The sequence below is a fragment of the Streptomyces sp. NPDC053079 genome (genome assembly GCF_044546695.1).
Taxonomy (GTDB): domain Bacteria; phylum Actinomycetota; class Actinomycetes; order Streptomycetales; family Streptomycetaceae; genus Streptomyces.
In genome coordinates this window covers 57672-284595 of sequence record NZ_JBITZJ010000006.1, presented here as the reverse complement: position 1 = coordinate 284595, position 226924 = coordinate 57672, and the positions used below count along the sequence as shown (strand labels likewise).

Annotated in this window: 209 protein-coding genes, 5 tRNA genes and 1 pseudogene (2 of these 215 only partly in view); 140 read left to right on the top strand and 75 right to left on the bottom strand. The window is 71.3% G+C overall.

The window, feature by feature from the left end; genetic code table 11:
• Positions 1–1333, bottom strand: the 5' portion of a protein-coding gene (gene dnaB / locus ACIGXW_RS23545) for a replicative DNA helicase (protein WP_071965850.1). The gene continues 143 nt to the left of window position 1, outside the view; 1333 of the gene's 1476 nt are visible here — the first part of the coding sequence; its start codon is at positions 1331–1333; the stop codon falls past the left edge of the window.
• 495 nt (positions 1334–1828) lie between these two features.
• Between dnaB and ACIGXW_RS23540 the strand changes: the two genes are divergently transcribed.
• A complete protein-coding gene (locus tag ACIGXW_RS23540) occupies positions 1829–3169 on the top strand; it encodes an MATE family efflux transporter (RefSeq protein ID WP_399574887.1) in 1341 nt (446 codons plus the stop codon).
• Between the two features lie 129 nt (positions 3170–3298).
• Here the strand turns inward: ACIGXW_RS23540 and rplI are convergent, their stop codons facing one another.
• From rplI to rpsF, 4 genes are all read right to left on the bottom strand, one after another.
• Entirely contained in the window at positions 3299–3745 is a 447-nt protein-coding gene (rplI, locus tag ACIGXW_RS23535) for a 50S ribosomal protein L9 (protein ID WP_071966125.1), read from the bottom strand.
• A gap of 18 nt (positions 3746–3763) precedes the next feature.
• Positions 3764–4000, bottom strand: a complete 237-nt coding sequence (gene rpsR / locus ACIGXW_RS23530; RefSeq protein ID WP_004950692.1) for a 30S ribosomal protein S18 — start codon at positions 3998–4000, stop codon at positions 3764–3766.
• A gap of 74 nt (positions 4001–4074) precedes the next feature.
• The gene (locus ACIGXW_RS23525) at positions 4075–4662 is read right to left on the bottom strand and encodes a single-stranded DNA-binding protein (RefSeq protein ID WP_361887127.1); all 588 of its coding nucleotides are present in this window, start codon (positions 4660–4662) and stop codon (positions 4075–4077) included.
• An 81-nt stretch (positions 4663–4743) separates the two neighbouring features.
• Positions 4744–5034 (bottom strand): 30S ribosomal protein S6, encoded by a 291-nt coding sequence (rpsF, locus tag ACIGXW_RS23520; RefSeq protein ID WP_006604399.1) that lies wholly within the window; start codon positions 5032–5034, stop codon positions 4744–4746.
• Positions 5035–5307: 273 nt separating this feature from the next.
• On the opposite strand from rpsF, the gene ACIGXW_RS23515 reads away from it, so the two are divergent.
• From ACIGXW_RS23515 to ACIGXW_RS23505, 3 genes are all read left to right on the top strand, one after another.
• Positions 5308–5637, top strand: a complete 330-nt coding sequence (locus tag ACIGXW_RS23515) for a hypothetical protein (protein WP_360911108.1) — start codon at positions 5308–5310, stop codon at positions 5635–5637.
• A gap of 102 nt (positions 5638–5739) precedes the next feature.
• On the top strand, positions 5740–6858 hold the full coding sequence (locus tag ACIGXW_RS23510; protein ID WP_399574886.1) for a lipid II:glycine glycyltransferase FemX: 1119 nt from the start codon (positions 5740–5742) through the stop codon (positions 6856–6858).
• Positions 6859–6939: 81 nt separating this feature from the next.
• The gene (locus ACIGXW_RS23505; protein ID WP_399574885.1) at positions 6940–7971 is read left to right on the top strand and encodes an alanine racemase; all 1032 of its coding nucleotides are present in this window, start codon (positions 6940–6942) and stop codon (positions 7969–7971) included.
• Between the two features lie 43 nt (positions 7972–8014).
• Here ACIGXW_RS23505 and ACIGXW_RS23500 read toward each other — a convergent pair whose 3' ends face one another.
• Both ACIGXW_RS23500 and ACIGXW_RS23495 read right to left on the bottom strand, forming a co-directional pair.
• On the bottom strand, positions 8015–9511 hold the full coding sequence (locus ACIGXW_RS23500; protein ID WP_399574884.1) for a glycosyltransferase family 87 protein: 1497 nt from the start codon (positions 9509–9511) through the stop codon (positions 8015–8017).
• A 187-nt stretch (positions 9512–9698) separates the two neighbouring features.
• Positions 9699–12326 carry a transglycosylase domain-containing protein gene (locus tag ACIGXW_RS23495; protein ID WP_399574883.1) on the bottom strand — a complete coding sequence of 876 codons (2628 nt, stop codon included), beginning with the start codon at positions 12324–12326 and terminating at the stop codon, positions 9699–9701.
• A gap of 417 nt (positions 12327–12743) precedes the next feature.
• On the opposite strand from ACIGXW_RS23495, the gene ACIGXW_RS23490 reads away from it, so the two are divergent.
• The 4 genes from ACIGXW_RS23490 (at position 12744) to ACIGXW_RS23475 (ending at position 16458) form a co-directional block, all read left to right on the top strand.
• Positions 12744–13331: a helix-turn-helix transcriptional regulator gene (locus ACIGXW_RS23490; protein WP_071966127.1), complete on the top strand. Its 588-nt coding sequence runs from the start codon at positions 12744–12746 to the stop codon at positions 13329–13331.
• A gap of 49 nt (positions 13332–13380) precedes the next feature.
• Complete coding sequence (locus tag ACIGXW_RS23485) at positions 13381–14463, top strand: inositol-3-phosphate synthase (RefSeq protein WP_071966128.1); 1083 nt, start codon at positions 13381–13383, stop codon at positions 14461–14463.
• A gap of 80 nt (positions 14464–14543) precedes the next feature.
• A complete protein-coding gene (locus tag ACIGXW_RS23480; RefSeq protein WP_399574882.1) occupies positions 14544–15812 on the top strand; it encodes an MFS transporter in 1269 nt (422 codons plus the stop codon).
• Positions 15813–15924: 112 nt separating this feature from the next.
• A complete protein-coding gene (locus tag ACIGXW_RS23475; RefSeq protein ID WP_071966132.1) occupies positions 15925–16458 on the top strand; it encodes a hypothetical protein in 534 nt (177 codons plus the stop codon).
• A 102-nt stretch (positions 16459–16560) separates the two neighbouring features.
• Here ACIGXW_RS23475 and ACIGXW_RS23470 read toward each other — a convergent pair whose 3' ends face one another.
• Positions 16561–18021 carry a CCA tRNA nucleotidyltransferase gene (locus ACIGXW_RS23470; RefSeq protein WP_399574881.1) on the bottom strand — a complete coding sequence of 487 codons (1461 nt, stop codon included), beginning with the start codon at positions 18019–18021 and terminating at the stop codon, positions 16561–16563.
• Positions 18022–18231: 210 nt separating this feature from the next.
• On the opposite strand from ACIGXW_RS23470, the gene ACIGXW_RS23465 reads away from it, so the two are divergent.
• The 7 genes from ACIGXW_RS23465 (at position 18232) to trxA (ending at position 27820) form a co-directional block, all read left to right on the top strand.
• Positions 18232–20550: a DUF6049 family protein gene (locus tag ACIGXW_RS23465; protein ID WP_399574880.1), complete on the top strand. Its 2319-nt coding sequence runs from the start codon at positions 18232–18234 to the stop codon at positions 20548–20550.
• 45 nt (positions 20551–20595) lie between these two features.
• Positions 20596–22899 (top strand): murein biosynthesis integral membrane protein MurJ, encoded by a 2304-nt coding sequence (gene murJ, locus ACIGXW_RS23460; RefSeq protein ID WP_399574879.1) that lies wholly within the window; start codon positions 20596–20598, stop codon positions 22897–22899.
• A 109-nt stretch (positions 22900–23008) separates the two neighbouring features.
• Complete coding sequence (locus tag ACIGXW_RS23455; protein WP_399574878.1) at positions 23009–24694, top strand: protein kinase family protein; 1686 nt, start codon at positions 23009–23011, stop codon at positions 24692–24694.
• 36 nt (positions 24695–24730) lie between these two features.
• The gene (gene sigM, locus ACIGXW_RS23450; RefSeq protein ID WP_071966138.1) at positions 24731–25420 is read left to right on the top strand and encodes an RNA polymerase sigma factor SigM; all 690 of its coding nucleotides are present in this window, start codon (positions 24731–24733) and stop codon (positions 25418–25420) included.
• 5 nt (positions 25421–25425) lie between these two features.
• Positions 25426–26355, top strand: a complete 930-nt coding sequence (locus ACIGXW_RS23445) for a zf-HC2 domain-containing protein (RefSeq protein ID WP_399574877.1) — start codon at positions 25426–25428, stop codon at positions 26353–26355.
• A gap of 118 nt (positions 26356–26473) precedes the next feature.
• Positions 26474–27442 (top strand): thioredoxin-disulfide reductase, encoded by a 969-nt coding sequence (gene trxB / locus ACIGXW_RS23440; protein ID WP_399574876.1) that lies wholly within the window; start codon positions 26474–26476, stop codon positions 27440–27442.
• Between the two features lie 48 nt (positions 27443–27490).
• The gene (trxA, locus tag ACIGXW_RS23435) at positions 27491–27820 is read left to right on the top strand and encodes a thioredoxin (protein ID WP_071966143.1); all 330 of its coding nucleotides are present in this window, start codon (positions 27491–27493) and stop codon (positions 27818–27820) included.
• Between the two features lie 114 nt (positions 27821–27934).
• On the opposite strand, the gene ACIGXW_RS23430 is transcribed toward trxA, so the two are convergent.
• The 9 genes from ACIGXW_RS23430 to rpmH all read right to left on the bottom strand — a co-directional run bounded on the left by ACIGXW_RS23430 (position 27935) and on the right by rpmH (position 34716).
• Complete coding sequence (locus ACIGXW_RS23430; RefSeq protein ID WP_071966144.1) at positions 27935–28552, bottom strand: GNAT family N-acetyltransferase; 618 nt, start codon at positions 28550–28552, stop codon at positions 27935–27937.
• A gap of 311 nt (positions 28553–28863) precedes the next feature.
• A complete protein-coding gene (locus ACIGXW_RS23425) occupies positions 28864–29997 on the bottom strand; it encodes a ParB/RepB/Spo0J family partition protein (RefSeq protein WP_399574875.1) in 1134 nt (377 codons plus the stop codon).
• The gene (locus tag ACIGXW_RS23420; RefSeq protein WP_399574874.1) at positions 29994–31046 is read right to left on the bottom strand and encodes a ParA family protein; all 1053 of its coding nucleotides are present in this window, start codon (positions 31044–31046) and stop codon (positions 29994–29996) included. Before ACIGXW_RS23420 ends, ACIGXW_RS23425 begins: the two co-directional genes overlap by 4 nt.
• 286 nt (positions 31047–31332) lie before the next feature.
• Positions 31333–32049 carry a 16S rRNA (guanine(527)-N(7))-methyltransferase RsmG gene (gene rsmG / locus ACIGXW_RS23415; RefSeq protein ID WP_071966148.1) on the bottom strand — a complete coding sequence of 239 codons (717 nt, stop codon included), beginning with the start codon at positions 32047–32049 and terminating at the stop codon, positions 31333–31335.
• 136 nt (positions 32050–32185) lie between these two features.
• Complete coding sequence (locus tag ACIGXW_RS23410) at positions 32186–32713, bottom strand: R3H domain-containing nucleic acid-binding protein (protein ID WP_071966149.1); 528 nt, start codon at positions 32711–32713, stop codon at positions 32186–32188.
• Positions 32713–33807: a membrane protein insertase YidC gene (gene yidC, locus ACIGXW_RS23405; protein ID WP_399574873.1), complete on the bottom strand. Its 1095-nt coding sequence runs from the start codon at positions 33805–33807 to the stop codon at positions 32713–32715. Before yidC ends, ACIGXW_RS23410 begins: the two co-directional genes overlap by 1 nt.
• A gap of 3 nt (positions 33808–33810) precedes the next feature.
• Entirely contained in the window at positions 33811–34128 is a 318-nt protein-coding gene (gene yidD / locus ACIGXW_RS23400) for a membrane protein insertion efficiency factor YidD (RefSeq protein WP_071966153.1), read from the bottom strand.
• Positions 34125–34553, bottom strand: coding sequence for a ribonuclease P protein component (gene rnpA, locus ACIGXW_RS23395; protein WP_071966155.1), 429 nt, complete (start codon positions 34551–34553; stop codon positions 34125–34127). Before rnpA ends, yidD begins: the two co-directional genes overlap by 4 nt.
• A 25-nt stretch (positions 34554–34578) precedes the next feature.
• On the bottom strand, positions 34579–34716 hold the full coding sequence (gene rpmH, locus ACIGXW_RS23390) for a 50S ribosomal protein L34 (protein ID WP_003949374.1): 138 nt from the start codon (positions 34714–34716) through the stop codon (positions 34579–34581).
• Between the two features lie 425 nt (positions 34717–35141).
• Here rpmH and dnaA point away from each other — a divergent pair, with 425 nt between their 5' ends.
• From dnaA to ACIGXW_RS23340, 10 genes are all read left to right on the top strand, one after another.
• Entirely contained in the window at positions 35142–36965 is a 1824-nt protein-coding gene (gene dnaA / locus ACIGXW_RS23385) for a chromosomal replication initiator protein DnaA (protein WP_399574872.1), read from the top strand.
• Between the two features lie 847 nt (positions 36966–37812).
• Positions 37813–38943 (top strand): DNA polymerase III subunit beta, encoded by a 1131-nt coding sequence (gene dnaN / locus ACIGXW_RS23380; protein ID WP_071966158.1) that lies wholly within the window; start codon positions 37813–37815, stop codon positions 38941–38943.
• 136 nt (positions 38944–39079) lie between these two features.
• Complete coding sequence (gnd, locus tag ACIGXW_RS23375) at positions 39080–39958, top strand: phosphogluconate dehydrogenase (NAD(+)-dependent, decarboxylating) (protein WP_071966159.1); 879 nt, start codon at positions 39080–39082, stop codon at positions 39956–39958.
• 35 nt (positions 39959–39993) lie between these two features.
• Positions 39994–41118: a DNA replication/repair protein RecF gene (gene recF / locus ACIGXW_RS23370; RefSeq protein ID WP_071966160.1), complete on the top strand. Its 1125-nt coding sequence runs from the start codon at positions 39994–39996 to the stop codon at positions 41116–41118.
• On the top strand, positions 41115–41660 hold the full coding sequence (locus tag ACIGXW_RS23365) for a DciA family protein (protein ID WP_071966161.1): 546 nt from the start codon (positions 41115–41117) through the stop codon (positions 41658–41660). Before recF ends, ACIGXW_RS23365 begins: the two co-directional genes overlap by 4 nt.
• A gap of 332 nt (positions 41661–41992) precedes the next feature.
• Positions 41993–44038, top strand: a complete 2046-nt coding sequence (gene gyrB / locus ACIGXW_RS23360; protein WP_071966162.1) for a DNA topoisomerase (ATP-hydrolyzing) subunit B — start codon at positions 41993–41995, stop codon at positions 44036–44038.
• Positions 44039–44089: 51 nt separating this feature from the next.
• Entirely contained in the window at positions 44090–46720 is a 2631-nt protein-coding gene (gyrA, locus tag ACIGXW_RS23355) for a DNA gyrase subunit A (protein ID WP_399574871.1), read from the top strand.
• Positions 46721–46723: 3 nt separating this feature from the next.
• The gene (locus ACIGXW_RS23350) at positions 46724–47584 is read left to right on the top strand and encodes a DUF3566 domain-containing protein (RefSeq protein WP_399574870.1); all 861 of its coding nucleotides are present in this window, start codon (positions 46724–46726) and stop codon (positions 47582–47584) included.
• A gap of 72 nt (positions 47585–47656) precedes the next feature.
• Positions 47657–47730, top strand: a tRNA-Ile gene (locus ACIGXW_RS23345).
• Positions 47731–47890: 160 nt separating this feature from the next.
• On the top strand, positions 47891–48025 hold the full coding sequence (locus tag ACIGXW_RS23340; RefSeq protein ID WP_003958712.1) for a DLW-39 family protein: 135 nt from the start codon (positions 47891–47893) through the stop codon (positions 48023–48025).
• Positions 48026–48162: 137 nt separating this feature from the next.
• Here ACIGXW_RS23340 and ACIGXW_RS23335 read toward each other — a convergent pair whose 3' ends face one another.
• Both ACIGXW_RS23335 and ACIGXW_RS23330 read right to left on the bottom strand, forming a co-directional pair.
• Positions 48163–49323: a serine/threonine-protein kinase gene (locus ACIGXW_RS23335; protein ID WP_399574869.1), complete on the bottom strand. Its 1161-nt coding sequence runs from the start codon at positions 49321–49323 to the stop codon at positions 48163–48165.
• A gap of 49 nt (positions 49324–49372) precedes the next feature.
• Positions 49373–49918: a DNA-binding protein gene (locus ACIGXW_RS23330; RefSeq protein ID WP_360911050.1), complete on the bottom strand. Its 546-nt coding sequence runs from the start codon at positions 49916–49918 to the stop codon at positions 49373–49375.
• Positions 49919–50036: 118 nt separating this feature from the next.
• On the opposite strand from ACIGXW_RS23330, the gene ACIGXW_RS23325 reads away from it, so the two are divergent.
• Positions 50037–50109, top strand: a tRNA-Ala gene (locus ACIGXW_RS23325).
• An 80-nt stretch (positions 50110–50189) separates the two neighbouring features.
• On the opposite strand, the gene ACIGXW_RS23320 is transcribed toward ACIGXW_RS23325, so the two are convergent.
• Positions 50190–50852, bottom strand: coding sequence for a DUF5324 family protein (locus tag ACIGXW_RS23320; protein WP_360911048.1), 663 nt, complete (start codon positions 50850–50852; stop codon positions 50190–50192).
• Positions 50853–51077: 225 nt separating this feature from the next.
• Between ACIGXW_RS23320 and ACIGXW_RS23315 the strand changes: the two genes are divergently transcribed.
• Positions 51078–51605 (top strand): peptidylprolyl isomerase, encoded by a 528-nt coding sequence (locus ACIGXW_RS23315; protein ID WP_399574868.1) that lies wholly within the window; start codon positions 51078–51080, stop codon positions 51603–51605.
• 103 nt (positions 51606–51708) lie between these two features.
• The gene (locus ACIGXW_RS23310) at positions 51709–52569 is read left to right on the top strand and encodes a rhomboid family intramembrane serine protease (RefSeq protein ID WP_071965687.1); all 861 of its coding nucleotides are present in this window, start codon (positions 51709–51711) and stop codon (positions 52567–52569) included.
• 348 nt (positions 52570–52917) lie between these two features.
• Here ACIGXW_RS23310 and crgA read toward each other — a convergent pair whose 3' ends face one another.
• Positions 52918–53172, bottom strand: coding sequence for a cell division protein CrgA (gene crgA / locus ACIGXW_RS23305; protein WP_071965688.1), 255 nt, complete (start codon positions 53170–53172; stop codon positions 52918–52920).
• Between the two features lie 144 nt (positions 53173–53316).
• Between crgA and ACIGXW_RS23300 the strand changes: the two genes are divergently transcribed.
• The 6 genes from ACIGXW_RS23300 (at position 53317) to ACIGXW_RS23275 (ending at position 57457) form a co-directional block, all read left to right on the top strand.
• Positions 53317–54078 carry a DUF881 domain-containing protein gene (locus ACIGXW_RS23300; RefSeq protein ID WP_360911040.1) on the top strand — a complete coding sequence of 254 codons (762 nt, stop codon included), beginning with the start codon at positions 53317–53319 and terminating at the stop codon, positions 54076–54078.
• A gap of 21 nt (positions 54079–54099) precedes the next feature.
• Positions 54100–54915, top strand: coding sequence for a class E sortase (locus tag ACIGXW_RS23295; protein WP_071965690.1), 816 nt, complete (start codon positions 54100–54102; stop codon positions 54913–54915).
• A gap of 91 nt (positions 54916–55006) precedes the next feature.
• On the top strand, positions 55007–55201 hold the full coding sequence (locus ACIGXW_RS23290) for a hypothetical protein (RefSeq protein WP_071963675.1): 195 nt from the start codon (positions 55007–55009) through the stop codon (positions 55199–55201).
• A gap of 4 nt (positions 55202–55205) precedes the next feature.
• The gene (locus ACIGXW_RS23285) at positions 55206–55844 is read left to right on the top strand and encodes an aminodeoxychorismate/anthranilate synthase component II (protein ID WP_071965691.1); all 639 of its coding nucleotides are present in this window, start codon (positions 55206–55208) and stop codon (positions 55842–55844) included.
• Positions 55841–56731: a class E sortase gene (locus ACIGXW_RS23280; RefSeq protein WP_399574867.1), complete on the top strand. Its 891-nt coding sequence runs from the start codon at positions 55841–55843 to the stop codon at positions 56729–56731. Before ACIGXW_RS23285 ends, ACIGXW_RS23280 begins: the two co-directional genes overlap by 4 nt.
• A gap of 36 nt (positions 56732–56767) precedes the next feature.
• Complete coding sequence (locus ACIGXW_RS23275) at positions 56768–57457, top strand: class E sortase (protein WP_399574866.1); 690 nt, start codon at positions 56768–56770, stop codon at positions 57455–57457.
• A 109-nt stretch (positions 57458–57566) separates the two neighbouring features.
• On the opposite strand, the gene pknB is transcribed toward ACIGXW_RS23275, so the two are convergent.
• The 6 genes from pknB to ACIGXW_RS23245 all read right to left on the bottom strand — a co-directional run bounded on the left by pknB (position 57567) and on the right by ACIGXW_RS23245 (position 65638).
• On the bottom strand, positions 57567–59597 hold the full coding sequence (gene pknB, locus ACIGXW_RS23270; protein WP_399574865.1) for a Stk1 family PASTA domain-containing Ser/Thr kinase: 2031 nt from the start codon (positions 59595–59597) through the stop codon (positions 57567–57569).
• 162 nt (positions 59598–59759) lie between these two features.
• Positions 59760–61211: a penicillin-binding transpeptidase domain-containing protein gene (locus tag ACIGXW_RS23265; RefSeq protein ID WP_071963678.1), complete on the bottom strand. Its 1452-nt coding sequence runs from the start codon at positions 61209–61211 to the stop codon at positions 59760–59762.
• On the bottom strand, positions 61208–62611 hold the full coding sequence (locus ACIGXW_RS23260; RefSeq protein ID WP_399575117.1) for an FtsW/RodA/SpoVE family cell cycle protein: 1404 nt from the start codon (positions 62609–62611) through the stop codon (positions 61208–61210). The genes ACIGXW_RS23265 and ACIGXW_RS23260 overlap by 4 nt, the downstream gene beginning before the upstream one ends.
• Before the next feature lie 31 nt (positions 62612–62642).
• A complete protein-coding gene (locus ACIGXW_RS23255) occupies positions 62643–64172 on the bottom strand; it encodes a Stp1/IreP family PP2C-type Ser/Thr phosphatase (RefSeq protein WP_071963726.1) in 1530 nt (509 codons plus the stop codon).
• A gap of 76 nt (positions 64173–64248) precedes the next feature.
• Positions 64249–64788, bottom strand: a complete 540-nt coding sequence (locus ACIGXW_RS23250; RefSeq protein WP_399574864.1) for an FHA domain-containing protein — start codon at positions 64786–64788, stop codon at positions 64249–64251.
• A 10-nt stretch (positions 64789–64798) separates the two neighbouring features.
• Positions 64799–65638 (bottom strand): DUF3662 and FHA domain-containing protein, encoded by an 840-nt coding sequence (locus ACIGXW_RS23245; protein ID WP_071963682.1) that lies wholly within the window; start codon positions 65636–65638, stop codon positions 64799–64801.
• A 341-nt stretch (positions 65639–65979) separates the two neighbouring features.
• Between ACIGXW_RS23245 and ACIGXW_RS23240 the strand changes: the two genes are divergently transcribed.
• The 4 genes from ACIGXW_RS23240 (at position 65980) to ACIGXW_RS23225 (ending at position 69051) form a co-directional block, all read left to right on the top strand.
• Positions 65980–66066, top strand: a tRNA-Leu gene (locus tag ACIGXW_RS23240).
• Between the two features lie 276 nt (positions 66067–66342).
• The gene (locus ACIGXW_RS23235; protein ID WP_399574863.1) at positions 66343–67740 is read left to right on the top strand and encodes a DUF2252 domain-containing protein; all 1398 of its coding nucleotides are present in this window, start codon (positions 66343–66345) and stop codon (positions 67738–67740) included.
• A gap of 146 nt (positions 67741–67886) precedes the next feature.
• The gene (locus ACIGXW_RS23230; protein WP_071963727.1) at positions 67887–68696 is read left to right on the top strand and encodes a hypothetical protein; all 810 of its coding nucleotides are present in this window, start codon (positions 67887–67889) and stop codon (positions 68694–68696) included.
• A 10-nt stretch (positions 68697–68706) separates the two neighbouring features.
• Positions 68707–69051, top strand: a complete 345-nt coding sequence (locus ACIGXW_RS23225) for a rhodanese-like domain-containing protein (RefSeq protein WP_071963684.1) — start codon at positions 68707–68709, stop codon at positions 69049–69051.
• A 64-nt stretch (positions 69052–69115) separates the two neighbouring features.
• On the opposite strand, the gene ACIGXW_RS23220 is transcribed toward ACIGXW_RS23225, so the two are convergent.
• The 6 genes from ACIGXW_RS23220 to paaA form a co-directional block, all read right to left on the bottom strand.
• Entirely contained in the window at positions 69116–70249 is a 1134-nt protein-coding gene (locus tag ACIGXW_RS23220) for an acyl-CoA dehydrogenase family protein (protein WP_399574862.1), read from the bottom strand.
• A 103-nt stretch (positions 70250–70352) separates the two neighbouring features.
• A complete protein-coding gene (paaE, locus tag ACIGXW_RS23215; protein ID WP_399574860.1) occupies positions 70353–71438 on the bottom strand; it encodes a 1,2-phenylacetyl-CoA epoxidase subunit PaaE in 1086 nt (361 codons plus the stop codon).
• Entirely contained in the window at positions 71438–71935 is a 498-nt protein-coding gene (paaD, locus tag ACIGXW_RS23210) for a 1,2-phenylacetyl-CoA epoxidase subunit PaaD (RefSeq protein ID WP_399574858.1), read from the bottom strand. Before paaD ends, paaE begins: the two co-directional genes overlap by 1 nt.
• A complete protein-coding gene (paaC, locus tag ACIGXW_RS23205) occupies positions 71929–72630 on the bottom strand; it encodes a 1,2-phenylacetyl-CoA epoxidase subunit PaaC (RefSeq protein ID WP_399574856.1) in 702 nt (233 codons plus the stop codon). Before paaC ends, paaD begins: the two co-directional genes overlap by 7 nt.
• Entirely contained in the window at positions 72627–72914 is a 288-nt protein-coding gene (paaB, locus tag ACIGXW_RS23200) for a 1,2-phenylacetyl-CoA epoxidase subunit PaaB (RefSeq protein WP_071963689.1), read from the bottom strand. The genes paaC and paaB overlap by 4 nt, the downstream gene beginning before the upstream one ends.
• On the bottom strand, positions 72911–73861 hold the full coding sequence (paaA, locus tag ACIGXW_RS23195; protein ID WP_071963690.1) for a 1,2-phenylacetyl-CoA epoxidase subunit PaaA: 951 nt from the start codon (positions 73859–73861) through the stop codon (positions 72911–72913). Before paaA ends, paaB begins: the two co-directional genes overlap by 4 nt.
• Positions 73862–74060: 199 nt before the next feature.
• Here paaA and ACIGXW_RS23190 point away from each other — a divergent pair, with 199 nt between their 5' ends.
• The 3 genes from ACIGXW_RS23190 to ACIGXW_RS23180 are packed head-to-tail and all read left to right on the top strand — an operon-like array spanning position 74061 to position 76742.
• Positions 74061–74738: a DUF5819 family protein gene (locus tag ACIGXW_RS23190; RefSeq protein WP_399574854.1), complete on the top strand. Its 678-nt coding sequence runs from the start codon at positions 74061–74063 to the stop codon at positions 74736–74738.
• Positions 74735–75976 carry an HTTM domain-containing protein gene (locus ACIGXW_RS23185; protein WP_399574853.1) on the top strand — a complete coding sequence of 414 codons (1242 nt, stop codon included), beginning with the start codon at positions 74735–74737 and terminating at the stop codon, positions 75974–75976. The genes ACIGXW_RS23190 and ACIGXW_RS23185 overlap by 4 nt, the downstream gene beginning before the upstream one ends.
• 4 nt (positions 75977–75980) lie before the next feature.
• The gene (locus ACIGXW_RS23180; RefSeq protein ID WP_399574852.1) at positions 75981–76742 is read left to right on the top strand and encodes a TrmH family RNA methyltransferase; all 762 of its coding nucleotides are present in this window, start codon (positions 75981–75983) and stop codon (positions 76740–76742) included.
• A gap of 5 nt (positions 76743–76747) precedes the next feature.
• On the opposite strand, the gene paaN is transcribed toward ACIGXW_RS23180, so the two are convergent.
• The gene (gene paaN, locus ACIGXW_RS23175; protein ID WP_399574850.1) at positions 76748–78451 is read right to left on the bottom strand and encodes a phenylacetic acid degradation protein PaaN; all 1704 of its coding nucleotides are present in this window, start codon (positions 78449–78451) and stop codon (positions 76748–76750) included.
• Between the two features lie 174 nt (positions 78452–78625).
• Between paaN and ACIGXW_RS23170 the strand changes: the two genes are divergently transcribed.
• Together ACIGXW_RS23170 and ACIGXW_RS23165 are read left to right on the top strand one after the other, a co-directional pair.
• Positions 78626–80164: a 3-hydroxyacyl-CoA dehydrogenase gene (locus tag ACIGXW_RS23170; RefSeq protein WP_399574848.1), complete on the top strand. Its 1539-nt coding sequence runs from the start codon at positions 78626–78628 to the stop codon at positions 80162–80164.
• A 2-nt stretch (positions 80165–80166) separates the two neighbouring features.
• Positions 80167–80760 carry a TetR family transcriptional regulator gene (locus ACIGXW_RS23165; protein ID WP_071963695.1) on the top strand — a complete coding sequence of 198 codons (594 nt, stop codon included), beginning with the start codon at positions 80167–80169 and terminating at the stop codon, positions 80758–80760.
• A 95-nt stretch (positions 80761–80855) separates the two neighbouring features.
• Here the strand turns inward: ACIGXW_RS23165 and ACIGXW_RS23160 are convergent, their stop codons facing one another.
• Positions 80856–81362 (bottom strand): Lrp/AsnC family transcriptional regulator, encoded by a 507-nt coding sequence (locus tag ACIGXW_RS23160; RefSeq protein WP_071963696.1) that lies wholly within the window; start codon positions 81360–81362, stop codon positions 80856–80858.
• Positions 81363–81532: 170 nt separating this feature from the next.
• Between ACIGXW_RS23160 and pdhA (ACIGXW_RS23155) the strand changes: the two genes are divergently transcribed.
• The 9 genes from pdhA (ACIGXW_RS23155) (at position 81533) to ACIGXW_RS23115 (ending at position 91431) form a co-directional block, all read left to right on the top strand.
• Positions 81533–82702, top strand: a complete 1170-nt coding sequence (gene pdhA, locus ACIGXW_RS23155; protein WP_071963697.1) for a pyruvate dehydrogenase (acetyl-transferring) E1 component subunit alpha — start codon at positions 81533–81535, stop codon at positions 82700–82702.
• A complete protein-coding gene (locus ACIGXW_RS23150; protein ID WP_399574847.1) occupies positions 82699–83751 on the top strand; it encodes an alpha-ketoacid dehydrogenase subunit beta in 1053 nt (350 codons plus the stop codon). The genes pdhA (ACIGXW_RS23155) and ACIGXW_RS23150 overlap by 4 nt, the downstream gene beginning before the upstream one ends.
• Positions 83751–85193, top strand: a complete 1443-nt coding sequence (locus ACIGXW_RS23145) for a dihydrolipoamide acetyltransferase family protein (RefSeq protein WP_399574845.1) — start codon at positions 83751–83753, stop codon at positions 85191–85193. Before ACIGXW_RS23150 ends, ACIGXW_RS23145 begins: the two co-directional genes overlap by 1 nt.
• Before the next feature lie 73 nt (positions 85194–85266).
• The gene (locus tag ACIGXW_RS23140) at positions 85267–86121 is read left to right on the top strand and encodes an NTP transferase domain-containing protein (RefSeq protein WP_399574843.1); all 855 of its coding nucleotides are present in this window, start codon (positions 85267–85269) and stop codon (positions 86119–86121) included.
• A gap of 365 nt (positions 86122–86486) precedes the next feature.
• Positions 86487–87866, top strand: a complete 1380-nt coding sequence (locus ACIGXW_RS23135; RefSeq protein ID WP_399574841.1) for a molybdopterin molybdotransferase MoeA — start codon at positions 86487–86489, stop codon at positions 87864–87866.
• Between the two features lie 127 nt (positions 87867–87993).
• Positions 87994–89067 (top strand): potassium channel family protein, encoded by a 1074-nt coding sequence (locus tag ACIGXW_RS23130; RefSeq protein ID WP_399574839.1) that lies wholly within the window; start codon positions 87994–87996, stop codon positions 89065–89067.
• Positions 89068–89103: 36 nt separating this feature from the next.
• Positions 89104–90084: an NAD(P)H-quinone oxidoreductase gene (locus ACIGXW_RS23125; RefSeq protein WP_399574838.1), complete on the top strand. Its 981-nt coding sequence runs from the start codon at positions 89104–89106 to the stop codon at positions 90082–90084.
• 139 nt (positions 90085–90223) lie between these two features.
• Positions 90224–90712 (top strand): hypothetical protein, encoded by a 489-nt coding sequence (locus tag ACIGXW_RS23120; RefSeq protein WP_399574837.1) that lies wholly within the window; start codon positions 90224–90226, stop codon positions 90710–90712.
• A gap of 158 nt (positions 90713–90870) precedes the next feature.
• Positions 90871–91431: a bacterial proteasome activator family protein gene (locus ACIGXW_RS23115; protein WP_071963705.1), complete on the top strand. Its 561-nt coding sequence runs from the start codon at positions 90871–90873 to the stop codon at positions 91429–91431.
• A gap of 93 nt (positions 91432–91524) precedes the next feature.
• Here ACIGXW_RS23115 and ACIGXW_RS23110 read toward each other — a convergent pair whose 3' ends face one another.
• Positions 91525–93222, bottom strand: coding sequence for a protein kinase (locus ACIGXW_RS23110; RefSeq protein ID WP_399574836.1), 1698 nt, complete (start codon positions 93220–93222; stop codon positions 91525–91527).
• A 319-nt stretch (positions 93223–93541) separates the two neighbouring features.
• On the opposite strand from ACIGXW_RS23110, the gene ACIGXW_RS23105 reads away from it, so the two are divergent.
• Positions 93542–95143 (top strand): protein kinase, encoded by a 1602-nt coding sequence (locus ACIGXW_RS23105; RefSeq protein ID WP_399574835.1) that lies wholly within the window; start codon positions 93542–93544, stop codon positions 95141–95143.
• Positions 95144–95208: 65 nt separating this feature from the next.
• Here the strand turns inward: ACIGXW_RS23105 and ACIGXW_RS23100 are convergent, their stop codons facing one another.
• The 3 genes from ACIGXW_RS23100 to ACIGXW_RS23090 all read right to left on the bottom strand — a co-directional run bounded on the left by ACIGXW_RS23100 (position 95209) and on the right by ACIGXW_RS23090 (position 97503).
• Complete coding sequence (locus ACIGXW_RS23100) at positions 95209–96282, bottom strand: phosphotransferase (protein ID WP_399574833.1); 1074 nt, start codon at positions 96280–96282, stop codon at positions 95209–95211.
• Between the two features lie 15 nt (positions 96283–96297).
• A complete protein-coding gene (locus ACIGXW_RS23095; protein WP_071963709.1) occupies positions 96298–96750 on the bottom strand; it encodes a pyridoxamine 5'-phosphate oxidase family protein in 453 nt (150 codons plus the stop codon).
• A gap of 93 nt (positions 96751–96843) precedes the next feature.
• Positions 96844–97503, bottom strand: a complete 660-nt coding sequence (locus ACIGXW_RS23090) for a response regulator (RefSeq protein WP_399574832.1) — start codon at positions 97501–97503, stop codon at positions 96844–96846.
• A gap of 361 nt (positions 97504–97864) precedes the next feature.
• Here ACIGXW_RS23090 and pdhA (ACIGXW_RS23085) point away from each other — a divergent pair, with 361 nt between their 5' ends.
• The 6 genes from pdhA (ACIGXW_RS23085) to ACIGXW_RS23060 all read left to right on the top strand — a co-directional run bounded on the left by pdhA (ACIGXW_RS23085) (position 97865) and on the right by ACIGXW_RS23060 (position 104647).
• Positions 97865–99007, top strand: coding sequence for a pyruvate dehydrogenase (acetyl-transferring) E1 component subunit alpha (gene pdhA, locus ACIGXW_RS23085; RefSeq protein ID WP_360910970.1), 1143 nt, complete (start codon positions 97865–97867; stop codon positions 99005–99007).
• A gap of 2 nt (positions 99008–99009) precedes the next feature.
• Positions 99010–99990: an alpha-ketoacid dehydrogenase subunit beta gene (locus ACIGXW_RS23080; RefSeq protein WP_071963712.1), complete on the top strand. Its 981-nt coding sequence runs from the start codon at positions 99010–99012 to the stop codon at positions 99988–99990.
• Positions 99991–100011: 21 nt separating this feature from the next.
• A complete protein-coding gene (locus ACIGXW_RS23075; RefSeq protein WP_399574831.1) occupies positions 100012–101523 on the top strand; it encodes a dihydrolipoamide acetyltransferase family protein in 1512 nt (503 codons plus the stop codon).
• A gap of 233 nt (positions 101524–101756) precedes the next feature.
• Positions 101757–102566: a helix-turn-helix domain-containing protein gene (locus tag ACIGXW_RS23070; RefSeq protein WP_177337998.1), complete on the top strand. Its 810-nt coding sequence runs from the start codon at positions 101757–101759 to the stop codon at positions 102564–102566.
• Between the two features lie 84 nt (positions 102567–102650).
• Positions 102651–103322 carry a GntR family transcriptional regulator gene (locus tag ACIGXW_RS23065; RefSeq protein ID WP_071963730.1) on the top strand — a complete coding sequence of 224 codons (672 nt, stop codon included), beginning with the start codon at positions 102651–102653 and terminating at the stop codon, positions 103320–103322.
• Positions 103319–104647 carry a nitrate/nitrite transporter gene (locus ACIGXW_RS23060; protein WP_399574830.1) on the top strand — a complete coding sequence of 443 codons (1329 nt, stop codon included), beginning with the start codon at positions 103319–103321 and terminating at the stop codon, positions 104645–104647. The genes ACIGXW_RS23065 and ACIGXW_RS23060 overlap by 4 nt, the downstream gene beginning before the upstream one ends.
• Here the strand turns inward: ACIGXW_RS23060 and ACIGXW_RS23055 are convergent.
• Entirely contained in the window at positions 104637–105467 is an 831-nt protein-coding gene (locus tag ACIGXW_RS23055) for a maleylpyruvate isomerase family mycothiol-dependent enzyme (RefSeq protein WP_071963715.1), read from the bottom strand. The two genes, ACIGXW_RS23060 and ACIGXW_RS23055, sit on opposite strands and share 11 nt — an antisense overlap.
• A 149-nt stretch (positions 105468–105616) precedes the next feature.
• On the opposite strand from ACIGXW_RS23055, the gene ACIGXW_RS23050 reads away from it, so the two are divergent.
• Positions 105617–106396 carry a carbon-nitrogen family hydrolase gene (locus ACIGXW_RS23050; protein WP_071963716.1) on the top strand — a complete coding sequence of 260 codons (780 nt, stop codon included), beginning with the start codon at positions 105617–105619 and terminating at the stop codon, positions 106394–106396.
• Between the two features lie 62 nt (positions 106397–106458).
• Complete coding sequence (locus ACIGXW_RS23045) at positions 106459–108264, top strand: thioredoxin-like domain-containing protein (RefSeq protein WP_399574828.1); 1806 nt, start codon at positions 106459–106461, stop codon at positions 108262–108264.
• A 40-nt stretch (positions 108265–108304) separates the two neighbouring features.
• Here ACIGXW_RS23045 and ACIGXW_RS23040 read toward each other — a convergent pair whose 3' ends face one another.
• The 4 genes from ACIGXW_RS23040 to ACIGXW_RS23025 all read right to left on the bottom strand — a co-directional run bounded on the left by ACIGXW_RS23040 (position 108305) and on the right by ACIGXW_RS23025 (position 112535).
• Positions 108305–108529: a DUF6458 family protein gene (locus ACIGXW_RS23040; RefSeq protein ID WP_071963718.1), complete on the bottom strand. Its 225-nt coding sequence runs from the start codon at positions 108527–108529 to the stop codon at positions 108305–108307.
• A gap of 94 nt (positions 108530–108623) precedes the next feature.
• Positions 108624–109271, bottom strand: coding sequence for a DUF4232 domain-containing protein (locus ACIGXW_RS23035; protein ID WP_399574827.1), 648 nt, complete (start codon positions 109269–109271; stop codon positions 108624–108626).
• Positions 109272–109324: 53 nt separating this feature from the next.
• Entirely contained in the window at positions 109325–110620 is a 1296-nt protein-coding gene (locus ACIGXW_RS23030) for a M18 family aminopeptidase (protein ID WP_399574826.1), read from the bottom strand.
• 88 nt (positions 110621–110708) lie between these two features.
• Positions 110709–112535 carry an acyl-CoA dehydrogenase gene (locus tag ACIGXW_RS23025; protein ID WP_071963720.1) on the bottom strand — a complete coding sequence of 609 codons (1827 nt, stop codon included), beginning with the start codon at positions 112533–112535 and terminating at the stop codon, positions 110709–110711.
• 130 nt (positions 112536–112665) lie between these two features.
• Between ACIGXW_RS23025 and ACIGXW_RS23020 the strand changes: the two genes are divergently transcribed.
• Positions 112666–113118, top strand: a complete 453-nt coding sequence (locus ACIGXW_RS23020) for an SseB family protein (protein ID WP_071963721.1) — start codon at positions 112666–112668, stop codon at positions 113116–113118.
• 44 nt (positions 113119–113162) lie between these two features.
• Here the strand turns inward: ACIGXW_RS23020 and ACIGXW_RS23015 are convergent, their stop codons facing one another.
• Entirely contained in the window at positions 113163–114065 is a 903-nt protein-coding gene (locus ACIGXW_RS23015; RefSeq protein ID WP_399574825.1) for a trypsin-like serine peptidase, read from the bottom strand.
• Positions 114066–114183: 118 nt separating this feature from the next.
• Between ACIGXW_RS23015 and ACIGXW_RS23010 the strand changes: the two genes are divergently transcribed.
• Positions 114184–115137, top strand: a complete 954-nt coding sequence (locus ACIGXW_RS23010; RefSeq protein ID WP_399574823.1) for a pirin family protein — start codon at positions 114184–114186, stop codon at positions 115135–115137.
• A 58-nt stretch (positions 115138–115195) separates the two neighbouring features.
• Here the strand turns inward: ACIGXW_RS23010 and ACIGXW_RS23005 are convergent, their stop codons facing one another.
• The gene (locus ACIGXW_RS23005; RefSeq protein ID WP_399574822.1) at positions 115196–117322 is read right to left on the bottom strand and encodes a SpoIIE family protein phosphatase; all 2127 of its coding nucleotides are present in this window, start codon (positions 117320–117322) and stop codon (positions 115196–115198) included.
• A gap of 170 nt (positions 117323–117492) precedes the next feature.
• Between ACIGXW_RS23005 and aspS the strand changes: the two genes are divergently transcribed.
• Positions 117493–119259, top strand: coding sequence for an aspartate--tRNA ligase (gene aspS / locus ACIGXW_RS23000; RefSeq protein WP_399575116.1), 1767 nt, complete (start codon positions 117493–117495; stop codon positions 119257–119259).
• 70 nt (positions 119260–119329) lie between these two features.
• Here the strand turns inward: aspS and ACIGXW_RS22995 are convergent, their stop codons facing one another.
• The gene (locus tag ACIGXW_RS22995; RefSeq protein ID WP_399574821.1) at positions 119330–119707 is read right to left on the bottom strand and encodes a DNA-binding response regulator; all 378 of its coding nucleotides are present in this window, start codon (positions 119705–119707) and stop codon (positions 119330–119332) included.
• A 160-nt stretch (positions 119708–119867) separates the two neighbouring features.
• Positions 119868–121589 carry a methionine--tRNA ligase gene (gene metG / locus ACIGXW_RS22990; RefSeq protein ID WP_399574820.1) on the bottom strand — a complete coding sequence of 574 codons (1722 nt, stop codon included), beginning with the start codon at positions 121587–121589 and terminating at the stop codon, positions 119868–119870.
• 221 nt (positions 121590–121810) lie between these two features.
• On the opposite strand from metG, the gene ACIGXW_RS22985 reads away from it, so the two are divergent.
• The 4 genes from ACIGXW_RS22985 to ACIGXW_RS22970 are packed head-to-tail and all read left to right on the top strand — an operon-like array spanning position 121811 to position 123915.
• The gene (locus tag ACIGXW_RS22985; RefSeq protein ID WP_399574819.1) at positions 121811–122626 is read left to right on the top strand and encodes a helix-turn-helix domain-containing protein; all 816 of its coding nucleotides are present in this window, start codon (positions 121811–121813) and stop codon (positions 122624–122626) included.
• On the top strand, positions 122623–122820 hold the full coding sequence (locus ACIGXW_RS22980; RefSeq protein ID WP_399574818.1) for a DUF397 domain-containing protein: 198 nt from the start codon (positions 122623–122625) through the stop codon (positions 122818–122820). Before ACIGXW_RS22985 ends, ACIGXW_RS22980 begins: the two co-directional genes overlap by 4 nt.
• A gap of 22 nt (positions 122821–122842) precedes the next feature.
• Positions 122843–123358: a GPP34 family phosphoprotein gene (locus tag ACIGXW_RS22975; protein ID WP_399574817.1), complete on the top strand. Its 516-nt coding sequence runs from the start codon at positions 122843–122845 to the stop codon at positions 123356–123358.
• 53 nt (positions 123359–123411) lie between these two features.
• Entirely contained in the window at positions 123412–123915 is a 504-nt protein-coding gene (locus ACIGXW_RS22970; protein ID WP_399574816.1) for a DUF1203 domain-containing protein, read from the top strand.
• Positions 123916–123921: 6 nt separating this feature from the next.
• On the opposite strand, the gene ACIGXW_RS22965 is transcribed toward ACIGXW_RS22970, so the two are convergent.
• Entirely contained in the window at positions 123922–124260 is a 339-nt protein-coding gene (locus ACIGXW_RS22965) for a DoxX family protein (RefSeq protein WP_071961657.1), read from the bottom strand.
• 149 nt (positions 124261–124409) lie between these two features.
• Here ACIGXW_RS22965 and ACIGXW_RS22960 point away from each other — a divergent pair, with 149 nt between their 5' ends.
• The gene (locus ACIGXW_RS22960; RefSeq protein ID WP_399574815.1) at positions 124410–124877 is read left to right on the top strand and encodes an RICIN domain-containing protein; all 468 of its coding nucleotides are present in this window, start codon (positions 124410–124412) and stop codon (positions 124875–124877) included.
• A 96-nt stretch (positions 124878–124973) separates the two neighbouring features.
• Here the strand turns inward: ACIGXW_RS22960 and ACIGXW_RS22955 are convergent, their stop codons facing one another.
• Together ACIGXW_RS22955 and ACIGXW_RS22950 are read right to left on the bottom strand one after the other, a co-directional pair.
• Positions 124974–125264: a hypothetical protein gene (locus ACIGXW_RS22955; RefSeq protein ID WP_399574814.1), complete on the bottom strand. Its 291-nt coding sequence runs from the start codon at positions 125262–125264 to the stop codon at positions 124974–124976.
• A complete protein-coding gene (locus tag ACIGXW_RS22950; RefSeq protein WP_399574812.1) occupies positions 125261–125644 on the bottom strand; it encodes a DUF6247 family protein in 384 nt (127 codons plus the stop codon). Before ACIGXW_RS22950 ends, ACIGXW_RS22955 begins: the two co-directional genes overlap by 4 nt.
• 185 nt (positions 125645–125829) lie before the next feature.
• Here ACIGXW_RS22950 and ACIGXW_RS22945 point away from each other — a divergent pair, with 185 nt between their 5' ends.
• The 5 genes and pseudogenes from ACIGXW_RS22945 to ACIGXW_RS22925 all read left to right on the top strand — a co-directional run bounded on the left by ACIGXW_RS22945 (position 125830) and on the right by ACIGXW_RS22925 (position 129196).
• The gene (locus ACIGXW_RS22945; RefSeq protein WP_399574810.1) at positions 125830–126282 is read left to right on the top strand and encodes an RICIN domain-containing protein; all 453 of its coding nucleotides are present in this window, start codon (positions 125830–125832) and stop codon (positions 126280–126282) included.
• Between the two features lie 229 nt (positions 126283–126511).
• Positions 126512–127411 (top strand): hypothetical protein, encoded by a 900-nt coding sequence (locus ACIGXW_RS22940; RefSeq protein WP_399574808.1) that lies wholly within the window; start codon positions 126512–126514, stop codon positions 127409–127411.
• A 7-nt stretch (positions 127412–127418) separates the two neighbouring features.
• Positions 127419–127712 (top strand): annotated as a pseudogene (locus ACIGXW_RS22935) (Uma2 family endonuclease); the annotation flags it as partial.
• A 45-nt stretch (positions 127713–127757) separates the two neighbouring features.
• The gene (locus ACIGXW_RS22930; RefSeq protein WP_399574806.1) at positions 127758–128336 is read left to right on the top strand and encodes a TetR/AcrR family transcriptional regulator; all 579 of its coding nucleotides are present in this window, start codon (positions 127758–127760) and stop codon (positions 128334–128336) included.
• Between the two features lie 77 nt (positions 128337–128413).
• A complete protein-coding gene (locus ACIGXW_RS22925; RefSeq protein WP_399574804.1) occupies positions 128414–129196 on the top strand; it encodes an oxidoreductase in 783 nt (260 codons plus the stop codon).
• 78 nt (positions 129197–129274) lie between these two features.
• Here ACIGXW_RS22925 and ACIGXW_RS22920 read toward each other — a convergent pair whose 3' ends face one another.
• Complete coding sequence (locus tag ACIGXW_RS22920; RefSeq protein WP_399574802.1) at positions 129275–130603, bottom strand: VWA domain-containing protein; 1329 nt, start codon at positions 130601–130603, stop codon at positions 129275–129277.
• 152 nt (positions 130604–130755) lie between these two features.
• Positions 130756–132126, bottom strand: a complete 1371-nt coding sequence (locus tag ACIGXW_RS22915; protein ID WP_399574800.1) for a carotenoid oxygenase family protein — start codon at positions 132124–132126, stop codon at positions 130756–130758.
• 326 nt (positions 132127–132452) lie between these two features.
• Between ACIGXW_RS22915 and ACIGXW_RS22910 the strand changes: the two genes are divergently transcribed.
• Entirely contained in the window at positions 132453–133790 is a 1338-nt protein-coding gene (locus ACIGXW_RS22910) for an alpha/beta hydrolase (protein ID WP_399574798.1), read from the top strand.
• 35 nt (positions 133791–133825) lie between these two features.
• Here ACIGXW_RS22910 and ACIGXW_RS22905 read toward each other — a convergent pair whose 3' ends face one another.
• Positions 133826–134818, bottom strand: a complete 993-nt coding sequence (locus ACIGXW_RS22905; protein WP_399574796.1) for a ScbA/BarX family gamma-butyrolactone biosynthesis protein — start codon at positions 134816–134818, stop codon at positions 133826–133828.
• A gap of 147 nt (positions 134819–134965) precedes the next feature.
• Between ACIGXW_RS22905 and ACIGXW_RS22900 the strand changes: the two genes are divergently transcribed.
• The 4 genes from ACIGXW_RS22900 (at position 134966) to ACIGXW_RS22885 (ending at position 138797) form a co-directional block, all read left to right on the top strand.
• Positions 134966–136207: a cytochrome P450 gene (locus tag ACIGXW_RS22900; RefSeq protein ID WP_071965099.1), complete on the top strand. Its 1242-nt coding sequence runs from the start codon at positions 134966–134968 to the stop codon at positions 136205–136207.
• Positions 136208–136374: 167 nt separating this feature from the next.
• The gene (locus ACIGXW_RS22895; RefSeq protein WP_399574794.1) at positions 136375–137040 is read left to right on the top strand and encodes a ScbR family autoregulator-binding transcription factor; all 666 of its coding nucleotides are present in this window, start codon (positions 136375–136377) and stop codon (positions 137038–137040) included.
• A 111-nt stretch (positions 137041–137151) separates the two neighbouring features.
• Entirely contained in the window at positions 137152–137943 is a 792-nt protein-coding gene (locus ACIGXW_RS22890; RefSeq protein ID WP_399575115.1) for an SDR family NAD(P)-dependent oxidoreductase, read from the top strand.
• The gene (locus ACIGXW_RS22885) at positions 137940–138797 is read left to right on the top strand and encodes an NAD(P)H-binding protein (protein WP_399574792.1); all 858 of its coding nucleotides are present in this window, start codon (positions 137940–137942) and stop codon (positions 138795–138797) included. The genes ACIGXW_RS22890 and ACIGXW_RS22885 overlap by 4 nt, the downstream gene beginning before the upstream one ends.
• A gap of 220 nt (positions 138798–139017) precedes the next feature.
• On the opposite strand, the gene ACIGXW_RS22880 is transcribed toward ACIGXW_RS22885, so the two are convergent.
• On the bottom strand, positions 139018–139593 hold the full coding sequence (locus tag ACIGXW_RS22880; protein ID WP_399574790.1) for a TetR/AcrR family transcriptional regulator: 576 nt from the start codon (positions 139591–139593) through the stop codon (positions 139018–139020).
• A gap of 366 nt (positions 139594–139959) precedes the next feature.
• Here ACIGXW_RS22880 and ACIGXW_RS22875 point away from each other — a divergent pair, with 366 nt between their 5' ends.
• The 3 genes from ACIGXW_RS22875 (at position 139960) to ACIGXW_RS22865 (ending at position 141511) form a co-directional block, all read left to right on the top strand.
• Positions 139960–140271: a hypothetical protein gene (locus tag ACIGXW_RS22875; protein ID WP_399574788.1), complete on the top strand. Its 312-nt coding sequence runs from the start codon at positions 139960–139962 to the stop codon at positions 140269–140271.
• A gap of 134 nt (positions 140272–140405) precedes the next feature.
• Positions 140406–140831: a rodlin gene (locus tag ACIGXW_RS22870; protein WP_399574787.1), complete on the top strand. Its 426-nt coding sequence runs from the start codon at positions 140406–140408 to the stop codon at positions 140829–140831.
• Positions 140832–141040: 209 nt separating this feature from the next.
• Entirely contained in the window at positions 141041–141511 is a 471-nt protein-coding gene (locus tag ACIGXW_RS22865) for a rodlin (RefSeq protein WP_104531659.1), read from the top strand.
• Positions 141512–141566: 55 nt separating this feature from the next.
• Here ACIGXW_RS22865 and ACIGXW_RS22860 read toward each other — a convergent pair whose 3' ends face one another.
• Positions 141567–141833, bottom strand: coding sequence for a hypothetical protein (locus tag ACIGXW_RS22860; protein WP_071964219.1), 267 nt, complete (start codon positions 141831–141833; stop codon positions 141567–141569).
• Positions 141834–141987: 154 nt separating this feature from the next.
• Complete coding sequence (locus ACIGXW_RS22855) at positions 141988–142383, bottom strand: helix-turn-helix transcriptional regulator (protein ID WP_071964218.1); 396 nt, start codon at positions 142381–142383, stop codon at positions 141988–141990.
• Between the two features lie 215 nt (positions 142384–142598).
• On the opposite strand from ACIGXW_RS22855, the gene ACIGXW_RS22850 reads away from it, so the two are divergent.
• From ACIGXW_RS22850 to ACIGXW_RS22750, 21 genes are all read left to right on the top strand, one after another.
• The gene (locus tag ACIGXW_RS22850) at positions 142599–142814 is read left to right on the top strand and encodes a hypothetical protein (RefSeq protein ID WP_399574785.1); all 216 of its coding nucleotides are present in this window, start codon (positions 142599–142601) and stop codon (positions 142812–142814) included.
• A gap of 66 nt (positions 142815–142880) precedes the next feature.
• The gene (locus ACIGXW_RS22845; RefSeq protein WP_071964216.1) at positions 142881–143099 is read left to right on the top strand and encodes a hypothetical protein; all 219 of its coding nucleotides are present in this window, start codon (positions 142881–142883) and stop codon (positions 143097–143099) included.
• Between the two features lie 96 nt (positions 143100–143195).
• Positions 143196–145307 (top strand): hypothetical protein, encoded by a 2112-nt coding sequence (locus ACIGXW_RS22840; protein WP_399574783.1) that lies wholly within the window; start codon positions 143196–143198, stop codon positions 145305–145307.
• A 20-nt stretch (positions 145308–145327) separates the two neighbouring features.
• Complete coding sequence (locus tag ACIGXW_RS22835; protein ID WP_399574781.1) at positions 145328–145963, top strand: hypothetical protein; 636 nt, start codon at positions 145328–145330, stop codon at positions 145961–145963.
• 26 nt (positions 145964–145989) lie between these two features.
• Positions 145990–146715, top strand: coding sequence for a hypothetical protein (locus ACIGXW_RS22830; protein WP_399574779.1), 726 nt, complete (start codon positions 145990–145992; stop codon positions 146713–146715).
• 188 nt (positions 146716–146903) lie between these two features.
• Positions 146904–147971 (top strand): glucose-1-phosphate thymidylyltransferase, encoded by a 1068-nt coding sequence (locus ACIGXW_RS22825; protein WP_399574777.1) that lies wholly within the window; start codon positions 146904–146906, stop codon positions 147969–147971.
• A complete protein-coding gene (gene rfbB / locus ACIGXW_RS22820; RefSeq protein WP_399574776.1) occupies positions 147968–148951 on the top strand; it encodes a dTDP-glucose 4,6-dehydratase in 984 nt (327 codons plus the stop codon). Before ACIGXW_RS22825 ends, rfbB begins: the two co-directional genes overlap by 4 nt.
• Positions 148948–150234: a nucleotide disphospho-sugar-binding domain-containing protein gene (locus ACIGXW_RS22815; protein WP_399574774.1), complete on the top strand. Its 1287-nt coding sequence runs from the start codon at positions 148948–148950 to the stop codon at positions 150232–150234. The genes rfbB and ACIGXW_RS22815 overlap by 4 nt, the downstream gene beginning before the upstream one ends.
• A 32-nt stretch (positions 150235–150266) precedes the next feature.
• Entirely contained in the window at positions 150267–151040 is a 774-nt protein-coding gene (locus ACIGXW_RS22810; RefSeq protein WP_399574773.1) for an NAD-dependent epimerase/dehydratase family protein, read from the top strand.
• A gap of 116 nt (positions 151041–151156) precedes the next feature.
• Positions 151157–152524, top strand: coding sequence for an NDP-hexose 2,3-dehydratase family protein (locus ACIGXW_RS22805; RefSeq protein ID WP_399575114.1), 1368 nt, complete (start codon positions 151157–151159; stop codon positions 152522–152524).
• Complete coding sequence (locus ACIGXW_RS22800; protein ID WP_399574772.1) at positions 152521–153531, top strand: Gfo/Idh/MocA family protein; 1011 nt, start codon at positions 152521–152523, stop codon at positions 153529–153531. Before ACIGXW_RS22805 ends, ACIGXW_RS22800 begins: the two co-directional genes overlap by 4 nt.
• Before the next feature lie 12 nt (positions 153532–153543).
• On the top strand, positions 153544–154053 hold the full coding sequence (locus ACIGXW_RS22795) for a hypothetical protein (protein WP_399574771.1): 510 nt from the start codon (positions 153544–153546) through the stop codon (positions 154051–154053).
• A 760-nt stretch (positions 154054–154813) separates the two neighbouring features.
• A complete protein-coding gene (locus ACIGXW_RS22790) occupies positions 154814–154978 on the top strand; it encodes a plantaricin C family lantibiotic (protein WP_399574770.1) in 165 nt (54 codons plus the stop codon).
• A 46-nt stretch (positions 154979–155024) separates the two neighbouring features.
• Positions 155025–155198 (top strand): class II lanthipeptide, LchA2/BrtA2 family, encoded by a 174-nt coding sequence (locus ACIGXW_RS22785; protein WP_399574769.1) that lies wholly within the window; start codon positions 155025–155027, stop codon positions 155196–155198.
• Positions 155199–155325: 127 nt separating this feature from the next.
• The gene (locus ACIGXW_RS22780; protein ID WP_399574768.1) at positions 155326–158355 is read left to right on the top strand and encodes a type 2 lanthipeptide synthetase LanM family protein; all 3030 of its coding nucleotides are present in this window, start codon (positions 155326–155328) and stop codon (positions 158353–158355) included.
• Positions 158356–158357: 2 nt separating this feature from the next.
• Complete coding sequence (locus ACIGXW_RS22775) at positions 158358–160544, top strand: peptidase domain-containing ABC transporter (RefSeq protein WP_399574767.1); 2187 nt, start codon at positions 158358–158360, stop codon at positions 160542–160544.
• Complete coding sequence (lanM, locus tag ACIGXW_RS22770) at positions 160541–163360, top strand: type 2 lanthipeptide synthetase LanM (RefSeq protein WP_399574765.1); 2820 nt, start codon at positions 160541–160543, stop codon at positions 163358–163360. Before ACIGXW_RS22775 ends, lanM begins: the two co-directional genes overlap by 4 nt.
• A gap of 104 nt (positions 163361–163464) precedes the next feature.
• Positions 163465–164421 carry an LLM class flavin-dependent oxidoreductase gene (locus tag ACIGXW_RS22765; RefSeq protein WP_399574764.1) on the top strand — a complete coding sequence of 319 codons (957 nt, stop codon included), beginning with the start codon at positions 163465–163467 and terminating at the stop codon, positions 164419–164421.
• Positions 164418–165812, top strand: coding sequence for a cysteine--tRNA ligase (gene cysS / locus ACIGXW_RS22760; protein ID WP_399574762.1), 1395 nt, complete (start codon positions 164418–164420; stop codon positions 165810–165812). The genes ACIGXW_RS22765 and cysS overlap by 4 nt, the downstream gene beginning before the upstream one ends.
• Before the next feature lie 240 nt (positions 165813–166052).
• Positions 166053–166967: an ATP-binding cassette domain-containing protein gene (locus ACIGXW_RS22755; RefSeq protein ID WP_399574760.1), complete on the top strand. Its 915-nt coding sequence runs from the start codon at positions 166053–166055 to the stop codon at positions 166965–166967.
• 2 nt (positions 166968–166969) lie between these two features.
• On the top strand, positions 166970–167740 hold the full coding sequence (locus ACIGXW_RS22750; RefSeq protein ID WP_399574759.1) for an ABC transporter permease subunit: 771 nt from the start codon (positions 166970–166972) through the stop codon (positions 167738–167740).
• Between the two features lie 60 nt (positions 167741–167800).
• Here the strand turns inward: ACIGXW_RS22750 and ACIGXW_RS22745 are convergent, their stop codons facing one another.
• A complete protein-coding gene (locus ACIGXW_RS22745; protein ID WP_399574758.1) occupies positions 167801–169180 on the bottom strand; it encodes a helix-turn-helix domain-containing protein in 1380 nt (459 codons plus the stop codon).
• Positions 169181–169388: 208 nt separating this feature from the next.
• Here ACIGXW_RS22745 and ACIGXW_RS22740 point away from each other — a divergent pair, with 208 nt between their 5' ends.
• The gene (locus ACIGXW_RS22740; RefSeq protein ID WP_399574757.1) at positions 169389–170114 is read left to right on the top strand and encodes a DUF4232 domain-containing protein; all 726 of its coding nucleotides are present in this window, start codon (positions 169389–169391) and stop codon (positions 170112–170114) included.
• Between the two features lie 6 nt (positions 170115–170120).
• Here ACIGXW_RS22740 and ACIGXW_RS22735 read toward each other — a convergent pair whose 3' ends face one another.
• Positions 170121–171782, bottom strand: a complete 1662-nt coding sequence (locus ACIGXW_RS22735) for a serine/threonine-protein kinase (RefSeq protein ID WP_399575113.1) — start codon at positions 171780–171782, stop codon at positions 170121–170123.
• 209 nt (positions 171783–171991) lie between these two features.
• Positions 171992–172062 (bottom strand) — tRNA-Gly (locus ACIGXW_RS22730).
• 320 nt (positions 172063–172382) lie between these two features.
• Here ACIGXW_RS22730 and ACIGXW_RS22725 point away from each other — a divergent pair.
• From ACIGXW_RS22725 to ACIGXW_RS22715, 3 genes are all read left to right on the top strand, one after another.
• Positions 172383–172511: a hypothetical protein gene (locus ACIGXW_RS22725; RefSeq protein ID WP_399575129.1), complete on the top strand. Its 129-nt coding sequence runs from the start codon at positions 172383–172385 to the stop codon at positions 172509–172511.
• Positions 172512–172596: 85 nt separating this feature from the next.
• Positions 172597–173172, top strand: coding sequence for a dCTP deaminase (dcd, locus tag ACIGXW_RS22720; RefSeq protein ID WP_071962992.1), 576 nt, complete (start codon positions 172597–172599; stop codon positions 173170–173172).
• A 29-nt stretch (positions 173173–173201) separates the two neighbouring features.
• Complete coding sequence (locus ACIGXW_RS22715) at positions 173202–173699, top strand: phosphoribosyltransferase (protein ID WP_071962993.1); 498 nt, start codon at positions 173202–173204, stop codon at positions 173697–173699.
• A 78-nt stretch (positions 173700–173777) separates the two neighbouring features.
• Here the strand turns inward: ACIGXW_RS22715 and ACIGXW_RS22710 are convergent, their stop codons facing one another.
• The 3 genes from ACIGXW_RS22710 to ACIGXW_RS22700 all read right to left on the bottom strand — a co-directional run bounded on the left by ACIGXW_RS22710 (position 173778) and on the right by ACIGXW_RS22700 (position 177729).
• On the bottom strand, positions 173778–174695 hold the full coding sequence (locus ACIGXW_RS22710; protein WP_360913336.1) for a Yip1 family protein: 918 nt from the start codon (positions 174693–174695) through the stop codon (positions 173778–173780).
• Positions 174696–174842: 147 nt separating this feature from the next.
• Entirely contained in the window at positions 174843–175343 is a 501-nt protein-coding gene (locus tag ACIGXW_RS22705; protein WP_399574756.1) for a MarR family winged helix-turn-helix transcriptional regulator, read from the bottom strand.
• Between the two features lie 115 nt (positions 175344–175458).
• On the bottom strand, positions 175459–177729 hold the full coding sequence (locus ACIGXW_RS22700; protein ID WP_399574755.1) for a (Fe-S)-binding protein: 2271 nt from the start codon (positions 177727–177729) through the stop codon (positions 175459–175461).
• A gap of 298 nt (positions 177730–178027) precedes the next feature.
• Here ACIGXW_RS22700 and dnaK point away from each other — a divergent pair, with 298 nt between their 5' ends.
• From dnaK to ACIGXW_RS22675, 5 genes are all read left to right on the top strand, one after another.
• On the top strand, positions 178028–179884 hold the full coding sequence (gene dnaK, locus ACIGXW_RS22695) for a molecular chaperone DnaK (protein WP_071962990.1): 1857 nt from the start codon (positions 178028–178030) through the stop codon (positions 179882–179884).
• Positions 179881–180537: a nucleotide exchange factor GrpE gene (gene grpE, locus ACIGXW_RS22690; RefSeq protein WP_071962991.1), complete on the top strand. Its 657-nt coding sequence runs from the start codon at positions 179881–179883 to the stop codon at positions 180535–180537. Before dnaK ends, grpE begins: the two co-directional genes overlap by 4 nt.
• A gap of 33 nt (positions 180538–180570) precedes the next feature.
• Positions 180571–181752, top strand: a complete 1182-nt coding sequence (gene dnaJ, locus ACIGXW_RS22685; RefSeq protein WP_399574754.1) for a molecular chaperone DnaJ — start codon at positions 180571–180573, stop codon at positions 181750–181752.
• 3 nt (positions 181753–181755) lie between these two features.
• Positions 181756–182220: a heat shock protein transcriptional repressor HspR gene (locus tag ACIGXW_RS22680; protein ID WP_071963000.1), complete on the top strand. Its 465-nt coding sequence runs from the start codon at positions 181756–181758 to the stop codon at positions 182218–182220.
• Positions 182221–182348: 128 nt separating this feature from the next.
• Entirely contained in the window at positions 182349–183284 is a 936-nt protein-coding gene (locus ACIGXW_RS22675) for a hypothetical protein (protein WP_399574753.1), read from the top strand.
• Positions 183285–183288: 4 nt separating this feature from the next.
• Here the strand turns inward: ACIGXW_RS22675 and ACIGXW_RS22670 are convergent, their stop codons facing one another.
• Complete coding sequence (locus ACIGXW_RS22670; protein ID WP_399574752.1) at positions 183289–183693, bottom strand: pyridoxamine 5'-phosphate oxidase family protein; 405 nt, start codon at positions 183691–183693, stop codon at positions 183289–183291.
• A 201-nt stretch (positions 183694–183894) separates the two neighbouring features.
• Here ACIGXW_RS22670 and clpB point away from each other — a divergent pair, with 201 nt between their 5' ends.
• Both clpB and ACIGXW_RS22660 read left to right on the top strand, forming a co-directional pair.
• Positions 183895–186564, top strand: a complete 2670-nt coding sequence (clpB, locus tag ACIGXW_RS22665; RefSeq protein WP_399574750.1) for an ATP-dependent chaperone ClpB — start codon at positions 183895–183897, stop codon at positions 186562–186564.
• Positions 186565–186642: 78 nt separating this feature from the next.
• Entirely contained in the window at positions 186643–187179 is a 537-nt protein-coding gene (locus ACIGXW_RS22660; RefSeq protein ID WP_360913216.1) for a YbjN domain-containing protein, read from the top strand.
• A 17-nt stretch (positions 187180–187196) separates the two neighbouring features.
• Here the strand turns inward: ACIGXW_RS22660 and ACIGXW_RS22655 are convergent, their stop codons facing one another.
• A complete protein-coding gene (locus ACIGXW_RS22655) occupies positions 187197–188423 on the bottom strand; it encodes a hypothetical protein (RefSeq protein WP_399574748.1) in 1227 nt (408 codons plus the stop codon).
• 262 nt (positions 188424–188685) lie between these two features.
• On the opposite strand from ACIGXW_RS22655, the gene ACIGXW_RS22650 reads away from it, so the two are divergent.
• Positions 188686–189882 carry an aminotransferase class I/II-fold pyridoxal phosphate-dependent enzyme gene (locus tag ACIGXW_RS22650; RefSeq protein ID WP_399574746.1) on the top strand — a complete coding sequence of 399 codons (1197 nt, stop codon included), beginning with the start codon at positions 188686–188688 and terminating at the stop codon, positions 189880–189882.
• Here ACIGXW_RS22650 and ACIGXW_RS22645 read toward each other — a convergent pair whose 3' ends face one another.
• Positions 189883–190038 carry a hypothetical protein gene (locus ACIGXW_RS22645; RefSeq protein WP_177337817.1) on the bottom strand — a complete coding sequence of 52 codons (156 nt, stop codon included), beginning with the start codon at positions 190036–190038 and terminating at the stop codon, positions 189883–189885.
• A gap of 187 nt (positions 190039–190225) precedes the next feature.
• Between ACIGXW_RS22645 and ACIGXW_RS22640 the strand changes: the two genes are divergently transcribed.
• Together ACIGXW_RS22640 and ACIGXW_RS22635 are read left to right on the top strand one after the other, a co-directional pair.
• The gene (locus ACIGXW_RS22640) at positions 190226–190744 is read left to right on the top strand and encodes a DUF2617 family protein (RefSeq protein ID WP_399574745.1); all 519 of its coding nucleotides are present in this window, start codon (positions 190226–190228) and stop codon (positions 190742–190744) included.
• Between the two features lie 74 nt (positions 190745–190818).
• Positions 190819–192339: a polyamine aminopropyltransferase gene (locus ACIGXW_RS22635; RefSeq protein WP_399574744.1), complete on the top strand. Its 1521-nt coding sequence runs from the start codon at positions 190819–190821 to the stop codon at positions 192337–192339.
• Here ACIGXW_RS22635 and ACIGXW_RS22630 read toward each other — a convergent pair.
• Entirely contained in the window at positions 192324–193244 is a 921-nt protein-coding gene (locus ACIGXW_RS22630; protein ID WP_399574742.1) for a helix-turn-helix domain-containing protein, read from the bottom strand. The genes ACIGXW_RS22635 and ACIGXW_RS22630 overlap by 16 nt on opposite strands.
• 93 nt (positions 193245–193337) lie before the next feature.
• Between ACIGXW_RS22630 and ACIGXW_RS22625 the strand changes: the two genes are divergently transcribed.
• The 12 genes from ACIGXW_RS22625 to ACIGXW_RS22570 all read left to right on the top strand — a co-directional run bounded on the left by ACIGXW_RS22625 (position 193338) and on the right by ACIGXW_RS22570 (position 204500).
• The gene (locus ACIGXW_RS22625; RefSeq protein WP_399574740.1) at positions 193338–193988 is read left to right on the top strand and encodes an NAD(P)-dependent oxidoreductase; all 651 of its coding nucleotides are present in this window, start codon (positions 193338–193340) and stop codon (positions 193986–193988) included.
• Between the two features lie 78 nt (positions 193989–194066).
• The gene (locus tag ACIGXW_RS22620; protein ID WP_399574739.1) at positions 194067–194822 is read left to right on the top strand and encodes an SRPBCC domain-containing protein; all 756 of its coding nucleotides are present in this window, start codon (positions 194067–194069) and stop codon (positions 194820–194822) included.
• Positions 194823–194872: 50 nt separating this feature from the next.
• A complete protein-coding gene (locus ACIGXW_RS22615) occupies positions 194873–195664 on the top strand; it encodes an aldose 1-epimerase (RefSeq protein ID WP_399574738.1) in 792 nt (263 codons plus the stop codon).
• Positions 195665–195668: 4 nt separating this feature from the next.
• The gene (gene pyrE / locus ACIGXW_RS22610) at positions 195669–196214 is read left to right on the top strand and encodes an orotate phosphoribosyltransferase (RefSeq protein WP_361897694.1); all 546 of its coding nucleotides are present in this window, start codon (positions 195669–195671) and stop codon (positions 196212–196214) included.
• 194 nt (positions 196215–196408) lie between these two features.
• Positions 196409–197431 carry a class II fructose-bisphosphate aldolase gene (fbaA, locus tag ACIGXW_RS22605; protein WP_360913234.1) on the top strand — a complete coding sequence of 341 codons (1023 nt, stop codon included), beginning with the start codon at positions 196409–196411 and terminating at the stop codon, positions 197429–197431.
• Between the two features lie 219 nt (positions 197432–197650).
• Positions 197651–199093, top strand: a complete 1443-nt coding sequence (locus ACIGXW_RS22600; protein WP_399575112.1) for an MFS transporter — start codon at positions 197651–197653, stop codon at positions 199091–199093.
• A gap of 33 nt (positions 199094–199126) precedes the next feature.
• Entirely contained in the window at positions 199127–199540 is a 414-nt protein-coding gene (locus ACIGXW_RS22595) for a DUF3151 domain-containing protein (RefSeq protein WP_361897685.1), read from the top strand.
• 125 nt (positions 199541–199665) lie between these two features.
• Positions 199666–200502, top strand: a complete 837-nt coding sequence (locus ACIGXW_RS22590; protein WP_399574736.1) for a tryptophan 2,3-dioxygenase family protein — start codon at positions 199666–199668, stop codon at positions 200500–200502.
• Positions 200495–201718, top strand: coding sequence for a kynureninase (gene kynU / locus ACIGXW_RS22585; protein ID WP_399574734.1), 1224 nt, complete (start codon positions 200495–200497; stop codon positions 201716–201718). The genes ACIGXW_RS22590 and kynU overlap by 8 nt, the downstream gene beginning before the upstream one ends.
• A complete protein-coding gene (locus ACIGXW_RS22580; RefSeq protein ID WP_399574733.1) occupies positions 201715–202449 on the top strand; it encodes an alpha/beta hydrolase in 735 nt (244 codons plus the stop codon). The genes kynU and ACIGXW_RS22580 overlap by 4 nt, the downstream gene beginning before the upstream one ends.
• A 135-nt stretch (positions 202450–202584) precedes the next feature.
• Positions 202585–203841 (top strand): sensor histidine kinase, encoded by a 1257-nt coding sequence (locus tag ACIGXW_RS22575; RefSeq protein ID WP_399575111.1) that lies wholly within the window; start codon positions 202585–202587, stop codon positions 203839–203841.
• Complete coding sequence (locus ACIGXW_RS22570; protein WP_399574732.1) at positions 203838–204500, top strand: response regulator; 663 nt, start codon at positions 203838–203840, stop codon at positions 204498–204500. Before ACIGXW_RS22575 ends, ACIGXW_RS22570 begins: the two co-directional genes overlap by 4 nt.
• Here the strand turns inward: ACIGXW_RS22570 and ACIGXW_RS22565 are convergent.
• Positions 204497–205432, bottom strand: coding sequence for a diacylglycerol kinase (locus ACIGXW_RS22565; RefSeq protein WP_399574731.1), 936 nt, complete (start codon positions 205430–205432; stop codon positions 204497–204499). The two genes, ACIGXW_RS22570 and ACIGXW_RS22565, sit on opposite strands and share 4 nt — an antisense overlap.
• 175 nt (positions 205433–205607) lie before the next feature.
• Here ACIGXW_RS22565 and ACIGXW_RS22560 point away from each other — a divergent pair, with 175 nt between their 5' ends.
• On the top strand, positions 205608–206894 hold the full coding sequence (locus ACIGXW_RS22560) for an adenylosuccinate synthase (protein ID WP_360913248.1): 1287 nt from the start codon (positions 205608–205610) through the stop codon (positions 206892–206894).
• A 65-nt stretch (positions 206895–206959) separates the two neighbouring features.
• On the opposite strand, the gene ACIGXW_RS22555 is transcribed toward ACIGXW_RS22560, so the two are convergent.
• Together ACIGXW_RS22555 and ACIGXW_RS22550 are read right to left on the bottom strand one after the other, a co-directional pair.
• Positions 206960–208699, bottom strand: coding sequence for a serine/threonine-protein kinase (locus tag ACIGXW_RS22555; protein ID WP_399574730.1), 1740 nt, complete (start codon positions 208697–208699; stop codon positions 206960–206962).
• A 162-nt stretch (positions 208700–208861) separates the two neighbouring features.
• Positions 208862–209065, bottom strand: a complete 204-nt coding sequence (locus tag ACIGXW_RS22550) for a cold-shock protein (RefSeq protein ID WP_071965778.1) — start codon at positions 209063–209065, stop codon at positions 208862–208864.
• 366 nt (positions 209066–209431) lie between these two features.
• On the opposite strand from ACIGXW_RS22550, the gene ACIGXW_RS22545 reads away from it, so the two are divergent.
• The 4 genes from ACIGXW_RS22545 to ACIGXW_RS22530 all read left to right on the top strand — a co-directional run bounded on the left by ACIGXW_RS22545 (position 209432) and on the right by ACIGXW_RS22530 (position 215078).
• The gene (locus ACIGXW_RS22545) at positions 209432–210796 is read left to right on the top strand and encodes an aspartate aminotransferase family protein (protein WP_399574729.1); all 1365 of its coding nucleotides are present in this window, start codon (positions 209432–209434) and stop codon (positions 210794–210796) included.
• A gap of 196 nt (positions 210797–210992) precedes the next feature.
• The gene (locus ACIGXW_RS22540) at positions 210993–211694 is read left to right on the top strand and encodes a GntR family transcriptional regulator (protein ID WP_071965780.1); all 702 of its coding nucleotides are present in this window, start codon (positions 210993–210995) and stop codon (positions 211692–211694) included.
• 119 nt (positions 211695–211813) lie between these two features.
• Positions 211814–214291 carry a glycosyltransferase gene (locus ACIGXW_RS22535; RefSeq protein WP_399574727.1) on the top strand — a complete coding sequence of 826 codons (2478 nt, stop codon included), beginning with the start codon at positions 211814–211816 and terminating at the stop codon, positions 214289–214291.
• A gap of 136 nt (positions 214292–214427) precedes the next feature.
• Positions 214428–215078: a hypothetical protein gene (locus ACIGXW_RS22530; protein ID WP_071965782.1), complete on the top strand. Its 651-nt coding sequence runs from the start codon at positions 214428–214430 to the stop codon at positions 215076–215078.
• A 54-nt stretch (positions 215079–215132) separates the two neighbouring features.
• Here the strand turns inward: ACIGXW_RS22530 and ACIGXW_RS22525 are convergent, their stop codons facing one another.
• Positions 215133–215873, bottom strand: a complete 741-nt coding sequence (locus ACIGXW_RS22525) for an SLATT domain-containing protein (protein ID WP_071965783.1) — start codon at positions 215871–215873, stop codon at positions 215133–215135.
• Between the two features lie 348 nt (positions 215874–216221).
• On the opposite strand from ACIGXW_RS22525, the gene purD reads away from it, so the two are divergent.
• The 6 genes from purD to ACIGXW_RS22495 all read left to right on the top strand — a co-directional run bounded on the left by purD (position 216222) and on the right by ACIGXW_RS22495 (position 224248).
• The gene (gene purD, locus ACIGXW_RS22520) at positions 216222–217472 is read left to right on the top strand and encodes a phosphoribosylamine--glycine ligase (protein ID WP_071965784.1); all 1251 of its coding nucleotides are present in this window, start codon (positions 216222–216224) and stop codon (positions 217470–217472) included.
• Between the two features lie 290 nt (positions 217473–217762).
• Positions 217763–219439: a hypothetical protein gene (locus tag ACIGXW_RS22515; RefSeq protein WP_399575110.1), complete on the top strand. Its 1677-nt coding sequence runs from the start codon at positions 217763–217765 to the stop codon at positions 219437–219439.
• A gap of 167 nt (positions 219440–219606) precedes the next feature.
• The gene (locus ACIGXW_RS22510) at positions 219607–221088 is read left to right on the top strand and encodes a N,N-dimethylformamidase beta subunit family domain-containing protein (RefSeq protein WP_399574726.1); all 1482 of its coding nucleotides are present in this window, start codon (positions 219607–219609) and stop codon (positions 221086–221088) included.
• A gap of 70 nt (positions 221089–221158) precedes the next feature.
• Complete coding sequence (locus ACIGXW_RS22505) at positions 221159–222061, top strand: phosphoribosylaminoimidazolesuccinocarboxamide synthase (protein WP_399574725.1); 903 nt, start codon at positions 221159–221161, stop codon at positions 222059–222061.
• A gap of 97 nt (positions 222062–222158) precedes the next feature.
• Positions 222159–222851, top strand: coding sequence for a response regulator transcription factor (locus ACIGXW_RS22500; RefSeq protein ID WP_399574724.1), 693 nt, complete (start codon positions 222159–222161; stop codon positions 222849–222851).
• Positions 222848–224248 (top strand): ATP-binding protein, encoded by a 1401-nt coding sequence (locus tag ACIGXW_RS22495; protein ID WP_399574722.1) that lies wholly within the window; start codon positions 222848–222850, stop codon positions 224246–224248. Before ACIGXW_RS22500 ends, ACIGXW_RS22495 begins: the two co-directional genes overlap by 4 nt.
• A gap of 47 nt (positions 224249–224295) precedes the next feature.
• Here ACIGXW_RS22495 and ACIGXW_RS22490 read toward each other — a convergent pair.
• The 4 genes from ACIGXW_RS22490 to ACIGXW_RS22475 form a co-directional block, all read right to left on the bottom strand.
• A tRNA-Gly gene (locus tag ACIGXW_RS22490) sits at positions 224296–224368 on the bottom strand.
• Positions 224369–224402: 34 nt separating this feature from the next.
• Positions 224403–225032 (bottom strand): response regulator transcription factor, encoded by a 630-nt coding sequence (locus ACIGXW_RS22485; protein WP_071965760.1) that lies wholly within the window; start codon positions 225030–225032, stop codon positions 224403–224405.
• A complete protein-coding gene (locus ACIGXW_RS22480; RefSeq protein WP_399574720.1) occupies positions 225029–226306 on the bottom strand; it encodes a sensor histidine kinase in 1278 nt (425 codons plus the stop codon). Before ACIGXW_RS22480 ends, ACIGXW_RS22485 begins: the two co-directional genes overlap by 4 nt.
• 100 nt (positions 226307–226406) lie before the next feature.
• Positions 226407–226924: the 3' portion of an ABC transporter permease gene (locus ACIGXW_RS22475; protein ID WP_071965209.1), read on the bottom strand. 241 nt of this gene lie beyond the right edge of the window; only the last 518 of its 759 coding nucleotides appear in the window; its start codon lies off the right edge, out of view; its stop codon occupies positions 226407–226409.

The window sequence follows — 226924 nt, the reverse complement described above, 5'->3', positions numbered from 1 at the left end:
GGTGCAGCAGGATGACCATGTCGGCGTCCTGCTCGATCGAACCGGACTCACGGAGGTCGGAGACCATCGGCTTCTTGTCCGTGCGCTGCTCGGGGCCACGGTTCAGCTGGGACAGCGCGATGACCGGCAGCTCGAGCTCCTTGGCCAGCAGCTTGAGGTTTCGGGACATGTCCGAGACCTCCTGCTGGCGGCTCTCGGCGCGCTTGTTGCCGCCGGACTGCATCAGCTGCAGATAGTCGATGATCACGAGCTTGATGCCGCTGCGCTGCTTCAGGCGTCGGCACTTGGCACGGATCTCCATCATCGACAGGTTCGGGGAGTCGTCGATGAAGAGGGGGGCGGCGGAGACGTCGGGCATCCGGCGGGCGAGGCGCGTCCAGTCCTCGTCCGTCATCGAGCCGGAGCGCATGTGGTGCAGGGCCACGCGCGCCTCGGCGGAGAGCAGGCGCATCGCGATCTCGTTGCGGCCCATTTCGAGCGAGAAGATCACGCTCGGCATGTTGTGCTTGATCGAGCAGGCGCGGGCGAAGTCCAGCGCGAGGGTGGACTTACCCATGGCCGGGCGGGCCGCGATGACGATCATCTGGCCGGGGTGCAGGCCGTTCGTCAGGGAGTCCAGGTCGGTGAAGCCCGTCGGGACGCCGGTCATCTCGCCGCTGCGCGATCCGATGGCCTCGATCTCGTCGAGCGCACCCTCCATGATGTCGCCGAGCGGGAGGTAGTCCTCGCTGGTGCGCTGCTCGGTGACCGCGTAGACCTCGGCCTGCGCCTTGTTGACGATGTCGTCGACGTCGCCGTCGGCCGCGTATCCCATCTGCGTGATGCGCGTGCCGGCCTCGACCAGGCGGCGCAGCACCGCGCGCTCGTGGACGATCTCGGCGTAGTACTCGGCGTTGGCGGCGGTCGGGACGGACTGGACCAGGGTGTGCAGATACGCGGCCCCGCCGACCCGGGTGATCTCACCGCGCTTGGTGAGCTCGGCCGCGATGGTGATGGGGTCGGCGGGCTCGCCCTTGGCGTAGAGGTCGAGGATGGCCTGGTAGATCGTCTCGTGCGCCGGGCGGTAGAAGTCGTTGCCCTTGAGGATCTCGACCACGTCGGCGATGGCGTCCTTGGACAGCAGCATGCCGCCGAGGACGGACTGCTCGGCGTCCAGGTCCTGCGGGGGGACGCGCTCGAAGCCGCCGCCACGGTCCCAGGAGCCGCCCTCGTCGCCGCCCTGATCGTGCTGCTCGCCACGGCCCTTGCCGTCGCCACGGCGGGAACGGGGGAAGGGGAGGCGGTCGCTGGGGCTGTCGCCCCAGGGGTCGTCCATGGGCTCGGGACTGCTCACCCGGGCCACCTCCTCCCGTCCGCGAAGCGGACCTCGCCGTGCGCTTCCTTCTTACGGCACGGCTCTGACAATTAGGACGCCCGACTCCGGTTATGACGCGTCGAGTTCGCGGCGAGTTCGTGTCGATCCCGTAAGGTCCGCGGCTCCCCCGGAGGGGGCGAAAACAGACGGCAGGCGCCGGTCCACGGTAGGGCCGCGGGCACCGTCAGCCAATCTGGTTATCCACAGGGCATGTGGATGAGCGGCCCCAGGCTGTGGAGAACCGCCCTGAACCTGTGCACGGTGCGGGGGAAAGCACTGTGGACAAACACACAGTCGCCCTCGTCACACCGCTCTGACCTGCAGGTTTGTCGTCCACTGGCTGTTGAGGAGAAAAACTTTCCCGCCGGGACCGAGATCGCGACAAACGGCGCAGAGAAGATCACACACAACCCACTCAAGTAAGGGTCGTAAGCTAGGAGCACAGATTACCTGTGGAAGATTGGAACAGGCACCGTGACCCAGGCACCCGCGCGTGCGCCGCGCACCGCCCGCCGGCATGACCGCGAGATCCTCGCGCTGGCCGTGCCCGCCTTCGGCGCGCTCGTCGCGGAGCCCCTCTTCCTGCTGGCCGACAGCGCCATCGTCGGCCATCTCGGCACCCCCCAGCTCGCTGGCCTCGGCATCGCCGCCGCCCTGCTCACCACGGCCGTCAGTGTCTTCGTCTTCCTCGCCTACGCCACCACCGCGGCCGTCGCCCGGCGGGTCGGCGCCGGGGACCTCCAGGCCGCCATACGCCAGGGCATGGACGGCATATGGCTCGCCCTCATACTCGGGGCGGTGGTCGGCGTCGCCGTGCTGCCCACCGCCCCCGCCCTCGTCGACCTCTTCGGCGCCTCCCCGACCGCCGCCCCGCACGCCACCACCTACCTGAGGATCAGCGCCCTGGGCATCCCCGCGATGCTCGTGGTGCTCGCCGCCACGGGCGTGCTGCGCGGCCTGCAGGACACCAGGACCCCGCTGTACGTCGCCATCGGCGGCTTCGCCGCCAACGCCGGGCTCAACCTCGGCCTCGTCTACGGCGCCGGCCTCGGCATCGCCGGCTCCGCGTGGGGGACGGTGCTCGCCCAGTGGGCCATGGCCGCCGTCTACCTCGCCGTCGTCGTCCGGGGAGCCCGCCGCCACGGCGCCTCCCTGCGGCCCGACGCCGCCGGGATACGGGCCTGCGCCCAGGCCGGTGTCCCCCTGCTGGTCCGCACCCTCTCGCTGCGCGCCGTGCTGATGATCGCCACCGCGGTCGCGGCCCGCCTCGGCGACACGGAGATCGCCGCACACCAGATCGTGCTGACCCTGTGGAGCTTCCTGGCCTTCGCCCTGGACGCCATAGCCATAGCCGGGCAGACGATCATCGGGCGCTACCTGGGCGCCGAGGACGCCGCCGGGGCCCGGGCCGCCTGCCGGCGCATGGTGCAGTGGGGCATCGCCTCGGGCGTCGTCCTGGGGGCCCTGGTGGCGGCGGCGCTGCCCGTGCTCACCCCGCTGTTCACCAGTGATCCCGCCGTGCGCGACGCCCTGATCCCGGCGCTGCTCGTGGTGGCCGTGGGACAGCCGATCGCGGGGATCGTCTTCGTCCTGGACGGCGTGCTCATGGGCGCCGGCGACGGCCCCTACCTCGCCTGGGCGATGCTGCTGGTCCTGGCCGTCTTCGCGCCCGCCGCACTGCTGGTGCCCACGGTCGGCGGCGGTCTGACGGCGCTGTGGTGGGCGATGAACCTGATGATGGCGGTCCGCATGGCAACCCTGTGGATACGCGCCCGGTCCGGCCGCTGGCTGGTCACGGGGGCGGTACGGGCCTGAGAACGCCGGTACGGGGCTGAGCACGCCGGGTACGGGCCTGAGCGCCCACCGGAAGGGCCCTGAGGACAGCGGAAAGGGCCGCACCCCAGTGGGGTGCGGCCCTTCCTCAGGCTATGCCTGTCGCTGCCGTCAGGCGGCGACGACCTCGATGCCGAGCTTGGCAACGACGTCGGCGTGCAGACGCACGGACACCTGGTGGGCGCCCAGGGTCTTGATGGGCGAGCCCAGCTCGACGCGGCGCTTGTCGACCTCGGGACCACCGGAAGCCTTGATCGCGGAAGCGACGTCGGCCTGGGTCACGGAGCCGAACAGGCGGCCGGCCTCGCCGGCGCGGACGCCGAGGCGGACCTTGACGCCCTCGAGCTGGCCCTTGACCTCGTTGGCCTGCTCGATCGTGGCGATCTCGCGGATCTTGCGAGCGCGACGGATCTGCGCGACGTCCTTCTCGCCACCCTTGGTCCAGCGGATCGCGAAACCGCGCGGGACCAGGTAGTTGCGAGCGTAGCCGTCCTTGACGTCGACGACGTCACCGGCAATGCCGAGGCCGGAGACCTCGTGGGTGAGGATGATCTTCATTATTTGGTCACCCTTCCCTTATCGCGCGGACGAGGTGTAGGGCAGCAGCGCCATCTCACGGCTGTTCTTCACGGCCGTGGCGACGTCACGCTGGTGCTGAGTGCAGTTGCCGGTCACGCGGCGGGCACGGATCTTGCCGCGGTCGGAAATGAACTTCCGCAGCATGTTCGTGTCCTTGTAGTCCACGTAAGCGGTCTTGTCCTTGCAGAACGCGCAGACCTTCTTCTTGGGCTTGCGCGGGGGCGGCTTCGCCATTGTCTCTCTCCTGTGAATCAAGAAGTTTTGTGCTGTCGCCCTCGGGCCGTCACCGGCCCGGGCCCGTGAAGGGCCTAGAAGGGCGGCTCGTCCGAGTAGCCGCCGCCGGAGTTGCCGGAGCCGCCGCCCCAGCCGCCTCCGCCGCCGCCCTGCTGGCCGCCGGACGGAGCGCCAGTGGCCCAGGGGTCGTCGGCGGGAGCCCCGCCGCCCTGCTGGCCGCCGCCGGGACCGGAGCCCCAGCCGCCGCCACCCTGGCCACCACCACTGCCGCCGCCATAGCCACCCTGGCCACCGCGACCCGCGGTCTTGGTGACCTTCGCCGTGGCGTTCTTCAGGCTGGCGCCGACCTCTTCGACGTCGAGCTCGTAGACCGTGCGCTTGACGCCCTCACGGTCCTCGTAGGACCGCTGCTTCAGCCGGCCCTGCACGATCACGCGCATGCCTCGCTGAAGCGACTCGGCGACGTTCTCCGCCGCCTGCCGCCACACCGAGCACGTGAGGAAGAGGCTCTCGCCGTCCTTCCACTCGTTGGTCTGGCGGTCGAAGGTGCGGGGAGTGGACGCGACACGGAACTTCGCGACCGCCGCACCGGAGGGGGTGAAGCGCAGCTCGGGGTCGTCGACGAGATTGCCGACGACCGTGATGACGGTCTCGCCTGCCATGGATGAACCTCTCGGCGGGTGTGCTGCTGGCTGCTTGCTACTCGTTGCGATGCAGCCCGATTACCTCTGAACCGCTGGGGTTCAGTGGGTCTCGGGACGGAGGACCTTGGTCCGGAGGACCGACTCGTTCAGGTTCATCTGGCGGTCGAGCTCCTTGACGACCGCAGGCTCGGCCTGCAGGTCGATGACCGAGTAGATGCCCTCGGGCTTCTTCTTGATCTCGTACGACAGACGACGACGGCCCCAGGTGTCGACCTTCTCGACCTTTCCGTTGCCCTCACGGACGACGGAGAGGAAGTTCTCGATCAGCGGGGAGACAGCGCGCTCCTCGAGATCGGGGTCGAGGATGACCATCACCTCGTAGTGACGCATGTGGAACCCACCTCCTTTGGACTCAGCGGCCACGGTCGATCCGTGGCAGGAGGGTCGTAATGCGTGAACAACGGTATCGGCGGACACTGACAATCAGCGGAAGTCCCTGGGTTTGCCCCTGGGACCGAAGCTGGGTCCGGGCAGACACCGGTGCAGACCGTACAGAGTACCTGCACTCCGGCGTCCGGTTGAAATCCGACCGCCGGGCCCCGCAATCTGAACGCATCGGGTGTGACCGGCGCTACATTCGCGCTTGCCTTCAGGAGGTGCCCCATGACACAGGCGGTTCGGCAGCCCCGTGGACCCCGCGCGCTGCTCGGCGCAGTCCTCAACAGCGACGGAAAGGCCCATCCCGTCGAGAACACCTTCGTCGCCCTGACGGTCGTGCTGGGTGCGCTCGCCGCCATCTCCTCCCTGTGGACCGGCCTGCACCTGCTCACCTCGTGGAGCGGGCTCATCGGCATCCTCACGGGGGCCTGGGGCCAGTTCATCTCCGCCACGACCGGTGAGCGTTTCCTGCTGATCATCGGGCTCGGAGCGTCCGCTTTCGGCTTCTTTCTGGGCATGGCGCACGGTGGGCTTTTCGGGGGCTTGATCGGATAAGGGCCGTACGCCCAATCGGGGCGCTCCCCGGTCGCAGTAGGCTTCGGCGCGAGAGCCGGAGCCCCGACCCTGGGGACACACCTGCCGAGGAGCGCCCCGATCATGAGCCTGACCCTGAGGACAATCAGCCGCGAGCAGCATCTGGCGTATATCCAGAGCCTGCCCTCGGCCAGTCACATGCAGGTGCCGGGGTGGGCCGATGTGAAGGGCGAGTGGCGCTCGGAGAACCTGGGCTGGTTCGACAAGACCGGGCAGATGGTCGGCGCCGGTCTGGTGCTCTACCGCCAGCTGCCCAAGATCAAGCGCTACCTGGCCTACCTGCCCGAGGGCCCGGTCATCAACTGGTTCTCGCCGAACCTCAGCGACTGGCTGCAGCCCATGCTGGCCCACCTCAAGCAGCAGGGCGCGTTCTCGGTGAAGATGGGCCCGCCCGTCGTCATCCGCCGCTGGGACGCCAACGCGATCAAGACCGGCATCGCCGACCCCGACGTCAAGCGCCTGCGTGACGTCGAGGCCACCCACATCGAGCCGCGCGCCTTCGAGGTCGCCGACCAGCTGCGCCGCATGGGCTGGCAGCAGGGCGAGGAGGAGGGCGCCGGCTTCGGCGACGTCCAGCCCCGCTACGTCTTCCAGGTGCCGCTGGAGAACCGCTCCCTGGAGGACGTCCACAAGGGCTTCAACCAGCTGTGGCGGCGCAACATCAAGAAGGCCGAGAAGGCCGGCGTCGAGGTCGTCCAGGGCGGCTACGAGGACCTGGCCACCTGGCAGCACCTGTACGAGATCACCGCCGAGCGCGACAAGTTCCGTCCGCGCCCGCTGAGCTACTTCCAGCGCATGTGGACCGCCCTCAACTCCGAGGACCCCAACCGCATGCGGCTGTACTTCGCCGTGCACGAGGGCGAGGCCGTCGCCGCCGCGACGATGCTCATCGTCGGCGGGCACGTCTGGTACTCCTACGGCGCCTCCGCCAACCACAAGCGCGAGGTCCGCCCGTCGAACGCCATGCAGTGGCGCATGCTGCGCGACGCCTACGCCCTGGGCGCCAGCGTCTACGACCTGCGCGGCATCGGCGACTCCCTCGACGAGAACGACCACCTCTTCGGCCTCATCCAGTTCAAGGTCGGCACCGGCGGCCAGGCCGCGGAGTACCTCGGCGAGTGGGACTTCCCGCTCAACAAGCTGCTGCACAAGGCCCTCGACATCTACATGTCGCGTCGCTGACCGTTCAGTCCGTCCACGAAGCAGTGCCGTCAGGCACACCACGTCACTCCGCAGACACAGGGAAAGGATCCGGGACCGGCCATGGCGCTCACGCTCTACGTCGACACCGCGCGCTGGCGGACACACCAGCAGTCCGTCATCCAGCAGTTCCCGGGCATCGTCCCGGTCTGCAAGGGCAACGGCTACGGCTTCGGCCATGAGCGGCTCGCCGACGAGGCGACGCGCATGGGCGCCGACATCCTCGCCGTGGGCACCACCTACGAAGCGGCCCGGATCAAGGACTTCTTCAGCGGTGATCTGCTGGTGCTGACCCCCTTCCGGCTGGGCGAGGAGCCCGTGCCGCTGCCGGACCGGGCCATCCGGTCCGTCTCCTCGGTCGAGGGCGTGCGCGGCCTGGTCGGCGCCCGCGTCGTCATCGAGGTCATGAGCACCATGAAGCGGCACGGCATCAGCGAGGACGACCTGCCCAAGCTGCACGCGGCCATCGAGGACGTGCGCCTGGAGGGCTTCGCGATACACCTGCCGCTCGACCGCGGTGACGGCAGCAGCGCGGTCGACGAGGTCGTGGGCTGGATGGAGCGGCTGCGCAACGCCCATCTGCCGCTGCACACGATGTTCGTCAGCCACCTCAAGGCCGACGAGCTGGTCCACCTGCAGCAGCGCTTCCCGCAGACGCGCTTCCGGGCCCGCATCGGCACGCGGCTGTGGCTCGGCGACCACGACGCCACCCACTACCGGGGCGCGGTGCTGGACGTCACCCCCGTCGCCAAGGGCGACCGCTTCGGCTACCGCCAGCAGAAGGCCACCGGTGACGGCTACCTGGTCGTGGTGGCCGGCGGTACCTCGCACGGCGTCGGGCTGGAGGCGCCGAAGGCGCTGCACGGCATGATGCCGCGTGCCAAGGGCGTGGCCCGCGCGGGCCTGGCGACCATGAACCGCAACCTCTCGCCCTTCGTGTGGGCGGGCAAGCAGCGCTGGTTCGCCGAGCCCCCGCACATGCAGGTCTCGATCCTCTTCGTGCCGGGCGACGCCCCCGCCCCGCAGGTCGGCGACGAGCTGGTGGCGCACCTGCGGCACACCACCACGCAGTTCGACCGTCTCGTCGACCACTGATCCCACTGATCCCACCCCCGTGGTGCGGGGCGGGGAGCCGTGACTACGGGTTGCGGCTCCCGGTGCCCCATTGGACGCGTGCGACGTCGGAGTGCTCCGCGTGCCGTTGACGCCGGCGCTCGGAGCCGAGGACGAATATGTCCGGCGCCCCGTCCAGGACCCCGCCGGAGGGGTCGTCCGAGCCGTCCCGGCGTACGACGTCCCGCTCGGGCAGCAGGATGTCCCGCACGACGAGCACGCACAGGTACAGCGTGCCCAGCAGGTGGGCCAGGATCGCCAGTTGGTAGCCCTCCGGCGGCAGCCCCTGGTGCTTGTCCCCGCTGCCCGTGTAGGCCAGGTAGAACCAGATGCCCAGGTAGTACAGGACCTCGCAGGCCTGCCAGATGAGGAAGTCGCGCCACTTCGGCCGGGCCAGCGCGGCCAGCGGCACCAGCCACAGCACGTACTGCGGCGAGTAGACCTTGTTGACGAGGATGAACAGCGCCACCACGAGGAAGGCCAGCTGCGCGAAGCGCGGGCGCCTGGGGGCACGCAGGCCGAGGACTCCTATGGCCAGACAGCCCAGGATCATCAGCAGCGTCGCATAGGTGTTGGCGTCGTCCAGCGGATCGCCGGTGCGCTGTGAGATGAAGAGCCAGACGGAGCCGAAGTCGACCGGCCGGTCCTGGCTGAAGGTGTAGAACTTCGCCCAGCCCTCGCGGATGTGGAACCCGTCCGCGTCATGGGTGATCATGACCGGCAGGTTGACCACGAGCCAGGCGCCGACGGCGGCGCCGGTGGTGGTGACGAGCGCCCGCAGGCGCCCGGCCCGCCAGCACAGGATGAGCACCGGTCCCAGCAGCAGCATCGGGTACAGCTTCGCCGCGGCCGCCAGGCCGATCAGCACGCCCGCCAGGAGCGTGCGCCCGCGGGACCACATCAGCATCGCGGCGGCCGTGAGGGCGACCGCGAAGAGGTCCCAGTTGATGGTGGCCGTGAGCGCGAAGGCCGGTGCGAGGGCCACCAGCAGGGCGTCCCAGGGCCGGCGCCGGTGCGTACGGGCCACGCATACGGCGATGACGGCCGTGCAGGCCAGCAGCATCCCCGAGTTGATGAGCCAGTACAGCTGTTCGCGGTGCTGAATGGTCCCGCCGCCCGGCGTGAGCAGGGCCGCGACCTCCATGAACAGTCCCGTCAGGACCGGGTACTCCAGATACTCCATGCCCCCCGAGAGGGACTGCGGGATCCGGTCGAAGTACGGCAGGAGGCCCTGGTCGAAACCGCGCCCGCTGTAGAGGTGCGGGATGTCGGAGTAGCAGGCGTGGGTGTACTGCGTGGTGGCGCCGAAGAACCAGCCGTGGTCGTAGCAGGGGAACTTCTGCACCATCCCGAGCGCGAACATCCCGATCGCCACGAGCGCGATCACCCGCACCGGCGTCCACCAGCTCACCCCGAGCAGCGCGCGCCGGCCCACCGGCCCGCCGATGAGCTCGCTGCCGGCGGCAGCCACCTCGTCCTCGACGGTGGGCCGTACAAGCTGGTCGTCCCGCACGCTCCTCATGCCCACATCCTGCCGTACCCGCGGCGGACCCGGCGGAGCCTGTGGAAAACCCCGAGGGCCGCCCCGCGCTGACGCGGAGCGGCCCTCGAAAAGTCCTGCTCAACCGGCCTGTGCCGGATTTTTACGATGATCAGATCCCGATCCGGTGCCCGCCCCCGACCCGGCGGCCGGGTCCCGGGCCCCGTGATCAGCCCTCCGGTCCTCCGAACAACCCGCCACCCGACGGGCGGGTCGGGGTCGGCGACGGCAGGCCGCCGGTGTCCCCGCCGGTACCGCCCGAATCTCCCGGGCCACCGGTGCCGCCGGTGGTGGTACCGCCGTTGTGGCCGGGCTTGCACTTGCGGTCGAACACGCCGCAGGTCCGGGACGGGGAGGGGGAGCCGGACGGCGACTTCGACGGCGAGGGGGAGGCGGACGCCGACGGCGTGGCCGAGGGCGACGCGGACGGCACGGCGCTGGGAGAGGGGCTGGCCCCGTCTCCGTAGACCTTCTCGCCGATCGGCTGCGGAGCGTCGAACTGCAGGACCGGCTGGCCCTTGAGCGCCTTGCCCATGTAGTCGGCCCAGATCTCCGCCGGGAACGACGCACCGTGGATCGTGGGCTTGCCGCCCACACCGCGCATCGAGAGGAACTCCTGCTTCTTGGCGTTGGGGTCCACGCGGTACATGCCGATAGCCGTGGACAGCTGCGGGGTGTACCCCGCGAACCAGGCCGAGCGGTTGCCGTCGGTAGTACCCGTCTTGCCCGCCGCCGGGCGGTTGCCGAGCTGCGCCGACGTACCGGTGCCCGACTCGACGACCGTCTTCAGCACGTCGGTGACGTTGTTGGCGACGTTGGCGTCGAAGGCCTGGGCGCTCTTCTCCTCGTGCTGGAAGGCGACCTTGCCGTCCTTCTCCACCTTCTCCACCGAGTAGGGGTCGACCTGCTTGCCGTTGGCCGCGAACGTCGCGTACGCGCCCGCCAGGCGGATCGCACTGGGCGCCGAGGTGCCCAGGGAGAAGGTGGGGGTCAGGGAGGCCAGCTGGTCCTTGTCCAGGCCCGCCTTGAGGGCGGCCTCCTGTACCAGGTCGGTCCCGACGTCCATGCCGAGCTGGATGAAGGGGGTGTTCACCGAGAACTGCATGGCCGTGCGGAGGGTGATGAGGCCCTTGTCCTCGTCACCGTCGTTCACCTGGTGCCACTCGCCGCCGTTCTGGTCGTGCCAGACCTTGCCCCGGTAGTCGCGCAGCGTCAGCTTGTTGTTGCCGTTGTAGATGCTGTCCGGCGACACGAGCGTGCGCTGGCTGAGGCTCTGCTGCGGGCCGAGCGCCGGATTGCGCTTGCCGTGCGTCATCGCGGCGGCCAGGACGAACGGCTTGAAGGTCGAGCCGACCTGCACACCGGTGTAGTCCGAGTTGTTGGTGAAGTGCTCCAGGGCGTTCTCACCGCCGTAGATGGCGACGATCTTGCCCGTCTTGGGCTCCACCGAGGCCCCGCCGAACTGCACGAACTGGTCGACGTCGCGCACCTTCGGCTTGATGTTCGCCTTGCGCACCTCTTCGACCGACTTCGCCAGTCCGTCGACCTTGTCCCGGTCGAACGTGGTGTGGATCTGGTAGCCACCCTTGTCCAGCTCGGCCTTGCTGATCCTGGAGTGGGCGACGATGTAGTTGTCGGCAAGGTCAGTGAGGTAGCCGATCTGCCCGGCACGGTTGGTCGCCGGCTTCGGCTTCTGCACCTTGGGGAAGCCCTGGGCGACCCACTTGTCGCGCTCGGCCGCGTCCATGCGGCCGACCTGGACCTCGCGGTCCAGCGTCCACTTCCACCGGTCGGTGGCCCGCTTGGTGTTCTTCTCCGCGGTCGCCGCCGGGCCCTGGCCGCCGTTCGGGTCGTACAGGTTCGGACCGTTCAGGGTGGCCGACAGGAACGCGCCCTCGCTCGGCGTCAGGTCCGCGCAGTCCTTGTCGAAGTACGCCCGCGCGGCGGCCTGGATGCCGTAGGCCCCGCGCCCGTAGTAGGCGGTGTTGAGATAGCCCGCAAGGATGAAGTCCTTGTCCTTGGTGGCACCCACCTTCACGGAGATGAGCAGCTCGGTCGCCTTGCGCTTGAGCGTCTGCTCCTGGCTCAGGTAGGTGTTCTTCACGAACTGCTGCGTGATGGTCGAGCCGCTCTGCGTCTCACCGCCCTGTGCCATCTTCACGACCGCTCGGGCGATGCCCATCGGGTCGACGCCCCAGTCCTTCTCGAAGCTGGCGTTCTCGGCGGAGATCACCGCGTTCTGCATCGACTTGGGGATCTGCGAGATCGGCACGATCTGCCGGTTGAGGCTGCCGCCGCCGGCGACGACCATCTGTTTGCCGTCCGCCCAGTAGTAAACGTTCTTCTGGACGACCGAGGCCTTCTGCGCGCTCGGGACCTGGACCACCGCCAGGGCCACGCCCACGATGCCCACGACCAGAGCCGCGAGCGTGAACGTCAGCCCCGTGACCAGCTTCCAGGAGGGGATCCAGCGCCGCGCCCCCTGCTTGCCCGCACGCGGGTAGTCGATGACGCGCTTCGCCGTCGGACGGCCGTTGTCCCGGCGCCCGCGGCCCGGACCGCCGGGGCCGGCGTCCGGAGAACGTCTGCGTCCGCCGGCGCCGACGGCGCGCTGGCTCGCGCGACGGGCGTCGGTCCGGCCCGTGGACCGGGCTTCGTCACCACGGCCGCGTCCGGGCGCGGCCGAACTGCTGGGTGGTGCGGTGCGGCGGCCGGGCGTCGGCTGCTGGGCCGCACGACGGGCCGAGGCTCGTCCACCGCCCTGAGGCGGCGGCGGCTTGCGGCGGTGCTCGCTCATCGAACGACTACTCCTCGGGCAGGCGCTATCGCCTGACAGCGGCAGGTGGCTTGCGGTCCCCCCGATGTGCGATCCGGCTGTCCCCCCGAGCCACGGGCCGCACTGCATACGGGACGAGGACGTCTGACGACGTCACACGGTTCCCGGTGAATTGCATGCCGCACAGACTACGCACGGCCAAATCCCGCCCACTGGGGATGTTCACTCCAAATCAGGCCGGTTGTGTCCCACGAATCGGTGATGTGACCTCGTTCACCGTGCCCCCTCTTGTCGCGGCGGCACGCCCGTTCTATCTTCTGGATGTATCGAGTCGATACATCAGCTCAGCACATCAGCCGGACACATCAGCTCGGCATAAGGGACCAATAAGGATTAGGGATCACAAGGACTAGGCTGTGGGGGACAAGGAGGCGAAACATGAGCAGACGCTCCGGCATCCTCGAGTTCGCCGTCCTCGGCCTGCTCCGCGAGTCCCCGATGCACGGCTACGAGCTGCGGAAGCGCCTGAACACCTCACTCGGGGTGTTCCGAGCGTTCAGCTACGGCACCCTCTATCCCTGCCTGAAGTCCCTGGTGGCCAACGGATGGCTGATCGAGGAACCCGGGAGCGCTCCGGAGGATGCCCTTGCGGCGTCCCTGGCCGGACGACGAGCGAAGATCGTCTACCGCCTGACGGCAGAGGGCAAGGAGCACTTCGAGGAGCTCCTCGCCCACACCGGTCCGGACGCGTGGGAGGACGAGCACTTCGCCGCCCGCTTCGCGTTCTTCGGACAGACCTCGCGGGACGTACGGATGCGGGTGCTGGAAGGCCGCCGCAGCCGTCTGGAGGAGCGTCTGGAGAAGATGCGCGCCTCTTTGGCCCGTACCCGGGAGCGGCTGGACGACTACACCCTCGAACTTCAGCGACACGGCATGGAATCCGTGGAGCGCGAGGTCCGCTGGCTGAACGAGCTGATCGAGAGCGAGCGGGCCGGGCGTGACAAGCGCACCGGTCCGGACCAGTGAGCTCTGCACTCCGCAGGGCTTCGTCGAGTACAAACAGGGAGCAACCGGAATGGGTTCGGTTCGCGTAGCGATCGTCGGTGTGGGCAACTGCTCCGCCTCGCTGGTGCAGGGCGTCGAGTACTACAAGGACGCCGACCCGAATGGCCGCGTGCCGGGTCTGATGCACGTGCAGTTCGGCGACTACCACGTCCGCGACGTGGAGTTCGTGGCCGCTTTCGACGTTGACGCGAAGAAGGTCGGCCTGGACCTCGCGGACGCCATCGGCGCCAGCGAGAACAACACCATCAAGATCTGCGACGTGCCGTCGACCGGCGTCACCGTCCAGCGCGGCCACACCCTCGACGGCCTGGGCAAGTACTACCGCCAGACCATCGAGGAGTCCACCGAGGCCCCCGTCGACGTCGTCCAGGTCCTCAAGGACAAGCAGGTCGACGTTCTGGTCTGCTACCTGCCCGTGGGCTCCGAGGACGCCGCGAAGTTCTACGCGCAGTGCGCCATCGACGCCAAGGTCGCCTTCGTCAACGCCCTCCCGGTCTTCATCGCCGGCACCAAGGAGTGGGCGGACAAGTTCACCGAGGCGGGCGTCCCGATCGTCGGCGACGACATCAAGTCGCAGGTCGGCGCCACCATCACGCACCGCGTGATGGCCAAGCTGTTCGAGGACCGGGGCGTCATCCTGGACCGCACGATGCAGCTGAACGTCGGCGGCAACATGGACTTCAAGAACATGCTCGAGCGCGAGCGCCTGGAGTCCAAGAAGATCTCCAAGACGCAGGCCGTCACCTCCCAGATCCCCGACCGCGACATGGGCGAGAAGAACGTCCACATCGGCCCGTCGGACTACGTCGCCTGGCTGGACGACCGCAAGTGGGCGTACGTGCGCCTCGAGGGCCGCGCGTTCGGCGACGTCCCCCTGAACCTGGAGTACAAGCTCGAGGTCTGGGACTCCCCGAACTCCGCCGGTGTCATCATCGACGCCGTCCGCGCCGCGAAGATCGCCAAGGACCGTGGCGTCGGTGGCCCGATCCTCTCCGCTTCCTCGTACTTCATGAAGTCGCCGCCGGTGCAGTACTTCGACGACGAGGCCCGCGAGAACGTCGAGAAGTTCATCAAGGGTGAGGTCGACGGCTAATCGCCGAACACCCCCTCGCTCGACCACAGGTCCCCGGGTAATCCACCCGGGGACCTGTGCGTTGTGTGAGGCTGTGGGGCATGCCCGTTGTGCGTGATCTTCGCGTTCTGCTGGCGCTGCGCGATTTCCGCCGTCTGCTGGCAGTCAGGCTGCTCTCCCAGGCCGCCGACGGCGTCTACCAGGTGGCGCTCGCCGCCTACGTCGTCTTCTCCCCCGAGAAGCAGGCGTCCCCGGCGGCCATCGCCTCCGCCATGGCGGTGCTGCTCCTGCCCTACTCGCTCCTGGGCCCCTTCGCCGGCGTCCTGCTCGACCGCTGGTGCCGCCGCCAGGTCCTGCTCCACGGCAACGTGCTCCGCGCCGCGCTGGCCACCGTGACCGCGCTGCTCGTCGTTGGCGGGGCGCCCGACTGGCTCTTCTACGCCTCCGCGCTCTCGGTCACCGCCGTCAACCGCTTCGTCCTCGCCGGGCTCTCGGCGTCCTTGCCCCGTGTGGTCGACTCCCCCGAGCGCCTGGTGATGGCCAACTCCCTCTCCCCGACGGCCGGCACCCTGGCCGCGACGGCGGGCGGCGGCCTCGCCTTCGTCGTACGTCTCGCCTCGTCCGACGGCGCCGCCTCCGACGCCTGGGCCGTGCTCCTCGCCGCGGCGCTGTACCTGTGCGCCGGACTCTGGTCCCTGCGCATGCCCGTGGACCTGCTGGGCCCCGACGCCTCGGCTCCCCGCGCACGGGTGCGCACCGCCCTGGCGATCGCCACGCGCGGCCTGGCCGAGGGACTGCGCCATCTGGCGCAACGCCGGACCGCCGCCCGGGCGCTGGCCGCGATGACGCTGATGCGCTTCTGCTACGGCGCGCTGACGGTCACTTTGCTGATGCTGTGCCGGTACGCCTGGTCCGACGACGACGCGGAGGGGCTGGCCCTGCTCGGCTATGCCGTCGCCGCCTCGGGAGCGGGGTTCTTCGCGGCGGCCGTGGTCACCCCGTGGGGGACCGACCGACTGGGACGGCTCGGATGGATCGTGGCCTGCGCCGCGACCGCGGCGATCCTCGAGCCCGCCCTCGGTCTGCCCTTCGAGCCCGTTCCCATGCTGATCGGGGCCTTCGTCCTGGGACTCACCACCCAGGGGGCCAAGATCGCTACGGACACGGTGGTCCAGGCGTCGGTCGACGACGCCTTCCGGGGGCGGGTCTTCGCGCTCTACGACGTCCTGTTCAACGTCGCCTTCGTGGGCGCTGCGGCGGTGGCCGCCCTGATGCTGCCGCCGGACGGGCGGTCGACCGCGCTGGTCGTAACGGTCGCCGTGATCTACGCGGCGATTGCTTGCGCTATGGCCGGATTTCGACGCCGTTAAGTGTCACATCAAGGCCACAGGGCCGCTGTGAGCTGCAGAAATGTCATGGACACCGGATACCTTACGGGCTGCAATTCGCGACCGGATCTCGCTCAGTCCGAAGGGTTTTCCCGTGACCACTCCGCCGCCCCACCAGAACCCGCACGCCCCGCAGGGCGGCAACCCGTACGGCCAGCAGCCCGGTCCCTACGGCCAGCAGCCACCGGCCGGCCCCTATGGTCAGCAGCCGCCGGCCCCGCCGTACGGCCAGCAGCCCACCGCGCCGTACGGCCAGCCCGGTGGCTGGCAGGGCGCCCCGGTGCCCCCGCCGGCGCGTCCGCGCCGCTCGCCCATGAAGATCATCCGGAACATCGTGCTGCCCATCCTGGGACTCATCATCGCGGGTGCGGCATGGCTCTTCGGCCAGGACGACGCCGAGACGCTGCAGGCCGGCCAGTGCCTGGAGAACACGGGCTCCTCCTACAAGCCGAACATCCAGAAGCGCGACTGCACCGCCTCCAACGCCACCCACAAGGTGCTGAAGAAGGTCAAGGGCACCTCCTCCGCCTACACGGCGTGCGAGAACGTGGAGGGCACCGTCGCGGCCGTGACGTGGCGGGAGCGCAGCGACTCCTTCGTCCTGTGCCTGGCGAGCAACAAGAAGTAGCGGCACCGGCAGTACGCCGAGGGGCGGTGTTTCACGTGAAACACCGCCCCTCGCCACATCTGCCGCCTAGTGACGTTTCACGTGAAACATCACCACGGAAGGTCAGCCCTGCTGGGTCGCCCACCACTCCTTGAGCGCGGCGACCGCGGTCTCCCGCTCCATGGGCCCGTGCTCCAGCCGCAGCTCCAGCATGTGCTTGTACGCCTTGCCGATCTGCGGCCCGGGGCCGACGCCCAGGATCTCCATGATCTCGTTGCCGTCCAGGTCGGGCCGGATCGAGTCCAGCTCCTCCTGCTCCTGCAGCCGTGCGATGCGCTCCTCGAGCCCGTCGTAGGCGCGGGAAAGCGCGTTGGCCTTGCGCTTGTTCCGTGTCGTGCAGTCGGATCGCGTCAGCTTGTGCAGCCGGTCCAGCAGCGGCCCCGCGTCCCGCACGTAGCGGCGCACGGCCGAGTCGGTCCACTCCCCGGTGCCGTAGCCATGGAAGCGCAGGTGCAGCTCGACCAGCTTGGCGACGTCCTTGACCAGGTCGTTGGAGTACTTGAGCTTGGTCATCCGGGCCTTGGTCAGCTTCGCGCCCACCACCTCGTGGTGGTGGAAGGAGACCCGGCCGTCCTTCTCGAAGCGGCGCGTCTTCGGCTTGCCGATGTCGTGCAGCAGCGCCGCCAGGCGCAGCACGAGGTCGGGGCCGTTCTCCTCCAGGTCGATGGCCTGCTCGAGGACGATCAGCGTGTGCTCGTAGACGTCCTTGTGCCGGTGGTGCTCGTCGCGCTCCAGTCGCAGCGCCGGGAGCTCGGGGAGGACCAGGGCGGCGAGGCCGGTGTCGACGAGGAGCTTGAGGCCTTCCCGGGGGTGGCTGGAGAGGATCAGCTTGTTCAGCTCGTCCCGGACCCGCTCGGCGGAGACGATCTCCAGACGGTCGGACATCTCCGTCATGGCGGCGACGACCTCGGGGGCGACCTCGAAGTCCAGCTGCGCGGCGAAGCGCGCGGCCCGCATCATGCGCAACGGGTCGTCGGAGAAGGACTCCTGCGGCGTCCCGGGGGTGCGCAGGACCCGGGCGGCCAGGTCCTCCAGACCGTGGTGCGGGTCGACGAACTCCTTCTCCGGCAGCACGACGGCCATCGCGTTGACGGTGAAGTCGCGGCGGACCAGGTCTTCCTCGATGGAGTCGCCGTAGGAGACCTCGGGCTTCCGCGAGGTCCGGTCGTACGCTTCCGACCGATATGTCGTGACCTCAATATCGAAGTTCGATTTGCGGCATCCGACGGTCCCAAAGGCGATCCCGACCTCCCAGACCGCGTCGGCCCACGGGCGCACGATCTTCAGCACGTCCTCGGGACGGGCATCGGTGGTGAAGTCCAGATCGTTGCCGAGACGGCCGAGCAGCGCGTCCCGCACCGACCCGCCGACCAGGGCAAGCGTGAAGCCGGCCTCCTTGAAGCGGCGGGCGAGGTCGTCGGCTACGGGAGACACCCGCAGGAGCTCGCTCACGGCACGGCGCTGCACCTGGCTGAGCTCATTCGTCGACGGCGGGGTGTGGCTGTCATTGTTGGCGTTCGGCACAACAGAAGAGGGTACGTGTCCGCGCGCGCGAGGGCCTCCTCGTTATGGGGCGCTTCACAACAGCTCTCACAAAGCAGGCGCAGCCCGGACAACGGACCCTGGTGGCGATCTTGTAGTGCCCTCCGCAGCACTTCGTCACAGCGGGCATCGTTACCATTCGTGGACGCACCATCCGACGACCACTGACGACGACGAGGGACGGGCGAGCGCGTGGCCGAGGCGGCAGAGTTCCAGGGGACGAGATCCGCTCCTGCCTGCCGGTGGTTCCGGCACACCGCGGTGCTGCTCACCGGGGTGCTGCTGTTCCTGGGCCTGGTGCAGCTGCCGGCGGCCCCCGCCGCGCACGCGGACTCCCCCGGCAACCACGCCATCAGCGTCTCTGTCGACACGGTGACGCCCGTCGCCCCGAAGCAGGACGACACGCTCACCGTCTCGGGCACGGTCACCAACGGCGGAAAGTCGGCGATCACCGGCGCCCATGTGGGTCTGCGGGTGGGCCCGCAGATCAGCACGCGCAGCGACATAGACGATCTGGGCGACCGGACGCCGTTCTCGCCGGGCACCGACGGCTCGGAGGTGGGCGGCAACCACGCGCAGAAGCTCGACGCGCTGGCTCCCGGCGTCAGCCGGGACTTCACGCTCACCGTGCCGGTCAAGGACCTCGCCCTCGGCAAGGACGGCGTCTACCAGCTCGGCGTCACCCTCTCCGGCCAGACCGCCGGCCATCCGTACGAGCAGGTCCTGAGCATCCGGCGGACGCTGCTGCCCTGGCAGCCGTCCGGGACCGACGGCAAGAAGACCCAGCTGACCTTCCTGTGGCCGCTGGTCTCCGCCACGCACCTGACCGCCCGCACCGAGTCCGACCAGCAGCAGACGCCGGTCTTCCCCAACGACGACCTGGCGGCGGAGCTGGCTCCGGGCGGCCGGCTGCAGCAGCTGGTGGCCCTGGGCAAGGGGCTGCCGATCACCTGGGTGATCGACCCGGACCTCCTCGCCACGGTCGAGGCGATGACCAAGCGCTACCAGGTCGCCGGGCCGAACGACCAGAACACCCCCGGCCGGGGCCAGGCGGTCGCCAAGCAGTGGCTCAACCAGCTCCAGGAAGCCGTCACGAACCGCCAGGTGGTGGCGCTGCCCTTCGGTGACCCGGACCTCGCGTCGCTGGCCCACCGGGGCAAGGACGTCTCCGGCGCCCTCAGCCACCTCCAGTCCGCCACGGAGCTCGCCGCGACCACCGTGGACACGATCCTCGGTGTGAAGCCGCGCACGGACTTCGCCTGGCCCGTGGACGGTGCCGTCGACTCCTCGATCGTGGACGTGGCCACCTCGGCGGGCGCCCACAACGTCATCGCCCGCAGCGACAGCCTCCGCGAGCCCGGCGCCTCCCCCTACGCCCCCACGGCGGCCCGGCAGATCGGCGGCGGCAACACGGCCGTCGTGGCGGACGCCCGGCTCTCCACCGTCTTCCAGGGCGAGATGATCAGGGCCGACGACTCCTCGCTCGCCGTGCAGCGCTTCCTCACCCAGAGCCTCATGGTGAACAAGCAGGCTCCGGAGAAGGAGCGCAGCATCGTCGTCGCTCCGCAGCGCATGCCCACGGCGAGCCAGGCGCAGGCGATGGCGACCGCCCTCAAGGGCCTGGACGGCCGCTGGACGCAGCCCCTCGACCTGGGGGACGCGGCCAAGGCCCAGCCCGACCCGTCCGCCAACCAGCAGGTGCCCGGCAGCGGCTCGTACCCGGACTCGCTGCGCTCGCAGGAGCTGTCCACCGAGGCCTTCGAGGCGATCCAGCGCACCCAGAGCACCCTCGACAGCTTCAAGGTCATCCTGACCGCCCAGGACCGCGTCGTCACCCCCTTCGGCAGCGCGATCATGCGGGAGATGTCGACCTCGTGGCGCGGCAACCCCAGGGGCGCGGCGGAGTTCCGGGACGCCGTGCAGTCCTACCTGGACCAGCTCACCCGCCAGGTACACCTGATCAACAAGTCCGACGCGACCCTCTCCGGCCGCAGCGCGACGATCCCGGTGACCGTGCAGAACGGCCTCCTGCAGGGCGTACAGGGCCTGCGGCTCGTCCTCACCTCCAGCCAGCCGAACCGACTGAAGATCGACGCCTCACAGCCCGTCGAGGTGGCGGGCGGCCGCCAGCAGTCGGTGAAGTTCGAGACGCGTGCCAACGCCAACGGTCCGGTGCAGGTGACGGCCCGGTTGTACGCCGATGACGGCCAGCCCTACGGCGAGCCGATGACCTTCACTGTGCATGTCACCTCCATCACCCCTATGGTGCTCCTGGTCATCGCCGGTGGTGTCCTCCTCCTGGTCCTCGCGGGTCTGCGTATCTACATCCAGCGCAAGCGGGCAGCTGCCCGTAAAGCCGCAGGTGGCGGACCCGACGACGCAGACGGGGGAGACTCGGGCGACGACGGTGGGCCGGGCGACGACCGACCCGAGCAGCCGGGTGATCCGGCCGCGGAATCCGGGGCGCGAGACGGTGACCCGTCCGGCTCAGGTGAGAAAGTGGAACGTTGACGTTTTGTGGGGCCGGCAGGCCGCGGACGATGAGGTGGGGTAGCGATGAGCGCGCCGTACGACGGTGACCGCGGTCAGGGCGCGGGCGGTGAGCAGCGGAACCAGTACCCGCAGAACCCGCCTGCCCCCGGCCCGGAGCACCAGGGCCCGTACGCCCGGGACCCCTACCTCCGGGACGCCTATGCGTCGGATCCCTACCCGGCGCACGACGCGTCCGCGCAGGACCCGGTGAACGACGCGTTCTACGACCGGACCGTGCCGCAGCCGCCGCCCGGCTCCTACCAGCAGCCTCCCGTGCCTCCGGTCGCCTCCGACCCGCGGATGTGGGCACAGCCCCAGCAGCCGCAGCAGCCCCAGGCACCGCAGGGTCACACCCCGCAGTACCCCCAGGCACCGCAGCCCGAGGCCTTCCCGCGCCCGTACGGCGACGAGGACGCCACCCAGCTCATCGGCGTGAACGACGTCATGGGCGGTTCTCCCGCGCCGTCGGGCGGGCAGCCCCGGCGGGACGCCTTCGCGCACCTGTACCGCGACCAGCAGCAGCCGTACGAGCCCCAGCGCCCGGCCGGTCAGCAGTTCCCGGCCGGTCAGCAGTTCCCGCCGAAGTCCCCTGGACAGTTCGTCCCGCCGCCCGCACAGCCCCCGGCGGCCGAGCCCACCCCGGAGCAGGAGCCGCCGGCGGCCCCGGCCGCCACGGCGAAGAGCGGCGGCAAGGCCGCGAGCCTGCTGAAGTCGAGCGCGGTGATGGCCGCGGGAACCATGGTCTCCCGCCTCCTGGGCTTCGGCCGGAACCTGATCATGGCAGCGGCGATCGGCGTCACCACCCTCGCCGACGGCTACCAGGTCGCCAACACCCTGCCGACCATGATCTACATCCTGGTCGGCGGCGGCGCCCTCAACGCCGTCTTCATCCCGCAGCTCGTGCGCGCGATGAAGAACGACGAGGACGGCGGCGAGGCCTACGCCAACCGGCTCCTGACCCTCGTGGTGGTACTGCTCGCCGGCGTCACCACCGTCTGTGTGCTGGCCGCACCGGTCTTCATCCAGATCATGTCGCCGACCATCGCCGATGATCCGGCCCGGATGGACGTCGCGGTGGCCTTCGCCCGCTACTGCATTCCCACGATGTTCTTCATGGGCGTGCACGTGGTCCTGGGCCAGATCCTCAACGCCCGGGGCAAGTTCGGCGCGATGATGTGGACCCCGGTCCTCAACAACATCATCATCATCGCCACCTTCGGCGCCTTCATCTGGGCCTTCGGCCCGTTCTCGGACAGCGACGTCAGCTCCGCGACCATCACGCCGGAAGGCGTCCGGCTGCTCGGCCTCGGCACCCTGCTGGGCCTCGCGGTCCAGGCGCTGGCCATGATCCCCTACCTCCGCGACGCGGGCTTCCGGATCAGGCCCCGCTTCGACTGGCGCGGCCAGGGCCTCGGCAAGGCCGCGGGGCTCGCCAAGTGGACGTTCTTCTTCGTCCTCGCCAATCAGCTCGGCATGGTCGTGGTCACCCAGCTCGCCACCAAGGCCGGCGCGCTGGCCGACAAGGCGGGCCATTCCGGCACGGGCATCACCGCGTACAACTTCGCGCTGCAGCTCTGGCAGATGCCGCAGGCCATCATCACCGTCTCGGTGATGACCGCCGTCCTGCCGAGGATCTCCCGCGCCGCCCACGACGGAGACGTCTCGGCCGTCCGCGACGACCTCTCCCACGGCCTGCGCACCTCGGCCGTGGCGATCGTGCCCTGTGCGTTCGCCTTCCTGGCGCTCGGCGTCCCCATGTCCACGCTGATGTTCTCGGCCGGCGGCGACACCGCGGGCGCCACCAACATCGGTTTCATCCTGATGGCGTTCGGCCTCGGCCTGATCCCGTACTCCGCGCAGTACGTCATCCTCCGTGGCTTCTACGCCTACGAGGACACCCGCACCCCCTTCTACAACACGGTCATCGTCGCCGCCGTCAACGCGGCAGCCTCCTTCGTGAGCTACCTCGTCCTGCCCTCGCGCTGGGCCGTGGCCGGCATGGCCGCCTCCTACGGTCTGGGCTACGCCGTCGGCGTCGGCGTCGCCTGGCGCCGGCTCAGCGCCCGCCTGGGCGGCGACCTGGACGGCTCGCACGTCATCCGCACCTACGCCCGTCTGGTCGGCGCGTGCATCCCCGCCGCGCTCGTCAGCGGAGCCGCCGCTTACGGAATCGTTCAGGTTCTGGGCAGCGACATCATCGGATCGCTCGCGGCCCTGGCCGGTGGTGGACTGATCCTGATCGCCGTCTTCTACATCGCCGCGAAGCGGATGCGGATCGACGAGTTGACCGCCATGGTCGGTATGGTGCGCGGCCGGCTCGGTCGCTGACCGGAGCACAACCATCGCCCGCCGCCGCGTGTCGTGCATAGCGCCGGACTGTGGGCACAATTGTCTTGGCTGTGGACGGCGTGCAACGGATGGGGAGGCAGGAACGACGGTGGCGGAACGGAGCACGGCTGCCGTCGACGTGGCCGACAACAGCGGCGAGCAGCCACTGACCGCCGCGGCGGGCAAGGCCACGACCGACGGGGCGGCGGCCGATAAACAGGTCAGCACGCACAAGAAGTCCGAGCGCGCGGAGAGCGAGAGCCCCGCGCGCGACGCACAATCGCCGGAGTTGCACAGCGGCCACAAGCTCGCCAGAAGGTACCGCTTGGAGGAGTGCGTCACCCGTCTGGAGGGATTCAGCAGCTGGCGTGCCGTCGACGAGAAGCTGCGCCGCGCCGTCGGCGTCCACCTGCTGCCCGCCGACCACCCCCGCGCCCGCCCGGTGCTCGCCGCCGCCCGGTCCGCCGCGCTCCTCGGCGACCCGCGCTTCGTCCAGGTCCTCGACGCCGTCGAGGAGAACGACCTCGTCTACGTCGTCCACGAGTGGCTGCCGGACGCCACCGAGCTGACGCCCGTCCTCGCCTCCGGACCTCTCGAGCCCCACGAGGCCTATCAGCTGGTCAACCAGGTGTCCCAGGCGATGGCCGCCGCCCACCGCGAGGGCCTCGCGCACCTGCGCCTCAACCCGGGCTCCGTCCTGCGCACCGGCACCGGCCAGTACCGCATCCGCGGGCTCGCCGTCATGGCCGCTCTGCGGGGCATCAGCTCCGAGCACCCCCAGCGGACCGACACCGAGGCCATCGGCGCGCTCCTGTACGCGGCGCTGACCCAGCGCTGGCCGTACGAGAGCAACGCCCACGGCCTGTCGGGGCTGCCCAAGGGCGTCGGTCTCATCGCACCCGACCAGGTCCGCGCCGGAGTGCACCGGGGCCTCTCCGAGCTCGCCATGCGCGCCCTCGTCAACGACGGGGCCACCGCGTCGCGCCAGGAGAAGCCCTGCACCACGCCGGAGGAGCTGGCCAAGGCCGTCGCCGCGATGCCGCGCATCCGGCCCCCGGAGTCGGCCTACAGCGCCCCGCCGGCCTACTCGCGCCCGTCGGTTCCCCGCAACGGGGGACCGGTCCACCCGCTGCCGGTGGCACCGCCGCCCCCGCTCCAGAGCCGCACCGGCCGCGCCCTCAAGTGGAGCGTCTCGGCCCTGCTCATCGCGGCGCTGGGACTGGGCAGCTGGCAGCTCGCGGACACGCTCCTCAAGGACGGCGAGAAGGACACTCCGCGGTCCCAGTCCTCCGGGGACGACACGCCCGGAAGGCCCACGAACAAGCCCATTACGATCACGAACGCCGCGGAGTACGCCCCGGACCACGTTCCCCAGGACAAGGACCCGGTCCAGCGGACGTACGACAACAACTCCAAGACGTACTGGCGCACGGCTTCCTTCAAGGACGGACCGTCGATCGTCCGGTACAAGGGGGGCATCGGCATCGTCTACGACCTGGGGTCGAAGCAGCAGGTCAGTGCCGCCACCGTGGACCTTCGTTACCCGGGTGACCACACCGAGGCCTCGCTCTACGCGGTCGACTCGCTGTCCCCGTCGGGGCCGGTGTCAGGCATGCAGAAGCTCTCCAGCGGCACGACCACCATGAAGACCTTGAAGCTCACGCTCCAGAAGCCTGTGGAAACGCAGTACGTCCTGCTGTGGATCACGGCGTTGCCCTTCTCGCCCTATGACAGCCAGACCTTCAGCAGCGCCGGGTACAAGCAGGCCATCAACGAAGTGAAGTTCATCGGCTGACCGTCAGGTCACGTCGCTCAGGGGGAGGGCTCGACGGTGGACGACGTCACACGTGGCGGCACGAGCGACGCCGAGCTCATCGCCCTGCACGTCAAGGGCGACCCCGATGCCTTCGGCGAGATAGTGCGGCGCCACCGCGACCGGCTCTGGGCGGTGGCGCTGCGCACCCTCGGGGACCGGGAGGAGGCCGCGGACGCCGTCCAGGACGCCCTCGTCTCCGCTTACCGGGCCGCCCACACCTTCCGCGGCCAGTCCGCCGTCACCACCTGGCTGCACCGCATCACGGTCAACGCCTGCCTGGACCGCGCCCGCAAGGCCGCCTCGCGGCGCACCGCGCCGCTCGCCGAGACCGAGCGGCTCGAGCAGCTCCTCGAACCCCACGAGCCCGCCGACGCCCCCGCCGAGCGCGGCGATCTGCACCGTGAGCTGATCCTGGCCCTGGCGAAGCTGCCCCCGGACCAGCGGGCCGCCCTCGTGCTCGTCGACATGCAGGGCTATCCGGTCGCCGAAGCGGCCGCGGTGCTGGACGTGCCGACCGGCACGGTCAAGAGCAGATGCGCCCGGGGACGGGCACGGCTGCTGCCGTTGCTCACCCATCTGCGCCCGGATCGCAGGGGTAGCCCCCCTCTTGACAGGGAAAGGAACCGGTCGCAGGGGACGTCCGTCCCACCACCGGCAGGACCGAGCGACGCAGATCCAGTGAAGGGCGGAGGTGGGCGAGCGTGACTTCGATGACCGGCACGGATGGGCACCCGGAGGTCGCGGAGATCTCCGCACTCACCGAGGGTGTCCTCTCCCCGGCGCGGACCGCGGACGTGCGTGAGCACCTCGCGGACTGCGAGCTGTGCGAGGACGTACGGAGCTCGCTGGACGAGATCCGTGGGCTGCTCGGCACCCTGCCCGGCCCCCTCCGGATGCCGGCGGACGTCGCCGGCCGCATCGACGCCGCACTCGCGGCCGAGGCGCTGCTGGACGCGACCGCGCCCGAAGCGATCGCCGAGGGTTCATCCGGCGTCGCCGTTTCACGTGAAACAGCGACGCCGGAAACAGCACCCCAGACGGCGACGGCGCGTGTTTCACGTGAAACCGTCGACCGCCCAGCTGGACGCCCACGCGCCACCACCGGGCCCGGACGGCAGTCCCCCAGGCCCTCCGGACCGCGCCCTCGCCGCGGCCGTCGCTGGCCCCAGGCGCTGCTCGGCACCGCCTGTGCCGCCGCCGTCATCGGCGTGGGCGGGTTCTTCCTGCAGTCCGGTGGGGACGACGCGTCCCAGGCGGGACCCCCGGAGCCGAGCCAGAATCAGTCGGCCCCCTCGGTCCTCGCCTACGACGGAATCAAGACGCGGGTGCAGGAGCTCCTGCGGGGAACGTCCAAGTCTTCCGAGTCCCGGGGCATGAGTTCCCAGAGCTCGCCGGAGACGACGCTGCGCGCCCCCGGAACCACCGTCCCGGCCTGTGTGCAGGACGGCATCGGCCGGACCGAGACGGCGCTGGCCACGCACCAGGAGACGTACAAGGGAGAGGACGCCTTCCTCGTCGTCCTGCCGCACCCCTCCGACGTCACCCTCGTCGACGCCTATATGGTCTCGGCCACCTGTGCCACCGCCTCGCCCCCGGCGCCCGGAAAAGTGCTGCTGAACGAGACGTTTCCACGCGACTGATCTCTCTTGCGCACGTGCTGTCGTCCCGCTCGGGAATGCTCGCCCCGTAGGATCCGTTGGGTGGGGTGAGACCCAGCAAGGACCCAGACAGCTGTCGTCAGAGACAAGGAAGACACCCGTGAGCGACGTCCGCAACGTGATCATCATCGGCTCCGGGCCCGCGGGCTATACGGCCGCGCTCTACACCGCCCGTGCCTCCCTGAAGCCGCTGGTCTTCGAGGGCGCCGTCACCGCCGGTGGTGCGCTGATGAACACCACCGACGTGGAGAACTTCCCCGGGTTCCGTGAGGGCATCATGGGCCCCGACCTGATGGACAACATGCGCGCCCAGGCCGAGCGCTTCGGCGCCGAGCTGATCCCGGACGACGTGGTCGCCGTCGACCTGAGCGACGAGATCAAGACCGTCACGGACTCCGCCGGCACCGTCCACCGCGCCAAGGCCGTGATCGTCACCACCGGCTCGCAGCACCGCAAGCTGGGTCTGCCCCGCGAGGACGAGCTCTCCGGCCGCGGCGTCTCCTGGTGCGCCACCTGTGACGGGTTCTTCTTCAAGGACCAGGACATCGCCGTCATCGGCGGTGGCGACACCGCGATGGAGGAGGCCACCTTCCTCTCGCGCTTCGCCAAGTCCGTGACCGTCGTCCACCGTCGTGACACCCTGCGCGCCAGCAAGGCGATGCAGGAGCGTGCCTTCGCCGACCCCAAGATCTCCTTCATCTGGGACAGCGAGGTCGCCGAGATCCACGGTGAGAACAAGCTCTCGGGGCTGACGCTGCGCAACCTGAAGACCGGCGAGTCCGCCGAGCTGCCCGTGACCGGCCTGTTCATCGCCATCGGCCACGACCCGCGCACCGAGCTCTTCAAGGGCCAGCTGGAGCTGGACGACGAGGGCTACCTGAAGGTCGAAGCCCCCTCGACCCGCACCAACCTCACCGGTGTGTTCGCCGCCGGTGACGTCGTGGACCACACCTACCGCCAGGCGATCACCGCCGCCGGCACCGGTTGCTCCGCCGCGCTCGACGCCGAGCGCTACCTCGCCGCGCTCTCCGACCGCGAGGGTGTCCGGGAGCCCGAGATGACCCCCTGATCCACCCCCACCACCCTCCCCACGCAGAACAGATTCAAGGAGACCTCAGTGGCTCTCAAGTCCGTGACCGACGCGTCCTTCGAAGAGGACGTCATCAAGAGCGACAAGCCCGTCCTGGTGGACTTCTGGGCCGAGTGGTGCGGTCCGTGCCGCCAGATCGCTCCTTCGCTCGAGGCGATCTCCGCCGAGTACGGCGACAAGCTCGAGATCGTCAAGCTGAACATCGACCAGAACCCGACCACCGCCGCCAAGTACGGCGTCATGTCGATCCCGACGCTCAACGTCTACAAGGGTGGCGAGGTCGTCCAGACCATCGTCGGCGCCAAGGCCAAGGCCGCCCTCGAGCGCGAGCTGGCCGACTTCATCCACGCCAAGTAAGCGCGTCACAGCCGGCCTGCGTCAGCAGGCGCTGTTTCACGTGAAACAGGCCCGCCCTTCTCCCAGGGGCGGGCCTGTTCGCTTTCCCTCGGACGGCCGCGGAGGTCAGGGCGCCTACAGGGGTCGCAGCGCGGGCTCCTTCTGGACCGCGCCCAGCAGGCGGTCCAGGGCCAGCTCGACGTCCTCTTTCCAGGAGAGCGCCGTCCGCAGTTCCAGCCGCAGCCGCGGATAGCGCGGGTGCGGCCGTACCGTCTTGAAGCCGACGGCCAGAAGGTGGTCGGCGGGCAGCACACAGGCCGGCTCTTTCCAGCGGGCGTCCCCGAACGCCTCGATCGCCTTGAAGCCCCGCCGGAGCACATCCTTTGCGACGGTCTGCACCATCACCCGGCCCAGGCCCTGGCCCTGGTAGGCCGGCATCAGCCAGGCGGTCATCAGCTGCACGGCGTCCGCGGCCACCGGACTGGTGGGGAACGCCGTGGAGCGTGGCACGTAGGCGGGGGGAGCGTAGAGCACGAAGCCCACCGGCACATCGTCGACGTAGACCACACGGCCGCAGGAGCCCCACTCCAGCAGGACCGCGGAGATCCAGGCTTCCTTCTCCAGCTCCGGGCGTCCGGCTCTCAGCGCGGCTTCGCCGCTGACGGGGTCCAGCTCCCAGAAGACGCACGCACGACAGCGCTTGGGAAGGTCCGGGAGGTTGTCCAGCGTGAGCGGTACGAGCCGTCGCCCCATGCAGCCAGTTCCTCACTTCCGTCGCGTGCCACGCTCCGGGCGGCGCTCAGCGCACTGAACTCCTTGAGAAGGCTGCCGACGAATCCGCCGACCGCTCCCAAGCTCAGACCCGCTGCCACCAGTCCGGTCCGGCTCACCGTTCGCATGGCCCCGCCCCTCCGTGAACTGTGTCCAACGTGGATGTGCCATACCCAACGCATCGTATCCGGAGGTCGATTGAGCGGATAGCCGGACAAGGCAAAGGGCGGGTTGTGTCCACGCGAGGTTCCACGTGAAACACAACCCGCCCGAGGCGAGCGCCGTAAAGGTCCCTAGTCCGTGCTGTCGCCGTCCCCGTCGGAGAGCTTCTGCTCCAGCACCCGCCCCTCGCCGGGGGCCAGCGTGCCCAGAATCCGCTCCAGATCATCCATCGAGGCGAACTCGACGACGATCTTTCCCTTCTTCTGCCCGAGGTCCACCTTCACCCGGGTCTCGAAGCGGTCCGACAGTCGCGAGGCCAGATCGCTGAGCGCGGGGGCGACCCGGGCACCGGCCCGGGGGCCCTTGCCCTTCCCCGTGCTCTTCGGACGCGACCCCATCAGGGTCACGATCTCCTCCACCGCACGCACCGACAGCCCCTCGGCCACGATGCGATGGGCGAGCCGGTCCTGCTCCTCCGAATCGTCGATGGAGAGCAGGGCACGGGCGTGACCGGCGGAAAGCACTCCCGCCGCCACCCTTCGCTGCACGGCCGGTGAGAGCTTCAGCAGACGCAGGGTGTTGGAGACCTGGGGACGCGAACGCCCGATGCGGTCCGCCAGCTCGTCATGCGTGCAGTTGAAGTCCTTGAGCAGCTGGTCGTAGGCGGCAGCCTCTTCCAGCGGGTTCAGCTGAGCCCGGTGCAGATTCTCCAGGAGCGCGTCCAGCAGAAGCTTCTCGTCATCCGTCGCCCGGATGATGGAGGGGATCCGCTCCAGCCCGGCCTCACGGCAGGCGCGCAAGCGACGCTCGCCCATGATGAGCTCATAGCGCTCCGGCGCCAGTTGACGCACCACCACGGGCTGCAGCAGGCCGACCTCGCGGATGGAGGTGACCAGTTCGGCGAGGGCGTCGTCGTCGAAGACCTTACGGGGCTGCCGGGAGTTGGGCGTGATGGAGTCCAGGGGCAGCTCGGCGAAGTGCGCACCCGCCACCGGCTCCCCGGCCGGCGAGCCGGCCTCCGTTTCACGTGAAACGGAGCCATACGCCTGAGGGCCATCCACGTGCGTTTCACGGGGAAGGGTGACCCCGTCCACCGTCATCGTGGTCGCCGTACCGGCCGTCCCCCGCTCCGCCGTCAGCACCGGCACCATGGTCGGGGACGTCACGCCGGACCCTACGGCCGGTCCGCTCTTCTCCGCGCCCTTCGGTGCCGGCGGGATCAGCGCACCGAGCCCCCGGCCCAGTCCTCTACGTCGCTCACTCACTGAAGCCCCTCCGACATACTGTGCTGGTCTTGCTGTTGCTGGCGGCCCACCGTGTGAGCCCTGGCGCCTTCGTAGTGCACGCCGACCCCCCGTAGCGCGATCTCCCGGGCCGCCTCCAGATAGGACAGCGCCCCACTGGAACCCGGGTCGTACGTAAGAACTGTCTGCCCATAGCTGGGCGCCTCGGAGATGCGGACCGAGCGCGGGATGCTGGTCCGCAGCACCTCCTGGCCGAAGTGTGTGCGTACCTCGTCGGCGACCTGCGAGGCGAGCCGGGTCCGGCCGTCGTACATCGTCAGCAGGATCGTCGACACATGGAGCTTCGGGTTCAGATGCCCCCGCACCAACTCGACGTTGCGCAGCAGCTGGCCCAGTCCTTCCAGCGCGTAGTACTCGCACTGGATGGGGATCAGCACCTCGGCGCCGGCGACGAGTGCGTTGACCGTCAGCAGGCCGAGCGAGGGCGGGCAGTCGATGAGGATGTAGTCCAGCGGCTGCTCATAGGACTTGATCGCCCGGTCCAGCCGGCTCTCCCGGGCCACGAGCGAGACCAGCTCGATCTCGGCGCCCGCCAGGTCGATGGTGGCAGGGGCGCAGAAGAGCCCCTCCACATCCCTCACCGGCTGCACCACGTCGGAGAGCTTCTTGTTGTCCACGAGGACGTCGTAGATCGACGGCACATCGGCGTGGTGGTCGATTCCCAGAGCCGTCGAGGCGTTGCCCTGCGGATCGAGGTCGATGACGAGCACCCGATTGCCGTGCAGCGCCAGGGAGGCGGCCAGGTTCACGGTGGTCGTGGTCTTCCCGACCCCGCCCTTCTGGTTGGCGACCACCATCACCCGGGTCTGTTCCGGCCTCGGCATCGGCATGGGGGCCGTTTCACGTGAAACAGCCACGACCGCGGGGACGGGACCAGGGACAGGCGCTGGTTCGGAGTCGGCGGGGCGGGGGCCGGGGACCGGGTCGGTCATCGGCCCCGCGATGTTGGCGTCGGACCGCAAGGATTCACTCTCCTCGACATCAGGCTCGCAATGAACAGAGCCTGCCATGCTTTCGGGGTCGTGAACCAGCGAGGCCCGTTCTCCTGTGGATGAATCCCGTGGGCCTGTGGACGATCCCACTTCCTCGACCGGTCGACGGTCACGCGGCGCGGCGGCCGCACGACTGCGGCCGATGATTCCATGCAGCAGGGAGCGATGTTTCACGTGAAACACGATGCACGGCACGCCGCGCTACCGAGCCGCGACACTCCGTTATGGATAGTTTTGCCAGCTTGTATGGAGCATTGCATCCGAGGGATCCCCCCTCGGATGCCTCACATCCGGTGCCGGCGCGTCAGCGACGACGGCGCGAGCGGTCGGCCCTGGCGGCCTTGGCCCGCTTGGCGGCGAACCGCACCCCGCCGGGGCTCTCCCCGACCTCGACCCGGACCACGGTGGACAGCGGTTCCACCACGCCCTCGCCGACCTGGAGCACCGAGGTCCGCACGACACCGAGCTTGCTCAGTGCGGCACGGGCGCCCTGGAGCTCCTCCTCCGCCGTGTCCCCCTTGAGCGCCAGCATCTCGCCGTAGGGGCGCAGCAGCGGCACGCCCCAGCCGGCCAGCCGGTCCAGGGGCGCGACGGCCCGGGCGGTGACCACGTGCACCGGATCGACCTTGCCCAGCATCTCCTCGGCCCGGCCGCGGACCACCGTGACGTGGTCCAGGCCGAGCAGCTCCACGACCTCCTGCAGGAAGGTCGTGCGGCGCAGCAGCGGCTCGAGCAGGGTGATCTGCAGGTCCGGGCGGACGAGGGCCAGCGGGATACCGGGCAGGCCGGCGCCCGAGCCCACGTCGCACACCGAGACGCCGTCCGGCACGGCCTCGGAGAGCACCGCACAGTTCAGCAGGTGGCGCTCCCACAGGCGGGGGACCTCACGGGGGCCGATCAGTCCACGCTTCACACCCGCGTCAGCGAGCAGTTCCGCGTAGCGGACGGCCTCCGGAAAGCGGTCACCGAATACCGCCCGCGCCGCCGCGGGCGCCGGGGGGAGCTCCGCTGCCTCTTCCACGGGGAACCGTCCTTCCGTACAACGTTGGGTGGAACTCCGACGTCCGCTGTGAACGCCGGAATCTGAATATCAGGCTGACAAGGATCGGCCCCGCCTGCGAGCAGACGGGGCCGTACACACCTGGAAGTGCGACAGATCAGGCCGGGAGGACGACCACTCGGCGCTGCGGCTCCTCGCCCTCGGACTCGCTGCTCAGGCCGGCGGCGGCCACCGCGTCGTGGACGACCTTGCGCTCGAAGGGGGTCATCGGGTCCAGCTTGACGGGCTGACCGGTGCTCTTGGCCTCCTGGGCGGCCTTGGCGCCGATCTCGGCCAGCTCCTCGCGCTTGCGCGCCCGGAAACCGGCGATGTCGAGCATGAGGCGGCTGCGGTCGCCGGTCTCCCGGTTCACCGCGAGCCGGGTCAGCTCCTGGAGGGCCTCCAGGACCTCACCGTCGCGGCCCACCAGCTTCTGCAGGTCACGGCTGGTGGAGTCGCTGATGATCGACACCGAGGCGCGGTCCGCTTCGACGTCCATGTCGATGTCGCCGTCGAGGTCGGCGATGTCCAGCAGCCCCTCGAGGTAATCGGCGGCGATCTCGCCCTCCTGCTCGAGGCGGGACAGCGTGTCGGTGCCCTCGGCGGCGGTCTGGGGCTGCGTCTCCGTCACGGTGGACTCCTTCATTACTTCTTCGACGGGTGCTTGGGCCGCTGCGGGCCGCCCTTGCGCTGTCCGGACTTGGCGCTGCGGGAGGTGCCGCCCTGCTTGGACTTGGCGTCACCCGGCTGGTCGTCCCGGTCCTTCTCCAGCGAGGTCTTCTTGGTGCCCGCGACGGGCTGGGCCGTGCCGGCGACCTGGCGCTTGGCCTTCGTCTGGCGCTTGGGCTGCTGACGGGCCGCACGGGCGGCCTCGACGGCCTTGCGGGCCTCGACCTCCGCCGGGTCCTCCTTCAGCTTGCCCTTGGCCCGCAGGCGCTCCTGGCGCTGGGTGTAGGCGAGGCTGCCCGGAGTGGGGTTGCGGCGGATGACGAACATCTGCTGGCCCAGGGTCCACACGTTGGTGGTCAGCCAGTAGACGAGGACACCGACCGGGAAGTTGATGCCGAAGACGGCGAACATGATCGGGAAGACGTACATCAGCATCTTCTGCTGCTGCATGAACGGTGTCTTCACCGTGAGGTCGACGTTCTTCGTCATCAGCTGGCGCTGCGTGTAGAACTGCGACAGCGACATCAGGACGATCATGATGACCGTGACCACGCGGACGTCGGTCAGCGTGGAACCGAGCGACTCGACCTTGCTCGCGCTGTCCATGAACTTCGACGCGATCGGGGCACCGAAGATGTGCGCTCTACGGGCGCTGTCCACCAGCCCCTGGTCCAGGACGCCGACCTCGTGCCCACCGGCGATCTTGTTCAGCACCTGGTACAGGGCGATGAAGAAGGGCGACTGCGCCAGAATCGGGAGGCAGCTCGAGAGCGGGTTGGTGCCCGACTCCTTGTAGAGCTTCATCATCTCTTCGGACTGGCGCTGCTTGTCGCTCTTGTAGCGCTCCTGGATCGCCTTCATCTTCGGCTGGAGCGCCTGCATGTTCCGCGTGGCCTTGATCTGCTTCACGAAGAGCGGGATCAGGCAGATACGGATCAGCACCACCAGCGAGACGATGGACAGACCCCACGCCGCGCCGCTGTCCTTGTTGAAGATCAGGCTGAAGAACGAGTGAAACTGGACGATGATCCAGGAAACGGCGTAATAGAGAGGATTCAGGATCGTGTCCACGAATCAGGCTCCTTGGGCGTTGGGCTGAGTCTCGGGCTGTGCGGTGGGCCCCTCGGCGGGGTGCCCGCCCAGTCGGCTCCTCAGCCGCTGGTGCCAGACCGGACGCTTCCGGGGAGGGACGTGGTCGACGCCACCGAGCGACCACGGGTTGCAGCGCAGGATGCGCCAGGCCGTCAGCGCCGTTCCTTTGACCGCGCCATGCACGTCAATGGCCTTGTAGCCGTAGTGCGAGCACGACGGGTAGTACTTGCAGACCGGGCCCAGCAAGGGGCTGATGGTCCACTGGTAGAGCTTGATCAACCACAGCAGCGGGTACTTCACTGTGCGCTCCCTCCCGGGTGACCGGGGCTCCGGGGGTCACCCCCCGGGGGATTGCTTCGCGGCGCCCCTCCCAGCAGCCGCTGCAGCGCGGTATCGAGATCGCGGGCCAGCTGCTCATGGTCCGCCTCACCCGCGCCGGGCAGGGCTCGCACCACCACCAGGCTACCGGCGGGCAGCTGATCCAGCCGGTCACGCATGAGGTGGCGCAGGCGCCGCTTGACGAGATTGCGGACCACGGCACCGCCGACGGCCTTGCTCACGACGAAACCCGCACGCACCGAGGGGACGTTCCCCCCCGGCGTGTGCGGGTCCGTTGTACCGCTGCGTAGGTGGACGACGAGGAGCGGGCGCCCGGCCCGGCGTCCTCGGCGAACCGCGGTCGCAAAGTCCTCGCGCCGCCTCAGCCGAGACTCGGAAGGCAGCACGACCTGGACCTTGCCGTCAGGCCGGTCAGGCCGACAGGCGGGCGCGACCCTTGCCACGGCGGGACGCGAGGATCGCGCGGCCGGCACGGGTGCGCATGCGCAGGCGGAAGCCGTGGGTCTTCGCGCGGCGGCGGTTGTTCGGCTGGAAGGTGCGCTTGCTCACTCGGGGACTCCAGAAATATTGATGGCGGGACATCGCCTGGCTGTCACCGTGCGCCCACGAGAAGCTCGCAATACGCCCAAGTGCACCGCTTCACGATCACGATCAGATACGATCGCGATCTTTGCCCATCGGAGGCAGGCGGCAGCAGCCATCGACAACTCGACCTGGTCACGGTACGCGCGGTTACGCCATCCGGTCAAACCGGCAGTGCACCAGGCATACACCGTAGCTTCCCCCAGGGCCGAGCCGACACCACGTGCCGACCCATGGCACATTTGTACACACCCTGTGGACAACGACTTGAACCGTACACCTCGGCCTGACTACCGTGGCTGAACTCTGAATCCTTCCCGCACGTCCCGAGAACCACACATTCGTGGGACTCCGGGGCGCCCCCCTGACCCGTGACTGAGAGAGCGTGCCCTGTGGCTGACCTGCCCGCCGATCTTGCCGCAGTGTGGCCGCGCGTGCTCGAACAGCTCCTCGGTGAGGGGCGGGGCCAGGGCGTGGAGAGCAAGGACGAGCACTGGATCAAGCGGTGCCAGCCGTTGGCCCTGGTGGCCGACACGGCCCTGCTGGCCGTGCCCAACGAGTTCGCCAAGGGCGTCCTGGAGGGCCGGCTGGCGCCGATCGTCAGCGAGACCCTCAGCCGCGAGTGCGGCCGCCCCATCCGGATCGCGATCACCGTCGACGAGTCCGCGGGCGAGCCCCCCGCGCCTCAGGGCCCTCCCCAGGCCCAGGAGCGCCCCCAGCACCAGCCCGGCCAGCGTCCGGGCCCCGGGCAGGGCCGGGACGCCTACGAGGGCTACGACAGCCACGGCGGCTACGACGGCCGCGAGAGCTACGGCGGCCGCCCCGGCTCCGACGAGCTGCCGTCCGTACGCCCCGCCTACCCCGACTACCAGCAGCCCCGGACCGACCCCGGCGCCTGGCCGCGCCACTCGGCGCCCCCCGGCCCGGCCGCGCCCGACCGCGGCGACTACGGCTGGCAGCAGCCGCGCCTGGGCTCCTTCGCCGAGTCCGAGCGCGACCCCTACGCCTCGCAGTACGAGCAGCAGCAGCCGGACTACCGCTCCCCGGGCCAGGGCGAGCGGTCGGCGTACGAGCAGCGCCGGGAGCTGCCCGACGGCCCCTCCCGCGGCGGCCCGTCCGGCTCGCCGTCCGAGCGTTCCAGCGGCTCTTCGTCCTCCGCGTCCTCGACGGGGGCGGCCGAGCCGACGGCACGGCTGAACCCGAAGTACCTCTTCGACACCTTCGTCATCGGCGCGTCCAACCGCTTCGCGCACGCGGCGGCCGTGGCGGTGGCCGAGGCGCCGGCCAAGGCGTACAACCCCCTGTTCATCTACGGGGAGTCCGGGCTCGGCAAGACGCACCTGCTGCATGCCATCGGGCACTACGCGCGCAGCCTCTACCCGGGTACGCGGGTGCGCTACGTGAGCTCCGAGGAGTTCACCAACGAGTTCATCAACTCCATCCGCGACGGCAAGGCGGACGCGTTCCGCAAGCGCTACCGCGACATGGACATCCTGCTGGTCGACGACATCCAGTTCCTCGCGAGCAAGGAGTCGACGCAGGAGGAGTTCTTCCACACCTTCAACACCCTGCACAACGCCAACAAGCAGATCGTGCTCTCCTCGGACCGGCCGCCCAAGCAGCTGGTGACCCTCGAGGACCGGCTCCGCAACCGCTTCGAGTGGGGCCTGATCACGGACGTGCAGCCGCCCGAGCTCGAGACCCGGATCGCGATCCTGCGCAAGAAGGCGGTCCAGGAGCAGCTCAACGCGCCGCCGGAGGTGCTGGAGTTCATCGCGTCCCGCATCTCGCGCAACATCCGCGAGCTGGAGGGCGCCCTCATCCGGGTGACGGCCTTCGCGAGCCTGAACCGGCAGCCGGTGGACCTGGGCCTGACCGAGATCGTCCTGAAGGACCTGATCCCGGGCGGCGAGGACGCCTCCCCGGAGATCACGGCGCCGGCCATCATGGCGGCGACCGCCGACTACTTCGGGCACACCGTCGAGGACCTGTGCGGAGCCTCGCGCAGCCGGGTGCTGGTGACGGCCCGGCAGATCGCGATGTACCTCTGCCGCGAGCTGACGGACCTCTCCCTGCCGAAGATCGGCGCCCAGTTCGGCGGCCGTGACCACACGACCGTGATGCACGCGGACCGCAAGATCCGGGCGCTGATGGCCGAACGGCGCTCCATCTACAACCAGGTGACCGAGTTGACGAACCGCATCAAGAACGGCTGACAGGGCCGGCGAGGACCGTCTGAGGGCGCTTCGGGACGCTTCCCGGGGCGCCCTTCGGCGTTCCCGGGGCCCGCCGACGGCGACCGCACCGCGCCGCGCACTCCCCAGCCTGTTCGAATATGGGCTCTGACCTGGGGGTTCTCCACAGATTCGGGCGTCGTCCACCGTCCACACCCTGGGGACCGGGAAGTTATCCAGATCATGTCCACAGGCCGGGCTGTTGATATGCCATCAGCCGAGGTCAGCGGGCTGGGGATTTGTGGCAAACGGCGCTCCACAGCCTGTGGACGGAGGATCCGCCCACAACCGCCCCGGCCGTTGTCCACCGGCCGCCCACAGGAGGACCGGTGTTATACACAGCCTTTCCACATCCCTGTCCACTGTTCGGCAACGAAACGCCGAAGGTCACCGCACCGAGTGAAAGCCGTCACACCAAGATGCCGGATTGGGCTGTGGGCAACGTGGGTAAAGCTGGGGACAGGCCTGGGGAGAAGTGCGCCCTGCCTGTGCACCGGGTGTGCAGAACTTTTCGCGGTCCACAGAAGCCCCCGGTTTTCCACTGCCCCCACCCACAGGCGCGGTGGACAAAAAATCCGGCCTGACCTGGGCAAAGGAAGTTTTCCACGGTTTCCACAGGCCCTACTACTACGACCACAGAGATCTACCGGGAAACTCGCTTCGAAGTGGGTCCTGTGCACAACTCGGCCGCGGGCCGCGCCACGCCCCGGACCTCGACTTGACCGCCGGCCGCACCGACTGTCAGCGGCGTGCGTCAGACTGGTCTCCGGCAACTCAGCCGACGAAGAAGCCAGCAGGGCGAGCCAGCAACAAGCAGGAGGCGGTTCCGGTGAAGATCCGGGTGGAGCGCGATGTACTCGCGGAGGCAGTGGCCTGGGCGGCCCGCAGCCTCCCGGCCCGTCCGCCGGTACCGGTCCTCGCGGGCCTGCTGCTCAAGGCGGAGGACGGCTCCCTGAGCCTGTCCGGCTTCGACTACGAGGTCTCCGCCCGGGTCTCGGTCGAGGCCGATGTGGAGGAGGACGGCACCGTCCTGGTCTCCGGCCGCCTCCTCGCCGACATCTGCCGCGCACTTCCCAACAGGCCTGTGGAGATCTCCACCGACGGTGTGCGCGTCACCGTGGTCTGCGGCTCCTCGCGATTCACACTCCACACCCTGCCTGTGGAGGAATACCCGGCCCTGCCCCAGATGCCCACCGCCACCGGCACGGTCCCGGGCGAGGTCTTCGCCTCGGCCGCCGCCCAGGTCGCCATCGCCGCCGGCCGCGACGACACCCTGCCGGTGCTCACCGGTGTCCGCATCGAGATCGAGGGCGACACCGTCACCCTGGCCTCCACCGACCGCTACCGCTTCGCGGTCCGCGAGTTCATGTGGAAGCCGGAGACCCCGGACATCTCCGCCGTCGCCCTGGTGCCCGCCAAGACGCTGCTGGAGACCGCCAAGTCGCTCAGCGGCGGCGACACCGTCTCGATCGCCCTGTCCGGCTCCGGTGCCGGCGAGGGCCTGATCGGCTTCGAGGGCGCCGGCCGTCGTACGACCACCCGCCTGCTCGAGGGCGACCTGCCGAAGTACCGCACGCTCTTCCCGACCGAGTTCAACTCCGTCGCCGTGATCGAGACCGCCCCGTTCGTCGAGGCCGTCAAGCGCGTCGCGCTCGTCGCCGAGCGCAACACCCCGGTCCGCCTCAGCTTCGAGCAGGGCGTCCTCATCCTCGAGGCCGGCTCCAGCGACGACGCACAGGCTGTGGAAAGGGTCGACGCCCAGCTCGAGGGCGACGACATCTCGATCGCGTTCAACCCCGGCTTCCTGCTGGAGGGCCTCTCCGCGATCGACTCCCCGGTCGCCCAGCTGTCCTTCACCACGTCCACCAAGCCCGCGCTGCTCAGTGGCAAGCCCGCCCTGGACGCCGAGGCGGACGACGCCTACAAGTACCTGATCATGCCGGTGCGGCTGTCCGGCTGAGGCGGGCCGCCCCTGCCCGGGGGCCGCTCACCCGATGAGCGCCCCCGGTCCACAGGTGTGCACAAACCCTCGGGCGTAGGCTCGGAGCAGGTACCTCCGGTACACCTCGCACGACTACGGCACTTAAGGATCACTGATGGAGCTCGGTCTCGTCGGCCTCGGCAAGATGGGCGGCAACATGCGCGAGCGCATCCGCCGCGCAGGCCACACCGTCATCGGATACGACCGCAACCGCGACCTCGCGGATGTCCACAGCCTCAAGGACCTTGTGGATTCCCTGCAGGGTCCGCGCGTCGTGTGGGTCATGGTCCCCGCGGGCGACGCGACCCAGTCCACCATCGACGAGCTCGGTGAGCTGCTCTCCCCGGGTGACATCGTCGTCGACGGCGGAAACTCCCGCTGGACCGACGACGAGAAGCACGCCGAGGAGCTCGCCGCCAAGGGCATCGGCTTCGTCGACTGCGGCGTCTCCGGCGGCGTCTGGGGCCTGGAGAACGGCTACGCCCTGATGTACGGCGGCGACGCCGAGAACGTCGCGAAGGTCCAGCCGATCTTCGACGCGCTCAAGCCCGAGGGCGACTTCGGCTCCGTCCACGCCGGCAAGGTCGGTGCGGGCCACTTCGCCAAGATGGTCCACAACGGCATCGAGTACGCGATGATGCAGGCCTACGCCGAGGGCTGGGAGCTCCTGGAGAAGGTCGACTCCGTCACCGACGTGCGCGAGGTCTTCCGCAGCTGGCAGGAGGGCACGGTCATCCGCTCCTGGCTGCTCGACCTGGCCGTCAACGCCCTCGACGAGGACGAGCACCTGGACGGTCTGCGCGGCTTCGCCGCCGACTCCGGCGAGGGCCGCTGGACCGTCGAGGCCGCCATCGACAACGCCGTGCCGCTCCCCGCGATCACGGCGTCCCTGTTCGCCCGCTTCTCCTCCCGCCAGGAGGACTCGCCGCAGATGAAGATGATCGCCGCGCTGCGCAACCAGTTCGGTGGCCACGCGGTCGAGAGCAAGAAGTAAGACCCGCAGCAGCCGGGGGAGGTCGGCGCACACCCATGCACGTTTCGCATCTGTCGCTGGCCGACTTCCGCTCGTACGCCCGGGCCGAGGTTCCGCTCGACCCGGGCGTCACGGCCTTCGTGGGCCCCAACGGCCAGGGCAAGACCAACCTCGTCGAGGCGGTCGGCTATCTGGCGACGCTCGGCAGCCACCGGGTCTCCTCCGACGCGCCCCTGGTCCGCATGGGCGCCGACCGGGCGGTCATCCGCGCCTCGGTCGTCCAGGACGAGCGACAGCAGCTGATCGAGCTGGAGCTCAACCCCGGCCGCGCCAACCGGGCCCGGATCAATCGTTCCTCCCAGGTCAGACCGCGCGACGTGCTCGGCATCGTCCGCACGGTCCTGTTCGCCCCCGAGGACCTGGCGCTGGTCAAGGGCGACCCCGGGGAGCGCCGCCGCTTCCTGGACGAACTGATCACCGCCCGCTCCCCCCGCATGGCGGGCGTGCGCTCCGACTACGAGCGCGTCCTCAAGCAGCGCAACACCCTCCTGAAGTCCGCCGCGATGGCCCGCCGCCACGGCGGCCGCGGCATGGACCTGTCCACGCTCGACATCTGGGACCAGCATTTGGCCCGGGCGGGCGCCGAGCTGCTCGCGCGCCGGCTGGACCTGATAGCCACGCTGCGCCCGCTGGCCGACAAGGCCTACGAGCAGCTGGCGCCCGGCGGCGGCCCGGTCTCCTTCGACTACCGCGGCCCCGCCGGCATCGAGGGCGTCCACACCCGCGAGGAGCTCTACGAGGTGCTGCTCGCGGCCCTGGCCGAGGCGCGCAAGCAGGAGATCGAGCGCGGCGTGACGCTGGTCGGCCCGCACCGCGACGAGCTGCTCCTCAGGCTCGGCCCGCTGCCGGCCAAGGGCTACGCCAGCCACGGCGAGTCCTGGTCGTACGCGCTGGCGCTGCGCCTGGCCTCGTACGAGCTGCTGCGCTCGGAGGGCAACGAGCCGGTGCTGGTGCTGGACGACGTCTTCGCGGAGCTGGACGCCCGGCGCCGGGAGCGGCTGGCCGAGCTGGTCGCCCCGGGTGAGCAGGTGCTGGTGACGGCGGCCGTGGACGACGACGTACCGGGCGTGCTGGTAGGCGCGCGGTACGCGGTCGCGGAGGGCAGGGTCGAACGCGTATGAGCGACCGCCCCGAGCAGAGCGCCCCGCAGCCGGCCAAGGCGCCCGAGCCCTCCGGCGTGGACCTGGCGCGCGTGGCGCTGCGGGCCGCCAAGGAGCAGGCGCGGGCGCGGGGCAACGCGGCGCAGCAGAAGAAGCAGGCGCGCCGCGGCGGCCTGCGCTCCGGCGCGCGCGCCGACGGGCGCGATCCGCTGCCGCTGGGCGCCGCGATCAACCGGCTGATCACCGAGCGCGGCTGGGAGAAGCCCGCGGCGGTGGGCGGCGTGATGGGCCGCTGGCCGCAGATGGTGGGCCCGGAGGTGGCGCTGCACTGCGAGCCGCAGGCCTACGACGAGGACGCCCGGGTGCTGACGGTGCAGTGCGACTCGACGGCGTGGGCGACCCAGCTGCGGCTGCTGGCACCCCAGCTCGTGGCCCGGCTGAACGCCGACCTCGGCCAGGGAACCGTGAAGCTGATCAAGGTGCTGGGGCCCGGCGGCCCCGGGCGCCGGTACGGGCAGCTGCGCGCCCCCGGGAGCACGGGACCGGGCGACACCTACGGGTGATCCGATGCCCCGCGCGCACCCCCGGCCGCCCCGGCGGTGAAGCCAGTGACGCCTGCGGACGGCTGAGACTGCGCTCACGGTTGCGGGCGGTTGACAGCCCGAAGCGCTGAGTGCCGCTGTGAGCCTCTTGGAGCCCCGGGCCGCATATAGGGAGTCGGCTGATGCCGGTTCAGGGCGGCACGTGAGGACTCAGGCACCGCCAAACCCCCATTCATGTCAGCGCCACCGGTACACTGGTAGTAATCCCGCCGGATCGCGGGACTCGTGGACAACCGCTGAACGACGCAGCCTCCTGCCTGCCCCGGAAACCCCCGCCGCAGCAGGGAAGGCCTGTGCTGTGCCAGAAAGGGCGCTTCGTGGCCGATTCCGGCAACCCCAACGAGAACACCACCCCCTCCCAGGCAGCGGACGCCGTGACCGGCGCCGCTGTCGGCGAGACGTCGTACGACGCCAGTGCGATCACCGTTCTGGAGGGCCTGGACGCGGTCCGCAAGCGGCCCGGTATGTACATCGGCTCCACCGGCGAGCGGGGCCTGCACCACCTCGTCCAAGAGGTCGTGGACAACTCCGTCGACGAGGCCATGGCCGGCCACGCCGACACCATCGACGTGACGATCCTGCCCGACGGCGGTGTGCGCGTCGTGGACAACGGCCGAGGCATCCCGGTCGGCATCGTCCCCTCCGAGGGCAAGCCCGCCGTCGAGGTCGTGCTGACCGTCCTGCACGCGGGCGGCAAGTTCGGCGGCGGCGGCTACGCCGTCTCCGGTGGTCTGCACGGCGTCGGCGTCTCGGTCGTCAACGCCCTGTCGACGCGCGTCGCGGTCGAGGTCAAGACCGACGGCTACCGCTGGACGCAGGACTACAAGCTCGGCGTCCCCACGGCCCCGCTGCAGAAGAACGAGGCGACCGACGAGACGGGCACCTCGGTCACCTTCTGGGCCGACGGCGACATCTTCGAGACCACCGAGTACTCCTTCGAGACGCTCTCGCGGCGCTTCCAGGAGATGGCCTTCCTCAACAAGGGCCTGCGCATCTCGCTGACCGACCTCCGCGCCGACCACGTCGACGAGGAGGGCAAGCCGCTGACGGTGGAGTACCACTACGAGGGCGGCATCGTCGACTTCGTGACGTACCTCAACTCGCGCAAGGGCGAGCTGATCCACCCGACCGTCATCGACGTCGAGGCCGAGGACAAGGAGCGCATGCTCTCGGTCGAGATCGCGATGCAGTGGAACAGCCAGTACAGCGAGGGCGTCTACAGCTTCGCCAACACCATCCACACCCACGAGGGCGGTACCCACGAGGAGGGCTTCCGCGCCGCGCTGACGGGTCTGATCAACCGTTACGCCCGCGACAAGAAGCTGCTCCGCGAGAAGGACGACAACCTCACGGGCGAGGACATCCGCGAGGGTCTGACCGCGATCATCTCCGTCAAGCTCGGCGAGCCGCAGTTCGAGGGCCAGACGAAGACCAAGCTGGGCAACACCGAGGCCAAGACCTTCGTCCAGAAGGTCGTCCACGAGCACCTCACGGACTGGCTGGACCGCAACCCCAACGAGGCCGCGGACATCATCCGCAAGGGCATCCAGGCGGCGACCGCCCGCGTGGCCGCCCGCAAGGCGCGCGACCTGACCCGTCGCAAGGGCCTGCTCGAGACGGCGTCGCTGCCGGGCAAGCTCAGCGACTGCCAGTCGAACGACCCGACCAAGTGCGAGATCTTCATCGTCGAGGGTGACTCCGCCGGCGGCTCGGCCAAGTCCGGCCGTAACCCGCAGTACCAGGCGATCCTCCCGATCCGAGGCAAGATCCTCAACGTCGAGAAGGCGCGCGTCGACAAGATCCTGCAGAACACCGAGGTCCAGGCGCTGATCTCCGCCTTCGGCACCGGTGTGCACGAGGACTTCGACATCTCGAAGCTCCGCTATCACAAGATCATCCTGATGGCGGACGCCGACGTCGACGGTCAGCACATCAACACCCTGCTGCTCACCTTCCTCTTCCGCTTTATGCGGCCGCTGGTCGAGGCCGGGCACGTCTACCTCTCCCGCCCCCCGCTGTACAAGATCAAGTGGGGCCGGGACGACTTCGAGTACGCCTACTCCGACCGCGAGCGCGACGCCCTGATCCAGCTCGGCCGGGAGAACGGCAAGCGGATCAAGGACGACTCGGTCCAGCGCTTCAAGGGTCTCGGCGAGATGAACGCCGAGGAGCTGCGCGTCACCACCATGGACGTCGACCACCGCGTTCTCGGCCAGGTCACCCTGGACGACGCGGCGCAGGCGGACGACCTGTTCTCGGTGCTCATGGGCGAGGACGTCGAGGCACGGCGCTCCTTCATCCAGCGCAACGCCAAGGACGTCCGCTTCCTCGACATCTGAGCCTGTCGGCCCACGAGAAACAGCCGCAGCGCGAAAGGACTTTGAACAGCAATGGCCGACGAGACCCCTGAGACTCCCACCGCTCCCGTGCCCGAAGTGACCCCCGAGGGCGCGCCCGCGCCCCTGGAGGGCGTCGGCATGCGCGTCGAGCCCGTCGGGCTCGAGACCGAGATGCAGCGCTCGTACCTCGATTACGCGATGAGCGTCATCGTCTCGCGTGCGCTGCCCGACGTGCGGGACGGCCTCAAGCCGGTGCACCGCCGCGTGCTCTACGCGATGTACGACGGCGGCTACCGCCCCGAGAAGGGCTTCTACAAGTGCGCCCGCGTCGTCGGTGACGTCATGGGTACGTACCACCCGCACGGCGACGCCTCGATCTACGACGCCCTGGTGCGCCTGGCGCAGCACTGGTCGATGCGCATGCCGCTGGTGGACTCCAACGGCAACTTCGGTTCCCCGGGCAACGACCCGGCCGCCGCCATGCGGTACACCGAGTGCAAGATGATGCCGCTGTCCATGGAGATGCTCCGGGACATCGACGAGGAGACCGTCGACTTCCAGGACAACTACGACGGCCGCAATCAGGAGCCGACGGTCCTGCCGGCGCGCTTCCCGAACCTGCTGATCAACGGTTCGGCGGGCATCGCGGTCGGCATGGCCACCAACATCCCGCCGCACAACCTCCGCGAGGTGGCCGAGGGTGCCCAGTGGTACCTGGCCAACCCGGAGGCGACGCCGGAGGAGCTCCTCGAGGCGCTCATGGAGCGGATCAAGGGCCCCGACTTCCCGACCGGCGCGCTCGTGGTGGGCCGCAAGGGCATCGAGGAGGCCTACCGCACCGGCCGTGGTTCGATCACCATGCGCGCGGTGGTCGAGGTCGAGGAGATCCAGAACCGCCAGTGCCTGGTGGTCACCGAGCTGCCCTACCAGGTCAACCCGGACAACCTCGCCCAGAAGATCGCCGACCTGGTGAAGGACGGCAAGATCGGCGGCATCGCGGACGTCCGCGATGAGACCTCCTCGCGCACCGGCCAGCGCCTGGTCGTCGTCCTCAAGCGGGACGCGGTCGCCAAGGTCGTGCTGAACAACCTCTACAAGCACACCGACCTGCAGACGAACTTCGGCGCCAACATGCTGGCGCTGGTCGACGGCGTGCCGCGCACGCTGTCCCTGGACGCCTTCATCCGCAACTGGGTGACGCACCAGGTCGAGGTCATCGTCCGGCGCACCCGCTTCCGGCTCCGCAAGGCCGAGGAGCGCGCCCACATCCTGCGCGGTCTGCTCAAGGCGCTCGACGCCATCGACGAGGTCATCGCGCTGATCCGGCGCAGCGACACCGTCGACGTCGCCCGCGAGGGCCTGATGGGCCTGCTGCAGATCGACGAGATCCAGGCCAACGCGATCCTGGAGATGCAGCTGCGTCGCCTGGCGGCCCTGGAGCACCAGAAGATCACCGCCGAGCACGACGAGCTCCAGGCGAAGATCAACGAGTACAACGCCATCCTCGCCTCCCCCGAGCGGCAGCGGATGATCATCAGCGAGGAGCTGACGGCGATCGTCGACAAGTTCGGCGACGACCGGCGCTCGCAGCTGGTGCCCTTCGACGGCGACATGTCCATCGAGGACCTCATCGCCGAAGAGGACATCGTCGTCACCATCACCAACGGTGGCTACGTCAAGCGCACCAAGACCGAGGACTACCGCTCGCAGAAGCGCGGCGGCAAGGGCGTGCGGGGTACGAAGCTCAAGCAGGACGACATCGTCGACCACTTCTTCGTCTCCACCACCCACCACTGGCTGCTGTTCTTCACCAACAAGGGCCGGGTCTACCGGGCCAAGGCGTACGAGCTGCCGGACGCCGGCCGGGACGCGCGCGGTCAGCACGTGGCGAACCTGCTGGCCTTCCAGCCGGACGAGAAGATCGCCCAGATCCTCGCCGTCCGCGACTACGACGTGGCGCCGTACCTGGTGCTGGCCACCAAGTCCGGTCTGGTGAAGAAGACCCCGCTCAAGGACTACGACTCGCCGCGCTCCGGCGGTGTCATCGCCATCAACCTCCGCGAGACGGACGGCGGCGTCGAGGACGAGCTGATCGGTGCCGAGCTGGTCTCCGCCGCGGACGACCTGCTGCTGATCAGCAAGAAGGCGCAGTCGATCCGCTTCACCGCCACCGACGAGGCCCTGCGCCCCATGGGCCGGGCCACCTCCGGTGTCAAGGGCATGAGCTTCCGCGAGGGTGACGAGCTGCTCTCGATGAATGTCGTCCGTCCCGGTACGTTCGTCTTCACCGCCACCGACGGCGGTTACGCGAAGCGGACGAACGTCGACGAGTACCGCGTCCAGGGTCGTGGCGGCCTCGGCATCAAGGCCGCCAAGATCGTGGAGGACCGCGGCTCGCTGGTCGGCGCTCTGGTGGTCGAGGAGACGGACGAGATCCTCGCCATCACGCTGAGCGGCGGTGTGATCCGTACCCGGGTCAACGAAGTCAGGGAGACGGGCCGTGACACCATGGGCGTCCAACTGATCAACCTGGGCAAGCGCGATGCCGTCGTGGGCATCGCCCGGAACGCCGAGGCCGGTCGCGAGGCTGAGGGCGTCGAGGAGTTGGGCGACGCAGCCGAGGGCGACGGGTCCGAGGCGGCCGAGGGCACAGCGCCCCTGGTCGAGGACACCGAGGAGTAAGTCGTGAGTGGAGCCACGGGCACCGCCACCGGCGGTGCGGCCGCCAAGCGGAAGTCATCCGCGAAGGCCGCACCCGAGAAGGCGGGGGTCCGTGGCTCTGCCACGGACAGCGCGGACGGCGCGGGCTCCGGGGCCGACGGGACCGGGACCGCAGGCAGGGGGAGGACCATGACCGAGACCCGTGATCCGCAGCCGTACCACCCGCCGAAGGCCTACGAGCCTCCGGCCGAGCGTTCCGCTTCCGATTCCGCTTCTGCCGCCGATGCCGGCGCCGAAGCCGCCGCCGGTTCCGATGGCGCCGCACGCGCCGCCTCGAACGGTGGCGAAGCCAAGAACAGCGCGGGCAAGGCCGGCAAGACCGGGGGCAAGGGCGGCAAGGACGCCAAGGCGGGCAAGGCCCTGGGCGTCCCCAAGCAGGCCGAGCGGGCCGCCGGGCAGGCCGGAGGGGAATCGGCCCGCCGGCCGCGTCCGGAGGCCCGTACGGCCCCGCGTACGCGCAAGGCGAGGCTGCGGGTGGCCAAGGCCGACCCGTGGTCGGTGATGAAGGTCAGCTTCCTGCTGTCGGTCGCGCTGGGCGTGTGCACCATCGTGGCGGCGACGGTGCTGTGGCTGGTCATGGACGGCATGGGCGTCTTCTCCACGGTCGGCGGCACCATCAGCGACGCCACGGCCTCCGGTGAGAGCGGCGGCGGCTTCGACCTGGAGTCCTTCCTGTCGCTGCCGCACGTGCTGCTGTTCACCTCGGTCATCGCGGTGATCGACGTGGTGCTGGCGACGGCCCTGGCGACGCTGGGGGCCTTCGTCTACAACCTCTCCGCCGGCTTCGTGGGCGGCGTGGAGCTGACGCTCGCCGAGGACGAATAGCGGGCATGACGCCCTGGGGCCCGGGCGATTTTGGGACTGGGCCCCAAGTGCGCTAATCTTTCGGTGTCGCGAGGGGCTATAGCTCAGACGGTTAGAGCGCTTCCCTGATAAGGAAGAGGCCACAGGTTCAAGTCCTGTTAGCCCCACTCGCACGATCGGCCCGGACGGAATTCTCCGTCCGGGCCGATCGCTTTTGGGAGTTCGGGCCCGGCGGGGGAGCGGACGCAGGTCACCGATCGGTATCGGCCGGTGTGTATCATCGGCCACCAGAGGTCCCCTTACGTCAAGGAAAGACGAGGTCGCGCGGTGAAGAAGCTGCTCCTGGTCGCACTGGCCGCCATCGGCGGGCTCCTCGTGTACCGGCAGATCCAGGCGGATCGCGCCGAGCAGGACCTGTGGACGGAGGCGACCGACTCCGTGCCCGCAGGTTCGGGCGTGTGAGCTGAAGACAAGCGTTGAGCAGGGCCCCGACCGCCAGGCGGTCGGGGCCCTGTCCTTTTAGTTGCGGTCGCAAATAAAATGATTGCGAACGTGAAGCTTCTCCCGTGATGTCCCACCTGTCCCCCGCGGTGCGCCGCTCAGCCGACGGTGAGCGCCCACACCCCCACCGCCAGGCACAGCAGCGCCACGATCAGCACCGGCACCGCCACCTTGGCGGGTGGCCCGGAACGCCCGTGGGGGGCTCCTACGGCCCCGGTGAAGGGCCCTTGGGCGGGCGGCGGCGGTAACGGGCGGGGATAGGGCTGCGGGGCCGTGTAGGGGCGCGTGGGCGGGTAGTTCGGCCGCGGCGGTGCGAGCGGGACGCCCTCCGCCCCCGGCTCCGGAGGGGGTTGCGGCCGTTGCTCCGGGCGCGGTTCCGGTTCGGGGCCCGAGGGGCCGAAACCCGGGGGCAGCGGGCCCAGCTGGTCGAAGACCTCGATCCGCTCCTCGTCCTCGGGCGGCTCGCCCAGCAGCTCCAGGGCCGCCGACAGGGCCTTGCGCGCCCCCGTGGCCGTACGGAAGCGGGTGTAGGGATCGGGGTGCAGCAGGTTCGCGATCACGTCCCAGAGCGGTTCGGGAACCTCCTGGGGGGCGTTCGGCACGCCCCGCTCCTGGAAGAGCTCCACGAGCGCCTCGGCGTCCGGTTTGCGGCCCGTGAGGAGATACAGCGCGACCAGGCCGACGGCGAAGAGGTCGGCGGGGAAGTCGGGTTCCTCGCCCAGCATTTGCTCGGGTGCGAAGTAACCGGGGGTTCCCATAACGAAGTTGGTGTCCGTCAGCCGGGGCTCGCCCTTGCGCATGGCGATCCCGAAATCGGAGAGGCGTAAATGCGGCCGCCCCGTACCGGTCGCCTCCAAAAGGAGGTTGGCCGGTTTGATGTCGCGGTGCACGACGCCTTCCGCGTGCACCGCCGCGAGCCCGGACAGCAGCTGGTCCAGCAGGACGCACACGAAATGCGGCGGCAACGGCCCGTAGTCGCCGATGAGATGGGCCAGCGAACCGCCGCCCACCATCTCCATGGTGAACAGGACCTTGTCGTCGTCCGCCGCCCAGCTCATCGGCGCCAGCACATGGGGATGATCGATGCGAAGCGCCTGTTCGCGGACGAACCTCAGCAGTGTGTGGGCGTCGCTCTGCTGCAGCACCTTGGCCGCCACATAGCGCCGTCGGCGCTGGTCCCAGGCCCGCCAGACCGCCCCCGCCCCGCCGCGTCCGATCGGGTCCACCAGCTCGTACCGCCCAGCGAAGACCTCACCCATGTCGTTCGCGCCGCCCCCGCCTCCTGCTCCGCCGGCCTCGCCGGCACGGTCAGCTCTGGTGCGCCTCGTAGTGCGCGACGGCCTCGGCCGTCCTGCCGGCGCCGTAGACGCGCAGGAACTCGGCCAGCTCGGGATGGGTGGGGGCGAGCGTGCCGGCGGCCTCGATGATGTCCCCGGCGCCCGCCACCGACCGCAGCAGGGACTGGATCTCGCGGACCACCCGGCGCACGGTCGGAGCGCCGCTGCTGGCCGTCGTCTGGGTGGAGTTGAGGACCGAGCCGCCCGAGCTCTTCTTGACCTCCTCCATGCGCTCGGCGGCCTCGGCGGCGCTCACGCTGCCGTCGGCGACCTGGCTGGAGAGTTCCTGCAGCGCCTGCACCCGCTGTACCACCGCGGGATTGCCGATCTTCGCCCGCTGACCACTCATCAGCTGCGAGAGCATGGGCGCCGAGAGGCCCAGGACGGAGGCGAGACGGGCCTGGTTGAGGCCGAGGTCGTCGATGAGACGGCGGAAGAGCGCCCCCAACGGCTCCCCGTACCAGCTCCGCTGCAGCTCCCGTGCGCGGGCGGTGGCTTCCTGCTGTGATGCGTCCATCTCGCTCTCCCCTTCGCTTCGCTGCAGCGAATCTTGCGGTGCATCCTACGGAGAGTGGTGGGTCCCGGCGATACCCGGTCGGGAAACACCCCTGGCACCGGGTAGTCTGGTCCCCGACGGGGCCTTAGCTCAGTTGGTAGAGCGCTGTCTTTGCATGGCAGATGTCAGGGGTTCGACTCCCCTAGGCTCCACCGTCATAAAACCCCCTCCGACCTGCAGAAATGCAGGTCGGAGGGGGTTTCTTGCTCAGCCGTGTGCGCCGCGTGCCCGCTCAGGGGCGGTCGTTGTCGCCCTCGTCGTAGACGTCGGCGTCCGCCCGGTCCTGCTTGGCCTGGACCTCCGGGTCGAGCCCGGCGGCCTCGCCGCTGCCGTCCACGGAGCTCAGGGTCCCCCGGTCGGCGGGCTCGGTGGCCTCCGGGGGCTCGACGAGCCAGTCCGGGTTGGCCTGCTTGTCCCACCACTTCCACACGGCGACCGCGCCGCCCACGAGCACGCCCAGGACCAGGAGCCGCTTGGCCGCGCGCCCCGCCCGGCAGCGGCGTCCGCGCCGACGGGTGATCTTCTCGACGTCATCGGCCGACACCTGGCCGCGCAGGGCGGCGAGGGCGGCCGTGCCGCGAGAGAGCGCCTCGTCCCGCACGGGCTCGGCGACGGCGCGGGCCCGGGCGGTGGCCTGGTCGACCTTGGGAGGCAGGGCGTCGCGGGCGTGCTCCAGGCGCGGCGCGAGGTGGGCGTGGTACTGCTCGCCCGCGGTCGTACGGGCGTGCCGGGCGGCCGATGACACCTTGGGCGCGAGCCGTACCCGGGTTTCGTGCGCGTAGTGCACGGCGGCGTCCTTGGCCGTGCCTGCATAGGGCGCCACCACTTCCGCGGCGTGGCGCACGCTGTCCTTGGCGGTACTGGTCGCGGCGCGCACGCTGTCCTTGCGGGTCACGAGAACCTCCTCCTCGGTGGCGTATGGTTTGTCGCCTTTCCACCCAGTGGAAAATCATGCCTGCCGATGGGCGGTCCGGCATGTGCGAGCGGGCATCCGGGTCAAAGGGGAGCTTCGGTCGACAATGCCATGGTTCGCCGCCGCGCGCGGGGCTTTGGTGGCTACTCGTGCCAACCCGCCGTGCGAGGATCGGTAGCCGTCAGTGAACACTATGGAAGGTAGACCGTGGCCGAGCAGCTTTACGCCACCCTGAAGACCAACCAGGGCGACATCGAGATCCAGCTTCTCCCCAACCACGCGCCCAAGACGGTCAAGAACTTCGTCGAGCTCGCCAAGGGCGAGCGCGAGTGGGTGAACCCCGAGACCGGTGCCACGACGACGGACAGGCTGTACGACGGCACGGTCTTCCACCGCGTCATCGAAGGCTTCATGATCCAGGGCGGTGACCCGCTGGGCAACGGCACCGGCGGTCCCGGCTACAAGTTCGCGGACGAGTTCCACCCCGACCTGGCCTTCACCCAGCCCTACCTGCTGGCCATGGCCAACGCCGGCCCGGGCACCAACGGCTCGCAGTTCTTCATCACCGTCTCGCCGACCACCTGGCTGACCGGCAAGCACACCATCTTCGGCCAGGTCGTCGGCGAGGCGAGCAAGAAGGTCGTCGACGCCATCGCCACCACCGACACCAACCCGCGCACCGACCGTCCGGTGAACGACGTCGTCATCCAGTCGGTCGTCATCGAGACCCGCTGACACCCGTTCCACGGGAACCTGGCGCCCCGCCCGTCCGTATGACGGGCGGGGCCGTGGTGCGAACAGGGGCAACACCGGTCCGCGACAGGGGCAAGGGGAGAGCATGAACGACCAGGCCGTCCGCTGTTACCGGCACCCGGACCGCGAGACGGGCATTCGCTGCACGCGCTGCGACCGCCCGATCTGCCCCGAGTGCATGGTCAGCGCCTCGGTCGGCTTCCAGTGCCCGGAGTGCGTGGCCGGCGCCTCCGGCGCGGGGCCCGCCCCGCAGGCGAGCGCCCCGCGCACGATCGCCGGCGGCACCCATGTGGAGGACCCCCGCCTGGTCACCAAGATCATCCTGGGGATCAACCTCGCCCTGTGGGTCGCGGTGCTGGCCACCGGCGACACTCTGGTGGATTCCCTCGAGCTGTTCGGCCGCGCGGCGCTCTCGGACTTCGGCCCGCTGGAGGGCGTCGCCGAGGGCCAGTGGTACCGGCTGCTGACGGCGGCGTTCCTGCACCAGGCGCCGATGCACATCGCCTTCAACATGCTCTCGCTGTGGTGGCTCGGCCCGCCGCTGGAGGCGGCCCTCGGGCGCGCCCGCTTCGTGGCGCTCTATCTGCTGTCCGGCCTCGGCGGCAGCGCCCTGACCTACCTGGTCGCCGCCCCGAACCAGCCCTCGCTGGGCGCCTCGGGCGCGATCTTCGGCCTGCTGGGGGCGACGGCCGTGCTGCTGCGGCGGCTGAAGTACGACATGCGCCCGGTCATCGCGCTGCTCGTGCTCAACCTGATCTTCACCTTCACCTGGAGCAACATCGCCTGGGAAGCCCATGTCGGCGGCCTGGTGGTGGGCACGGCGGTGGCCTACGGAATGGTGCACGCCCCCCGCGACAAGCGGGTGCTCGTCCAGCGCCTCACCTGCGCGGCGGCACTGCTGGCGATCGTGGTGACCGTCGGCGTGCGGACGCTCCAGCTCGGCTGAACGAGGGCCGGAGGGGCCCGGCGGGTGCCGGGCCGGGTGCCGTCGGGGGGCGTCACCCACATCGGTGGCCGCACAGGTTGTCCACAGCGAGTGCAGGATCTTGTGCACGGCGTGTGGGAACGGGTGTTCAGGTGCGTCCGTACCCCCGCTGAGCTGTGTTTCCCCTGGAAGGCGCCGGTGTGACCGTCGATACGCGGCGTTCGCGATCAGTCACACCGGCGTCAACATCAGGGAAGTTATCCACAGATCTTCTGAGTTTTTCCCCACTGTGGACGAGGGTGTGGATAACTCCCCGGAAAACTCAGGGCAGAGCTTCGCCGGGGGTTTCCGGAAGGGGCGCTGCCGCCGCTACTTCCACTGGGTGGAGACGACGAAGCCCGCCGCGATGAAGCCGAAGCCCACCACGATGTTCCAGTTCTTCAGGGACTCCACCGGCATGTCGCCGCTCGTCACGTAGAAGACGACGATCCATGCCAGCCCGATCAGGAACATCGCCAGCATGAGCGGCGCCACCCAGCGACGACCGGTGGTGAGCCTGATGTTCTGCTGCTTCACCGGCGGCGGCGTGAAGTCGTCTTTCTTGCGGATCCGTGACTTCGGCACGAGGTATCTCTCCTGTCGATGCGCTGCGTGACCGCGCTGGGATACAAGGCTGGTCCGCCGGAGCGGGATGCGACGGGAGCGCTTCCTTCTCCCGGGCGTCCGTTAGCGTAGTGCTTCCGCGGCGTCGGAGAGGATAAGGGTACGTTGAGCCATTCTGCGGACTCCACCAGCGGGCCCGTCCGGCGCTTCCGTCCGGTACGGCTGCTGACCGGCGGTGTCTTCGCCCTGGCGGGCCTCATCTTCTGGATGAGTTTCAACACCGCCCAGGGCACCAACATCCGTACCGACGACTCCATGCTGCGCCTGTCCGACCTCATCCAGGAGCGCAGCCGCAAGAACGGCGCCCTCGAGGAGAGCGCCGCGACCGCCCGCGCCCAGGTCGACGCCCTCGCCCGGCGCGACAGCCGCGACACGGCGCAGGACAAGAAGCTCACCGCACTGGAGGACGCGGCCGGCACCCGCAAGACCACCGGAGCGGGCCTGACGGTCACCCTCACCGACGCCCCGCCCAACGCCACCGCCAAGATCCCCGGCGTCCCCCAGCCGCAGCCCAACGACCTCGTCATCCACCAGCAGGACCTCCAGGCCGTCGTCAACGCCCTGTGGCGAGGCGGTGCCAAGGGCATCCAGGTGATGGACCAGCGGCTGATCTCCACCAGCGCGGTGCGCTGCGTCGGTAACACCCTGATCCTTCAGGGCCGCGTCTACTCCCCGCCGTACAAGGTCACCGCCGTCGGCGACCGCGGCACGCTGCGCAAGGCGCTCGACACCTCCCCCGCGATCCAGAACTACCTGCAGTACGTGAACGCGTACGGCCTCGGCTGGAAAGTCGACCAGCACGACGCGGTGACACTTCCGGGCTACTCGGGCACAGTGGATCTCCACTACGCCAAGCCCATGGGATAGCGCCCGGGAAGGGGTCGGCCGGTGGGGTTACGACTGGTCGTACGGACGCTCAGCGAACTGTGCCTCACCATCGGCACATTGATCGTCCTGTTCGTGGTGTACGTCCTCTACTGGACCGGCGTCCGCGCCGACAGCGCCATGCGGGACGAGATCGACCGCCTCCAGGACCGCTGGGCCGCCGGAGCCGTCGCCGGCACCCCCGCCCCGGACCGGGACCCGTCCCCCGGCCCCGCCGCCACCCCGTCCGACGGCCGGCCGGCACCGCCGCGGCCCCCCGCTCGTACGGGGCAAGGCGAGGGCCGGGCCACCGCGCCACCCGCGGAGGCCGGCCGGCAGGTCCCGCCCGCCGCGCCGGGCGCCTCCTACCGCCCGGGCACCCCCTTCGCCGTCATGTACATCCCCCGCTTCGGCGCCGGCTGGGCCAAGCCCGTCCTCCACGGCACCGGAACCGAGCTGCTCAAGAAGGGCCTCGGCCACTACGAGCGCACCGCCGGGCTCGGGGAGAGCGGCAACTTCGCGGTCGCCGGCCACCGCCGCACCTACGGCGACCCCTTCAAGGACCTCCCGTCCCTGCGCCCCGGCGACGCGGTGATCCTCACCGACGGCACGACCTGGTTCACCTACCGCGTCGACACCCGCCCGTACCGGACGCTGCCCACCGACACCGGCGTGATCGACCCCGTGCCCGCCCGGTCCGGCTACCGCGAGCCCGGCCGCTATCTGACGCTGACGACCTGTGAACCGGAGTGGGGGCACAGCCACCGGCTCATCGTCTGGGCCCACCTCGAGGCGACCCGGCCCGCCACCGACGGCAGGCCCGCCGCTTTGTCCGGCTGACCCTCCTCCACGGGGTTCGGCCCCTTAGTCTGGTGCTGCAATCGACCATCGACTACGGTCCACCGACTACGTCATCGGCAAGTAGGGACACATGTACGTCTGGATCTGGCGTCATCTGCCGGGCAACGCATGGGTGAAGGCGCTGATCTCGCTGCTGCTCGTGCTGGCGATCGTCTACGCCCTCTTCCAGTACGTCTTCCCCTGGGCGGAACCGCTGCTGCCGTTCAATGACGTGACGGTCGACAACGGCCTGCCGGCCGGCAGTGCAACGACGGAATGGCGGTAACGCGGTGAGCGCGCGCATCCTGGTCGTGGACAACTACGACAGCTTCGTCTTCAACCTCGTCCAGTACCTCTACCAGCTCGGCGCCGAGTGCGAAGTGCGCCGCAACGACGAGGTCGAGCCGGCCCACGCCCAGGACGGCTTCGACGGCGTCCTGCTGTCCCCCGGCCCGGGCGCGCCCGAACAGGCCGGGGTCTGCATCGACATGGTGCGCCACTGCGCGAGGACGGGAGTGCCGGTCTTCGGCGTCTGCCTGGGCATGCAGTCGATGGCCGTCGCCTACGGCGGCGTCGTCGACCGCGCCCCCGAGCTGCTGCACGGCAAGACCTCGCCGGTGACCCACGAGGGCAAGGGCGTCTTCAACGGCCTGCCCTCGCCCTTCACGGCCACCCGCTACCACTCCCTGGCCGTCGAGCGGGACCGCTGGCCGGACGAGCTGGAGATCACCGCCTGGACCGAGAACGGCATCGCCATGGGCCTGCGCCACCGCGACCTGCCCGTCGAGGGCGTGCAGTTCCACCCCGAGTCCGTGCTCACCGAGTTCGGGCACCGGATGCTCGCCAACTGGCTGGTCGCCTGCGGCGACATGGGGGCGGTGGAACGCTCGGCCGGGCTCGCACCGGTGGTGGGCAAGGGCGGGGCGTGACCGCACTCCGGCCCGAGCAGGACCCCCTCCTGGCCGCGCGGCCGACGACCTACGGCACGGGGTACGTCTCCCAGCCCCTGCCGCCGGAGGACGACGCGACGCTCACGTTGCGCCGCGTGGAGCCCGCGCCGCCGGTGGTCACCGGGGGGCGCGCCGAGCGGCGCAAGGCCGCCCAGCGCGCCGCGCGCGCCCGCAAGGACAGCGTCGGCGTGATCGTGAGCCGGCTGGTCGGCGAGCTGTTCATCACCCTGGGCCTCGTCATGCTGCTGTTCGTCGCCTACCAGCTGTGGTGGACGAACGTCATCGCCCAGCGGCAGGCGGGCGGCGCCGCCAGTCATCTGCAGAACAGCTGGGAGAAGGGTGACGGCCCCGACCGGGACGCGGGGACGTTCTCGCCGGGCCAGGGCTTCGCGATCATCTACATCCCCCGCCTGGACGTGAAGGCCCCCATCGCCCAGGGCATCAACAAGCACAAGGTGCTCGACCGCGGCATGGTGGGGCACTACGAGGGCGACGGGCCCGGCGCGCTCAAGACCGCGATGCCCTGGGACAAGCAGGGCAACTTCGCGCTGGCCGGGCACCGCAACACCCACGGCGAACCGTTCCGCTACGTCAACCAGCTGAAGCCCGGCGACAAGATCGTCGTGGAGACGAAGAGCGCCTTCTACACCTATGAGATGACCAGCCGACTGGATCAGACGTCGCCCGCGAACGTCCGGGTCATCGACCCCGTGCCCGCCGGATCGGGCTTCACCAGGCCGGGCCGCTACATCACGCTGACCACCTGCACCCCGGAGTTCACCAGTACCTACCGCATGATCGTGTGGGGCAAGATGGTCGACGAGCGGCCCCGGACCGAGGGTAAGCCGGACGCTCTCGTCAACTGAGACACGCGAGAACAGCGAAGCGGGGTACGAACGTCTGTGGCACGGACTGACCGCGTACGGGGGCGGATCGCCGCCACCGTCGGCGTCATCGGCGAGCTGCTGATCACCGCAGGCGTGATCATGGCCCTCTTCGTCGTCTACTCCCTGTGGTGGACGAACGTCCTGGCCGACCGCGAGGCCAAGAAGCAGGGCAACCAGGTGCGCGACCACTGGGCGAGGTCCACCGGCCCCGGCGCCCTGGACACCAAGGACGGCATCGGCTTCCTGCACGTACCGGCCATGCGCAACGGCGAGGTGCTGGTCAAGGCCGGCACCGGCGGCAAGGTCCTCAACGAGGGCGTCGCCGGCTACTACCGCGAGCCCGTGAAGTCGGGCATGCCCTGGGACAAGCAGGGCAACTTCACGCTGGCCGCGCACCGCGACGGGCACGGCGCGAAGTTCCACAACATTGACAAGATCAGGACCGGTGACCCGGTCGTCTTCGAGACGCGCGACACCTGGTACGTCTACAAGGTCTACGCCGACCTGAAGCAGACCTCCCGCTTCAACGTCGACGTCATCGACCCGGTGCCCAAGGAGTCCGGGAAGACCACCCCGGGCCGCTTCCTCACCCTGACGACCTGCACGCCCGTCTACACCTCCGACTACCGCTACGTCGTCTGGGCCGAGCTGGAGCGCACCGAGAAGGTCGACGCCAAGCGCACCCCGCCCAGGGAACTGCGCTGACGGCCCGTAGGGCACACAACACGAAGCCCCGGCCCCCCAGAGGGGTGCCGGGGCTTCGGTGCGTTCAACGGGCGTCCACGGGCCCGTAACGGTCCCGTAGGGCCGCTTGTCAGTGCCGGCCGCCGGTCAGGCCGCCGAAGAGGCCGCCGATGTCCTGGCCGCCCGTCTGACCGCCGGTCTGGCCCGCGGGGCCGCCGCTGGCGCCGCCGGGACCGGCCACCGTGGTGAGGTTGACCGGGGTGTCCTTGGGCACCTGGGCGTTGGCCTGCGGGTCGGTGACCAGCACGATGGCGTTGTCGTCCTGCGGGCCGGTGATGTTGCCGACCTTCAGGCCCGCGTCCGTCAGCGCCTTCCTGGCGTCCTTGAGCTTCTGGTTGACCACGCCGGGCACCGTCGACTTCTGCGCCCCGCCCTTCGAGACGAAGAGGGTCACCGTGGAGCCCTGGCGCGCCGAGGTGTTGCCGTCCGGGCTCTGCCGCACGACCGTGCCGGCCGGCTTGTCGGAGTTCTCCTCGTCCTCCTTGACGACCTGGAAGCCGTTGTCGGAGAGCTGCTTCTTCGCGGCGTCGAACATCTGGCCGACGACGGAGGGGACCGTCTTGGTCGCGGCCTGGGAGGCGACCGTGAGGGTGATCTCCGTGCCCTTCTCGGCCTTCTCCCCGCTCTTGGGGTCCTGGTCGAGAACGGTGTTCGGGGTCCGCTCGGACTCCTTCTGCTTCTGCCGGACGGTGAAGCCCTTGCCCTCGAGCGTGGCCTTCGCCTCGTCGAAGGAGGCGCCGAGCACGTCCGGCACCGAGACCTTCTCCGCGCCCTGGGAGACGACGACCTTGACCTCGCTGTCGCGCTCCACCTTGGAGCCCGCCTTGGGGTTCTGGTCGCAGATCTTGCCCTTGGGCTGGTCGCAGAACTTCTTCTCGCCCTCGGCGACCTTGAAGCCGCCGTTCTCGCCCGACCGCTGAGCCTCCGCCAGCGTCTGGCCGATCAGCGGCGGCACCGTCACCTGGGAGTTGTTGCCGCCGCCGCTGAAGAGCGACTTGCCGATGAAGATCGCGCCGACGAGCACCAGAACGCCCGCGACCACCAGCAGGATGGTGGAGAGGTTGCTCTTCTTGCCGCCCCCGCCGCGGTGTCCGCCGCCGGAGCCGTCGTCGTAACCGCCGTAGCCGCCGCCGTCGGCGACGGGCGGCATCATCGAGGTCTGCCCGGGCGCGCCCACGTGGTCCTGCGGCCGCAGCATGGTGGTGGGCTGGTCCTCGGTGCCGTAGCCCACGACACCCATGGAGGCGGTCGCCGCCACGGGCTGGCCCTCCAGGGCCGCCTCGATGTCGGCGCGCATCTCGTCGGCCGACTGGTAGCGGTAGTCCGGGTCCTTGGTCAGCGCCTTGAGGACGATGGCGTCCATCTCGGGCGTGATCTCGGGGTCGTGGATGCTCGGCGGGTTCGGCTCCTCCCGCACGTGCTGGTAGGCCACGGCCACGGGCGAGTCGCCCACGAAGGGCGGACGGACCGTCAGCAGCTCGTAGAGCAGGCAGCCCGTGGAGTAGAGGTCGGAACGCGCGTCGACCTGTTCGCCCTTGGCCTGCTCGGGCGAGAGGTACTGGGCGGTGCCGATGACCGCGGCCGTCTGAGTCATCGTCATGCCGGAGTCGCCCATCGCGCGGGCGATGCCGAAGTCCATGACCTTGACCTGACCGGTGCGGGTCAGCATCACGTTGGCCGGCTTGATGTCACGGTGGACGATGCCGGCCCGGTGGGAGTACTCCAGCGCCTGCAGGACGCCGATGGTCATCTCCAGCGACCGCTCGGGCAGCAGCTTGCGGCCGGAGTGCAGCAGCTCGCGCAGGGTGGACCCGTCGACGTACTCCATGACGATGTACGGGATCGAGACCCCGTCCACGTAGTCCTCGCCGGTGTCGTACACGGCGACGATCGACGGGTGGTTGAGCGAGGCGGCCGACTGGGCCTCACGGCGGAACCGGGCCTGGAAGGACGGGTCGCGGGCGAGGTCCACCCGCAACGTCTTCACGGCGACGGTGCGGCCGAGCCGGGTGTCGTGGGCGAGGTAGACCTCGGCCATGCCACCGCGACCGAGCACCGAGCCCAGCTCGTACCGGCCGCCGAGGCGACGCGGCTCTTCCATAGCTCCAGCCCTTCCGTTTCCTGACCGCACCTACGTCACGTCCGGCGGTGTGCTGTCCGGCATACCGTACCCGGCACGCAGGGCAGCTTCCGGGCGCGACGGCCACCCGATATACGACCGGTACCGACGAAAGCAGTGATCGGCTGCGGAGGGTGAGCCGGATCACTTCTCCGTCTTGAGCACCGCTTCCATCACGCTCTTCGCGATGGGCGCCGCGAGCTTGCCACCGGCGATGTCGTCACGGACCGTCTCCGAGCCCTCGATGACGACGGCGACGGCGACCGGCGAGCCGTCGCCGGTCTTCGCGTAGGACAGGAACCACGCGTAGGGGTTGCCGCTGTTGTCGACACCGTGCTGAGCGGTACCGGTCTTGCCACCCACCTTGACGCCATTGATCTGAGCGGCGGTTCCGGTGCCCTTCTCGACGACCGTCTCCATGATGCTCTGCAGCTTCCGCGCGTTGTCGGCGGAGATCGGCTGGCTCATTTCCTTCGGCGTGTGGTGCTCGATCACGTTCAGGTTCGGTGCGCGCAGCTTGTCGACCATGTACGGCTCCATGAGCTTGCCGTTGTTGGCGACCGCGGCGGCGACCATGGCCATCTGCAGCGGGGTGGCGCGGTTGGAGGCCTGGCCGATGCCGGCCATGGCGTTCTGCGGCCGGTTGTCCTTGGGGTAGACGCTGGGCACGGCGCGCACGGGCGTGTCGACCGGCTTGTTGAAGCCGAACTTCTCCGCCGTCTCCATCATCTTCTTGTTGCCGAGGTCGGCGCTGATCTTGCCGAAGACGGTGTTGCACGAGTACTGCAGGGCCACCCGCAGGGAGGCTTCCTTGCAGGGGATGTTGCCCTCGTTCTCCAGCGCGACACGGGTGTCGGGCAGGATCCACGGCAGCGGCGAGTCGGTCTTGGAGTCGACGTCCTTGTAGAGGCCGTTCTCCAGCGCCGCGGCGGCGGTGACGACCTTGAAGGTGGAGCCCGGCGGGTAGGTCTGCTTCAGCGCCCGGTTGAGCATCGGCTGGCTCTTGTCGGCCTGCAGCTCCTTCCACGCCTTGTCGTCCTGGGCCCCGGCGATGCGCGAGGGGTCGTACGAGGGCGTGGAGGCCAGGGCGAGGATCTTGCCGGTGCGCGGGTCGATGGCGGCGACGGCGCCCTTCTTGTCCCCGAGGCCCTTGAAGGCGGCCTCCTGGGCCTTGGTGTTGAGGGTGGTGATCACGTCACCGCCCTTCTTGCCCTTGCCGGTGATCATGTCGACGGTCCGGTTGAAGAACAGCCGGTCGTCGTCGCCCGTCAGGACCTTGTCCTCGAGCTTCTCGATCTGGTTGGCGTCGAACACCTGCGAGCTGTAGCCCGTGACCGGAGCCCACATCTCGCCGTTCTTGTAGGTGCGCTTGTACTTGAAGTCGATGCCACCGGTCTCCTGGGAGCCGGTGACGGCCTGGCCGTCGACGATGATGTTGCCCCGCGGCTGGCTGTAGCGGGCGATCGTGACGCGGCGGTTGTGCTTGTTGGCCTTGAGCTCGTCGGCCTGGACGAACTGGATCCAGTTGTCGCGGATCATCAGGGCCAGGACGAGCAGGCCGCAGAAGATGGCGATCCGGCGCACGGGCTTGTTCACGGGCGGACCACCTGGGTCATCTCGGCGTCGGGGGAGGGAGCGGGGGCGGGCGCGGGGCGGCGCGCGGTGTCGCTGATCTTGATGAGCACGGCGATGAGCGCCCAGTTGGCGATGACCGAGGAACCACCCTGCGCCATGAACGGCATGGTCATACCGGTCAGCGGGATGAGGCCCATGACACCGCCGGCGACCACGAAGACCTGGATGGCGAAGGCGCCGGACAGGCCGGTGGCGAGCAGCTTGCCGAACGGGTCGCGGGCGGCCAGCGCGGTGCGTACGCCGCGCTCCACGATCAGGCCGTAGACCAGGAGTATGGCCATGACGCCGGCCAGGCCCAGCTCCTCGCCGACCGTGGCCAGGATGAAGTCGGAGTTGGCTGCGAAGCCGATGAGGTCCGAGTGACCCTGGCCCCAGCCCGTGCCGAACACGCCGCCGGAGCCGAAGGCCATCAGCGCCTGCGCGATCTGGTCGGAGCTGCCGTCCTTGAACGCGTCGAAGGGGTGCAGCCAGGCGGTGACGCGCTCCTGGACGTGGTGCTCGAAGGTCGACACGGCGACCGCGCCGACGGCCGACATCAGCAGACCGAAGACGATCCAGCTGGTGCGCTCGGTCGCGACGTAGAGCATCACGACGAACATGCCGAAGAACAGCAGCGAGGTGCCGAGGTCGGTCTCGAAGACCAGGATCAGGATGGAGAACGCCCAGACCGCCAGGATCGGGCCGAGGTCACGGCCGCGCGGCAGGTACAGGCCCATGAAGCGGCGGCTGGCCAGGGCCAGGGCGTCACGTTTCACCATCAGATAGCCGGCGAAGAAGATCGCCAGGACGATCTTCGCGAACTCACCCGGCTGGATCGAGCCCAGACCCGGGATGGTGATCCAGATGCGGGCGCCGAACTTCGCGGGGAAGAACATCGGGGCGATCAGCAGGATCAGCGCCGCCACCATGGAGATGTAGGTGTAGCGCTGGAGGATGCGGTGGTCCTTCAGCAGGATCAGCACCGCCACGAACAGCGCGATGCCCAGCGCCGAGAACAGCAGCTGGTTGGTGGCGCTGGCGTGGAAGAACTTACGGGCCTGAAGGCGCGGCGACTGGTCGAGCCGCCAGATGATGACCAGGCCGATGCCGTTGAGGAACGTGGCCATCGGCAGCAGCAGCGGGTCGGCGTACGGAGCGAACTTCCGCACCACCAGATGGCCGACGCCCGCCAGCAGGCCGAGCCCGATGCCGTAGCCGAGCATGCCCGTGGGCATCTCGCCGTCCAGGGCCAGGCCGACGTTGGCGTAGGCGAAGCAGGAGATGAGCACGGCGAAGGCCAGCAGCGCGAGCTCGGTGTTGCGCCTGCTCGGCGGGCCTGCACTGCTGATCGTCGTATTGGTGGTGTTCGGCATGGGTGACATCGCTGACATGGCGTCGTGGCCCCTTACGGCTTTACTGCTGAGCGCTGCTGCACTGCGGGACCAACTTCTGCTCTTCCTCGCTGAGGGTGGGGCCCGGTGCCGGGGTCGGCGTGGCCTGGGCGGCGCCCGCGCGGGCCTCCGCCGAGTCCTTGGCGGGATCCTTTGCCGCGCCGCCGGTCCGGTCGGTGTTCTGCTTCTCGCTCTCGCGCTGCTGCTGCTCGGCCTTGCGCCGCTCGTCTTCCTTCTTGCAGGCACCGGCGAGCGTGCCGAGTTCCCTGGCCTTCTGCAGGGCCTGGTCCCGGCTGCCGACCGCGATCGTGTCCACGACACGGCTGCGCTGGTCGACGGGGAGGTACTTGAGTTCGATCTCGGGGTGGTCCTTGTACAGCTTGCTCAGGCTCACCCACGCCAGGTCCTGGTTGATGCCCTGGTAGACGGCCACGTGGTCGTTGTCCTTGGCGCCCACGTAGTACTGCGTCTGGGTCCACTGGTAGCCGCCGTACAGGCCGCCGCCGATGACACCGAGCGCGAGCGCGATGATCAGCGACCGCTTGAGCCACTTGCCCTTGCGGCGCGGCTTGACGAAGTCCTCGTCCGTGAACGGGCCGAACGCGCCGTCCGGCATCCCGCCCATGCCCGGCTCGCCGCTGCCGGGCGGCCCGAAGCCGCCGTGCGGGCCGTCCTGCGACGGTACGGGCCGGTGGGCGCGGGCGTGCTCGGCGGCACGGCCGGCCGGGGTCTGCATGGCGCCGTCATCGCCCAGCTGCAGCTGGTTCTCGGCGACCGCGCCGACGACCACGGGCGTGTCGTTGAGCTGTCCGGCGAGCGTGTCACCGCCGTCGACGTCGAGGACGTCGGCGACGATGCAGGTGATGTTGTCCGGGCCGCCGCCGCGCAGGGCGAGCTGGATGAGCTCCTGAACCGTCTCGTGCGGCCCCTGGTAGCTGGCGAGCGCCTCTTCCATCGTCTGGTGGCTGACGACACCGGAGAGCCCGTCGGAGCAGATCAGATAGCGGTCGCCGGCCCGCACCTCGCGGATCGACAGGTCCGGCTCCACATGGTCGCCGCTGCCCAGCGCGCGCATCAGCAGGGAGCGCTGCGGGTGGGTGGTGGCCTCTTCCTCGGTGATGCGGCCCTCGTCGACCAGGCGCTGCACCCAGGTGTGGTCCTGGGTGATCTGCGTGAGGACGCCGTCACGCAGCAGGTACGCGCGCGAGTCGCCGACGTGCACCAGGCCCAGGCGCTGCCCGGTCCACAGCAGCGCGGTGAGCGTGGTGCCCATGCCCTCGAGCTGCGGGTCCTCCTCGACCATGACGCGCAACTGCTCGTTGGCCCGCTGCACGGCACTGCCGAGGGAGGTGAGGATGTCGGAGCCCGGGACGTCGTCGTCGAGCGTGACCAGAGTGGAGATCACCTCGGAGGAGGCGACCTCACCGGCGGCCTGGCCGCCCATGCCGTCGGCGATGGCGAGCAGCCGGGGGCCGGCATAACCGGAATCCTCGTTGCCCTCCCGGATCATGCCCTTGTGCGATCCGGCGGCGAAACGCAGAGACAGACTCATGCGCACCTCGCCCGTCGGCTCCGGGTACAGCCCCTTCCCAGCCACGCTGCCCACCCTCCGGTCGTCATGGGTCCTACTACTTCCGCAGCTCGATGACGGTCTTGCCGATACGGATCGGCGCGCCGAGCGGGATCGGGGTCGGAGTGGTCAGCCGGGTGCGGTCGAGATACGTGCCGTTGGTCGACCCGAGGTCCTCGACGATCCACTGGCCGTCGCGGTCGGGATAGATCCTGGCATGCCTGCTGGAGGCGTAGTCGTCGTCCAGCACGATCGTCGAGTCGTGCGCGCGACCGAGGGAGATCGTCTGGCCCTGCAGGGCGACGGTGGTGCCGGTGAGGGTTCCTTCGGAGACCACCAGCTTGGTGGGCGCGCCGCGGCGGCCGCGGTCGGCACGGCGGCCGCCGGTCTGCTGCTGGCGCTGCTGCGGCGGCGCGGTCTGCTGCTGTTGCTGCTGCGCGCGCTGCGGCCGTCCGCCGTCACCGCCGCGACGGGATCCGCGCTGCGTGACGCGGGTCCCGAACAGATCGCTGCGGATGACCTGTACGGCCACGATGACGAACAGCCACAGTACGGCGAGGAAACCCAACCGCATGACCGTGAGGGTCAGCTCTGACATTGCCCCCGCTTCACCCTTCGGCTTGCCGATAAACGATGGTGGTGCTGCCCACGACGATGCGCGAGCCGTCGCGGAGCGTAGCGCGCGTGGTGTGCTGTCCGTCCACCACGATGCCGTTGGTCGACCCCAGGTCCTGGATCGTCGCGGGGGTGCCGACCCGGATTTCGCAGTGCCGGCGGGAGACGCCGGGGTCGTCGATGCGTACGTCCGCTTCGGTGCTGCGGCCCAGCACCAGGGTGGGCCGCGAGATCTGGTGACGGGTGCCGTTGATCTCGATCCAGCGGCGCGTCTGCGTCCCCGGTACGGCGCCGGGCCCCGGACCGCCACTGCGCGGCTGGGGGCGGGCGCCGGGCGGCGGGGACGTGGGCATGGGCGGCGGGCCGGCGGGCTGCGCCGGGTAGCCGGCGCCGTTGGTGACGGCTCCGCCCGAGGTGCGCGGCCCGGCCTGCGGCCGGCCGTGCGGGTCCTGCGACTCGCTGGAGGCGAGGGTGCGGCTGCGCACCCGGTACAGACCGGTGTCGAGATCGTCGGCCTTCTCCAGGTGGACCTTGATGGTCCCCATGAAGGTGTACCGCTGCTGTTTGGCGTAGTCGCGGACCATGCCGGACAGCTCGTCGCCGAGCTGGCCCGAGTACGGGCTGAGCCGCTCGAAGTCGGGTGCGCTCAGTTCGACGATGAAGTCGTTCGGGACGACGGTGCGGTCACGGTTCCAGATCGTGGCGTTGTTGTCGCACTCCCGCTGGAGTGCGCCCGCGATCTCGACAGGCTGCACCTCGGACTTGAACACCTTGGCGAAGGTGCCGTTCACGAGACCCTCGAGTCGCTGCTCGAAGCGCTTCAGTACTCCCACGGGGCACCTCCTTCCCTCAGTGACGTCTCTGATGCTCAGTGTCGTTCCTGATACTGCTTACTGATCGTATCCACGCGTCGGGAAAACGGCTGGTTCCCCTTCGGCGCCAGGAGTGACGAGTGTCGCCTTCGCGCGCCCGCCTACGGGGGATCGTAGAGGCGGTCTGACGCCAGTGTCCCGCAACCGGAGCCCTCCTCGCGGCCCCCCGGGGGACGGGCGGCCGGCAACGAGTGTGAAGGCACCCTCCGGAGCGTGCTAATGTTCTGCATGTCGAAAGGCGAACGGACACGAACCGGGCGGAAAAGCCGGGCAAAGGTCCAGAAACCGGAAGACGCACCCATGCGCGGGTGGCGGAATAGGCAGACGCGCTGGATTCAGGTTCCAGTGCCCGAAAGGGCGTGGGGGTTCAACTCCCCCCTCGCGCACCATCGCTCCCCAGGTCTTCGGACCTGGGGAGCTTTGTTTTTCCCCGGCGCTTTCCCCGAGGCTTTTCCCTGACCGGTTCTCTCCGGCCGCCTTCCGCGCTGCCGGCCCGTTGTCCACCGCCGGTTTCGCGGGCGTGTTCCGCGTGCCGCGTCCCGCGCCGTTCGCGCTGTGAGATGCGGCACCCACACCTCCTGTGCGCCCGGGGACGCGACGGTACGGTCAGGGGCAGTTGACGCCCGCGCGAGGCCGCGCCGTGGTGAAGGGGAGGTGGCGCCGCGATGTCGCGACTGCCGTACGTACCGGGATTCGCCCGGCCGGTGGCCGGGGGAGAGAGCCGCAGGGCCGGCAAGGCCGCCGGGAAGGCGCTGCGGGAGCGGGTGCCGAGGTCCGCGCACGCGGACTGGAAGCCCGGGGCCGGGCGTCCCGGCGCGGTGGAATCGGTCGAGGCCGCCAACGCCGGCCGGCTGCCCGAGCTGACGCCGATCCGCGTCGGCCGCATGGCCGCCTCCCCCTTCGCCTTCCTGCGCGGCTCGGCCGGGCTGATGGGCTACGACCTGGCGGACTCGCCCGTCACCGGCGTGGGCGCCCAGCTCTGCGGCGACGCGCACGCCGCCAACTTCGGGCTGTACGGCGACGCCCGCGGCGAACTGGTCATCGACCTGAACGACTTCGACGAGACCCTCCACGGACCGTGGGAGTGGGACGTGAAGCGGCTCGCCGCCTCGCTGGTGCTGGCCGGCCGGGAGGCGGGGGCGGACGAGCCCGGCTGCCGGGCCGCGGCGCGGGACGCGGTGGGCGCCTACCGGCACACGATGCGACTGCTGGCCCGGATGCCGGCGACCGCGGCGTGGAACGCCATCGCGGATGAGGAACTCGTCTCCCACGCCGACGCCCACCAGCTGATGGGCACGCTGGAGCGGGTCTCGGAGAAGGCCCGGCGGAACACGAGCGCGCGCTTCGCGGCGAAGGCCACCGAGCGGGACGGGCGGGGCGGGCGGCGGTTCGTGGACGCTCCGCCCGTGCTGCGCCGGGTGCCCGAGCGGGAGGCGGCGGCGGTGGCGTCCTCGCTCGGCGAGTACGTGGGCACGCTGCCGGTGGATCTGCTGCCGCTGCTGGCCCGGCACGAGATACAGGACGTGGCGTTCCGGGTGGTGGGGACGGGCAGCGTGGGGCTGCGGTCCTATGTGGTGCTGCTGCTCGACCACCGGGGCGAGGCGCTGGTGCTGCAGGTGAAGGAGGCGCGGCCCTCGGTCCTGCTGCCGTACGCGCAGAAGGCGGGCTTCCCCGCGGGGGTCGCCGGGCACGAGGGGCGGCGCGTGGTGCTCGGGCAGAAGTCGATGCAGGTCGTCAGCGATGTGCTGCTGGGCTGGACGACGGTCGAGGGGCGGCCGTATCAGGTGCGGCAGTTCCGCAACCGCAAGGGGAGCGTGGACCCGGCGGCCCTGGCCCCCGGCGAGATCGACGACTACGCGCGGATGACGGGGGCGCTGCTGGCCCGGGCGCACGCGCACAGCGCGGATCCGCTGGTGATAGCCGGCTACTGCGGCAAGGGGGACGAGCTGGACGAGGCCGTCGCCTCCTTCGCCATGGCCTACGCGGACCGTACGGAGGCGGATCACGCGGAACTGGTCGCGGCGGTGCGCGGCGGGCGGCTGGCGGCGGAGACGGGAGTGTAGGAGAGGGTGTGCCGCTCTGGGCGGATCCGTTCCGCGGGAGGGGATCCGCCCTGGTCGGAAGGGCCGCGTCGGAAGGGCCGGAATTCGCCCCTCCGGTGATCGAGGAGCGTGCTCCGGCCCGTCGGCCCACCTCGTACGCTGGGCGGGTGACGAATGCGGAAGCCGAACAGAGCCAGGCCGAGGATCCCGCCGCCGAGCGGCTCGCGCAGGCCGTGCGGACGGCAGAGCAGGCGCTGATCGAGTTCGAGATCGCGGTGGAGACCTTCCGGGTGGAGGTCGAGAACTTCTCCCGGCTGCACCACCAGCGCCTCGGCCCGATGTACGCCCGACTCGACGAGCTGGAGGCGCTGATCGCGGAGGCGGTGGCGGCGCGCTCGGGCGACGCCGAGGACCTGCGGCGGGCCCGGGAGGCCCGGGGGCTGGTGCAGCCGATGCCGGAGGTGGAGCAGCTGTTCGGCGGCTGGATGGACAGCGAGGGCCTCTCGCCCGAGGCGTCCGCGATGCTGACCGAGCGGCCGGTGCAGCCGCCCAAGCGGGTGCGGCCCAGCGGCGAGGCCCGGCGCGCGTTCCGTGAGCTGGTCCGCAAGGCCCATCCCGACCTGGCGCTGGACGAGGCCGACCGGCAGCGGCGCGAGGCCTTCATCGTGCGGGTGAACGCCGCGTACGGCGACGGCAACGAGGCGCTGCTGCGGGAGCTGGCCGAGGAGTGGGCGGCCGGTCCGCTGCCCGCGCAGCGGCGCCCGAGCCGCGGCGAGGAGCTCTACGAACGGCTGGAGTGGCTGGCCGCACGCAAGGAGCTGCTGGCGGCGGTGGCGGCGGAGCTGGAGTCGTCCGCGATCGGCGCGATGATCAAAATGGCGCCGGACGACCCGGACGGGCTGTTGGCGGAGATCGCCGACGGGCTCGTGGCACAGATCGCCGAGCGGGAGGCCCGGCTGGCCTCGCTGGTCGGGTAGCGTCGGGGGCATGTTTGGTTCCGGTGTTCCCACGGTCGCTGTCGACGCTCTCTCGTCCGATGATTTCCTGCTGGACGTCCGCGAGGACGACGAGTGGCAGGCAGGGCACGCCGAGGGTGCGCTGCACATCCCGATGAGCGACTTCGTGGCGCGCTTCGGTGATCTGATGGAGAAGGCCCCCGAGGGCGGCCGGATCAACGTCATCTGCCGCTCCGGCGGCCGTTCGGCTCAGGTCACCGCGTATCTGGTGCAGCAGGGCCTGGACGCGGCGAACGTGGCCGGCGGCATGCAGCACTGGGAGGCCGCAGGCCGCCCGGTCGTGACGGCGGACGGCGCCGTCGGCGCGGTCATCTAGCGAACGGGGCAGCCGGCCCGGCCGGCTGTTCGGCGGCCGGGGGCTTCGTTCCTTCGTCCCGGCCTCAGCCGAGCGGGTGGGCGGCCAGCAGGTCGCCCAGGGCCTCCTCGTGGGCGGCGGCCGGGCCCAGCGAGAGCTCCAGCTGCTTGGCCCAGGCGTGGTAGCGGTGCAGGGCGTAGTCGGTGTCCGCGCCGAAGCCGCCGTGCAGGTGCTGGGCGGTCTGGACGATCCTGCGCACCCCTTCCGAGGCCCAGATCTTGGCGACGGCGATGTCGGCGGCGGCCGGGAGCGCGCCGGGCGCGCCGGACTCGATCCGCCACGCGGCCTGCCAGAGGGCGGCCTCCATCGCCTGGAGATCGATGTAGCGGTCGGCCGCCTGGACCGCGACCGCCTGGAACGTTGCGATGGGATGGCCGAACTGCTCGCGCTTGCTCGCGTAGGCACTGGTCATCTGGGCCGCGGCCGTGCCGACGCCGAGCGCCAGGGCGCAGGTGCCGGTCGTCAGGACGCCGCGCAGCCACTCCCAGGCGCCGTCCGCGGTGATGACGTCCTCGCCGCCGACGCGCACGGAGTCCAGGCTGATCTCGGCGTAGCGCTCGCCGTTGGTGGAGACCTGGTCGGCGAGGGAGATGCCGGGCAGGCCGGGGGAGATCAGGGCCAGCACGGTGCGGCCCGTGGCGGTGTGGGCGGGAAGCAGGACGCGGTCGGCGCCGCGGGCCCAGGGGACGGCGGTCTGGACGCCGTCGAGGAGCCAGTGCCCGTCGCTGTCGGGGCGGGCGGTGACGGCCAGTTCGGCCGCGTCATGACCGGTGCGGCCGCTGGAGGCCACGGTGACGACGAGCTCGCCCCGGCCGATCAGGGGCAGCAGCCGGTGCGCGGCGGGCGAGCCGTAGGTGCGCAGGGCCAGGGCGGCCGCGCCCGTCTCCAGGAGCGGGACGCGGGCCAGGACCTTGCCGGCCTCGCGCAGCAGCAGGCACAGGGCGATCGGCCCGAGCCCCGCGCCGCCGTGCTCGGCCGGCAGCGGCAGGCTCAGCAGATCGGCGTCGGCGAGCCGGCGCCACAGAGCGCGGTCGATGTCCTCGGCGACGGCACCCGGGACCAGGGCGGGGCTGGGCACTGCGTCAGGAGCGACCCCGGCCAGCACGGCCCGGGCTGCCTCGACCACGGCCCGCTGTTCCTCGGTGAAGGTGAAGTCCACTGCGCCCCGCTCCTCTCGCCCGCCGTGCCCGCCCGGTCCCTAGAGCTGACGATCCGTCAAGTCGAGGTCAAGGTAGGGCAGGCGGCCGGAATTGGGAACAGGCTCAGCGGTCGAAGTCGAGCTCCACCTTCTCCGTGACCGGATGTGACTGGCATGCCAGCACATACCCGGCGTCCAGCTCCTCCTGCTCCAGCGCGAAGTTGCGGTCCATGCGCACCTCGCCCGAGACCAGATAGGCCCGGCACGTCCCGCACACCCCGCCCTTGCAGGCGTACGGCGCGTCGGCCCGGTTGCGCAGCACGGTCTCCAGCAGCGACTCCCCGTCCCGCACCGGCCAGCTGCCGCCCCGTCCGTCCAGCTTCGCGGTCACCGTGCTGTGCTCGGGCGCCGGAGCAACCGCCATGGGCGCCTGGGCGCCGGGCGGGGCCTCCTCCACATGGAAGATCTCCTGGTGGATCCGGTCCCGGGCGACCCCGAGCCCGCGCAGCGCCCGCTCGGCACCCCGCACCAGCCCGAAGGGCCCGCACAGGAACCAGCCGTCGACCGCCTCCACCGGCACCAGCGCCGGCAGCAGCCGGGCCAGCCGTTCCTCGTCCAGCCGCCCGGAGGCGGGACCGGCCTGCTGCTCCTCGCGGGAGAGGGTCTGTATGAGCTGGAACCGGTCCGGATAGCGGTCCTTGAGATCGGCGACCTCCTCCAGGAACATCGTCGAAGCGGTGGTGCGATCGCTGCGGATCAGGCAGAACCGTGCCTGGGGCTCGCGCGCCAGCAGGGTCGAGACGATGGACAGCACGGGAGTGATGCCGCTGCCTCCGACGATGGCGGCGAAGTGCCCCGGGCGGGGCTCCAGCACGAACCGCCCGGCCGGCGCCATCACCTCCACGGTGTCCCCCGTGGCCAGCTCCTTGAGCGCGTAGGTGGAGAACACCCCGCCGTCCACCAGCCGCACCGCCACCCGCAGCCTCCCCGGCCCGTCCGGGCCCGGGGCCTGTCCGCAGATGGAGTACGTACGGCGTATCTCGGCGCCGCCCACGATGCGGCGCAGGGCGAGGTGCTGGCCCGGTGCGTGGCGGAAGGTCTCGCGCAGCTCGGCGGGCACCGCGAGGGTCACGGCGACCGAGTCGTCGGTGAGCGGTTCGACGGCTGCCACCCGCAGCGGGTGGAAGGCGCCATGGCGGGCCGCTGCCATCACAACTCCTTGAAGTGGTCGAACGGTTCGCGGCAGGCCTCGCAGCGGCGCAGTGCCTTGCAGGCGGTGGAGGAGAAGCGGCTCAGCAGCGTGGTGTCGGTGGAACCGCAGTGGGGGCAGCGGATGCCCAGGCCGACCACGACCGGACCGGATGCGCCGGCCGGTCCCGGCGGCGCTATGCCGAACTCCTCCAGCTTGCGCCGCCCTTCGGCGGTGATGTCGTCCGTGGACCAGGCCGGGGCGAGGACCGTGCGCACCTCGACCTCGGGGATGCCGCGCTCGCGCAGCACCCGCTCGATGTCCGCCGACATCGTCTCTATCGCGGGGCAGCCGGTGTAGGTGGGGGTGAGCTCCACCTCCACATGGCCGGGGGCGGTGATGTGCAGGGCGCGCAGCACGCCCAGCTCCGCCAGGGTCAGGACCGGCAGCTCGGGGTCGGGGACGGCTCCGGCCAGGGCCCGGAGTTCCTCTTCGAGGGGGGTGGGTGCGCTCACCATGTCGCCCCCGGGTGGCTGCGGTGCAGATGCTGCATTTCGGCGAGCATCCGGCCGAACGGCTCGGTGTGGATGCCCTGCCGGCCCGCGCCCGCCGTCCACGCGCCCGCCTGAGGACCGACGGGGAGGGTCAGGGTGGCCTGCTCGACGACGTCCGTCACCCCGGTCAGCCAGCCGTCGCGCAGCGCGGTCCAGTCCACGGGCACACCCTCGACCGGCTCGAACAGCTCGCCCGTGAACCGCCACAGGGCGTCCAGACCGCGCTGCATCCGGGCGTGGCTCTCCTGCGTACCGTCGCCGAGCCGCAGGGTCCACTGCTCGGCGTGGTCGCGGTGGTAGGCGACCTCCTTGACGGCCTTCGCCGCCAGGGGGGCCAGCGGTCCGTCCGTGGCGGCCAGCTCCGCGTACAGCAGGTGCTGGTAGACGGAGAAGTACAGCTGCCGGGCCATGGTGTGGGCGAAGTCGCCGTTGGGCTGCTCGACGAGCTGGACGTTGCGGAAGGCGCGCTCCTCGCGGAGGAAGGCCAGCTCGTCCTCGTCGCCGACGAGGGAGAGCAGGGTGCGGGCCTGGCCGAGCAGGTCGAGGGCGATGTTGGCGAGGGCGACGTCCTCCTCGAGCACGGGCGCGTGCCCGGCCCACTCGCCGAGCCGGTGGGAGAGCACCAGCGCGTCGTCACCGAGAGCCAGTGCGGCGGTCACAGGTGCCGCACCCCCTCGGGGATGTCGTAGAAGGTGGGGTGCCGGTAGGGCTTGTCGGCGGCGGGCTCGAAGAAGGGGTCCTTCTCGTCGGGCGAGGAGGCGGTGACCGCGGTGGAGGGGACCACCCAGATCGAGACGCCCTCGGAGCGCCGGGTGTAGAGATCGCGGGCGTTGCGCAGCGCCATCTCCGCGTCCGGTGCGTGCAGGCTGCCGGCGTGGGTGTGCGACAGGCCCCGCCTGCTGCGCACGAACACCTCCCACAGTGGCCAGTCGGTGCCGGTCATGCCTTCGCCTCCCCATGCCTGGCCGCGTAAGCGGCGGCTGCCTCGCGCACCCAGGCGCCTTCCTCGTGCGCCTGCCGGCGCACGCTGATCCGCTGGTCGTTGCAGGGGCCGTTGCCCCGGAGCACCTCGTGGAACTCGTCCCAGTCGATGGCGCCGAAGTCGTGGTGGCCGCGCTCCTCGTTCCACCGCAGGTCCGGGTCGGGAAGCGTGAGCCCCAGCGACTCGGCCTGGGGGACGCATATGTCGACGAAGCGCTGGCGCAGCTCGTCGTTGGAGTGGCGCTTGATCTTCCAGGCCATGGACTGGGCGGAGTGCGCCGACTCGTCGTCGGGCGGGCCGAACATCATCAGTGAGGGCCACCACCAGCGGTCCACCGCGTCCTGGGCCATGGCGTGCTGGGCCTCGGTGCCCCTGCTCAGGGCCTGCAGCAGTTCATAGCCCTGGCGCTGGTGGAAGGACTCCTCCTTGCAGATGCGGACCATGGCGCGGGCGTAGGGCCCGTAGGAGCAGCGGCACAGCGGGACCTGGTTGGTGATGGCCGCGCCGTCCACGAGCCAGCCGATGGCGCCCACGTCCGCCCAGGTCAGCGTGGGGTAGTTGAAGATCGAGGAGTAGCGCTGGCGGCCCGCGTGCAGCTTGTCGAGCAGCTCGTCGCGGCTCGTGCCGAGGGTCTCGGCGGCGCTGTAGAGGTACAGGCCGTGGCCCGCCTCGTCCTGGACCTTGGCCATGAGGATCGCCTTGCGCCGCAGCGAGGGCGCCCGAGTGATCCAGTTGGCCTCGGGCTGCATGCCGATGATCTCGGAGTGGGCGTGCTGGGCGATCTGGCGGACCAGGGTGGCGCGGTAGGCGTCGGGCATCCAGTCGCGTGGCTCGATGCGCTCGTCGGCGGCCACGGCGGCTTCGAACACCGCCTCGGGTGTCCTTGCCTCCGGCGCAATCGTCGTCATGCCGTGCCCCCTCGCTTCTCCGTATCTCCCTACCGACCGATCGTTCGGTTCAATGGTGGATCGGGGCCCGGGGCCTGTCAACCCTGTGGATAACCCGGGGGCGCTGTGCCGCGTGGGGCGGCGTCGGTACCGTTCGGGTGCACGCCGGGGCCCCCGGCGTGCACATGGCAGCGGTGCGGCGAGCGGAATCGGGGCGGGTATGGAGAGGGACGACGGGCGCGAGCGGGCCGGCGGGGACGCCGGACTGGAGGGGCTGTCCCTGCCGTCACGCATCGTCGTCGCGGCCGGCGTCGCGGTGGTGGGCCTGGTGGCGGCCGTACACCTGGGAATGATGTTCCTGCACGTCGCGCCGCCGAACACGGTCAGCAAGCAGTACGCGGCGGCGATCGACGACTACGTCTATCCGGAGTACGAGCAGAACTGGAAGTTCTTCGCTCCCAACCCCCTCCAGCAGAACGTCGCCGTTCAGGCCCGCGCCGAGCTGCGCGGCCCCGACGGCCGGACGACCGTCACCCCCTGGACCGACCTCTCCGCACAGGACGGCGCCGCCATCCTCCACAACCCGCTCCCCAGCCACACGCGGCAGAACGAACTCCGCCGCGCCTGGGACTTCTACGCCAACACCCACGACGCCCGTGAGCAGCCCAACGGCCTGCGCGGCCGCCTCTCCGAGCAGTACATACGCCGCATCGTCGCCTCCCGGCTCGGCCCCGCACGGGACGGTCGTCCGGTGGAGCGCGTGCAGGTGCGGTCCGTGACCACGGCCATCGCCCCGCCGCCGTGGAGCGACGAGAAGGCCGACACCAAGCCCGTGTACCGCGTGCTGGGCTGGTGGCCCGTCACCACCGCCGACTTCGCGGAGGTGAGCACCCGGTGATCGACTCTCTGACGCGAGGGCTCGCCCGCGCCACCGGCTCCTCACTCGGCCCGTACCAGACGGCCGTCATCCGCATAGGCCTCTCCTTCGTCTGGCTGTGCTACCTGCTCCGCGAGTGGACCAACCGCCGTGAGCTGTACGGGCCCGACGCCCCCTGGAGCGGGGGGATGGCCCGGCAGCTGACCGGCGACAACCACGCCTTCACCGCGCTCCTGTGGTCCGACAGCCCGATGTGGTTCGAGGGCGTCTACGCGCTGGCCATCGTCTCCAGCGCCCTGCTGATGCTCGGGTGGCGCACCCGGACCATGTCCGTGCTCTCCATGCTCTGCGTACTGTCGCTGCAGAACCGCAGCGTCTTCATCGGCGACGGCGGCGACAACGTCATCCACCTGATGGCCCTCTACACCGTGCTCACGCGCTGCGGCCAGGTCTGGTCCCTCGACGCCCGGCGCGCCGCCCGCCGGGACGGGAACCAGGACGGCCGGGACGTGCCCGGCATCGTGCTGTGGACGGTCTGCGGCCTCGCGCTCGCCGCCGCACAGGTCCACGGCGGCGCGGGCCTGGGGTGGACGGACGAAGGACCGCTGCCGGGCCTCGGCTGGGCGACCGCGCTGTGGGGCCTGTGGCTGATCCACGGCCTGTGGTGGGCGGCGGTGCGCTATGCCCCGGGCGAGCCCAGGACGGTGCTGGACACGCTGGCCCATCTCGCGCACAACGCCGCGCTGCTGGTCATCATGGCGGAGGTCTGTCTGATCTACGCCACGGCCGGCTGGTACAAGGTCCAGGGCTCGCGCTGGCAGGACGGCACCGCCCTGTACTACCCGATGCACATCGACTACTTCTCGCCGTGGCCCTGGCTCTCCCACGCGCTGGCCGCCAGCGGGATCATCGTGCTGCTGCTCAGCTACGGCACGGTGGCCGCGCAGGTCGCCTTCCCCTTCACGTTGCTGAACCGGCGGGTGAAGAACGTGCTGCTGGTGGTGATGATGGCCGAGCACGTGGGTATCGCGGTGCTGCTGGGGCTGCCGTTCTTTTCGTTGGCGATGATCGTGGCCGATGCGGTGTTCTTGCCGACCTCGTTCCTGCGGAGGCTTGGGCGGGTGGGGGTGCGCCTTCCGGGGCTCCGCCCCGGAAGGCGCACCTCAAACGCCGGAGGGGCTGAGTTGTCGCCCGGACAGTCCGGACAGTCCGGAGAGATGACCGGGCAGGCTGAGGGCGGGCAACGGATCGTAGGGTGAGGGCATGACCCAGGACGACGTCGGTGCCGCTGTACTGCGACGATGGGCCGCCGACGCACCCGGCGCCGTGCTGCTCGACGGCTTTCACGCGCTCAAGCACGCCCTGCGCTTCGGAGCGGACGTGGGCCCCGCCGTCACCAGTGACAAGGCGTCCGCCCTGGCGCTCGCGGCCGACCTGGCCGACGACCTGACGGACACGCTCGACGACCTCCTGGTGGAGGTGCCCGCGCAGGCCCTGCGCGAGCTGGTGCCGCGGGTGCATCCCACCCAGGTCGCCGCCCTGGCCGCCCGCCGCGACCGCCGGGCCAACCTCGATGCCCTGGCGCGGCTGCCCCGCACCGCGCCCGTCGTCGTCCTGGACAACCCCCGCAACCTGGGCAACGTCGGTGCCGTGATCCGTCTCGCCGCAGGCTTCGGGGCCACCGGCGTGGTCACCACCGGCGACATCGACCCCTGGCACCCGAACGCCGTGCGGTCCGGCGCCGGTCTGCACTACGCCACGGCCGTGGAGCGGCTGCCCCTCGAGGAGCTGCCGCCCGGGCCGCTGTACGTCCTCGACCCGGAGGGCGACGACATCCGGTCCGTGCCCGTACCGGACGACGCGCTGATCGCCTTCGGCTCCGAGCGGCACGGCATCTCGCCGGAGCTGCGGGCCAGGGCGACCCGGCTGGTCGCCCTGCCCATGCGTCCCCAGGTCTCCAGCTACAACCTCGCCACCAGCGTCGCCATGACGCTCTTCCACTGGGGCGGGCCGGCTCCCGTCTGACGGGCTCAGGCCTGGCGGCGCACCTCCACCGTGCGGAAGCGGGTGGCGACGAACGCGCTGTCGCACAGTGCCGCGTTGGCCGCCGGGTTGCCGCCGGAGCCATGGAAGTCGGAGAAGGCGGCCGTCTGGTTGACGTACACCCCGCCCGTCAGGTTGAGGGAGAGCTGGGCGCACTCCTCCAGGCACGCCTCCTCGACCAGCTGCTCGACCTCCGCCGAGGTCGTGTACGCGCCGACCGTCATCGCGCCCTTCTCCCGCACCGTGCGGCGCAGCAGCTCCACGGCGTCGGCGGCCGAGTCGACGGCCACCACGAACGCCACCGGCCCGAAGCACTCGGAGAAATAGGCCGCTTCGGCGTCGGGCTTGGCTCCGTCGAGCTTGACGATGACGGGGGTGCGGACCGTGGCGCCGGGGAAGTCGGGGTTGGCCACGGAACGGGAGGCCAGGACGACCTCGCCCAGCTGTGCGGCGGCGTCGATACGGGCCTTGACCTGGTCGTTGACGATGGCGCCGAGCAGGGCGTTGGCCCGGGCGTCGTCACCCAGCAGCTTGTCCACTGCGGTGGCGAGGTCGGCCGTCACCTCGTCGTACGACTTGTGGCCGGCGTCGGTGCCGATGCCCTCGCGGGGGATCAGCAGGTTCTGCGGGGTGGTGCACATCTGGCCGCTGTACAGGGACAGGGAGAAGGCCAGGTTGGAGAGCATGCCCTTGTAGTCGTCGGTGGAGTCGACGACGACCGTGTTGACCCCGGCCTTTTCGGTGAAGACCTGCGCCTGACGGGCGTTGGCCTCCAGCCAGTCGCCGAAGGCGGTGGAGCCGGTGTAGTCGATGATGCGGATCTCCGGGCGCACCGCCAGGGCCTTGGCGATGCCCTCGTCCTGCCGTTCGGCGGCCAGGGCGACCAGGTCGGGGGAGAATCCGGCCTCGCCCAGCACCTCGCGCGCGATGCGCACGGTCAGGGCGAGCGGCAGCACCGCGCGCGGGTGGGGCTTGACCAGCACGGCGTTGCCGGTGGCGAGCGAGGCGAACAGACCGGGATAGCCGTTCCACGTGGGGAAGGTGTTGCAGCCGATGAGCAGCGAGACGCCGCGCGGCACGGCCGTGAACTCCTTGGCCAGCGCCAGGGGATCGCGCTTGCCCTGCGGCTTGACCCACTCCGCGGAGCCCGGCACGGCGGCCTGGGCGGCATAGGCGTAGGCGACGGCCTCCAGGCCGCGGTCCTGGGCGTGCGGCCCGCCGGCCTGGAACGCCATCATGAACGCCTGGCCGCTGGTGTGCATGACCGTGTGGGCGATCTCGTGCGTACGGGCGTTGATCCGCGCGAGGATCTCCAGACAGACCGCGGCCCGCGCCTTCGGCCCGGCCTTGCGCCACTCGGGCATGGCCGCGCGCAGGGCGGGCAGCAGGACATCGATGTCGGCGTGCGGATACTCGACGCCCAGCTCCAGGCCGTAGGGCGATACCTCCGTGCCCGTCCAGCCGTCCGTGCCGGGCTGGTCCAGCTCGAAGCGCTTGCCGCGCAGGGCGTCGAACGCGGCCTGGCCGCCGGCGGCGTCGAGGCTGCCGGGCACCCCCTGGCCGTCGCCGTAGGCCTTCGGGTGCTCGGGGTAGGGGGACCAGTAGGCGCGCGTACGGATGGCGTCCAGGGCCTGGTCGAGCGTGGGGAGATGCTTCTCGATCAACTGGGCGGTGGTGAGTCCGGCGGTCACGTCTGACCAACTCCTCGTCGAGCGGGGCTCTGACAGTGCGACTAGGGCGACAGGGATCGGGCGACAGCGTTCGGGGAGCCAGGAGCACCCCCGATGGATACAGTAACCGAACGATCGGTCGGGACAAGGGGGCCCGGCAAACCTGTGGACAACTCATCGGGGAGGATCACTGACATGACCCCAATCGACCCGGCACGCACCGTCGCCGTCGTCGGCACGGGCACCATGGGGCAGGGAATCGCCCAGGTCGCCCTGGTCGCCGGGCATCCCGTGCGGCTGTACGACGCCGCCCCCGGCCGGGCGGAGGAGGCGGCGCGGTCGATCGCCGCGCGCCTCGGCCGGCTCGTGGACAAGGGCAGGCTCGACGCGGCCGGCCGGGACGCGGCACTCGCCCGCCTGCGCCCTGCCGCACAGCTGACCGACCTCGCCGGCTCCGCGCTCGTCATCGAGGCGATTCTCGAGCAACTCACCGCCAAGCAGAAGCTCTTCGATGAGCTGGAATCGGTCGTTCCAGACGACTGCGTGCTCGCCACCAACACCTCTTCCCTGTCCGTGACCGCGGTCGCGGGCGCCCTCCGCCTGCCCGGCCGGTTCGTCGGCCTGCACTTCTTCAACCCCGCCCCGCTCCTCCCGCTCGTGGAGGTCGTCCGGGGCCACGCCACGGACGCGGCGGTCGCCGAGAGCGCCCGGGCCACCGTGGCCGCCTGGGGCAAGACGCCCGTGAGCTGCGCCGACACCCCCGGTTTCCTCGTCAACCGCGTCGCCCGGCCCTTCTACGCCGAGGCCTTCCGCCTGTACGAGGAGGGCGTCGCGGACCCCGCCACGATCGACGCGGTACTGCGCGAGAGCGGCGGCTTCGCCATGGGCCCCTTCGAGCTGACCGACCTCATCGGCCAGGATGTGAACAACGCCGTCACCCGTTCGGTGTACGAGGCCTTCTTCCACCACCCGAAGTTCACGCCCTCGCTCGCCCAGCAGCGGCTCGTGGAGGCCGGCCTGCTGGGGCGGAAGACGGGCCGGGGCTGGTACGACCACGGGGAGGGCGCCGACGCGCCCGCGCCGCACACGGCCGAACCGTGCCCGGCGCCCCGGGCGGTCGGCCACCGGCCCGGCCTGCCCGGGCCCGCCGCCGTCCTGCCCGCGATGATCGAGGGAGCCGGCATCGAGGTGACCCGCGACAGCGGCGAGGGGACCGGTGGCGAGGAGGCCTCCGACGGCTGCCTCGTCCTGCCGGGCGGCACCCGGCTCGCCCTGGCCGACGGCCGGGGCCCCACGAACACGGCCTGCCTGGGCCCGCGCATCGACGTCGACCTCGCCCTGGACTACCGCACCTGCACCCGTGTCGCCCTCGCCCCCTCCGCGACCGCGCCGAAGGAGGACGTCGAGGCGGCCGTCGGCCTGTTCCAGGCCCTCGGCAAGAAGGTCAGCGTCATCGGGGACGCGCCCGGCATGATCGTCGCCCGGACGGTCGCCCTGCTCGTCGACTTCGCCGAGGACGCGGCCGGGCGCGGCGTGGCGAGCCGCGAGGACATCGACACCGCCATGCGCAAGGGCGTGAACTACCCCCTCGGCCCGCTGGAGTGGAGCCGGGCCCTGGACACCGACTGGCTCGACCGGTTCCTGCGGAACATGGACCACGAGTACCCGGGCGGCCGCTACGCCGCCTGTCAGCCCCTCCGCCGTCGTGCGGCCGTCAAGGAGAGCCTGCTGTAATCATGACCATGGCCAAGCGCGACACCTACACGCCCGAATCGCTGCTCGCGGTCGCCGTCAAGGTGTTCAACGAGCGGGGCTACGACGGCACCTCCATGGAGCATCTCTCCAAGGCGGCCGGCATCTCCAAGTCCTCCATCTACCACCACGTCAAGGGCAAGGAAGAGCTGCTGCGGCTCGCCATAAGCCGTGCCCTGGACGGGCTCTTCGCGGTCCTGGACGAGCCCGGCGCCACCGACGGCAGGGCGATCGACCGGCTCGAGTACGTCACCCGGCGCACGGTCGAGGTGCTGATGGCCGAGCTGCCCTACGTGACGCTGCTGCTGCGCGTACGGGGCAACACCGACACCGAGCGCTGGGCGATGGAGCGGCGCCGCGAGTTCGACCACCAGGTGGCCGAGCTGCTGAAGGAGGCCGCCGCGGACGGTGACCTCCGGGAGGACGTGGACATCCGGCTGGCGACCCGGCTGCTCTTCGGAATGATCAATTCCGTTGTGGAGTGGTACCGGCCGGAGCGCGGTGGGGCCGCCACCAGTGACGAGGTGGCCGACGCCGTGGTCCACACGGCCTTCGCCGGCCTGCGCACGTACCGCTAGCAGCGGTTTTCCGGCCGCCCGGCGGGGTCTTCCCCTGCCGGGCGGCCGTCGTGTCCGGCGTCCGTCCGGCAGGGGGAGCGTCCGGTCGCCGTCCGCTACCGGCCTTCGTCGAGCGGACGGTCCTCCTTGAGGTCCGTCTCCTCGAAGACCAGGAGCGTCCGGGTGCTGAGCACCTCGTCCATGGCCTGGATGCGGGTCAGGACGAGCTCCCGCAGGGCCCGGTTGTCCCGGGTGTGGACGAGCAGCAGGACGTCGAAATCGCCGCTCACCAGGGCCATGTGGGCCACCCCCGGCAGTTCCCGCAGCTCCTCGCGGACCGTGCGCCAGGAGTTCTGCACGATTTTCAGGGTGATGTACGCCGAGGCGCCGTGCCCTGCCCGCTCCTGGTCGATCCGGGCGCCGAAGCCCTTGATGACGCCGTCGTCGATGAGCCGGTTGATCCGGGCGTAGGCGTTGGCCCGCGAGACGTGCACACGTTCGGCCACCGACCGTATCGAGGCCCGCCCGTCGCTCTGCAGCATCCGCAGGATCGAGCGGTCGATGTCGTCGAGCGGGCGGGCGGCCGGTCTGCCGCCCGACGTGGCCATCTGTTCGTCCGGCATACCGCCATGCCTCCCCTTCATGGACGTCCTGTTCATATCTCAAGTTGTGGAGAACCGTTTGTCCACAGGCTCGGGCCGCCTGTAGCCAAAAAGTGCCAACGACCGAACAATCGGTAGGGGGAGCGCAGGACGCTTTCCGGTCAAGCTCGTCCCAAGAGGAGGTGCTCGTCATGACGGTTCTGGAGCAGCCCGGCTCGTACCGGCCCAGTCCGCCCCCGGCCTGGCAACCCCGGACCGACCCCGCCCCGCTGCTGCCCGACGCGGAGCCGTACCGGCTGCTGGGTACCGACGCCGCCGACGGGCTCGACCCCGACCTGCTCAGGAGGCTGTACGGCCAGCTCGTGCGCGGGCGCCGCTACAACACCCAGGCCACCGCCCTCACCCGCCAGGGCCGGCTGGCCGTCTACCCCTCCTCCACCGGGCAGGAGGCCTGCGAGGTCGCCGCCGCGCTGGCCCTGGAGGAGCGCGACTGGCTCTTCCCCAGCTACCGCGACACCCTGGCCGCCGTCGTGCGGGGCCTGGACCCCGTGCAGGCCCTGACCCTGCTGCGCGGCGACTGGCACACCGGCTACGACCCGCACGAGCACCGCGTCGCCCCGCTGTGCACCCCGCTCGCCACCCAGCTCCCCCACGCGGTCGGGCTGGCCCACGCCGCCCGGCTCAAGGGGGACGACGTCGTCGCGCTCGCCATGGTCGGCGACGGAGGCACGAGCGAGGGCGACTTCCACGAGGCGCTCAACTTCGCCGCCGTGTGGCGGGCGCCGGTCGTCTTCTTCGTGCAGAACAACGGCTTCGCCATCTCCGTGCCGCTCGCCAAGCAGACCGCCGCGCCCTCCCTCGCCCACAAGGCCGTCGGGTACGGCATGCCCGGCCGGCTCGTCGACGGCAACGACGCCGCGGCCGTCCATCAGGTCCTCTCCGAAGCCGTGCGCCGGGCTCGGGCGGGCGGCGGCCCCACGCTGGTGGAGGCCGTCACCTACCGCATCGACGCCCACACCAACGCCGACGACGCCACCCGCTACCGCAGCGACGCCGAGGTCGAGGCCTGGCGCGCCCACGACCCGATCGCCCTGCTGGAACGGGAGCTGACCCGCCGCGAGCTGCTGGACGACGCGGCGATACGGGACGAGCAGGAGGCCGCCGAGCGGATGGCCGCCGACCTGCGCGAGCGGATGAACCAGGACCCCGTGCTCGACCCGATGGAACTGTTCACACATGTTTACGCCGAACAGACTGCCCAACTGCGCGAGCAGGCAGCACAATTGCGTGCTGAGCTGACTGCCGCGGGGGAGCTCCCGGGCCCCCTGGAGGGCGGCCCCCAGGAAGGAAGGCAGCGATGACCACCGCGCCCGTCGAAACCGGTCCCAAGCCCGCCACCATGGCGCAGGCTCTCGGCCGGGCGCTGCGCGACGCCATGGCCGACGACCCCGCCGTCCACGTCCTCGGCGAGGACGTCGGCACGCTGGGCGGCGTCTTCCGGGTCACCGAGGGCCTGGCCAAGGAGTTCGGCGAGGACCGCTGCACGGACACGCCGCTCGCCGAGGCGGGCATCCTCGGGACGGCCGTGGGCATGGCCATGTACGGGCTGCGGCCCGTGGTGGAGATGCAGTTCGACGCCTTCGCCTACCCCGCCTTCGAGCAGCTCATCAGCCACGTCTCGCGGATGCGCAACAGGACGCGCGGCGCGATGCCCATGCCGATCACCGTGCGGGTCCCCTACGGCGGCGGCATCGGCGGCGTCGAGCACCACAGCGACTCCTCCGAGGCCTACTACCTGGCCACTCCCGGACTCCACGTCGTCGCCCCGGCGACCGTCGCCGACGCCTACGGGCTGCTGCGCGCCGCGATCGCCTCCGACGACCCGGTGATCTTCCTGGAGCCCAAGCGGCTGTACTGGTCCAAGGCGGGCTGGGACCCGGAGCGGCCGGAGCCGGTGCCGGGCATCGGCCGCGCGGTCGTCCGCAGGCCCGGCACGTCCGCGACCCTCGTCACCTACGGGCCGTCGGTGCCCGTCTGCATGGAGGCGGCCGAGGCGGCCACGGCGGAGGGCTGGGACCTGGAGGTCGTCGACCTGAGGTCGCTGGTGCCGTTCGACGAGGAGACCGTCTGCACGTCCGTACGGCGCACCGGCCGGGCCGTGGTCGTGCACGAGTCGACGGGCTTCGGCGGCCCGGGCGGGGAGATCGCGGCACGGATCACCGAGCGCTGTTTCCACCATCTGGAGGCGCCGGTGCTGCGGGTGGCGGGGTTCGACATCCCGTACCCGCCGCCGATGCTGGAGAAGCACCATCTGCCGGGCGTGGACCGGGTCCTGGACGCGGTGGCGCGACTGCAGTGGGAAGCGCAATGGACCTCTGACGACAACGCATATGGAAGTGGTGCGCGCTGATGGCGGTGGTGCGCGAGTTCACGCTGCCCGACCTGGGCGAGGGGCTCACGGAGGCACAGGTCGTCCGCTGGCTGGTGAGCGTCGGCGACGTCGTCGCCGTCGACCAGCCGGTGGTCGAGGTTGAGACGGCGAAGGCGATGGTGGAGGTCCCCTGCCCCTACGGGGGCGTGGTCACCGCCCGCTTCGGCGAGGAGGGCGCGGAACTGCCGGTCGGCGCGCCGCTGCTGACCGTGGCGGTGGGCGAGTCCGGGAGTGCCGGGGGCTCGGCGCCCGGTCCCGGGAGCGGCTCGGCCGTGCGTTCCGGAGCGGGCGCGCCCGGGGCCGGGGCGGGCTCCGGATCCGAGACCGCGCACGCGGGCGGGGTCGGTGCCGGTGGCGGGGACGAGGGCTCGGGCAATGTGCTGGTCGGTTACGGCACGCAGGCGCCCTCGGCGCGGCGCCGCCGGGTACGTCCCCCGGTCCGCGAGGTGGGGCGGCCCGCCGAACGGACGCCCGCACCGGGTGCCATCGCGGTCATCTCCCCGCTCGTACGGCGTCTCGCGCGGGAACGCGGCGTGGATCTGACCTCGGTGCGCGGCACGGGACCGGACGGGTTGATCACCCGCGCCGATGTCGAGGCCGCGGCCCAGGGAGCGCAGGAAGTGCGGGCCGCGGCGGCCGTCGCGGGCGCCGTCCCGGCTGCTCACGCGGGCCAGGCGGCACGTCCCGCGGCCCGGGCCGGCCGTCGGGTGGCGGGCGGCCGGCGGGTGCCGGACGGTCTGCGGGTGCCGCTGCGCGGTGTGCGCGGAGCCGTGGCGGAGAAGCTCAGCCGCAGCCGCCGCGAGATCCCGGACGCCACGTGCTGGGTGGACGCGGACGCCACGGAGCTGATGGCCGCCCGCCGGGCGATGAACGTGTCCGGCGGGGCCAAGGTGTCGCTCCTCGCCCTCCTGGCCCGGATCTGCACGGCGGCGCTCGCGAAGTACCCCGAGCTGAACGCGACGGTCGACACCGAGGCGCAGGAGATCGTCACGCTCCCGGACGTCCATCTGGGCTTCGCCGCCCAGACCGAGCGCGGCCTGGTCGTCCCCGTCGTACGGGACGCCAACGCGCGCAACGCCGTCGAGCTGTCGGTCGAGATGGCCCGGCTCACGGAGGCCGCGCGTGCGGGCAAACTCAGCCCGGCCGAGCTGACCGGCGGCACGTTCACCCTCAACAACTACGGGGTGTTCGGCGTCGACGGATCCACGCCGATCCTCAACCATCCCGAGGCCGCGATGCTCGGCGTCGGCCGAATATCGCCCAAGCCCTGGGTGCACGAGGGAGAGCTGGCGGTGCGGCAGGTGGTGCAGCTGTCCTTCACCTTCGACCACCGGGTGTGCGACGGCGGCACGGCGGGCGGCTTCCTGCGCTACGTGGCCGACTGCGTCGAGCAGCCGGCGGTGCTGCTGCGGTCCCTCTGACCGACCGCGTGCACGTGACCGCTCGCGTCCGCCTGGCCGGTCGCGTCCGTGCCGGCCTCGCCATACTCGACGGGTGACGGTTTACGACGCGGTAGTACTGGCCGGAGGCGCGGCACGGCGGCTGGGCGGGGCGGACAAGCCCGCGGTGCGGGTCGGCGGGCGGTCACTGCTCGACCGCGTGCTGGGTGCCTGCGGCGGTGCGGCACGGACGGTGGTGGTCGGCCCGCGCCGCCCCACGGTCCGGCCGGTGATCTGGGCGCGCGAGGAGCCCCCGGGCGGCGGGCCCCTCGCCGGGCTGGCCGCCGGGTTGCGGCACGTGCGGGCGGAACGGGTGCTCGTCCTCTCCGCCGATCTGCCGTTCCTGGGGGAGGACGCGGTACGGGCGTTGCTGGCGGGGCTCGAGGGGGCCGGGGCCGGGGCCGAAGGGGTGGTGGTCGTCGACGGTGACGGGCGGGAGCAGCCGCTCGTGGGGGCGTACCGTTCGGAGCCGCTGCTGCGCGAGCTGGGGCTGCTCGTCGCGGAGCACGGCACGCTCGGCGGTCTGCCCCTGCGGCTGCTCACCACCGAGCTGGAGCTCGGCCGGCTGCACCACCCCACCGCGTCCTTCGACTGCGACACCTGGGAGGACATCGGCACGGCCCGCGCGCGCATCAGGGACGATGGGAGCGTGCTGGATGAATGGATTGCCGCGGTCAAGGCCGAGCTGGGCATCGAACTCGATGTCGACACGGTCGGTCTCCTCGACCTCGCGCGCGACGCCGCGCACGGTGTGGCGCGGCCTGCCGCGCCCCTGACGACCTTCCTGGTCGGATACGCCGCCGCGCAGCGTGGTGGCGGTCCGGAGGCGGTGGCCGAGGCGGCCCGCAAGGCGGTGGCGCTGGCCGCGCGCTGGGCCGAGGAGACCCGGTCCCCTGACGAGGCGTCATGACGGGGTGGGATTTCGGGCCCCCGTCGGAAGGTGCGCCGGGGACGGACGGTGATGCCGCGCTGGACCGGGCCACGGATGAGGCTTTGGCCCTGCTCGCCGATGAGCGGCGGGGCCGCTCCGAGAGTGAGGCTCCGGTTGTTTCCGGGCCGCCTGCGGCGGTTGCCGGGCGCGGGTACTTCTCGTTCGACTTTGCCCGGGATCCGTTCGAGGGGACTGACGAGAGGGCGGCGGATTCGTCCGGGGAGCTGGACGTGCCGTTCGCGGGGGTGCGGTTCTTCGACACGATGCGGCGGCGGGACGGGGAGGTTTCCCCGATCCCGCTTCCCGGAACCGGGGCTCCGCCCCGGACCCCGGGCCTCGAACCCATGGGCTCGTCGCATGAGCCTGCCGCCGGCGACGGTGCTGCCGGTGCCGGGCGGGCGGATGCCCCCCTCGGCTCCGTGGGCGACGGCTCGGAACGTTCTGCCGACCCCGAACCGACGGATGCCCCGGACGTCCCCGGCGGCTCCCGCCCCACCGGTCCTACCGACCACACCCACGCCCCCACCCCCTGGCCCACCGCCCGCGTCATCGCCGCCCGTGCCGCCGAGCCGCTCGCGCCCCGTATGCGGGCGCTCGACGAGGCGCTCGGGCATACGCTCGCCGGGCGGTTGACCGCGCTGACCGATCTGCCGTCGTTCGACACCTCCGCCATGGACGGGTGGGCCGTCGCCGGGCCCGGGCCCTGGCGGTTGCCGGAAGGGGACGACACCGGGATCCTCGCCGGCCGTCCCGACGTCGCGCCGCTGCACGACGGCGAGGCCGTGCGCATCGCCACCGGCGCGCGCGTACCGCCCGGTGCCACGGCCGTCCTGCGCAGCGAGCACGGCACCGTGCGCCCCCAGGGCGAGTTGTATGCGAGCCGGCACCTGACGCAGGGGCAGGACATCCGGCCCCGGGGCCAGGAGTGTCAGTCCGGCGACGGGCTGCTGGCCGCAGGGACGTTCGTCACGCCCGCCGTGCTCGGGCTGGCCGCCGCCACCGGGTACGACCAGCTGAAGGTCACGCCCCGGCCCCGGGCCGAGGTGCTCGTGCTCGGTGACGAGCTGCTGCGGGAAGGGCTGCCGCACGACGGGCGCATCCGGGATGCCCTCGGGCCCATGCTCGGGCCGTGGCTGCGGGCGCTCGGGGCCGAGGTGGGCGGCATCCGCCGGCTGGGGGACGACGCGACCGCGCTGCGGGCCGCCCTGGAGGCCTCCGACGCGGATCTGGTGCTCACCACCGGCGGCACCGCCGGGGGGCCGGTCGACCACGTGCACCCGACCCTGCGCCACCTCGGCGCAGAGCTGCTGGTCGACGGCGTCGCCGTCCGCCCGGGGCATCCGATGCTGCTCGCCCGTCTCACCCCCGGCCGGCACCTGGTCGGCCTCCCCGGCAACCCGCTGGCCGCCGTCGCCGGCCTCCTCACGCTCGCCGAGCCCCTGCTGCGGGCGCTGTCGGGCCGGGCGGCGCCCGAGCCGTACCGTGCCGTGCTCGGCGAGGACGCGCCCGGTCACCCCACCGACACCCGGCTGATCCCCGTCGCCCGCGAGGGCGCCGGCCGGGTCCGGCCGCTCCGCTTCCACGGGCCCGCCATGTTGCGCGGCCTCGCGGCCGCCGACGCCCTGGCCGTCGTCCCGCCCGGCGGTACGGGCCGGGGCCGCGAGGTCGAGCTGCTGTGCCTGCCGTGGGCGGCGCAGGACGGCTCCCCGGGAGGCACCCGGTGATCCCGCCCGCCCGCAACGCGGCAGCCCGCCACACCGCAGCCCGCACCGCCGCCGCCCCCCGACACACCGCCAAGATCAAGCGGCCCCACCCGCCGTGGCCCCGGCACAACCCCCCGAAAGGCACCCGGTGATCCTGCCCAGCCACGACGCCGCCGCCCGCGAGGCGCAGCACGAGGCCGACTTCCGGGTTCTGCTGCCCCGCTACAGCGTGGCGCCGATACGCCAGGTCGGCCGGCGGATCCTCATCGCGCTGCTCGTCATGGTCGCCACGGTCTTCATCGTCTACGCGGACCGCGAGGGCTACCACGACAACGCCGACGGCGGCGTCGACTTCCTCGACGCCGTCTACTACGCCACCGTCACCCTTTCCACCACCGGATACGGCGACATCGTCCCGTACAGCGACAGCGCCCGCCTGACCAATGTGCTGCTCGTGACGCCCCTCCGTGTCCTCTTCCTGATCATCCTGGTCGGCACCACCCTCGAGGTCCTCACCGAGCGCACCCGCGAGCAATGGCGTCTGACCCGCTGGAGGTCCGCCTTGCGCGAGCACACCGTCGTCGTCGGCTTCGGAACCAAGGGCCGGTCGGCCGCGCAGACCCTCTGCGCGGCGTCCGGCAATCCGCGCGAGAAGGAGAAGGTCGTCGTCGTCGACCCCAATCCCAAGGTCGTCGAGTCGGCCACCGCGCACGGCTACGCGGGCGTCATCGGCGACGCGACCCGCAGTGATGTCCTGTTGCGCGCCGAGGTCCAGAAGGCCCGTCAGATCATCGTCGCCACCCAGCGCGACGACACCGCCGTGCTCGTCACCCTCACCGCCCGTCAGCTCAACCGCTCCGCGAAGATCATCGCGGCGGTGCGGGAGGAGGAGAACGCCCCGCTGCTGCGGCAGTCCGGCGCGGACGCCGTGATCACGAGCGCGAGCGCGGCGGGCAGGCTGCTGGGTCTGTCGGTGCTCAGCCCCAGCGCCGGCACGGTCATGGAGGACCTCATCCAGCAGGGCAGCGGTCTCGACATCGTCGAACGGCCCGTGGTCAAGGCGGAGGTGGGGCGCGGCGTGCGCGACACGGACGACCTGGTCGTCTCCGTGCTGCGCGGTCACCGGCTGCTCGGGTACGACGATCCGGAGGCGAGCCCGCTCAAAGCCACGGACCGCCTGATCACGATCGTGCGGGCGCGCCCCACGGGCGCCGAGGATTAGCACGCGCGCTCGTACGCACGGGAGTAGCCTCGCGGCATGTATGCGATCACCATTCCCGTACCCGGCGGTCCCGAGGCACTGGTCTGGGACGAGGTCCCCGATCCCGTGCCCGGTGAGGGAGAGGTCCTGGTCGAGGTCGTGGCCAGTGGCGTCAACCGCGCCGACCTGCTGCAGCGGCAGGGCTTCTACGACCCGCCGCCCGGCGCCTCCCCCTATCCCGGGCTGGAGGTCTCCGGCCGCATCGGGGCGCTCGGCCCCGGCGTCAGCGGCTGGGCCGTCGGCGACGAGGTGTGCGCGCTGCTGGCGGGCGGCGGCTACGCGGAGAAAGTCTGCGTCCCGGCCGGGCAGTTGCTGCCCGTACCCGACGGCCTGGACATCGTCTCGGCGGCCGCGCTGCCCGAGGTCACGGCCACCGTCTGGTCGAACGTGTTCATGATCGCCCACCTGAATGCCGGCGAGACGTTCCTCGTGCACGGCGGCGGCAGCGGCATCGGCACCATGGCCGTGCAGCTCGCGAAGGCGGTCGGCGCGCGCGTGGCGGTGACGGCGGGCGGTACGGACAAGCTGGAGCGTTGCCGCGAGCTGGGCGCGGACATCCTCATCGACTACCGCGAGCAGGACTTCGTCGAGGAACTGCACAAGGTGACGGGCGGCGTCGGCGCGGACGTCATCCTCGACATCATCGGCGCGAAGTACCTGGCGCGGAACATCGAGGCCCTCGCCGTCAACGGCCGGCTGGCCGTCATCGGCCTGCAGGGCGGCCGCAAGGGCGAACTCGACCTCGGCAAGCTGCTCGCCAAGCGCGCCGCGGTCACGGCGACGTCGCTGCGCGGGCGGCCCCTCGCCGAGAAGGCGGCCATCGTCGCCGCCGTGCGCGAACACGTCTGGCCGCTGATCGCCGGCGGGCGGGTACGGGCGGTCGTGGACCGCACCCTGCCGATGCGGGACGCGGCGACCGCGCACCGCGTCGTGGAGGACAGCGCGCACGTCGGCAAGGTCCTCCTGACCACCGGCTGATCGCCGCCCCGCCGCCCCAGCCGCCTCCGCCGCCGCCCCGGCCCCCGTCACCCGACCGGCCACTCAGCGCGCCCCGTGGCAGAGGGCGTGTGAGGGTTGGGGTGTCCGTAGGGGGGTGACTCTTGCGGAGGGTGGCGACATGCGCAACGGATCGCGGACGGTGACGCTGCTCGGGCTGGCGGTGTCGGCGGTGCTCATAGCCCCGTGGCCGGCGTGGGCCGAGGAGCCGGAGCCGACAGCTCCGGCGCCGTCGGTGCCCGTGTCGGCCACGACGGCGACCACGGTCTTCCCTTCCTCGCCGCCGTCCCCCGGCGCCGGGCAGCTGGCCGGGACGGTGGCGGGCGAGGGGCGCCGGCACCCCGGCCGGCCGGAGTCGCCGCCGGTCGAGCCGCCGCGGTCCAGGCCGCGGCCCTCGCCCGGGTCGGCTGAGGCCGGCGACGGCGCGGGGCCGGTCGTCCAGGTCACGCAGGCGCCCTCGCACGTACCGGGCGGGGCGGCCCGCGCCCGCGGCCACGCGCGCAGCGCGGAACCCGCGGACCGGGTGATGCGGGTGCTCCCCCTGGGCACCGGGATGGCCCTGACGGGCCTGGGCCTGGGATTCCTCGCCCTCCGCCTGCGCCGCCGCTAGTGCGGCCCGCGAAGGGACGCCACGCGTCCCCACCCCCTACCGCCCCTCCCGCAGGCGTACGCCCGGAAATCGTGTGCGCCCCTGCGCGCCCCCGCGGTGGATCAGGCGTGTACGGGGGCATCAACAGGGGGAAATCACATGTGCGAGAGAATGGCGGCATGGATATGCCGAGGAATGAACGGTCGCAGGAGAGCCCGCACGTCCTGGTCGTAGGCCCGGACGGCATGGCTCTCGGCAGCGCCAGCCCCGGCGGCGGGGCGGGCGACGACGAGCCGCGCGAGGTCCCGGTGACGGAGATGGTGGAACAGCCCGCCAAGGTCATGCGCATCGGCAGCATGATCAAGCAGCTGCTCGAGGAAGTGCGCGCCGCGCCTCTGGACGAGGCGAGCAGGGTCCGGCTCAAGGAGATCCACCACAGCTCGGTCAAGGAGCTGGAGGACGGTCTCGCCCCCGAGCTGGTGGAGGAGCTGGAGCGCCTCTCCCTGCCCTTCACCGACGAGACGATCCCCACCGAGGCCGAACTGCGCATCGCACAGGCCCAGTTGGTCGGCTGGCTGGAAGGGCTCTTCCACGGCATCCAGACCGCGCTGTTCGCCCAGCAGATGGCCGCCCGGGCCCAGTTGGAGCAGATGCGCCGGGCGCTGCCCGCCGGCGTGATGGGCGACGACGAGCACGACGGCCAGCAGCACGGCGGCGCCCGCTCGGGCCCCTATCTGTAAGCCGAACCGCCCGTACGTCATACGTCATATGAAGAAGGCCGGTTGTCGACTGCGACAACCGGCCTTTCTCATACGGAATACGGAACGACGAGACTACGAAGCCGACTGGCCCGTCGACACGGTCAGCACGAACTCGCCGTTCTTCGGGTCGAACGGGTCACCCGTGTCGGGCATCTGCGTCATCACGGTGCCCTTGCCCCAGGTGTTCTCGTTCACCACGTCCACCCGGTACTTCCAGCCCGCGGCCTGCAGGCACTCCTTCACCGAGTCGATGTAGATGTACTTGAAGTCCGGCGCGCTCTTCTTCGACTTGTCCCGGTAGTTGTCGTAGGCCTTCGTGCACTTCTCGCGCTCGACGGTCTTGGACTTGTCGCCTTCCTTGACCTTCGCCTGCGTGCCGCCGGTGCCGCCACCGGTGCCGCCGCCCGTGGCGCCGCCGGTGACGTTGCCGCCGCCCGGGGTGGCCGCGGACGGGTTCGGCGACGGCTTGTCGTTCGCCTCGTCCTTCGACCCGCCGCCGTTCAGCGCGATGGCGGCGATGACGCCGATGACCGCGAGCACCGCGACGACGCCCGAGCCGATGATGACCGGCTTGTTGCTCTTGCCCGCGGAGCCGCCCGCCCCGCCGGTGCCGCCCGAGCCGCTCACGGGCCCCGACGCGGCCGGGTACGGCGCCGTCGGGGTGCCGCCGGCCTGGTAGGCCGGAGGGGGCGTCTGGTAGCCCTGGGGGCCGGGCGGGGGCGGCGTCTGGGCGTAGCCGCCGTTGTAGGGGTTCTGGTAGGGCGTCTGGACGCTCTGCGGGCCCGGGGCGGGGGTCTGGCCGTCGACGGGCGGGAAGACGGCGGAGCCGACGCCCGCGCCGCTGCGGGCCGGCGGGCCGCCCGCGATGATGATCGGCGAGGGCGCGGCCTGGGCCGTGCCGGCCACCCGGGCGCACTCGTCGCGCATGGCCTCGGCGCTCGGGAAGCGCTCGTTCGGGTTCTTCTTCAGGGCGCGGGCGACCAGCGCATCGACGGCCGGCGGGATCGACCGGTTGATCGTCGAGGGCGCGACCGGCTCCTCTTGGACGTGCGCGTAGGCGATGGCCAGCGGCGAGTCCGCGTCGAAGGGCAGCCGCCCGGTCAGCAGCTCGAAGAGCATGATGCCGACCGAGTAGAGGTCCGAGCGGGCGTCGACGCCGCGGCCGAGCGCCTGCTCGGGGGAGAGGTACTGCGGGGTGCCGACGACCATGCCGGTCTGGGTCATCGAGGTGACGCCGGACTGCATGGCGCGGGCGATGCCGAAGTCCATGACCTTGACCACGTTGCGCTTGGTCATCATCACGTTGCCGGGCTTGATGTCGCGGTGGACCAGCCCCATCTCGTGGCTGACCTCGAGCGCCGCCAGCACATCGGCTGTGATCTTGAGCGCCTTTTCGGTGGGCATCGCGCCGTACTGGGCGACGTCCGCGTCGAGCACGGAGCGCAGCGGCTGGCCCTCGACGTACTCCATGACGATGTACGGCATCGTCGATCCGTCGAGGTCGTCCTCGCCCGTGTCGAACACCGAGACGATGTTGGTGTGCGTGAGCTTCGCCACCGACTGGGCCTCGCGGCGGAAGCGCTCGCGGAAGGAGGCCTCGCGGCCCAGCTCGGTGTGCAGGGTCTTGATCGCCACGTGGCGGTCGAGGACCGAGTCGTAGGCCAGGTGCACGGACGCCATGCCGCCCTCGCCGAGCAGGTCGCGCAGCTGGTAGCGGCCGCCGCCCACCGCTCGCCCCGTGTAGCGGCCCCGCGCGCCGTCCTGGCTCATGGTGTTACTTCCCCCTCGGCGCACTGCCTGGTGTGGCGACCCGGCCACAGGCCCGATCCGGCTGTTCTTCGATCTATCCCGGCCAAGTCTGCCCGAGGCAACGGGCACGTCAAGCCGCGTGCCCGTTCCGTGACCGGATGCGCGACAAGCCGTCACGGGATTTGCCTTGCTCGTACCGGTACGGGTTTGATAGCCGGTCCATCCCGGACCGGCGCACGGTGCAAAGCCTGTAGCGTGCCCTAGCGGAAGGCTGTTTCGGCGGGTTTCCCGCGCGATTCGCCTCTCACGCGAAGCGGACCAGATACGACGGCGAGGACTGATGGCACAGACTGCGAGCGCCCAGGGTCCATCCGACCCTGACGCCAACGGGGGCGGAATGCCCGATGTGCCTGAAATGTGGGGTAACCGCGGGCTGGTCGGGGACGGCCGCTACCGCCTGACCCACCGACTGGGCCGGGGCGGCATGGCCGAGGTCTTCGCGGCGGAGGACGTGCGCCTCGGCCGTACGGTCGCGGTCAAGCTGCTGCGCGCCGACCTCGCCGAGGACCCGGTCTCCAAGGCCCGCTTCACCCGCGAGGCACAGTCGGTCGCCGGCCTGAACCACCACGCCGTGGTCGCCGTCTACGACTCGGGCGAGGACGTCGTCGGCCGCAACGTCGTGCCGTACATCGTCATGGAGCTGGTCGAAGGCCGCACCATTCGCGACCTGCTGCTCAACGCCGAGGCCCCGCCGCCGGAGCAGGCGCTGATCATCGTCTCGGGCGTGCTGGAGGCGCTGGCCTACAGCCACCAGCACGGCATCGTGCACCGTGACATCAAGCCCGCCAACGTGATCATCACGAACACCGGCGCGGTCAAGGTCATGGACTTCGGCATCGCCCGTGCCCTGCACGGCGCGGCGTCCACGATGACCCAGACCGGCATGGTCATGGGCACCCCGCAGTACCTCTCCCCCGAGCAGGCCCTCGGCAAGACCGTCGACGCCCGCTCGGACCTCTACGCGACCGGCTGCCTGCTGTACGAACTGCTGGCGCTGCGTCCCCCGTTCACCGGTGAGACCCCGCTGTCGGTGGTCTACCAGCACGTCCAGGACACGCCCGTGGCGCCGTCCCAGGTGCTGGAGACGGTGCCGCCGGAGCTGGACGGGCTCGTCATGCGCTCCCTCGCCAAGGACCCGGACGACCGGTTCCAGAGCGCGGAGGAGATGCGCGGGCTGGTCCAGTACGCGCTGCAGATGCTGCACGACGCCGGCAGCCACACGGGCGTGTGGAACACCGGCCCGATCGACCACGCCAACGCCTCCACGCAGGTGCTCGGCGGCATGGGCCCGGGCCTGGGCGCCACCACGGCCATGCCGCACCCGCAGCACGGCGACACCTCGCAGCAGCCGATCATGCCCCGCCGAGGCGGCGGGGACGACGGCGGCTTCGACGGCTACAACGGCGGCCGTGGCGGCCGTGGCGCGGGCGGCGGCAAGGGCCGGATGGCGTTGTTCGCCGTGCTGGCGGTGATCGTCGCGACGGTGGGCGTCGTGGTCGCGCTCAAGCTGGGCAACACCAGCAGCGGCACTCAGCACAACAAGACCACGGACAAGCAGTCCACCGGTCCCAAGACCCCCAGCCCCAGCACCAGCAAGAGCCCGTCCAAGCACACGGGTCCCGTGACGGGGCAGAACCCCACCTCGGACAGCGACGACGACGACTACACCGCGCCCGAGCGGCCGCGCGAGCCGTCCGACGACTACACCAAGCGCCCGTCCCACCAGCCGAGCCAGGGCGGCACGGGTCAGCCGACGCCGCAGCCGCCGACGAACCAGCCGCCGACCCAGGGCGCGACGGACGACGCGAAGCCCCCGACCCAGAACCCGCCGACCCCCGGCACGGGCCCCGGCGGCACCACCGTGCAGGGCACCACAGGCTGAACCGGCACCGGGCCGGGCGGGACCACTCCCGCCCGGCCCGGTTTCAGTTGGTGACCCGCCCTGTCTCAGTCGGTGAACGCGTCACGCACGGACTCGTACGCGCCCGTCCACCACACCGCCAGCGCGGCCGACGCCGGGAAGCCGGGGTCGGCGCGGTGGTCGCCCAGCTGGTAGCGCCAGCGCAGCATCCAGAAGTCGTTGAGCCGCTCCCACCACACCCGGTGCACGGCGGCCGCCAGCTCCGCGTCGTCCGCCCCCGCCGCACCGCGGTAGGCGCGGGCGTACGGCCGTATCTTCGCCAGGTCCAGCGTGCCGTCGGGCCGCAGGAAGAAGATCACGGCGGCCCGTACGGCCTCCTCGGCGCGGGGCTGGACGCCCAGGCGGTCCCAGTCGACGATCGCCGCCGGCTCGCCGCCCCGGTAGAGCAGGTTGAGCGGGTGGAAGTCGCCGTGCACCCAGCCCCGGGCGGGGGTGGCGGCCGCGGGCGGGCGGCGGTGGGCGTGGCGCTCCAGCAGGGCCCGGCGCTCGACGAGGCGGTGTTCGGCCAGCTCGTCGAAGGAGTCGCGGGGGCGGTTCCCCTCGCTCCCGGCGCCACCGCGGACCAGCTCCAGGAGCTCCTCGATGAGGGCGAAGGTGTCCTCGGGGCGGGCCGCGGTGTCCGAGGGCGCTCCGGGGCCCTCAGCGGGCCCCTCGGGGCCCTCCATGACCTCCTGCAGGCAGGTGTGCACATGGCCCAGCAGCCTGCCCAGGCAGCGGGACTGGGCCACGGTGAGCTCGCCGCCGTCGCGGTGGCGGCCCTCGATCCAGGGGTGGAGGGCGTAGCAGCGGCCGCCCAGGACGGTGACGGTGCCGCCTTCGGAGGTGGGCACGGGCGGGGCCACCGGCAGGCCCAGGGCGCCCAGGCGGCGGGTGACGTCGTGCTGGCGCGCGATGGCGTCGTGGTCGCCGTCGAGGTGGTGCTTGAGGAAGAAGCGGCCGCGGGTGGTGGAGAGGCGGTAGCCGCGGTTGAGGAGCCCCTCGGTCAGCGTTTCGCAGGAGACGGGTTCGCCGGCGCGGTCGTAGCGGCTCAACAGTGTGCGCAGGGTGCCGATGTCAGGTCCGGTGTCGGGTGGGGCATCGGTGACAAGTGAGCGCGGCACGTCCCAAATGTTAATTCACGCAGAGTGCGCGGCTCGTCGCGCGGGTACGCCTTCGAGGTGGTGCAAGGTGATGAACTGAGGTTCTATGCACAGGTATTCGGGGATGAAGGGCGCGTCGTCCGCGGAGTGCGGGGGGCGGCCGAAGAGCTCGAGTTCCTCGGGGCCCGGACGGAAGATACGGGCCGTGCCGACGAATTGCACGGTCCACACCGACTCCTCGCCCTCGCGCCGGTCGGCGAGGTTGTCGGCGCCGTAGGCCACCACGCTGCCGTCGCAGGCCTGGGCGTAGCCGAAGCCGCCGTGCAGCCGGAGCAGGACGCGCGCGGGGGAGCCCGCGGGGCCGTCGACGACGATGTGCCGGGCCACGGTGACGAAGGGGAGGGCGCGCATGCTGACGGACACCCTTCCGTAGGGCGTACCGGCGAGCAGTTCCAGTGCCCGGAATTCGTCGTGCTGCGCAGTTGGCATGGGCACCACTTTGCCCTGCGGCCGTGCGCCGCCGTAGGGGCACCCGCCCCTGATGGGCGGGACGTAAGTCCCTTCAGCAGGCCCTTCAGCCCTTCAGCCCCTCTCGGCCTGCATGCGGGCGACGTAGGCGGCGGCCTGGGAGCGGCGCTCCATGCCCAGCTTGGAGAGCAGGCTGGAGACGTAGTTCTTGATGGTCTTCTCGGCGAGGTGCAGCCGCTCGCCGATGGCGCGGTTGGTCAGCCCCTCGCCGATCAGGTCGAGAATGCGGCGCTCCTGGTCGGTGAGGGAGGCGAGTCTGCCGTCGCCCTTGGAGTCCTTGCCGTCGCGCAGCCGTTCCAGCACCCGGGCGGTCGCCACGGGATCCAGCAGCGATTTGCCGGCCGCCACGTCCCGTACGGCCGAGAGCAGCTCATTGCCGCGAATGGCCTTGAGGACATACCCGGCCGCACCCGCCATGATGGCGTCGAACAGTGCTTCGTCGTCGGCGTAGGAGGTGAGCATCAGGCATTTGATGTTTTCGTCCTGCGAACGGATCTCACGGCATACTTCGACTCCGCTGCCATCCGGAAGCCGGACGTCCAGTACGGCCACGTCCGGACGTGTGGCAAGAATGCGCACGAGTGCGTCAGCGGCGGTACCGGCCTCGCCGACCACCTCGATGTCCTCCTCGACCGAGAGCATCTCGTGGACGCCGCGCCGTACGACTTCATGGTCGTCAAGCAGAAATACCGTGATTTTTCGTTGCTCGGGCACGGTGCCAGTTTCACACATCAAGTCTTCCCCTGCTCTTGTCCTCCGGGATAACGTGCCCCCGTTCCGGCGGCCCGCAAGGCGCTGACCAGTGGATTGGCACCCCGCATTGGCCGAGCTTTCCAGATTTACTTGGAAATCCAAGCAAAATCGCAGGTCAGGCGGGGTTTCGCAGGAATGCCGCCCACTGGGTAACGTGCATATTGCAGGCCATTCGCCGGGGCACCTGTCACGCCCGGTTCCGGCCTCGGCACACCCACCCCGTGTGCCGTCGGGGATCGAGCGAGCCTCTCTGCGCCTCACGGCGGAGGGAACCCCTCTGGCCGCCGGCGACCCCGGGGGCCGGACAGACGGAGGAGCACACGTGACCGTGGACAGCACTGCCGCGCGCAAGCCGCGGCGCAGCAGCAAGCGGGCCGGCGCCAAGAAGGCAGCCGGTGAGCCCGAACTCGTACAGCTGCTGACGCCGGAAGGCGAGCGGGTCGAGCACCCCGACTACTCCATCGACCTGTCGCCCGAGGAACTGCGGGGGCTGTACCGGGACATGGTCCTGACCCGCCGCTTCGACGGCGAGGCGACGACGCTGCAGCGCCAGGGAGAACTGGGCCTGTGGGCCTCCCTGCTGGGCCAGGAGGCCGCGCAGATCGGCTCCGGCCGGGCGACGCGCGACGACGACTACGTCTTCCCGACCTACCGCGAGCACGGCGTGGCCTGGTGCCGCGGGGTCGACCCGACGAACCTGCTGGGCATGTTCCGCGGCGTCAACCACGGCGGCTGGGATCCCAACGAGAACAACTTCCACCTCTACACGATCGTCATCGGCTCGCAGGCGCTGCACGCGACCGGCTACGCCATGGGCATCGCCAAGGACGGCGCCGACTCCGCCGTCATCGCCTACTTCGGCGACGGCGCCTCCAGCCAGGGCGACGTGGCCGAGGCGTTCACCTTCGCGGCCGTCTACAACGCGCCGGTCGTCTTCTTCTGCCAGAACAACCAGTGGGCGATCTCCGAGCCCACCGAGCGCCAGACCCGCGTCCCGCTCTACCAGCGCGCCCAGGGCTACGGCTTCCCCGGCGTGCGGGTCGACGGCAACGACGTGCTGGCCGTGCTGGCCGTGACGAGGGCCGCGCTGGAGCGCGCCCGCACCGGCGAGGGCCCGATGCTGGTCGAGGCGTTCACCTACCGCATGGGCGCCCACACCACCTCCGACGACCCCACGCGCTACCGCCTGGACGAGGAGCGGGAGCTGTGGGAGGCCAAGGACCCGATCCTGCGCCTGCGCGCCTACCTGGAGAAGCAGGGCCTGGCGGACGAGGAGTTCTTCGCCGCCCTGGAGAAGGAGAGCGACGCGCTCGCCAAGCGGGTACGGGACACCGTGCGCACCATGCCCGACCCCGACGACATGGCGATGTTCGAGCACACCTACGCCGACGGGCACGCGCTCGTCGACGAGGAGCGCGCGCAGTTCGTGGCGTACCAGGCTTCGTTCGCAGAGGAGACCAACTGACCATGAGCACCGAGAAGCTCACGATCGCCAAGGCGATCAACGCCTCCCTGCGCACCGCCCTGGAGACCGACCCCAAGGTCCTCATCATGGGTGAGGACGTCGGCAAGCTCGGCGGCGTCTTCCGCGTCACCGACGGCCTGCAGAAGGACTTCGGCGAGGAGCGGGTCATCGACACCCCGCTCGCGGAGTCCGGCATCGTCGGCACCGCCATCGGCCTGGCGCTGCGCGGCTACCGCCCGGTGGTGGAGATCCAGTTCGACGGGTTCGTCTTCCCGGCCTACGACCAGATCGTCACGCAGCTGGCCAAGATGCACGCCCGCGCGCTCGGCAAGATCAAGCTGCCCGTCGTCATCCGCATCCCCTACGGCGGCGCCATCGGCGCGGTCGAGCACCACAGCGAGTCCCCGGAGGCGCTGTTCGCGCACGTCGCGGGCCTGAAGGTGATCTCGCCGTCGAACGCCGCCGACGCCTACTGGATGATGCAGCAGGCCATCCAGAGCGACGACCCGGTCATCTACTTCGAGCCCAAGCGCCGCTACCACGACCGCGGCGAGGTCGACACGACCGCGATCCCGGGCCCGCTGCACGCCGCCCGCACGGTCCGCGAGGGCACCGACCTGACGCTGGCCGCGTACGGCCCGATGGTCAAGACCTGTCTGGAGGCCGCGGCCGCGGCCGCGGAGGAGGGCAAGTCGCTGGAGGTCCTGGACCTCCGCTCGGTCTCGCCCATCGACTTCGACGCGATCCAGCGGTCGGTGGAGAAGACCCGCCGCCTGGTCGTCGTCCACGAGGCGCCCGTCTTCTTCGGCTCGGGCGCCGAGATCGCCGCCCGGATCACCGAGCGCTGCTTCTACCACCTGGAGGCTCCGGTCCTGCGGGTCGGCGGCTACCACGCCCCCTACCCGCCGTCCCGGCTGGAGGACGAGTACCTGCCCGGTCTGGACCGGGTGCTCGACTCCGTCGACCGCGCGCTGGCGTACTAGGGACCAGGGAGAGTCGTGACGATGACAAGCACCGCCAACACCGGCCAGCGGTTCCGTGAGTTCAAGATGCCCGACGTGGGCGAGGGACTGACCGAGGCCGAGATCCTCAAGTGGTACGTGAACGTCGGCGACACCGTCTCCGACGGACAGGTGGTCTGCGAGGTCGAGACCGCCAAGGCGGCCGTCGAGCTGCCGATCCCCTTCGACGGCGTGGTGCACGAGCTGCGCTTCGGCGAGGGCACGACGGTCGACGTCGGCCAGGTGATCATCTCCGTGGACACCCAGCCGGGCGCGGGGCCCGCGGAGGAGGCCCCGGCCTCGACCGCCGCCCACGCGGAGAAGAGCGCGGCCTCGGCGCTCGCCGAGGAGGCCGAGCCGGAGCAGCAGGGCCGCCAGGCCGTGCTCGTCGGCTACGGCGCCGCCCCGTCCTCGACCAAGCGCCGCCCCCGCAAGGCGGGCGCCACCGCCGCTGCGGGCCGGGGCGTGCCGTCGCAGGCCGGCGCCTGCGCCGCGGCCCCCCAGGCGTCCTTCACCGCCGCCCTCCAGGGCGAGCTCAACGGGCACGCCGCCCCCGCCCAGGCCCCGGCCGCGGCCCCCGCGCCGGCCGTCGGCCCCGGCGCGCCGGCCACCGGAGCCCGGCCGCTGGCCAAGCCGCCCGTGCGCAAGCTCGCCAAGGACCTCGGGGTCGACCTCGTGGCCATCGCCGCCACGGGTGCGGACGGCGTCATCACCCGTGAGGACGTGTACGCGGCGGCGAGCGCCGCGGCCGCGCCCGAGCCGTCGGCGGCGCCCGAGCAGCAGCCGGCCCCGGCCGCCGCGCCCGCCCTCGCCGCGCGCGAGACCCGCATCCCCGTCAAGGGCGTCCGCAAGGCCACCGCCCAGGCCATGGTGGCCAGCGCCTTCACCGCGCCGCACGTCACGGAGTTCGTCACCGTCGACGTCACGCGCACGATGAAGCTCGTCCAGAAGCTCAAGGACGACCCGGACATGGCCGGGCTGCGCGTCAACCCGCTGCTGATCGTCGCCAAGGCCCTGCTCGTGGCGATCAGGCGCAACCCGGACGTCAACGCCGCCTGGGACGAGGAGAACCAGGAGATCGTCCGCAAGGACTACGTGAACCTGGGCATCGCCGCCGCCACCCCGCGCGGTCTGATCGTGCCGAACATCAAGGAGGCCCAGGCCAAGACGCTTCCCGAGCTGTCGCAGGCCCTGGCCGACCTGGTGGCCACCGCCCGTGAGGGCCGGACCTCGCCCGCCGACATGTCGGGCGGCACGGTCACGATCACCAACGTCGGGGTCTTCGGCATCGACACCGGCACGCCCATCCTCAACCCGGGCGAGTCCGCGATCCTGGCCTTCGGCGCGATCAAGCTCCAGCCCTGGGTGCACAAGGGCAAGGTCAAGCCCCGCCACGTCACCACGCTGGCGCTCTCCTTCGACCACCGCCTCGTCGACGGGGAGCTGGGCTCCAAGGTCCTCGCCGACATCGCGGCGGTCCTGGAGAACCCCAAGCGCCTGATCACCTGGGCGTAGAGAGAGCTCCGCTACGCGGCCCGCACCCCCGTGACGGGCCGCGTAGGACAGAGGGCCCGGACGTCTCTCCTCACCCCCCTCCAGTGAGGAGAGAGCGGTTGTCCGGGCCCTCTGTCCGTTGTACGGAGCGGCCTACGGATACACCCCACCCCTGGTCAGGAGGTGGAATGGCCCGTGCTGGGCAATTTACTTAACATTGACCGACACTTGCAGTGTCGGAATTGGAGGCCCCGGTGGACCGCGTGGATGGCGAATCCATCAGCCGCCTGCTCCGTGCCTGGCGCGGCCGGATCGATGCCAGAACCGTGCCCGAGCTGCGGGGGGTCTTCCCACGCCCCGGACGGCGGCTCTCCCAGGCGCATGTCGCCCGGATGACGGGCGTCAGCGAGGGCTGGTACCGCGCGCTGGAGGCCGGCCGGCGCCAGGACTTCTCCGAAAGCTTTCTGCTGAGGGTCGCGTGCGCGCTGCGGCTGAGCGAGGCCGAGACGCTCACGCTCTTCCTCGCCGTCTGCGGTCGCAGGCCCCCCGAGGCGGGCCGGGACCACCGCGACCTGCCGCGCGGCGTCAAGGCCCTGCTGGAACAGCAGGTCTCCTACCCCGCCTACCTCTCCGACGTCGCCTGGAACGTGGTCGCGGCCAACTCCCTCATGGGCGAGTGGTTCCCCTGGGTGCGCCGCCCCCGGCCCAACCTCATGCGCTGGACGCTGCTGCACCCCGAGGCCCGCGAGCAGATGCTCGACTGGGAGGACAGCTGCGCCCGCATCTACCTCGCCATGCTCCGCGTCGCCGCCAACTCCAACCCCGGCAACGAGGAACTGCGCGCCCTCGTCGAGGAGATCCTCGACAGCGACGCCGACTGCCGGCGCATATGGGCCGAGGAGTTCGACGTGGTCGAGCACCGCGACGGCCATGTCTTCCGACTGCGCCTGCCGTACCACGGCATGGCCGAGATACGGGTGACGAGCCATGTCCTGCTGCCCATACAGCGCCCGGACCTGCGGTTCGTCTTCATCACCCCGGTGGACGGCTGGGCGGGCGTGTAGACCCGCCCGCGGCGGCACACGGGCGATCGTCCGGATCGCGGACGAGGGCTCATCAGGCATCTGTCTTGTATCTATGCTGTGCGCATGCCATCCGCGCCCGCCGCCCCCTCCCTCCAGGGCAGACAGCCCGCCGCCGCCGAACGTGTCTACGCACACGTCAAGGACGCTGTACTGCACCGGCGTTACGAGGGCGGCACCCTCCTCACCGAAGGCGACCTCGCCGAGGCCGTCGGGGTCTCCCGCACCCCCGTCCGCGAGGCGCTGCTGCGCCTGGAGGCGGAAGGGCTGCTCAAGCTCTACCCCAAGAAGGGCGCACTCGTCCTCGCCGTCTCCGCACAGGAGATCGCGGACGTCGTGGAGACCCGGCTGCTGGTGGAGAAGTACGCGGCCGGCAAGGCCGTACCCGCCGCACCGGCCCTCCTGGCCCGGCTCGCGGAACTCGTCGACGACATGCGGCGCCAGGCCGCCGCCGGCGACCTCGCCGCGGTCTCCCTCAGCGACCGCGCCTTCCACGCCGAGATCGTGCGCAGCGCCGGCAACCAGATCCTCTCCGGCCTCTACGAACAGCTGCGCGACCGTCAGCTGCGCATGGGCGTGGCCGTGATGCACGCCCACCCCGACCGCATCGCCAAGAACATCGCCGAACACACCGAGATCCTGGAGGCCCTGCGCTCCGGGGACGCCGCGGCGGCGACCGAGGTCGTCGACCGGCACGTCAGTTGGGTACGCAACCTGGCCCGGGGGGACACTCGATGAGCCAACGCTCCACGGCACTGCCCGGCGACCCACCCGGCGGACGCCGGGCGATCGGCGTCTGGGGGACCGGCGTCGCCGTGTACTTCGTCGCCATCATCTTCCGCACCAGCCTCGGCGTCGCCGGCATCGACGCCACCGAGCGCTTCCACATCGGCGCCTCGGCCCTGTCGACCTTCTCCATACTCCAGCTGCTCGTCTACGCGGGCATGCAGATACCCGTCGGCCTGCTGGTCGACCGGCTCGGCACCAAGAAGGTGCTCGCCCTGGGCACCGTCCTGTTCACCACCGGCCAGCTCGGCTTCGCCCTCGCCCACTCCTACGGCACGGCCCTGGCCTGCCGCGCCCTGCTGGGCTGCGGTGACGCGATGACGTTCATCAGCGTGCTGCGCCTGGGCGCCCGCTGGTTCCCCGCCCGCAACGGCCCGATGATCGCGCAGGTCGCGGCCCTGTTCGGGATGGCGGGCAACCTCGTCTCGACCATCGTGCTGGCCCGGCTGCTGCACGACGCCGGCTGGACGCGGACGTTCGCGGGCAGCGCCGCCGCCGGCCTGATCGTCCTCGTGCTGATGCTGGCCTTCCTCAAGGACCACCCCGAAGGCTGCGGACCCGCCGCCGGCCCCCGCCCCGGCAAGGGCTTCGTGCGGCAGCAGATCGCCTCGGCCTGGCACGAACCCGGCACCCGGCTCGGCATGTGGGTGCACTTCACCACCCAGTTCCCCGCGATGGTCTTCCTCCTGCTGTGGGGCATGCCGTTCCTGGTCGAGGCGCAGGGGCTCACCCGCGGCACGGCCGGCTCCCTGCTGACGCTCGTCGTCCTGGTGAACATGGCCGTCGGGCTCGTCTACGGGCAGATCATCGGCCGCCACCACGCGGCCCGGCTGCCGCTGGTCCTCGGCACGCTCGGCGCCACTGCCCTGCTGTGGGCCCTGGCCATCGGCTGGCCCGGGGCGCACGCACCCCTGTGGCTGCTCATCACGCTCTGCGCGGTCCTGGGCGCCTGCGGCCCCGCCTCGATGATCGGCTTCGACTTCGCCCGCCCCGCCAACCCGCCCGAGCGGCAGGGCACCGCCTCCGGCATCGTCAACATGGGCGGCTTCATCGCCTCCATGACCACGCTGCTGGCCGTCGGCCTCCTGCTGGACGCGACGCACGACGACTACACGGTCGCCTTCGCCTCCGTCTTCGTGCTGCAGGCGCTCGGACTGTCGCAGATCCTGCGGCTGCGGGGCCGCACCGAGCGGCGCGAGCGGGAACGGATCGTCGCCTCCCGCGTGGCGACCGTGCACGTACCCGTGCGCCCGGGCGGCGGCGGCCTCAGGGCGTGACCGCGAACTCCCGCAGGACCGCGTCCGCCAGCCCGTGATCGCCCTCGACCTTGATGCGGTCCGCGACCGCCGCCGGCCGCACCCGCCCGCACGCCAGCCGGGCGTACGTCTCCCAGTCCAGCGCGAACGTCACCGTCGGCCCCAGCGAGACGCTGCTGTCCAGCGTCCCCTTGCCCTGAGGCCCCACCCGCACGGTCCGCAGGAACTCCAGCGGACCGTGCACGTCGAAGACCACCGTCGAACCCGGCCGCGCCGCCGCGTCCTTGGCCACGACCTTGGGCAGCGCCGACAGCAGGAAGTCCCGGCTCAGGGCCGCGGCCGGCGAGTCCAGGTTGCCCGGCATCCCCAGCGCCCGGCGCAGGTCCTGCTCGTGCGTCCACACGTCGAAGGCCCTGAGCGTCAGCATCCGTTCGAGGGTGCGCTCCGCGGTGGTGCCCAGCGGCCAGCGCACCGGGGTCTGGGGGGACCGGTGCTCGTTACGCAGCTGCCGCGAGCGCCGGATGATCGTGTAGTCGAGCTCCGAGCTCATCTCCAGCGCGGTGTGACAGCGCCGCACGTCGACCTGCACCTCGATGTAGCGCGAGAACTCGTCGGTGACGTGCCGCAGATCGCGCGGCAGCGTGTGGATCGGCCGTGGCTCGCCCAGCATTTCGCACTCGACCCCGATGATGTGCGAGACCACGTCGCGCACCGACCAGCCCGGGCACTCGGTGGCGCGGTTCCAGTCGCTCTCGGCGAGCAGTCTCACCAACTCGTTGACGGATTCGATGGAGTGGGTCCAGGCGTCGATCGCCGGCTGAAGGCTGGGGTGGACTGTCACGGGCTGATCCCTCGGGCGTTGCTGGCGGCAGGGCGGATGCGTACGTGAGAGCGAGGCAAGTGCTGTCTGGGGCCTATGCCGTTAAGTTACGCTGCGGACGGTCGCCTCGGAGGAGGTTTCGTGGGAGGGATGCGGAGAGTGGTGGTACTGTGCGCGCCTCGTTGATCCAGTTCGGCGTGGACCCGGAGGAGCCGGTCGACGCGCGCCGCGCCCGCGCCGCACGGCTCGTGCGCGAGCAGCGGGGCAGCGACCTCGTGGTCCTCCCGGAGCTCTGGCCGGTCGGCGCCTTCGCCTACGGGTCCTTCGCCGCCGAGGCCGAGCCCCTGGACGGCCCGACCGCCGACGCCATGGCGGCTGCCGCCCGCGACGCGGGCGTCTGGCTGCACGCCGGCTCCATCGTGGAACGGGACCCGAGCGGCCCGATCTACAACACCTCGCTCGTCTTCTCGCCCTCCGGCGACCTCGCCCACACCTACCGCAAGATCCACCGCTTCGGGTTCGACGAGGGCGAGGCCGTCCTGATGGGCGCCGGCACCGAGCCCGTCACCGTGCGCCTGCCGGACACCACCCTGGGCCTGGCGACCTGCTACGACCTGCGCTTCCCCGAACTGTTCCGCGCCCTCGTCGACGCCGGCGCCCAGCTCTTCGTCGTCCCCGCCGGCTGGCCGGCCCGGCGCCGCGAGCACTGGACGCTGCTGGCCCGCGCGCGGGCGGTGGAGAACCAGGCGTACGTCCTGGCCTGCGGCACCGCCGGCACCCACGCCGGAGTGGAACAGGCCGGCCACAGCATCGTCGTCGACCCCTGGGGCGAGGTCCTCGCCGAGGCGGGCCCGGACGAGCAGGTGCTGACCGTGGACCTGGACCTCGCCCGGGTGGCCAAGACCCGCGAGGACTTCCCGGCGCTCAAGGACAGGGTCCTGGGACGTTAACGCCGTATGTCGTTCCCCGGGCGCGGGAATGCGCGCGGGCGCGGGTGTTGTTTGATGGGGGCATGGCCCCACACGCACGCGTCCGCGCCCCCGAACTCATCGGCAAGGGCGGCTGGCTGAACACCGGCGATACCGACCTCACCCTCGCTGACCTGCGAGGACGCATCGTCATCCTGGACTTCTGGACGTTCTGCTGTGTGAACTGCCTGCACGTCCTCGACGAGCTGCGCGAGCTCGAGGAGAAGCACCGCGACACCCTGGTGATCATCGGTGTGCACTCGCCGAAGTTCGTCCACGAGGCCGACCACCAGGCCGTCGTCGACGCCGTCGAGCGCTACGGCGTGCACCACCCCGTCCTCGACGACCCCGACCTCGCGACCTGGAAGCAGTACGCCGTCCGCGCCTGGCCCACGCTCGTCGTCATCGACCCCGAGGGCTACGTCGTCGCCCAGCACGCCGGCGAGGGCCACGCCCACGCCCTGGCGACCCTCGTCGGCGAGCTCGAGGCCGAGCACGAGGCCAAGGGCACCCTGCGGCGCGGCGACGGCCCCTACGTCGCCCCCGAGCCGGTCGCCACCGACCTGCGCTTCCCCGGCAAGGCGCTGCGGCTGCCCTCCGGCAACCTCCTCGTCTCCGACACCACCCGCCACCAGCTGGTCGAGCTCGAAGCGGACGGCGAGAGCGTCGTGCGCCGCATCGGCACCGGCGAGCGCGGCTTCACCGACAGCCCCGCGAGCTTCAGCGAGCCGCAGGGCGTCGCCCTGCTGCCCGACGGCACGGTCGTCGTCGCCGACACCGTCAACCACGCCTTGCGCACGTACGACCCGGCCACAGGCGCCGTCTCGACCGTCGCGGGCACCGGACGGCAGTGGATGCAGGGCTCGCCCACCTCCGGCCCCGCCCGCGACGTCGCGCTCTCCTCGCCCTGGGACGTGGCCTGGTTCGCGGACCGGGTGTGGATCGCCATGGCCGGCGTCCACCAGCTGTGGACGTACGACCCCGCGACCGGAAGCGTCGAGGCCACGGCCGGCACCACCAACGAGGGCCTGGTGGACGGCCCCGCCGCCGAGGCCTGGTTCGCCCAGCCGTCCGGCCTCGCCGCCACCGACGAGCGGCTGTGGCTGGCCGACGCCGAGACCTCCGCGCTGCGCTGGGTCGAGCGCGACGGCGACGGCTTCGCCGTCCGCACGGCCGTGGGCACCGGCCTCTTCGACTTCGGGCACCGCGACGGCGACGCCGGCCAGGCGCTGCTGCAGCACCCGCTCGGCGTCACCGTCCTGCCCGACGGCTCGGTGGCCGTCTGCGACACCTACAACCACGCGCTGCGCCGCTACGACCCGGCCACGGGCGAGGTGACCACGCTCGCGACCGACCTGCGCGAACCCTCGGACGCCGTCCTCGTCGACGACGACATCGTCGTGGTCGAGTCCGCCCGGCACCGGCTGACGCGGCTGCTCCTGCCGGAGGAGGCGGTACGGGTGGAGGCCGTGGCGCACCGCACGCGGCGCGAGGCGACGGACGTCGCCCCCGGGACGCTGCTGCTGGACGTGGTCTTCCAGGCCCCGGCCGGGCAGAAGCTGGACAACCGCTACGGTCCCTCCACGCGGCTGATCGTCAGCTCCACGCCGCCCGGCCTGCTCGCGGAGGGCGCGGGCCAGGGGACGGATCTGCACCGGGAGCTGGTGCTGGCGGACGGGGAGAGCGAGGGCGTGCTGCACGTCTCCGCGATGGCCGCCTCCTGCGACGACGACCCGGCCAACGAGTACCCGGCCTGCCACATGCACCAGCAGGACTGGGGTGTTCCGGTGCGGGTGGTGGCCGGTGGCGCGGACCGGCTGCCGCTGGTGCTGGCGGGCTTCGACGGCTGAGCGGCCGGCCGGCAAGGCCGGTGGCCGCTCAGCCGGTGGCTCAGCGGACGTACCGGTGGTCCTCCTCGACGACGGGGGCCGCCGGTGGCGGGGCCTGGACCCTGCGCCGCTTGAAGATGCTCACGTACGCGCACAGGCCGAGGATTCCGGCCGCCATCAGAATGAGGCCCACGAGGGTGAGGTTCATCCCCTGCATGTGCCAGTCGACCGCGAACGTGAGGATGCCCCCCGCCGCGATCAGAGCGATGCACCATCCCATGCCCATGGGGAAACGCCTCCCGAGGTGATCGGCCGTGCCGGCGGGCCGGAGGGCCCGTCGGCCGGGCATGGAAGCGGGTACCCCGGGCGGGGCCGGCGAATCACATGGCGGGCTTCGCGGCGCCCCCGCCGGGGACCACCCACTCCTGGGCGCCGGCCTCGTCGTACATCCAGTACGTCGTGCGGACCTTGTCGTCGACGTGCAGCTTCCCGCCCGGCAGGGCCGGCCGGGCCGGGGCGCCCGGGAGGGGCTCCATCGTGAGGCGGTCGGGCTTCTGGAAGGTGACCGAGAGCCGGGAGACGTCGCGGCCCTTGCCGCCCGAGCCGTCGCCGGCGGACGTCAGGACCGCGGCGTAGGCGGACTTGCCGGGGCGCAGCCCGATCCTGTCCTGCGTCGCGCTCTCCTGGACGGGGAGGACCGTGGCCTGGTCCTGGTCGAAGCGCAGGTACGGGAAGCCGTCGACGAGACAGAGCTTGTCGGAGGTGTTGGTCGCCACCAGCAGCGCGTGCCCGGCGGGCGACTCGGCCGCCTTGACCTCGACCTTGAGGGCGCCGTCACAGGGGTTCTCGGGCGAGGGGACGGCGGCCTCCGGGGACGCGGACGCCGGTGCGCCGGAGGCGGGCGGGGCCTTGTCGGCCTTCTGGCCCTTGTCCTTGGTGCCGCCCTCACCGCCGCTGTCGCAGGCGGTGAGGGTCAGGGCGGCCACGGCGGCGAGCGCGGCGGCGATCCGCAGGTTACGGCTGGTCATGCTGGTTCCCCCGATGGGACGTTCGATGGTGATGCGTCTCGGGGGGCTGTATATCAGCCTTCCAGGAAGGCGGTCAGGGCCGAGGCCAGCAGGTACGGGTCCTGCGCGCCGCACATCTCGCGCGCGGAGTGCATCGACAGGATCGCGACGCCGATGTCGACCGTGGTGATGCCGTGCCGGGCGGCGGTGATCGGGCCGATGGTGGTGCCGCAGGCCACCGCGTTGTTGGACACGAAGTGCTGCATGGGCACGCCGGCCCGCTCGCACGCGGCGGCGAACACGGCCCGGCCGCCGCCGTCGGTGGCGTAGCGCTGGTTGACGTTGACCTTCAGCAGCGGGCCGCCGTTGGGCATGGGGTGGTGGCCCGGCTCGTGCCGCTCGGAGTAGTTGGGGTGCACGGCGTGGCCGGTGTCGGAGGACAGGCAGACCGTGGCGGCGAAGGCGCGGGCCCGGTCCTCGTACGTACCGCCGCGCGCGAAGACGGACCGCTCCAGGACGTTGCCGAGCAGGGGGCCCTCGGCGCCGGTGTCGGACTGGCTGCCGTTCTCCTCGTGGTCGAAGGCGGCCAGCACCGGGATGGACGTGAGAGCGGCGGGGGAGGCGGCCGCGGCGGCGAGGGCGGCGAGACCGGCGTGCACGGACAGCAGGTTGTCCATGCGCGGCCCGGCCAGCAGCTCGCGGTCCCGCCCGAGGTAGGCGGGCGCCTCGACGCTGTGGACCATCAGGTCCCAGCCGCCGATCTCCTCGGCGTCCAGCCCCGCCTCCTCGGCGACGAAGCGGATCAGGTCGCCCTCGGCCACGTCGCCCAGGCCCCAAATGGGCGTCATGTGCCGCTGCTTGTCGAGCTTGAGGCCGTCCTGGTTGACGCCGCGGTCGAGGTGGATGGCCAGCTGCGGCACGCGCAGCAGGGGCCGGTCGACGTTGACGAGGTGGTGGCTGCCGTCCCGCAGGGTGACCCGCCCGGACAGGCCCAGGTCCCGGTCGAGCCAGGTGTTGAGCAGCGTGCCGCCGTAGAGCTCCACGGCCACCTGCCGCCAGCCGTGCGCCCCGGTGTCCGGCAGCGGCTTGACGCGCAGGTTCGGCGAGTCGGTGTGCGCCCCGATGATGCGGAACGGCATGGCGGCGTCGGCCCCTTCGGGCACGTACCAGGCGATGATGGCGCCGCCGCGCAGCACGTACTTGCCGCCGGCCTGCCCGTCCCAGGCGTCGGTCTCCGAGACCTGGCGGAAACCGGCCTTCTCCAGCCGCTCGGCGGAGTTCGCCACCGCGTGGTACGGCGACGGGCTGGCCGCGAGGAAGGTCATCAGGTCGTCGGTGTGGCCGCGGTCGAAGCGGTGCGCAGAGCTCATGGCCTCAGGATAAGGATCAGGGCAAGAGCCGGGCGGGCCTTTCGGCGCCCGGCTCCTGCCCTTGTTCAACCGTTCGATCGGGGTCCGCTTAGAACGCGGCCTCGTCCAGCTCCATCAGGGAGTTGTCGACGGCCTCGGCGAGCGAGCGCTCGACGGAGACGCGCGGCAGGATGTCGGTCGCGAAGAACTTCGCCGCCGCGATCTTGCCGGTGTAGAACGCCTTGTCCTTGGCGGAGGCGTCTGCGAGCTTGTCGGCGGCCACGGCCGCGCCCTTGAGCAGCAGGTAGGCGACGACGACGTCACCGGAGGCCAGCAGCAGGCGGGTGGTGTTCAGGCCGACCTTGTAGATGTTCTTGACGTCCTCGCCGGTGGCGGTGAGGTCGGTGATCATCTGGCCGACGATCGCCTCGAGGTCCACCGCGGCCTTGGCGAGCGCACCGCGGGCGCCGGCCAGGTCCTCGCCGCCGGCCTCGGAGGCCAGGAACTTCTTGATCTCCTCGGAGAGGGTGTTCAGGGCCTGGCCCTGGTCACGGACGATCTTCCGGAAGAAGAAGTCCTGGCCCTGGATCGCCGTGGTGCCCTCGTAGAGGGTGTCGATCTTCGCGTCGCGGATGTACTGCTCGATCGGGTACTCCTGCAGGTACCCGGAGCCGCCGAAGGTCTGCAGCGACTGGGCGAGCTGCTCGTAGGACTTCTCGGAGCCGTAGCCCTTGACGATCGGCAGGAGCAGGTCGTTGAGGCCGTGCAGCGCCTTGGCGTCCTCGCCCGCGGCCTCCTTGACCACGATCTCGTCCTGGACGGAGGCGGTGTAGAGCACCAGGGCGCGCATGCCCTCCGCGTACGCCTTCTGCGTCATCAGCGAGCGGCGCACGTCGGGGTGGTGGGTGATGGTGACCTTGGGCGCGGTCTTGTCCATGAAGTTGGCCAGGTCCGGGCCCTGCACGCGCTCCTTGGCGTACTCCAGCGCGTTGAGGTAGCCGGTGGAGAGGGTGGCGATCGCCTTCGTGCCGACCATCATGCGGGCGAACTCGATGATCATGAACATCTGGCGGATGCCGTCGTGCTTCTCGCCGATGAGCCAGCCCTTGGCGGGGTGCTTGTCGCCGAAGGTCATCTCGCACGTGTTGGAGGCCTTCAGGCCCATCTTGTGCTCGACGTTGGTGGCGTAGACGCCGTTGCGCTCGCCCAGCTCACCGGTCTCGAAGTCGAACTCGTACTTCGGCACGAGGAAGAGGGACAGGCCCTTGGTGCCCGGGCCGGCGCCCTCGGGGCGGGCGAGGACGTAGTGGAGGATGTTCTCCGCCATGTCGTGCTCACCCGAGGTGATGAAGCGCTTCACGCCCTCGATGTGCCAGGAGCCGTCCTCCTGCTGCACGGCCTTGGTGCGGCCGGCGCCCACGTCCGAGCCGGCGTCCGGCTCGGTCAGGACCATGGTGGAGCCCCACTGCTTCTCCACCGCGATCTTCGCGATGTGCTTCTGCTGCTCGGTGCCCTCCTCGAAGAGGATGCCGGCGAAGGCCGGGCCCGAGGAGTACATCCAGATGGCCGGGTTGGAACCCAGGATGGACTCGGCGTAGGCCCAGATCAGCGAGCGCGGGGCGGTGGTGCCGCCGATCTCCTCCGGGATGCCCAGGCGCCACCACTCGGCGTCCATGTACGCCTGGTAGCTCTTCTTGAAGGTGTCCGGGACCGGCGCGGTGTTGGTCTCGGGGTCGAAGACCGGGGGGTTGCGGTCTGCGTCGGCGTAGGAGTCGGCCAGCTCGTTCTCCGAGAGGCGCGTGATCTCCGACAGGATGTCCTTGGCGGTCTCGACGTCCATCTCCGCGAACGGACCGGAGCCGTACAGCTTGTCGCGGCCGAGAACCTCGAAGAGGTTGAACTCGATATCGCGGAGATTCGACTTGTAGTGGCCCATGACAGACGGCTCCGTAGGTGACGGGAGGGCGATCCTCTGTGCGTACCGGTCAGTAAGCTCCATGATGCTACCGGCCGGTAATAAGACGCAAGACCTGATCGACCAACTGTGACTCGTTACTCTTCAGGGCATGTACGGCTACGACCAGAACGCGGCACAGCAGGGCTACGTCCCCCCGCAGCAGCAGGGCGGCTACGGCGAACAGCCGCTCTACCCCGAGCCGTCGCCCCCGAACCTCGCCGACGCGGTCCGGGCGTTCACCACCGGTCAGATGTCCGCCGAGGACTTCCAGACGATCTTCTCCAACTCCAAGGTCTACTGCCCCCGCGGCGACAATCCCGGCTTCCTGGCCCTGCACAACACCCAGCAGCCGGTGATCCCGATGTTCACGTCGCTGAAGGAGCTGCGCCGGTACGCGGGCAAGGAGTCCAAGTACTTCGTGATCACGGGCGCCGAGGTCATAGACCTCCTGCCGACGGGCTACGGCTTCGTCCTGGACATGGAGGGCGACCACCGCATCGTCTTCGACGCGAAGTCGGTGGAGCAGATGGTCGACTTCGCCATGCGGCGGATGTATGGCTAGACGCCATTGCCCCGCAGACGGCTGAGGCCGCTCTCCCGTCCGCCTCAGCGGGTCGCCCGCCGGTAGAGCCGCTCGATCGCGTCCCCGAGGTACGGGCTGTACGAGGTCTCCTCGTCGCCGCCCTCGTCCTTGCCGCCCAAGACCCCCACGAGCGTGCCCAGGCCGGTGGCCGGGTCCACGTCCGTCAGGAACGGGCTGCCGCTGGTGCCGTTCGGCAGGCCCTGGCAGGCGAAGCGCAGCTGGGTGCGGCTCTCGGCCTCCGTGGCGTTCTGGCAGGCCACGGGCCGTTCGTCGGTGTTCGGGTAGCCCAGCACCCGCGCCGGCGCTCCGGCCGGTGCGCCGAAGCGGATGCGCTGCGCGCCGGTGACCTTCTCGAGCGGGGCGTTCCCGGTCGTCGGCCGCACCCGCAGGAACGCCACGTCGTGGTCCGGGTCCCGGTCCTCGGCCCACTCCGGGTCGATGTCGATCGAGGTCGGCACCCACACCCCGTACGGTGCCCCGCCGTCCTGGTAGCCCGGCACGAACGCCAGGTCCGTGCGGAAGCCGTCCATGTAGACGCAGTGCGCCGCGGTGACGACCAGGTCCTGCCCGGGGCTGTGCACCACGCTCGCGGTGCAGCCGTGGGCCGGCTCGCCCTGGGCGGTGTAGAACAGCGGCCCCACGGCCGCCGAGGGGGCCGCCTCCGCCGCGGCGGGCGGCTGCGACGCGCTCAGCGCCTCGGGGCGGCCGGCGCCGGCCGCGGGGCGTGCGGGGGCGGGCACCCGCTTCACGACCCCCTCCAGTGCCCGGGCCGCCGCGTCGCCCAGCTTCTGCGGCTCCTTGTAGTGCCCGGTCGCGTCGCCTTCCGCCAGCGGGGCGTCCGTGGCCAGGCCCCGGTTGGCCACGAGCAGCCCGGCGACGGCCAGGGCGAGCACGGAGGCGAGGAGGGCGGCGTATTTCAGGCGCATTGATCAAGTGTCCACCCTGCGATCGGAATGCTGCGTTCCGAGTCCGGGGAATGGATCCGGCCTTGTGGGTTGTTCACTCTTCAACTAAATTGCCCGTGGACAGAACGAGGAGGCTGACATGCCCGCAGTGACCGTCGACAACCCGCTGACCCTGCCGCGCGTGGCCGCGCCCGCCGGTGGTGAGCAGCGACCCGTGCTGCACGTCGGCACCGCTCCGGGCGGCTTCGAGGGCGAGGGATTCCCGGTGCGCCGGGCCTTCGCGGGGATCGCCTACTCCCACCTCGACCCGTTCATCATGATGGACCAGATGGGCGAGGTGGAGTACGCGCCGGGCGAGCCCAAGGGCACCCCCTGGCACCCCCACCGCGGCTTCGAGACCGTCACCTATCTGATCGACGGAACCTTCGTCCACCGCGACTCCCACGGGGGCGGCGGCACGATAACCGACGGCGACACCCAGTGGATGACGGCGGGCGCCGGCCTCCTGCACATCGAGGCCCCACCGGAGTCGCTCGTCGTCAGCGGCGGGCTCTTCCACGGCCTCCAGCTGTGGGTCAACCTGCCGAAGAAGGACAAGATGATGCCGCCGCGCTACCAGGACATCGGGGGCGGCAAGGTCACGCTGCTCACCTCGTCCGACGGCGGGGCGCTGCTGCGGCTGATCGCCGGGGAGATCGATGGCCACCAGGGGCCGGGCATCACCCACACGCCCATCACGATGATGCACGTGTCCCTCAACCCCGGCGCCGAGCTCACCCTCCCCTGGCGCCCGGACTTCAACGCCCTGGCCTACGGGCTCGCCGGGCGCGGCACGGCCGGCTCCGAGCAGCGGCCCTTCCGCACCGGGCAGACCGTGGTCTTCGGCGCCGGCGACTCGCTCACGCTCAAGGCGGACGCGACGCAGGAGTCCCGGAGCCCGAACTTCGAGGTCGTGCTGCTGGGCGGGCAGCCGATCCGGGAGCCGATGCGGCACTACGGGCCGTTCGTGATGAACACCCACGCCGAGCTGGCGCAGGCCTTCGAGGACTTCCAGGCGGGCCGGCTGGGCAGGATTCCGGCCGACCCAGCCTGAGCCGGGCGGTGGCGCGCGAACGCCGGACGGGCCCGTACGCGGGCCCGTCCGGCGTTCCTCATGTGATCGCTTCGAGGGCGACGGCCGAGTCCGTCTCGTACAGCTCGAACCAGATGTTCTTGCCCTCGCCGCGCGGGTCGACGCCCCACGCCCCCGCCAGCAGCTCCATCAGGACCAGGCCGCGCCCGGAGGAGGCCATCTCGCCCGGGTGGCGCCGGTGCGGCAGCTCGTCGCTGGCGTCGGCGACGTCGACGCGGACGCGGCGCCCGCCCGGGCGGCCCGATATCTCCGCGCTCAGCACCGCATCGCCGTCCGTGTGGACCAGCACGTTGGTGACCATCTCGGAGACCATCAGCACCGCCGAGTCGGTCTGGTCCTCGTCGGGCCAGTCGTGCATCAGCTCGCGGATCTGCTGGCGGACCTCCGCGATGCGCTCGGGCTCGGCCTGGGCGATGGTCAGGACCGTGCGGCGCGGCGGGCGGGGCACGGGGGCGGGTTCGCCGAGCGCGGCCGGGGCGGGGGCCTCGCGGCGGAGCAGCAGCAGGGCGATGTCGTCCTCGCGGCGGTCGATGAGCGGGCCCGTGGTGTAGTGCGACGGCGGGCCGTGCACGGCCTGGACCAGGGTGTCGGCCAGGGTTTCCAGGCTGCCGTCCTCCCGCTCGAGGGGGTAGCCCTCGATGATCTCGCGGAGCCGGGCCCAGCCGGTCTCCAGGTCGTGGCCGCCGGTCTCGATGAGGCCGTCCGTGCAGACCAGCATCGTCTCGCCCGGCTCCAGGACGACACGGCTGGTGGGGTAGTCGGTGTCGGGGATGATCCCCAGCGGAAGGCCGCCGGCCGTGGGCCGTACGAGCATGGTGCCGTCGCTGAGCCGGATCGCGGGGTCGGGGTGGCCGGCGCGGGCGATGACCAGCAGCCCGCTGGTGGGGCAGACCTCGATGTACAGGCACGTGGCGAAGCGCTGGTCGGCCCCGCCGTCGCCCTCGCCGTTGATGCCGGCCAGGAAGCGGGAGGCCCGGGAGAGGACCGCGTCGGGGTGGTGGCCCTCGGAGGCGTACGCGCGCAGGGCGATCCTCAGCTGGCCCATGAGCCCGGCGGCCCGTACGTCGTGGCCCTGGACGTCGCCGATGACCAGGGCGATCTTCCCGGAGGGCAGCGGGATCATGTCGTACCAGTCGCCGCCGACCTCGAGGCCGCCGCCGGTCGGTACGTAGCGGGCCGCCACGGACATGCCGGGGATGTCGGGCTGGACGGTGGGCATCATCGAGCGCTGGAGCCCGACGGACAGCTCCTTCTCCGACTCCTGGACGCTGGCCCGGCCCAGGGCCTGGGCGAGCATCCGGGCGACGGTGGTGAGCACCGAGCGCTCGTCGGGCGTGAAGGAGACGGGGACGCTGAAGCCGGCCATCCAGGCGCCGATGGTGCGACCCGCGTTGATCAGCGGCAGGAACGCCCAGGACGTGCGGCCGAAGTGGGCGACCTGGCGGTAGGCGTCGGGGAAGCGGCGGCGGTAGTCGTCGGGCTGGGGGAGGTAGATCGCCCGGCCGGTGCGGATGACCTCGGCGGCCGGGTAGGCGGCGTCCAGCGGCTGGTCGAGGAAGGGGTCCGCCTCGCCCGGCGCGTAGCCGTGGTGGCCGATGACCTTCACCCGGCCGGCTTCGCCGACGAAGACGGCCAGTCCCGAGGGCTCGAACCCGGGCATCGACAGCCGGGCCGCCACCCTCAGCACCTCGACCGTGGAGTGCGCCTCGGCCAGCGCCCGCCCCGCGTCCAGCAGGAACGCCTCGCGGTTGCGGTGCCAGTCGGCCACCACGGGCAGCCGGACGGTGGAGGTGCCCTCCAGCGCCTCGGGGACCTCCTCGATCGTGCCGACCATGAGGTGGTCGAAGGCGCCCTGCGTCGACGTGGTGCGCAGGCGTACGGTCCGCAGTGCCTTGCCCGCCTCGTCGACCACGCGCATGCGGAGCTCGCCGAGGGTTCCCTCGGCGGCGGAGAGGGCGAGGACGCCCCGGAATTCCAGCCAGTCGACCGCGTGGAAGCGGGCGCGGACGGCGCCCTCGGTGGGTTCCACGCGCTCGTCGAGGCCCAGGAGCCGTCTGGCCTGGGCGTCGAGGGTGACGGCTCCGGCGGCGTTGTCCCAGGTCCATAGGCCCGTGGCCAGGGCAGCCAGAACGTCCTCGGTGCGCATTGTCCCACTTTATGCAGGTGTGCCGGGTGTGTGCAGCGGAGACCACCGATGCCGGGTGGGGCGATACCCTTGCTGGGTGCTGTATGCACACTGACCGCACGCTAACCCAGGCCGACGGTCTTCTGCAGCGCGATCCCGATCAACGGCCTCGACCACGACTTGGATGAATGATGCATCGGTACCGGTCCCACAACTGCGGCGAGCTCCGTGCGGCTGACGTCGACACCGACGTGCGACTGAGTGGCTGGCTGCACAATCGGCGCGACCTGGGCGGCATCCTCTTCATCGACCTGCGCGACCACCACGGTCTGGTCCAGCTCGTGGCCCGCCCGGGCACCCAGGCCAACGAGGCGCTCAGCCACCTGACCAAGGAGACCGTCGTCCGCGTCGACGGCAAGGTCATGAGCCGCGGCGCCGAGAACGTCAACCCCGAGCTGCCCACGGGCGAGATCGAGGTCGAGGTCACCGAGGTGGAGGTGCTGGGCGCCGCCGAGCAGATCCCCTTCACGATCAACGCCGACGACGGGGTGAACGAGGAGCGCCGCCTGGAGTACCGCTTCCTCGACCTGCGCCGCGAGCGCATGCACCGCAACATCATGCTGCGCTCGGCCGTCATCTCCTCCATCCGCGAGAAGATGACCAACCTCGGCTTCAACGAGCTGGCCACCCCGATCCTGTCCGCGACCTCCCCCGAGGGCGCGCGCGACTTCCTGGTGCCCTCGCGTCTGCACGCCGGCAAGTTCTACGCGCTGCCGCAGGCCCCGCAGCAGTTCAAGCAGCTGCTGATGATCGCGGGCTTCGACCGCTACTTCCAGATCGCCCCGTGCTTCCGCGACGAGGACGCCCGCGCCGACCGCTCGCCGGGCGAGTTCTACCAGCTCGACATGGAGATGTCCTTCGTCGAGCAGGAGGACGTCTTCCAGGTCATCGAGAAGGTCATGACCGACCTCTTCGAGGAGTTCGGCAACGGCCGCCACGTCACCTCGCCCTTCCCGCGGATCCCCTTCCGCGAGGCGATGCTGAAGTACGGCTCCGACAAGCCGGACCTGCGCGCCAAGCTCGAGCTCGTCGACGTCTCGGGCGTCTTCGCCGACAGCGGCTTCAAGGCCTTCGCCGGCAAGCACGTGCGCGCGCTGGCCGTGCCGGACACCGCGGGCCAGTCCCGCAAGTTCTTCGACGGCCTCGGTGAGTACGCGGTCGAGCAGGGCGCCAAGGGCCTTGCCTGGGTCCGCGTCGGCGAGAACAACGAGCTCTCGGGCCCGATCGCGAAGTTCCTCACCGCGGAGGACGTCAAGGCCCTGGTCGAGGCCCTCGGCCTCGAGCCCGGCCACGCCGTCTTCTTCGGCGCCGGTGAGTTCGACGAGGTCTCCAAGATCATGGGCGCGGTCCGCGTCGAGGCCGCCAAGCGCGCCGGCCACTTCGAGGAGAACGTCTTCCGGTTCTGCTGGATCGTCGACTTCCCGATGTTCGAGAAGGACGAGGAGACCGGCAAGATCGAGTTCTCCCACAACCCCTTCTCCATGCCCCAGGGCGGCCTCGAGGCCCTGCAGACCATGGACCCGCTGGACATCCTGGCCTGGCAGTACGACATCGTCTGCAACGGCACCGAGCTGTCCTCCGGCGCCATCCGTAACCACGAGCCCGAGGTCATGTACAAGGCCTTCGAGATCGCCGGTTACAGCAAGGAAGAGGTCGAGAAGGAGTTCGGCGGCATGCTGCGCGCCTTCAAGTTCGGCGCCCCGCCGCACGGCGGCATCGCCCCGGGCGTCGACCGCATCGTGATGCTGCTGGCCGACGAGCCGAACATCCGCGAGACCATCGCGTTCCCGCTCAACGGCAACGCGCAGGACCTGCTGATGGGCGCGCCGAGCGAGGTCGACGAGTCCCGTCTGAAGGAGCTGCACCTGTCGCTGCGCAAGCCGCCGACGGTGAAGTAACGCTTCCGAGCAACGCGTCGAGGGCGCCCGGCACTGCCGGGCGCCCTTCGTCGTACCGGAAGCCGTCGCGTCAGTAGCCGCGCGCCGCGCCTATCGGCAGGGGAGGGCAGCACCCCGCCGCGTTGTGCACTGCCCGCGACAGGCGCCCCGGCGTCAGCCGGTGGCTCCATAACACCGCCCGCACGCCGTACTCGGACACGGCCATCAGCTCGGTCTCGCCGAGCTCCTCCGCGACCACGACCAGCGGCGCCCGCCCCTCCCGGGCCATGCTCCGCAGCCGCCCCGCCGCGCCCCCGTCGTGCCGCCCCATGAGCAGGACCTCGACGACGGCTCTCTCGTCCCCCCGGACGACGCCGATGCCGGGCAGGCCCCGGAGCGTGCGGACGATGCGGTGCCGGCCCAGCTCGTCGCCGCCGTGGACGCTTACGGTGATGCGTTTTCCGAACACGACTCTTCCTCGTCTCCCCCGCGTACCCAACACCTCCAGCGTGCCGGGACGGGCTCAACGAACGATTGCCGAACGATCAACGCATGCGTGAAGGGCCCGGAACCACGGGTTCCGGGCCCTTCGCACGCTGTTTCTACGTTTCTACGTTTCTACGGGCGGCTCAGGCGGCCGTCTCCTCGCCGCCGCCGAAGCGCTCGCGGTACGCGGCCAGGTCGTCCTCGGTGATCTTCGCGAAGAGCACCGGCGGGACGGTGAACGGCGTGCCCGCCGGGATGAAGGACAGCGACTTGGCCTCGTCCGCGGTGACCCAGGTGGCGGTGTCGTCGGCGAGCTGGAAAGCGGAGCGCATGGCCGCCGCCGAGGCCGGGATGAACGGCTCGGAGACGATCGAGTAGAGGTGGATGAGGTTCATGGCCGTGCGCAGCGTCAGCGCGGCGCCCTCGGGGTCCGTCTTGATCTCCAGCCAGGGCGCCTTGGCCTCGAGGTAGGAGTTGCCCGCGCTCCACAGGGCGCGCAGCGCCTGCGCCGCCTTGCGGAACTGCATCTCCTCCATGTGCCGCTCGTACTCGGCCAGCAGCTCCGAGACCTGACGGCCCAGCTCCGACTCGGCCGCGCCCGCCTCGTTGCCGGCCGGGACGTCGTCGCCGAAGCGCTTGCGGGAGAAGGACAGCACGCGGTTGACGAAGTTGCCCAGGACGTCGGCCAGGTCCTTGTTGACCGTGGAGGAGAACAGCTCCCACGTGAACGACGTGTCGTCCGACTCGGGGGCGTTGGCCATCATGAAGTAGCGCCAGTAGTCGGCGGGCAGCAGCTCCAGGGCGTCGTGCGTGAACACGCCGCGCTTCTGGGACGTGGAGAACTTGCCGCCGTAGTAGTTGAGCCAGTTGAAGGCCTTGACGTAGTCGACCTTCTTCCACGGCTCGCGGGTGCCGAGCTGCGTGGCCGGGAACATCACCGTGTGGAACGGGACGTTGTCCTTGCCCATGAACTGGGTGTAGCGGACGTCGTCGGCCTCGTACCACCACGACTTCCAGTCGCGGCTCTCCGGCGCCTGGTCCGCCCACTCCTTGGTCGCGCCGATGTACTCGACGGGCGCGTCGAACCAGACGTAGAAGACCTTGCCCTCGGCCGCCAGCTCCGGCCACGTGTCGGCCGGGACCGGCACGCCCCAGTCCAGGTCACGCGTGATGGCACGGTCGTTCAGACCCTCGGTCAGCCACTTGCGGGCGATCGAGGACGCCAGGATCGGCCAGTCCTTGCCGTGCTCGTCGATCCACGCCTCGACCTCGCCCTGCAGCTTCGACTGCAGGAGGAAGAGGTGCTTGGTCTCGCGCACCTCGAGGTCGCTGCTGCCGCTGATGGCGGAACGGGCGTCGATCAGGTCCGTCGGGTCGAGGACACGGGTGCAGTTCTCGCACTGGTCGCCGCGCGCCTTGTCGTAGCCGCAGTGCGGGCACGTGCCGACGATGTAGCGGTCGGGCAGGAAGCGGCCGTCGGTGAGCGAGTACACCTGGCGGATCGCCCGCTCCTCGATGAACCCGTTCTTCTGCAGCTGACGCGCGAAGTGCTGGGTGATCTCGCGGTTCTCGGGCGAGGAGCTGCGGCCGAAGTAGTCGAACGACAGCCCGAAGCCTTCGTAAATCGCCTTCTGCGCGTCGTGCTGCTGGGCGCAGAACGTGTCGACGGGCAGACCGAGCTCCTTGGCGCCGAGCTCGGCGGGCGTGCCGTGCTCGTCGGTGGCGCAGATGAAGAGCGTCTCGCGGCCGGTCTGCCGCAGGAAGCGCGCATACACGTCCGCCGGAAGCATGGACCCCACCATGTTGCCCAGGTGCTTGATCCCGTTGATATACGGAAGGGCGCTGGTGATGAGGTGTCGAGCCATTGCGGCTGCTCCCTGGTCGGTGTGTGTTTGGGGTTTAGGTGCACCTTTAGCGTATCCGAGGGCCAGGGGGGTGCCGCGCGGTGTTTATGACGGCTGTGTCAAGCGTTTGCGCCCTTTGCGGGGCTGTTCGGGCCTAGCCTGATCCGTTACCGAACGGGCACGGAGAGTGGTGTACGGACCTGTGGCCAAGGGGTACCCACTCGGTTAGGAGAGGGGAACCCATGCTCGAAAAGAGCGCTCACCTTCCGGTCAACCATCGGTACTTCGGAAGCCAGTTCCAACTGTGGCGGCACGATGCGGGTGTCAGCCGGGAGGAGCTGGCGGAGGCGGTGCAGTACTCGGTGGAGCTGATCAAGTCGGTCGAGCAGGGGCGGCGGCGGGTGCCGGCGCGGGTGGCGGAGATTGCCGATGAGATGTTCGGGGCCAGGGGGAAGCTGAAGGCGGGCCTTTCCTATCTGACGAAGGAGTCGTTGCCCATGCGGGCGCACGACTTCATGCAGCGCGAGAGCGAGGCGGTGATGCACAGCTCGTACGAGACCGTCCTCATCCCGGGGCTGCTGCAGACCGAGCCGTACGCGCGGGCGTTGCTCAGCGGCACGTGGCCGCCGGTGGAGCAGGACGTGGCGGACGTACGACTCGCCACCCGGCTGAGCAGGCAGGCGCTCCTGACCCGCAAGCCGCTGATCCCCTTCACGTTCGTCGTGTACGAGGCCGCGCTGCGGAGCCCCGTGGGCGGCAACGAGGTACAGAAGCAGCAACTGCTGCACCTGCTGACGGCCGGACGGCAATGCAACATCACCCTGCAGGTGTTGCCCTACGACCGGGTCACGTCGTCCGCGCTGAGCGGTGCGCTGATGATCCTCGAGTCCGAGGACCACGAACGCCTGGCGTTCATCATGGGCCAGCAGACGAGCCGCCTCGTTACCGAACGGGCCGAAGTGAGCGCGCTGGACCAGCGGTACGGCAGGATCTGCGCGCAGGCCTTGGACCCGGAGAACTCTGCACGTTTCATCGAGCGGATTGCGGACGAGCTATGAGCGTTGATCTGGTGTGGCGCAAGTCGAGCTACAGCGATGACGAGGGCGTGGCGTGCGTCGAGGTGGCGATGGCCCCTCGAACCGTCCACGTCCGTGACTCCAAGCGGGCCGACGGCCCCCGCATACACTTCGGCGCCGCCGCATGGGCGGCGTTCGTGACCGCCCCGGGTGCGACCGACGCCATCGCTCCTTAGGCTCGTATGGACGGAGGCCTCTATGACCACAGCCCGGGACCTGGCGCTCACCGCCATGGACGTGGCGCCCGGCCGCCCCGTGGAGCCGGGTGATCTGTCGCTGGCGTTGGCGGGGGCGGAGTTGATCGACCTGCTGGCCCGTGGGGCCGTCACGCTGGACGGGGACCGGATCGTGCCCGGCGAGCGGACCGCCATGGGTGACCCCGTGCTGGACCAGGCCGTGGGAGCGCTGGACCGGGAGGCGCCGTACGAGGCGGTCGGGGACTGGCTGTGGCGCAGGGGCCGGGGCCTGGCCTCGGTCTACGTGGCCGACCTCGGGGCGGAGGACCGCTCGGCGGCGAACGAGCCCGTGCTCGTCGCCCTGGCACAGGCCGTCGGGATCGGCGAGGAGGGGACCGAAGAGGCCCCGATCACGGCCGGCGACGCGGTGGAGACCGTGCTGGCCGCCGTCTACGACGCGGTGATGGAACTGGAGGCCGTACGGCAACGGCGAGCCGTCGAGCAGTCGGCCTTCGACAACGTCTGGCGGGGCGACTGACGCCGTCCGATAGCCGCCAGCGCGGCGCTTCGCGCCGGCGAATGCTGGGCGGCATGACGACGACAACGGTCACACACCGGGCCTACCCCATCGCCCCGTCCGTCCTGCGCCGGCTGCGCGAGCGCGACGACGCCGGCGTCACCCGCGAGCCCGTCACGGACGGGCCCGGCGGCGCCCCGCTCCGCTGCTGCCTGCGGCACAGCACGCCGGGCGAACGGATCGTCCTCGTCTCGTACGCCCCGCTGCACCGCTGGGCGAAGGAGACGGGCGCGGAGCCGGGCGCGTACGACGAGCGAGGGCCCATCTTCGTCCACGCCGAGGCGTGCGAGGGCCGAGCTCCGGGCGGATCCGGGTACCCGCAGGAGATGCACGGCGCGCGCCGCGTGCTGCGCGCGTACGACGCGCAGGGGCACATCCTGGGCGGCACGCTCATAGAGATGCCGGCGGCCGAGGTGGACGCGGCGCTGAGCGAGGTGTTCGAGAACCCCGATGTGGCTCTGGTCCACGTGCGGGCGGTGGAGTTCGGCTGCTTCATGGTGGAGGTCCGGCGGGGCTGAGCGCGCTCAGGCCAGGGCCAGGGCGGCGACGACCGGGGCCGCGTACACGAGCGGGAACGGTACGTGGGCGTACCAGCGGGCGCGGAGCACGGCGACGACGGCGCCGGCGAAGTACAGCACGAGGCCGATGCCGGCCAGGAGGCCGATGACCGGCACGAACAGCCCGGCCAGCAGGCCCACGGCTCCGGCGGCCTTGGCCGAACCGAGCCAGGGCAGCCAGGACTGGGGGATGCCGTAGTCGGCCATGGGCTGGACGACCCACGCGGCGCGGAGGAAGACGGAGCCGGCCGAGAAGCCTGCCATGGCGGCGGCGAGGACGGTGACGACGACGTAGGCGGTGGACATCGAAAGGGCTCCTGTCGGGCGGGCGTTGTGTGCTCTTCGCTGCTATGACCCGGCGGGACGCGGAGGTGTGACAACTGATCGACAACGACTTTTCAGGCCGGGAGGCCGGTCGGATAATGCGCAAACGATCACTAGGGGAGGAGATGGTCATGGGGATGCGCATCAAGTGGGGCGTCGGTGTGGCGGCGGGACTGGCCGCCGTCTTCGCCGGGGTCCAGCCGGCGTCGGCCGCCGGTACGGGTATGGGTACGGGCACGTACAGCTTCGTCAACGAGGCCACGGGCCGTTGTCTGGACGGCAATTCGATGACCGCCACGCGTGCGTGCGACGGCGGGTCCGACCAGAAGTGGCTGGTCACGGAGAACGGCGGGGACGTCCCCGTCTACTCGCTGAAGAACGCCGCGCACGGCCGCTGCCTCGAGATCCGTGCGGGGCGCGTGCTGTCGACGACCCAGTGCATGCCGGCGCGCGACCAGCAGTGGAGGACCCTGTCGGGCCGCACGACCCCGCTGCGGGACGTGGCCTCGGGCCACTGCATCGAGGACACCGCGACGACGCTGCGCGTCACCGCGTGCAGCGGCGGCCCGGGCCAGCGCTGGGCGATGCAGGCCCGCTGAGTCGGGGGGCTGGCCCCGCACCCCGGTCCCAGGGCCGGACCGGGGTGCGCGCACGCGGGGCACTTCTGCGCGAAAGCGCGTGGCGCCTCGTGTGGATCAGCAGTCAGTGAAGGGAGGGACCACGCGCGTGACTGCGATCAGCCGGCAGCGAGGAACAGGGAGAACGTAGAACCATCCGTCGGTGAGAAGCGGGACGCGGCGCAGCCCACCCGGCACACCTCGGTGCGGGCCTTCTCCGATGTCCGTTACGTCCACTCCGACTTCGGCGAGGGCGACAAGCTCGGACGCGAGCCGTTCCACCTCGGCGACGATGTGGTCGGACAGTCCGGTGACGACGTGTTCGGCGTCGGGGTCGTACTCCCACCGCCAAGCGTCGGAGTCGCTCATGCGGCGCCGTGGTCCTCTCGCGTGATGCCCGCTTCCACGAACGCGACGTCCAGGATGCGGCCGATCTCGGAAGTGATCGCCCGGACCTCCTCGAGGTCGTCGGTCTCAGTTGCCCGGGCTTCCAGTCGGCGCAGGCGGTCGGCGCGGTCGGGGTGACGTTCGATGGCGACGTACACCGCCCACTGCCCGGTGAAGCGTCGCAGGGGAGCGGCGCTCACCAAGTCGCGAGCCTGCTGCAGGGCGACTGCCCGCTCGGCATCAAAGGTAGGGAGCGCGTGAGGGGCGAGGAGCGCGAGCGCGGCGCGGAGCTCCTCCGGGGTGCCGGCAGGCTGGGGGATGGGCGCGGAGGTGCCGCCCGAGCCGGCTGCGGTGCTGTTCATGCCGCCTGATCCTTCCGGTCGGCGTGCTGTCCGGAGTCTCCGACCGTAGACAGTGGGCAGTGCGCAGGCAAGCACAGGCCAGGGCCCGGCGGCGCGGAGCCGCACGATGTCGCGTTGTGGGCTTCCCGGCGTGTCCCGGCGGGCCGCATGATGCGCAGACGTCGTTCTCCGAGGGAGGAGATGTCATGAGGGTGCGCATCAAGTGCGGTGTAAGCGTGGCGGCGGGGCTGGTCTGCGTCCTCGCCGGGGCTCAGCCGGCTCCGGCCGCCGCCGCGGACACGTACATTCTCGTCAACGAGGCCACGGGCCGCTGCCTCGACGGCAGGTCCCTGACCGGCACCCTGCCCTGCGACGGCGGGGACTCGCAGAAGTGGGCGATATCGACGCGCGGCGAGCCGGGCTCCGTTTCCTTGCTGAGAAACGCCACGGGGTGCCTCACCGTGCGCACCGGCGGTCGCGTGCTGTCGACGGGTGGCTGCGACGGAATGCCGCATCAGCAGTGGAAGCTGTCGCGGATGGGGTCCACGTCCTTGAAGAACGTGGGATCGGGGCGTTGCGTCGATGACCTCACGGACTCCTTGCGCATGAATGTCTGCGGTGCGGGCGAGGCCGGTCAGCGGTGGGTGCTGCGACCTTGAGCTCCGGGCCCCGGGGGCCGAGCTCTGTTTCTGATGAAGGGGTGGGTTGGTACAACCCACCCACCCTCCCCAGTGCGCCCAAGTGCCGCGATACCACAGGGAGATGACTTTTCGTGACCGGCTTGCGACAGCGCGTCGCCAAGCCCTAACGTGCGCAGCAACAAACAACCCCGGCAGGTGCTAGCAACACCATGCCGGGGTCTCACCAACAAGATCTCCAGAGGATCCTGTGGCTTACGACGACTCTAGCGCCGCCCCGCGCGCGGCCGCATCCGCCATGGCCAACCCGGGCTACGGCAAGCGCCTCGCCCCCGGCCAAGCTCCCCGCCGCAAAGGCGACTTCGCGCATCTCCCCCGGCGGGAGGCGGCCATCGCCGCGCTCATCGACGCCCTTCCCGAGGGTGCCGCCATGGACGCGAAGACCCTCGCCAAGCTGAGCCCCGACTACGGCCAGGCCGCGTGCCGCAGCGCGCTCAACCGGCTCCACATCGCCGGTCACCTGCGACGATTCCGCGAGCGCGTGCAGGCCGAGGACGGCGGGATGCGGTGGGTGACGCGCACGTACTTCTCGCGGACGGCGCGGGACGACGGGTGGTGGGAGCGGTTCTGGGCGGGGGACGTCGTCGAGGAGGGGGTGGCGGCCCCGCCCCCGATGGCCCCTGCCGCCCGGCCCGCACGTTCGCGGGCGTACGCCGCGCTGGCCGGGTTGACCCGCGCCGATGACCGGCTGGCGCTGAGCGCGGCGGACTGTGCCGCGCTCGAACCGCTCGCGGCGGAGTGGCTCGCGCGCGGTGCCGGTGAATCACAGCTGGTCAGCGCACTGACGGCCGGGCTTCCGCCACAGGTGCACGCCCCGGCGGCACTGATGCGCATCCGGCTGGTCGAGAAGCTGCCGCCCGAGCGTGAGCCCGAGCCCGAGCCGGAGGCCCGCCGGGCCCCCCTTCGCATCATGGAGTGCGCCGTGTGCGGCGTGCCGGGACGGCCCGACGCCCTGCCGGGCGGTACGTGCCGCGACTGCCGGGGTGAGTCGCGGGCCCCCGAGCCGTACGGCCTGTCGGCCGCCGAGGTCCGAGCCCGCGTCGCCGAGCTACGGGTTGCCGCCCGGGCACCCGAAAGGAACCGCACGTGACCCTGTCGGTCAGGGCGAGTGGGCAGATCCCGACGGCGTGGTGATGGCCGTTGAGATCACTTCGCACGACGCGGACACCGACCGGCGTGACCGTCGCGAGAAGCGGGACGGATACGCGGCCGCAGAGATCCCGGTCTACCTGCTGATCGACAGGGACGCGTGCACGCTCGTCCTCTACAGCGAGCCGGATCGTGGCACGTACCGCAAGCGCATCTCATGGCCCTTCGGCGACGTCGTCGAGATCCCCGCCCCCGTCGGCATCGCCCTCGACACCGAGAAGCTCAAGGACTATGCCGACTGACAGGGGTTCTTGACCCGCAGGTACATAACCCCGTACGCTTCCCCCATGGCCCGCCCCAAGCAGTTCGATCCCGACCGTGCCGTCGAGCAGGCGATGGACGTCTTCTGGCGCAAGGGATACGCCTCCACCACGCCGCAGGACCTCGTCGACGCGCTCGGCATCGGCAAGGGGAGCTTGTACAACGCCTTCGGCAGCAAGCACGCCCTCTTCGAGCTGGCCTTGCGGCGGTACCGCGACAGTCAGGCGGCGGCGCTCATCGCGATGCTGGAGCAGTCCGGGCCGGTGAAGGAGCGGTTGCGGGAGGCGTTGGTGCTGCTGGTGGAGATGGATCTGGCGGATCCGGACCGCCGGGGCTGCATGGGGGTCAACACCGCCGCCGAACTGGGCGGGGCCGACGCTGTGGCCACCGAGCTGGTGCGGCGGATGTTCGACCGTACCGAGGAGGCCTTCGCCGCGCTCGTCGAGAAGGGGCAGCGGGCCGGTGAGATCGATCCGGGCCGGGACGCCCGGGCCGTGGGGAGCCTGTTGCTCAACACCGTGGTCGGGCTGCGCCTCATGGCGCGCGTCGCCGAAGGGCCCGAGCGGCTGTCCCGTACCGTCGACGCGCTGCTCGATTCGCTCTGACCTGGCCCGCCCGCTCCAGGGCGGGTCTTTTCACACCTTTGTTTTGTACCTGTAGTTAAAGAACGGGGATGGGAATCATGGATCTGCGACTCGCAGGCAAGACCGCCGTCGTCACCGGCGCCAGCCGCGGCATCGGCCTCGCCACCGTGCGCGCCCTGGCCGCCGAGGGCGTCCGCGTCGTCGGCGCGGCCCGCACCGTCACGCCCGGGCTGGTGGAGACCGGCGCCGTGCCCGTCGCCGTGGACCTCGGCACCCCCGAGGGCAACGCCGAACTCGTCGAGCGGGCGCTCGCCGAGCTCGGCGGCATCGATCTGCTCGTCAACAATGTCGGCGCCGGGGACGACGTACGGATCGGCGGGTTCCTCGACGTCGACGACGAGCACTGGATCCGTACCTTCGAGCTCAACCTCTTCAGCGCGATCCGCGTCACCCGCGCCGCGCTGCCCAGCCTGATCGAGCGCGGCGGGGCCGTCGTCAACGTCTCGTCCGTCAACTCCCGGCTCCCCGCCGCCGGTCCCGTCGCCTACAGCGCCGCCAAGGCCGCGCTCACCGCCCTCGGCAAGTCCCTCGCCGAGGAGTTCGGGCCGCGGGGCGTGCGGGTCAACACCGTCTCGCCCGGCGTCGTGCGCACCGCGATCTGGGAGGACCCCGACGGGTTCGGCGGCAAGGTGGCCGCGGCCAGTGGAATGGGGCACCAGGAGCTCCTGGACCGGGTGCCCGAGATGTTCGGCATCACCACCGGAAGGATCACCGAGCCCGCCGAGGTCGCCGCACTGATCACGTTCCTGCTCTCCGACGTGGCGGGCAACATCACCGGCGCCGATCACATCATCGACGGCGGGACGGTGAAGACCGCCTGACGCGCGCGAGCGGCACCCGTAACCGCGACGAAGGCCGCCTCCGTCCCGGGGGCGGCCTTCGGGCGGTCGCGGAACTGCCTACCGGACGATCCCGGCGGCCCGCGCCTCGGCCAGCCACTCGGGGAACTCCACCATGAGCTCCGCGTAGAGGGTGTCGTCCGACAGCGCCTTGGGCTCGCGGCCGGCGTGGAAGAAGCCCGCGTTGTCGACGACGCGCCGCTCCGGCACCGGCAGGTCGTCGAGCTTGCGCAGGAAGTCGAAGCCCTTGCCCTCCGGGTTGCCGAAGCCGACGAACTGCCAGAAGATCGGCAGCTTCGCCGCGTCGCACAGCGCCTTCTCGGCGGCGGTCTTGCTGTACGGCGCGCCGTCGGTCTGGAAGATGACGAAGGCCGGGTCCGTGCTGCCGGACTTCGTGTAGTGGTCGATGACGGCCTCGATGGCCCAGTGGTAGTTCGTCCGGCCCATGTGGCCGTAGGACTCGTGCAGTTCCTGGATGCGGCCGCTGTGGTTGGCGAGGTCGATCTCGGCCGTGCCGTCGACGTCCGTGGAGAAGAAGACGACGGGCACGACGCCGTCGTCGTCGAGGTGGGCGGCCAGGCCCAGGGCCTGCTCGGCGAGGTGCTGGACCGTGCCGTCCTTGTAGTACGGGCGCATGGAGCCCGACCGGTCGAGCACGAGGTAGACGGCCGCCCGCTGCCCGGCGAGCCCCTGCTTGCGCAGCGAGACGCCGGCCGACTTGTAGAGGCTGACCAGCGCGGGGGCGGTGGCCTGCACCTTCTCCAGGCTGACGGCGGGGGCGCCGGCGGGGTCGGCGGATTCGGCCGGGGCGGCCGGCGCGGCGACCGACATCGCGGGCGCGGGCTCCGGGTCCGGGCCGGGGGCCGGCTCCGGCACCGGGTTCGGGTCGGGCGTCGGCACCGGCTCCGGCTCGGGAATGGGCTTCGGCGACGGCATGGGCGTCGGCTCGGGCTCGGGCTGCGGCACCGGCTCGGGCCGGTGCGGCCCCGGCGTGGGAATCGGCCCCAACGGCCCGGGATCGGGCACGCGCTCGGCGGTGGGCTCGATGACGGGCTCGCCGACCGGCTCGGCTACGGGTTCGACGGCACGCTCGGTCACCGGCTCAACGACCGGCTCGGCCACGCGCTCGGCGACCGGCTCGGCGACCGGCTCGGCCACGCGTTCGGCGACCGGCTCGGCGACCGGCTCAACCACCGCCTCGACGGCGCGGTCCGCCGTTTCCGCCGTCGGCTGGGCCGGTACGACCACCGCGTTGGGGGCCTCGTCAGGGACCGCAGCGGCGGCCGCGGTGTTGTCGGGCCCCGCACTCTGCTGGGGCAGGCTGGGTTCGTCGCGTTCTGCCGTCCTGTTCCGGCCGAACGCGTTCCGCAGCAGACTCCGAATGCCCATGGGGAGATGTCCTTCATGTGTCTCGGGTGCAGTTGAAATGTCCGTACTGCGGGGAAAAGTCCCCAGTCTTGACGACTACGTAAGGCTAGCCGTCAAGCCTGCTCCAGTACGTTCACACCCGACACGCCGGGTGCGCGTGTCCCCGTCGTACATCAGTGGTGATCGGGAATCCAGTTCCCATGGAAACCCAGCGGCACCCGCACCGGAAGATGGACGCGGGCGACGGGCCCCGCCGCGAAGTCCTGTGCCGCCAGCACGACCAGGTCCGTGGCCTCCCGCGCGGGGTCGTAGGCGAAGGCCAGCACCCAGCCGTCGTCCTCCGCCGCGTCCGGCGCCGCCGGTACGAAGACGCCCTCGCCCACGTCCCCGCCCACCGGCACCCGGAACTCCGCGACCGTGCCGCGCTCCAGGTCGTACTTGAGCAGAGCGGTGTCCCGCCCCGGCTCCCGCTCGCGCATCGCGTAGCCGAAGCGGTGCGGGCCGGTGAGCCGGCGCGGGTCGACGCGGGGGTACTCCACCGGCCGGTCGTCCAGCCGCTCCCGCCGCACGGTTCCGGCGGCCAGGTCGACGGTCCAGCGCTCCAGACGGGCGAGGTGCCGGCCGGGGGCCGGGTGGCCGGCGTCGGCCGGGTCGAAGAAACGGTCGTAGCGGACGAGATGGACGGTGATGAAGCGACCGCCGTGCTCATAGGCGTTCATGGGGTGGAAGACGAAACACGGTTCGATCTCCAGCCAGCGCACCTGGTCCGCCCCGCCCTCCCTCGGCAGCACCCCGAGCCGGGCCGGCCGGGCCGGGTCCCAGACCGGGTGGGGGCTGCCCCCGGGCCGGCTCCGCGCGAAGACGACCGGCAGGTCGTACAGCAGCACGTACCGCTCGGTGAGGGAGAAGTCGTGCATCATCGGCCGCCCCACGACCGGGACGTCGACATGGCGGCGCACCCGCCCGTCCGTGCCCGCGACGACGTACTGCACGTACGGCCAGGCCGGGCAGTACGCGACCGCGTGCAGCTCACCGCTGCGTGGATCGAGGACCGGATGCGCGGACAGCCCGCCCGGCAGCGTGCCGTGGAAGTCGAACGGGCCGATCGTGTAGAGCTCGGGATCGAGCTCGTACGGCAGCGTCCCGCCCTCGACCAGCGCGAGGCAGTGCCCGGCGAAGAACTGGACGTGGGTGTTGGGCGCGAAGTCCATGTCCAGGTGGCGCGGCCCGTGCAGCAGCTTCTCGCCGAGCCGCCCGGCCACCGCGTCGGAGCGCACCCAGCGGTTGCGGTACCACTCGGCGCGCCCGTCGCGCAGGCGCACGCCGTGGACCATGCCCTCGCCGCTGAACCAGTGATAGGCCGCCGGGTCCTCGACGTGCAGGGGATTGGGGCCGTTGCGCAGGTAGCGGCCCCGCAGGGACTCGGGGATCCGGCCGGTCACGGGCAGGTCGACCGTGGTGATCTCGTCGTGGACGGGGGCGAAGAGGCCCCGCAGATAAGGGTTCGGTCCCGCGTACGCCCGGCCCGCGATCGCGTCGGTCATGCAGCCACCTCCACCGGCCCTCCCCCGGCCGCGCCGGGCGGTGCCCCCACCGCGAGGCCGCCTTTCCACCATCCAGCGGAAGGCAGGGTTCGGCCAGCCTCCACCTGCGCGTCGGCGACTCTTCATCCGCCGCGGGTATCTCTTGGAAGTTCGGCGTCCGTTTACCCGCCGGGAACTCCCGGGGAAGCGCAGTACACGGACAGGACAAGAGCAGGGCAATAAATGGATGCAGGGCAACCCTGTACGCCCGTTCCCGCCTCTTTATCGGTGACTATCGCCGGACCGAACATGAGTACCCACCACGGGGGCAGGGAGTTGAGGGGCACATGGGCCTGACCAGCCGGTCACTCTTGTACACGGTGGTGTTCGTCGCCATTGTGTGTGTGGGCCTCACGATATGGCTCTGGCCGCGGCTCTCCGGACGCGGTCCGCTGCCCGTGCTGGGCCGGCTCGGGTCGATCCTGGTGACCCAGTTGACCATCATGTCCGCGGTCCTGCTCGCGGTGAATTCCGCCAATAGCTTCTACGGCAGCTGGGGCGAGCTGATCGGTAAGTACGACCGCTCGCCCGGCCAGGTCACGCAGGTGACCGAACCCGGCGGGAACGGCAAGGTCGAGGCGGGCCGGGGCGGTGGCGGCGGGCTGGTGCGGCCGGGCGGTTCGGAGGGGCTGGAGAAGGCGGGGCTGCCGAAGGGGCCGAAGGACAAGGTCGGCGCGGTGGAATCCGTACGCCTGGTCGCCCGCCGGGCGAATGTCGTCGAGCCGGCGATCGTCTATCTCCCGCCGCAGTATTTCCAGAAGCAGTACGAGCGCCAGCGCTTCCCCGTGATCGTGGCCATCAGCGGCTACCCCGGCGGAATCACCAATCTCACCCAGTATCTGCAGGTGCCGAAGACGGCGAGCACGCTGATCTCCGAGAACCGGATGCAGCCGACGGTGATCGTGATGGTCCGGCCGACCATCGCCCCGCCGCGCGACACCGAGTGCGTCGACGTGCCGGACGGCCCCCAGGCCGAGACCTACTTCACCAAGGACCTGCCCGAGGCCCTCAAGAGCGCCTACCGGGTCGGTCACGAGGCCGGCGCCTGGGGCGTCATGGGCTATTCCTCGGGCGGCACGTGCGCCCTCGAACTCGCGATGCGCCAGCCCGGTACGTACCCGGTGGCCGGCGCCCTGTCCGCCGACTACCGGATCAAGAACGACCTCACGACGGGCAAGCTCTTCGGCAGCGGCCCGGACGCCGCCAAGCGGCAGCGCGAGCACGACCTGCTCTGGCGGCTGCGGAACCTGCCCGCTCCCCATGTCTCGGTGCTCGTCACCAGCAGCGAGAAGGGCGAGAAGAACTACGCGGAGACGCAGAAGTTCCTCAAGGCCGTCAAGGAGCCCATGACCGCGGCGAAGATCATCCTCCCGGCGGGCAGCCACAACTTCACCACCTGGCGGCGCGAGATCAGCCCGACGCTGGAGTGGATGAGCAAGCAGCTGACCTTCCCCCAGGACACCGTCGACAAGTCCAAGCCGTCCGCGTCGTCCGCTCAGAAGGCGGAGGAGGAGCGGAAGCGGCGTGCCGAGGAGGAGAAGTGGAAGGCCGAGTCCGCCTCCGGCGAGGACGAGGAGCAGCCCTCCGGCGGGGCCGAGGTCTCCGAGGGCGCGGACGAGGAGTGAGGCGCCGGGCCCCGCGGCCCTGAGTCCCGCGGCCTTCAGGCCGCCACCGTGGGGCGCAGGCGGGCGGCCGCGTCGGCGAGGGTGCAGGTGAAGACCGGTTCGCCGTCCTGGGTGCCGGTCACCTCGGTGGTGAGGGCGTCGGCGGGCTGCCGGCCGCCGGCGTCCGTGGACGTCACGTCGATGACGCAGGGGCTGTCCAGCTCCGCGTACCGGTGGAAGGTGACGGCCACGCGCGACGGTCGCGTCCGGCGGGGCCGCAGCGTGCCGTAGGCGGCCTGGCGGGCCGCCTCCACCAGGACCATCCCGGGGATGTGGTCGCAGGGGTGGTCGAAGAGCGTCGCGTGGCGCAGGTTCGGGTTGAGCACCCAGCGGTCGCTGCGGGCGGTGGGTGAGAGCACGACGTCCAGGGGAGCGTCCCTGCCGACCTCGCACGGCTGGGCCCGGGCCGGGAGCATCATCGGCAGCGGGTCGGCGGTGCTGCCGCGCCGGCCGCGGATGCGGTGGTAGAGCCCGGGCGGCAGACAGGTGAAGCGGCCGCCGCCGGTGGCCACGGTCCGGCCCTCGCGCATGACGGTGATGTCCATCCGGAAGGCGAAGCGGCGTTCCCTGCTGTCGAGGATCACGCAGGTGGCGGCAATGGTCAGATCGGTGGGGGCGTTTCCGATCGCGAGCCGGTCCTCATGTGCCGTGAATTGCAATTCCTGAAGCAGGAAATGATGACCCATCGGAACATTCAATTCCGTGTGGGCGAGGAACAGACCGGTCTGTCGAATCGTTTCCGCCGCGAGTAACGGATCATGCCGGGTGCCCCCGTCCGAGGTGAAGAACGCATGCGCCCGCGGCCATTGGGCGGTGAGCGTGAAATGCGTCTCGTCCACTCCCGTGCAGCCGGTCAGGAACACCTCGGCGACGGCCGCGCGATGGACGAACTCCCGGGGAACCGTGCTGGTCAGCGTCGGTGCAGCGGCGGGTGGGCGCGGCGCGGGGATCGCGTTCGCAGTGGTTGGCCGATGCACGGAACTCTCCATGAAACCCGATGTGAGCAAGAGTCAAGAAACCTGAAATTCTTGTCCTGTTCTAAGATAACGGTTGGCCGGTTTTCTTCAAGGCCCGAGGCCCCACGAGCACGGCCCCGCGCGGTCGTTCCGCGCTGAACCATCCAATGGAGAGAGCTGATGCAGCACCAGTCCTGCCCCGTAGTCCTCGACCCCTCTGGACGGGACGTCCGCGGCGAGGCGGCCAGGTTGAGCGAACTGGGCCCGGCCGTCCGGGTGGAACTCCCCGGCGGGGTCGGGGCATGGGCGATCACCAGCCATGAGCTCGCCGCCCGGCTCATGCTGGACCCCCGCGTCTCCAAGGACGCCTACCGGCACTGGCCCGCCTGGCGCGACGGCGAGCTCGACGACAGCTGGCCCATGGCGATGTGGGTCTCGGTCCGCAACATGCTCACGGCCTACGGCGAGGAGCACCGGCGCCTGCGCAAGCTGATGGCCAAGGCCTTCACCGCCCGCCGCACCGCCGCCCTGCGCCCGCGCGTCGAGCACCACGTCGCCACCCTCGTCGACGCGCTGGCCGCCCTCCCGGCGGGGCAGAGCGTCGACCTGCGCGAGCGGTTCGCCCTGCCCCTGCCGATCCAGGTCATCTGCGAGCTGCTCGGCATACCCGAGGAGGTGCGGGACGACCTCTACCGCGTCGTCGACACGACCTTCCGCACCTCCATCACCCCCGAAGAGGCCCAGGCCAACCAGTACGAGCTCTACACCCTGCTGTCCTCCCTCATCGCGGCGAAGCGGGCCGCCCCGGCAGCCGACATGACGAGTGATCTGATCGCCGCCCGCGACGACGCCGAGGGACAGCTGACGGAGAAGGAGCTCCTGGACTCCCTGCTGCTCATCATCGGCGCGGGCCACGAGACCACCGTCAACCTCCTCGAACAAGCCGTTCTCGCCCTGCTCACCCACCCCGACCAGCTGGAGCTGGTGCGCTCCGGCAAGGCCGGCTGGGACGACGTCATCGAGGAGACGCTGCGCGCGCGGGGCCCGGTGGCCACCATTCCGATGCGCTTCGCGATCGAGGACATCGAGGCCGGGGACCAGGTCATCGCCGCAGGCGACGCCATCGTGATCTCGGTGAGCGCCACGGGGCTCGACCCCGACCGGCACGGCCCGGACGCGGACCGCTTCGACCTCACCCGGCCCACCCGGCGCGACCACCTCGCCTTCGGGCACGGCGTCCACCACTGCATCGGCGCCCCGCTCGCCCGGCTCGAGGCGTCCCTCGCGCTCCCCGCGCTCTTCGATCGCTTTCCGGAACTCGCTCTCGCCGTACCGGTGGAGGAGCTTCAGCCGCTGGAGTCCTTCATTTCCCATGGCCATCGGAGCCTGCCGGTGACGCTGGGTCCGGCCCGGATTAATTGACCGAATAACGCCTCTCGCCTTTGCCGCGTGGCGAGTTCGAGAATGCACCGCCGGGTAAAATGCGTCGCGTTCGGTTTGGTTTCCCCCAAGGGGTCTCGTCTCCTGACCCGGCGTGGCGTCACCGCTGCCGGAAGGCTGAGCGGGATGACACGGCTGGAGGTCGCGGAGTGGCGCAGCAGGAGCGTGGGATCAGAACTCGCCGGGCAGCGCTGGAGGCGGCTGCGGCGCTCTTCGCCGAGCGTGGCTACGAGGCCTGCACCATCTCGGAGGTCCTGGCCCGGGCCGGGGTGACCAAGGGCGCGCTGTACTTCCACTTCGACTCCAAGGAGTCCCTGGCGCGCGGCGTGCTGGAGGAACAGGTCACCCTGGAGGGCGTGGCCCCGCAGGCCTCGAAGCTCCAGGAGTGGGTGGACGTGGGCATGGCGCTGGCCCACCGGCTGCCGGAGGAGCCCCTGCTGCGCGCCGGGGCCCGGCTGGCCACGGATCCGCACATGCAGAAGCTGGTGAGCACGGGTCCGTGGGCCACCTGGAGCGAGGTGTCGGCCCAGCTGCTGGCCGAGGCCAAGGCGCTGGGCGAGGTGCTGCCCCACGTCGAGCCGGAGGCCACCGCGCGGTTCGTGATCAGCGCCTGGACGGGCGTGCTGCTCGTCTCGCAGGTCACCACGGGCCTGAGCGACCTGGAGGAGCAGATCTCCGTGCTCTTCCGGCACATCCTGCCGGCCCTGGCGACCCCGGCGATCCTGGTGCAGCTGGACACCTCCCCCGACCGCGGTGCCCGGGTCGTCGCCGAGGGGCGCCGGCTGCGGGAGGCGGCCGCCGTCGCGGCGGGGTGAGCCCGATTCCCTGACCGGAACCGGGGATTCAGCTTTCGGTCCGCTCCGTGGCGGTCGGCTTTCACCTTGCTTCGCCTTTGTGCGCCGGGTGATGATCGCGCCATGAATGACATGAAGAATCACGCCACGAATGACCGTCAGGGAATGCTCGCCGGCAAGACGGTAATGATTACGGGCTCTTCCAGCGGTATCGGGGCGGCCGCGGCCCGGCTGTTCACCGCCGAAGGGGCCGCGGTGATTCTGCTGGCCCGCCGCACGGAGCTGCTGGAGAAGCTCGCGACGGAGCTGAACGCGGCCGGTGGCGCGGCGACCGCGGTGACCGGCGATGTGACCGTGGCGGCGGACGTCGCCCGCGCGGTGGCGGTGGCCGTCGAGACCCACGGCCGGCTCGACGCCGCCTTCAACAACGCCGGCTGGGGCACGGCCCGCGAGCCGATGCACCTGATGGACGACGCCGACTACGACCGCATCATGGACGTCAACGTCCGCGGCGTGTGGAACTGCATGCGGCAGCAGATACCCGCCATGCTCGAGAACCCCGGCGGCGGCGCGATCGTCAACACCTCCAGCACCGCCGGCCTGGTGGCCCCGGGCGTGCCTTCCGCCCCCTACATCGCTGCCAAGCACGCGGTGATCGGCCTGACCAAGGCCGCGGCCGACGAGTACGGCAGCCAGGGCATCCGGGTCAACACCCTCGCCGTCGGCGTGACCCGTACCGAGCTGATGCAGCAGGGCTTCGACCAGAACCCGGGCGTCGAGGCCCTCCTGACCGGCGGCTCCATGCTGCCCCGCGTCGCCGACCCGGTCGAGATCGCCCACGCCGCGGCCTGGCTCCTTGCCGACCACTCCTCCTTCGTCACCGGCGCCACCGTCCCGGTGGACGGCGGGTTCACCGCGCGGTGAGCGCCCGCATCCTCCTCACCGGCGCGAGCGGCACGGTGGGCGGGGCAACGGCCCGGCTGCTGGCGGGCCGGGGGCACGCGGTGCGGCTGCTGGGCCGCGACGCCGCCCGCCTGCCGGACCTGGGGCCCGCGGCGGAGCGCGCGACGGGCGACTTCGCCGACGTCGCGGCCCTGCGGTCGGCGATGGAGGGGATCCGTGCGGTCCTCGTCGTCACCGCCGATCCCCGGCTGCCCGGCCACGACGCCAACGTGGTGCGCGCGGCCCGGGACGCGGGCGTGCGCCACCTGGTCAAGCTCTCCGCCCTGGCCGTCACCGACCCCGGCGCCCAGGACCTCATCACGTGCTGGCAGCGCGGCGCGGAGGAGCTCGTACGGGACTCGGGGCTGGACTGGACGCTGCTGCGGCCCCGGGCGTTCATGACCAACACGCTGGCCTGGGCCGACGGCATCCGCAGGTCCGGCACGGTGCGGGCCTGGCCCGCGGACGCCCCGGGCGCCTGCGTGGACCCCGGTGACGTCGCCGCCGTCGCGGCCCGGGTCCTGACCGAGGACGGCCACGCCGGGCAGGCGTACGGGCTGACCGGGCCGGCGGCGGTGACGGCACGCGAGCAGGCCGGGCTGCTGGCCGGGGCGCTCGGCAGGCCGCTGGCCTTCGAGGAGCTCGCCCCGGAGCAGGTGCGCCGGGCGGCCGAGGCCCGGTACGGCGCCGAGGTCGCCCAGGCGCTGCAGGAGAGCGCCGAGCGCCAGATCCAGGGCGCGAAGAGCCAGGTGGACCCCACGCTGGAGAGGCTGCTGGGACGCCCGGGGCGCAGCTATGCGCAGTGGGCCGATGAGCACGCCCCGCTTTTCGGCTGAGGCGGCCGCATGTGCCGCTGACGGCGGTCTTAAAAACCGCACATACGGTACGGGGAGGGGTTCGGCGTCCTGCGTGGGGCGCGGGGCCGGGCCCTTCGGTGGAGTCCCGGCTTCCTCTCGCGCCTCAAGAAAACCGACCGCATCCGGCGGCGGGGGCGGGATCCGGCCGTGGAGCAACCCTTCCGGGTGACCCGGAGCGTCAGCCGCAGGGTGACGGCGGTCAGCCGACCGGGGCGGTGGAGTCCATGATCTCCAGGGCGACGTCGAGGAGTGCGGTGCGCTTCTCCTCGGGGTCGCCCTGCAGCGTCTCCAGGGCCAGGGCCCCGAAGTGGACGGTCAGCATCGCGCTGGAGAAGCGCACCTGGGTGGCGACCGGGGTCTCGCCGGCCTGGATCAGCCGGGAGAAGGAGACCACGCGGTCCTTGAGCCGCTCGCCCACGGCCAGCTCGCGCAGGGTCGCCTGGTTCTCCTGCAGGATGCGGTAGAGCGGGGCGGCGTCCTTGAGCACCGCGCTGTAGCGGCGCAGCAGTTCACGCTTGGTCTCCAGTGTCGGTGGCTGACTCCTGCCCCAGGCGATGAGCTCGTCGACGGGCTCTCCCAGCTGGTCGGAGAGCGCGGTGAGGATGTCCTCCTTCGTCTTGAAGTGGTAGTACAGCGCGGCCTTGGTGACGCCGAGCTCCTCGGCGATCTCCCGCAGCGAGGTCTTCTCGTAGCCGCGCGAGACGAAGAGGTCCAGGGCCGTCTTCTGAATGCGCTCGCGGGTGTTGCTCCTGCGGGCCTTGGGGGTGCTGGCCATGGTCTGTCTCCCGCTCTCCGTCTTTCCGTCGTGAACCGGCCGCCCCGGCCGGGGCCTCGCGGGCTCCGGCCGGGGCGGCCTGACTGCTCCGTGCTCTGTTGTGACTTTAACTAGCTAGTCGGCAAGTCAGTTTCCCGTCGGCTCTCCGGCGGCCTTCCCGCGGCTTCCGCCGGGTCCCCGTCGGATCGCCCCGCACACGGTAGGGGGCGCGGCGGGCCCGTACGGACGACGACCGGGACGGGGGCCGGGCGCGCGCAATACCGTACTTGACGCCCGGCAAGTCAGTGCATACCCTTCCGGCTGAAGTAACTAGCCTGGCGGCAAGTACGTAAATGTGACTGGACCGAGGGGATGGTGCGCGTCGACATGGCCCGACACGCTGGTGCCGCGATCGACTACTACGCCGCACACGACTACGGCGCGGTGGGCGGTCACGCGGTGGACGACCGCTCGGTGGACGACCTCTCCATGGGCGGCTGGGCGGCGGCCGAGGAGCCCCTGCCCGAGGTCTTCGAAGGGCTGAGCGTCCCGGTGCGGACCGCGGCCTCCCTGCTGGGGCTCTCTCCGTGGACCGTGGCCCATCTGATAGAGCGCGGTGAATTGCGCAGCGAACGTGGCGGGCAGTATCGCTATGTCACGCTGACCAGCATTTTTTCCTATCGGCGGCTGACCCGTTGATGCCGATTTCGCGGTAGCGCTCCCACTGGCTCGAATGAGTGAAAGCCCGATGAATGCCCGGAACTTCCCGAATGGGCCGGAGTTATTCAGAACGCATTCTCAGTGGGGGCGCTACTCGATCGAAAGGCATAGACGTGCTCAAGAAGGTTCTCGCCACGGCCGCCCTGTCGGCTTCCGCGGTCGGCGCCGTCGCCTCGCCCGCGATGGCCATCGGAAACGACCAGGATGTCTTCAACGCCAACGGCGCGAAGACCGGTTACGGCAACACCCACACCGGTGGCAAGGAAAGCCCCCAGATGAGCCTGATCCAGGGCACGCTGAACAAGCCGTGCATCGGCATCGGGAAGATCAACGCGCAGGGCCTCCTCGGAGCGGTGCCCATCAACCTCCAGGACATCCCGATCCTCACCTCGCAGCAGCAGCAGCAGTGCACCGACAACTCGACGATCAACGACGGCGACGACCCGCTGTCGCACATCCTCGACGAGATCCCGATCCTGTCGGGCAACGGCTCCGGCAACGAGGGCGGCCTCTTCCCGGGGCAGGGCCACGGTCACTGACCGGCTGGACCGAGCGTGCGAGGAAATCCCCCTGCGGCGGGTGTGCGGGACCCGCTGCCGGGGGATTTCCCCTGTCCCGGGACGGGCGGATTCCTGTTCTCATCATTTCGCCGTCCTGGGCCGAAAGAATGAAGGCCGATAACCTTCGCACACGCTCCGAGTTATGCAGGTAGTTCTTGCGAATTCGTCGACCGGAGCTGAGGAAAAACGTGATCAAGAAGGTTGTGGCCACGGCCGTGCTGGCGGTTTCCGCAGTCGGCGGCACCGCTGTTCCCGCCCTGGCGTACGGCGGCCCGCACGGGGGTGACAGCCAGGACGTCGCCAATGCGAACGGCGCCATGCAGATGTACGGCAACACCTACACCAGCGGCTATATGAGCCCGCAGATGGGCCTGATCAACGGCTCGTTCAACAAGCCGTGCATCGCCATCGGCAAGATCGGCCTCCAGTCGCTCCTCGGGGCGGTGCCCATCGGGATCCAGGACGTGCCGATCCTGTCCTCGCAGCAGCAGCAGCAGTGCACCGAGAACTCCGTGATCAACGACGGCGACGACCCGCTGTCGCACATCCTGGACGACCTCGTGATCCTGTCCGGCAACGGATCCGGCAACGAGGGCGGCGGCCTCTTCGGCGGCCGCGAGCACGGAGGCCACGGCCACGGAGGCCACGGCCACCACTGACCGGGGCGCGCCCCGCACACGAGAGCCGCCCCCCGGCGATCCCGGGGGGCGGCTCTCAGGTCTCGTAGTAGACGGTGAGCACGGCGCCGCCGGCCTCGACCCGCCGCCGGCCCAGCCGTTCGCCGCGGCGCAGCGCCCGCAGGCAGTCGCGGAACATGCCCATTTCGTCGTCGGTCAGCACGGCGGCCGCCAGATCGAGGAGTTCGGCGACGCTCCGGTCGGTGAGCACGTCGGGCAGGTCCCCGGAGAGCAGGACCACCGATTCCCCGGTGCGTCCCCTGACGACGGCGTTGGACGTCGAGCCACCACTGACAACGAGCACTCATTCCCCCTGGCCTCGGGCAGATCGAGACGATAGCCGGGAAGGGGCATGATCCTCGGCCGGACGGGAATATTCGCCGGATTCAACTGTTCCGTGGAACCGGCCGGACCCGGAGCTGCGTCCGGTACCCAACGGCCGTGCCGGAGCGGCTGGTTCAGCCCTCTTCGGGGCGTTCCTTCGGTGCCCGCTCCAGCAGTGATTCGACGAGCGCCGCCACGTGCCGGCGGTCGTCGGAGGACAGGCGCTGGACACTCGCGATCAGCAGGTCCACCTCGGGGTCCGGCGGGGTGCCCGGTGCGTCCTCGGCCGTCGGGTAGAGGTGGATGCCGCAGGCCTCGGCGGCGGCCCGGCGCACGGTGTCCAGGGGCAGTTCGAGCCCACGGGACAGCCCTTCGAGCGTGGCCGGCTGCGGCATGCGCACCAGACGGTCGGTGGTGGCCAGGTGGTGCACGGTCGAACGGGGGATGCCGCCCCTGCGAGCGACGTCACCGTAGGACCAGCCCTGGCGGTCCAGACGCTGTCTCATGATCTGCTGCAGTGCGTTGGCCACTGACGGTCGCTTCCTGCTCTCGGCTGGCTCGGTTCCGCTCGGGTGAACCGATTCTACGGGGGGTGTCCACCGGAACCGCTTGCGCGGTGCCGACGGACGCCACTACTGTCCAATCTCGTTGGACAGCTCGTCCGACAGCATCGGACGCGGGCTGGGGGGTCCTGCCCGTGCCCGACCGCTTTCATTCGCACCACCATTCCCGGAGGGGGACGACCATGCTCGATGTGCATGAGCTCGAGGCCGAGTCCGCTGAGCTGCTGCCCGGCCGTGAGGCGCTCGGAAAGCTGAAGTTCAGCTTCAGCCGGACGACCAACGTCACCAAGCACGTCGCCGACGTCTCGGCGCACAACACCTCGTCGGCGCTCAACGCCTGCTCGCCGGACGCCCTCGCGCAGTCCGCGGCCGGCCAGACCATCGCCATCCAGCAGTAGCCGGCCGCGGCACTGAAGCCGCACCACCACGCCGACCAGCGCAGACCCGATCAGAAAGGCCCAGCCATGAGCATGAACCCGCGTGAGCTCGACGCCGAGTCCGCCGAGCTGCTGCCCGGCCGTGAGGCGCTCGGGAAGCTGAAGTTCAGCTTCTCCCGCACCACGAACGTCACCAAGCACGTGGCCAACGTCCACGCGCACAACGAGTCCCTGGCCGTCAACGAGAGCTCGCCCTTCGCGGTCGCGCAGTCCGAGGCGGCCCAGGTCATCTCCATCAAGCAGTAGACCCGGCCCACGCACTCGGCGGACCGCGTCCAGGGGAAGGCGCGGTCCGCCCGGCCGAGGGGGGGAACAGCGGTTTCGTCGAGGGGGAGGAACCAGATGACGGTGGTCGGAGACCACGAGGCCGGCCGCAGCCGCCATCGCAGCATCGACGAGACCGCGACCATCGACCGGGACACCGTGGCACCCGACGTCCGGACAGGGGACGCCGGCGCCCCAGTGCCCGGACCCGGCGGCTTCCCGTACACCGTCGCGGAGGAGTACGGGCAGGAGGGGACGGCCGCCGGGACCCTGCGGCTGCCGGTGGCACGGCAGCCCGAACCGCAGCCGCAGTCCGCAGCGGGAGCCCTCGTACCGAGGCTCGGCGCCGGACTGCGCCTGCACGGCGAGTACCAGGGCTCGGGGTTCAACGAGCCCAAGTACATCGCCCGCCGCGGCGACGGCCAGGTGGTCCAGCTCTCCCGGCTGCTCCACCTGGTCGCCTCCGCCATCGACGGCGTCCGTGACATGCGGGCCGTCGCCCGCGAGGTCAGCGCCGGGTTCGGCCGCGAGGTCAGCGCCGACAACGTCGCCTACCTCGTGGAGAACAAACTCGAACCGCTCGGCATCACCGTGCCGCAGGGCCAGGAGAGCGACGAGGTATCCGGCCCCCGCTCGGACCTGCTGCTCGCCCTCAAGGGCCACAAGGTCGTCTTCAACGAGCGGCGGGTGGCGGTCATCGCCCGCGCCCTGGCCTGGCTGCACCGCCCGCCCGTCGTGGTGGTCGTCCTGCTGCTGGCCGTCGCCATGGACGTATGGCTGTTCGCCTTCCACGGCGCGATGACGCCCGTACTGAACGTCCTCGACCAGCCCCTGCTGCTGCTCGCCGTCTTCGGGCTGACCGTCGCCTCCCTCGTCTTCCACGAGTTCGGGCACGCCTCGGCCTGCAGATACGACGGCGCCCAACCCGGCTGCATCGGCTGCGGGATCTTCCTGATCTGGCCGTCCATGTACACCGACGTCACCGACGTCTACCGGCTCGGGCGCGCCGGACGGATCCGCACCGACCTCGGCGGGGTCTACTTCAACGTCGTCTTCATGCTGCTGCTCACCGGCGCCTACTTCGTCACCGGGCAGCCGTTCCTGCTCTGCGCCGTCTACCTCGGCCACTTCGAGGTGCTGGAGCAGCTGATGCCGGCCGTTCGCCTCGACGGCTACTTCATCCTCGGCGACCTCGCCGGAGTGCCGGACCTCTACGGCAAGATCAAACCGATCCTGCTCAGCATGGTCCCGTGGCGGGGGCCCGACCCGGCCGTCGCCGACCTCAAGCGCAAGACCCGCGTCATCGTCACCACCTGGGTGCTGACCATGGTCCCGCTGCTGCTCGGCGAGCTCTGCTACGCGCTGTGGAACCTGCCCCGCCTCGTCGCCACCGGGGTGCGCTCGCTCACCGGGCAACTGACCGGGACCTACGGGGCGTTCGCGTCCGGCGAGATCCCCGCCGGGCTGGCCGGAGTGCTCGGCAGCCTCATGCTGATCGTCCCGCTGGGCGGCATGACCTACCTGTCCATCCGGCTCTCCGGGCGACTGGGCCGCAACGCCCTGCGCGCCACCGCCGACCGGCCCCGCCTGCGCATCGGGCTCGTCCTGGGCGTCGCGGCCGTCGCCACCACCCTGGCGTACGCCTGGACCAGCGGGGTCACGCCCAAGCCGCTGCCGCCCAAGCCGCCGATCGCCCCGATCCTGCAGCCCCACGTGCCGACCGTGCCCCCGGCGCCCAGCCACCCGCCGCTGCCCGGCCGCGACCCGGCCGAGGCCCGGACGCCGGGGACCTGGAGCCCCGACGGCGCCGCGCCGCCCGTCTCACCGCTGCCCTGGCGCACCCCGCCGGCCGCCCCCGGCCTGCCCACGCCGGTGAGCGTGCCCCCGCTCGTACCCGTCGCCGCACCGCCCGGCGAGCCCGCACCGCAGGCCAAGCCCTCCGCCGCCCCGGTGCCCGTGGTCCTGCCGCCCACGCTGCCGCCCGCCCTCCCGCCGGCGCTGCCGCCCGCCGCCCCGCCCAAGCCCGCACCGGCGCCCGTCCCCGCGCCCGCGGCCACGACCGCACCCCCGACGGCGGCGCCCGCGACGACCGCCCCGGCCCCCGCCCCCGCCCCCGCGACCACCCCGCCCCCGGAGTCCACCGCCCCGGCTCCGACGGCCCCGGCCGCGTCCCCGACACCGTCACCGTGAGAACACCCAAGGAGCAGACCGTGCAAAGCCCTTACTCCCGCCACTTCCTGCGGCTGGGCCTGCTGGCCGCCGGCGTGGCCACGGCCGTCACCGGCGGGCCCGCCCAGGCCGCCGGAGGCGTGACCGTCACCATGGACAGCGTCCGCACCACCGCCAACCACCGCCACCACACGCAGTACCGCGACAGCTTCACCGTCCACCAGCTCGGCACGGTCACCGCCGCCCGCGTCAGCAACCGCGCGAACGCCACCTCGTCCGGCTGCACCGCCGACGACGCCTGCCGCTCGGTGGCGCTGTCCTTCCAGATCGTCACCCTCTCGGGCCAGAACGTGCGCCTGAGCGCCATCAACAACGGCCGCGCCGTCAACGACCACTGCACCGGCTGCCAGACCCTCGCCGGCGCCTACCAGTTCGTCGTCTCCACGCCCAGGGCCAGCCGGCTCACCCCGGCCGCAGAGCGCGAACTGGCCGGCATCCACCGCAGGCTGGACGCCCTCGGCGGCTCCCGCGTGCCCGCCGCCGAGCTCAAGCGGAAGGCCGACGCCCTCGCCGCGGAGGTCACCGCCCTCCTCGCCAAGCCCACCTCCACCACCGCGGCCACCACCCGGCCGGCGGTCAAGGTGCACCGCCATCTGGACGGCTGGCCGGGCCGCTGACCCCGGCCCCCGCCATAATCACGACCATGGAAGCGGACCGCGGCACGCAGCTCTCCGGGCTCCAGCGGCGGCTGCTCGCCGAGCTGGTGGACCTCGGCGCGTGCTATCCGCTCGTGGTCACCGGCGGGGTCGCCGTACGGGCGCACCATCTGGTGGACCGGCCCGTGCGGGGCCTCGCCCTCGCCACCGACAGCCCGGTGCCGATGACGGACATCGCGTCCGCCGTCCGCACCGGGCTCGAGGCGCGCGGCCTGCGGGTGCGGCACGCCCACACCGACCCGCTCTCCGCCCGCTTCACGGTCACCGACCCGCAGACGGAGCGGGAGTGCGAGGTGCACCTCCTGAAGGAGACGATGTGGCGCCCGCCCGTCCCCACCGCGTACGGGCCCGCCCTGGCCGCCGAGGACGTGGCCGGCACCAAGACGCGGGCCCTGGCCGACCGCGGCCTGGCCCGCGACCTCGTCGACGTGCACGCCGCCGCCGGCCGCTGGTCGTGCGCCGAGCTGGAGGAGTTCGGCCGCCGGCACGCCCGGGACGCCTTCGACCTGGCCGACCTGCGGGCGCGCCTCGAAGGCACCGACTGGATCGACGACCGCGAGTTCGCCGCGTACGGGCTGGACGCCGGCCGTACGGCCGAGCTGCGGCGCTGGGCGCAGGCCTGGGCGGACGACATCGGTGAGCGGCTGATCGAGGAAGCGCCGTACGAAGACGGCGAAGACGGCCCGCAGAGCACGGACGGCGAGGACCGCTAGCCGATCGCGACACGCTCGCTCGTGTGATCTTCCGCTATTCGTACGCCCCTTGTGCTAGGGGAATCCCTCGTGGAGCTCGCCGAGACTAGGCGTGTGGCGCGTGCACTTATCTCCCGGTGGCCCGGGGGTCTCCGGACCCGCCCGCAAGCACGACCCGCATCAGCGTCCGAGCTCCGTAAGGAATTGCCATGAAGGCTCTCGTGCTCTCCGGTGGGAACGGCACCCGCCTGCGACCATTCAGCCACTCGATGCCCAAGCAGCTCATCCCGATCGCCAACAAGCCCGTCCTCGAGCATGTGCTGGCCAACATCGCGGACCTGGGCGTCACCGAGGTCGGCGTGGTCGTCGGGAACCGGCTGGAGGCCATCTCCGCGGCGCTGGGCGACGGTTCGGCCCTCGGGCTGCGCCTGACCTATCTGACGCAGGACGAACCGCTGGGCCTGGCCCACTGCGTGCGCCTCGCCCGCGACTTCCTCGGCGACGACGACTTCGTGATGTACCTCGGCGACAACATGCTCCCCGGCGGCGTCGAGGACCTCGCCGAGCGCTTCCGGGCCACCCGCCCCGCCGCCCAGGTGGTCGTCCACAAGGTGCCCGACCCCTCCGCCTGCGGCGTCGCCGAGGTCGCCGAGGACGGCACGGTGCTGCGGCTGGAGGAGAAGCCCGACCGCCCGGTCAGTGACCTGGCCATGGTCGGCGTGTACTTCTTCACGCCCGCCGTCCACGAGGCCGTCGCCGCCATCGGTCCCAGCACCCGCGGCGAGCTGGAGATCACCGACGCCGTGCAGTGGATGGTCGAGCGCGGCGACGACGTCCGCGCCGTCGAGTACACCGGCTACTGGATGGACACCGGCCGCATCGAGGACGTCCTCGCCTGCAACCGCGAGCTGCTGCGCGACCTGCGGCCCGCGATGGCCGGAGAGGCCGACGCGGACAGCGAGATCACCGGATCGGTGGTGATCGAGGCCGGCGCGCGCGTGGTGCGCTCGCGCATCGAGGGGCCCGCCGTCATCGGCGCCGGCACCCTCGTCGAGGACAGCCACGTCGGCCCCCACACCGCGATCGGCGGGGACTGCGTGCTGCGCGCCACGGACATCGCCGACTCCATCGTCCTGGACGGCGCCTCCGTGTGCGGCGTCCGCGGCGTGCGCGGCTCGCTCATCGGCCGCTCCGCCGACGTCGGCGCGGCCGCCCTCGGCACACCCCACCACCGGCTGGTCGTGGGCGACCACACCCGGATAGAGGTGGCGGCATGAGGCTGCTGGTCACCGGCGGCGCCGGCTTCATCGGCTCCCGGTACGTCCGCGGCCTGCTGGAGGGCAGCCTGGCCGTGACCGGAGGGGTACGGGTCACCGTCCTCGACAAGCTCACCTACGCCGGGCACCGCGCCAGCCTCCCCGACCGCGACCCGCGCCTGGACTTCGTCCGCGGCGACATCTGCGATCTGCCGCTCCTGCTCGACCTGCTGCCCGGCCACGACGCCGTCGTGCACTTCGCCGCCGAGTCGCACGTCGACCGCGCCCTCGAAGCCGCCCCCGACTTCGTACGCACCAACGCCTACGGCACCCAGGTCCTCCTCGACGCCTGCCGGCACAGCGGCGTCGAACGCTTCGTGCACGTCTCCACCGACGAGGTCTACGGCTCCATCGACGAGGGCGCCTGGACCGAGGAGTGGCCGCTCGCGCCCAACTCCCCCTACGCCGCGTCCAAGGCGGCGTCCGACCTCATCGCGCTGGCCGCCCACCGCACCCACGGCATGGACGTCTCCGTGACCCGGTGCTCCAACAACTACGGCCCGTACCAGCACCCCGAGAAGCTGATCCCGCTGTTCGTCACCAACCTCCTCGAAGGACAGCCGGTACCGCTGTACGGAGACGGCTCCAACCGGCGCGAGTGGACGCACGTCGACGACCACTGCGCGGCCGTCCACCTCGTCCTCGGCCGGGGCCGGGCCGGCGAGATCTACAACGTCGGCGGCGGCACCGAGCACACCAACGCCGCCGTCACCGAACGACTGCTGGAACTGTGCGGCGCCGACGCCCGCATGGTGCGCAAGGTCGCCGACCGCAAGGGCCACGACCTGCGCTACGCCCTCGACGGCCGCAAGCTCCACGACGAGCTCGGCTACGCACCGCGGATCCCCTTCGAGGAGGGCCTGGCAGCCACTGTCGGCTGGTACCGCGACAACCCCGACTGGTGGAAGTCCGCCAAATACCCGAAGGAGGGCCGGTCATGAGCCCGGCAGTCCCCGCAGGCGCCATGCGCGTGCTGTTCACCGTGTCCCACTCGCCCGGCAACTGGTCGTCGATGGTCCCGCTCGGCTGGGCGCTGCGCGCCCGCGGCCACGAGGTCCGGGTGGTCTGCGCACCGGCCCAGTCGGAGGCGGTCGCCCGCGCCGGGCTGACGCCCGTGCCCGTCCTGGAGGCCGAGCGCGAGGAGGTCATGCTGCGCGCGGTGAACTGCGTACAGGCCCAGCGCGGCCAGTGGCGCTTCGCCGAGCCGCCCCCGCACCCGGAGACCGGCCTCCCGCTGGAGTCGGCCGACTCCTTCGACGCCATGGGCTGGTACCAGCAGAACTGGCCGCGCCTGGCCGAGCTCTCCCTGCGCGGCAGCGACGCGGCGGTGGAGTTCGCCCGCTGGTGGCGGCCGCAGCTGGTCGTGCACGACCTGATGAGCGTGGAAGGCCCGCTGATCGGGAAGGTGCTGGACGTCCCCGCCCTGCTGCACCTGTGGGGACCGGTCGGGCCGCACGACGGGGAAGAGGTGGGAGGGGCCAGGCCCTTCCTGCCCGTCGACTTCAGCCAGGCCTTCGCCCGCCACGGCCTGGCCCCGCTGTCGCCCGACACCTACGAGCACATGATCGACCCCTGCCCGGAGGCGCTGGCGGCACCCGTGCCCGTCCGCCGCCACCCGGTGCGCCACGTGCCGTACAACGGGTCCGGCGCCATGCCGCCCTGGCGGCCGGAGCCCCGACAGGGCGCGGCGCGGCCCCGGGTGGGGGTGGTGTGGAGCACCTCGGCCACCGAGACGTTCGGGCCCGTGTCCTTCGCCGTGCCCAAGGTCGTCGAGGCGCTGGCGGAGCTCGACGTCGACGTCGTCCTCACCCTCACCGCCGGCGACCGGCGGCGCGTCGGCGAACTGCCCGCGCACATGACGGCCCTGGAGAACGCGCCGCTGCACCTGCTGCTGCCCGAGTGCGACCTCGTCGTCCACCACGGCGGCGCCGGCTGCACCATGACCGGGCTCGCCGCCGGCATTCCGCAGCTGATCCTGCCCAACGGCTGGGACCAGGAGCTGATGTCCGAACGCGTCGCCGGCGCCGGTGCCGCACTGGCCCTGCACAACGCCACCGCGGACGCCGACGATGTCCGCTCGGCCGTCACGCGGCTGCTGGGCGACGACGGCCACCGCAAGGCCGCGCAGCGCCTGCGCCGCGAGATGGAGGACCAGCCCGACCCCGTCGCGCTGGTCACCGCTCTCGAGGAGCTCGCCGCGGGCGCCCCGCTCGTGGCGAACTGACACCGCCGCGCTCACCCGACGGGAACCCCGGCATGGACATTGTGGGAAACGGATTCCTCGCCCGGCACCTGCGGCCGCTGGCCGGCCGGCACCCGGACACGGTGGTCCTGGCCGCCGGGGTCTCCTCGGCGGGCGGCACCTCCTGGGAGGCGTTCTCCCGCGAGGCGGCGCTGCTCGGCGAGGTGGCCGAGCGGTGCCGGGCCACCGGACGGCGGCTGCTGTTCTTCTCGACCGCCTCCACCGGCATGTACGGCGCCGGGCCCGGCCCGGGCACCGAGGACCGGCCCGTCACCCCCTGCACCCCCTACGGCGTGCACAAGCTGTCCCTGGAGGAGCGGCTGCGCGCCAGCGGGGCCGAGCACCTGGTGCTGCGGCTGAGCCACGTCGTGGGCCCCGGCCAGCCGCCCCACCAGCTGCTGCCGGGCCTCGTGCGGCAGCTGCGGGACGGCACGGTCCGCATCCACCGGGGGGCCGCGCGCGACCTGATCGCCGTCGCCGACGTCGTCACCGTCGTCGACCGGCTGCTCACCGCGGACCTGCGCGGCCAGACCGTCAACGTCGCCTCCGGGGAGGCCGTCCCGGTGGACGCCATCGTCGACCACCTGGAGCGGCGCCTGGGCCTGGCCGCCCGCAGGGAGCACCAGGACGCGGGCGGCCCGCCCGTGGTCACCGGCATCTGCACCCGCAAGCTGCGGGACCTGGTGCCGGAGACCGCCCGCATGGGCTTCGGGCCCACCTACTACCGCCGCGTACTGGACGGCTTCCTCGACCTCCCCGACGAGCGCGCCGCCCCGGCGCGGGCGTGAGCCGTCGTACCCGTACCGAACCGAGGAGGCAGCCCGCCTTGCCGAACGTCCCCGCACCCACCGTCCCCGTCGCGCCCCCCGCACCCCGCACAGCCCCGGCCGGGCCGCCGCCCGCGCTGCGCGAGCGCGAGGACGCCGGCCTGCCCGCACGGCTCGCCCTCTCGGCCGCCACCACCGACGGCGCTCACCTGCGGACGGCGGAGTTCGACGACTGGCTCGCCGGGCGCGAGCGCGCGCACCGCTTCCGCGTCGAGCGCGTCCCCTTCGCCGCGCTGGACGGCTGGTCCTTCGAGGACGGCACCGGCAACCTCGTCCACCGCAGCGGCCGCTTCTTCAGCGTCGAGGGGCTGCGCGTCACCACCGGCAGCGGGCCGCACCGGCTGTGGCACCAGCCCATCATCAAACAGCCCGAGGTCGGCATCCTCGGCATCCTGGCCAAGGAGTTCGACGGCGTCCTGCACTTCCTGATGCAGGCCAAGATGGAGCCGGGCAACCCCAACCTGCTGCAGCTCTCGCCCACGGTGCAGGCCACCCGCAGCAACTACACCAAGGTCCACCGGGGCGCGGACGTGAAGTACCTGGAGTACTTCACCCGGCCCGGGCGGGGCCGGGTCCTCGCCGACGTCCTGCAGTCGGAGCACGGGTCCTGGTTCCACCGAAAGTCCAACCGCAACGTCATCGTCGAGGCCCTCGGCGACGTACCGCCGGCCGACGACTTCTGCTGGCTGACCCTGGGCCAGCTCGGCGAGCTGCTGCACCGGGACCTCACCGTCAACATGGACGCCCGTACGGTGCTGTCCTGCCTGCCGGACCACGGCCGCCCCACCGGCGCCCTGCACTCCGACACCGAGGTGCTGTCCTGGTTCACGGGCGAGCGCTCCCGGCACGACGTGCACGCCGAGCGGATCCCGCTGGCGGGCGTGCCCGGCTGGGTGCGCGGGCCCGAGACCATCGCCCGCGAGGACGGCCGCTACTTCCGCGTCGTGGCCGTGTCCGTGGAGGCCGACAGCCGCGAGGTCCCGCGCTGGACCCAGCCGCTGATCGAACCGGTGGCACCCGGCGTCACCGCCTTCGTGGCCCGCCGGATCCACGGCGTGCTGCACGTCCTCGCGCACGCGCGCGTGGAGGGCGGCTTCCTCGACACCGTCGAGCTGGGCCCCACCGTCCAGTACACGCCCGCCAACTACGCCCACCTCGCCCCCGCCGACCGGCCGCCCTTCCTCGACCTGGTGCTGAACGCCGACCCCCGCCAGGTGCGCTACGAGGCCGTCCACTCGGAGGAGGGCGGCCGCTTCCTGAACGCCGTCGGCCGCACCCTCGTCGTCGAGGCCGACGCGGCGCAGGCTCCCCTCGACCCGCCGCCCGGCTACCGCTGGGTCACCCCGGGCCAGCTGCGCTCCCTCGTCCGCCACGGCCACTACCTCAACGTCCAGGCCCGCACGCTGCTCGCCTGCCTCGGCGCGATGGGGGACGAGGGCCGATGACGCTGCGCATGGGCGTCCTGGGCTGCGCCGACATCGCCCGCCGCCGGCTGCTGCCCGCCCTCGCGGCCGCACCGGACGTCTCCCTCGTCGCCGTCGCGAGCCGGGACGCCGCCACGGCGGAGGCGACGGCACGGCCGTACGGCTGCCGGGCGGTGACCGGCTACGCCGAACTCCTCGCCATGGACGGCATCGACGCGGTGTACGTGCCGCTGCCGAACGCCCTGCACGCCCCGTGGACGGAGGCGGCGCTGCGCTCGGGCCGGCACGTCCTGGCGGAGAAGCCGCTGACGTGCGCCCACACGGACACCGCGCGGCTGCTGGACCTCGCCCGCGAGCGCTCCCTGGTGCTGATGGAGAACATGATGTTCGTCCACCACCGCCAGCACGAGGCGGTCCGCGCGGCCGTCGCCGACGGCGCCATCGGTGAACTGCGCGCCGTGCACGCCGCCTTCACCATTCCCGAGCGCCCCGACGGCGACGTCCGCCACCGCCCCGAGCTGGGCGGCGGCGCCCTCCTCGACGTGGGCGTCTATCCCCTGCGCGCGGCCCTGCACGTCCTCGGCACCGATCTGCGCGTCGTCGGCGCCCACCTCGGCAGCGGCCCCGGCCGTACGGTCGACACCGCGGGCGCCGCTTTGCTGACGACGCCCGGCCAGGTCACGGCCCAGCTGACCTTCGGCATGGCGCACGCCTACCGCTCCGTGTACGAACTGTGGGGCAGTCACGGCCGCCTCACCGTGGAGCGCGCCTTCACCCCGCCCGCCGACGCGCGGCCGGTCGTACGCCTGGAGACGGCCGGGGCCGTGCGCGAGCTGCCCGCGGGCGGACCGCACGACCAGGTGGCGGCCACGGTGGCGGCGTTCGCCCGTGCCGTGCGCGAGGGCGGGGTGCCGGGCGGAGAGACGGCCGCGGTGCTGCGACAGGCGGCGCTGCTGGAGGAGATCCGGGCCGCCGCCGGCGCGGAGCCGGGCCGTCCGGATCCTGTGGCCGGCCCGGACGCCGGCTGACATGATCCCCGGATGAACCATCGATCCCGCGCTTGGGTCCGGCGACGGCTGCGGTCGCTGGCCCTTCTGGAACTGTTCAACATCCCCTTCCAGGCCTGGGTCTGGTTCGGGAAGGTCGGCTTTCCCGTGACGGCGGCGAACGCCGTCGGCTTCGGGCTGTTCTCGCTCCTCCTCGTGCAGGGGGCCGGGTACTGGCTGGCCAAGCTCCGCACGGTGGGCGCGCCGGGCACACCCCTGCCCGGCGTCCGGTTCTTCGCCGCCGCCCGGGTGCTCAACGTGCCGGTGCTGCTGGCCGGGGTGCTGTTCGCCGCCTGGGCGGTGGCGGGCGACCCCGGTAGCGCGACGATCCCGGGGCTGGCGTTCGCGCTCTTCGCCGTGCTGGAGCACGTCAACTACTTCCATACGCAGCTCATGTACGACAACCGTGAGGACCTGCGGTACCTGCGCCGGCACGGGCTGCGGCGCGCCCACCTCGCCCGCGATCTCGCCCTGGCGGGCGCCCGGGGCGCCGGCTCCGTCTGACGCCCGCCGCCACCCGAACGGCCCGGCCCCTCGGTGAATTCGCCCAGGGGCCGGTTTTTTGTCATGTACGGAATCTTTAACAAGGACGTCTTCGGAGCACTCGCCCCGGACACCGCCTTCACGATCCATATCGGGCTTTCTCGGAGCACCTCCCGACATTCAGTGAAGCTACAGTTGAACGAGATCGGGCACATTTCCGGCCCCGCGAGACTGCCGATGGTCCATATCCAGCCATCCGCAATGCGGCCGAAACACGTGAGGTCGCCAAGCTCCCCGGTGGACGCGGCGGTCGGCGCGGCGGGGCCGTCGTCGATGTGGAGTTGAATCGGCCACTTCCTGGCGGGGGTTGGCGTGCCGGCGCGCGACCGAGTCCGTGCGCCCCTTCCGTGCTCCCAACTGCGCCTAACCGGCGGTAATCTCACGGCCCGTCATGGCCCTCCCGATGGAGGGGTCCGGGGTCGTCGGCGCCGGTGAAACCCCCGCGTCGCGGTCGGAGTGGAATGCTCCACTTTTCTTCTTCATCGATGACCGTGGATGCAGGGTAGGGGTGCGAGGCGGCCCGGAGCGCTATTCGGAGTGGCCGATTCCTAATACAAGGTGCGGGGGCCACATAAAACGCTGTTGTGGGCCGCTCAATGGCCTCATAAAGTCATGATCGTTCCACTGGGGGAGCCGGACGCCGAGAAATCGGCGTCGCAGTAGGAGCGCCCTTCGGTGGTGCGGACATTATTCGGATCGCTTATATGAAGGGGGTTATCTCATGTACAAGGGCGACATTTCCCTGGTCGAAGAGATTGCCGAGCAGGACTTCGACGGTGTGGCGTACGGCGCGTGCACCACGAACACCTTCTCCCTCAGCAACGGCCTTGGTAACCACGGCGGCTGGTGCACCCTGACCAAGGAATGCCAGGCCTCCTGCAACTGACGTTGCCGGTAACAGCTCCGAAGACTTCCCAGAAAAGAGGCATGACATGAAGAAGGACAACGCGGACCTCCTCGGCCGTTACGACGAGGCCGAGCTCGTCGAGCTCGGCGAGGCCGACGCCTACGGCGGCACCGCCTGGGCCTGCGCCGGCGTCACCGCCGGTGTCACCATCGTCAGCTCGGCGCTGTGCCCCACGACGAAGTGCACCAGCAAGTGCTGAAGTGACTCGCCTGATTCGGTGAGTTTGTAGCACGGCCAGGCGGAATGGGGAGCCGGTAACGGTTCCCCATTCCGTCGCCTTCGGCTCATTTCTACGACATTGCGCGAAAACGGAGCACAACCAGACCGTGATATCTCCAGCCAAGTACTATCCGGAGTTCAACAGCGCCGAAGTCGAAGAAACGATCTCGCCGCTGTCCCAGTTCGACGCTCACATGGTCGGAGTGCTTCAGGCGGGAGAGGCCGGGCCGACCCCCTCCGCGCCGGATGACGACACCCGGGCGACGGTGGACGCATGGCTCGCCAAGCCGGAGGAATACCCCTTTCAAAGCGTCATCAAGACGGTTGCCTCCGCCATCGCGGATACCAACCCGCTTGCCCCTTTCGGGAACCTTTTCCGTGACCCGCAGGCCGCCCTGACGCAGCTTCTCGACCAGACCGAGGCCCGGGTCCGCGAGTCCTACACCCGTCCCCTCGTCGCCGCCGTCAATCACGCGCGCGAGAGCGGGCTGCTCGTCGGCGCCGACCCCGCCGAGCGCTACGCCTACTTCGTGGAGCAGTCCAACCGCACCTCCTTCGAGGACGTGAGCGGGCTGTCCTTCCCGGTCCTGCGCGACATCACCCGCACCCTGCTGCGCAACGCGGCGGACGGCGTCCGGGAGCTGTGCGCCCGGCTGGAGGCCGACCGGGAGGCCCTGGCGGCCACCTTCGGCATCGACGTCACCGACACGCTCGAGAGCTGCGGCTTCTCCGACGGCGACTCGCACCACCACGGCCGCAGCGTCGCCGTGCTCACCTTCGCGTCCGGCGAGCGCCTGGCGTACAAGCCCCGCGACGTCTCCTGCGAGGCCGCGTACGAGGTCATCGCCCGCGAGCTCAACGGCCGGCTCGGCACGTCCCTGGTCGCCGCGAAGGTCCTGGAGCGGGACGGCTACGGCTACGTGGAGTACATCGCGGCCGAGGACGTCTCCGACATGTCCGAGGAGTTCATGTACGCCAGCGGCGAGCTCGCCGCGGTGTTCTACCTGCTGAACGCGCGGGACATGCACTTCGAGAACATCGTGTCGACCCGCCGCGGCCCCGTGCCCATCGACCTCGAGACCATCCTGCACCCCGCGCGGATCCACCAGGGGCCGAAGCCGGAGGCGCCGGGCAACGCCTACGAGACCATCGGGCAGTCGATCTACGGCATCGGGATCCTGCCGCTGGTCATGGTGGGCAAGGGCGAGGACGCCGGCCACGTCGACCTCGGCTTCCTCGGGGACCAGGGCCGCGGCACCTCCCCGTTCAAGACGATGCAGTTCGAGGACCCGTACACCGACCGCGTGCGCCTGGTGCTCAAGGCCCAGGGGTCGCAGGAGCGGCAGACGGTCGTGGGCACCCTGACCGAGGACGAGATCCACGCGCTGGGCGAGCGGATGGCGTCCGGATTCACCAAGGTCTTCCGCGCCGTCATGGCCGACCGGGAGGGCTTCCACGCCCTGCTGCGCGAGACGGCCGCCGGGGTGCGCGTGCGGTACGTGCACAACCCGACCGCGCTGTACGCCCAGACCCTGCGGATGACCTCGGGCCCCGGCGCCGTGGACGACTACGAGACGTACATCGCCCTGCTCAAGCGCATCGCGATCGCCAGCAAGCTCTCCTCCCGGGCCATCATCGGCTCGGAGCTGCGCCAGCTCGCGGAACGCGACGTCCCCTACTTCACCGTCGCCGCCACGAGCGTCGCCCTCGAGGACGGCGACGGCGTCGAGGTGGGCGCCCACTTCGAGGAGACACCGCTCGAGAGGGCCCTCGCGAAGACCGCGCACATGGGCGACTTCGAGCTGGAGGAGCAGCTCATGCTCCTCTACTCGGCCTTCTCCGCCCGCTTCCCCGACAACCACCTGGCCGCCGGCGACTTTGACGAGAACCCGGCCGGCACCGCACCGACCCGGCGCACGCCGGCGCGCTCCGACGACTCGCTGACCGCCCTCGTCACCCGGCTCTCGGACAAGATGGTCGCGACGTCGCTGCCCGACAAGTTCGCGCACCTGCCCAGGACCTGGATCGGCCCGCTCGCCTCCGCCCAGGCCAACCGGCCCTGGCCGCCCGGGGTGCTCGGCTACGACCTCTACGCCGGACGGATCGGCCCCGCGCTGGCCCTCGCCGCGGCCGGGCGCACCCTGGACAACGACGAGTACCGCGACCTGTCCGCGCAGATCTTCTCGACCACGGCGGACATCCTCGCGGGCGAGCGCTACGAGATGCGCAGCATCGAGCAGGCCGGCTGGTCGGGCTACGCCGGAATGGCCGGCATCCTCTTCGCCCTGGCCACGGCCGGCCGGCTGCTCAAGGAGGACGGCTGGGTCGACGCCGCGCAGGGAGCGCTGCCGCTGGTCCTGGACCAGATCCACGGCCGCCCGACGGCCGAGGTGCCGCTGGACGTGATCAGCGGCGTCGCCGGTGTGATGTCGTGCGTGACGGCCATCGGCGGCCCCGCCGCCGACCGCTCCCTCGCCTCGCTGGCCGCCCTGCTCACCGACGCCCTGCGCGCCCCCGGCCACCAGTCCCTCCTCGACCAGTCCGGCTTCGCGCACGGCGTCAGCGGCCTCATCCACGCGCTGAGCCAGGCGTACCCCCGCCTCCCGGCCGCCCAGCAGGAGACCGTCCGCACGACGCTGTCGGACCTGATGGACCGGCTGCAGGGCTTCTACGACCGCGACGAGGACAACTGGTTCTCCAACGTGGCCACGCCCCAGTCCTTCGCGACGGGCTGGTGCCACGGTTCGGCCGGTATCGCGCTGGCGCTGGCGGCCTACGGCTCGGTGAACGGCGACGAGGCCGTGCTGCGCATGCGGGAGACCGCCGTCCGCAACACCCTCCGCCTCGGCTTCGGCCGCAACCTGACCTGGTGCCACGGCGACCTGGGCAACCACCGGATCGTCTCCGCCATCGCCGCCCGGACCGGGGACGCCGCGCTGCGCGGGAAGATCGAGGAGATCGAGGCCACCCTGCTGCGGCCGGACGTCTTCGAACGCAAGCTCGCCGACATGAAGAGCCGGTACGCGCACACCAACAGCCTCATGGTCGGCAGCTCCGGCATCGTGCTGCACCTCGTCAACCGCATCGACCCGAGTCTGCACACGTCCCCGGCCGGTCTCACCATCGAGGGACGGTGACCATGAGCACCACGAGCGGCAGGCGCAGGACGGCGCGCCGCATGCCGACCGTCACCCAGGTGACGCAGACCGAGTGCGGACTGTGCTGCTGCGTCTCCCTGCTGCGCTACCACGGGCACGCGGAGGACATCTCGACCGCCCGCGCCGACATGGAAGCGGGCCGCGACGGACTGAGCGCCGGCCAGCTGGCCCGGTTCCTGCGCACGCGCGGCATGGAAGCCAAGCTGTTCCGCGCCAAGAGCGTCACCGCCCTCGAGGAGTTCACCTCGCCGGTGATCCTCTACTGGGAGGACTACCACTTCGTCGTCCTCGAGCGCTTCGACGGCCGCACGGCGGTCCTCATGGACCCGGCCGTCGGCCGGCGCCGGATCAGCCGTGCGGAGCTCGAGGAGGGCTTCAGCGGCATCGTGATCTCCGCCGAGGCCGGCCCGGACTTCGAACGGACGCGGCAGAAGCCGCTCGCCGAGTGGCGCAGCATCCCGCTGTTCGCCGACGGCGCGCGCAAGCGCATCGCCCTGGTGGGCCTGCTGTCCTTCAGCGGGTACGGAGCGGTGCTCGGCATCCCGATGCTGACCGAGTGGGCCGTCGACCGGTACGGACGCTGGCAGGGCCTGGACGACCTGTTCCTGGTGCTGGCCATGATCCTGGCCGTGGCGATCGGGTACTTCGCCATCCAGCTGGTCAGGATCGTCGTGCTGTCGTCGGTGGTCTCCCTCCTCGGCAAGCACCTGATGACCCACACCTTCACCAAGCTCCTGTCCCTGCCGTACAAGTTCTTCACCACGCGACAACCTGGTGAGCTGCTGTTCCGGCTGAACAGCGTGAACTCGATCAGGGACCTGCTGTCCTCCCGGGTGGCGCAGGGCGTCCTCGACGTCGGCACCCTGGTGTGCGTCACCGTGTACCTCCTCGTCGTCGAGTGGCACCTGGGCCTGGTGGCGGTCGTCCTGTTCGCGCTGAACGCGGCCTACCTCATCAAGACGCGGGTGCGCGTGCTCGAGGTCGTCGACGCGGAGATGAGCCAGCTCAGCCAGAGCCAGTCGATCCAGCTGGACGCCGTCGTCTCCATCCCGACCATCAAGATGGGCGGCTACGCGGACGAGTTCATCGAGAGCTGGCACAAGGTGTACGCCTCCTCGCTGGACGCGATGAAGACGCGCATGCGCCTGCAGCAGGGCCGGATCGCCGGCGTGACGGGCACGACCCAGATGTTCGGGCCGATGCTCCTGCTGCTGGCCAGCCTGTACTTCGTCAGCCACGGCCAGATCACCATCGGCGAGGCGATCGCGGTCCAGGCGGTGTCGGCCACCTACTTCGCCCTGTCGACGTCGGTGTTCCAGACCTACACCGAGTTCACCGAGGCCTCGCGGTACATGGCCCGGCTGAACGACATCACCAGCGCCCCCTCGGAGGCGCCCGGCGGCAGCCTGAAGAAGCTCCCCGACACCTCGGTCCGGCTGGAGAACATCAGCTTCCAGTACACCAAGCACAGCAACTCCGTGGTGCAGGACGTCTCGATGACCATCGAGGCCGGCTCCAAGGTCGCCCTCGTCGGGGCCTCGGGCTCGGGCAAGAGCACCCTGGGCCGCATCATCTGCGGCCTCTACGAGCCGACGCGAGGCACCGTGCGCATCGGCGGCCTCGACGTGAGCGAGTACGACAGGGACGCGCTGCGCCGGCAGATCGGGTACATCCCCCAGGAAGTGCACCTGCACAACCGCACGATCCTGGAGAACCTGACGCTGGGTCAGGACATCCCCCCGGAGAAGGTCCGCGAGTACTGCGACAGCGTCGGCATCCTCGACTTCCTCGAGGACCTGCCCATGGGTCTCAAGACCCTGGTGTCGGAAATGGGAGCGAACTTCTCCGGCGGCCAGCGCCAGCGGCTCGCCATCGTGCGGGCCCTGCTGCAGAAGCCGTCGATCCTGGTGCTCGACGAGGCGACCGCCTCGCTGGACACCGTCAACGAACGACGCGTCGCCAAGATCATGGAAGAGATCGGGGCCACGCAGATCATCATCGCGCACCGCCTGGCGACGATTAAGTCGGCGGACCAGATCTATGTGTTCGACCACGGGCGCGTGGTCGAGCAGGGAAACCACGCTGAATTGTTGGACAGGGGCTCGGTGTACGCAGACCTTTACGCGGAAAAGTCCGTCGACGCGCTGGTGGGGGGTGAGCAGGCATGACCGAACAGGACGTGATGGTCCCGGCCTTCCTTCCGTTCTATCGGCAGATGGCGCGGCGCGGTGCCGTGGAGAGCGCTCTGCGCGGACCGGTGGCCGCGGTCGCCGCCGAGGAGCACGTCGAGTCCCTGCTGGACGACGTGTGGCAGGGGCTGGTGTCCTCCGTCGAGGAGCACTCCTTCCGGATGCTCATCGGTGAGTTCCACGCCTTCCGCGAGGGCCTCGGGCTGCCCATGACCCAGGAGGGCGACGAGGCGCTCCAGGGCTTCACGCGGCACTTGGAGGACGAGGGGAACTGCCGGCGGATCATCGCCGAGTACCCCGTCCTCGAGCAGCGGCTCGAGACGATCCTGGGCAACTCGCTCGACGCGTACACGGAGATGTTCACCGCGTACGCCGCCGACGCGACGGAGCTGAGGACCGCCGGCCTCGTGCCGGAGGCGGACGCGGCGCTCGTCGTGAAGCTCTTCCTCGCCGGCTCGGACCCGCACAACGACAACCGCCAGGTGTTCGGGCTGCGGCTGGCCGACGGCAGTCGGCTGATCTACAAGCCGCGCGCCCTGGCGGCGGACAGCTTCGTGCGGGACCTCTACGCGGCGGCCGACCCCTATCTCAAGCACTCCGTGCGGGACTGCATACCGCGCTCCCTCACCGTGGGCTCGCACGGCTGGCAGCAGTTCGTCCACGCGAAGGCCATGGAGTCGCCGGACCAGCCGGCCCGGTACTTCTACCGGTTCGGCGCCCTCTGCGCGCTCTTCGGGACCATCGGCGCCTCCGACCTCCACGACGAGAACCTGCTCGCCGCCGGTGAGCACCCGTGCGTGATCGACACCGAGACGATGGTGCGGGCCGACGCGGGCGTGGAGAACGACACGCTTCCGCACACCCTGCTGAACCACATGAAGCTTTCCGTCGTCTCCACGATGCTCGTCCCCATGTCGAACCCCGCCTCGCCCATCGACGTGGTCATGGCGGGAGTCGGTGTCGCCGGCGACCAGAGCTCCAGCATGACCCGGACGGTCGTGCGCGACGGCGCCACGGACGCCATCTCCGTCGGCCGCGACCCCCTCGTCTACCAGCACGGCGACAACGTGCCGCGCCTCGGCGAGGCGACGCTGCAGGCCACGGAGCACTTCGCCGACATCCTGGCCGGATACTTCGACGCCCTCGCATGCGTCCGCGACGACGGCATCACGCCCGTGCTGAGCGCCTACCCGGAGATGCCCGTCCGCTGCGTGCTGCGCTCGACGATGATCTACGGCCGGTTCCTGGACGCGTCCACGCACCCGGACTACCTCACCAGCCCCGAGGAGGCCGAGCGCCTGTTCCGCCTCCTCGCCCGCTTCCACGACTTCCTGTCCCCCGAGGGCGTCAAGTTCGTCGGTGACGCGGAGCGTTCCTCCCTGGCCACCGGAAACGTGCCCTACTTCATCACGCGGGGCGGCTCGACGGAGCTGGCCACCCTCAAGGACAGCTTCCCGGGGGTCTACAAGTTCTCTCCCCTGGAGTTCGCGCGCTGCGGCGTCGTCATCAACTCCGAGCGCACCGACCGCTACCACCACTTCCTGCTGGAGGAGTGCTTCGGCGAGGTCGTCACCGACGACACCCCGGAGGGGCTGTCCTCGCAGAGCGTGTTCGGCAGGACGGCGCTGAGCCAGGCGCGCCCGGGGGAGTGGTGGTCCTCGATCGCGGGCACCATCGCGGACATCGGCGTGCCCTTCGAGGGGCCGGACGGTCCGGAGACGGGCTGGCTGTGCGGCATCGGCCCCGGCCGGGAGGCCATGACGATCACGCCGGGCAACCACATCACGTTCCACGACAACGGTGGCATCGTCACCTTCCTGGAGCGGGCCGCACGCTACGACAGCGGCCTGCGCGCCACCCACCGCAGCGCGGACCGCGGGCTCGACACGCTGATGGCGGAGTACGGGGAGGTCCTGACGCGGACTCCGGAGTCGGTCTTCTCCGGTTCCGCTTCCCTGCTGCTCATGAGGCCGTCCGCGGTGACCCGCGACTGGCTGGCACCGGTCCTCGACCGGATCGACGAGCGGTCCGCGGCGGGCGAGCTGGAAACGGACCTGGTCAACGGCCCCGCCGGCCTGCTGATGGGCCTGCTGTCCCACATCGAGGCCGCCGGGACGGGCGCCGCGGCGGACCTGTGCGACGAGGGGCGGCTGGCGCGACTGCGCGACCTGGCCCTGGCGCACATCGGGGCGCCCCGGACGCACCCGTGGTCCCAGGTGGCCCACGGTGAGCTGGGTCTGCGCTGGGCCTCCGCCCGCATCGGAAGGGTTCTCGGCGACGAGGGCCTGGCGAAGGAGGCGGCGGACTGGCTGATCGAGAAGTCCGCGTCGGGCGAGGAGAGCCCGGCGGCCGGATGGTGCAACGGCGCCGCGGGCCTGCTGCTCGCCTCGGCCGAGATCATGACGTCGGCCGGCCGGCAGGAGTGGCTCGCCGGCGACCGGCTCGCGGCCCTCGTGGACAAGGCGACCCACCTCCCCGCCGACCGGGCGCTCGACCTGTCGGTCTGCCACGGCAGCAGCGGCGTGGTCCAGTCGCTGATCGCCGCCGGGCGTGTCCTGGGCGACGCGTCCCTGCTGACCCGGGCGCGGGAGTACCAGGACCTCGTCCTGCGCTCGGCCCGTGCGAACGGCTTCTTCACCGGCACGGCGGGCCGGACGTCGTTGCTGGGCTACATGCTCGGCTGGGCCGGCGTCGGTGACACCGACGTCATGCTCCACGCCGCCGGAACCGGCCGGGCACCGGCCGCCGGCGAACTGGGCATCCCGGTCGCGCTGACCTGCGGCACCTTCGCCTGACGCACGACGCACGACGCACGACGCACCAGCACGATCGCGCACGGGCCGCACCCGCCCCACCGGGGGCGGGCCCGTGCGCGGCAAGAAGAAAGGTATGACCCGGGGTGGAGCATTCGATCCTTCTCCCGCTCGGCCCCATCCGGCCCGAGCAGGCGGTTCCGTTCGCGAACCTGGTGAAGTGGGCCGGCGCCGAACGGCTGTGGCAGGGCCAGGGAATGCTGATGGACAGCCATCAGGTGGCCGGCTGGCTCGCCGGCCTCGGCATCAGGGTCCCCATGGGCTTCGGCGTGTCGTTGATGCCGTTCCGCACCCCGTACCAGGCGGCGCTCGAGACCCGTTCCCTGGCGATGGCGACGGGACAGTCCGTCGTCGCCGGATTCGGCCCCGGAGCGCTGGACCTCCAGCGCAGGATCATGGGGAAGCCCTACGCGAGCCAGCTCGGCGCGTGCAGGGAGTACGTCAGCATCGTGCGCGGGCTGCTCTCCCGGGAGCTGGTCGAGCTCTCCGGCGACCACTACAGCGTCGAGGCGAAGCTTTTCGACTACCACCAGCTGCCGGTGTCCGTCGGTCTGGGCGTGCTCCGGGAGAAGATGGCGGCGCTGGCCGGCGAGGTCGCGGACGTGGCCATCACCTGGATGGGGTCCGCGGCGTACGTGGGCGACGTCCTGATGCCCGCCATGCGCGGCGTGGAGAACCGGCAGTCGGACCGGCCCCTGAAGGTCACGGCCATGGTGCCCGTCGCCCTGTCCGGTCCCGGCCGCAACGTCGCCGACCTGGCCGCCGCCTCGTGCGGCGGACACCTCCGCCTCCCGCACTACCAGCAGACCCTGCGCCGAGCCGGGATCGCGGTCTCCGGCGAGGGGGACCCCGCCGACGCCGCCAAGCTCGTGGACGGCGGCGTGTTCCTGTACGGCACGGCGCAGGAGATCGCCGCGGGACTGGCCGAGTACCGGGCGATCGGCGTGGACGAGGTGGTGCTCAACACCACCGGAGTCGCCAGCGTCCTCGGCCCGCGCGCCGCCGCCCAGGACCTCCTGGACATCCTGAACGCCGCGTCATGATCCGCCTGTACGACACCGGCGCCCGGCAGATCCGCGACTTCTCCCCGCTCGTTCCGGGCTGTGTCTCGATCTACCTGTGTGGCGCGACCGTGCAGGCCGCGCCGCATATCGGGCATATTCGCTCGGGTCTGAACTTCGACATCATGCGTCGCTGGTTCACCTACCGCGGGTTCGATGTGACGTTCGTGCGCAATGTGACCGACATCGACGACAAGATCATTGCGAAGGCCGTCGACCAGGGCCGCCCGTGGTGGTCGATCGGCTATGAGAACGAGTGCGCGTTCAACGCCGCCTACGATGCCCTGGGCTGCCTGCGGCCGACCGTGGAGCCGCGTGCGACCGGCCATGTGCCGGAGATGATCGAGATGATGCGGGGCCTGATCGAGCGCGGCCACGCCTATGCGGCGGACGGCAACGTCTACTTCGACGTGCGCTCCTTCCCCGGTTATCTGGAGCTGTCCAACCAGGAGCTGGACAATCTCCTCCAGCCCTCCGGTGAGGGCGAGACCGGCAAGCGCGACCCGCGTGATTTCGCGATGTGGAAGGCCGCCAAGCCGGGTGAGCCCTCCTGGGAGACGCCGTGGGGCCGTGGGCGGCCGGGCTGGCACCTGGAGTGCTCGGCGATGGCCCACAAGTACCTCGGTGAGGACTTCGACATCCATGGCGGCGGCCTGGATCTGATCTTCCCGCACCATGAGAACGAGATCGCCCAGGCGAAGGCTTTCGGTGATGGTTTCGCCCGGTACTGGGCCCACAACGCGTGGGTGACCATGAGCGGCGAGAAGATGTCGAAGTCGCTGGGCAACTCCGTGCTGGTCTCGGAGATGGTCAAGCACTGGCGGCCGATCGTGCTGCGCTATTACCTGGGTACTCCGCATTACCGGTCGATGATCGAGTACAGCGAGGAAGCGCTGCGGGAGGCGGAGTCGGCGTTCGCGCGGATCGAGGGTTTCATCCAGCGGGTGGTGGAGAAGGCCGGACCGGTGGAGCCGGCGGGCGAGGTGCCGCCGGCGTTCGCCGAGGCGATGGATGACGATCTGGGTGTTCCGCAGGCGCTCGCGGTCATTCACACCACGGTCCGGCAGGGTAATTCGGCGTTGACCGCGGATGACAAGGATGCGGCTGTCGCCCGGCTGGCGGAGGTCCGTGCGATGCTGGGTGTGCTGGGTCTGGATCCGCTGGACGCGCGGTGGGCCGATGCCGCCGGTCGTGGTGATGATCTGCACGGTGTGGTGGACTCGCTGGTCAGGCTGGTCCTCGAGCAGCGTGAAGCGGCGCGGGGGCGTAAGGACTACGCGACCGCGGACGCGATCCGTGATCAGCTCCAGCACTCCGGGCTCGCGATCGAGGACACCCCCACCGGACCGCGCTGGACGCTTTCCCCCGCGTAGCCGTGCGATGAACTCCCGCTGTACACACCCCACTCAAGCCGCCCCGCCCGGTACCCCCGGCCGGTCGGGGCCCCCTGAGGTCCGCACCGCTGCCGCGCGCAGCGGTGCGGATCCCGTCCCCCCACGCGGCCGCGCACCCGAACCCGCCTGACGTTCAAGGTGCGTTCGCGCCACTGGCCCGGAAGATGTCATTCCTCAGGTTGATGTGCGCGGCTGCCGGTGTAAACAAAGGTGAGAGGCATGATCGAGGTACAGGAACTGACCAAACGCTATGGGGCGACTGTCGCGGTCGACAGACTCTCCTTCCGCGTCGAGCCGGGCCGGGTGACCGGCTTCCTGGGGCCGAACGGCGCCGGGAAATCCACCACGATGCGTGCCATGGTCGGCCTGGACCGGCCGACATCCGGCCAAGTCCTCATCGACGGCAAGCGTTACGAGGACCTGCCGCGCCCCTTGACCAAGGTCGGTGCGCTCCTGGAGGCCAAGGCGCTGCACGGCGGACGTACGGGCCGCGGTCACCTGCTGGGCCTGGCGCGCAGCAACCGCATCCCCGACCGGCGGGTCGACGAGGTCCTGGACCTCGTCGGGCTGACCAGCGCGGCGGACAAGCGGGCCAAGGGGCTTTCGCTGGGCATGGGTCAGCGCCTCGGCGTGGCCGCCGCGCTGCTCGGCGACCCGCAGGTCGTCCTCTTCGACGAGCCGGTCAACGGCCTCGATCCCGAAGGCATCCTCTGGATCCGGGGACTGATGAAGAACCTGGCGGCCGAGGGCCGTACGGTCTTCGTCTCCAGCCACCTGATGAGCGAAATGGCGCTGACCGCAGAGCACTTGATCGTGATCGGGCAGGGCCGTCTCCTCGCCGACACCTCGGTCGAGGACTTCATCGCCCGCAACTCCCGCTCGTACATCCTGGTCCGCACCCCCGAGCCGGAGCGGATGCGCGACCTGCTCGCCGCCGAGGGCATCCAGGTGGACGACGGCCCCGACGGAGCGCTCGAGGCCGTCGGCACCACCCTGGAGGCGGTGGGCGGCCTGGCCGCGAAGAACCAGGTGACCGTCTACGAGATCAGCCCCCGGTCGGCCTCCCTCGAAGAGGCCTTCATGCAGCTCACCGCCGACTCGGTGGACTACCGCGCTCGCCAGGAGGTGCGTTGACGATGGCGGACACCACTGCGGCCATGCGCTTCGAATGGACCAAGATCCGGACGCTCCGCTCCACCCTGTGGAGCCTGGCCGTCTACTTTCTGATCAGCGTGTCCTTCGCCTTCCTCGCCGGTCACTTCATGCGGGGCTCGTACAAGGACATGAGCGCGGAGAACAAGGCGGACTTCGACCCCGTCGCCGCCGGCTTCCACGGACTGAGGCTCGGCATGGTCGTGCTCGTCGTCTTCGGCGTGCTGGCCGTGAGCAGCGAGTACTCGACGGGTACGATCCGCAGCTCGCTGACGGCGGTGCCGCGACGCGGCGTCTTCTACGGGGCGAAGCTGCTCACCGGTGCCGCGACGGCCCTGGTCACGTCCGTCGTCGTCGTGGGCGTCAGCTTCTTCACCACGCAGCTGGCCATGGGCGGCCCGCAGAGTGCCTCGCTCTCCGACGACGGGGTGCTGCGAGCGCTGGCCGGAGGGGTCCTCTACACGACCCTGATCTGCGTGTTCTCCATGGGCCTGGCGAGTGTCCTGCGCAGCTCGGCGCTCACCATCGGCATCCTGGTGCCGCTGTTCTTCATGGTTTCGGCCATCCTCAACAGCATTCCCGGTGTGCAGAAGGCGGCCCAGTTCCTGCCCGACGTGGCCGGCGGGCTCATCCTGCAGAGCGGCCGGCCGGAGGGCACCGTCCTCACGGCCTGGACCGGCATGGCCGTGCTCGTCGCCTGGACCGCCGCCTCCGTGACCGCGGGCTACCTGGCGATGCGCCGCCGCGACGCCTGACGGACGGCTCCGACGCGACACGAACCCCCGGGACGCCCGTCCCGGGGGTTCGCCCGTTCCTCAGGCCGGGGGAAGGGGTTCCCACCCCCGGGCCGAGCCCAGCGGCTGGGCGTAGACGGGCCTGCCCTCGGCTCCGCTGGTGCGGAAGGGCCTGCCCCGGTCGTCGAGGCGCAGCACTCCGCGCCGGCCGCCGCTGGACCACTGCAGTTCCAGGTCCCACGTCACGTCGTGCTGCTTGACGCCCGCCTTGATGTAGAAGACCTCGGGGTCGCTCTCGGTCACCTTGTACGGGAAGTCCCGCTGCCCGGCCGCGGGCGCGACGACGGGCCGCGCCGAGTCGAGGTCGACGCCGAAGGACTTCGTCGACACGTCGCCGCCGCAACCCACGCCCATGACGTAGGAGTTCCAGGCGAGCGGCGCCTTCGTGCCCCGCACCCGGACGTGCAGCCCTTCGAGGACGACGGTGTCCTTGCCGGTGCCCTGCAGGGTGATCTCGATGAACTGCTCGCCGGCCGCGACGCCGCCGAGCGTGGACACCCAGCCGGGCGCGTCCTGCTCCGTGGGAGGTGGCGTGACGTCGCGGGGAGCGCGGTCGAGCAGGTAGCGCTGGGAGCAGGGGTCCTCGAAGGCGTACGGCCGGACGTGGGCGGTCAGCGGAGTGCCGGCCTTCGCCCCGCTGTCCGGCCGGTCCGCGGGAGGGGCCGCGGACGCGGTGGGCCCGCCGCCCGTACCCTCCTCGCTCCCGCCCTTCTCCGCGGCCCCGTCCTCGCTGTCCTCGCTCTTCCGCGCGCCGGGCGAGGACGGCGTGCCGGACGGCTCACCGCCCGTCCCCGGCTTTCCGGGAGCGGAGGTCTTCGCCCTCGGGGAGGACGCGGCCGCCACGGGGTGTCCGGGGCGTTCCGCGCCGGGGCTCGCGCGGACGAGATCCGCGCCCAGCGCGGCGGCGCCCAGCGCGGTGACGGCGGCGACGACGGAGAGGGCGGCGAGCAGGACCTTCCGGGGCCGGCGTCCGCGCGGCGGCGTCGTGGGTTCCGGCTCGGCGGGCTCATCGGGCCCGGCCGGCCGTGCTGGCCCCTCGGGCGCCTCCGGCGCGTGCGGCTCGACCGGCTCTTCCGGCGGCGGGGAGGCCGCAGGTGTTCCGTCGGCCTGCTCCTCGGCCTGCGCCGGGGCCTGCGCCGGGGCCGGTGACGGCGCCTTGCGTCCACGTGTCGCGTCCGCGACGATCCACCGCCGGTGGACCTCCATCAACTCCTGCGGTGTGGCCTTGCACAGCCGCGCCAGCCGCTCCACCGGCGCGAACTCCGTGGGCACGGCCGATCCATTGCAATACCGGTGCAGCGTCGATGTACTGACGTGCAGTCGCTTGGCCAGTGCCCCGTAGCTCAGCCCCGACCGCTCCTTCAGCGACCGCAGCAGCTCGGCGAGATCGCCCGCCTCCACGTCACTCCCCCATCCCAGGTACCCGTTCCAGGGAACCATCATTCCCCCAGGTCAGAGCCGGTGCGACCGTTCCCGCGTCCCTGATCGGCCGGTCACCCTGGCGCTCGGGACGAGATACCGCACAAGCTTTCGTCATCCAAGCATGCCGCTCCCGCGATCCGGTTGAGCGGCGCTCCGCTGTCCCGCACCGCGACGAAAGAGACCAGCCATGCCCGCCTCCGCCCGCCGAGCCGACCCCCACTCCCGCCCGTTCGCCACCGCCGGCCTGGCGGTCGCCGCGCTCGCCACCCTCACGCTGGCGGCGTGCAGCGGAAGCGGGGAGGGCGAGGGCGTACGCACCGAGGGCGTCGCCTCCTCGCAGTCTTCCGGGCCGGGTCAGGCCGCCCGGCCCGCGGAGCCCTCCCCGTCCCCGCAGGCGGGGCAGGCGCCCCAGGGCAAGCCGAGCGCCGGGAAGGGCTCCTCGGCCGGCGCCGCGCCGCACGGCGCGCAGCGGACCGGCACCACGCACGACCCGTACGCCCCGGAGAACCGCGTGCCCTGCACCGCCGCCAACACCAAGGTCGTCGCCACGCCGGTCTCCCGCCCGCTCAACCACATGCTGCTCACCGTCACCAACACGGGCGCGAAGATGTGCGACGTGAAGGGGTACCCCGTCGTGAAGTTCGAGGGCGCCCAGTCCGTCCCGCCGGTCATGGATCACACCAAGCCGCAGGCGGTCACTTCCCTGCCGCCGGGCGGCAAGGGCTACGCGAGCGTGATCCTGTCCGCGGGCGACGGCAGCGGCGGCGAGGGCCGCACGGCACGGCACCTCGAGATCGGCTTCGACGGCGACGACTCGATGGCCGGGGCCGCCCTCCCGGCCGGGGGCGTGCACATCGACGACTCCCTGCGCGTCACGTACTGGCTGACCTCGGCCGAGGACGCCCTGTCCTGATCCGCGCTAGCAGCGGACGGGCTGGCCGGTCTGGCGGATGACGTTGTCGGCGGACATCCAGCCCGCGCTCTTCGTCCCGTCGATGCGGACGTAAATCCACTTGTGGCCGTAGGAGTTCTCGACGGAGCAGTGGAACCAGAGCTTCGCGCCGGACTTGGCCGGGGCCACGGCGGCACAGACCTTGTAGGGCCCGTTCAGGATGTTCTTGTCGCCGGTCAGGTAGCCGTACGTACCGGGCTTCGGGTCGTGGTGGTTCCAGCCGCTGCAGGTCGTGGGCACCGTGGGCTTGGCCGACGGGGAACCGGACGCGGACGCCGTGGCGCTCGGCTTGGCCGTCGGGGAGGCCGAGGGCGCTTCGGACGGCTTCCCGGAGGAGCTCACGGACGGCGAGGCGCTGGGGGAGTTCCCGCCGGGGGCCGTTTCGCCCCCGCCCGGCCGGCCGTCGGCGGGGGAACCGGCCGCGGGGCTCGCCGCCTGTGCTCCGCCACTGCCCGTGCCGTCGTCCTTGGCGGTCAGGGCGTAGGTGACGCCGCCGCCGACGAGCACGACGAGGGCGGCCGCCGCCGCGACGAGGGTGCGGCCGCGGCGCCGTCCGCGGCCCGTCGGCGCGCTGTCGGCGCCGGGAGCGGGGCCCGTGACCGGTGCGACCGGCTGCACGGGCGGCTGCGGTGGGCCGGGCGGCGGGTAGCCGGTGTGCGGAGGCTGCGGGGCCGGCTGGTGGAACGGCGGCGCGGCACCGAACCCGGGCGGCGGCGCCGGGGCGACGGCCTCCGTCGGCGTCGGGGCGACGGGGGCCTGCGGCGGCGCGGGTGCCGCGGCGGCGTGCGGCGCGGCGCTCACCGTCCCGCCCGCGGCCACCTGCTCCAGCATCGCGCGCGCCTGGTCGGCGGTCGGCCGGTGCTCCGGCTCCTTGGCCATCAGCGCCCGCAGCACCGGCGTGAGCGGTCCCGCCCGGCGGGGCTCCGGCAGGGGCTCGGTGACGATCGCCGACAAGGTGGACCACACGGACGTGCGGCGGAACGGTGACGTGCCCTCCACCGCCGCGTACAGCGTCATGCCGAGCGACCAGATGTCGGAGGCGGGCCCGGGCTCCCTGCCCTGCGCGCGCTCCGGCGGCAGATAGTCGAGGGAGCCGACGAGTTGACCGCTCTGCGTGAGCTTGGCCATGGCCTCGTCGCCGGAGGCCTCCATGGTGGCGATGCCGAAGTCGGTGAGCACGACCCTCCCCCAGCCGCCGGCCGGGGGGACCCCCGTCTCGCTTCGCTCGCCGCGCTCCAGCAGCACGTTGCCCGGCTTGACGTCCCGGTGCAGGACACCGACCCGGTGCGCGGCGTCGAGCGCGTCCATCAGCTTCGCGCCGATCGCCGCGGCCTCGTGCGGCTCCAGTGTGCCGCGCTCCTCCAGCACGTCGTCGAGCGAGGGCCCGTCGACGAGTTCCATGACGATGACCGGCAGGCCCTCTTCCTCGGTCACGTCGTGCACGGTGACCACGCCGGTGTGCCGGATACGGGCGGCTGCCTGCGCCTCCCGCTGCATCCGGGTCCGCAGATCGAGCAGTTCGGGCTGCGAGGCGTCGGTGAAGGCCCGCAGGACCTTGACGGCGACCTCGCGGTTCAGCAGTTCGTCCACCGCCCGGGCGACCACTCCCATGCCGCCGCGCCCGATCATCGCGGTCACCCGGTAACGGCCGCCGAGAACCTTGCCTATCAGCTCGTCGCCGTTCGCTTCCCCCGTCACCGCACGCTCCGTTCCGTCGCCGTTCGTCGTGTACCTGGCGAGCCCAGCGTAGAGGTAACGTCCCTGCCCCCACCCGGGCCGCAACACGGCCCGGACAACGAAGAAACCCCCAGATCCATGGACCTGGGGGTTCTTGCAAGAGCGGGCGACGAGAATCGAACTCGCGCTCTGAGCTTGGGAAGCTCATGTTCTACCATTAAACTACGCCCGCGCGAAGGTGCCCATCGGGGCATCGCATCGTCGCACACTCTACCCCATCGAAGGCCACCGGCGCACTTGCCGCGGTGGCCTTCCGTCGTGTGAGGGGGGTGTGGCGGGCATGGGGATGCGGGCGTGAGGGGCGGGAGTTGGGGCGTACCGTGGGGGTGCGGCCATCGGCGGGGGCTGTCGGGGTGCCGCGTTAAGTTCGGCCAGATCCATCCCCTAATGTGGCTTTTGTCTTTCATGTCGTGCCGGAGGCACGCAGTCAGTGCCGCCATGGGGAAAGGGAGCTCGATGGAGCGCACCGTCGTTCGTTGTGCCGAAGGGCACGTGTTCAGCACCGCTTCGTTCCCGATGCAGAACCTCGGTCCCGGCCGGATCGGCCCCGGGCGGCTCCTGCGCTGCCCGCGCTGCGCCCGCCTGCGGCACTCCGTGCCGGTGGGCACCGAGAAGGGGTGAGCCCGGCGCGGGCCCGGGCCGGAGTCGATCTCCGGCCCGGGCCCGCGTTGTCAGGTTGGCCGGCTTCTTTGCGTATCCTCGACTCGTGCTTCTCTCAGACAAGGACATCCGGGCCGAGATCGACGCCGGCCGAGTGCGGATCGACCCGTTCGACGAATCGATGGTGCAGCCGTCGAGCATCGATGTGCGGCTCGACCGCTACTTCCGGGTGTTCGAGAACCACCGGTACCCGCACATCGACCCCGCGGTCGAGCAGGCGGACCTCACGCGTGAGGTGGTGCCGGAGGGCGACGAGGCGTTCATCCTGCACCCCGGCGAGTTCGTGCTGGCCTCGACGTACGAAGTGATCACGCTCCCCGACGACGTCGCCTCGCGGCTGGAGGGCAAGTCCAGCCTCGGCCGGCTCGGCCTGCTGACGCACTCGACGGCCGGCTTCATCGACCCGGGCTTCTCCGGGCACGTGACGCTGGAGCTGTCCAACATGGCCACGCTGCCGATCAAGCTGTGGCCGGGGATGAAGATCGGCCAGCTGTGCATGTTCCGGCTGACCTCCCCCGTCGAGCATCCTTACGGGTCCGCGAAGCACGGCTCCCGCTACCAGGGCCAGCGCGGGCCGACGCCTTCGCGGTCCTTCCAGAATTTCCACCGCACGCAGGTCTGACCGACCCGGGAACAAGGCGAAGAGCAACAGTGAGTGACATCCGCGAGAACCTGACCTACCCGATCTTCGGGCAGGCGATCCGTGAGCTGGCGCAGACCATCGCGGACGACGGCTACGAGCCGGACATCATCCTGTCCATCGCACGCGGTGGCGTCTTCGTCGCGGGCGGCCTCGCCTACGCGCTGGACTGCAAGAACATCCACCTGGTGAACGTCGAGTTCTACACCGGTGTGGGCTCCACGCTCGAGATGCCGGTCATGCTCGCGCCCGTCCCGAACGCGATCGACTTCTCCAACAAGAAGGTCCTGATCGCCGACGACGTCGCGGACACCGGCAAGACGCTCAAGCTGGTGCACGACTTCTGCCTCGACCACGTCGCCGAGGTGCGCAGCGCGGTCATCTACGAGAAGCCGCAGTCGCTGGTCAAGTGCGAGTACGTGTGGAAGCGCACCGACGACTGGATCAACTTCCCGTGGTCGGTCGAGCCGCCGGTGGTGCGCCGCGAGGGCCAGATCCTCGACGCGTAGGACCGCGGAAGCGGCCATGGAACACACGGAAGGGCCCGTTTAGATCCTCAGAGGATCTAAACGGGCCCTTCCGTGTGACTAGAGCGTGCCCAGCTTGATGAGCGACAGCAGCGCGACGAGCTGGATCGCCGAGGCCCCGAGCGCCTTGGGCCACGGCAGGTCGTGGGACTTGCTCACCATCGAGGTCAGCAGCGCGCCGCCCGCCAGCCAGGTGGCCCAGCCCAGCACCTGTACGAGGGGGCTGTCGCCGCCCAGGAACATCGCGAACAGCAGCCGGGGCGCGTCGGAGAGCGACATGATCAGCATCGACAGCCCGACCGTCGGCTGCCATATCCCGTCGCCGCCCAGCTGCCGGGCCAGCGTGTGGGTGACCGCGCCGAGGATCAACCCGGCGATCACCATGATCACGCCGGTGATCAGCACGGCCGGCAGGACCTGGGAGAGCGAGGCGTTCAGTACGTCCTGACGGGCCTTGTCGAAGCCGAAGACGGCCAGCAGGCCGTAGACGAAGGTGACGATCAGCGCCGGGGCCCACATCTGGTGGTCCCGCATCTGCCAGAAGGTGGCCGACGGGCGCAGCACGATGCCGCTCAGCAGGTCCTTCCAGTGCAGCCGGGGCCCGGCGGGCGGAGCGGGCGCGGGCGCGGCGCCGTAGGAGCCGTCACCGCCGTCGTACTGGCCGTACGCGTCCGGGGCCTCGCCGAGGCTGAACTGCTGCGTGTGGCCGGGGTTGTCGGCGGTCCGCCCGTAGTACGGGTCCTGGCCGCCGTACTGCTGCTGCCCGTAGCCCGGCTGGGGCTGGGGCGGCTGCGGTGGATGCCCGCCCCCGAAGTACTCCGGCTCGTCGTACCCGCCCGGCTGCTGCCACTGCTGCTGCCCGCCGCCGTAGCCGCCGCCGGGCATGCCGGGTTGCCCGGGCGCGCCCTGGCCGCCGTACGGAGCCTGCTGTCCTTGCCGCGCGGGGTCGGCACCGTGAGGGTCCCGCCCGCGTCCCATCCTGAATCCAGCCACGCCTTCGAACGTACCCGCTCCGGCGAGGTCCCGGCGCCGGGCCCGGGGGAACGGACCCGGCATTGCGGCCGAGCTGTGACATCCCTTAGGGGAAAGCCCAGGGTCGCGGGGGGTTTGTGGCGCCCCACGAGGTCAGAGGGACGACGGCTCCCCGCCGCCGACATTCTCGATCATCCGCTGCAGGACCCGCAGGGCGGCCACGTACTCCTCGTCCGTGATGCCGGCGTGGATCTCCCCGCGCACCCGGGCGACGACCTCCTTGGTGCGCTCCTTGGCCTCCCGGCCGGCGTCGGTGAGGTGCAGGAAGCCCTGGTCGTCGGCGGAGAGCCAGCCACGGGCGAGAAGGCTGTCGACCGACTGGACGATCGTGTCCGCGCCGACGTCCAGCACGGGGCAGAGGTTGTCGCGGATCTGCTCCCGCGTCAGCCCGGAGCCGCCGGCGGCGTGCGCCTGATTGAGGATCCACCACTGGAACTGCGTGATGTCGACCCGCGCCATCGCCCCCCGGATGTGCTGGATGACGGCCTTGTTGGCGACCCAGCTCCAGTAGCCGATGGGCTGGGCGGCGAGCGAGGCGAAGTCGGCGGGGGCGGCGGGGTCGGCCATGGCGGGTGCGGTCTGGGTCGTCGTCATGGGAACGACGCTAGGACCTCAAGCACGCTTGAGATCAAGTGTGTTGGGGGTCACGAAGACGGCCGGGCCCCGCGAACATCCGCGGGGCCCGGCCGTACGTCCTTGCGTAAGCCGCCTACTTCACCGGCTCCGGGTCCGGCGTCGGGGCGTTCGCCGGCTCGCCGTCGTCCTCCGGCTCGGCCGGGGTCTTGACGGACTCCAGCAGCAGCTGGGCCACGTCGACGACCTGGATGGACTCCTTGGCCTTGCCGTCGTTCTTCTTGCCGTTGACCGAGTCGGTCAGCATGACGAGGCAGAACGGGCAGGCCGTGGAGACGATGTCCGGGTTGAGGGACAGCGCCTCGTCGACGCGCTCGTTGTTGATGCGCTTGCCGATGCGCTCCTCCATCCACATGCGCGCGCCGCCGGCGCCGCAGCAGAAGCCGCGCTCCTTGTGGCGGTGCATCTCCTCGTTGCGCAGGCCCGGCACCTTGGCGATGATCTCGCGCGGCGGCGTGTAGACCTTGTTGTGGCGGCCCAGGTAGCAGGGGTCGTGGTAGGTGATCAGACCCTCGACCGGGGTGACGGGGACCAGCTTGCCCTCGTCGATGAGGTGCTGCAGCAGCTGCGTGTGGTGGATGACCTCGTACTCGCCGCCGAGCTGCGGGTACTCGTTGGCGATGGTGTTGAAGCAGTGCGGGCAGGTCGCGACGATCTTCTTCTTCGCCTTCTCGACCTTGACGCCCTCCTCCGCATCCTCGCCGAAGGCCATGTTCAGCATCTCGACGTTCTGCTGGCCGAGCTGCTGGAAGAGGAACTCGTTGCCCAGGCGGCGGGCGGAGTCACCGGTGCAGGCCTCGTCGCCGCCCATGATGGCGAACTTCACGCCCGCCATGTGGAGCAGCTCGGCGAAGGCCTTCGTCGTCTTCTTGGCGCGGTCCTCCAGGGCGCCGGCGCAGCCGACCCAGTAGAGGTAGTCGACCTCGGTGAGGTCCTCGATGTCCTTGCCGACGACCGGGACCTCGAAGTCGACCTCCTTGGTCCACGCCAGGCGCTGCTTCTTCGCCAGGCCCCAGGGATTGCCCTTCTTCTCCAGGTTCTTGAGCATCGTGCCCGCCTCGGACGGGAAGGAGCTCTCGATCATCACCTGGTAGCGGCGCATGTCGACGATGTGGTCGACGTGCTCGATGTCGACGGGGCACTGCTCGACGCACGCGCCGCACGTGGTGCAGGACCACAGCACGTCCGGGTCGATGACGCCGTTCTCCTCCAGCGTCCCGATCAGCGGGCGCTCGGCCTCGGCGAGGGCGGACGCGGGGACGTCCTTCAGCTGCTCCGCGGACGCCTTCTCGTTGCCCTCGGCGTCCTTGCCGCCGCCGGCGAGCAGGTACGGCGCCTTGGCGTGCGCGTGGTCGCGCAGCGCCATGATCATCAGCTTCGGCGACAGCGGCTTGCCGGTGTTCCAGGCGGGGCACTGCGACTGGCAGCGGCCGCACTCGGTGCAGGTGGAGAAGTCGAGGATGCCCTTCCAGGAGAACTCCTCGACCTTCGAGACGCCGAAGACGTCGTCCTCGCCCGGATCCTCGAAGTCGATCGGCTTGCCGCCGCTCGTCATCGGCTGCAGAGCGCCGAGGGCGACGTCGCCGCTCGCCTCACGCTTGAACCAGATGTTCGGGAAGGCCAGGAAGCGGTGCCAGGCCACGCCCATGTCCGTCTTCAGCGAGACCGTGATCATCCAGATGAAGGACGTCGCGATCTTCAGGCCCGCGAAGAAGTAGGTGAGGTTCTGGAGCGTGGAGACGTCCATCCCCTCCAGCCACGAGACGACCGGGTACGAGATGAAGAACGAGGCCTCGTAGCCGTCCACGTGGTGCTGGGCGCCCTCGAGCGCGTGCAGCATGAAGATGCAGACGCCGACGATGAGGATGACGGACTCGACGAAGTACGCCTGGCCGGTGTTGGAGCCGGCGAAGCGGGACTTGCGGCCCGGCCTGCCCGGCCGGTTCAGCTGCCGGATGACGATGAGGGTCAGGATGCCGAGCGCGGTCATCGTGCCGAGGAACTCGACGAAGACGTTGTACGGGGCCCAGTCGCCGATGATCGGCAGGATCCAGTCGGCCTGGAAGAGCTGCCCGATGGCGTTGACGATCGTCAGCAGCAGGGAGAAGAAGCCCACCGCGACGAACCAGTGCGCCACGCCGACCACGCCCCAGCGGTTCATCCGCGTGTGGCCGAGGAACTCCTTGGCGACGGTGACGGTCCGCTGTGTGGGGTCGTCGGTGCGGGTGCCGGCCGGTACGGGCTGACCCAGCCGTACGAAGCGGTAGATCTGCAGGAGGGCACGGCCGAACAGCGCGACGCCGACCGCGATGAGGACCAGCGACACAATGATCGCGGCGAGTTGCATGGGAGGGGCTCCTCGAACCTGCGAGAGCGGGATTACTAATCGGTAACTTATCCAGTCCGTACGAGACTACTCACTCTCCCGCGCGCGATATAGCGGCATCGCCGGTGATCTGTGTCGCGAAGGCAACCCTTAGGGGCCTTCGGCACGTCCGGGCGGAGGCTTGCGCTCCGCTTTTCCCCCGTGACTGACTGTAAGACTGACATAAAAGTTGAGCGGGCCCGACTCAGGCCCGTTGACAGGTTTGCGGTCGTGCTGCACTCTTGAGTCTGTTCCACTCAAGTCAGCTGGAGGAATCGACATGGCACGTGCGGTCGGCATCGACCTGGGTACGACGAACTCCGTCGTCAGTGTTCTCGAGGGCGGTGAGCCCACCGTCATCACCAACGCCGAGGGCGCCAGGACCACGCCGTCCGTCGTCGCCTTCGCGAAGAACGGCGAGGTGCTGGTCGGCGAGGTCGCCAAGCGCCAGGCCGTCACCAACGTCGATCGGACGATCCGCTCGGTCAAGCGCCACATGGGCACTGACTGGAAGATCAACATCGATGGCAAGGACTTCAACCCGCAGCAGATGAGCGCCTTCATCCTGCAGAAGCTCAAGCGGGATGCCGAGGCCTACCTGGGCGAGAAGGTCGTCGACGCGGTCATCACCGTCCCGGCGTACTTCAACGACTCCGAGCGCCAGGCCACCAAGGAGGCCGGTGAGATCGCGGGTCTGAACGTCCTGCGCATCGTCAACGAGCCCACCGCGGCCGCCCTGGCCTACGGCCTCGACAAGGACGACCAGACCATTCTGGTCTTCGACCTCGGTGGCGGCACCTTCGACGTCTCGCTGCTCGAGATCGGCGACGGCGTCGTCGAGGTCAAGGCGACCAACGGTGACAACCACCTCGGTGGTGACGACTGGGACCAGCGCGTCGTCGACTACCTGGTCAAGCAGTTCGCCAACGGCCACGGCGTCGACCTGTCCAAGGACAAGATGGCGCTGCAGCGTCTGCGCGAGGCCGCCGAGAAGGCGAAGATCGAGCTGTCCTCGTCCACCGAGACCTCGATCAACCTGCCCTACATCACGGCGTCCGCCGAGGGCCCGCTGCACCTGGACGAGAAGCTCACCCGCGCCCAGTTCCAGCAGCTGACCGCGGACCTGCTCGACCGCTGCAAGACCCCCTTCCACAACGTCATCAAGGACGCGGGCATCAGCCTGTCCGAGATCGACCACGTGGTCCTGGTCGGCGGTTCCACCCGTATGCCCGCCGTCGCCGAGCTCGTCAAGGAGCTGACCGGCGGCAAGGAGGCCAACAAGGGTGTGAACCCGGACGAGGTCGTCGCCATCGGCGCCTCGCTCCAGGCCGGTGTCCTCAAGGGTGAGGTCAAGGACGTCCTGCTCCTCGACGTGACCCCGCTGTCCCTCGGCATCGAGACCAAGGGCGGCATCATGACCAAGCTGATCGAGCGCAACACCACGATCCCGACCAAGCGCTCCGAGATCTTCACGACGGCCGAGGACAACCAGCCGTCCGTGCAGATCCAGGTCTACCAGGGCGAGCGCGAGATCGCGGCGTACAACAAGAAGCTCGGCATGTTCGAGCTGACCGGCCTCCCGCCGGCCCCGCGCGGCGTCCCGCAGATCGAGGTCTCCTTCGACATCGACGCCAACGGCATCATGCACGTGACCGCGAAGGACCTGGGCACGGGCAAGGAGCAGAAGATGACCGTCACCGGCGGCTCCTCGCTCGCCAAGGACGAGGTCGACCGCATGCGCCAGGAGGCCGAGCAGTACGCGGAGGAGGACCACCGCCGCCGCGAGGCCGCCGAGACCCGCAACCAGGGCGAGCAGCTCGTCTACCAGACCGAGAAGTTCCTCAAGGACAACGAGGACAAGGTTCCGGCCGAGGTCAAGACGGAGGTCGAGACCGCGGTGGCCGAGCTGAAGGAGAAGCTCAAGGGCGAGGACACGGCCGAGATCCGCACCGCGACCGAGAAGGTCGCCGCGGTCAGCCAGAAGCTCGGCCAGGCCATGTACGCCGACGCCCAGGCCGCGCAGGGCGCCGAGGGTGCCGCCGGTGCCGCCGGCGCCGGTGCCCCCAAGGCCGAGGACGACGTCGTCGACGCCGAGATCGTGGACGACGAGAAGCCGAAGGGCGGTGCGTCGGCGTGACGGAGGAGACCCCGGGCTTCAACGAGAACGAGAAGCCTGAAGGCCCCTCCGACGCCACCACCCCCGACGACGCGGCGCAGGCCGCCGGATCCGCCGACAAGGCGGGTCCGGCCGGCCCGGCCGCGCCCGGCGAAGAGCTGGTCGAGGTAGGCCTCCAGGCACAGCTGGACCAGGCCCAGGCCGCGCTCACCGAGCGCACCGGGGACCTCCAGCGGCTCCAGGCCGAGTACCAGAACTACCGTCGCCGCGTGGAGCGGGACCGGGCCACGGTCAAGGAGATCGCCATCGCGAACCTCCTGTCCGAGCTCCTCCCCACGCTCGACGACATCGGTCGCGCCCGTGACCATGGCGAGCTCGTCGGCGGCTTCAAGTCCGTCGCCGAGTCGCTGGAGACGGTCGTGTCCAAGATGGGCCTGCAGCAGTTCGGCAAGGAGGGCGAGCCCTTCGACCCGCTGGTGCACGAGGCGCTGATGCACAGCTACGCGCCCGACGTCACCGAGACCACGTGCGTGCAGATTCTGCAGCCGGGGTATCGGATCGGCGAGCGCACGATCCGCCCCGCGCGGGTCGCGGTCGCCGAGCCGCAGCCGGGCGCGAGCCCGAAGGCCGACGAGGCGTCGGACGAGGAGAGCGGTGGCCCGGAAGAGGGCTGACGCAGTGGCTGACCGGAAGGAGGGACGTCGGGGATGAGCCTGAGCAGGGACTTGCTGGAGAAGGACCTCTACAAGGTCCTCGGCGTCCCCAAGGACGCCACCGAGGCGGAGATCAAGAAGGCGTACCGGAAGCTCGCCCGCGAGTACCACCCGGACGCCAACAAGGGCGACGCCTCGGCCGAGGAGCGCTTCAAGGAGATCTCCGAGGCGAACGACGTCCTGGCCGACGCCAAGCGCCGCAAGGAGTACGACGAGGCGCGCGCCCTGTTCGGCAACGGCGGCTTCCGCCCGGGGCCGGGCGGCGGCGGCTCGTTCAACTTCGACCTGGGTGACCTCTTCGGGGGCGCCCAGGGCGGCGGTGGCGCCGGTGCCGGTGGCTTCGGCGGCGGTCTGGGCGACGTATTCGGCGGCCTGTTCAACCGGGGCGGCGGCGCGGGCACGCGCACCCAGCCGCGCCGCGGCCAGGACATCGAGTCCGAGGTGACGCTCAACTTCACCGAGGCGGTGGAGGGGGCCACGGTCCCCCTGCGGATGTCCTCCTCGGCGGCGTGCAAGGGCTGCTCCGGAACGGGCGACAAAAACGGTACGCCCAGGGTCTGCCCGACCTGCGTCGGCACCGGCCAGGTGTCGCGCGGCACGGGCGGCGGATTCTCCCTGACCGACCCCTGCCCCGACTGCAAGGGCCGCGGGCTGATCCCCGAGAACCCTTGCGACGTCTGCCACGGCAGCGGGCGCGCCAAGTCCTCCCGCACGATGCAGGTCCGCATCCCCGCCGGGGTCTCCGACGGCCAGCGGATCCGGCTGCGCGGCAAGGGTGCTCCTGGCGAGCGCGGCGGGCCCAACGGCGATCTGTACGTCGTCGTGCACGTCGGTGCGCACCCGGTGTTCGGGCGCAAGGACGACAACCTCACCGTCACCGTGCCCGTCACGTTCGCGGAGGCGGCGCTCGGCGGCGAGGTCAAGGTCCCCACGCTCGGCGGCCCACCGGTCACCCTGAAGCTGCCCGCGGGCACGCCCAACGGCCGCACCATGCGCGCCCGGGGCAAGGGCGCGGTCCGCAAGGACGGCACCCGCGGCGACCTCCTGGTCACCGTCGAGGTGACCGTGCCCACGAACCTCGGTGACACGGCGCGCGAGGCCCTCGAGGCCTACCGTGATGCCACCGACGACGAGGATCCGCGAGCGGAGCTGTTCCAGGCCGCGAAGGGAGCATGATCCATGGAAGGGACCGGCCGCCGACGTAATCCATATCCGTATGAACTGACCGACGAGTCGCCGGTCTACGTCATCTCCGTCGCCGCTCAGCTCTCGGGCCTGCACCCGCAGACGCTGCGGCAGTACGACCGCCTCGGCCTGGTCTCTCCCGACCGCACGGCCGGGCGCGGTCGCCGCTACTCCGCGCGCGACATCGAGCTGCTGCGCCAGGTGCAGCAGCTCAGCCAGGACGAGGGCATCAACCTGGCCGGCATCAAGCGCATCATCGAGCTGGAGAACCAGGTGGCCGCGCTCAAGGCGCGCGTCGCCGAGCTCCAGGCGACGGTCGAGGGTGCCGCCACGGCCATGCAGCAGGCGGAGGCGGCCGTCCACGCCTCCTACCGCCGGGACCTGGTCCCCTACCAGGACGTCCAGCAGGCCAGCGCGCTGGTGGTCTGGCGCCCGCGGCGGGACCCGCGGGAGCGCTGAGCGGACAGCGGACAGCGAAAAGGGCCGGGGGAGCACATCGCTCTCCCGGCCTTTCGCTTTTCAAGAGCGATTACGGAGAGTTATCCACAGGCCTGGTGTGGTGACGCTGGGTCCGGGACACTCGGAGCATGACGGGGGACGAGACTTCATTGCGGGCCCGGGCCGATGCCCAGGGTGGGGTGGTGCTCACGGCGCAGGCGCTGGCCGAGGGGTGGACGCGGGGCCGGCTGAGCCGCTTTCTGACAGCCGGGGGATGGACGCGGGTCCGCCCCGGGGCGTGGCTCGTGCCGGGGCGGGAGGCGGGGTGGGCGGAGCTGCTGTGGACGCATCAGCTGCTGCGGCCGGAGCTGGTGGTCAGCCACTGGTCGGCGGCGATGCTGCACGGCGTCGAGACCGGCCCGCCGGGCGAGCGCCCCGACTTCATCTGCCCCGGCCCCGCGGCCCTCAAAGGGGCCGCGCTGCACAGACTGCCGCTCGCACCGGGCGATGTGACCGTCGTGGCCGGGCTGAGGGCGACCACCGTGGCCCGGACGATGGCGGATCTGCTGCGGACGGGACCGCGGGACGAGGCGCTGGTGGCCGTCGACTCGGCCCTGAGCTGGCGGCACGGCCGCGGAGCCGGGCCGCCGGGCTCGCGCGGACGGCCGCTGACCACGCTCGACGACATCGGCCGCGCCCTGAGCCGGGCCCCGGCCCTGCGCGGCGCCGCGACCGCCGCCTGGTGGCTGGCCATGGCCGACCCCCGCTCGGGCTCACCCGCCGAGACGCTCGCCCGGCTGCGGATACACGATGCCGGGCTCCATCCCGAGACCCAGGCCATGCTCGTGGTGCCCACGACCGGCCGCCGGGTCTACCCCGACTTCCTCTTCCGCCCGCAGGGGCTGGCCGTGGAGACCGAGGGATACACCTGGCACGGCACCAGGGCGCAGCACCAGCGGGACGTCATACGGTTCAACGACCTGGCGGCGTGCCGGGAGGTCCGCCGCATCCTGCGGTTCACCTCGGCCGACGTCCGTCACCGCCCGGCGATGATGATCCGCGACATCCGCAGCGCCCTGGCCTGACGGCTCAGCCCCGGCCGAGCGCCCGCGTCACGGTGATCTCGATGACGACGCGGTCGGGGTTGGGGCGGGGGGTGCGGTGGTAGCGCTCGGCGTAGCGGGTGACGGCGTCGGCGATGACGTCGGCCTCGGTGCGCACGACGGCTCGGCCCTCGAGGGTCGCCCAGCGCTTGCCCTCCAGCTGGCAGACGGCCACCCGCGCGCCGGCCCGGCCCGCCGCCTGCACGTTGGCGACCTTGCGGCTGCTCTTGCCGGTGATGACGCGGGCGATGCCGGAGGCGGGGTCGAAGGTGACGCCGACGGGGACGACGTGCGGGGAGCCGTCCGGGCGCAGGGTGGTCAGGGTGCAGACGTGCCGCTCTCGCCAGAAGTCGACGTAGGCGGGATCGGGGTCGCGGAGGTCGATCGCCATGACGGTCAGGTTAGGCGAGGTGGTGGCCGCGGCGGGGCGGTACCACCGCCTCCGCCGTGGCCGGCGCCGGCGCGTACGCCCGATCCGGGGACACGGGAGCGCTGGCGGGAGCAGGGTTGAGTGGAATAGACTCAACTTATCGCATGTTGCCCAGAGCAGGACCGAACGTGGGTACCACGAGCACAAGGAGGAGCGCAGGTCGTGGATGCCAAGCTGACCAACAAGAGCCGGGAGGCGCTCAGCGCCGCCAGCGACCGGGCCCTGACGGCCGGGCATGCCGACATGACGCCCGCGCACCTGCTCCTGGCCCTGCTCGCCGGGCAGGAGAACGAGAACGTGATGGACCTGCTGGCCGCCGTCGAGGCCGACGCGGCCGCGCTGCGCTCGGGTGCCGAGCGGCAGCTCGCGGGACTGCCCAGCGTGCAGGGTTCCACCGTGGCACCGCCGCAGCCGAACCGCGAGTTGCTGGCGGCGCTCGCGGACGCGGCGGAGCGGGCGCGGGACCTCGGCGACGAGTACATCTCCACCGAGCACCTGCTCGTCGGCCTGGCCGCCAAGGGCGGGCGGACCGGTGAGCTGCTGGAACAACAGGGAGCGTCGGCTGGGAAGCTGCTGGCCGCGTTCGAGAACGCGAGGGGCGGACAGCGGGTGACCACCGCGGACCCGGAGGGTACGTACAAGGCGCTGGAGAAGTTCGGCACGGACTTCACGGCCGCCGCCAGGGACGGCAAGCTCGACCCCGTCATCGGGCGCGACCACGAGATCCGGCGCGTGGTGCAGGTGCTCTCGCGCCGCACCAAGAACAACCCCGTCCTCATCGGTGAGCCCGGCGTCGGCAAGACGGCCGTCGTCGAGGGGCTCGCGCAGCGGATAGTGAAGGGCGACGTCCCGGAGTCGCTGAAGAACAAGCGGCTCGTCGCGCTCGACCTGGGCGCGATGGTGGCCGGCGCGAAGTACCGCGGCGAGTTCGAGGAGCGGCTCAAGACCGTCCTGGCGGAGATCAAGGCCAGCGAGGGCCGGATCATCACGTTCATCGACGAGCTGCACACCGTGGTCGGCGCCGGCGCCGGCGGCGACTCCGCCATGGACGCGGGCAACATGCTCAAGCCCATGCTCGCCCGCGGTGAGCTGCGTATGGTCGGCGCCACCACGCTCGACGAGTACCGCGAGCGCATCGAGAAGGACCCGGCGCTGGAGCGCCGCTTCCAGCAGGTGCTGGTCGCCGAGCCCTCCGTCGAGGACTCCATCGCGATCCTGCGCGGCCTCAAGGGCCGCTACGAGGCCCACCACAAGGTGCAGATCGCGGACTCGGCGCTGGTCGCCGCCGCGACCCTGTCCGACCGCTACATCACCTCCCGCTTCCTGCCCGACAAGGCCATCGACCTCGTCGACGAGGCCGCGTCCCGGCTGCGCATGGAGATCGACTCCTCGCCCGTGGAGATCGACGAGCTGCAGCGCGCCGTCGACCGGCTGAAGATGGAGGAGCTCGCCCTCAACAACGAGTCCGACGCCGCCAGCAAGGAGCGGCTGGCCAAGCTGCGCCGCGACCTCGCCGACAAGGAGGAGGAGCTGCGGGGGCTGACCGCGCGCTGGGAGAAGGAGAAGCAGTCCCTCAACCGCGTCGGTGAGCTCAAGGAGCGCCTCGACGAGCTGCGGGTGCAGGCCGAGCGCGCCCAGCGCGACGGCGACTTCGACACCGCCTCCAAGCTGCTCTACGGCGAGATCCCGGCCGTGGAGCGGGAGCTGGCGGAGGCCGCCGAGGCGGAGGCCGAGGCGGAGCAGGAGGCCGCGGCCAAGGACCTCATGGTCAAGGAGGAGGTCGGCCCGGACGACATCGCCGACGTCGTCGCCTCCTGGACCGGCATCCCCGCGGGCCGGCTGCTCGAGGGCGAGACGCAGAAGCTGCTGCGCATGGAGGACGAGCTCGGCAAGCGGCTGATCGGGCAGGCCGAGGCCGTCCGCGCGGTGTCCGACGCCGTGCGGCGCAGCCGGGCCGGCATCGCCGACCCCGACCGGCCGACCGGCTCGTTCCTCTTCCTCGGCCCCACCGGCGTCGGCAAGACCGAGCTGGCCAAGGCGCTCGCGGAGTTCCTCTTCGACGACGAGCGGGCGATGGTCCGCATCGACATGAGCGAGTACGGCGAGAAGCACTCCGTCGCCCGGCTGGTCGGCGCCCCGCCCGGCTACGTCGGCTACGAGGAGGGCGGCCAGCTGACCGAGGCCGTGCGCCGGCGCCCGTACACCGTGGTCCTGCTGGACGAGGTGGAGAAGGCCCACCACGAGGTCTTCGACATCCTGCTGCAGGTCCTCGACGACGGCCGGCTCACGGACGGGCACGGCCGGACGGTGGACTTCCGCAACACCATCCTCATCCTCACCTCGAACCTCGGCTCCGCCTATCTGGTGGACCCGCAGCTGGACGAGGCGCAGAAGAAGGCGAAGGTGCTGGAGACCGTCCGCGGCTCCTTCCGGCCCGAGTTCCTCAACCGGCTCGACGACACCGTCGTCTTCCACCCCCTCGGCACCGGCCAGCTGGAGCGGATCGCCAAGATCCAGATCGGCTATCTGCAGCGCCGCCTCGCCGACCGCCGGCTCACCCTCGACGTCGGCGACGAGGCCCTGCGCTGGCTGGCCCGGCTGGGCCACGCCCCGCAGGAGGACGGCGGCACCCCGCCCGACCTCACCTACGGCGCCCGGCCGCTGCGCCGACTGGTCCAGACCGCCATCGGCGACCAGCTGGCCCGGGCCATCCTTGCCGGCGAGATCCGCGACGGCGACACGGTCCGCGTCGACGTCGCAGAAGGGGCGGACGGTCTCAGTGTTTCCGGCGTGTCGCCTGTGCGTACGGAGGCCGCAGCGAAATCCCTGTGACATCCGGCCCGGCGGGGGTACCAGCCCCCGCCCGGGATGGGGGAGGATGGCGGGAGACCGTACGAAGGGAAGAAAACGGTGAGCATCGACCCGTCCTCGATTCCTAATTTCGGGGGCCAGCCCGAACCGCAGCCTGAGGCGGGCCCGACAGGCCCCGTCATCCCCGACCAGGACCTGGTCAAGCAGCTTCTGGAGCAGATGGAGCTGAAGTACGTCGTCGACGACGAGGGCGACCTCGCCGCGCCGTGGGAGCAGTTCCGGACGTACTTCATGTTCCGGGGCGAGGAGGAGCAGCAGGTCTTCTCCGTGCGCACGTTCTACGACCGCCCGCACGGCATCGAGGAGAAGTCCAAGCTCCTCGAGGTCATCGACGACTGGAACCGTCGCACGCTGTGGCCCAAGGTCTACACGCACACCCACGACGACGGCACCGTCCGCCTCATCGGCGAGGCGCAGATGCTGATCGGCGTCGGCGTCGCGCTGGAGCACTTCGTCTCCAGCACGGTCAGCTGGGTGCGGGCCTCGATCGAGTTCGACAAGTGGCTCGTCGAGCAGCTCGGCCTGGAGGCCGACGCCGAGTCCGACGGCGAGGACAAGCCGGACGACGAGGCGTAGGGGTCAGTAGCGGCCTGTCACATCGGGACCCTGGCCACGGCCAGCAGGTACGTCCCGTAGAAGAACGACAGCCCGGCCAGCGCGCCCGTCGTCACGGCGATGGTGCGGGGCCGGGCTTTCGCCATGGCCAGGGCCGCCGGCAGCAGCAGCGGGAAGGCCGGCAGCAGAAAGCGCGGCTTGGAGGCGAAGTAGCTGGAGCCGCCGACCGCGATGACGGTCAGCACCAGCACGTACACCAGCAGTGCCGCCGGGGGCCGGTCCAGGGTCAGGTACACCAGCGCGACCAGCGCCACGGCGAGGATCGCCACGGCCATGTAGTACGCCATGTAGTCGCGCGCGACGATCAGGTGCCGGATGAACCGGAAGGCGTCCCTTCCGAAGTCGAAGCGCGAGCCCCACAACCGCTGCACCTCGAAGTAGCCCAGCGGCCCGCCGCCGGAGTGGAAGCCGGCCCAGACGACGTAGCCCGCCCAGCCCACCGGTGCGATGGCGGCGCCCGTCCACACCCGCCAGTCCCGGCGCGAGCGGTCGTCCCGCCACAGCGTGAGCGCGGCGGCGCAGCAGACGGCGGCGGCGACGGCGATGGCGTTGGGGCGGGAGAGCCCCGCCAGCAGGGCCAGTACCCCGGACCACAGCCGCCGGCCCGTGATCGCCGCGTACAGAGCCCATGCCGCCAGCGCGGTCATCAGGGACTCCGTGTACGCCATGGTCTGCACGATGGCGTGCGGCAACAGCCCCCACAGCAGCACCAGCAGCGTCCCCACGCGCCGCCCGTGCAGCCGCTCGCCGACCGCGTAGACGCCCCAGGCCGCCGCCCCGGCCGAGGCCCAGGCGACGAGCAGCCCGGCGGTGACGACGGTGAACGGGAGCACCGTCGCCACCGCCCGCACCAGGCCCGGGTAGAGCGGGAAGAAGGCCAGGTCGTTGAAGATGACCCCGCGCGTGGTGGGCGACGGCAGGATCGTGCCGTAGCCGTCGCGGGCGATGCCCGCGTACCAGATGCCGTCCCACAGGTGCCCCAGCAGCGTGCGCGGGTGCTTGCCGATGGACCAGGCCCACGCGGCCATCACCGTCATGCCGCTCAGCCGGGCGGCGGCGTACAGCCCGAGCGCCGGCAGCGCCCGCCGCAGCGCTTCGCGCACGCGGTCCGTGCGACCGGCCCGGCGGCGGGCCCGGTCGGTGCGGTGCGGCTCCGCGGCCCGGGCGGGTGCGGCGTCGTGTTGAACGGCTGGGCCGGCGGACACGGGGGCACCTCCGGTGCTGGTGCGGACGGTTGGAGGCACACCGGCGGCATCCGGGCGCATACCGACCATGCGGCCGATGCCCCGCGCGCGCGAGACGGAGCGCCCGTCAGCGGTGTGCCTTCCACCCGCTCGGCCGCACGGCGGAGTGTCGGCGGGGCGAGCGGGCCCGCCATGTGCTGTGCCGCCGTACCGGCCCCGCCTATCGTGACCTTGATCGCCTGAACTGATGTGGCACCGAGGGGAAAGCGGGACGCGAATGGCTATGGACGCTGTGGATGTCACGGGCTTGGGCTGGAGCCCGGCGGCGCGCGTGCGGGGGATGGGCGCGTCGGTCTTCACCGAGATGACCGAGCTGGCGCGGCGCACGGGAGCGGTCAACCTGGGCCAGGGCGTGCCCGAACTGGACAGCCCCGCCCCGCTGCTGCGGGACGTCGCCGACGCCGTGCTCGCGGGCGCCAACCAGTACCCGCCCGCGTACGGCTTCGCCGCGCTGCGCGAGGCCGTCGCGGCGCACCAGCGCCGCCGCTACGGGCTGGAGTACGAGCCGCAGGGCGAGGTGCTCGTCACCACCGGCGCGACGGAGGCCCTGGCGGCGGTGCTGCTGGGCCTGTGCGACCCCGGTGACGAGGTCATCGCCTTCGACCCCTGCTACGACGCCTACCCGGCGGGCGCGCGCTTCGCGGGCGCGAAGCTGGTGCCCGTGCCGCTGGCCGAGGGCGAGGGGGAGGGCGCCGGCTTCGTCCTGGACGTGGACGCGCTGCGCGCGGCCGTGACCGGCCGCACCCGCGTCCTGCTGCTCAACACCCCGCACAATCCCACCGGCAAGGTGTTCGACGCCGGGGAGCTGGCCGCCATCGCCGGGCTGTGCCGGGAGCACGACCTGACGGTGGTGACGGACGAGGTGTACGAGCACCTGGTCTACGGCGACGCCGTGCACCGGACGATCGCCGCCCTCCCGGGGATGCGGGAGCGGACGCTGACGATCTCCTCGGCCGGCAAGACCTTCAACGTCACCGGCTGGAAGATCGGCTGGGTGTGCGGGCCGGCGCATCTGGTGCGGGCGGCGGCATCCGTGAAGCAGTTCCTCACCTATGCCACGGGAACGCCGTACCAGGAGGCGCTCGCCCGGGCGCTGGGGGGCGTGGAGGAGTGGGCGACGGAGCTCCGTGGAATTCTGCGCCGTAATCGCGACCTGCTGAGCGACGGGCTCGCGCGTGCGGGTCTGCGCCCCTATCGCGCGGACGCGGGCTATTTCGTCCAGGCGGACATCCGCGCGTGGGGGCATGAGGACGGCGTGCGATTCTGCCGTGAACTGCCGCTGCGCGCCGGGGTGGTGGCCATTCCCACGTCCGCCTTCCAACTGCGCCCCGACGCCCCTTCCCATCTGGTGCGTTTCTCCTTCTGCAGGCGGGAGAAGTCGGTGGTGGAGGCCGTGGAGAAGCTGATTGCCGCCGCTTGATCAAAGGATGTGCGGGCGGCTCATGCCCGCCCGCATATGCGTCCGGCGGATCTCGACTTCCGCCGGACGCCGGTCTGTTGAACATTTGAACTGCATGGCGCTCGCGTGGATGGAAAGTTGCAGATGATGGGTAAAACTGCTGTGGACGCCGCTCATTCGTGATTCCCTCTCATTCAGAGCCACGTTGAGAGACAACTCCTGGGAATCCCCGCAACCCGGAATCGCATCGCCGGAACGGAACCGAGGAGCTCAAATGTGGGCATGAGCCGGCGCACCCGAAGGAATCTGGTCCTCCGCGGGGCGGGCCGGCCCACCCTCCACTGCTCGTTCGCGGAGCCGACCCATGCTCACCACCCTCAAGACCACCTACACCGATACCCGCGCCGCCGATCTCGCCTGGTGTCTGGGGAAGGAGCCCCTTCCCGCCCTGGCGGTCCTCGATCTCCAGCTCGACGAGTCGGCGGTGCAGCTGCGCCTGCTGGGCGCCTCCCACCAGGTCATACTCGAAGAGGAGGGCGGGGTTTGTTCGGAGACCGTCGCCTGCATACCCGGCAGCAGCACCCCGCTGCCCCTCGGCGTCGCCAAGCGCGTCGGCGCCTGGGAGTACGAATTCGCGGCACGCGTCGAGACCCTCTCGCGCAGCTCGTTCGCGGGGCGCGCGCAGGAACTGCTCGCGCTCGTCGCGGAGCACCCCCAGGGCCTGGCCGGCACCTTTCCCGGCGACCCCCACGCCTTCACCGCGCTGCTCGCCCAGCGCCGCGAGGGCCAGATAAGTTGGCGCACCTGGCACGCGTATCCCCAGGAGGGACGGCTGGTCGCCACCCGGACCCGCGTGGGAGTGCGGGCGACCGCACCCCTGTGAAGTCACCCAACAGCGTGAGTATTAAACCCGTGTGGGTGACAGGGGGGTACCGGCTCGTGACGTAGCGTTCCCGCATGGTCCACCGCCCGGTACCAGCGCGGCTGCCCGTACCGGCCGGGCTCGGCCGCCTCCTCGTCCTGACCACGGTCTTCGTCTGCGCCGCCTGCGGGCTGGTGTACGAGCTCGAACTGGTCGCGCTCGCCTCCTATCTGATCGGCGACTCCGTCACCCAGGCCTCCGTCGTCCTGTCGGTGATGGTCTTCGCCATGGGCGTGGGCTCGCTGCTCGCCAAGCGGCTGCGCGCACGTGCGGCCCTCGGCTTCGCGGCCGTCGAGGCGGTGCTGGCGCTCACCGGCGGTCTCTCGGCCATGGCGCTGTACGGCTGTTTCGCCTGGTACGGCCAGACCCGGCCGGCCCTGGTGGGGTTCTCGCTCGTGATCGGGGTGCTGATCGGCGCCGAAGTGCCGCTGCTGATGACCCTCATCCAGCGCATCCGCCGCCAGGACGCCGGCTGTGCGGTCGCCGACCTGTTCGCCGCCGACTACGTGGGCGCCCTCGTCGGCGGGCTCGCCTTCCCCTTCCTGCTGCTGCCCGTCCTCGGACAGCTGACGGGCGCCCTGCTGACCGGCGCGGTCAACGCCGTCGCCGGCGGGGCGCTGGTGCTGTGGCTCTTCCGCGGCGACCTGTCCCTGCGGGCGCGCTGGACGCTGCTGACGGCCAACGGCCTGGTGCTGGTGGTGCTGGCCGTCTGCTCGGTGCTCACCGGTCCCTTCGAACGGGCCGCGCGGCACGCCGTGTACGGGGCGGACGTGCGGGTCGCCGTGCACAGCCAGGTCCAGGAGGTCGTGCTGACCGGCGGGGGCGGCAGCGGCCGGCCGCTCTCCCTCTTCCTCGACGGCCGGCTGCGCGTCAGCGGCGACGAACCGCGCTACCACGAGGCCCTCGTCCGCCCTGCCATGGCCGGCGGCCCGCACGCGCGCGTCCTCGTCCTCGGCGGCGGCGACGGCCTCGCGGTGCGGGAGGTGCTGCGCCACGACGGCGTCGGCTCCGTCACCGTCGTCGAGCTCGACCCCGCCGTGGTGCGGCTGGCCCGCACCGACCCGGAGCTGGCCGCCCTCAACCACCGCGCCTACCGCGACCGGCGCGTACGGGTCGTGGCGGGCGACGCGTTCGACTGGCTGCGCGAGGCGCGCGGCGGGGCCGGCGGCCCGTACGACGTGGTGATCTCCGATCTGCCCGACCCCGGGCTCACCCCCAGCACCAAGCTGTACTCCCAGGAGTTCTACGGCCTGGTGGCCCGCGTGCTGGCCCCCGGCGGGCGCATGGCGGTCCACGGCGGCGATCCCGACGCCCGCCCGCACACCTTCTGGACCGTGGACGCCACGGTCCGCTCCGTGGGTCTGCGCACCGCGCCCTACGGCGTCCGGGCGCTGCCCGCGCCGCACACCGACCGGCAGGGCTGGGGCTTCCTGCTCGCCTCCCGCACGCCCGTGCGGCCGCTGCAGCCCGACACGGGGCCGCCCGTGCGGGAGCTGCACGGCCGGCCCGGGCTGCTGCCGTCGACCCTGATGCACCCGCGCTACGCGGCGGGGTGAGGGCGCAGGGCCGTGCGGAAGGCGCCGGGGGCCAGGCCCGTGCGCTGCCGGAAGAACTTGGAGAAGTTGGCGGCGTCGTCGAAGCCGAGCCGGTCGGCGATCCTGGCCGCGGGCAGGTCGCTGTGCGCAAGCAGCCGCTTGGCCTCCAGCGTCACCCGCCGGTCGATGAACTCCTTCGCGCCGACCCCGGCCGCCGCCGTCGTGGCCCGCGAGAGGGTGCGGGGCGCGTAGCCGAGCACCGTGGCGTAGTCGGCGACCCGGTGGTGGGTGGCGAAGCCGCGCTCGACGGCGGCGCGGAAGCGCACGAACGTCTCGCCGGGTACGGGGGCGCCGCTCGCGACGGCGCTGCCGTGGGCCAGGCGCAGCACCAGGACGGACAGCAGGTGGCGCAGGACGTCCGTGTGGATGCCGGCGGGCAGGTGGGCTCCGGTGCGGAAGTCGGTGGCCAGATGGCGCACGGCGCAGAAGACGGCCTCCCGGTCGCCGCCGGCCGGCCGCCACAGCACCGGGCGGAACGGGTCGTCGGCCGCCTCCGAGACCGCGGTGCCGGGCGGCAGGAAGCCGGGCTGGACGAGGACGACGGTGCCCTCGAGCGCGGAGACGTCGCCGAACTGCTGCACCTGGCCGGGCCGGACCCACAGCACCGAACCCGCGTCGAGCGTGTGGGCGGTGAAGTCCACGGTGTGGGTGGCGGAGCCGGAGTCGACGGCGACGATCTGGTGGAAGGCCGGCCGCTGCGGCCTGGTCAGCAGGCCCTCGGGGGCGCGCTCGCGCAGGGCGGCCAGCGTCAGGACCTCCAGGCCGGCCGGGGTGCCGGGCGGGGCGTCGTAGGCGAGATCGACGATCCCGCGGCCTGCTCGGCCGCCGCAGTCGCCGTCCGGGTCATCATGTCGTTTTTTCACCATGGAGAGACGCGAGCCTACCTGGCCGGTGCCAGGGGGCGGTCATAGCGTGGTCGCTCGGTACTACAGCGGTTCGACACGCAACAGGAGACCCCCATGGCGAAGATCGCCCTCTTCGGCGCCACCGGCACGATCGGCAGCCGCATCCTGCGCGAGGCGCTGGACCGCGGCCACCAGGTCACGGCCGCCCTCCGCGAACAGTCCAAGATCACGGAGCGGCACCCGGGCCTCATGGTCGTCAGCGGTGACGTGCTCGACGCCGCCTCGGTCGCCGCCGTGGCCAAGGGCCATGACGTCCTGGTCAGCGCGGTCGGCGGCGGCGACGGCCCCGGCCATGTCGCCACCATCGCGCCTGCTGCGAAGTCCCTGGTCCTGGGGCTGCGCCGGCTCGGGGACGCCGCCCCCAGGCTCATCGCCGTCGGCGGCGCCGGCTCGCTGCGCACCCCGGACGGCAAGCAGGTCTGGGACGCGGAGGGGATCCCGGACTTCCTGCTGCAGATCATGCACGCGCACGGGGACGCGCTGGAGTACTACCGGACCGTCTCCGACGTCCGCTGGACCAACATCAGCCCCGCCGCCCTGATCGAGCCCGGCGAGCGGACGGGTACGTACCGCACCGCGCTGGACGAGCTCGTCGCGGACGCGCAGGGCAGGAGCCGGATCTCCGCCGAGGACTACGCGGTGGCGGTCGTCGACGAGATCGAGGCGCCGAAGCACATCGGTGAGCGGTTCACGGTCGGTTACTGACCGTCTTACGACGGAAAGTTCGATCGGATTCGACCGGGGCGGGCCTGCTGCGGGAGCCGGTGGGTAGGCTCGCTAGCTATGGAGCATGAGGTGTTCGTTCCGTTTCCCGTCGGTGCGGTGCGGCGGGTTCTCTCCGACCCCGCACGCGTCGCCCGGTGTGTCCCCGGCCTGCAGCAGGACGCCTCGTCCGGCGCGGCGCTGACGGGGCGGCTGCGGGTGCGCATCGGCGGTTCCACGATCACCTACCGGGGAGCCCTGCGGCTGACCGAGCGGGACGGTTCGTACGAGCTGTCCGGCGAGGGCACGGAGGCGCGGGGGACCGGCACGGTGACGCTCGCGCTGAGCGCCCTGCCGGAGGAGATGCCGGGCGGCACGCGGCTGAGCTGCCTGGGCACGGTCAGCGGCGCCGGCCGGCTCGCGGAGTTCGACGCGAAGACCGCGGAGTCCGCCGCGCGACGGCTGCTCGACCGCTTCGGCGCGGCGCTGGCGGAGGAGCTCCGCGAGGACGAGGCCGCCGTCCCGCTCGCGGAACCGGCCGCGCCCGTCGCGGCGCACGCCCCCGACGCCGCGGACCAGGCCGACGACGACTCCGAGGCCTTCGAGGACGACGCCCTCGACGACGAACCCCCCGCCGAGGCCGCCCACGCCCGCCGCACGATGATCGGCCGAAGCGCGGAAGAGGTCGACCACGCCCCGCCCAGGGGGCGCTACGCCCCCGTCCCCGCCCCGGAGACCACCTCCGGCACGGCCGTCCTGCGCTGGGCCGCCCCCGCGGCGGCGATCGCCCTGGCGGGCGCGGTGGTGGTGACGAGGGCGCTGCGCCGCAAGCGCTGACGCCACGTCAAGCGGCCCCGGTCGCAGCCCCGTCCCCGTAGGGTCGGACCGTGAGCGAAAACGTAACGCTGGGCGCCGGTAGCGCCGAGGTGACCGTGGAACCCGCCAACGGCTGCCGCCTCGGCAGCCTGAAGATCGGTGGGACCGAACTCCTGCGTCAGGGCGAGCGCTACGGCGCCTTCCCCATGGTCCCCTGGTGCGGCCGCACCGAGCTCGGCCGCTTCCGCAACGGCGACGAGATCCACCAACTGCCCATCAACTCCGCACCGCACGCCATCCACGGCACCGGCCGCGACACGGCCTGGCGCACCGCCCGGGCGGAGGAGCGCAGTGCCGCGTTCACCTACGACCTGGCCGACCCCTGGCCGTACAGCGGCCGTGTCACCCAGTTGGTCGAACTGACCGACGACTCCCTCACCCTCACCATGGGCGTCGAGACCTACGGCGACTCCTTCCCGGCGCAGGCCGGCTGGCACCCCTGGTTCCTGCGCAACCTCGGCACCGGCAAGGACGTGGAGATCGACTTCCGGCCCGCCTGGCAGGAGGAGCGGGGCGAGGACCACCTGCCCACCGGCCGGCGCATCGACCCCCGGCCCGGCCCCTGGGACGACTGCTTCGGCATGCCCGACGGCGTCGACGTCACCCTCACCTGGCCCGGGGTGCTGGAGCTGAAGGGCACCAGCCGTACCGAGTGGGTCGTCGTCTACGACGAGCAGACCGAGGCCGTCTGCGTCGAGCCGCAGTCCGGCCCCCCGAACGGGCTCAACACCCATCCCCGCCTGGTCACGCCGATCGATCCGCTGGAGATCTCCACGACGTGGACCTGGCGGTCCCTGGCCTAAGCTCATGGCCATGAGCGATGTGCGTGACGCCCTGCTGCAGCAGATCAAGGACAAGGCCGTGGTGCACGGCAAGGTGACCCTCTCCTCCGGCAAGGAGGCCGACTACTACATCGACCTGCGCCGGATCACCCTGGACGCCGAGGCGGCGCCGCTGGTCGGCCAGGTCATGCTGGACGCCACGGCGGACCTGGACTTCGACGCCGTGGGCGGGCTCACCCTGGGCGCCGACCCGGTGGCCACCTCGATGCTGCACGCGGCCGCCGCGCGCGGCCGCAAGCTGGACGCCTTCGTCGTCCGCAAGGCGCAGAAGACGCACGGCATGCAGCGTCGCATCGAGGGCCCGGACATCAAGGGCCGCCGCGTGCTCGTGGTCGAGGACACCTCGACCACCGGCGGCTCCCCGCTGACCGCCGTCGAGGCGGCCCGTGAGGCGGGCGCGGAGGTCGTCGCCGTGGCGACCATCGTCGACCGCGGTGCGGAATCCGCCATCGAGGGCGCCGGCCTGCGCTACGTGACCGGCTACTCCCTCGGGGACCTCGGTCTGTCCTGACCTGCCGCTTCTCCAGCAGTGCCGCCATAGGGCGCGTGGTTTCACGTGAAACCACGCGCCCTGCGCATATGAGCGTGGTGGGCCTCATGTGGAGTAATTCGGGGAGTCTGGGAAGATGGGTCCGACGATGACCGTCGCCCCCTAGGTCAGGGCCCGTATTTCGCCCGTACCCGCACATCACAAGGAGCGGACAGATGCCCATCGCAACCCCCGAGGTCTACAACGAGATGCTCGACCGGGCGAAGGCAGGCAAGTTCGCCTACCCGGCCATCAACGTCACCTCGACGCAGACTCTCCACGCCGCGCTGCGCGGATTCGCCGAGGCGGAGAGCGACGGCATCATCCAGATCTCCACCGGTGGTGCGGAGTTCCTGGGCGGCCAGTACAGCAAGGACATGGTCTCGGGCGCCGTCGCGCTCGCCGAGTTCGCGCACGTCGTCGCCAAGAAGTACCCGGTGAACATCGCGCTGCACACCGACCACTGCCCCAAGGACAAGCTCGACGGCTACGTCCGTCCGCTCCTCGCGATCTCCCAGGAGCGCGTGGCCGCCGGTCTGAACCCGCTCTTCCAGTCCCACATGTGGGACGGCTCCGCCGAGAAGCTCGACGAGAACCTTGCGATCGCGAAGGAGCTCCTCGCCGAGGCCGTGAAGGCGAAGATCATCCTCGAGGTCGAGATCACCCCGACCGGTGGCGAGGAGGACGGCGTCTCCCACGAGATCAACGACGATCTCTACACCACCGTCGCGGACGTCGAGCGCACCGCCGAGGCGCTGGGCCTGGGCGAGAAGGGCCGCTACCTGCTGGCCGCCTCCTTCGGCAACGTCCACGGCGTCTACAAGCCGGGCAACGTCGTCCTCAAGCCGGAGCTGCTGCGCGAGCTGCAGGACGGCATCGCCGCCAAGCACGGCAAGGCCGACCCGTTCGACTTCGTCTTCCACGGCGGCTCCGGCTCCACGGAGCAGGAGATCCGCACCGCGCTGGAGAACGGCGTCGTGAAGATGAACCTCGACACCGACACCCAGTACGCCTTCACCCGCCCGGTGGCGGCCCACATGTTCAGCAACTACGACGGCGTCCTGAAGGTCGACGGCGAGGTCGGCGACAAGAAGACCTACGACCCGCGCACCTGGGGCAAGCTGGCCGAGGCGAGCATGGCCGAGCGCGTCACCAAGGCCTGCGCCGACCTGCGCTCCACGGGCACCAAGCTGAAGTAGGCACGGTCCCCAGGACCCTTGCGCAAGGGGCCCGGCCCTCCGCTCACCGAGCGGCGGACCGGGCCCTTTCGCGTGGCCGGGCGCGCCCGTGCGGGAGATGATCCCGGCATGAGCGACTCCGCACCGGAACCCGGTCGCGGGCCCCGCCCCGAGCCGCCCCCGGCGCACCCCACGGCGGCACCGGCCGGGGCTCCCGCCGACGCCGCGCCCGCGGTGCGCATGGGCACCGCCACGGGACGCGCGGTGCTGCTGACGGCCGTGCTCGGCTCCGGCATGGCCATGCTGGACAGCACCGTCGTCAACGTCGCCCTGCCGCACATCGGCCGGGACCTCGACGCCGACCTCGCCGCCCTGCAGTGGACCGTCAACGCCTACATGCTCACCCTGGCCGGGCTGATCCTCCTCGGCGGCTCCCTGGGGGACCGCTACGGACGGCGGCGGGTGTTCGTCGTCGGCGTGGTGTGGTTCGCGCTCGCGTCGCTGCTGTGCGGCATCGCACCCAATGCCGGGGTGCTGATCGCGGCCCGCGCGCTGCAGGGCGTCGGCGGCGCCCTGCTCACCCCCGGCTCACTCGCCCTCATCCAGGCCGTCTTCCGCCCCGACGACCGGGCCGCCGCGGTCGGCGCCTGGTCCGGGCTGGGCGGCGTGGCCTCGGCGGTCGGCCCGTTCGTGGGCGGCTACCTGGTGGACGGGCCCGGCTGGCGCTGGGTGTTCCTGATCAACCTGCCGCTCGCGGCCGTCTGCGTGGTCGTCGCCCAGCGCCACGTACCCGAGACCCGGGACCCCGCCGCGCACGGCCGCTTCGACGTGCTCGGCGCCGCACTGGCCGCGCTCGCGCTCGGCGGCGTGACCTACGCGCTGATCGCCGCGCCGGACCAGGGCGCCTCGCCCTGGGTGATCGGCCCGGCGGTCGCCGGCGTGCTGCTGGGCGTTGCGTTCGTGTACGTCGAGGGGCGACGGGACGACCCGATGCTGCCGCTGGAGATCTTCGCCGTCCGGCAGTTCTCGGCCATCAACCTCGTCACGGTCTTCGTCTACGCGGCCTTCAGCGGCTTCTTCTTCCTCTCCGTGCTCCAGCTGCAGGTCGTGGTCGGCTGGTCCGCCCTCGCCGCGGGCACGGCCCTGCTGCCCACGACCGTGCTGATGCTGCTGCTGTCCGCCCGCTCCGGACGGGTCGCCCAGCGCGTCGGCCCCCGTATTCCCCTGACGCTCGGCCCGGTGCTGTGCGCCGTGGGGCTGCTGCTGATGACCCGCGTCGGCGCGGGCGCGGTGTACTGGCGCGACGTCCTGCCCCCGCTCGTCGTCCTCGGCCTGGGCATGGTGGTGCTGGTCGCGCCGCTGACGTCGACGGTCCTGGCGTCCGTCGACGTCTCCCGCGCCGGCCTGGCCAGCGGCATCAACAACGCCGCCGCCCGCGCCGCCGGCCTGATCGCGGTGGCCGCGCTGCCGCTGGCCGCCGGCATGGAATCCGACGTCTACCGCGATCCGGCGGCCTTCTCCGCCACCTTCGACAAGGCAATGCTGATGTGCGCGGGCGCGCTGCTGGTGGGCGCGGTGCTGGCCTGGGCCACGGTCCGCGCGCCGCGGCGGCGGGTGTGCCACCCGGAGTGCGAGTACCACTGCGGGGTCTCCTCGCCGCCGCTCGATCCCGGCGACGCATAGGCCCTCACCGGCGGCTGCGGCAGACTGGAGCCCATGTCGATTCACGAGAACCTTCTCGGGGGACCGCCCCCGACCCACCTCCCCGACGACCCCGAGCCGCGCGAGCTGCTCGCCTCCGGAGCGGCCCCCGCCGAGGTCGCCGCCAAGTACCCCTCCTCCTCGCTCGCGTGGGCCCAGCTCGCCGACGAGGCGTTCGAGGGCGGCCGGGTCGTCGAGTCGTACGCGTACGCCCGCACCGGCTACCACCGCGGCCTCGACGCGCTGCGCCGCAGCGGCTGGAAGGGCCACGGCCCGGTGCCGTTCGAGCACGAGCCCAACCGCGGCTTCCTGCGCGCCCTGCACGCCCTCGCCCGGGCGGCGCAGTCGATCGGCGAGCAGGAGGAGTACGAGCGCTGCACGACCTTCCTGCGCGACAGCTCCCCGACGGCCGCCAACACCCTCGGCTGACGAAGCGCCGACGCACCGCGAACGCCGTCACGGCCCTTGCCGTGGCGGCGTTCGTGCACCGATGATCGCGGCGTACCCCGGCGAGACCCCGGCGATCCCGGGAGCGACGGCAGTGGAGGCGACGCGTGACTTCGGAACCACGGCTCGACCAGACCACCACCCCCCATCTGGACTTCACGGGCACCACCCCGTACGAGGACTACGTCCGTGCCGACGTCCTCTCCCACCTGCAGGAACCGCTTTCGGACGACCCCGGCGAGATGGTCTTCCTCGTCACCACCCAGGTGATGGAGCTGTGGTTCACCGTCATCGTCCACGAGTGGGAGACCGCGGCCCGTGCCCTGCGCGGGGACGACCTGCCCGTCGCGATGGCGGCCCTCAAACGCTCCACGTACGAGCTCGAATCGCTCAACGCCTCCTGGAAGCCGCTCGCGCACCTGACCCCGGCCCAGTTCAACTCCTTCCGCTCCGCCCTCGGCGACGCCTCCGGCTTCCAGTCGGCCACCTACCGCCGCCTGGAGTTCCTCCTCGGCGAGAAGTCCCCGGCGCTGCTGGTCCCCTACCGCGGCACCCCGCGCATCCACGCGGAACTGGAGAAGGCGCTGCACGCGCCGAGCCTGTACGACGAGGTCCTGCGCTACCTGGCGCGGCGCGGCCACGCGATACCCGCCGCCGTCCGCGACCGCGACGTATCCCAGCGCTACATCGGCGACCCGGCGGTCGAGGACGTCTGGCAGCGCGTCTACGCGGGCGACCAGAACAGCGAGGAGTGCCGGCTGGGCGAGGCCCTGACCGAGGTCGCCGAGCTGGTCTGGCGCTGGCGCAACGACCACCTGGTGGCGACCCGCAGAGCGATGGGCGCGAAGGTGGGGACGGGCGGGTCGGCCGGGGTCGCCTGGCTGGAGAAGCGGGCGACCAAGCACGTCTTCCCCGAGCTGTGGACGGCCCGCAGCCGTGTCTGAGCCCCTCGCCGCCGAGGCCGCGGCCCTCGACGCCGCGGATCCGCTGCGCGGCAAACGGGCGGAGTTCGTGCTGGAAGGGGACGGGGAGGAGGGGGCCGAGGTCGTCTACCTCGACGGCAACTCCCTCGGGGCGCTGCCCCGGGCCGTCCCCGGCCGCGTCGCCGACGTCGTCGCCCGCGAATGGGGGCGGTTGCGCGTCCGGTCGTGGACCGAGTCCGGGTGGTGGACCGCGCCCGAGCGGGTCGGCGACCGGATCGGACGGCTCGTCGGGGCCGGCCCCGGCCAGGTCGTGGCCGGCGACTCCACGAGCGTCAACGTCTTCAAGGCGGTCGTCGCCGCGATCCGGCTCGCAGGCCAGGACGGCCACGGCCGCGACGAGGTCCTCGTGGACGCGGCCACGTTCCCGACGGACGGTTACCTCGCCCGCTCCGCCGCCCGCATGACCGGCTGTCGCATCCGCGCCGCCGACGCCGCGGACATCGCGGACGCGGCCGGCCCGCGCACCGCCGTCGCGCTCGTCAACCACGTCGACTACCGCACCGGCCGCCTGAACGACCTGCCCGCCACGACCGCCGCCCTGCACGCCGCGGGGGCGCGCGTCGTCTGGGACCTGTGCCACAGCGCGGGCGCGCTGCCCATCGGGCTCGACGCCCACGGCGTGGACCTCGCGGTCGGCTGCACATACAAGTACCTCAACGGAGGCCCCGGTTCGCCCGCCTTCCTCCACGTCCGGCGCGACCTGCAGCCCCGCTTCGACTCGCCGCTGCCCGGCTGGAACTCCCACGCCGACCCCTTCGGCATGTCCCCCGACTACGTCCCCGCCGACGGCGCCCCGCGCGGCCGGGTCGGCACGCCGGACATCCTCTCCCTCCTCGCCCTCGACGCGGCCCTCGACGTCTGGGACGGCGTCGACCCCACCGCCGTACGGGCCAAGAGCCTCGCCCTCACCGACTTCTTCCTGCGCTGCGTCCGGACGTACGTACCGGCGGGCCGCGCCGAGTCCCTCACGCCGGACGCGCACGACCGGCGCGGCAGCCAGGTGTCCCTGCGGTGCGTCCCGGACGCGGAGGCGGTGATGGCGGAGCTCGTCCGCCGGGGCGTCGTCGGCGACTTCCGCCCGCCGGACGTCCTGCGCTTCGGCTTCACCCCGCTCTACACGCGCTTCGCGGACGCCGAGCGGGCGGCACGCGTACTGGCCGGGGTGCTCGGCCGGTGACCGGGCCCGTGGCGGTGACCGTCGCGTACGGGCCCCATCCCAGCCAGGTCATCGACCTCTACCGCGGCGGCCCGGCGGCACTCCGGGTGACGCTGCTGCACGGCGGCTTCTGGCGCGAGGCCTACGACCGCCACCACCTCGCGCCGCTGGCCGCGACGCTGGCCGGCCGGGGAGCGGAGGTCGTCCTGGCGGAGTACCGCCGCGTGGGCGGGGGCGGCGGCTGGCCCGCCACCTTCGACGACGTCGTACGGGCCCTGGAGGCGGGCGAGCGCGCCTGTACGGCCTCGCGGCACGTGCTGGTGGGGCACTCGGCGGGCGGCCACCTGGCGCTGTGGGCGGCGTCCTCGCCCCTGGCCGCCGGGGTCCGCGTCGACCACGTCGTCGCGGTGGCCCCGGTGGCCGACCTGGCCCGCGCGCGGGCCCTGCGGCTGAGCGGCGGGGCGGTGGCGGAGCTGGTGGTTCCGGGGGAGGAGGCGGCGGCGGACCCGATGCGGCTGCCGCCGCCGCGGGCGCCGGTGACGGTGCTGCACGGGACGGAGGACGGGGAGGTGCCGGTGGGGCTGTCGCGGGCCTATGCCGGGGCGGCGGGGGCGGGGGTGACGCTGGAGCTGCTGGAGGGGGCGGGGCACTACGAGCCGATCACGGTGGGCACCCCGGAGTGCGCCCGGCTGCTGGCCGTAACCGGGGGCTCCGCCCCCGGACCCCCGGTCCTCAAACGCCGGACGGGCTGATTTGTTCTCCGCGTAGTACTTGAGACGGACCCCCGTAGATCCCCACACGTGCGGACGCCGTGCGCGATGGACTTGCCTACCGTTGACGACGTGAAGCACACCCATGAGACGAACGGCCTGCGCAGCGAGATGCGCATGGTGGAGAGCGCCCTCGAGGGCATACGCCAGGACCTGTTCACCGACGCCTTCGCCTTCCGGCCGCTGCCGCCCCTCGCCGGCGGCAACGGGCTCGTGCGCAGGATGCCGGGCGGCCTCGCCCGGTACGTGCGCTGGTTCCCGCACGCCGCCGTCGCCGGGTTCACGATCCTGGTCATGCTGGGGGCGCTGGCGTACCGGCCCGGCGTCGGCGGCGTGCTGCTGGCGCTGTTCGCGGGCGTGCCGCTGGTGACCACGCTGTTCCGGCCCGTCGGCGCCTGGTGGCTGTCGCTCGCGGCGGCCTTCGTCAGCGGCGTCGTCCTGGGCGGCCAGCTGTGGAGCCCGAGCGGGTTCGTCTCGCACGTCGCCGTGATGGTGATCGTGGCCTCGCGCACCCGGCCGCGCATCGCCGCGGAGATGTGGCTGATCACGACCGCCTTCGGGGTGTTCCTCAGCTCGCTGCACGGCTACGGCTACGACGACGGCACGGTCGAGATGACCCTCCTCTCCGGCATGATCCTCTTCGCCGTCGCGGCCTTCCGCGGCCTGCGCGACTCCAAGCGGCAGGTCGCCGCGCAGGCGGCCGTCACCGAGGTCGAGCGCTCCCGCCGCACCGTGCTCGAGGAGCGCACCACGATCGCCCGCGAGCTGCACGACGTCGTCGCCCACCACATGTCCGTGGTGGCCATCCAGGCCGAGGCCGCGCCCTACCGCGTCGCGGACACGCCGCCCGAGCTGGCCGCCGCCTTCGCCACGATCCGGGAGAACGCCGTGGCCGCCCTCACCGAGCTGCGCCGCGTGCTGGGCGTCGTACGGTCCGAGGACCCGGACGCGTTCGCCGACCCCGAGGCGCCGCAGCCGACGCTGGCCGACCTCGGCGGGCTGCTGGCCAACGTCCGCGAGGCCGGCCTCGACGTCGAGCACGTCACCACCGGCGCGGCCCGCCCGCTGCCGCAGGGCGTGGAGCTGTCCGCGTACCGCATCGTCCAGGAGGCCCTCAGCAACGCGCTGCGGCACGCCCCGGGCTCCACGGCCCGCGTGGAGATCAGCTATGTCCTCGGCGGGCTCGGCCTGCGCATCGTCAACGGCCGCCCCGACCGGCTGGCCAAGCCCTCCCCGGGCGCCGGCCACGGCGTGCTCGGCATGCGCGAGCGCGTCACCATGCTCGGCGGCGAGATGACGGCCCAGGCCACCGAGGAGGGCGGCTACGAGGTCGCCGCCTTCATCCCGGTCGCGACGGGCGAGGCGGCGGCATGACCATCAGGGTTCTCATCGTCGACGACCAGATGATGGTCCGCGAGGGCTTCTCCGTCCTGCTGGGCGCCCAGCCCGACATCGAGGTCGTCGGCGAGGCCGTGGACGGCCGCCAGGCCGTCGGGAAGGTCGCCGAGCTGCGCCCCGACGTCGTCCTGATGGACATCCGGATGCCGGTGCTCAACGGCCTGGAGGCGACGCGCGAGATCGTCGCGGCCGATGCCGGCGCCAAGGTGCTGGTGCTGACCACCTTCGACCTGGACGAGTACGTCTACCAGGCGCTGCGCGCCGGGGCCAGCGGCTTCCTGCTCAAGGACGCCTCCGCCCGCCAGCTGGCCGACGGCGTGCGCGTCGTGGCCGACGGCGAGGCCCTGCTGGCGCCGACGGTCACCAAGCGCCTCATCCAGGAGTTCTCCCGCCTGGGCGCCCCCAAGGCCCCCACCCAGGAGCGCGTGGGCGACCTCACCGAGCGGGAGACCGAGGTCCTGGTCCTGGTCGCCCAGGGCCGGTCGAACTCCGAGATCGCCGCCCACCTCGTCGTCGCCGAGTCGACGGTCAAGACGCACGTCAGCCGCATCCTGGTGAAGCTGGGCCTGCGCGACCGCACCCAGGCGGCGGTCTTCGCCTACGAGGCTGGCCTGGTCACCCCGGGCGGCGGCTAGCCGCCGCCCGGCCGGGCGGCCGGCAGGGTCAGCCGCCACGCGTCCGGCACGGCTGTCCACGTGCGCGCGCGGACCGGACCCCGGATGCGGTTGTCGGCGCGGTAGCGGAAGTCCGGGCCGGACACCGTGACCGCCCGGGCCCTGGTCCGTACCGGCTCGGGGTCGGCGGGCGCGTGGACCACGACCTCGGCCAGGCCGTCCACGGCCGCCACCGCCACGCGCCCCACCGGCCGGTCCAGGTCCGCCAGCAGCACCCCGTCCGCCTCCACCCGCAGCCGGGTGCAGGACGGCAGCGGATGCCGGCCGGACGGGCCCGAGAGCATCGTCAGGGCCGTGCGGGCGGTCCGGGCGGCCGGGGACCACCACGACTGGTGGGCGCCGCCGCCCCGGGCCACCGTCCGCGCCTCGCCGCCGGGCGCGCCGGCGGGCTCGGGCGCCCCCGGCTCGGGCCGGGCGCCCACCGGGCGGTGCGCGGCGCGGTGCGCCGCCCCCGCGGGCACCCACAGGCCGCCCAGGACGACGCCGTCGCTGTCGTCGGCCAGCATGCCCAGCCGCCGCTCCACGCCGTCCAGAACGGCCCGTGCGGCCGCCACGGCCCCCAGCGGGACGCCGAGCACCCGGGCCACCGAGACGGCCGGCAGCGCGCCCACCGGCACCCACGCCAGGGGCGCCTCGGCCAGCTCGCGGCGCCGGTGCAGCAGACCGACGACGCGCAGCAGGGCCCGGTCGTCGCCGATCACGACGGTCCGGCGCCGGCCGCGTCGGGCGACGGCCCGCGCCACTTCCTCCGGCCCGTTCGGGAGGCAGATTTTCGCCACCGCTCCGGCGCACAGCACGTCCCTCGCGATCCGTGTGGACTCGCCGTCCACACGGCGTGCGACCGGGTCGATGACGACGAGCAGCTGCGCTCCGGTCGGGTCTGCAGCCGACACCTTCGTCCTTCCTCAGGTAATCTCTCGGTGCAAGAGCCCCTGTCGCTGTTGCGCCAGGGGCTTCGTCTATCCGGGGCACCGGTTCGACGGCTCTAGCGGTGGTGAACGCCCGAAACAACGGGCTCACGCCGCCTGTGCACGTTGGACATGCCCCGCCCGGAAGGGGTGTACGCCTGTGCCCGCACTTGTGCTGCTCGGTGCTCAGTGGGGTGACGAGGGCAAGGGAAAGGCCACCGACCTGCTCGGTGGATCCGTGGACTACGTGGTGCGCTACCAAGGTGGCAACAACGCCGGCCACACGGTCGTCGTAGGTGACCAGAAATACGCGCTGCACCTCCTCCCTTCCGGAATCCTCTCGCCGGAGTGCACTCCGGTCATCGGCAACGGTGTAGTCGTCGACCCGGCGGTCCTGCTCTCCGAGCTGAGCGGACTCAACGAGCGCGGCGTCGACACGTCCAAGCTGCTGCTCAGCGGTAACGCCCACCTGATCACGCCGTACCACACGACGGTCGACAAGGTGACGGAACGCTTCCTCGGCAAGCGGAAGATCGGCACCACCGGCCGCGGCATCGGCCCGACCTACGCGGACAAGATCAACCGCGTGGGCATCCGGGTCCAGGACCTGTACGACGAGTCGATCCTGGAGCAGAAGGTCGAGGCTGCCCTCGACTTCAAGAACCAGATCCTGGCGAAGCTCTACAACCGCCGCGCCATCGACTCCGCGAAGATCGTCGACGAGCTGCTGGCCTACGCCGAGCAGATCAAGCCCTTCGTCGCCGACACCACGCTGATCCTGAACAACGCCATCGACGAGGGTAAGGTCGTCCTCTTCGAGGGCGGCCAGGGCACCCTGCTGGACGTCGACCACGGCACGTACCCCTTCGTCACCTCCTCGAACCCGACGGCGGGCGGCGCCTGCACGGGTGCGGGCGTGGGCCCGACGAAGATCAACCGCGTGATCGGCATCCTGAAGGCGTACACCACGCGCGTCGGCGCCGGTCCGTTCCCGACCGAGCTGTTCGACAAGGACGGCGAGGCGCTGCGCACCATCGGCGGCGAGCGCGGTGTCACCACCGGCCGTGACCGCCGCTGCGGCTGGTTCGACGCGGTCATCGCCCGCTACGCGACCCGTGTGAACGGCCTGACGGACTTCTTCCTCACCAAGCTGGACGTGCTGACCGGCTGGGAGCAGATCCCGGTCTGCGTCGCGTACGAGATCGACGGCAAGCGCGTCGAGGAGCTGCCCTACAGCCAGAGCGACTTCCACCACGCGAAGCCGATCTACGAGATGCTGCCGGGCTGGACCGAGGACATCTCCAAGGCCAAGACCTTCTCCGAGCTGCCGAAGAACGCCCAGGCGTACGTCAAGGCGCTCGAGGAGATGTCGGGCGCGCCGATCTCCGCGATCGGCGTCGGCCCGGGCCGCGACGAGACGATCGAGATCAACTCGTTCCTGTCGTAAGCGGCACGCGCACGCGACGACGGCGCCCCGGTGGCTCACTGCCACCGGGGCGCCGTCGTCCGTTCTCAGTAGATCTTGCGGTAGACGAGCGACGCGTCCTTCGTGGCGGAGTCGGAGAAGTCGCGCCGCATCCTGCCGTCCGGGAGCAGGACCAGCTCGGACGAGGAGCCCGGCTGGCAGGCCGACTTGGGCATGGCCCGGGTGACGCTGGAGGGACCGACGTGCATCGGGCTCCCGTCGGCGCCGCCGCCGGTGGCGGTCGCCTGCCAGGTGCAGACGTAGGAGGTGCCGTCGTCCAGGACGCCGCTTCCGTCGATGGTGACCGAGCTCCCGGAGATGGTGATGGTCCGGGTGTTGACGCGCGAGCCGCTGCCGAAGCTCGACTGCCAGGTGCCCAGGAACGCCCGCGGCCCGGCCTCGGGAGTGGGCGTGGGAGCGGGAGTGGGGCTGGTGGCGGTCGTCGGCCCGGTCGTGGGAGGCACCGGTGCGGCGGACGACGCCGGGCCGGGGGAGGAGGCCGGGGGCGTCGGCGCCGGGGACGGGCTGTTGTGCGCGGCGTTGCCCGTGTCCTTGTTGAGCAGATAGACCGTGCCGCCGCCCGTGAGCAGCCCGACGGTCACGATCGCGGCCACGATGTAGGGCGTCTTCGAGCGGTGCGGCTGCGGCGCGGGCGCGACCGGGTGGTGGTACGGGCCAGGGCCGTACGGGCCCGGGGGCGGGTAGGCGTAGCCCGCCTGCGGGCCCGGCGCGGGCGGCGGCAGGGGCTGGGCGCCGCCCGCCACGGGCCCCGTCAGGGTGGGCGGGTCCACCGGACGGGCGTCCTGCGGCGGGTCGACCTGCGTGGGCGGCCCGGCTATGGAGTGCGGCGGTATGCCGGCCGGGTGGGCGGGGTTCTCGACGTCGAGCAGCTGGACGGCGTGCCGGCCGAGCTGGGCGACGAGGCCGCCCGGCAGCCACGGTTCGGCCGAGCGCAGGTTCGTCAGCAGGTCCCGGGCGCCGGTGCGCTCCAGCGCCTCCTCGGGGGTGGGCCGCGCGTCGGGGTCCTTGGCGAGGAACCCGGAGATCAGCGGGTGCAGCGTGGCCGGCACGCCCGTGAGGTCCGGCTCCTCCTCGGCGATGCGGAACATCAGGGCGTGGACGCCGCTGTCGGCCGTGCCGAACGGCATCCGGCCGCTGGCCGCGTAGGCGAGCACCGAGCCCAGGCAGAAGATGTCGCTCTTGGGCGTGACCTGGCCGCCGCGCACCTGCTCGGGCGACATGAAGCCGGGCGAACCGACGGCCGCGCCGGTGCGGGTCAGGCCCCCGTCGGTGACGGTCTCCAGGGCCCGGGCGATGCCGAAGTCGATGACGCGCGGCCCGTCGAGCGTGATGAGCACGTTGGACGGCTTGAGGTCGCGGTGGACGATCCCGGCCGCGTGCACGGCCTGCAGGGCGCGCGCGAGGCCCGCTCCCAGGATGCGTACGGACCGCTCGGGCAGCGGCCCGAAGTCCTGGCCGACGACCTGGCGCAGCGACGGCCCGGCGATGTAGCCCGTGGCCACCCACGGGACGGCGGCCTCGGTGTCCGCGTCGAGCACCGGCGCCGTCCACTCGCCGCCGACCTGCCGTGCGGCCCGCACCTCCTGCCGGAAGCGGCGCCGGAACTCCTCCTGGCCCGCCAGTTCCGGCTGCACCAGCTTGACCGCGACCGTGCGGCCCCTGTCGGAGCGGGCGAGATAGACCCGGCCCATGCCTCCTGCGCCCAGCTTGCCGAGCAACCGATAGGCGCCGAGTGTGCGTGGGTCTTCCGGCGACAGATCTTCCATGCCGGGCACTCCTTCCCCCATGTTTCTCCGCGGAGAATAGCGGCATGCCAAAGGGCCGGGTATCCGCACGGCACAAAGTGCGGTCCCCGGCCCCCGGTGGATCCCGGTTCCGGAGGGCTGCCGGGCCGGCCGTCGAGGCCGCCCCGGAGCGCCGTCCGGCGGTCAGGTGGGGAGGATGTTCTCCGCCTGCGGGCCCTTCTGGCCCTGGGTGATGTCGAAGGTGACCTTCTGGCCCTGCTGGAGCTCCCGATAGCCCTGCGTGGCGATGTTGGAGTAATGGGCGAAGACGTCCGCGCCGCCGCCGTCCTGCTGGATGAAGCCGAAGCCCTTTTCCGAGTTGAACCACTTCACGATGCCGGTAGCCAAGCTGATCTCCTTATTGGGGGCGCACGGCGGAATTCCGTGCTCCAGGAAAAACGCAAGTGCGCCCGAGGTCACAGACCTTCAGGCGCACATGACAAATGGGTACCAAAACTGCAACTGCAAAAGACCGTAGCAGGCAAATGGCCCCGAATTGGGATTTCCCGCCGCGTGGCGATGCGCCCGTTCCCCCTGTCGGCGGCGCCCTCCCACGGCCGCGCGCGGGCCGTTGTTCACGGGGCGCCGGGCACCCGGCACTGTGTCCACGGGGGCGTCGAGCGGGCGACACAGTGCCGGTATCCACGCAGGGAGCGCACTCCGTAGGCTCGGGGCCGGACGCCTAATGCCCCATCAGATACGAGGTTTATGCCCGTGAGCACCCAGAGCACGCAGCCCGATCCCTCCGCCGGCGCCGCGGTGAAGGCCGCCGACCGCGCCCACGTCTTCCACTCGTGGTCGGCGCAGGGCCTCATCGACCCGCTGGCCGTGGCCGGCGCCGAGGGCTCGTACTTCTGGGACTACGACGGCAACCGCTACCTCGACTTCTCCTGCCAACTGGTGAACACCAACATCGGCCACCAGCACCCCAAGGTCGTGGCCGCGATCCAGGAGCAGGCCGCCCGGCTGTGCACCATCGCGCCGGGCTTCGCGGTGGACGTGCGCTCCGAGGCCGCCCGGCTGATCGCGGAGCGGACGCCCGGCGACCTCGACAAGATCTTCTTCACCAACGGCGGCGCCGAGGCCGTCGAGAACGCCGTCCGGATGGCCCGGCTGCACACCGGCCGCCCCAAGGTGCTCAGCGCCTACCGCTCGTACCACGGCGCCACCGCCGCGGCGATCAACCTCACCGGGGACCCGCGCCGCTGGCCCTCCGACACCGCCTCGGCCGGCGTGGTCCACTTCTGGGCGCCGTTCCTCTACCGCTCGCCCTTCCACGCGGAGAGCGAGGAGCAGGAGTGCCGGCGCGCCCTGGCGCACCTCGAGGACACCATCGCCTTCGAGGGGCCGGGCACGATCGCCGCGATCGTCCTGGAGACCGTCCCCGGCACCGCCGGCATCATGGTCCCGCCGCCGGGCTACCTGCCGGGCGTGCGGGAGATCTGCGACCGTTACGGCATCGTGTTCGTCCTCGACGAGGTCATGGCCGGGTTCGGGCGCACGGGCCGCTGGTTCGCCGCCGAGCACTTCGGCGTCACCCCCGACCTGCTCACCTTCGCCAAGGGCGTCAACTCCGGCTACGTCCCCCTGGGCGGCGTCGCGATCTCGGCCGAGATCGCCGCGACCTTCGACCGCCGCCCCTACCCGGGCGGGCTCACCTACTCCGGGCACCCGCTGGCCTGCGCCTCCGCCGTGGCCACGATCAACGCGATGGCCGAGGAGGGCGTCGTGGAGAACGCGGCCCGCATCGGCGAGGACGTCATCGGCCCCGGGCTGCGCACGCTCGCCGAGCGCCATCCGTCGGTGGGCGAGGTGCGCGGCCTGGGCGTGTTCTGGGCGGTGGAGCTGGTGCGGAACCGGGCCACTCGCGAGCCGCTGGTGCCCTACAACGCGGCCGGCGACGCGAACGCCCCCATGGCGGCCTTCGCCGCCGCCTGCAAGAAGGCCGGCCTGTGGCCGTTCGTGAACATGAACCGCACCCACGTCGTACCGCCGTGCACCGTCACCGAGGCCGAGGTGAAGGAGGGCCTGGCGGCCCTGGACGAGGCGCTGACGGTGGCGGACGCCCACACGGTCTGAGGAAGGACGACGACCGCCCCACCGGAGGGCGGAAAACGGAACTGCGCATACCGCCCCTTACAGGCCCGCGCGGCCATCGGGTAGCGTTCGCCCTTTCCGTGCGTACGGTCATATCGCCCCGCGACGGCCCTCGCATATCGTTGCGAGGGCCGTTCGCATGCCAGACGCGCGGTCATGGAAGGGGAGACGGAGACCAATGCCCGGCAGCGACGCGGTCAGGCGCACGACGCTGCGCTCGCAGATCGCCGACGCCCTGCGCGACGAGGTCATCGCGGGGCGGCTCCCGGCCGGCCGGCAGTTCACCGTCAAGGAGATAGCCGAGCAGTACGGGGTCTCGGCCACGCCCGTCCGCGAGGCCCTGCTCGACCTGTGCTCGCAGGGGCTGCTCGACGTGGAGCTGCACCGCAGCTACCGGGTGCGCGAGTTCTCCCACGCCGACTTCCGGGACATGATCGAGGCCCGCACCCTGATCGTGGAGGGCATGTTCCGCCGCTCCACCGCGCGGGCCCTGCAGGCGGCCACCCCGCAGGCGCTGGCCTCGGTGCGGCGCCGGGCCGAGGAGGCCGGGCGGGCGGCGGTCGCGGGGGACCTCGACATCCTCATCGGCTACGACCTGCGCTTCTGGCGCGAGATGGCGGGCCTGGTCGGCAACCCTTACATTTCCGACTTCCTGGACCGCGTCCGGGTGCAGAGCTGGATCTTCACGGTGCCGCTGCTGCGCTCGCTGGGGGATCTGCGCGGGCGGCTGTGGGACCGGCACGCCGACCTGGTCGAGGCGGTGGCCTGCCGGGACGTGGAGGAGGCGCAGCGGATCATCGTGGCGTACAACGAGCACACGCTGGCGCTGATCGACTGCCTTACGGACACGACCGGGAGCAATCGAGGTTCGACCGAATAGGGTCGAAGTTGCTCGACGCCGCCGCCAAACGGGTGATCAGACAGGGTGATCAGCCGGGACGGCGACGCTGATGTCGGATATGCAACCTTCGACCGTTTGAGGGACGTCTCAGTCACGTGATGTCAAAGACCCAGCCGTCGGCCCAGCCCTCGGAGCCCCCCATACCGGCCGGAACCAGCACCGTCGACCTGACAGTGGTCGTCCCGGCCTTCAACGAGGAGGACCGGCTCGCCCCGACGCTGCGGGCGATCCGGGAGCACCTCGGGACCCTGGAGCCGCTGCGGTGGGAGCTGCTCGTCGTCGACGACGGCTCGACCGACGGCACGGCGGCGATCACCGAGGCCGCGGCCGCCGACGAGCCGCGCATCCGTCTGCTGAGAACCCCCGCCAACCGCGGCAAGGGCCACGCCGTCCGCACCGGCGTCCTCGCCTCCCTCGGCCGGCGCGTCCTGGTCACCGACGCGGACCTGGCCACCCCCATCGAGGAGCTCGCCGTCCTCCAGCGGCACGTGGACGCGGGCGCCACCGCGGCCGTCGGCTCCCGCGCGCTGCCCGAGTCCCGGATCGCGGTGCGCCAGCACGCCCTGCGCGAGCTCATGGGCCGGCTCGGCGCCCGCCTCATACGCGCCGCCGCCGTGCCCGGCATACGCGACACCCAGTGCGGCTTCAAGCTCTTCGACGGCGACAAGGTCCGTACGGCCTTCGCCGGCTCCCGCCTCGACGGCTGGAGCTACGACGTCGAGATCCTGCGCTTCTTCCACCAACGGGACTGGGAGGTCGCCGAGGTGCCGGTCAGCTGGGCCCACCAGCCGGGATCCAAGGTCCGTCCGCTCGCCTACCCCCGCGTCCTCGCCGACCTCCTGCGCATCCGCCTGCGCACGGTCAGCCCGGTGCGGCTCGCCGCCCCGGCCCTCTTCCTCCTCTTCTCGTTCTTCCTCTACGGCGGACTGTGGGGCGCCCTCGACACCGGCTACCTCGTCGACTCGGGCTCCGACCAGCGGCAGTGGGAGTGGTTCTTCGCGGTCACCGCGGACAACGTCGCGCACCTGCGCAACCCCCTCTTCACCGAGCTGCAGAACTTCCCGCTCGGCGTGAACCTCATGGCGAACACCGCCATGCTGGGGCTCTCCGTCCCCCTCGCACCCGTCACCCTGGCCTTCGGCGCCCACGTCACCTGGGCCATCGTCCTCACCGGCGGCCTGGCCGCGACCGCCTGCGCCTGGTACTGGCTCATCGCCCGCCGCTTCGTGCGCTCCCGCTGGGCGGCCGCTCTGGGCGGCGGCTTCTGCGCCTTCGCGCCGCCGATGATCTCGCACGGCAACGCGCACCCGAACTTCGCGGTGCTGTTCATGATGCCGCTGATCATCGACCGGATGCTGCGGCTGTGCGAGAACCGCCGGCCCACCCGCGACGCCGTCGTCCTGGGCCTGTTCCTCGCCTACCAGATCTTCCTCGGCGAGGAGGCGCTGCTGCTGGCCGTGACCGGCTTCGCCCTCTTCGCCCTCGGCTACGCGATCGCCGCCCCGGACGTCGCGAAGGCCGTCGCCGCGCCGCTGCTGCGCGGCCTGGGCATCGCCGCCCTGGTCTCCGTACCGCTGGTGATCTTCCCCGTGGCCTGGCAGTTCTACGGCCCGCAGAGCTACCACAGCGTCCTGCACGGGCAGGTCGGCAACAACCCGATGGCCATGCTGGAGTTCGCCACCCGCTCGCTGGCCGGTGACGACAAGATCGCCGCGTCGCTGTCGCTCAACCGGACCGAGGAGAACGCCTTCTTCGGCTGGCCGCTCGTGGTCGTGGCCGTCGCCGTCGTCGTCCACCTGCGCGACCAGCCGCGCGTGCGCGCCCTGGGCTTCACCGCCCTGGGCGCCGCCGTCCTCTCCCTCGGGCAGAACATCCCGCTGCTCGGCACGGACAAGACGCTGCCGGGCCCCTGGCGGCTGGTCGCGAAGATGCCGTTCTTCGAGTCGGTCATCGAGTCCCGCACGGCGATGGTCTGCGCGCCCGCCCTCGGCATCCTCCTCGCCCTCGCCTGCGACCGGCTGGCCGTGCGCCGGCTGCGCAGCGAGCGCGAGAGCTCGCGCCGGCTGCTGGGCTGGGCGGCGCTCGCCGTGGCCGTCCTGCCGCTGCTGCCGACGCCGTACCGCACCGTCGAGCGCACCCCGGTGCCCGCCTTCTTCGCCGACGGCAGCTGGCGGGAGTACGTACGCCCCGGCCACTCCCTGGTGCCCGTCCCCGTGCCCAGCCCCACGGAGACGGCCGCCCTGGGCTGGCAGGTCGATGCCGGCCTCGCCTTCTCCTTCCCCGGCGGCTACTTCAACGGACCCTGGGGGCCGGAGCGCATCGGCATCTACGGGCCCCAGCCGCGCTTCACCTCCGACCTGCTGAACAAGGTCCGCGAGAGCGGGAAGGTGCCCGACATCGGCGCCCAGCAGCGCCGCCAGTTCGGCTGGGACATCGACTTCTGGCGCGCGGACGCCTTCGTCCTCACCCCGCAGGACAACCAGGCGCCGCTGCGCGAGGCCCTCACACGACTGTCGGGCAAGGAGCCGCGGCGCGTCGCGGACTCATGGGTATGGGACGTGCGCGAGCGGAGTTGACCAACCGGCCGGAAAGCAAGCGGAGTGAGGGCTTCTATGTCCGTCGGCCCTGTGTGACAACCGGCTGAGCGGCACTACTCTGGCCCGACCATCGCATGCCCCGACCATCGCACCGCGAGAACGAGAGTGAGCTCACGTGGCCTGTGACCTCTGGCTAGTTCCCCTTGTCGACGTGCTGTGCCACAGCGCCGACAACCCCTTCGCCGAGGAGATCGCCGCGTACGACAAGGCACTCGGCGAGGCCGGGCTGCCGCCGGTGCCCGTCTTCGGCTACATGCCGGGCCTCTCGGGGGACGTCGCCCCGGTCGCGGGCTTCGACTACGACGCGCTGCACTTCCTGCGCCGCGCCCACCTGCTGAACCTCTGCGGCCTCGCCGTCACCCCGGTGGACGAACTGGGCGGCGACTACGAGCAGTTGCTGGAGATGTTCGACGCCACCGCCCGGCAGTCCCACCTGGTCTGGCACTACGACCACGCCGGGGCGTACGTCCCCGTGGACTTCGCCCACCCACTGTCCAACGAGGAACTCCTCGAAGGCGGCGGCCCCTTGGGCTCCAGCCACGGCCTGCTGCGCGAACTCCACGCCGTGGCCCCGGTCCTGGGCATCGACCCCGCCAACCCACCGGCCCCGCCCGCCGCTCCCGACCGCCCGACCACCCTGGAGGAACGCGCGGCCCCGGCCCCGCACGACGACAGCCCCTTCGCCCGCGAACGCCACGTCTGGCTGGGCCTCCACGCGGCGGCGACCAGAAGCCTGGGCCAAGGCTCAATGATCGTCTTCAGCTGAACGAAAGGGGCGGCGCCGGAAGCCCCGGCCACCGCCCCTCCCCGGGTCACACCCCTACCGCGGAGACTCCGGCGGCCGCTGCCTCGGCATGTTCGGCCGCGTATGCGGCGGCAGCGGAAACCGCCCCACGGGCCCGGCCTCCCCCCGCGGCCCCCACGCCACCAGCGACTGCGTCAGCAGCGGGGCCGGGCCCGCCCGGAACTCCACCATCCAGTCGGCCGTCTCGGCCCGTACGAGCTCCGAGACGTCCTCCGAGAAGCGCCGCAGCACCGTCAGGCAGCGCTCGGCCGCCTCGCTGGCCGTGCCCTCGGTCGGCCCGAGCACCTCGCGGACGCACTCCGACGCCCAGTCGAACTGCAGCACCTCCAGCCGCCGCTGCACGGCCTGCGCCGTGGCCACCGCGCGCATCCAGCCGGACGTCAGCCCGAAGTAGCGGTCGCAGGCCACGCAGGCCACCGCGCCGAGCAGGGCCAGAAAGGCCCACGCCGAGCCGGTGCGCAGCACCTTCGTCAGCTCCAGCAGCGGCAGGGCGGCCCCCACCACGGCGCAGAACGCCGCCCCCAGACGCAGCCCGCGCGCCCAGCGGCGCTTCCACGCCCGGTCGGTGAGGTACCAGTCGGCGAGATTCAGCGCCCCGCCCTCGACCCATCTGTACAGCTCGTCCAGCCGCTCGGCGGGCTCTCCCCAGTCCCCGAGCGGGAAGGTACGCCCGCGCAGGTCGCCCCGGTGCTCCCCTCCTTGGCGGCCTCCCTGCTCCCGAGGGAGCCCCTCGGGCTGCATCTCAGGCTGGCTCACCCCTGCACTCCCTCTCCGCCGCGTGCGTCATTAGTGATCGCAGCCTCCTTCCTACCGCCGAACGGTTGGCGTTGGGCGCAAGATCCAGCCTTTTCCGTCCGTAAGTGCAGCGGGATCGGGTATAGGAGCACCGGGTCTTCACCCGAAAGAGTGCGGCCCGATCGGCGTAATGACATCGGACGGGCGCGGAATCGTCCTGACGAGTGGCCTTCGCGGCGTCCGCGCGACGGATCCGCGAGGTACTCCGGGGTACGCGAGGGGCTCCCGGGACGGGATCAAGAGGTTCCTACGAGACGGGGCGGGGCCCCGCCTCGTAGTGATCCACAAGGCAGGCAATAGGGTGGCACCGTGAAGGTCCTCGTCATCGGCGGCGGCGCCCGCGAACACGCCCTGTGCCGCTCCCTGTCCCTCGACCCCGACGTCACCGCGCTGCACTGCGCCCCCGGCAACGCCGGGATCGCCGAGGTCGCCGAGGTGCACACCGTCGACGCCCTGGACGGCGCGGCCGTCGCGGAGCTCGCCGCGTCGCTGCGCGCCGACCTGGTGGTGGTCGGCCCGGAGGCGCCCCTGGTCGCCGGGGTCGCCGACGTGCTGCGCGAACGCGGCGTCCCGGTCTTCGGCCCGTCCGCGCGGGCGGCCGTGCTGGAGGGGTCCAAGGCCTTCGCCAAGGACGTCATGGCCGCCGCGAACGTCCCCACCGCCCGCAGCTACGTCTGCACCACCCCCGCCGAGATCGACGAGGCCCTGGACGCCTTCGGCGCCCCCTACGTCGTCAAGGACGACGGCCTCGCCGCCGGCAAGGGCGTCGTCGTCACCTCCGACCTGGCGGCCGCCCGCGAGCACGCGCTGGCCTGCGACCGCGTGGTGATCGAGGAGTTCCTGGACGGCCCCGAGGTCTCCCTCTTCGCCATCACCGACGGCGAGACGGTCCTGCCCCTGCAGCCCGCCCAGGACTTCAAGCGCGCCCTCGACGCGGACGAGGGCCCGAACACCGGCGGCATGGGCGCCTACTCCCCGCTGCCCTGGGCCGACCCCAAGCTGGTCGACGAGGTGCTGCAGACCGTTCTGCAGCCGACCGTGGACGAGCTCCGCCGCCGCGGCACGCCCTTCTCCGGCCTGCTCTACGCCGGGCTGGCGATCACCTCGCGCGGCGTACGGGTCATCGAGTTCAACGCCCGCTTCGGCGACCCGGAGACCCAGGTCGTCCTGGCCCGGCTGAAGACGCCGCTGGCCGGGGTGCTGCTGAACGCGGCCACCGGCAACCTCGCCGCCCAGCCGCCGCTGCGCTGGAGCGAGGGCGCCGCCGTGACGGTCGTCATCGCCTCGCACAACTACCCGGACACCCCGCGCACGGGCGACGTGATCGAGGGCCTGGCCGAGGCGGCCGGGGTCGACAAGGCGTACGTGCTCCACGCGGGCACCGCGCTGGACGCCGAGGGCCGGGTGGTCAGCGCCGGCGGCCGCGTGCTGTCCGTGACGGCGACCGGCAGCGACCTGAGCGCCGCCCGGACCCGCGCGTACGAGGCGGTCTCGCGCATCCGCCTGGACGGCTCGCACCACCGCACGGACATCGCGGCCAAGGCGGCGGCGTCGGCCTGAGCCGCCGCGGGACGCCGGCCGCACGGCGACGGGTGGGCCGGGATCCGGGGCGTGGCCCCGGACAGGCCCATCCAGCGGCCCCCGCGCAGAGGCTTTGCCCAAAGCCATTCCATCGAGTGACCGCTTGCCCAACCGGCTGACGCACGCCCGTCCCCCAACTAGGGTGCGGCGAAGGCCGACTGCTGTGCATCCGGCAACTGGCCCACCGGCATTGCGATGTCAGAGGCCGGTGCCACAGTGGGGGAGGTACGCAACACACCTCGGCAGAGCACTACAGGCAACTGGGGGTGATCGGTCTCGTGGCAGGTCCGGAAACAGGCGCGCTGACCGCGCGCGCCAGAGCCCTCGCCGTGCTGCGTGTGCGCAGCGCCGCGCTGGCCGTCGCCCTGGTGCCGGCGGCGGCCGCCGTCGTGCTGGCCGCGGGCTCCGCCATGGGCCGGATTCCCGCGGGCGGCGCCGTGGACGTCGTCCGTCCGGCGGTCACCGCCGCCGCCCTGCTGACCCTGGCGCTGGCCGCCGGGGTGGCCATGGTCGTCGCCCGGGCCCGGCCGGCCCTCAGCCCCACCGTCCCGATCCCCGAGGAGACGGCCCCCGACCTCTACCGCCTGGTGCGCGACCTGGCCGAGCGGCTGGAGGTCCCGGCGCCCTCCGCCATAGCGCTCACCCCCGACTGCGACAGCTGGCTGGAGGACCGTACGCATCCGGCGCACGCCCCGCCGCGCGAGCGCCTGCGGCTGCGCAGGCGGGCCTGGGCCGCGCCCGTCCTGGTGATCGGCTCGCCGTTCCTGTGGTGGATGCGCGTCGCCGAGCTGCGCGCCCTGCTGGCCCCGGTGGTGGCGGGCACGGGCCCGGCCGCCCACCCCGACATAGCCGCCGCCCGTCGCTTCGTCCGGGGCCTGGACGCCGCCGTGGCCGTCGCGGCGAGCAGGCCCCTCCTCGCGTTCGTCGGCTGGGTCGCCCGGCTGCTGCTGCGCTCCTGCCGCGACCACGCGGCCGAGATGGAGCGCGGAGTGGCCGCCGCCGCCTCCGAGCGCGCCCAGACCGTGGACTACGGCCTGCGCATCGTCGCCCAGGAGCAGGTCGGCCTCGCCTACGCCGGCTGGGACCGGCTGCTGAACCGCGTGGCGCTGCCCGCCTGGCGGATGGGCCGCTGGCCCTCCCGGCTGGACGCGGGCGTCGTCTCCGCGCTCACCGAGCTGTCCCGCCGCGACCGGCTGGCGGAAGGCTTCGCCTCCCGGCTGGGCGAGCGGCCCGCCTGCGATCTGTTGGAGGAGCCCGGCCTCATCGACGAGGCCGCGTCCCTGCTGGCCGCCCGGCTCTTCCACGGCGGCCCGGCCCAGCCCGGCCCCGACTGGTCGCCGGTCGCCTGGAGCCAGTACGCGGACGAGGTCGTGGACCGCAAGTGGCGGCTGGAGGCCGCCCGGCTGCACCGCGTCCTCGACGACATCGCCGCCTGCGGCGCCGTGCCGGGCGCCCTGTCCGGCGCGCGCCGCGGCCCCGCGCAGGACGCCGTGCCGGCCGCGCCGACGGTTGCCCGCATCCTCGAGCGCCTCACCGGCCCGGCCGGCAGCGGGGTGGGGGAGGAACTGGAGGTGCGGCTGAGCGCCGAGGTGGCGCGCGAGGCGGCCCAGGAGGAGCGCGCGGCCGAGCGAGGCGCGTTCGGCGCGGCGGCCGGGTCGTGGGTCGACGGGCTCGCGCCGCTGTTCCCGCTGCAGCCGCCGCGCAGCGGCCGGGAGCTGCTGGCCGACCATGTGACGGCCATGGTCTGCTGCGCGGCCGTGGACACCGCCGGTGCCGTCCCCGGCCTGGACTGGCTGGACGGCCCGGCCCTGCTGGTCGCCGGCGCCCGCCGCGCCGACCTGACCCGTACGGTCCTGAGCCTGATCGAGGACGGCGACGGGGAGCCGTTGCGCGCCTGGCTCGGCGAGGTCGGGGTCCGCCCCGAGAAGCCGGTCCGACTGATGTGATCAGCAGCAGGTGACCGAGAGTGACGCCGTGACGCTCCGTAGGGGCCGAGCCATCACTTCCGGGGAATTTCCTGACGAACGGTGACAAGCCGCACGCGTCGTGTGATCTGCTGGGTATCTGCTGGGAAACCGAAAAGGTATGCGGGGGCCTAGGGGAGGGAGCACACATGGGGACGGACCAGATCCGCCGCTGGGAATCCGGTGCACTCGCGCACGCCGTTTCGGACCCCTTCGGTCAGGGCCCGCTGCCCTGGCTGCGCGGCGGCGAGTACTACTTCGACGGCACCGGCCAGATCATCCCCTGGTACGTGGACCCGGTGACGACCACCGCGGCCGGCACCCGCGTCCCACCGCCCCGCAGACCGGGCCCCCGCGCCGCCGACGACGTCCACTGCCAGATCAAGGGCTTCGCCTCCGCCAGCTCCGTCGCCCCCGGCGAGGCCCTGGACTTCCGGATCACCGTGGACCCGCCCCAGCAGTTCGGCGTCGACGTCTACCGCATCGGCCACTACGCGGGCGTCGGAGCCGCCAAGGTCACCACCAGCCCCCGGCTCTCCGGCATCGTCCAGCCGCCGCCGCTGACCGTGGACCGCACGGTCTCCTGTCACCACTGGTGGCTCTCCTGGCGGCTGCAGATCCCCAGCTTCTGGAGCACCGGCGCCTATGTGGCCGTGCTGACCACCACCGACGGCTACCGCAGCCACATCCCGTTCACCGTGCGCGACAGCGGCCCTGCCGATCTGCTGCTCGTCCTGCCCGACATCACCTGGCAGGCCTACAACCTCTACCCCGAGAACGGCCGCACCGGCGCGAGCCTCTACCACGCCTGGGACGAGGACGGCCGGCTCCTCGGCGAGGCCGACGCGGCCACCACGGTCTCCTTCGACCGCCCCTACGCGGGCGCAGGCCTGCCGCTGCACGTCGGCCACGCCTACGACTTCATCCGCTGGGCCGAGCGCTACAACTACAGCCTCGCCTACGCCGAGACCCGCGACCTGCACGCCGGGCGAATCGATCCGGCGCGCTACCGCGGCCTGGTCTTCCCCGGCCACGACGAGTACTGGTCGGCCCCCATGCGCCGCGCCGTCGAGGACGCCCGCGACTGCGGCACCTCGCTGGTCTTCCTCTCCGCCAACACCATGTACTGGCAGGTCGAGCTCGCCCCCTCGCCCGCCGGCCCCGACCGCCTGCTGACCTGCCGCAAGCGCCGCGGCCCCGGCCGCTCCGCCCTCTGGCGCGAGACGTCGCCCCCCGAGCAGCAGCTGCTCGGCATCCAGTACGCGGGCCGCGTCCCGGAGCCCGCCCCCATGGTCGTCCGCAACGCCGACCACTGGCTGTGGGAGGCCACCGGCGCCGGCGAGGGCGACGAGCTGCCCGGCCTCGTCGCGGGCGAGGCCGACCGCTACTTCCCCCGTACGGCCCTGCCCGAGCACACCCGTCGCATCCTGCTCGCCCACTCCCCGTACAAGGACAGCGAGGGCGCCACGCGCCACCAGGAGACCTCGCTCTACCGCGCCCCCAGCGGCGCCCTCGTCTTCGCCTCCGGCACCTTCGCCTGGTCCCCGGCCCTGGACCGGCCCGGCCACGTCGACGCCCGCGTCCAGCGGGCCACGGCCAATCTCCTGGACCGCGTCTGCAAACGCGTCTGACCCCTCGCGGGAGCCCGGCGGACCGGTACGGCAGAATCGAGGTGCTTGGACAAACCACCAGGAGGCCCGTGTGTCCGGATTCGTCGAGAAGCCCAAACCCGTCGAGGTGCCGGGGCTGACGCACCTGCACACGGGCAAGGTCCGCGACCTGTACCGCGACGAGGCCGGCCGGCTGGTGATGGTCGCCAGCGACCGCATGTCCGCCTACGACTGGGTGCTGCCCACCGAGATCCCCGACAAGGGCCGCGTCCTCACCCAGCTCTCCCTGTGGTGGTTCGACCGGCTCACGGACCTGGCCCCCAACCACGTCCTGTCCACCGACCTGCCGCCCGGCGCCCCCGCCGACTGGGCCGGCCGCACCCTGATCTGCCGCTCCCTGGACATGGTCCCGGTCGAGTGCGTCGCCCGCGGCTATCTGACCGGCTCCGGCCTCGCCGAGTACCGCGAGACCCGCACCGTCTGCGGCCTCGCCCTCCCCGAGGGCCTCACCGACGGCTCCGAGCTGCCCTCCCCGATCTTCACCCCGGCCACGAAGGCCGAGGTCGGCGAGCACGACGAGAACGTCTCCTACGAGGAGGTGGCCCGCCAGGTCGGCGCGGAGACCGCCGCCCTGCTCCGCCAGTCCACCCTCGCCGTCTACAGCCGCGCCCGCGACATCGCCCGCGACCGGGGCATCATCCTCGCCGACACCAAGTTCGAGTTCGGCCACGCGGAGGGCGGCGAGCTGGTCCTCGCCGACGAGGTGCTCACCCCGGACTCCTCCCGCTTCTGGCCGGCCGACACATGGGAGCCGGGCCGCGCCCAGCCCTCCTTCGACAAGCAGTTCGTCCGCGACTGGCTCACCTCCCCGGCCTCCGGCTGGGACCGCACGGCGGAACAGCCCCCGCCGCAGCTCCCGGAGGAGATCGTGGACCGCACGCGAGCGAAGTACATCGAGGCGTACGAACGCCTGACGGGCCAGAAGTGGGCCTGACCGGGCATCCACCCGCCCAGCCATAAGAGCCCTCTCAGACAGCGTCTGCCAGGGTGGGGGCACCAGTACAAGATCCCCCACCCCCCCCGGAGGCCCGATGGGCGAGCCGTCCGTACTCGTCGTGGACGACGACCCCGACGTCAGGGCCGCCGTCGTCGACGGCCTGGCCGTCGAGGGCTACACGGTCCGCTCCGCGGCCGACGGACTCGAGGCCCTCTCCGCCGTCGCCGCCGCACAGCCCGCCGCCATCGTGCTGGACCTGGCCATGCCCGTCCTCGACGGCCTCGCCGTCTGCCGCCGGCTGCGCGAACTCGGCGACCGCACGCCCGTGCTCGTCCTCACCGCCCGCGACGCCGTCTCCGACCGCGTCGCGGGCCTGGACGCCGGCGCCGACGACTACCTCGTCAAACCCTTCGCCCTGGACGAGCTCCTGGCCCGCCTGCGCGCCCTGCTGCGCCGAGCGGCACCGCCCGAAACATCGGCGACGGACGTCGAGTTGAGGTTCGCCGACCTCACGGTCGACCCCCTCACGCGCACCGGCGAGCGCGCCGGCGTCGCCCTGGAGTTCACCCGTACCGAGTTCGCGCTGCTGGAGGTGTTCCTGCTCCACCCCGGCCAGGTCCTGCCGCGCGAGCTGATCCAGGAACGGGTCTGGGGCACCGACTTCGGCCCGGAGTCCAACTCCCTCGCCGTCTACATCGGCTACCTGCGGCGCAAGCTGGAGTCGGGCGGCGCGCCCCGCCTCGTCCACACCGTGCACGGCGTCGGCTATCAGCTGGCGGAACGATGAGCCCGGTCCGGGGCCTGCGCCGCAGGCTGCTGGGCCGCAGACCCCTGCGGGCCCGGCTGGCCATGGTCACCGCCGCCGCCGTCGCGCTCGTGGCACTCGGCGTCCTGGCCGCCGCCTACGTCGTCATCCGCTACGAGCTCGTGCGCCAGCTCGACCTCCAGCTCAAACAGCAGGCCGGGATCATCGCCCAGCAGGCCCACGGCGGCGCCGACAAGGGCGTCCTGTTCAACCAGTGCGTCTGGCGGGCCGCCCCCGCCTGCGCCCAGATCGTCCCCGCCGACCCGGCCGCCCCCGGCCAGGAGGACCTCGTCCTGCCCGTCACCGGCGCCGCCCGCCAGGTCGCGGCCGGCCGGCTCGGCCCGTACTACAGCGACATCACCCACGACGGCCAGCCCATGCGGATGTACACCATCCGGCTGCAGGACAAGAAGAACCGGGCCCTGCAGGTGGCCGCCCGCTCCGACACCGTCGATCTGGGCGTACGCCAGGCCGGGATGTACCTCGGCGCGGTCGGCGCGGTCGGTGTCCTCCTCGCCGCGGTGCTCGGCTACGCCGCCTCCCGCACCTCCCTGCGCCCCGTCACCCGCCTCACCGCCACCGCCGAACGCATAGCTGCCACCCGCGACCCCGCCCACCGCATCGAACTGCCCCCCTATGAAGCGCGCCGCCAGGACGAGATCACCCGCCTCGCCACCAGCTTCAACACCATGCTCGGCGAGCTGGAGGAGGCCGTCGCCGCCCAGCGCCGCCTCGTCGCCGACGCCTCGCACGAACTGCGCACCCCGCTCACCGCGCTGCGCACCAACGCCGAGCTCCTCGCCCGCGCGGACCGGCTCTCCGCCGCCCAGCGCGAACGGGCCTCGGACGCCCTGGGGCGCCAGCTGCGCGAGGTGACCGGCATGGTCAACGACCTGATCGAGCTCGCCCGCGACGAGGAACCCCAGCCGCTGGTCGAACAGGTCCGGCTGGACCGCCTCACCGAGCGCTGTACGGACGTCGCACGCGGCCACTGGCCGGCCACGGTCTTCACCGTGGACGTGACGGAGGTCACCGTCCCGGGGGTGCCGGCCCGGCTGGCCCGGCTGCTGTCCAACTTGCTCGACAACGCGGCCAAGTTCAGCCCGCCCGGTGCGATGGTGGAGGTCCGCCTGGTCCGCACGGACGGCGGAGTGGACCTCACCGTCCGCGACCACGGCCGGGGCATCGCCGCCGAGGACCTGCCCTACGTCTTCGACCGCTTCTACCGCTCCCGCCAGGCCCGGGCCCTGCCCGGCTCCGGCCTGGGGCTCGCCATGGCCCGCCAGATCGCCCGCGCCCATGGCGCCGAGCTCACCGCCGAGCAGGCCGGAACCGGTGGTGCCCGTTTCCGTCTGCGCTTCCCGGCCGACGGGCGCTAGCAACGCCGAAGGCCCCGGTCGTTCCCGACCGGGGCCTTCGTTCTCTGAGCGGACGACGAGACTCGAACTCGCGACATCCACCTTGGCAAGGTGGTGCTCTACCAACTGAGCTACGTCCGCATTCGCCCCGCGCTTTCGTGCGGTGCGGGAACCACTATAGCCAACCCTGAGAGCGCGCGATGCGCGCCGCCGCGTGACGGTTCTCCGCACCGAGCTTCAGCGCGGCCGCCGAGAGGTAATTGCGGACCGTCCCCGGCGTCAGCGAGGCCCGCTTGGCGATCTCCGCGATGGACGCCCCGTCCTCGGCCAGCTCCAGCAGTTCCGCCTCGCGCGCCGTGAGCGGGGAGTCGCCCGCACTGATCGCATCCGCCGCCAACTCCGGGTCCACATAGCGGCTTCCGGCATGCACGGCCCGGATGATCTCGGCCAGCCGCCGGGCCGACACCGTCTTCGGCACGAACCCGCGCACCCCCGCCTCCAGCGCCCGCTTCAGATGCCCCGGTCTGCCATGACCTGTCACGATCATGGTCCGGCATCCGGGCAGTTCGGCCCGCAGCGATGTGGCCACCATCACACCGTCCGCCCCGGGCATCTGAAGATCCAGCACCGCCACGTCCGGCCGGTGCGCCCTCGCCATCGCCAGCGCCTCGGTCCCCGAAGCCGCCTCCGCCACGACATGGAGATCGTCCTCCAGCCCCAGCAGCGCGGCGACCGCGCCACGGATCAGATGCTCGTCGTCCGCGAGCAGGATCCGCACGGGCCCACCCTCCTCGTTCGCGCTCATGCCTTCTCCCCCTCCGGTCCGGCCGCCACCCCGGCGGCCACGGGCACGGACTCCCGCTCCGCGCCACCGCCCCCGTCCGTCCGCTCGGCCCGGCCTCCTGCCCCCGCCAGCGGAATGCTCACCGTCAGCCGGAACGTGCGGTGCGAGCGCTGCTCGGACACCAGCGTGCCGCCCAGCCCCGCCAGCCGCTCCCGCAGCCCCGCCAGCCCCGACCCGCCCCCGGCCCCGGCAGCCGGACCGCTCCCGGAGGCGCGGCGCACGCCGTCGTTCTCCATGAGCAGCACCGCCACCTGCTCCACGACCCGCAGCCGCACCGCGCAGCGGCTCGCCTCCGCATGCCGCAGAACGTTCGTCGTCCCCTCACGGACCACCCACGCCAGCGCCGACTGCACCGCCGACGGCAGCTCCGCCCCCACCGAGTCGGTGATGCGGCACTCGATGCCCGCGGCCGCCAGCACTCCCCGCGCACCGGCCAGTTCCGTGTGCAGATCGGCCTCGCGGTAGCCGCGCACGACCTCCCGCAACTCCCGCTGCGACTCCCGCGCTATCCGCTGCACCTCGTCCATCTCGTCCAGCGCCGCCGCCGAACCGCGCCGCGACAGCTGCGTGGCCAGCTCGCTCTTGAGCGCGATCACCGCAAGGTTCCGGCCGAGCACATCGTGCATGTCGCGCGAGAACCGCAGCCGCTCCTCCGCCACCGCCAGCCGCGCCTGGGTGCCCCGCGCGGCCTCCACCTCCCACATCACGGCGAGGAACCAGGCGGAGGCACGCACCGCCGTCATGCTCCACATCCCCAGCAGGAACAGCAGCAACGCCACCGTGACCGTCCCGACCGGCCCGCTGCCCGTCAGGGCCACCCCGGCCGCCGCGACCACCCCCGCCCCCGCACAGCCGGCCGTATAGGTACGGATCCGGCGGGTGAGCAGGCAGTACGAACCGAAGGTCACCAGCCCGGCATGCAGCAGCACCGTCGAGTTCGCGGTGATGTGCGACATCCCGTCGCGGCGCACCTGGATCACGAACACCGTCAGGGTGAGCGTAAAGATGACCGCACTCACGGCCAGCTCCCACCAGGGCGCCGACCGCTTGCGCAGATAGTGGTCCAGCGAGCGCCGGATGAGTCTCATCCCCTGCGCGCACTGCAGGAAGCACAGGCTCAGCAGCAACCAGACCAGCGCCGGGACGCCCCCGGGCTCGGGCAGCCACGCGAGGCAGTTGAGCACCGGAAACAGCCACGGCACTCCGTACAGCGTCCACCGCGTATAGCTGTCCACCTGGGCCACCTTGCTCCGGCCCCGCCACTCCCTCATCCGTGACCGCACCACCACGCGCCCGCCCGCCCCCTCGTCCGCCCAAGCAACCCCGGTCGACGCCTCAGCGCCTCGGTTCCCAGCGGAACCACCGGCGTACAGCAAACACGCCCAGCCCCGCCCAGACCAAAGCGGTCCCGAGCGCCCGCAGCACGTCGCCCGCGCCCATCCCGCCCAGCCAGCCGCCCCGCATCAGCTCGACCACCGGCGTCAACGGCAGCAGCCGGCATGCCCCGGCGAGCCCGTCCGGCATGATCTCCACCGGTATGAACAGCCCCGAACCCAGCAGCGAGACCACCATCAAGGGCATCGTCACCAGCTGAGCGCTCTCCACGGTCTTCGCCCAGCCGGCGGTCACGGCGGCGAGAGCGACGCTGAGCACGACGCCCAGCAGCAGCCCGGCCAGCAACAGATCGGGCCGGGCGACCGCCCGCAGGCCCAGCAGACTCACCCCGGCCACCACCAGCACCGCGCACTGGGCCAGCGCCACCCCCACCGCGGGCAGTGCGGCCCCGGTCAATATCTCCGCGTCCCCCGCCTCGCCCGTACGCAGCCGCTTGAGGACCAGCTCCTCACGCCGGG

Coding starts and splice junctions, on each gene's coding strand:
- ACIGXW_RS23190 (WP_399574854.1), top strand. CDS start 74,061: ATGGAGAGGGACGACGGGCGCGAGCGGGCCGGCGGGGACGCCGGACTG.
- ACIGXW_RS23330 (WP_360911050.1), bottom strand. CDS start 49,918: ATGGACGCATCACAGCAGGAAGCCACCGCCCGCGCACGGGAGCTGCAG.
- pyrE (WP_361897694.1), top strand. CDS start 195,669: ATGGCCATGAGCGATGTGCGTGACGCCCTGCTGCAGCAGATCAAGGAC.
- ACIGXW_RS22595 (WP_361897685.1), top strand. CDS start 199,127: ATGTCGATTCACGAGAACCTTCTCGGGGGACCGCCCCCGACCCACCTC.
- ACIGXW_RS23410 (WP_071966149.1), bottom strand. CDS start 32,713: ATGAAGGAGTCCACCGTGACGGAGACGCAGCCCCAGACCGCCGCCGAG.
- ACIGXW_RS22670 (WP_399574752.1), bottom strand. CDS start 183,693: ATGGCGATCGACCTCCGCGACCCCGATCCCGCCTACGTCGACTTCTGG.
- ACIGXW_RS23015 (WP_399574825.1), bottom strand. CDS start 114,065: ATGCGCCTGAAATACGCCGCCCTCCTCGCCTCCGTGCTCGCCCTGGCC.
- ACIGXW_RS22500 (WP_399574724.1), top strand. CDS start 222,159: ATGGGCGAGCCGTCCGTACTCGTCGTGGACGACGACCCCGACGTCAGG.
- ACIGXW_RS23075 (WP_399574831.1), top strand. CDS start 100,012: ATGACAAGCACCGCCAACACCGGCCAGCGGTTCCGTGAGTTCAAGATG.
- gyrA (WP_399574871.1), top strand. CDS start 44,090: ATGGCCGACGAGACCCCTGAGACTCCCACCGCTCCCGTGCCCGAAGTG.
- ACIGXW_RS23080 (WP_071963712.1), top strand. CDS start 99,010: ATGAGCACCGAGAAGCTCACGATCGCCAAGGCGATCAACGCCTCCCTG.
- pdhA (WP_071963697.1), top strand. CDS start 81,533: ATGACGGTTCTGGAGCAGCCCGGCTCGTACCGGCCCAGTCCGCCCCCG.
- ACIGXW_RS22495 (WP_399574722.1), top strand. CDS start 222,848: ATGAGCCCGGTCCGGGGCCTGCGCCGCAGGCTGCTGGGCCGCAGACCC.
- ACIGXW_RS23480 (WP_399574882.1), top strand. CDS start 14,544: ATGCCCGTTGTGCGTGATCTTCGCGTTCTGCTGGCGCTGCGCGATTTC.
- ACIGXW_RS23160 (WP_071963696.1), bottom strand. CDS start 81,362: ATGCCGGACGAACAGATGGCCACGTCGGGCGGCAGACCGGCCGCCCGC.
- ACIGXW_RS23045 (WP_399574828.1), top strand. CDS start 106,459: ATGGCCCCACACGCACGCGTCCGCGCCCCCGAACTCATCGGCAAGGGC.
- ACIGXW_RS22705 (WP_399574756.1), bottom strand. CDS start 175,343: ATGACGACGACCCAGACCGCACCCGCCATGGCCGACCCCGCCGCCCCC.
- ACIGXW_RS22910 (WP_399574798.1), top strand. CDS start 132,453: ATGGGCCTGACCAGCCGGTCACTCTTGTACACGGTGGTGTTCGTCGCC.
- recF (WP_071966160.1), top strand. CDS start 39,994: ATGCACGTTTCGCATCTGTCGCTGGCCGACTTCCGCTCGTACGCCCGG.
- rplI (WP_071966125.1), bottom strand. CDS start 3,745: ATGAAGATCATCCTCACCCACGAGGTCTCCGGCCTCGGCATTGCCGGT.
- ACIGXW_RS22675 (WP_399574753.1), top strand. CDS start 182,349: ATGACGGGGGACGAGACTTCATTGCGGGCCCGGGCCGATGCCCAGGGT.
- ACIGXW_RS23170 (WP_399574848.1), top strand. CDS start 78,626: ATGACCCCAATCGACCCGGCACGCACCGTCGCCGTCGTCGGCACGGGC.
- ACIGXW_RS22510 (WP_399574726.1), top strand. CDS start 219,607: ATGGGGACGGACCAGATCCGCCGCTGGGAATCCGGTGCACTCGCGCAC.
- ACIGXW_RS23165 (WP_071963695.1), top strand. CDS start 80,167: ATGACCATGGCCAAGCGCGACACCTACACGCCCGAATCGCTGCTCGCG.
- ACIGXW_RS22810 (WP_399574773.1), top strand. CDS start 150,267: ATGGACATTGTGGGAAACGGATTCCTCGCCCGGCACCTGCGGCCGCTG.
- ACIGXW_RS22635 (WP_399574744.1), top strand. CDS start 190,819: ATGGTCCACCGCCCGGTACCAGCGCGGCTGCCCGTACCGGCCGGGCTC.
- paaA (WP_071963690.1), bottom strand. CDS start 73,861: ATGACGACGATTGCGCCGGAGGCAAGGACACCCGAGGCGGTGTTCGAA.
- ACIGXW_RS23060 (WP_399574830.1), top strand. CDS start 103,319: ATGAGCCAACGCTCCACGGCACTGCCCGGCGACCCACCCGGCGGACGC.
- ACIGXW_RS23225 (WP_071963684.1), top strand. CDS start 68,707: ATGTTTGGTTCCGGTGTTCCCACGGTCGCTGTCGACGCTCTCTCGTCC.
- ACIGXW_RS23065 (WP_071963730.1), top strand. CDS start 102,651: ATGCCATCCGCGCCCGCCGCCCCCTCCCTCCAGGGCAGACAGCCCGCC.
- ACIGXW_RS23115 (WP_071963705.1), top strand. CDS start 90,871: ATGGATATGCCGAGGAATGAACGGTCGCAGGAGAGCCCGCACGTCCTG.
- ACIGXW_RS22950 (WP_399574812.1), bottom strand. CDS start 125,644: ATGAACAGCACCGCAGCCGGCTCGGGCGGCACCTCCGCGCCCATCCCC.
- ACIGXW_RS22930 (WP_399574806.1), top strand. CDS start 127,758: ATGGCCCGCCCCAAGCAGTTCGATCCCGACCGTGCCGTCGAGCAGGCG.
- ACIGXW_RS22575 (WP_399575111.1), top strand. CDS start 202,585: ATGGTGGAGAGCGCCCTCGAGGGCATACGCCAGGACCTGTTCACCGAC.
- ACIGXW_RS22920 (WP_399574802.1), bottom strand. CDS start 130,603: ATGGGCATTCGGAGTCTGCTGCGGAACGCGTTCGGCCGGAACAGGACG.
- ACIGXW_RS22625 (WP_399574740.1), top strand. CDS start 193,338: ATGGCGAAGATCGCCCTCTTCGGCGCCACCGGCACGATCGGCAGCCGC.
- ACIGXW_RS22750 (WP_399574759.1), top strand. CDS start 166,970: ATGGCGGACACCACTGCGGCCATGCGCTTCGAATGGACCAAGATCCGG.
- ACIGXW_RS23105 (WP_399574835.1), top strand. CDS start 93,542: ATGGCACAGACTGCGAGCGCCCAGGGTCCATCCGACCCTGACGCCAAC.
- ACIGXW_RS22945 (WP_399574810.1), top strand. CDS start 125,830: ATGAGGGTGCGCATCAAGTGCGGTGTAAGCGTGGCGGCGGGGCTGGTC.
- ACIGXW_RS22800 (WP_399574772.1), top strand. CDS start 152,521: ATGACGCTGCGCATGGGCGTCCTGGGCTGCGCCGACATCGCCCGCCGC.
- ACIGXW_RS22890 (WP_399575115.1), top strand. CDS start 137,152: ATGAAGAATCACGCCACGAATGACCGTCAGGGAATGCTCGCCGGCAAG.
- dnaK (WP_071962990.1), top strand. CDS start 178,028: ATGGCACGTGCGGTCGGCATCGACCTGGGTACGACGAACTCCGTCGTC.
- ACIGXW_RS23500 (WP_399574884.1), bottom strand. CDS start 9,511: ATGAGGAGCGTGCGGGACGACCAGCTTGTACGGCCCACCGTCGAGGAC.
- pknB (WP_399574865.1), bottom strand. CDS start 59,597: ATGGAAGAGCCGCGTCGCCTCGGCGGCCGGTACGAGCTGGGCTCGGTG.
- ACIGXW_RS22555 (WP_399574730.1), bottom strand. CDS start 208,699: ATGGAAGATCTGTCGCCGGAAGACCCACGCACACTCGGCGCCTATCGG.
- ACIGXW_RS22880 (WP_399574790.1), bottom strand. CDS start 139,593: ATGGCCAGCACCCCCAAGGCCCGCAGGAGCAACACCCGCGAGCGCATT.
- ACIGXW_RS22535 (WP_399574727.1), top strand. CDS start 211,814: ATGTCAAAGACCCAGCCGTCGGCCCAGCCCTCGGAGCCCCCCATACCG.
- ACIGXW_RS22680 (WP_071963000.1), top strand. CDS start 181,756: ATGGAAGGGACCGGCCGCCGACGTAATCCATATCCGTATGAACTGACC.
- ACIGXW_RS23120 (WP_399574837.1), top strand. CDS start 90,224: ATGCGCAACGGATCGCGGACGGTGACGCTGCTCGGGCTGGCGGTGTCG.
- rpsF (WP_006604399.1), bottom strand. CDS start 5,034: ATGCGTCACTACGAGGTGATGGTCATCCTCGACCCCGATCTCGAGGAG.
- ACIGXW_RS22735 (WP_399575113.1), bottom strand. CDS start 171,782: ATGATCGGGCGCGGCGGCATGGGAGTGGTCGCCCGGGCGGTGGACGAA.
- lanM (WP_399574765.1), top strand. CDS start 160,541: ATGACCGAACAGGACGTGATGGTCCCGGCCTTCCTTCCGTTCTATCGG.
- ACIGXW_RS22900 (WP_071965099.1), top strand. CDS start 134,966: ATGCAGCACCAGTCCTGCCCCGTAGTCCTCGACCCCTCTGGACGGGAC.
- cysS (WP_399574762.1), top strand. CDS start 164,418: ATGATCCGCCTGTACGACACCGGCGCCCGGCAGATCCGCGACTTCTCC.
- ACIGXW_RS23125 (WP_399574838.1), top strand. CDS start 89,104: ATGTATGCGATCACCATTCCCGTACCCGGCGGTCCCGAGGCACTGGTC.
- aspS (WP_399575116.1), top strand. CDS start 117,493: ATGCATCGGTACCGGTCCCACAACTGCGGCGAGCTCCGTGCGGCTGAC.
- ACIGXW_RS23145 (WP_399574845.1), top strand. CDS start 83,751: ATGGCGGTGGTGCGCGAGTTCACGCTGCCCGACCTGGGCGAGGGGCTC.
- ACIGXW_RS23525 (WP_361887127.1), bottom strand. CDS start 4,662: ATGGCAGGCGAGACCGTCATCACGGTCGTCGGCAATCTCGTCGACGAC.
- ACIGXW_RS22830 (WP_399574779.1), top strand. CDS start 145,990: ATGGAAGCGGACCGCGGCACGCAGCTCTCCGGGCTCCAGCGGCGGCTG.
- paaB (WP_071963689.1), bottom strand. CDS start 72,914: ATGACCGGCACCGACTGGCCACTGTGGGAGGTGTTCGTGCGCAGCAGG.
- ACIGXW_RS22975 (WP_399574817.1), top strand. CDS start 122,843: ATGACCACAGCCCGGGACCTGGCGCTCACCGCCATGGACGTGGCGCCC.
- ACIGXW_RS23035 (WP_399574827.1), bottom strand. CDS start 109,271: ATGACCAGCCGTAACCTGCGGATCGCCGCCGCGCTCGCCGCCGTGGCC.
- ACIGXW_RS22775 (WP_399574767.1), top strand. CDS start 158,358: ATGAGCACCACGAGCGGCAGGCGCAGGACGGCGCGCCGCATGCCGACC.
- metG (WP_399574820.1), bottom strand. CDS start 121,589: ATGGCTCGACACCTCATCACCAGCGCCCTTCCGTATATCAACGGGATC.
- ACIGXW_RS23180 (WP_399574852.1), top strand. CDS start 75,981: ATGACCCAGGACGACGTCGGTGCCGCTGTACTGCGACGATGGGCCGCC.
- ACIGXW_RS22740 (WP_399574757.1), top strand. CDS start 169,389: ATGCCCGCCTCCGCCCGCCGAGCCGACCCCCACTCCCGCCCGTTCGCC.
- ACIGXW_RS23150 (WP_399574847.1), top strand. CDS start 82,699: ATGACCACCGCGCCCGTCGAAACCGGTCCCAAGCCCGCCACCATGGCG.
- ACIGXW_RS23135 (WP_399574841.1), top strand. CDS start 86,487: ATGGGCTCGTCGCATGAGCCTGCCGCCGGCGACGGTGCTGCCGGTGCC.
- ACIGXW_RS22700 (WP_399574755.1), bottom strand. CDS start 177,729: ATGCAACTCGCCGCGATCATTGTGTCGCTGGTCCTCATCGCGGTCGGC.
- ACIGXW_RS23495 (WP_399574883.1), bottom strand. CDS start 12,326: ATGAGCGAGCACCGCCGCAAGCCGCCGCCGCCTCAGGGCGGTGGACGA.
- ACIGXW_RS22970 (WP_399574816.1), top strand. CDS start 123,412: ATGACGACGACAACGGTCACACACCGGGCCTACCCCATCGCCCCGTCC.
- paaD (WP_399574858.1), bottom strand. CDS start 71,935: ATGGTGAGCGCACCCACCCCCCTCGAAGAGGAACTCCGGGCCCTGGCC.
- ACIGXW_RS23030 (WP_399574826.1), bottom strand. CDS start 110,620: ATGAGCTCTGCGCACCGCTTCGACCGCGGCCACACCGACGACCTGATG.
- ACIGXW_RS22985 (WP_399574819.1), top strand. CDS start 121,811: ATGCTCGAAAAGAGCGCTCACCTTCCGGTCAACCATCGGTACTTCGGA.
- ACIGXW_RS22875 (WP_399574788.1), top strand. CDS start 139,960: ATGGCCCGACACGCTGGTGCCGCGATCGACTACTACGCCGCACACGAC.
- ACIGXW_RS22620 (WP_399574739.1), top strand. CDS start 194,067: ATGGAGCATGAGGTGTTCGTTCCGTTTCCCGTCGGTGCGGTGCGGCGG.
- murJ (WP_399574879.1), top strand. CDS start 20,596: ATGAGCGCGCCGTACGACGGTGACCGCGGTCAGGGCGCGGGCGGTGAG.
- fbaA (WP_360913234.1), top strand. CDS start 196,409: ATGCCCATCGCAACCCCCGAGGTCTACAACGAGATGCTCGACCGGGCG.
- ACIGXW_RS22600 (WP_399575112.1), top strand. CDS start 197,651: ATGGGCACCGCCACGGGACGCGCGGTGCTGCTGACGGCCGTGCTCGGC.
- ACIGXW_RS23005 (WP_399574822.1), bottom strand. CDS start 117,322: ATGCGCACCGAGGACGTTCTGGCTGCCCTGGCCACGGGCCTATGGACC.
- ACIGXW_RS23010 (WP_399574823.1), top strand. CDS start 114,184: ATGCCCGCAGTGACCGTCGACAACCCGCTGACCCTGCCGCGCGTGGCC.
- ACIGXW_RS23040 (WP_071963718.1), bottom strand. CDS start 108,529: ATGGGCATGGGATGGTGCATCGCTCTGATCGCGGCGGGGGGCATCCTC.
- ACIGXW_RS22645 (WP_177337817.1), bottom strand. CDS start 190,038: ATGAGCGGCGTCCACAGCAGTTTTACCCATCATCTGCAACTTTCCATC.
- ACIGXW_RS23095 (WP_071963709.1), bottom strand. CDS start 96,750: ATGCCAACTGCGCAGCACGACGAATTCCGGGCACTGGAACTGCTCGCC.
- ACIGXW_RS23255 (WP_071963726.1), bottom strand. CDS start 64,172: ATGAGTCTGTCTCTGCGTTTCGCCGCCGGATCGCACAAGGGCATGATC.
- ACIGXW_RS23515 (WP_360911108.1), top strand. CDS start 5,308: ATGACACAGGCGGTTCGGCAGCCCCGTGGACCCCGCGCGCTGCTCGGC.
- ACIGXW_RS22980 (WP_399574818.1), top strand. CDS start 122,623: ATGAGCGTTGATCTGGTGTGGCGCAAGTCGAGCTACAGCGATGACGAG.
- dnaJ (WP_399574754.1), top strand. CDS start 180,571: ATGAGCCTGAGCAGGGACTTGCTGGAGAAGGACCTCTACAAGGTCCTC.
- ACIGXW_RS22570 (WP_399574732.1), top strand. CDS start 203,838: ATGACCATCAGGGTTCTCATCGTCGACGACCAGATGATGGTCCGCGAG.
- ACIGXW_RS22785 (WP_399574769.1), top strand. CDS start 155,025: ATGAAGAAGGACAACGCGGACCTCCTCGGCCGTTACGACGAGGCCGAG.
- ACIGXW_RS23235 (WP_399574863.1), top strand. CDS start 66,343: ATGTCGCGACTGCCGTACGTACCGGGATTCGCCCGGCCGGTGGCCGGG.
- ACIGXW_RS22755 (WP_399574760.1), top strand. CDS start 166,053: ATGATCGAGGTACAGGAACTGACCAAACGCTATGGGGCGACTGTCGCG.
- ACIGXW_RS22630 (WP_399574742.1), bottom strand. CDS start 193,244: ATGGTGAAAAAACGACATGATGACCCGGACGGCGACTGCGGCGGCCGA.
- ACIGXW_RS23335 (WP_399574869.1), bottom strand. CDS start 49,323: ATGGGTGAGGTCTTCGCTGGGCGGTACGAGCTGGTGGACCCGATCGGA.
- ACIGXW_RS23420 (WP_399574874.1), bottom strand. CDS start 31,046: ATGGCAGGCTCTGTTCATTGCGAGCCTGATGTCGAGGAGAGTGAATCC.
- ACIGXW_RS23260 (WP_399575117.1), bottom strand. CDS start 62,611: ATGTCACCCATGCCGAACACCACCAATACGACGATCAGCAGTGCAGGC.
- ACIGXW_RS22845 (WP_071964216.1), top strand. CDS start 142,881: ATGAGCATGAACCCGCGTGAGCTCGACGCCGAGTCCGCCGAGCTGCTG.
- ACIGXW_RS23490 (WP_071966127.1), top strand. CDS start 12,744: ATGAGCAGACGCTCCGGCATCCTCGAGTTCGCCGTCCTCGGCCTGCTC.
- ACIGXW_RS22485 (WP_071965760.1), bottom strand. CDS start 225,032: ATGAGCGCGAACGAGGAGGGTGGGCCCGTGCGGATCCTGCTCGCGGAC.
- ACIGXW_RS22955 (WP_399574814.1), bottom strand. CDS start 125,264: ATGAGCGACTCCGACGCTTGGCGGTGGGAGTACGACCCCGACGCCGAA.
- ACIGXW_RS22640 (WP_399574745.1), top strand. CDS start 190,226: ATGCTCACCACCCTCAAGACCACCTACACCGATACCCGCGCCGCCGAT.
- ACIGXW_RS23505 (WP_399574885.1), top strand. CDS start 6,940: ATGGCGCTCACGCTCTACGTCGACACCGCGCGCTGGCGGACACACCAG.
- gnd (WP_071966159.1), top strand. CDS start 39,080: ATGGAGCTCGGTCTCGTCGGCCTCGGCAAGATGGGCGGCAACATGCGC.
- ACIGXW_RS22965 (WP_071961657.1), bottom strand. CDS start 124,260: ATGTCCACCGCCTACGTCGTCGTCACCGTCCTCGCCGCCGCCATGGCA.
- ACIGXW_RS23020 (WP_071963721.1), top strand. CDS start 112,666: ATGTACGGCTACGACCAGAACGCGGCACAGCAGGGCTACGTCCCCCCG.
- paaE (WP_399574860.1), bottom strand. CDS start 71,438: ATGGCAGCGGCCCGCCATGGCGCCTTCCACCCGCTGCGGGTGGCAGCC.
- ACIGXW_RS23485 (WP_071966128.1), top strand. CDS start 13,381: ATGGGTTCGGTTCGCGTAGCGATCGTCGGTGTGGGCAACTGCTCCGCC.
- ACIGXW_RS22925 (WP_399574804.1), top strand. CDS start 128,414: ATGGATCTGCGACTCGCAGGCAAGACCGCCGTCGTCACCGGCGCCAGC.
- ACIGXW_RS22960 (WP_399574815.1), top strand. CDS start 124,410: ATGGGGATGCGCATCAAGTGGGGCGTCGGTGTGGCGGCGGGACTGGCC.
- ACIGXW_RS23250 (WP_399574864.1), bottom strand. CDS start 64,788: ATGTCAGAGCTGACCCTCACGGTCATGCGGTTGGGTTTCCTCGCCGTA.
- ACIGXW_RS22905 (WP_399574796.1), bottom strand. CDS start 134,818: ATGGAGAGTTCCGTGCATCGGCCAACCACTGCGAACGCGATCCCCGCG.
- ACIGXW_RS22915 (WP_399574800.1), bottom strand. CDS start 132,126: ATGACCGACGCGATCGCGGGCCGGGCGTACGCGGGACCGAACCCTTAT.
- ACIGXW_RS22825 (WP_399574777.1), top strand. CDS start 146,904: ATGAAGGCTCTCGTGCTCTCCGGTGGGAACGGCACCCGCCTGCGACCA.
- ACIGXW_RS22815 (WP_399574774.1), top strand. CDS start 148,948: ATGAGCCCGGCAGTCCCCGCAGGCGCCATGCGCGTGCTGTTCACCGTG.
- ACIGXW_RS23110 (WP_399574836.1), bottom strand. CDS start 93,222: ATGAGCCAGGACGGCGCGCGGGGCCGCTACACGGGGCGAGCGGTGGGC.
- ACIGXW_RS22540 (WP_071965780.1), top strand. CDS start 210,993: ATGCCCGGCAGCGACGCGGTCAGGCGCACGACGCTGCGCTCGCAGATC.
- ACIGXW_RS23510 (WP_399574886.1), top strand. CDS start 5,740: ATGAGCCTGACCCTGAGGACAATCAGCCGCGAGCAGCATCTGGCGTAT.
- ACIGXW_RS22840 (WP_399574783.1), top strand. CDS start 143,196: ATGACGGTGGTCGGAGACCACGAGGCCGGCCGCAGCCGCCATCGCAGC.
- ACIGXW_RS23445 (WP_399574877.1), top strand. CDS start 25,426: ATGACCGGCACGGATGGGCACCCGGAGGTCGCGGAGATCTCCGCACTC.
- ACIGXW_RS23310 (WP_071965687.1), top strand. CDS start 51,709: ATGAACGACCAGGCCGTCCGCTGTTACCGGCACCCGGACCGCGAGACG.
- ACIGXW_RS23365 (WP_071966161.1), top strand. CDS start 41,115: ATGAGCGACCGCCCCGAGCAGAGCGCCCCGCAGCCGGCCAAGGCGCCC.
- ACIGXW_RS22710 (WP_360913336.1), bottom strand. CDS start 174,695: ATGGGACGCGGGCGGGACCCTCACGGTGCCGACCCCGCGCGGCAAGGA.
- ACIGXW_RS22790 (WP_399574770.1), top strand. CDS start 154,814: ATGTACAAGGGCGACATTTCCCTGGTCGAAGAGATTGCCGAGCAGGAC.
- ACIGXW_RS22795 (WP_399574771.1), top strand. CDS start 153,544: ATGAACCATCGATCCCGCGCTTGGGTCCGGCGACGGCTGCGGTCGCTG.
- rfbB (WP_399574776.1), top strand. CDS start 147,968: ATGAGGCTGCTGGTCACCGGCGGCGCCGGCTTCATCGGCTCCCGGTAC.
- rpsR (WP_004950692.1), bottom strand. CDS start 4,000: ATGGCGAAGCCGCCCCCGCGCAAGCCCAAGAAGAAGGTCTGCGCGTTC.
- ACIGXW_RS22850 (WP_399574785.1), top strand. CDS start 142,599: ATGCTCGATGTGCATGAGCTCGAGGCCGAGTCCGCTGAGCTGCTGCCC.
- ACIGXW_RS22650 (WP_399574746.1), top strand. CDS start 188,686: ATGGACGCTGTGGATGTCACGGGCTTGGGCTGGAGCCCGGCGGCGCGC.
- ACIGXW_RS23430 (WP_071966144.1), bottom strand. CDS start 28,552: ATGGGGCGACGGCTCGTACCGCTCACGCTGGACAACCTCCCGGACCTT.
- ACIGXW_RS23290 (WP_071963675.1), top strand. CDS start 55,007: ATGTACGTCTGGATCTGGCGTCATCTGCCGGGCAACGCATGGGTGAAG.
- ACIGXW_RS23025 (WP_071963720.1), bottom strand. CDS start 112,535: ATGGGCCACTACAAGTCGAATCTCCGCGATATCGAGTTCAACCTCTTC.